This is a genomic window from Caproicibacterium argilliputei (genome assembly GCF_029211325.2).
Classification (GTDB): domain Bacteria; phylum Bacillota; class Clostridia; order Oscillospirales; family Acutalibacteraceae; genus Caproicibacterium; species Caproicibacterium argilliputei.
Genome location: NZ_CP135996.1, coordinates 2,411,984 through 2,642,669, shown reverse-complemented (window position 1 = coordinate 2,642,669; position 230,686 = coordinate 2,411,984). Strand labels below are relative to the sequence as shown.

The following is a 230,686-nucleotide window of genomic DNA, read 5'->3' as shown; positions in this document are numbered from 1 at the left end:
AGGAAGGGAAGATTCTGCTCATGCTGCCCGGCCCGCCGCGTGAGCTTGTGCCGATGCTGCGCAATTACGCGGTGCCGTACCTGTCCCGGTGGGCGGACGGTGTCATTTTCAGCACCAGCATTCGTGCGTTTGGTATTGGCGAAGGCAGCGCGGCTGAAAAAATTTCCGACCTGATGCAGGGGGCGAACCCCACGGCGGCAACCTATGCGTTGGAAAACGAGATGTATGTGCGTGTGACCGCCAAAGCCAAAACTAAGGAGGCGGCGCAGGCGCTCTGCGACCCGCTTGCGGAAAAGGTGCGGCAGCGTCTGGGCGGCTTCGTGTATGGAACCGATGTGGCAAGCCTGGAAGTCGTTGTGGTAGAGGAACTGAAAAAGCAGCACAAGCTGCTTGCCACCGCGGAAAGCTGCACCGGCGGCCTGCTGGCGCAGCGCATTACGGATATTGCCGGCGCCTCACAGGTGTTTCACATGGGGTTGGTGACGTATTCCAATGCGGTTAAAAACCTGCTGCTGGACGTGCCGCAGGAAATTTTGGATACCAAAGGTGCGGTTTCGCCGGAAACGGCGTTTGCCATGGCGCAGGGCGTGCGCCAGAAAGCACACGCCGATTTTGGCGTCGGCATTACCGGTGTGGCGGGGCCGAAAACCAGTGAGGAAAAGCCGGTCGGGTATATTCTGATTGCACTGGATGACGGCGAACGTACCTATCTGCGCACCATGACGGGGCGCGGCGGGCGCAAAGACCGCGATTACCTGCGCCACCTGGCGTCGAGCAACGCGCTGGATATGTTGCGGCGCCGTCTGCTGGGGCTGCCGGGGATTGAAACGGCGGCATACGAAAGCCGTTGAGCAACACCATGCAAAGGGGGATTTCCATATGGAAGCAGCGGTGCTTTACTGCGGTGCCCGCAGAACGGCTTACTGCCAGGAACTTTTGTCAAACAGTGGGTTTGAGCTGACACAGGTCTGTGCTGCGGGAAAAAATGCGGTCGGTGTACTGGGCAGTCTGCTGACCAAAAACCGACTGGTGCTTCTGCTGGGGTCGGAGCGTGCCGGCGAACCGATTTACGGAGAGCCTTTCTTCCGGATGCTGCATGTGCCGCTGTTGGACAACAGCCCGCAGGGCGTTTTGGTGCTGCAGGGGGCAGCGTGCAGGGGCTGGCTGATTGAAAGCCGGCAGCAGGCGGTTGCGGTGCTGCCGGACCATCCGGAGCATCTCAGGCTGCTTCTACCGGAGCTTTGGCTGCGACTGCGGGAAAAATTTGACTTGCAGCAGCCTGCGTCCCCTGCGCCGGAGCCGGATTTCCACCAATTGGTGGAGCGGGACTTTGCTGGGAAGGAGCAGCTATGATTTTGGATTTTGTGTCGCAAATGAAAACGGTCAATCTGCTGATGAGTTTGGTGCAGGGCAATCTGGAGCACTGCACGCCGTATCCGTTTGTGCCCAATCCGGAAAAACCGCTGCCGGACCGCTCTCTGTATGGTTTGGAAACCAGTACGCCGGAGGCGCAGGGGGTGGAAAGCGCGTGGATGAACGGATTTTTCTGCGCCCTGCGCGACTGCTGCTCCATTCATGTGCACAGTGTGGCAGTGCTGCGCCACGGAAAGCTGATTGCAGAGGGCAGCTTTAAGCCTTACACGGCGGCGTATCCGCATATGCAGTTTTCTCTTTCCAAAAGCGTGGTGGGCATGGCGGTCGGGCTGGCGGTGCAGGAAGGCCGCCTTTCTGTTGAAAACCGACTGGTTGACTTTTTTGCGGATGCGCACCTGCCGTTCCGCAGCCAAAAGCTGGGGCAGGTAACCGTGAAGCATCTGCTGCAGATGACTGCCGGGGTCAAGTACAACGAAGTTTTCAGCGAAACCGACCGTGACTGGGTGCGCGGGTACCTTGCTTCCGATTGTGCGTTTGAACCGGGAACGGATTTTTATTATAACAGCATGAATTCCTATATGCTTTCTGCGATTCTGCGCAAAGTGACCGGTGAGCCGCTGGTCACTTACCTGATGCCGCGCTTGTTTGAGCCGATGCAGATTCCCAAGCCGCGCTGGGACGTTTGCCCAATGGGAATTGAAAAGGGCGGCTGGGGGCTGTATCTGCGCACGATTGACATGGCGAAATTAGGGCAGCTTTACCTGCAGAACGGCCGCTGGAAATGCGCGGACGGCTGGCGGCAGCTGGTTGCGGAGCAGTGGGTTCGCGACAGCGTGAACGGCATGGTGCAGACCAGCCCCGACTGCCGCGACAGCGGCTATGGCTATCAGCTTTGGCGCTTTCCGATTGAAAAAGCCTTTCAGTACAGCGGCGTGTACGGGCAGCACGTGATTGTGCTGCCGCACCTGGATGCGGTGGTTGCGCTGACCAGCGGCAGCCAGACGTTTGTTACGGATGAAGCCAGTACCATCATTGCACAGTATTTCGCGCGGGATGCGCAGGGCTTTCACAAGGAACCGCTGCCGCCGAATCTTCGCGCGGTGCGCCGGCTGCAGGAAACGCTTTCGCATTTGTATGCGGTGGGTCAAACAGCGCCGCCGGAAGCGCCGCGTGCGGCATTTCCCTTTTTGCGAAAAAGCCGTGTACCGACGCTCACGCTGCCGCCGGTGCCGGCGTGCGTACAGCCGCTGGACGGCCGGACGTACCATTTGGAGGGCAGTTTCGGCTCGGTGATGCCGCTTGCGCTGCAGATTTTCACCAACAATTTTCCACCTGCGGTTCGGGAAGTGACCTTTGGCTTTACGCCGGGAATGTGCCACCTCTGCCTGCGCTGCGGGGAAGAGAACAACACGCTTTCCGCCGGACTGGAAAACGAGCCGTTTCGCGGAAGCCTGACATACAGCGGAGAAACTTATCCGGTGGGCTGTTCCGCCCGCGCCACAACGGATGAGGAGGGCAGGCCGGCTTTGCAGCTCTATGTTTCTTTTCTGCAGACGCCCTTTACCCGCGTAATGAAATTTATCTTTTATGATGAAACCGAAAAACTTCTGATTCGCTTTGACGAGCAGCCGAGCCTGTCGGAATCCACAGAAATGCTGCTGGATCTTTTGGGCAGCGACGGTGGAATTCGAACCCACTTTCAGGAGGAAATAACCAAACAAAAACTGCGCGGTCAGTTCCGGGCGGTTTCACTGCCAAAATTGCACGGCGTTTGGCAGCAGGCGGCGCAGCCGCCTGTTGCGGAAGAAGCGGAAACCGTCCCTGCCGACGGCGAATAGGACTTTCAAAAAAGCCTCTGAACCTGCATGAATTGCGGTTTCAGAGGCTTTTTATGGTGCGTCGCGGTCACTTACTTTCCAATATGGCGGCCTTCCCGCCGGAAAAGCGGCAGAGTCCGCGCGAAGGCGAGTTCTTTCCGCAGTCGAAGTCGATGGTCACTAAAGGAAGCGGGGTAACGGCTGACTGTGTCGGAGTTTCCGTTAGAAAATGACGAAAAAGCAGAAAGGCAGCCCGGGTTGCCCCGAACTGCCTTTCCAGAGAGAGGAGAAATTTATGAAAAAAAGACTTGTAAGCAAATAGAGAAAATCAGGCGCTCTTGCCGGTCTGCGCGATTAACTTCACGGTGACCGATTTGGTGGTGCCGGTCTGCAGGCTCAGCAAGGAAAGCTTCACCGTGTCGCCGGCTTTTTTCTTCGCGACTGCCGAGGTAATGGTGCCGCTCGACGCGACGTCTGTGCCGTCAATTTTGGTAATCATATCGCCAATGGTAACGCCTGCTTTGGTCAGCTCGGTGTTGGTGATTTTCTGAATCACAAAGCCGGTGCTGCTCAAACCATAAATGCGGGCGGTGACGGAGTCAATCATGCGACCGCTGATGCCCAGTACCGCGCGGTCTTTTACATAGCCGTACTGTTTCAGACTGGAGATGATGGGCTGTGCATCGTTGATTGGAATAGCGAAGCCAAGACCTTCTGCGGAAGTGCCGCCCACCTGTGTCAGCTTGCTGGAGTTGATGCCGATGACCTGCCCATACATATTGGCAAGTGCGCCGCCGGAGTTGCCGGGGTTAATGGCGGCATCGGTCTGGATGCATTCGCGGCTGTAGCCGTTTTCATCCGTAATGTTTCGGTTCAGCGCGGAAATGTTCCCAAATGTAGCACTAGAAACCAGTTCACTGCCGCCCGGATTGCCGACAGCTACAACGCCGTCGCCGATTTTCAGGCTGCTGCTGTCGCCAAATTCGGCGGCAGTCAAGCCGGTTGCGTCAATTTTAATCAGCGCCAGGTCGGTGACCGTGTCGCTGCCGATCAGCTTGGCTTCGTAACTCTTGTTGTTGCTCAGAACCACTTTCAGCGCGGTGGCACCTTCCACCACATGGGCATTGGTCATGATATAGCCGTCGCTGCTGGTGATGACGCCGGAGCCTTCTCCTGCTGGAGACATACTGCCGGAATCCTCAGAGGAGGAACCGGAACCGGAGCTGCTGGTTCCGCTGCTCTGGCGTCCGTTGTTTTCTTCATCTCCGCCAAAGCCACCGAACAGGCTGGTATCGTCATAGGTGCTTCCACTGCTACTGCTGCTCTTGTCGGTGCTGGTGCCGGAAAAGTCCAGTCCGGAGGTGTTTTGATAATTCTGCACAAGCACAACACTCGGAATCACCTTGGCGGCGACCTGCTGTTTGGTCAGCAGTTTGCTGGTAGAGGTGCTGCTGGCGGTACTGCTGGTGTTGTCAATCATTTTGGTAATGGTGAAAGCCGCGTTGCCGGAACCGCTTGTACCAAACTGAATGACGCCATTGTTAACCAATGCAACAAACGCACCGATGGAGCACGCCGAAATCATGAAGCCGCCCACGACGCCGGCAACCACACGCACCCAGGTGCGGCTGCCTTTTTTGCCGCGCTTCTTTTTGGGCTTTTTTACGTCTTGCGCGGGGTCCTGATAAATCGGCGGCTGCCAGGTGCTTTGGTGCCACACGGGGTCCTGCGGTTGGGTGTAACCGGTGTAATTGTTCTGCTGGGACTGCGTTGTGCCGTAAGCGCTGTTGTCCTGCCACTGGGTGGAGGGGTTGGTGTAGCCTTCCGGTGTGTAGTCATCCGCGTGGATATGTCCGGAATGGTAGCTTTCGCCGTTCCAGACCGCATCGCTTCCCGTATTAGAATTGGCATTTTTTTCTTCATTATTCATGCCGCTGTTATTTGTGTTCTGTTCGTTGCCAGTTGGGGTATTTTGATTGGGATCATACATAGTGCTCATTCCTTTCACTAAGTGGTAGCGATCCTGATTTCTCCTTGACTGTGCTTATTATTATGCCCAAACTATGTGAATACTGCGTGACGAATAAAATAAAAGTTCATGATAAATGAAAAGTCGGATTGTAAAAGAAAGCAGAGCAGGCAGGCGAAAGCGCTATTTACAAAAGAAGAAATATCCTAGAGGGAAACATCTTCAGGGTTTGTTTCGGGTTCAGATACTTTTTCCGTCTTGTTTGGAAACATACTTGTCTCCTATTTGCTGACATTTTTTGCTTCTGTACTGCTCATAAGGTTGATTCGGCGGATTGCCAGACAGAGATGAGCGAAACAGACGAAAAAAGGCTCTGTGCATTGCTGCACAGAGCCTTTTTTTCTATTGGATTCAGGAAAAACTTATTGTTTAGCCAATTCCTCAAGATGCTCGAAATCTTCCTTCGCATCTTTCTCAGCGGCTGCAAACAGCTTTTCAGCGCGATCCGGGAATGCACGGGTCAGGCTGTTGTAACGGACTTCACCCATGATGAAGTCACGGTAGTTAGCGGTCGGAGCCTTGCTGTCGAGGTGGAACGGGTTCTTGCCCTCATCGGTCAGACGCGGGTCATAACGGAACAGCTTCCAGTAGCCAGCCTGCACAGCCTTTTTCTCTTCGGTCTGTGCAATGCTCATGCCGCCCTTAATGCCGTGGTTGATGCAGGGAGCATAAGCAATGATGATGGACGGGCCATGGTAGCTTTCTGCTTCGTGGAATGCCTTGATGCACTGGTTCATGTCAGCACCCATTGCAACGTGTGCAACATAAACGTAGCCGTAGGTCATTGCGATGCCGGGCAGGTCTTTCTTCTTCGTGGCCTTGCCGGTTGCAGCGAACTGTGCAACAGCGCCTGCCGGAGTGGACTTGGAAGCCTGTCCGCCGGTGTTGGAATAAACCTCGGTGTCGAATACGAGAATGTTGACATCTTCGCCGGAAGCAAGCACATGGTCAACGCCGCCGAAGCCGATGTCATAGCACCAGCCGTCGCCGCCGAAGATCCACATGGACTTCTTTGCGAGGTAGTCTTTGTCAGCCAGTGTCTTCTTGGAAAGCTCACAGCCAGCAGCTGCAGCTTTTTCCAGTTCCGGAATCAGGGCATCCGTTGCGGCGCGGTTGTCTGTGCTGCTGTCCTTGGTGTCCAGGTAGTTCTGGCAGGCAGTCTTCAGGGCTGCAGAAGTTTTGTCGCTGCTCATAATCTGCTCGATGTAGCTCTGCAGACGGCCGCGAATCGCGTTCTGCGCCAGGGTCATGCCCAGACCAAACTCGGCGTTGTCCTCAAACAGGGAGTTGTCCCATGCCGGGCCGAAGCCGCGCTTGTTACGGGTGTAAGGTGTGGACGGTGCGGATGCGCCCCAAATGGAGGAGCAGCCGGTTGCGTTTGCAATATACATCCGGTCGCCAAACAGCTGGGTTGCCAGCTTGGCGTAAGGTGTTTCACCGCAGCCTGCGCAAGCGCCGGAGAACTCAAGCAGCGGCTGTTTGAACTGGCTGCCCTTGACGGTTGTTTCCTTGAACTTTGCAAGCACTTCCGGCTTGACGTCGATCTTCTGACCGGCGACAAAGCCTTCTTCTGCGAAGATTTCTTCGTCCATTGGCTTCATGACCAGTGCCTTGTTGCCCTTCATACCGGGGCAGACATTTGCGCAGCTGCCGCAGCCCTGGCAGTCGTACGGAGAAATGGTGACTGCGAACTTCATGCCGGGCATACCGGTCATATCCTTGGTCTTCTGGCTTGCAGGCATCTTTGCAGCCTCTTCTGCTGTCAGAGCGACCGGACGGATAACGCCGTGCGGGCAGACATAGGAGCAGAAGTTACACTGGATGCAGTTGTCCGGATTCCATTCCGGAACATCGATGGCAATGCCGCGCTTCTCATAAGCAGCGGAGCCTGCCGGAACCGTGCCGTCAGCCATATCCACGAAAGTGGAAACCGGCAGCTCGTTGCCCTTGTATTTATTGGAAGGAATCATCACGTCGTTGACGTACTTTTCGGTGTCCTTGTTTTCACAGGAAACCTTTGCAGCCTTGGCGTCTTCCGCCGCGGTTTTCCAGCTGGCCGGTACGTTGACCTTGTGATACTCCTGCGCGCCGCGGTCAATTGCGGCGTGGTTCATGTCAACAATCTTCTGACCCTTTTTGCTATAGGACTTAGTAGCAGCGTCCTTCATGTACTGGGCTGCCTTCTCGCCGGGAATGATGTTGGCAATGGAGAAGAAAGCGGACTGCAGAATGGTGTTAATGCGCTTGCCCAAGCCGATTTCCTTGCCAAGCTTCACACCGTCAATGGTGTAGAAGTTGATGCTGTGGTCGGCAATGTATTTCTTCATCTTGCCGGGAAGCTTTTCGTCTAACTCATCATCGCTCCACTCGCAGTTGAGCAGGAAGCTGCCGCCGTCTTTCAGATCCTGCACCATGTCATATTCATAGACATAGGAAGCCTTGTGGCAGGCAACAAAATCAGCCTTGCTGATATAATACGTGGACTTAATCGGCTTGTCGCCAAAACGCAGATGGGAAACCGTCAGGCCGCCGGATTTCTTAGAATCATAAGCAAAGTAGCCCTGTGCGTACATATCGGTGTGGTCGCCGATAATCTTAATGGAGTTCTTGTTTGCACCGACGGTGCCGTCAGCGCCCAAGCCCCAGAATTTGCAGGAGTGCGTGCCCTTCGGGGTCGTGTCGGGATTTTCCTTAACAGGCAGGGACAGATGCGTGACATCGTCGTTGATACCAATGGTGAAGCGCTTCTTCGGTTCGGCAGCTTCCATGTTGCGGTACACAGCAACAAGGTCGCCGGGGGTTGTGTCCTTGGAGCCGAGGCCGTAGCGGCCGGTGTAAACCGGTGTGTTCTGGAACGGAGTGCCTGCGAAGGCAGCCAGAATATCCAGGTACAGCGGCTCACCGATGGAGCCGGGCTCACGGGTGCGGTCAAGCACGGAAATCTTCTTGACAGTGCTCGGCAGGACATCGAGCAGATACTTCGGAACAAACGGACGGTACAGGTGAACCTTCACCAGACCGACCTTTTCGCCGGCAGCGCAAAGGTAGTCAACAACTTCTTCTGCAGCTTCGCAGACAGAGCCCATCGCAATGATGACTTCCTCTGCATCCGGTGCGCCGTAGTAGTTAAACGGCTTGTAGTCTGTGTCAATCTTTGCATTGACTTTATTCATATACTCCACAACGATTTCCGGAAGGGCATCGTAGTAGGGGTTGGAAGCTTCGCTTGCCTGGAAGAAAATATCATCGTTCTGGGCAGTGCCGCGGGTTACCGGATGCTCCGGGTTCAGTGCACGGCGGCGGAAAGCATCGACAGCGTCATGGTCAAGCATATCGTCCAAATCTTTGTAGTCCCAGATGTGGATCTTCTGCACTTCGTGAGAAGTACGGAAGCCGTCGAAGAAGTGCAGGAACGGCACGCGGCCCTTAATGGCAGCCAGATGCGCAACTGCGCCCAGATCCATGGCCTCTTGCGGGCTGTTGGAGCACAGCATGGCAAAGCCGGTCTGGCGGCAGGCGTAAATGTCGGAGTGGTCGCCGAAGATGCACAGCGCATGGGTTGCCAGGGAACGGGCGGCGCAGTGAATGACGCCCGGAAGCAGCTCGCCGGCGATTTTGTACATATTCGGAATCATCAGCAGAAGGCCCTGAGAAGCAGTGTAAGTGGTGGTCAGGGCACCGGCGGCCAGAGCACCGTGAACAGCACCCGCCGCACCGGCTTCAGATTGCATTTCTGTTACTTTGACCTTTTGGCCAAAAAGGTTTTCGCGGTCTGCAGCCGCATACTTGTCAGTCTCATCAGCCATCGGTGAAGACGGGGTGATGGGGTAGATGGCAGCGACATCCGTAAACGCATACGAAACATGCGCGGCAGCGGTGTTGCCATCCATGGTTTTCATTTTCCTAGAATCCATGAAATGTTTTCCTCCTTTAGGAATGATTATATTACCTAATGGGGTGCGGGCTGAACGCAGCACGCATTCCAGAGTAAATTCTAACACTATTTTCACTTTGTGTAAAGGGAATTTGGCCCGTGGTGTGAAAATATTGACGAATTTCTTGTTTTACAAAAAGGGCGGCTCCCGCGCGGCGGGATGCCCGCCCGCACGAAACGCCGCGTGGGGGTACGCCGGTTGACAGTGTGCCCTGCTGTGCTGTAAAATAAGGACAATATACTGGCTGTGTACGGATATTATGTACCAAAAGCACAAGATTATTGGAGCCAGTTGTGAAAGGGGATCTTTTTTTTATGGCACCTGACCCTGATGGTACCGCAATGTTTCCATGGGGCAGCCTGTTTCTGCTGGCTGTCCTGATTCTGATTAACGGCTTTTTTTCCGCCTCTGAAATCGCAGTCATTACGCTTAACGACAGCAAGATCCGCAAAATGGCGGAAGACGGAAATTCAAAAGCCAAAGCCATCCTGAAGCTGACGCGCAACTCCAACCGCTTTTTGGCGACGATTCAGGTCGGCGTGACGCTGTCCGGCTTTCTCTCCAGTGCGGCGGCGTCGCAGAGCTTTTCCACCATGCTGGCGGATGCACTGCTAGTGACCGGACTGCCCCGCAGTGTTCTGCAGGTTGTTTCGTCCTTGCTCATCACGCTGGTTCTTTCCTACTTTTCGCTGGTGCTGGGGGAGCTGGTTCCCAAGCAGCTGGCGCTGCACCGTGCGGAGGCAATCGCGTTTCGCTTCGCGGGCTTTCTAAACGGCCTGTCGGCGTTCTTTACACCACTAGTGAAGCTGCTGACAGTCAGCACCACAACTGTGCTGCGTTTGTTCAACATCCGCCCCGGGCAGGACGACCAGGAAACCGTAACCGAAGAGGGCATCCGGTTGATGGTGGACGAAGGCGAGGAGCGCGGTGTGATTGAGGAAACCGAAAAGGACATGATTTCCAATGTATTGGACTTTGATGATAACACGGTTTCGGAAATGATGACGCACCGCACCGAAATTGCCGCCGTGGAGGACACCGATACCGTGCAAGATGTGGTGCGCCTTTCTATGGAAAAAGGGTTTTCCCGCATTCCGGTTTACCATGAGGACTTGGACAACATCCTCGGCTTCCTGTATGTAAAGGATCTGCTCAAATTCATTGGGCAGCCACCGCAGGAAGGAAAGCTGACCGACCTGATGCGTCCGGCGGCATTTGTGCCGGAAACGCAGTCCTGCAGCAAGCTGTTTCAGGAGATGACCGAGCAGCATCGCCAGATTGCAGTGGTGGTGGACGAGTACGGCGGCACCGAAGGTCTTATTACGTTGGAAGACCTTCTGGAAGCCATCGTGGGCAGTATTCAGGACGAGTACGACCACGAGGAGGAGGAAATCGTGGAGGATGGGCCGAACCACTGGTCGGTAGAAGGTTCCCTGCTGGTAGAGGACATCGAAGACCTGACGGGTGTCACTCTGCCCAAGGGAGAGTATGAAACCATCGCAGGGCTGATGGTGGCGCTTTTGGGGCGGATTCCGCACGAAAACGAGCACCCCACTGTCAACTGTGAAACCCTGACGCTGACAGCACTGCGCATTCGGGAGCGGCGCATTGAACGTATACAGATTAAAAAGACGGTTCCTGCCCCGCAGGAGCAGTCTGAAGCGGAATAAAGAAAAAACCGAACCGGCTTTTCTGCGGTTCGGTTTTTTGCTGCCTGCAGGAAGAATGGTTTGCATTTTGCAGGTCTTTCGTGTAAAATGTAGAACGTTGCCGAATTGCTTCGGCAGGTCCGTCGTGAGTTCCGGACCTAAAATATTTACTAGGGCGGCTTCTGTGCGGAAGTCTGCCTACTGGAGGAATTACAGATGCAGAGTAAGAAAATGCCTGTGCTGTACTTGGCGCAGGCGGGGATTATTGCGGCCCTTTACCTGGTGTTGACGCTTCTGGCAAATGCACTCGGTGTGGGTTCGCAGGCTATTCAGTTCCGCTTCAGCGAGGTGCTGACCATTCTGCCGGTGCTGACGCCGGCGGCGGTGCCCGGGCTGGCGGTTGGGTGCTTTCTAGGCAACCTTTCCAGCCCGTTCGGGCCGGTGGACTGGATTTTCGGCACTTTGGCGACCTTGGTGGGGACGGTGCTGTGCCGTGCGCTGCGCGGGGTGCGCTGGAAAGGGCTGCCGGTGGTGTCCTCGCTGATGGCGGTCATTGCCAACATGGTGATTATTTCTTTTGAGATTACCTGCCTTGGAACAGGCACCAGCCTTTCCCTTGCCAACTTCGGGATGCAGGTGTTCCTGATGAATGCCCTGACAATTGGCATTGGGGAAGTGGTGATGTGCACCGTTGGCGGTCTGGTTTTGGTTCATGTGCTGGAGCGCTCTCACGCCGCACAGCGTTTGTTCGCAGAACACTGATTTTCGGAACCATTCTATAGAATAATAGAAAGCAATCAAATGAGCTCATAAAAGGAACTGCCCAACGCACTGGAAAGTACCGTGTGCGTCGGGCGGTTTCTTTTTTCATCGGTCTGTAACAGCAGAAAAAACGCGCAGGGCATTTTTCCAGCAGATTTTTTCAACTTCTTCAGAGGGAAAGTACATGGCCAGCGCATCTGCCAGCTGTGGCAGGCCGGCGCAGTCGCCAAACTCCAGAGTGGAATCAATGCCGTCGAAATCGGAGCCGAGTGCCAGCGCGTCAATGCCGGCTTTGTTGCGCATATACCGTGCACACTGCACAATGTCGTCAATTTTTGTGTAATTGCCGCTGCGCCCGTTTAAAAAGTAGGCGTTGAAGTTGATACCGCACACCGAGCCGGTTTCACCGATGGTGTGCAGCATTTCGTCAGTCAGGTTGCGCGGGTGCGGGCACAGCGCGCGGGCACACGAATGGGTTGCGGCAAAGGGAATGTGTGCAGTGCGGGAAAGCGCGGCAACATCCTGAAAGCCGCCGTCCGAAAGGTGGGAAACATCCACTAGAATGCCAAGCTCCTGCATCCGCTGCACCGCCGCTTTGCCAAAGGGCTTCAGACCGCGCGCCATGTCTGCGGGAACCGGGCTGGCAGGGTAGCCGAGGCTGTTTTCATAGTTCCATGTCAGCGTCATAATACGCACGCCTTTTTTGTGCAGCGCAGGCAGCTTGTGCAGATTGCCATCCAGCAAAACGGAGTCTTCAATACTGAGAATGGCGGAGATGCGGCCGTTCTGCTCGTTTTTCAGAATGTCCCTGCCGGAAAGCGCAGGCGCAAGCAGGTCTTTGTTGGCACGCAGTTCCTTTTGATAGCAGGCGTAAATTTGGTCAAAAAGCGCCTGCGGCTTTTCAGTGACGCCGACTTCTCTGGCGGCATCGCCGGTGGGCAGAAAGGCGGCAAAAACCTGCGCGGAAACGCCGCCTGCACGCAGGCGCTCCAGGTCAAGCTGCCCCTCGCTGCGGCGCAGGTGCACTTTGCCGCCGCCGCGTGCCACCCGTGTGCTGATGGTATCACAATGAAGGTCAAAAAAGCGCATGGTCATCCCTCCCGATAAACCTGATTGTTAAGCCTGCACGCATTTGTTCCAGTAGTCCGCCATCGTCCAGCCCGGCTCCTCTGTGACCTCGCGGCCAAGGCAGGCGGGTGCGCGAAAGGCGTGCGCGGCTTCCACACTGGAAAATTCCACTTCTGCATAAGCGAAAGCCCCCGGCTTGCCGGTGTCCACTTCGCTGTATTCCAGTCGCAGCCCGTCGGGCAGGGCAAACACCGTGTAGTCCTTGCGAATCATCGGCTGTGTCAGCAGGCGGGAAAGCGCCTCGAATTTTTCCGGTGGCAGATCCAACTCGATTTCTTCCCGCACCAGCGTGCCCTTGCCCTTGATGCACAGGCGGTAGCCGGTTTGCCCGCCGCAGGTTTTGCTGCGGATGCGCACGGTTGGCCGAGTGCAAAGATACCCTTGGTACACCACTGCCTCCTCCAGAACCGGAAAGCCCTGCGGTTTTGCCTCCATCAGCCATTTGCGTTCAATTTCCATTCGACTGCCTCCCTGCCGCCGCGGCGGCACTGTTTCTCTTATTATGGCACAGGTTGCCTGCAGTTGCAATCGATTTTGCACGTTCTTACGGAGGTGTGCGCTACTGACCGCTGACAGAGTCTTCCGATTTGTTGCAATTGCATAAAATCAGCTTCCAATTTTCGGAGAAGAAAATGCGCAGCCCGCCTTGTAAATACAGGACAGAAGCAATATACTAAACTCATACGGACAAATACGGCGTGCTTTCCGGAAGGGAACCTGCATTTGTCAGTAACTATTTTGATGCAGGAAAAGGAGTGTCATTGAAAGATGAGCAAAATCACTATTGATGCAGCCCGCAAAAAAAGCAAGATCAATCGCAATATTTACGGCCATTTTTCCGAGCACCTGGGCCGGTGCATTTACAACGGCGTCTTTGTAGGGGAAAACGCGAAGATTCCAAATGAAAACGGTATGCGCAAAGATGTTGTCGAGGCGCTGCGCAACATTCAGGTGCCGGTTCTGCGCTGGCCGGGCGGCTGTTTTGCGGATGAGTACCACTGGAAAGACGGCATCGGTCCGAAAGAAACCCGCAAAAGGATGGTCAACACCAACTGGGGCGGCGTTACTGAGGACAATTCCTTTGGTACCCATGAATTTATGGAGCTCTGCCGCCAGCTGGGCTGCCAGCCGTATGTAAACGGAAATGTCGGCTCCGGCACGGTGCAGGAAATGAGCGAGTGGGTTGAGTACATGAACTTTGACGGCCTTTCGCCGATGACAGAACTGCGCAAGGCGAATGGCAGTGAAAAGCCGTGGGGTGTCAAATACTTTGGTGTTGGCAACGAAAACTGGGGCTGCGGCGGCAATATGCGTCCGGAGTATTATGCGGATCTGTTCCGCCGGTACCAGACCTTTGCGCGCAACTACGGGGAAAACAAGCTGTGCCGCATTGCCTGCGGCCCGAACGGCGCGGATTACAACTGGACAGACAAAGTCATGGCGAGTGCAGGCCCGTTCATGGACGCGTTGACTCTGCACTACTACACCGTACCGGGCACTTGGGAGAAAAAGGGGCACGCGACCGGTTTTGACGAGGCGCAGTATTACGACACTCTGAAAAAAGCCCTGTTCATGGAGGAACTGATTTCCAACCACACGCAGGTGATGAATAAATATGACCCGAAGCACCGTGTGGGTCTGATTGTCGACGAGTGGGGCACTTGGTACGACGTGGAGCCGGGCACGAATCCGGGCTTTCTGTATCAGCAAAACACCATGCGCGACGCGATGGTTGCCGCGCTGACACTGAACATCTTTAACCAGCACAGCGACCGCGTTGTTATGGCAAATATTGCGCAGATGGTTAACGTGCTGCAGGCAGTTATCCTGACAGAGGGCGACAAGATGCTGCTGACGCCAACCTACCATGTGTTTGACCTTTACAAGGCACATCAGGATGCGGAGTTGGTGGACAGCTTCGTTGAGTCTGCACAGATTGGCACTGAGGGCGAGGAATTCCCGCAGCTCAGTGTTTCCGCTTCCGTCGATGAAAAGGGCGTGTTGCACCTCACAGCGGCTAACACCTCCCTGACTGGTTCCGAGCCGGTGGAGTGCCGCCTGCTTAACAAGGAAGCCGGAAAGGTCAGCGCACGTATCCTGGCCGGCGCGATGGATGCGCACAACACCTTTGATGCACCGAATGCCGTACAGCCGGAACCGTTTGACAAGGTTACGGTCAAGGGCGAAACGCTTACCTTTACCATGCCGGCGTGCAGCATTGTGGAAATTACAGTCGAGTAAAAACCCTTTTTGGAGTTACTAGGGTATAAATAATAAAAAGCATCCCTTTACGATTTTTTTTCGTAGAAGGATGCTTTTTCTGTATCATTTAGGGAAGACTTGCTTTCAGTCTGCCAAAGGAAAGCGAGCTTACTGAATCAGGCTTTTTCCGGTCATTTCTTTCGGCTGCGGCAGACCCATGATCTGCAGCATGGTTGGGGCAATGTCTGCCAGGCAGCCGCCCTCACGCAGTTTGCAGGGATAGCCGACTACGCAGAACGGAACCGGGTTGGTGGTGTGTGCGGTAAAGGGCTTGCCGTCCTTGTCCACCATTTTATCCGCGTTGCCGTGGTCTGCGGTAATCAGCGCGACGCCGCCCATGTCCGCAATGGCGTCTGTGACTTTACCGACGCAGGTGTCTACGGTTTCCACGGCTTTCACAGCGGCTTCAAACACGCCGGTGTGACCAACCATATCGCAGTTCGCGAAGTTGAGGATAATCATATCGTATTTACCGGAATGAATGGCATCCACCAGCTTTGCGGTGACTTCCGGTGCGCTCATTTCCGGCTGCAGGTCATAGGTTGCCACTTTGGGGGATTTGACCAGAATGCGGTCTTCACCCGGATACGGCTCTTCCACGCCGCCGTTAAAAAAGAACGTCACATGCGCGTACTTTTCGGTTTCGGCAATGCGCAGCTGTTTCATGCCGTGGTTAGAGATATATTCGCCCAGCGTGTTGACCAACTTTTCCGGCGGGAATGCGACGGTAACATTCGGCATTTCAGCATCGTACTGCGCCATGGTGACAAAGGTGACCGGGAAGCAGCCGTTTTTGCGTTCAAAGCCGTCAAATGCGGGGTCAACGAACGCGCGGGTAATCTGCCGGGCACGGTCAGGACGGAAGTTTGCGAAGATGACGGAGTCATTGGCCTTCACGGTGCCGGCTTTGTCGATTACGGCGGGCAGAACGAATTCGTCCGTAACATTCTTGTCATAGGAATTCTGAACCGCTTCCTCTGCGGTTGCGGCGGTTTCTCCCACGCCGTAAACCATGGCGGCGTAAGCCTTGCTCAGGCGGTCCCAGTTTTTGTCGCGGTCCATGGCGTAGTAGCGGCCGGCGACTGTGGCAATCTTGCCGACGCCGATTTCCTGGAGCTTTGCGTCGCACTGTGTCAGGAAATCCTTGCCGGACTTCGGCGGCACGTCACGGCCGTCCAAAAAGGCGTGCAGATAAACTTTTTTCAGTCCTGCACGCTTGGCCAGTTCTACCAGCGCGAAGATATGTGTCAGGTGGCTGTGTACGCCGCCGGAGGAAAGCAGGCCGAAAATGTGCAGGGCACTGTCGTGTGCTTTGCAGTTTTCAACAGCTTTTGCAAAGGCGGGATTCGTGTAGAAATCGCCGTCCTCAATGGACTTGGTAATGCGGGTAAGCTCCTGATAAACAACGCGGCCGGCGCCCATGTTGGTGTGGCCGACTTCACTGTTGCCCATCTGCCCGTCCGGCAGGCCCACATTCAGGCCGGAAGCACCAATGTGTGTAACCGGGTTGGCGGCAAACAGACGGTCGAGGTTCGGTTTCTTAGCGGCGGCGATGGCGTTGCCCTCTTTTGGAGCAATGCCGAAGCCGTCCATAATCATCAGGATAACCGGTTTTTTTGCCATAGTTTGTATCCTTTCTGTGTGTAAGTCAGTTCGTTTCGGGCTGGGTTCAGCCCTCGGTTGCAGCCTTGACGATGGCAGCGAAGTCTTCCGGCTTCAGGGAAGCACCGCCGATGAGTCCGCCGTCAACATCCGGCTGTGCAAGCAGTTCTGCCGCATTGGCAGGCTTCATTGAGCCGCCGTACTGAATGGTCAGAGCGTCTGCGGCGGATTTGTCATAAACAGCGGCAACGGTATCGCGGATGGTTTTGCAGACTTCGTTTGCCTGCTCGCTGGTTGCGGTTTTACCGGTGCCGATGGCCCAGATAGGTTCATAAGCGATGATGATGCGGGACAGTTCCTCTTTGGAAACGCCGCCCAGCGCAATTTTGGTCTGCATGGCAACCAGCTCGCCGGTAATGCCCTGCTCGCGCTGCTGCAGGCTTTCGCCCACGCAGAGAATGACGGTCAGACCGGCATCCAGTGCGGCACGAACACGCTTGTTGACGGTTTCATCGGTTTCACCGAAGTACTGACGGCGTTCACTGTGGCCGATAATGACATACTGAACCCCCATGGAGGCGAGCATTTCAGCGGAAACTTCGCCGGTGTAGGCGCCGCTTTTTTCCCAGTGGCAGTTTTCCGCACCGACGCCAATGTTTGTGCCTTTGGCAGCTTCCAGCACGACGGGCAGGTCTACGTACGGTACGCAGCAGACAACGCCGCAGCCGGCGTCTTTTACCAGCGGTTTGATTCCCTCCAGCAGCACTTTGGCCTCTGCGGGGGTTTTGTTCATTTTCCAGTTTCCGGCGATGACAGCCTTGCGGATTGCTTTCTTCATGAGAATCGCTCCTTTTCCTGTATGTGCGGGCACGCCCGCAGAATTCATTTTGAAAACACAAAAGGGACGGGGCTCAGCCCCGCCCCTTGCGGCAGAATTAATCTTTATCGTTCAGGCAGGCAATGCCGGGCAAAACCTTTCCTTCGAGGAATTCGAGGGAGGCGCCGCCGCCTGTGGAAATGTGCGTCATCTTGTCGGCAAAGCCGAGGTTTTCGACTGCCGCTGCGGAGTCGCCGCCGCCGATAATGGAAATCGCGTTGCTTTCCGCAACTGCCTTCGCAACGGCAATGGTGCCGGCTGCAAAGTTTTTCCATTCAGAAACGCCCATCGGGCCGTTCCACACCACGGTGCCTGCGCCGCGGATTGCCTGTGCGAACGCTTCGCGTGTTTTCGGGCCAATGTCCAGTCCCATCCAGCCGTCCGGGATACAGTCGGAAGGAATGGTCTGGAATTCGGCATTCTCAGCATATTCCTTTGCAACCACATTGTCAAGCGGAATCAGGAATTTGACGTCCTTTTCCTTGGCCTTTGCCATGATATCTTTGGCAGTGTCGATCTTGTCTTTTTCACACAGGGAAGAGCCGATGCTGTAACCCAGTGCATTCATAAAAGTGTAAGCCATAGCGCCGCCGATGATGAGGGTGTCCACTTTATCAAGCAGGTTGGTGATGACGCCGATTTTATCAGAAACCTTTGCACCGCCGAGAATGGCAACAAACGGACGCTTCGGGTCCTGCAGGGCTGTGCCCATCACGGTGATTTCCTTCTGGATGAGGTAGCCGCAGACAGCCGGCAGGTAGTCTGCCACACCGGCGGTGGAAGCGTGCGCGCGGTGTGCGGTGCCGAAAGCATCGTTGACGTAGATGTCAGCCATGGATGCCAGCTCTTTTGCAAACGCCGGGTCGTTCTTTTCCTCTTCCTTGTGGAAGCGAACGTTTTCGAGCAGCTCAACTTCGCCGTCTTTCAGCGAAGCGGCAATGCCCTTGGCGTCTTCGCCAATGACGTCTTTTGCCATCTTGACTTCCTGACCGAGCTTTTCGGAAAGGCACTTGGCAACCGGTGCCAGGGAGAATTTCATGTTGAACTCGCCCTTCGGGCGGCCCAAATGGGAGCAGAGAATGACCTTTGCTTTGTGGTTCACCAGGTACTTGATGGTGGGCAGGGCACCGTCAATGCGCTTTGTGTCGCTGATATTTCCTTCACTGTCAAATGGGACATTGAAGTCGCAGCGGACGAGTACCCGTTTACCGGCGACATCAATATCTTCGACGGTTTTTTTGTTCAGATAGTTCATGGGATACACTCCTTTTGATATTAGGTATAAAAATAGAATCCATGTAGTAAGCCTTTTAGTACAGGCTAATTATACAGCACAGGCTGTCTATTTTCAAGGATTTATCGGGACATTGCGCAAAAATTGTTGATTTTTTCACAAACTTTACGGGAAATCACGCAACAATTATTTGTTTTACCAATGCAGGTGGTGCAGCTGTCCTTCGCAGAGCAGGTCTGGATAGCCCCACTGGCGCAGCACTTCATAAGCGGCAATGGCGGCGCTGTTGGAGAGGTTCAGGCTGCGCGCGTCGGGGTGGTTGCGCATGGGGATGCGCACGCAGCTGTCCGGATTGGCTTTCAGAAGCTCTTCAGGCAGACCGGCGGTTTCTTTGCCGAACACCAGATAGGCACCGTCCGGGTAGGAGACGTCCGAGTGAATATGACGTGCTTTCGTGGAAAAATAGAAATACGGGCCGTCATTTTTTTGAAAGAATTCGTCCAGACTGCGGTAATACGTAATGTCCAGCAGGTGCCAGTAGTCCAGACCGGCACGCTTGAGCTTGCGGTCGTCAATTTGAAACCCCATCGGCCCTACTAAATGCAGCCGCGCGCCCGTCAGTGCGCAGGTGCGCGCGATGTTGCCGGTGTTCTGGGGGATTTCCGGTTCGACCAGAACCAGGTTCAGTGTATGCATGGCAGAATCTCCGTTTCTTTTCATAGTATGTGCAGCTTTTTCGCGCTGCAGTCTTTTTCTTCTATAAAACAGCATTATACAACACAATCGAACCGGTATCAAAATTTTCCGCCGTATGCGCGCTTTTCCGCCGGGCAGACTACTGCACAGAAGGAAGCGGCGCGTCTGGGAAAAGCAGACAGCCCGCGCAGTATTTTCACCAGATAAAATGCAGCAGGGAGGGTATGCTGATGATGGGGCTTATTCTGATAAGCACCGCAATTTTAACGGGGAGGTTTTTGCGTATGTTTCGAAACACGGCAAGTATGATGAGAGGCATCGGCGTTGGTGTGGCAGTGGGCGTTGCCGCGGTTGTGCTCGCGGGCAAGGCAATGGATAACGACCGCCAGCTGCGCCGCAGGGCGGGCCGCGCAAAACGTGCGGTGACCGACCTGATGGACGAGGTTGGGCACATGGTCAGCGCCAGAATGTGAAACCGGAACCGGAAGGGTGCCGCGCGGCAGAGCAGGTGTGCCGCACGGCGCCTTTTGTTGTTTTGGCGGAAAACGCTTGCATACACCGCGCGGATTTCCTATAATAAAATAGAATACGGATACAGGGGAAAGAAGGGTGCCAAATTGGGCGACAGAATATTCTATTCCGTCACCAGCAGACAGCTGCGGGAGGATGACCGTGAACTGCTGGCACAGGTGCGCCGGGCTTACTTTGAAACCGGCGCGCCGCAGCACGGCCGGGCGGCTGCACAGACATTCGGGGCAAATGACGAGGCCAGGTATCGCATGACGCGCAGAACCATGAAGTGGGAATTGACCGCCGGGGGCAGGGTGCTGCAGCGTGCGGTGCCCATGGGGGAGGAAGGCTATGCCATCCTGACCTGGGACACCGCAGGCGACTTGCGGGAAAAAGCGGACTTTGACCGCCGCCACCATTGGCTGCGCTCCTCTTTTTACCGCGGCAACCCCAAGCGGCCGGAACTTTTGCTGGAGCCGGTCGGGGAGGAACTGAACTGCCTGCGGTATGACGACGGTATCGGCAAGTACCGCCGCACCCGCCTTTTCGCGTACCCGATGGAAAAAACCGACGCTGCGCGCATTTGGATGGACAACGAAGCGGGCACGCCGGACATCGAGGCGGAAACCGGTGACGGCCGCTTTTACTACTGCACCCAGCAGGAGCTTGCGGCGCGGCAAACGGCGGCGTCCCACCGTGACAACGCGGAAGCGGAGGACGTGCCCGGCTGGGACGCGACGCCCGCCACGCCGATTTCCTTTCAGTTTATCCGCAATGAGCACGTTTTGGACCAGACCACCGCGCCGCAGCTGAATTTGGAGCTGGAAAGCGAGGACGGCCCGCTGCTGCTGGAAGTGGAGGAACCGCTGCCGCAGCCCGCGCTGCCGGCGCTGGAGGACTGCATCATTGACACCGAAACGCCGGACGAGCCTGCTGTTATTGAGGAGGACGTTGCGCCGGTGCCAGTGGTATTTCAGCCGGTGCCGCAGGCGCCCGCCACGCCGGAGCCTGCCCCCGTGCCGGCCCTGCCGTGCGCGGACGCGTTGATGCCGGACAAACGTATTCCGGTGAGCGACACAGAAACGTACCTTTACTTCGGTGCCCTGCAGGACGGCAGACGGCAGGGGCGCGGCCGCACGCAGATGCCCTCCGGTTATACCGCCTATGAGGGCGGCTTCGCAGGCGACAAGCGCGACGGCTTCGGTACGTACTATTATAAGTCCGGCAAGCTCTGTTACGCAGGATATTGGCACCAGAACCGCCGCAGCGGCATCGGTGTCAGTTTCAGCGCGCGCGACGGCTCCCTGTTTGTCGGGCAGTGGGAAAACAATATCCCCACTGGCCGCGGCGCAGCCTTTGATGGCGAGGGTGCGCTTTCCTACTATGGGATGTGGCTGGACGGCCGCCGTGACGGGTACGGCACCGAGTATCACGATGGGAAAGTTTTGTATGACGGCAGCTGGCACGGTGACTGCTACCACGGGCAGGGCTGTTTGCACCTGTCCGGCGGCGGCACGCTGACCGGCACGTTCCGCGGCGGTTTTGCGGATGGCTCCTGTGAGGAGCGTGACGTACAGGGCAGGATTGTACGCACCGGCGTGTGGGCGCACGGCCGCTTTGTCAGCGGTGTGTGCTACCGTGACGGCAAGCCTGCGGAAATCGTTGTCAAAAAGGATGAACCCGATGCGTTGGATTGATTTACATAATGTTGAGTACGGCGAATGTGTGGTTCTGGGCACCGATTCCAATAGCCTGCTGATGGTGGACTGCGGCAGCCTCAACACCGTGATTCGCGAAGGCGCGCGGAACTTTAAAGAATATGCGCAGAAAAGCCTGACGGCACGCTACAGCGGCGTTGCCCATCGGGCTTTTTTGCTGACGCATTATCACCGCGACCACGCCTGCGGCCTGTGGGATATTCTGGACGCGCAGCCGAACTATTTTGAGGAGCTGTACCTGCCCTGCTCCCCCTGCGATGAGCGCGGCCTGCCGCTGCTGCTCGAATTTGCTTTATTTGCGTATGTGTTTTTGCCGCGGCAGGGCTTCTGCGGTCAGGTCAGCACCGGCGCGCTCAAGTCCTTTTCCCGTGTGCTGCGCCAGACACAGCAAGGCACCGCCTATGCGCTGGGGCAGGGGGACTGCTTCGTTTCCGGCGGCGTGACGTTCGAGTGCCTGTGGCCGCCGCGGCAGGACTACCCCTTTGACGAGGGCTTCGCGGACGCGGTGGAGCGCCTGCACCGCTATGTGGAGCAGCCGGAACAGCCGGGTGCGGATTTGCTGCAGGATTTTCTGGATGATTTCTATACTTTTTGCAATTTGTATACCCGGCTTTGCACGCAGTGCCCGGTGCAGAGTGCAGACGCCGCCGCCGCGCTGGCGGTGCTTGACCGCATTGACGCCCTTGCCCCCGCGCTGGCGTGTCTGCCTGCCGCCGCCGAGGTTTGTGCCCTGCTGGAAAGCCAGTCGGTGCGCGAAGCGTACAGCCGGCAGGTGAATGCCGCTTCCCTTGTGTTTCAAAATGTGCGTACGGAAAGCGGCAGTACCGACGATGTTTTAATGACCGGCGACGCTACGCCCGAAACCATTGCCGCGGTAGAGCCGCTTCTGTACCATGATTACTATGCCGTGAAAGCGCCGCACCACGGCACGCACAGCGCGGTTTCGCCGGTGCTGCTGGGGCTTTCCGCCGCGCACGTGCTGCTTTCCTGCGGTGAAGCCCCCGATGGCGCGCGCTGTATCGCCGCGGAGTGGGCCGCCATGCCCGCCATGAAGCACTGCACCGTTTCCAACTGCGCCTTTCTGCAGGCAGGCGGCGGCTGCTGCAACCGCACGGCGCTTTGCTGGGACAGCGGCGGCCTGGCACTGCGCTGCCCCGGCAACCGCCGCGGCGAGCCGCTTTGTGGCATCCGTGTGGTGGGCACACAGGCGCGCGGCTGCGTGTGTGACACCGGCGCGCAGGAGAGCAAATTGTGGTAATTGTTCTTCTTTTTATAAATTTTTTGTGAGATTTTTTTAAATAAATCTTTGCAATTCTCGGCACATGCACTTGACTTTACCAATTCATTATCATATAATCTTCTTAAACGAATTGGCAGCACCTGTGGAAACAGCCGTTTCCGGCGGCTTTGCGCCGGGCCTTTTTCTAAAGTGGGGTGCTGTCATGCTGTTTCACTCTCATAGCACGCGCAAATACGCACAATTATTTTAAGGAGGACAAAAAGGATGAACAAAAAAATGAGCAGAATCGCTGCCATCGCGCTTTCCGCTGCGATGGTCACCAGCGCTTTTGCAATGAGCACCAGCTCCGCTTTTGCAGCAACAACGCCCACTATTTCCACAACAGCACAAGATATTGCAGCAGTTTATGATTCAACAGCTGGTGCTGCCAATACTTTCACACTGCCTACAAAAATTGTTGATGGTGCAACCATTAACATTGGCGACAACAAAGAGAGTGTTGATGTAAACGCTAATCAGAACGCCAATGACAAGTATAACTGGGTATCTTCTGATAATAATGTCGCAACAGTCAATAATACGACCGGTGAAGTAAAACTGGGCAAAGCCAATAAGAAAGTTACTTTCACTGCTTATGGCACTGCCGATTTTGGAAAAATTGAGACAGGCAAGCACAATCAGACAGCACAATATAAAGCAACTAGCGTAAAAATGACAGTCAATGTTTATGTTTACGCAAACAATGCTGCATTGGTACTTCCTACGGATGCTACAATGACAGCGGGTACTTATGTTGATTCTGATGTTACTGCTTCTTTCAACCAGACAAAAGAATTTGGCGTTTATACTGTAAAGGCAGGTTCGGATGCACAAGCTACATATGAAGCAGCAAGTGGATATGATTTTGCTACTGGCAATTCGAATATTCCGCTTGTAGACCCGGCGGATACTCAGAAGACAGTAACAACAGTATCTAATGCCGCTGCCGTTACCGTGGCAGCACAGCCGGCTTCCGCAGTGAAAACTGGTGCAACTACAATTACTGCATATGTGCATGGCGATAAGGATGCAACTGCTGTTCCTGCAACACTGACTGTTGATAACACTTACACTTTGTCTGCTGATGCAGAGTTCAATGGTGTAAGAAGCTTTGGTCAGGAGACTGCCACTAACAACGTAACAGCCGATGATGACTATAACCTGACTAATGTTGCGGTTAAACTGAACAGCCATAAGCTGACTGTTGACGAGGATGCCCTTGTTGGCGCTGTCTCTGGCGCAGGTGATGTTGCACTTCAGGACGGTACTGTTGCCAGCATTACAGGTGCTACTAACGTAACTACTGATGTCGACAATGCTACAACCAGAACCACTGCTCCTACAGTTAAGGTTGGCGACATTACAGGTGCAACTGCAGTTACCGCTACTGGCTCGGTAGATCCTGTGAACGGAAAATACGGCACAATCTCTTTGGGAAATATCTCCACAAAGAACCTGACAGTTGTAACAACTCAGGATGCCGACGAAGCTGCTCAGGGTCTTGTCACAATTGGAAACGTAACCGCGAGCGGTGCTGTTTCTGTAACCACAACTTCTGATGCGAAGACTTTGACTCTTGGCACGATTTCCGGCACACAGGGTGCATTTGCAGATTGCCCGTTTGATGCTTCCTTTGCTTTAACCGCTGGCAAATTTACTACTGGTGACCTGAAGAACATTGGTCGTGTTACTGTTAATGCAGGTGCGGAGTTGACAACTGGTGCTATTGCAACAGGTACTGTTGGCACAGCGAGCGATGCTTGCGGCGATAATTCTGCTGATACCAGCATTGTGAAAGTTAACGGAAAGCTGAATGCTAAGTCTATTTACACACAGGCTTCTCCGGATGGCACTGGCACAATCATCATTCCTGCAAACAGCTTCACAATTGCTGCAAATGGTCAGATTAACACTCACTTGAACCTGACTGTAACAAATGCTACAGTTGGTAGCGTTCTGTATACTACTAACTATGCAAGTTCCGGTGCATTCAATATGCCTGGCTTTACAACAGTTGAGAGTGCAAATGTAGGCAAGAATGTTTACAATTACGTTGTAAAGGCTGCAGAATTGCAGGGCATTCTTCTTGACAACGCAGATGTTGCCATTGGTGATGGCTCTTCTGCTACTCTTAAGGCTTCCACTGTACCGAACCTGTCTTTGCCGACTGGCGTATCTGTCAAATGGACTGCTAGCAAGGATTCTGTTTCCTTGACTCCTTCTGCTGATTCCCTGTCCTGCGCAGTGAAGTCCACCGGTTATACAGCTGCAAATATCAACGGTTCCAACAACGTTGTTGTTACAGCTACACTGGTAAACAAAGACGGCACAGTCTACAAACCGTTTGGCACAACTCTGAGCTCTCAGGATGCTCAGATTACTTTGACAGCAGAGCAGGCTCCGGTCCTGACCACAAAGGTTCAGAACCTCGGCGACACAGAAGCAAAGGCTGTCACAGCTGATACCGTTGTTAAGATGACACAGTCCACCTATGCAACTGTTGACTTCTCTGCTGACAAGGCTGGCATTACTGCTGCTGACCTGAAGTACGGCACAGGCAACGGCAAAGTTGCTGAAACTGGCACTTATGACCCATGGAACGGCACTGCTGGTAAGTACTACATCTATGCAAACGGCAAGGTCGGCGACAAGGTTGGCGTTTATGCAAACGGTCAGAAGATTTTCCAGGTCGAAATTGTTGACCGCCCCTTCACTTCTGACACCACTGTTGACTTCGCTATGAAGGCCGGCAGCAAGTATCAGTTCAAGATTACCCCGAATGCTGACACAACCATTAAGGACTTCGCTTTCAACACAGCAAATGATGCGGCTCTGTCCACTTGGGGCTTCACAAAGAATGCTGACGGTACCGTTACTGCCACCATCAAGGCAAACAAGGCTGGCAAGTATGGCGTGTACTGCGACATCAACGGCGTGAAGTACAAGGTCTTTGCTGTAACAGTAAAGTAAGTTTGTAAACAACCTAAATTAAAACAAATCTCAACAAAATAAGTGTAGTTGTATTTGCGTGGCGGCGGCACCGGTTTTTCCGGCGCCGCCGCTTGGTGTTTGGCGAAAAGCCCCCGCTTCTTCGGAATGCGGGGGCTTTTCGTAAATTCGCTTGTAAATTGCGTGTAAAACAGGTAAAATAGATAAGGCGAAAGGCAGGTGAGCGTATGCGGATTTTGCAGGGAACGCCGGCATCCGGCGGAGTTGCAGCTGGCACGGCGTGTATTCTGCCTGTGCGGAAAAAACCGGCAATGCAAAAGCAGTATGCCGCTGACCCCGCACAGGAGTTGGTACGCCTGCAGAAAGCGCGCGCCTGCGCCAAGCAGGAGATTGAGGAAATCTACCGCAGTGCCTGCCGCCGCATTGGCAGCCGGGACTCGCTGATTTTTCAAATTCACATCATTATGTTGGAGGATGAGGGCTTTCAGCAGGCGATTTTAGACAGCATTATGCAGAACCGCTGGACGGCGGAGTATGCCGTGTGGTACAACGGAAACAAGCTGTACCGCACCTTTGCTGAAATGGAAGATGAGTATATGCGCGCGCGCAGCGAGGATATGCTGGACATCTGCCACCGCCTGCTCAAGTGCCTGAACCGCGGCTGCTGCATGATTCCCGCCGTGGAGGATTACCTGACGGAGCCAGCGGTGCTTTGTTTGGCGCACGCGCTTCCCAGCGAGGTGGTGCAGTCGAACCAAGGTCGCATTCTGGGCTTGGTCGAGCAGTATGGCAGCTCCACTTCGCACAGCACCCTGTTGGCACGCAGCATGGGTCTGCCTGCGGTAACTGCATTGGGCGCGGCGTTTCGGGAGCTGCAGCCCGGCGGAGAATTGCTTGTGGACGGCGACGAGGGTCGGGTTTATGTGAACCCCTCTCCGGAAGTACGAGCGCTGTTTCAAAAGCGCATCGGCGGCAAAACCGAACCATAAAGCGGGGGCGTCTGCCGCCCGCATCTTGGAGGAACGGATAGATGAAAATAAAATTTACAGCCATGCTTTTGGCTGCTGCATTGACGGCCGGTATGCTGACTTCCTGCGGCGAGTCGGCGCCCGGTACAGTTTCCACCGCACCGTCTTCGACGGCGTCATCGAAAGCGTCCACTGCGAAAACGGTGTCTTCGGCGGCTTCCAGCCAGCCGGCGGACCGTGCATATGCATCGCAGACGGCGCTGGATGTCAGCATCGGGCCGGAGCCGCAGTCGCTGGACCCCGCATACAGCACCGGCGCGGACACGGATGCTTACTGTGCCGCCACATTTGAGGGCCTGTACAAAATTGATGAAAGCGGCAACGTCGTACTGGGACAGGCAGAAAAGGCGGTTAGTTCTAAAGACAAAAAGACCTGGACGTTCACCCTTCGGCAGGACGCCAAGTGGTCAGACGGAAAGTCTGTAACGGCAAATGATTTCGTGTATGCATGGCAGCGCAATATTTTGCTGCAGAATGCGGAAAAAAAAGAATTATTTGCATATATACAAAATGGCACCGCCATACTGAATGGTACCCAAACGGACGTTAAGGCGCTCGGCGTGACTGCGAAAGATGCGCATACCCTGCAGGTGACGCTTGCCGCACCGTGTGATTTTTTCTCACAGCTTTTGGTACAGCCGATTTTTATGCCCTTGCGCGAGGACGTGGTGAGCAAGCAGAACTGGTCGCGCAGTCCGGACACATTCGTGTGTAACGGCCCCATGAAGCTGACGCAGTGGAACATCAAGTCCAACATCACGTTTGAACGCAGTACGACGTACTACAATCAAGCGGCGGTGAAGGCGCAGAAGCTCAACTGCACGCTGGCAGAGGACGACAATTCCCGCCTTTCTGCGTATGACAACAACGAGTGCGAATTTGCGTATCCGCTGCCGGTGCAGTATTATGCGCGGATTCGCGAGCGCGGGGACTTGAATGCGGCACAGACAGCCACAACGGTCTGCCTGCAGTTCAACACGAAAAACGCGGCGCTGTCCGATGTGCAGGTGCGCAAGGCGCTTTCTTTGGCAATTGACCGGGATGCGCTTGCGGTTTCCACAACCGGAATGCGCTTCACGGCGGCTTCCGCGTTTGTGCCGACAGGCTTCGCGGATGCCGGCGGCAAAGGTGACTTCCGCACCAAAGGCGGTTCCTTTTACGAGGTCACCGCAGAAACATATCCGGAAAGCGCGCAGCGCGCCGAAACACTGCTGGAGCAGGCAGGCTATGCAAACGGCAAGGGCTTTCCGGAGGTGACGATCACCGTTCCCATTTCCACGTTGTACAGTACCGTCGCCAATGCCGTGGCAGGAATGTGGAAAGCAAAGCTAGGCATCAACTGCAAGGTGGAGCAGCAGCCGTACAGTACCTATTTGGACAACTGCCGCAAAGGCAATGTGCAGGTTACCCTCGGCAGTTTGACGGCCGCTTACCGTGACCCTGCGGCAATTCTTGACAAGTTCACATCGGGAAGCGGCTGCAACATCACTGGCTGGAGCGATTCCGCTTTTACAAAGCAGATGGAAAAGTCTTATCAAAGCAGCACAGCAAGCGCAGCACGTTTTCAGGCGCTGCACGCGGCGGAAACACGCTTGGTAGAGGAGGCGCCCGCCACACCACTTTTCTATATGCCGACCATCAGCCTGCGCAATCCGAAGGTAAACGGCATTTTCACAGCCAAGAACGGCATTACCTACTTTGCCTATGCGAATACCTTCAGCGGCTGACCGGTGCTTTACACCGCGCGCAGGGTAGAACCCGGATAGTACCAGGAGAGAATCTGCGTATAGGTTTCCCCTTGCTTTGCAAGCGAAACAGCGCCGGTCTGGCTCATGCCAACCCCATGGCCGTAGCCTTTTACAGTAAAGGTGAAGGTGCCGCCGGCGTAGGTTACCGTGAAGTTCGCGGAACGCAGGCCAAACGCCGTGCGGGCTTGGTTGCCGGTGACAGGTTTGCCGCCGAGCGGCATGGAAGTAACTGTACCGGAGTCGGTGCGGGAAATCTGTCCGATCCAACCGGCGGCATCGCCGGAAAGGGAACAGCCAAGCGTGGATGCGGCGGTTTGGAACTGCGCGCTGCTCAGCTTTACGGAGGTAAGGTAGCCGGATGCGTAAACATCGCCGGGACTGGCGACCGGAACCAGGCAGGGCGACGCCGCTCCCCATACGTTGGCGGCATCTTCTGTCCGACCGCTGCTGATGGCATAGTAGGTTGCGTCAATCAGACTGCTGCCGCTGTACAGCGCTTTTCCATAAACGCTTTCGACTGCCGGTGCGAGGTTGGCATAAAATTTTTCATAGTCTTCCTTCCACTTCTCCTGCATCTGCGCATTGGTGACGTAAATAAGCCACTTACCCGTTTCACAGGAAAAGTCGGCGCCCTGCAGGCCGCTTTCGGGTTTTTGTCTGCGCTGCTGGCGCAGACGGGTGTAATATGTATAGGCGGCGACTGCCTGCGCTTTCAACGCCTCCTGCGGGCTGTCCGGACTCATTTCCGTTGCAACGGTGCCGCGCAGAAAGTCCAGCTCGTCCACGGACAGCACCTTACCGCTGGTTTTATCCAGAATGCGAAACGTTTTGCCGGCTGTTTTTGGGGACGACAGACTGGCTGCGGAAGCATTGCCTTTGGACACAACCGCGGAAGATGCGCCGGAGGTGCGTGCCGCGCTTGCGGCAGAGGCGCTTTTGCCGTGGGTACCGCCGTTTTTCCCCAACGCGAGGCAGGGCAAAACGAGCAGCAGAATTAAAAAAATGACCAAAAGGGTTCCTTTTCCTTTCATTTCTACAGCACTCCCTTGTTTTTCTCCGCCGAACTGCAGGCAGAGTCGTTCTTTTCCATTTTACAGGTCACAGCAAAAAATTATGCATTGCTTTTTCTGGGGCAAGCGGCGCTTTTCTCAGAAAACGCAAAAAATGCAGGAATGGAACGCAAAAAATGCATATCGAACAACCCAATGCTTGACTTTAGGGTATTGCCGCTGTAAAATTATGATTTAAGGATTCTTTACTTTCATAAGTTTGCAGCACGTTTTACTTCAAGTTAAGAGGGGGATTACATTGGAGCAGAAAGAAGACAATACGGGATTGATTTCGCAGGATCTGCAGGACCTTTGTGATGAGTTTCGCGAGAACAATCAAATCCCAATGGCTAAATTCGATCTGTACGGCGTGAAGCGGGGACTCAGAAACCCCGACGGCACCGGTGTTTTGGCTGGACTGACCCAAATCAGCAATGTACACGGCTACCTCATCAACGACAGCGAGCGCGTGCCGGACAAGGGCATTCTGACCTACCGCGGGATTGATGTGGCAGAGATTGTGGAGGGCTGCCGCAAGGCGGATCGCTTCGGCTATGAAGAGGTGGTTTGGCTGCTGCTGTTCGGCAAACTGCCCGACAGCGCGCAGCTGAAAAAGCTGCACACACTGCTCAGCTACTATCGGGAGCTGCCGGAAAATTTTGCGGAGGACATGATTTTAAAAGCGCCGTCCCGCAACATTATGAACAAACTGGCACGTTCGGTGCTTGCACTCTATTCTTATGATGAAAATCCGGACGATATTTCACTGGAAAACAGCATGCGGCAGTCTTTCCAGCTGATTGCGCAGCTGCCGGCCATCATGACATATGCTTATCAGGTGAAGCGGCGGCGGTTTGACAAGCAGAGTATGTTCTTCCATCCGGTGAACCCCAGCCAGTCGATTGCCGAGTCTATTCTGGACGCAATCCGTCCGGACCGTAAGTTTACACATGAGGAAGCGCAGCTGCTCGACCTGTGTATGATGCTGCACGCAGAGCATAGCGGCGGCAACAACTCCACCTTTGCGGTGCGGGTACTTTCCTCCACCGGAACGGATATTTATTCGGCAATCGCGGCGGGAATCGGCTCGCTGAAAGGCCCTAAACACGGCGGCGCCAATCACCGCGTTATGATGATGATGCGCGATTTGATGGAGCACGTCAGCGACTGGAGCAGCGAAAGTCAAGTGTATGATTATCTTGTAAAAATCGTAAATAAGGAAGCAGGGGATCATTCCGGCTTGATTTACGGCATGGGACACGCGGTGTACACGCTTTCTGACCCGCGTGCGGTGATTTTGAAGCGCGAGGCGGAGAAAATGGCACCTGCGCACGACGGCATGAAAGAGAAGTTTGAATTGTTTGAGCTGGTCGAAAAGCTGGCTCCGGAGGTATTTGAGAAAGTACACGGCGACTCCAAGGTGATCAGTGCCAATGTGGACTTTTACTCCGGACTGGTGTATGAAATGCTCAACATTCCGGCGGATCTTTACACGCCGCTGTTTGCGGTTTCCCGCATGGCGGGCTGGTGCGCGCACCGCATTGAAGAACTTGAAACGGCGAAGCGCATCATGCGCCCGGCGTACCGCTCCCTGTCGAAACCGAGGCCCTATGTTCCCATCGAACAACGATAGGAGTGTCCAATTTCAATGAAATCAAAACTCGCTTGGGCCGCGTTCGGTGTCACTCTGGCGGTGTCGCTGGGACTGCGGGCGGTGCAGCTTGCCGCGGCGGAAACTTTCGGCGCGTGGGGCATCGCGCTGTGCGGTGTGCTTGCGGCGGGCGCATTGGTCTGCCTGCTTGCCTGCCGCAGCGACCACACGATGGTGCGCCTGCCGGTCAGCGGCAGGCTGCTCAGTACCGCTTATACGCTGACTGGCATCCTGCTGACCGGCGTATCAGTTGTTTATCAGGCGTGGAATAAAACCGGAAAGTTCCCGTATACTACGGGTATCTGCACGGTGCTTGCCGTGGCGGCGGGACTGATGCTGTGCCTGGAGGGCTGTCTTTTTGCAGCGGACGGGCAGAATTACTTTGCAGACCATCCGGTTTTGGCGCTGACCCCCACGTTGTGGTGCTGTGCGGAGCTGGTGCTGCAGTTCCGCGTGAACGCGTCGGAGCCGGTCAGTACGGAAAACATCCTGCGCACCGGCGCGCTGCTTTTCCTGATGCTCACGCTGCAGGCGCTGGTGCAGATGGATACGGAGGTGCGGCGGGTTTCCCGCGGGCGGCTGTTTGGGCTGACGTTTGCCACGGTGCTGTTTGCCGCCGCTTCGGCGCTGCCACGGTTCGGCAATGCCGAAGCGGCAGCGTACCCGCCGGGGCTTTTGTGGGTTTTGCCGGTGATGGGCGCTTTTTTGATGATTGCTGTCTGCACGGTGCGGCCTATGACGCGGGAAGAACTGACCGGAGAAACAGAAGACGAGGAAGTACCGGAGGTGCGCCCGGTCGTGATGAAGGACGCCCCCACGCTGACCGCGCGCCGCTCGCGCGGAAACCGCCCGGTGATTGCGTCACGGGAGGACCGCCGCCCGCTTTCTCCCAATGAGATGGAAAAGCGGCTGGAACGCGTGCTGATTCAGTATCTGGGGCAGAAGTACAACGCAAAGTGTTATTTTTATACGCATAAAAAGCCGCACTGAATTCTGCAAACCGGATTTCGGGGCAGGATTTCGATGAAATTCGATTATTTTTTGTTAATCATCAGACAAGCACTTGTAAATTTACCTCTAAAATAATATAATAAAGATGGCCGCTTGAGGCTTACATGCAAAATTGTTCATTCTTACTTTCAAGGAGGATATTAAAATGTCAGTTAAGGTAGCAATCAATGGTTTTGGCCGTATCGGCCGTCTTGCTTTCAGACAGATGTTTGAATCAGACGGATATGAGGTTGTTGCAATCAACGACCTGACAAAGCCGGAAATGCTCGCTTTCCTGCTGAAGTATGACACCGCACAGGGCGGCTTCACAGGCAAAATCGGCGAAAACAAGCACACAGTCGAGGCCGGCGAGGACTTCATTAAGGTAGACGGCAAGAAGATTACCATCTACAAAGAGCCCGACGCTTCCAAACTGCCTTGGGGCCAGCTTGGTGTTGATGTTGTGCTGGAGTGCACAGGCTTCTACACCTCCAAAGAAAAGGCTTCCGCGCACATTAAGGCCGGTGCAAAGAAAGTTGTTATCTCTGCTCCTGCAGGCAACGATCTGCCGACCATTGTTTACAGCGTAAATGAGAAGACCCTGAAGAAAGAGGATCAGATCATCTCTGCTGCTTCCTGCACAACCAACTGCCTGGCGCCGATGGCAAAGGCTTTGAATGAACTGGCTCCGATTCAGTCCGGCATCATGGTTACCATCCATGCTTACACCGGCGATCAGATGATCCTCGACGGCCCGCAGCGCAAGGGTAACCTGCGCCGCTCCCGTGCAGGCGCCGCAAACATCGTTCCGGCTTCCTCCGGTGCTGCAAAGGCAATCGGCCTGGTTATTCCGGAACTGAACGGCAAACTTACCGGCGCTGCACAGCGTGTACCGGTGCCGACAGGCTCCACCACCATCCTGACTGCTGTCTGCAAGAAGGCTGGCCTCACCAAGGAAGAAATCAACGATTACATGAAGAAAGCAACTAAGGACAACGCTTCCTTCGGCTACAACGACGAGGAAATCGTTTCTTCCGACGTTATCGGTATGCGTTACGGTTCGCTGTTTGACGCAACCCAGACTAACGTGACTAAGATTGACGACAACACCTATGAGGTGCAGGTCGTTTCCTGGTACGACAACGAGAACTCTTACACCAGCCAGATGGTTCGTACCATTAAGTACTTCGCTGAGCTGTAATTTTCTTTTCTCTTTCTTCCTGCGTAAAACGTAGGTGCGTCCCCTGAAGATTGGATTTTCAGGGGGCGTTTTTTTATCCGGCAAACTGTTAAAGCGTCTGAGAAACGGGATGGTTTGGCGGAATTTTTGCTGCTTTACGAAAACTGACTTCCTTTTTAACCGTTTGGTCGTATACTGTTCCTGATTGGTGGTGCTGCTTACTACAGAAAAACCACCTGATTTTGTAGCAACATAGACAAAAGCACGTGCAATTTCTGCACGAACTTCTGCAATATTTTCAGAAACCTATTGAAATTCCGTTTTTTTGTGGTATGATAATACTATAAAAGATTACCAAAATCCCATACATACAGGAGCTGTTGGCTATGCAAAAAAGCGAATCTCAGAAAGACAGCGTGCCGCTCTATCTGTTTCATCAGGGGACGAATGTGCAGGCTTACGACTATATGGGGGTACACAAAGAGCAAACCGGCGCGCAGACGCAGACGGTTTTTCGCGTTTGGGCGCCGAATGCCTGCAGTGTTTCGGTTGTGGGGGACTTTAACGAATGGGACCCGCAGCGTTGTTCCTTGCGAAAAATCAGCGGGGGCGTGTGGGAGGGAACGCTTCCACAGGTGCTTCCGGAGTTTGCACGCTATCAGTTCTGTGTGACAGGGGCAGACGGCGTGCAGGTGTACAAAAGTGACCCGTATGCGCGATTCTTTGATACGCGCCCCGGCACCTCCAGCAGATACTGCGAACTGGATGGCTACCGCTGGGGCGACGCGGCGTGGCAGCACCACAAGGAAACCGCACCGCACTATGACCATCCGGTGAATATATACGAGGTGCATCTGGGCTCGTGGCGGCGGTACCAGGACGGCAACGTGTTCAGCTATGATAAGCTGGCGGAAGAGCTGGTACCCTATGTCAAAGAAATGGGCTACACCCACATGGAAATCATGCCGGTGACGGAGTATCCCTTTGACGGTTCCTGGGGGTACCAGGTTACCGGGTATTTTGCGCCGACTTCCCGCTACGGTACGCCGAAGCAGTTTATGCACTTTGTGGATGCCTGCCATCAGGCGGGCATTGGCGTCATTATGGACTGGGTGCCCGCACACTTTCCCAAGGATGCGTCCGGGCTGGCGCGCTTTGACGGCACCGCATGCTATGAGTACGCAGATCCCCGCAAGGGTGAACACAGGGACTGGGGCACGCTGGTGTTTGACTATGGCAGACCGGAGGTCGTTAGCTTTTTGATTTCGAGCGCGGTGTTCTGGCTGGAGCAGTACCACATTGACGGAATTCGGGTGGACGCCGTTGCCTCTATGCTGTATCTGGATTACAGCCGCAAGGACGGCGAGTGGGTGCCGAACAAAGACGGCGGCCGGGAAAATCTGGAGGCCATTGCGTTTCTGCAGAAGCTCAACGAAGCGGTTTTCGAACGGTTTCCCACGGTGATGATGATTGCAGAGGAGTCCACCAGCTGGCCGATGGTCAGCAAGCCGACCTACATGGGCGGGCTGGGCTTTAACTATAAGTGGAATATGGGCTGGATGAACGACATGATGCACTACATGGCGTTGGACCCGCTGGGGCGCAAGTACAACCAGAAGGACGTCACGTTTTCTTTCTTCTACGCCTTTGCAGAAAATTTCATTCTGCCCATTTCCCACGATGAAGTGGTGCACGGCAAGTGTTCCCTGATGAACAAAATGCCCGGCACCGCAGAGCAGAAATTTGCCGGTGTGCGGGCGTTCATGGGGTACATGATGGCGCACCCGGGCAAAAAGCTGCTGTTTATGGGCACAGAGTTGGGGCAGTTTATTGAGTGGAACTATGAGCAGGAATTGGACTGGCTGTTGCTGCAGTACCCGCAGCACGAGGCGCAGCACCGCTTTTTCCGAGAACTGAATCAATTCTACCTGAAAAACTCTCCCCTGTGGGAAATTGATTTCAGCTGGGAGGGCTTTTCGTGGATCAGCAGTGATGACTGTGACCAGAGCGTGATTGCGTTTCGCCGCTTTAACAAGGCACATGAGGAGCTGCTCATTGTCTGCAACTTTGTGCCGGTTGAGCGGCCGCAGTACCGTATTGGTGTGCCGTATGACGGTATTTATGAAGAAGTCTTCTCCACGGATTGGAGCCGCTTCGGTGGCAGCGGTTTGTCAAACGGCAGGCACCTGGTCAGTGAAAAGGAATTTCCGATGCACGGCATGGAGCAGTCTGTAAACCTGCACCTGCCGCCGCTTTCTACCATTTATCTACGGAAAGCTGCCGAACAGACGGCAGTGAAACCCAAAGCCCGGATACAGAAGCCGGCACAGACAGCCAAAAAGCGCACCGCCAGACAGCCAAAACCGGTGCTGAAACCATAATGGGTGCAAAAGCAGAACCAAAGAAAGCGTATACGAAGGAGGAACAAAATCATGTTGCCTAAACAAGAAGTAGTGGCGATGATCCTGGCGGGTGGCCAGGGGAGCCGGCTTGGGGTGCTGACAAAAAAGCTTGCAAAACCAGCGGTTCCCTACGGCGGGAAGTACCGAATTATCGATTTCCCGCTTTCCAACTGCGTGAATTCCGGCATTGAAACAGTTGGGGTGCTCACCCAGTACCAACCGCTGGAACTGAACGAATATATCGGCTCCGGTCAGCCGTGGGATTTGGACAGTATGAATGCGGGGGTGCGGGTGCTGCCACCATATCAGCGCAGCAGAAAGTCAGATTGGTACAAGGGAACCGCCAATGCCATTTATCAGAATATGCCGTACATTGAGCGTTACAGCCCGGAGTATGTGGTCATTCTTTCCGGCGACCATATTTACAAGATGGATTACTCACAGATGGTTGCCTACCACAAGGAAAAGAATGCGGACTGCACCATTGCGGAAATCGAAGTTCCTATGGAGGAAGCACCGCGTTTCGGTATCCTGAACACCAACGAGGACAACTCCATTTATGAGTTTGATGAAAAGCCCAAAAAGCCAAAAAGCAACAAAGCCAGCATGGGCATCTATGTATTTACCTGGAGTAAGCTGAAAAAATATCTGGAAGAGGACGAAGCCACTCCGAAAAGCAGCAATGACTTTGGGCATGATGTGCTGCCCGCCATGCTGCAGGCAGGCGAGCGGATGTTTGCGTACCCTTTTGAGGGATACTGGAAGGATGTCGGCACTGTCGAAAGCCTCTGGGAATCCAACATGGATTTGCTCAACCCCAACATTCCGCTGGATTTATCAGAGAATACTTGGAAAATCTACTGCCGCAATCCGGTCATGCCGCCGCACTATATTTCCAAGGACGCCAAGGTGCAAAATTCACTGGTGGCAGAGGGTGCCAATGTGTACGGCGAAATTGACTTTGCGGTTCTGTTCTCCGGTGTTTACATTGCGCCCGGCGCGGTGGTGCGCGATTCGATTATCATGCCCGGCACGCGCATTGAGGAGGGCGCGGTTGTGCAGTATGCCATTGTTGCGGAAAATACGGTTATCGGCAAAAACGCGGTGGTCGGCCAGCGCCCGGAGGATATGGACGATAAGGACGAGTGGGGCGTGGCTGTGGTCGGCAGCGACTGCATGGTGCAGCCCGGCACAGTCATTCCGCCAAAGGCAATGGTGGATGCAGAAACAATGGCAGAGGAGGCGCAGAAGAAATGAATGTGAACCATGTGCTTGGCATTATTTTTGCCAATATGCACGATGAAAAAGTGCGTGAGCTGACAGAAACGCGCGCCATGGGCAGTGTGCCGTTTGGTGGGCGCTACCGCTTAATTGACTTCACGCTTTCTAATATGGTGAATTCGGGGATTAACAACGTCGGCGTGATTACCAAAAGCAACTATCAGTCCCTGATGGATCATCTTGGTTCCGGCAAGGCATGGGACCTTTCGCGCAAGAGGGAGGGGTTGTTTATGCTGCCGCCCTTTTCTAACGGCAGCGCAGAGTACAACAACCGGATTGAGGCGCTTGCGTCGGTGATGCGCTTTCTTTCTCACTCAAAAGATGAATATGTGTTTATGACCGACAGCGACTATGTTTGCAACATCGACTGCAAAAAAGTGCTGGCTTCCCACATCAAAACCGGTGCGGACGTTACGCTGGTGTACCGCTATGGACATATTCCAGAGAAGTATGCCTCTCCGGTGGCTTATGAGATTGACCCGGACGGCATGGTGCGGGATGCCCTGGTTGGGCCGCGAGACGAGGGCGACTGCAACTACGCCCTGCCGATGCTGCTGATTGGGCGTGATCTGCTGATAAAACTGATTTCCGACTGTGTCAGCCGCAATTTGTACAACTTTGAGCGTGACTTTATTCAGCGCAATATTGCTAACTATCGCTTCCACGGCTATGAATTTAACGGGTTCTTCCGTTCTATCTGCAGCATGAACGACTACTTTGAATCCAATATGGCACTGATGCAGCCGAAGGTGCGCAGCGAACTTTTTACGCCGAATCGCCCGGTTTACACCAAGGTACGCGATGATATGCCCACCCGCTACGGGCTGGGCAGCGAAGTTTCCAATAGTCTGATTGCAGACGGCTGCGTCATTGAGGGCAGCGTCGAAAACTGTGTGCTGTTCCGCGGGGTACACATCGGGAAAAACTCGAAAGTGAGCAACTGCGTGATTATGCAGGACAGCATGATTGGGCAGGACTGCAAACTGGACTATGTTATTATGGACAAAGACGTTGTAATTAAAGAGGAACGTTCGCTGATGGGGTTCCAGTCCTACCCGGTGTTCATCAATAAAGGCAGCGTGGTGTAAGGTGCACGCGGAAACCGGCACAGCCGGCAACTGAAACAGGAAGGGATGATTTTTCATGAAAATCTTATATTGCACAAGTGAAGCGCGGCCCTTTGCGGCGACCGGCGGTCTGGCGGATGTGGCAGGTTCGCTGCCGCAGGCCCTGCGGCAGCGGCTGATTGGCTGCCGTGTGGTGATGCCGCTGTATGAGGACATTCCGCAAGAAATGCGGGACGGCATGAAGTTCGTCACCAGCCTATCCGTGCCGGTCGCGTGGCGGCGGCAGTACTGCGGCGTGTTTGAGGCGCGCGCCGGCGGGGTGATTTACTACCTGATTGACAACCAGTATTACTTCAAGCGCAAGGGGCTGTACGGGCACTACGATGACGCGGAGCGCTTTGCGTTCCTGTCCCGTGCGGCACTGGAAATGCTGCCGTACCTCGACTTTAAGCCGGACATTATTCACTGCAACGACTGGCAGACTGCCATGGTGCCGATTTATTACAGCCTTTTTTACGCCAACAATGACTGGTACCGCGGCATTAAAACCGTGATGACCATTCACAATATTCAATATCAGGGCAAATACGGCAAGGAACTGGTGGAGGATGTGCTGGGCCTGCCCAAGAGCGACCTGCCGATTCTGGAGTATGACGACTGCGTCAATATGCTGAAAGGTGCGATTGAAACTGCCAACCGTGTGACCACCGTCAGCCCGACTTACGCGAAAGAAATTCTGGACCCGTGGTATTCCAGTGGACTGGATGGCATTTTGAATCAGCGTGCGTGGAAGCTTTCAGGCATTCTGAACGGCATTGACACGCAGTCCTACAATCCGGAAACGGACGAAGAGATTTACGCCCCCTACACAGCGGATGACCTTTCCGGCAAGGCGGCAAACAAACAGGCTTTGCAGGAGCGTTTGGGGTTGGAGCAAAAGGCGGATGTGCCGTTGGTAGGCATGGTGACGCGGCTGGTTTCGCACAAGGGGTTGGATCTGGTCAAAGAGGATTTGGACTGCCTGATGCGGGAAACGGATATGCAGTTTGTGGTTCTCGGCAGCGGCGACTGGGAGTACGAAAAGTTCTTTCAGGAGATGCAGAGCCGGTATCCGGGGCGGCTGTGCGCGTGCCACGGGTTTGTGCCGGAGCTTTCCAGAAAGATTTATGCCGGCGCGGATATTTTCCTGATGCCAAGCAAAAGTGAGCCATGCGGGTTGTCGCAGATGATTGCACTGCGGTACGGAACAATTCCGGTGGTGCGCGAAACCGGCGGCCTGAAAGATTCCATTCAGGACAGCGGCGATGGCAAGGGAAATGGCTTTACATTTCAAAATTACGACAGCACAGATATGAATCATGCGGTTCGGCGTGCGCTGGATGGTTATCGGGAGCCGGAAGGCTGGAAGGTCCTTGTACAGCGCGCCATGCACTGCGACATGAGCTGGGGCAAGTCCGCCAACGAATACATTCGGATGTACCGTAACCTCCTAAAAGCAGACTGATGCCTGCGGGGAAGCCCCCGCAGGCGGTGTGCTGAAGCTTACGCGGGGAAGCCCCCGCAGGCGGTGTGCTGAAGCTCACGCGGGTGCGCTCTCTTGTCTTTTACAGTTTGCGTCAGGGTGAAGTCAGCGCTTCGACAGGTTGCTTTCCATCGCTTTCTCAGAAAGCGACTGGGGGTGCGGGGAAGCCCCCGCAGGCGGTGTGCTGAAGCTTACGCGGGCGCGCTCTCTTGTCTTTTACAGTCTGCGTCAGGATGAAGTCAGCGCTTCGACAGGTTGCTTTCCGTCGCTTTCTCAGAAAGCGACTGGGGGTGCGGGGAAGCCCCCGCAGGCGGTGTGCTGAAGCTCACGTGGGCGCACGCTCACGTCTTTTACAGTCTGCGTCAGGGTGAAGTCAGCGCTTTTCATAAAAACAGGACGGCACTTTTTGAAGTGCCGTCCTGTTTTCGTTCTCGCATTGCAAGAATGTGCGGTTTCGTTTATACTAAAAGCATTGAATGTGAAAAGAGGAGAAATCTTTATGACTTACACAGATGCACAGAAAGAAATCCTTTGGAAAGTGTTTCAGCACCGCCGCTTTCCGATTGTCCGTTTTGAACTGCACCGCGAGGGTCAGCCAGAGCTTTGCAGTATCGCGCTGAATGATGTCTATATAGAACAGCCCCAAGACAGTATGGAACTGGTCAAAGAACGTGGAAAAGCCCTGCACTCATTAACGGAACAAGGTATCCTCACCGTAGATTATTCAACTCGCGTTTGGGTGCAGGGAGATTACGATGTTTACTATCGCAGCAAACTGTACGAGGAACTGTGCCATGCCGTGATGGAAAGTTCCAAAAACCCCGCCGCTGTCTTTAACCTGCCGTATATGCGCAAAGGCTACGCCGGCTTTACTTCTTCTTTTTTGGCTTCTCTGCCGCAGCTGTAGGCGCACCCATGCGCAGCTCCGCCTGCTGCAGAAGCGTAAACAGGGACGAAACCAAGGAGGGGTAAGACTCTGAAAGCTTTTCTGGGCTTAACGCGGGCAGCTCCGACTTTGGCAGCCCCGCGAGGCTGTCCAAGTCTTCGCCGGAAAGCAGGCAGCAGATGTTGGAAAGCGCGATTTCCGCACCGGCGGCAGCGCGGCCGTCTGCCAGCTTTTCCCGGATGGTAAACATTCCTTGCGGATTTTTGGGGTTGGCAGAATACACGGTGCGAAACAAACGGTAAACTTCACAGAATAAGTAAGCGGATGTTTCGTTTGTAATGTCTTCATTTCCGCAGTTGCCCAGAATGGAATACAAAACGGACAGGGAGTTGAAAAGCAGCGCTTGCCCCATGGATTCCTGCGCCGCGCGGGAGATGGCGGCGGGCTGTGCAATCTGTACCGTTGCGCCGGTGGGGTGCGGTGTGCGCCCCAGCAGGTAATCGCACGAAACATCGTAAAAATCCGCAATTTTGACTACAAAGTCCAGCCCGCATTCGCGGATTCCCTTTTCATAGTGGGAAAGCAGTGCTTGAGAAACACCAAGACTTTCGGCAACAGCCTTTTGGCTCAGCCCGCGCTCTTTGCGCAGCAGCGTGATGATACGCGGAAAATGGCTGTTCAATCCTGTCCCTCCCACTCGAATTTTTTCATTTCGTGTCGATTTATAAAATAAACGTAATGTAAAGTATAAACCAAAATTAACAAGTTGTAAACCACTAGATATTGCGGTGGAAAGTAAGAAAAGGAGCTATATCATGCACTCGTATTTAATCCATCTGGTTCGCCACGGCTTAACAGCCGGAAATTTAGAGGGACGCTACATTGGCAGCACCGATCTTTCTCTGTGCGAGCAGGGCAAAGAGGAGCTGAAAAAGCTGAAAAAGCAGCATCCGTACCCGGCGGCGCAGGTGTGCTATTCCAGCCCGCTGCGCCGCTGCCTGCAGACGGCGAAGCTTCTTTATCCCGAGTTGACGCCGCAGGTGGTGACGGACTTTCGGGAAACAAGCTTTGGAGAGTGGGAAAACAAGACCGCCGCGCAGATTGCCAAGGAAGACCCCAGTTTCGCCGCCTGGATGGAAGGCGGCAAGCAGGTGACACCGCCCGGCGGGGAAGACGGCGGTTGGTTTATGCAGCGCACCTGCGCTGCTTTTGAGCACATGGTGGATGGGCTTCTGCGGCAGGATATCCGCAGCGCGGCGGCGGTGCTGCACGGCGGCTCCATCATGGCGATTCTGGCGGCTTACGGTCTGCCGCGTGCGCAGTTTTACGACTGGATGACCCAGCCGGGCTGCGGCTACTCCCTGCGCATTACGCCCGGCCTGTGGATGCGTTCTATGGTGGCGGAGGTGTATGAAACCATTCCGCCGCGCGAAGCGGAACAGACGCAGGAGGAAAAAACCGAGCGTATGGTGCTGGACGTTGCGCGCGAAGCCGCCAGCCGCGCGTACCCGCCGGAAAAAGGAACAAAGCCGAAAGAGTGAAAGTTTGACAAAAATAAATATAGAATAATTGACAAATATTTCTGCTTCTGCTAAAATCAGAGCAGAGGTGATTCCTGTGCACCGAACGAAGAAAAAGACAAAGACTGCGCTGTGTGTGCTGCCCGTCGGTTTGCAGAAGTTTCATGCGCATCCGCCGTTGGATAGAGAAGCAATTCGCTCAATTTCGGACAGTATGCGTAAGACTCGTATTTGCAAAAGAGGGTTGCATTTTATGAATTCGCAGGACACAATTTCTGTAAAGAATTTAGAAAAAAGTATCCGGAGTTTTGTTTGTCCGGCAGTACCTTCACAGTGGAACCGGGACAGATTGTTGGCTAATATCTGTTTTCCCCCTTACCGCGTGGAGTAGCAACACATAGTATATCTGCGTTACAACAGCTTAGATTTACGTTATAAAATTCTTCAGGAAGCACATATTATGCCAGAAAGCACCTTACTGATAACTTCAGTTATTCTGTGAGGTGAAATATATTTAAGGCAACACCGCACAGAAAAAAAGCTGCGGTAAGAAGCGAGATATGATAAAATAGGTATATGGATAAGCAGATGAGTATGTCAGCTCTGTGCGATGAACTGGCACAGGCGCGTACGAAGAAAAAAGAATTTCTCGAGCAGATTGAGCGCATCGTTCCATGGGGGAAATGGGTGGCCATGATCAAGCCGTGCTACTACAAAGGAGAGCACGGAAACAAGCCCTATGATTTGGAACTGATGCTGCGGCTGTATCTGCTGCAAAACCTATATAATCTATCCGACGAAGCAACGGTGGCTGAAACGATCGACAGTCGTGCCTTTTCGGATTTCTGCGGCGTGGAATCAAGCAATCAGGTGCCGGACGGGGATACGCTGGGAAGATTTCGTAATATTCTCATACAAAACGGTTTGCAGGAGCAGTTGTTTGCGCAGGTGGCAAATTTGCTGCAACAAAAGGGACTGCTTCTGAAAAAGGGTACCATTGTGGATTCCACCATCATAGCCGCTCCGTCCTCCACGAAAAATCAGGAGAAGCAGCGAGACCCGGATGCACATCAGGTGAAGAAGGGCAATGCGTGGCACTTTGGCTACAAGGCACATGTTGGGGTGGATAAGGATAGCGGGCTTGTTCACACGGTTGAGGTAACGGCCGCCAATGTCCATGATGTCGCCATGACCTCCAAACTGCTGACCGGAGAGGAAAGCGTTGTATACGGAGACAGCGGATATTTGGGAGCGGAAAAGCGCGAGGATGCCATTATAAAGAACAATGCTGGCAAGCGTATCCGTTACAAGTTCAATCGTCGCCCATCGCAAATCAAAAAGGGTTCCAACAGGTCGCAAGCCCAACTCAAGCGCAGAGAGCACGAAAAGTCATCGGTTCGTGCCAAAGTAGAACATGTTTTTGCCGTTGTGAAAGGTCTGTTACGGTACCGAAAGACGCGATACCGAGGTCTGCAAAAGCAGACCGCCAAACTGAATATGATGTTTGCGTTGGCGAATCTGATTCTGGCTGACAGGCCCTGCCTGTCAGTCTGATTGCGTTTGCCTTCGCAGATATAATTGGGAGAGTTCCTCGCTGTTTGCCGCCTTTGGCAGATGGCGTGGATTTTTTATGCCATTGTGCGGTGTTGCCTTAATATTTGGGAAGGTGTCCGCCTTGAAAGCTCGAAAACGTGTCAGGAATCGTGGGCAGCATATTGGCTGTTGTAATAGTGGCGTCTATCTTTATGGGTTTCCAGTTTATGCAGTACCGTGATGAACTGGTGCGGGTGTTTTACGGGCAGTTTCGGATTGCCACGTTTCAGGGGTGGGAAGATCGCCCTATACGGACACTTTTAGAGCGCCAAAGCTTTGATCGTGAAATGGATGGCTTGATTACCAATGTGAACGACAGGGAGTACGAGATTTCCGGGGAGCATACGGGCAAAGAACTGCGGGATTTCACCTGCTATGTCTATCAAAAGGACGACCAGTTGGTGCTGTTCAGCCCTGCAAAGGCGCGTTGCGCGGTTTTGAGCGAGCAGGACGCAGCGGCGCTGCAGGCGCTTTTGGCACCCGAAAATCTTGACAAGCGGGCAATCGGATAAAAAGTCTTGACACGCCGGTTTTGTTTGTGCTATGATGAATAAAAATCAATCGTTGACAAGGCAATGACGGGAATAAGGCAGACGTGCGCTGTTTCAGAGAGCCGGCGGGTGGTGTGAGCCGGTGCGGCAGCGTCTGCGCATAGCTCATCCCCGAGCCGCCGTCCCCGAAACCAAAGTAGGGGCGGACGTTTCGGCAGCGTTACTTGCCGGGGCCTTCTCCTTACGGACGAGGTCACTGAGGGCTTCTTTTGCGGAAGCTGAACAACTGGGTGGTACCACGAAGTAAATTCGTCCCAGACACAGAATTTCTGTGTCTGGGACTTTTTTTGTTGTACTGGGGTAAAGTCCACTCGCGCTGTGAGATGCCGACGATGCAAGTAGAGAAAAGGAGTGTTTGATGACGATGAACAGTGGCTGCAAAAAGTATATTCCCTTTCAGCAGATTCCCCTGCAGAACCGTGCCTGGCCGCAAAACACGATAACGAAGGCACCCGTGTGGTGCAGCGTGGATTTGCGCGACGGTAACCAGGCTTTGGTAGACCCGATGAATCTGGAGCAAAAGCTGGAATTTTTCAAACTGTTGGTTGACGTCGGCTTTAAGGAAATTGAAATCGGCTTTCCCTCTGCTTCTGAAACCGAGTATGAAATCTGTCGCGCACTCATCGAGCGTAACCTGATTCCGGACGACGTGACCATTCAGGTGCTGGTGCAGGCGCGCGAACATCTGATTCGTAAGACGTTTGAAGCGATTCACGGTGCCAAAAATGTGATTGTGCATTTTTATAATTCCACGTCCACCCTGCAGCGCAAGATTGTCTTTCGCAAAGATATGGACGGCATTGTGGACATTGCCGTGCAGGCTGCCAAGCTGATTCGCGCGCTGACGGAAAAAGAAGTGGCACAAACCGGCATGAACATCCGCTATGAGTATTCGCCGGAAAGCTTCAGCGGCACCGAGGTGGAAAATTCGGTGCTCATCTGCGACAGGGTTTTGGAAACCCTCGGCGCAACACCGCAAAATAAGGTGATTCTCAACCTGCCGGACACGGTGGAAATGTGTACGCCGAACACCTTTGCCGACCAGGTAGAGTACTGCATCCGCCACCTGCAGGGGCGTGAAAACGCGGTCATCAGCGTGCATCCGCACAACGACCGCGGCACCGGCGTGGCGGCAACGGAGCTTTCCCTGCTGGCAGGCGCTGAACGCGTGGAGGGCACTCTCTTCGGCAACGGCGAGCGTACCGGCAACGTGGACATCGTGACGCTTGCCATGAATATGTATTCACAGGGCGTTGACCCGAACCTGGATTTCTCGCAAATTCATCATGTACGCGATGTTTATGAGCGCTGCACCGGCATGAAGGTGCCGCCGCGCCAGCCGTATGCGGGCGATTTGGTGTTTACGGCATTTTCCGGTTCCCACCAGGACGCCATCAAAAAGGGCGTGGATTATATGCGTACACAGAACAGCCCGTACTGGGAGGTGCCGTATCTGCCCATTGACCCGGCGGACATTGGGCGCGAGTATGAGCCGATTATTCGTATTAACAGCCAGTCCGGCAAGGGCGGCGCCGCCTTTGTGATGCAGCAGGCATTCGGCTTCCAGCTGCCCAAGGCCATGCATCCGGAGTTCGGCGCGGTGGTCAAGGCTGCCTGCGATGAGGCAGGCCGCGAGCTGCTGCCCAAGGAAGTTTACAGCCTGTTCAGCCGAGAATATCTGGAGGTGAAGTCTCCTTATAATCTGAAAGCCTACAAGCTGCATGAGGAAAACGAAAATGAGGACGAAAATGCTGAAAACGGCACTGCCGTGCATTTTGAGGGGAACCTGCGGTTCCGCCATGAGGATCACCGCGTCAGCGCGGTGGGCAACGGCCCGATTGATGCGTTTTTCCGTGCGCTGGAGCAGGTGGGTATCAAGGACTACACCTTTGTGGCGTATCAGGAGCACGCCATTTCTCGCGGCGCAGACAGCAAGGCGGTTTCCTACATTCATTTGAAGAACCCGCAGGGCAAGGATGTCTTTGGTGTGGGCATTGACAGCAACATCAGCCTGGCATCCATTAAGGGCATCATCTGTGCCATCAATCGCAGTACCCGTTCGTAAAGGAAAACAAAGACCCGGCGTGCGCAGCAGCCCGCCGACAGAATGGAGGAACCACTCATGCAGACTTATCGGATTGCAGTATTAAAAGGAGACGGAATCGGACCGGAAATTGTGGAGCAGGCGGTCAAGGTGCTGAAAAGGGCAGGCGAAAAGTTCGGCTTTGGGTTTGCGTTTCAGGAGGCGCTGCTTGGCGGCGCGGCCATTGACGCAACCGGCGCACCGCTGCCGCAGGAGACCGTGGCGGCTTGCAAAGCGGCAGACAGCACGCTGCTGGGTGCCGTGGGCGGCCCGAAGTGGGACACCCAGCCTGGCGCCAACCGCCCGGAAAAAGGGCTGCTCGGCATCCGTGCGGCGCTGGGGCTGTTTGCCAATCTGCGTCCGGCAGTGATTTTTCCGGAGCTGCGCAGCGCTTCGCCGCTGAAAGAGGAAATTATCGGTGACAATCTGAATGTACTAATTGTCCGCGAACTGACCGGCGGCATTTACTTTGGCGAGCGCGGCAGATGCACAGAAAACGGCGCGGAAGCCGCCTATGACACGGAAAAGTATTCTGTGCCGGAAATTGAGCGTATCGTGCGCGTGGCGTTTGAAATGGCGATGAAGCGCGGCAAGAAGCTGTGCAGTGTGGATAAAGCCAATGTGCTGGAATCCTCCCGCTTGTGGCGCGCAACGGTGCAGCGCCTGCAGAAGGAATATCCGCAGGTGGAAGTTTCCCATCTGTATGTGGACAACTGCGCCATGCAACTGGTGCGCAATCCGCGCCAGTTTGACGTAATAGTCACCTCCAATATGTTCGGTGACATTCTTTCGGATGAGGCAAGCATGATTTCCGGTTCCATTGGGATGCTGGCATCCGCCAGCTTGAGCGCGGGCAAGGCAGGGCTGTATGAGCCGATTCACGGTTCCGCACCGGATATTGCCGGTACCGGTAAGGCAAATCCGCTGGCAACCATTCTTTCCGGCGCCATGATGCTGCGCTACTCGCTGGATCAGCCGAAAGCGGCAGACGCAGTGGAAGCTGCGGTTTCGGCAGCCCTGCAAAAAGGCCGTACCTGTGACATTGCTGAGCCGTCTCTGCCGACGCTTTCCTGTACGGAAATGGGCGATCTGGTTTGCAGCCTGCTGTAAGTTCATTTTGAGAAAAAGAAATGCCAACCCTGCGCTTGCGGGGCTGGCATTTCTGCTGTTCAGAAAGGTTTATTCATTTTTTCATCGGCAGGGTTTGCACGCGGTGCGCTTTCCGGGGCAGGCGGTGCGTCTTCTGGCAAAGGCTCGTTCCACGCCTGAAAGGCAAGGTAAAGACCGCCCAGTGCCGTCACAATGGCGACCGCCGCCGCTGCGATGGACCAGTTGTCCTGGTTCAGCGGGCTGAACACCATGGCAATCAGCGTGCACGCAAACGAAATGCAGAAAAAGATTTCAGACATTTTTCCATCGGAACACTCTAACACAGGAAACACCTCCAAAAGGAATGATTTAATGCACCGGGTACAGCCGGTCGGTAAGTGCGGCAAACTGCTCCAAGGAGAACTGCTCCGCGCGCATGGTTTCCGGCAGGCAAAGGGCTTGGAAGGCAGCCTGCACGGTGGCTTTCGGCAGCGAAAGCCCGGCGGAAACGGCATTGACAGCCGCCTTGCGCCGCTGACAGAATGCCGCCCGAACCACCCGGAAGAAGGATGCCTCGTCTGCTGTTCGAACAGGCGGCTGTTCGCGGATGCGCAGCCGGATGACCGCCGAGTCCACATTGGGGCTGGGCAAAAAGCTGCCGCGTCCCACCGGAAACAGCAGCTCCGGCTCCGCATAGTACCACACAGCGGCGCTGACAGCCCCACAGGCGCGGGTGCCGGGCGCGGCGCAGAGACGCTCTGCCGCTTCTTTCTGCACCATGACCGTCAGCGATTCAACTGGCAGTCTGCTTTCCAGCAGCTTCATGATGACCGGAGAGGTGATGTAGTACGGAAGATTGGCGCAGACCGCGATTTTTAGTCGGGGGAACTCCTGCGCCAGCAGGGCGGGCAAGTCCAGTTTCAGCACGTCGCCCTGCACCACATGGACGTTTTCATGTGCCGCCAGCGTTTCAGACAGCACCGGCAGCAGGCGGCTGTCCAATTCCACCGCGCAGACTTTCTCGGCTCTGGCGGCAAGCTCAGTGGTCAGAACGCCGATTCCGGGGCCGACCTCCAAAACGCCGACGCCCGCCGCGGCTCTGCACGCCTCTGCCATGCGGGGGCAGACGGTGGGGTTGATGAGAAAATTCTGTCCCAGCTTTTTGCTGAATGTAAAACCGTGCCGGGTCAAAACTTCCCGTATGGTGCTGATATTTGATAAATCCATCCCGATTCTCCTAAGTCAGTACAGAATCGCACCGTATTTTTTTGCAAGCGGCTCCAGAACCGCCGGTTCCAGTTCGCAGCTGCTGTCAATCAGCAGCCTGCCTTGAAAGTACCGCAGCGCCGCGTCCAAGACCGGCTTGCTGTCCGCGTGCACAGCAATCGGCTGACGCGTCAGATGCGCCGCGGCAGCCAGCAGGTCGGCATCCGCCAGGTCGTTGACCGTAACCAGTGTGACGCTTGCCGGTTCGTCATCCAACGCAATCAGTTCGTCCCCAAGCAGTGCGGAGCAGCGCAGCGGGCGGCTGCAGGTCAAGTCGTCTGAAAGGAAAAAGGCATCGCTTTCGATGGCTGCAGCATGGCTGTCCGGCTCTTTGGAAAGAGAATGCGGAACAAAATTCTTCAACGAACCCTTGAGTGCACGGATGTGTGCCGGCGTGGTCTGCAGACAGCCGCCTGCCGCCGAAACACCGGCATCCATCAGCCTGCGCATCGCCTGTGCCCAGGCTGTCGGTTCCAGCGCACAGTTGGTGGGGCGGGCAAGCAGCGGCACTTCGGTGTGCGGAAGCACTTCCCGCACCAATGGAATCATGCGGTCGGGTGGGCAGGTAAAGTGCAGACCGACTGCATCCGCGCCCATGGCCTGCAGCGTCAGCAGAACCGGCAGAAAGGCGGCGCCGGTCGGGGTGCGGCCCTCCTCATCCACAGTGACGGTCACAAGGACAGGCAGGTCGTTCGTACGCGCCGCCAGCACCAGCGCCCGCATATCGGCAAGCGAAGTTTGTGACGCCGCCAGCAGAAAGTCTGCCCCCGCTTTTTCCAGTGCACGCACTTGCTCCCGATAAAGACTGTAAATATCGTCAAAATCCGCTTTGCCGTGCGGCGGCACCAGCAAGCCGGACGGCCCCACCAGCGCGCCGACCAGTTTGCCGCCGGCATTTTTCCGGCTTAGGGCAACCAGTGTGCAGTTGAGCGCTTCCACTTTTTCGGCAAGGCCGAAGGGTTGGAGGCTGGCGCGGTTGGCATGAAACGTTGGCGCGAGCACGGCATCGCTTCCTGCGGCAAGGAAGCTTTGTTGTACGGCGCGCAAAGCGTCCGGATGCGCCGCTGCCCACTGCTCCATGCAGCAGCCCGCGGGCATTCCCGCCGCTGCCAGGTTAGAGGCGGCACCGCCGTCCAGCAGCAGGGGTAAAGGATAGGGGAAATCATCCACGCAAACATACACCTACTTCATAAAATCAAAAAACCAAAGATGCAGCAAAGCCTGCTTTTTACAGGAAAAAGCAGGCAGACCGTACCGAACCCTCACATGGACTCCGGCGCGGTGATTTTTAGCAGAGAAAGGACATTGTGCAGCACCGTGCGGACACAGGCGCACAGGTACAGCCGCGCCGCAGCCAAGGACGCTTCTTCGCCCTTAATGTGGCAGGCTGTGTAAAATTTGTGGAACAGTGTGGCGAGCGTCAGCGCGTAGCGTGTGATGCGCGCGGGATCGTAGTTTTTGGCGGCTTCCACAATCTCACCGGTGTAAGCGGAAAGGTGGCGGATCAGCTCAATTTCCTCCGGCGTGTTCAGCAGTGCAAGTTCCGCGTCTGTGCAGTCGCGCAACGCGGTGCCCTCTGCCGCCATGGCTTTAAACAGGCTGCAGATGCGCGCATAGGCGTACTGTACATAATAAACCGGATTCTGGCTGTCCTGCTGCACCGCAAGGTCGAGGTCAAAGTCCATTTCGGAGTTCGGCTCGCGCAGGTTAAACAGGAAGCGTGCGGCATCCACCGGCACTTCTTCCAGCAGCGTCACCAGTGTGATGGCTTTGCCGCTGCGCTTGCTTGCCTTGATGACTTCGCCGTCGCGCACCAGACGAACCATCTGCATCAGCAGCACATCCAGATTTTTGGGGTCAACGCCCAGCGCCTGCAGCGCGCCCTTTAAGCGCGGCACATAGCCGTGGTGGTCGGCACCGAGCACGTCAATGGCTTTGTCAAATTTGCGTACCATCAGCTTGTTGTAGTGGTAGGCGATGTCCGGCACCACATAAGTCGGCACACCATTTGCGCGCACCAGCACGAAATCCTCCGAGCCGTAGCCTTCGCCCTTGAACCAAACCGCGCCGTCCTTTTCGTAAGTGGCGCCTTTTTCTTTGAGCAGTTCCACCACGCGGGCAACGGCACCGTTTTCGTGCAGGGTGGATTCCCGAAACCAGTTATCGTACTGAATGCGGTACTTCAGCAGGTCGTCTTTCAGCCCCTGAATGTTCAGCGGCAGGGCGTAATCCACCAGTGCCTTGCGGCGCTCCGCTTCCGGTGCGTTGACGTACTTGTCGCCATTGCTTTCGGCGAATTTCTTCGCGTGCGTCATAATATCCGCGCCCTTGTAGCCGTCCTCCGGGAAAGGAACCGCATCTTCTCCCTTGTAAAGCTGCAGGTAGCGCGCTTCCAGTGACATACCGAATTTATTGACCTGGTTGCCGGCATCATTGATGTAGAACTCGCGCTCTACCTGATAGCCCGCAGCGTCCAGTACGGAGGCAAGGCAGTCGCCGATGGCGCCGCCGCGCGCGTTGCCGATGTGCATGGGGCCGGTCGGGTTTGCCGAAACAAATTCAACCAGAACGCGCTTGCCGCCGCCAAAGCAGCTGCGGCCGTAAGCTTCGCCGCAGCCCTGCACATCGCGCAGAACCGCGCTGTAAAATGCCGGTGTGTAAAAGAAATTCAGAAAGCCGGGGCCGGCAATTTCAAAGCGATCGAAAAACGTGCCCTCCAGAGAAAGGTGCCGCGCAAGCGCTTCGGCAATCTTGCGGGGCGCCATGTGAAACGCGCGCGCGCTGACCATGGCGGCATTTGCCGCCCAGTCGCCGTGGGCGCGGTCGGCGGGCACCTCCAGGGTAAAGCCGGGCAGCTCACCTGCGGGCAGCGCCTTCGCTGTCTGTGCAGCCGCTGCTGCTTTCAGAATTGCCTGCCGCAGTTGGTTCGTCGCTTCCTGTACGTGTTTTGACATCTTTCTGTTCTGCCTCCTTGACGGTTATACAAAGTTGATTGACACTGGAAAGGTTTGCATCCAGGTCAAGCGTATAGTTGACGGTCAGCCTGCCGCCTTTGTCGGTCAGCTGGTTGTCCACAGTTGAGGTAAAAACGCCCAGCATCATCTGACCGAAGTCTGTTGCGTACTGGCACTGGTGGCGCTTGCCCTTTTCGAGAATCAGGCGGGTGCCGTCCGCGCCGCCGCGCATGAGCGTGACACAGCGGTCACCCTCAATTTTTAAAATGGACGTCTGCGACTGGTTGGTTTCCTCGTCGTATCCCTCGTAGGAAATGTAGCGTTTGCCATTGCGTTCCAGATAAGTGCCGAACGCAGTCACCTCGACTTCCCCAGCCTCGTCATCAATCACTTGGCGGCCGCAGACAGAAATCAGGTAGTTTTTTTCCATGGAATTGCTCCTTCGTATTTCTCAATATCCACAAGCTGTACGGAGCTGTGCACATCCTCCCGCAGGAAGATGCCCGCCACCTTGGAGAATTCTTCGATGCGGTCGCTGACGTAAAACGAGCAGTCGCCGGGGCCCTGTGCCGCAAGCAGGTTGTTTTGCTCCAGCAGGGTACGGCAGTAGGCGGCGGTTTCACGCCCGCTGTCAATCAAGCGAACCTGTGCGCCCACGACCTCCCCGATGATGCGTTTTAAAATTGGGTAGTGCGTGCAGCCGAGGATGACGGTGTCCACATCCGCCTCTCGCAGGGGGGCGAGGTAGGTTTCCGCGACCTCTTTGGTGATGTCGGGGTGCTCCAGCATAAAGCCGGATTCCACAATCGGCACAAACAGCGGGCAGCTCTGCGCAAAGACCTGCAGCTGCGGGGAAATGGTGTGCAAAGCCCGCTGAAACGAGCCGCTGCGCACGGTTACATCCGTCGCAATAATGCCGATACGGCCGTTTGCGGTTGCTGCCGCCGCCGCACGCGCGGTCGGCTCCAGTACATCGGTCAGCGGTACGGGCAGCTCCTCTTTCAGCAGGGAACCCGCCACGCTGCTGGCGGTGCCGCAGGCAATGACAATTGCCTTGACATCCTTGCTCATCAGGAACGCCGCGTCCTGACGGGAATATTGGGTGATAATGGCGCGGCTGCGGCTGCCGTACGGCACGCGGCCGGTGTCGCCAAAATAGATGATTTGTTCATCCGGCAGAATGCGCAGCATTTCGCGCACAGCGGTCAGCCCGCCGAGGCCGGAGTCAAAAACGCCGATTGGACGATTATCCATATCTTCAAAATCCTTTGCTGTGATTCAAAATTGCGCGGTCAGATATAGCGCTTGCGCTGCTCCGCCAGCGTGATCAGTTCATCCAGCAGCTGACCGATGGGCTTGCCGCAGGCTTCCCAGAGTTTCGGGTACATACTGATGGCGGTGAAGCCGGGCAGCGTGTTCAGCTCGTTAAGCAGAATTTCATTGTGATTGCGCACGAAGAAGTCTACGCGCGCCAGCCCGGTGCAGCCCAGCAGCCGGTAAGCGCGGCAGGCGATGTGGCGCAGCTCATCGGCAACTGTTTCTTCCAAATGCGCCGGAATATAAAGCTCGCTGGTGCCGTTTTTGTACTTGTCGTCGTAGTCGTAAAACTCCGCATTGGAGCCGATTTCGCCGACGATGCTTGCCTGCGGGCATTCATTGCCCAGCACAGCGCACTCCACTTCCTGCCCGACAATGGCCTCCTCCACGACGATTTTGCTGTCCTGCAGGGCGGCCAGTGCCACGGCGGCGTCCATTTCTTCCATGTTTTTTACCTTGGAGATGCCCACGCTGGAGCCGGCGTTTGCCGGTTTGAGGAAGATGGGCCAGCCGAGGCGCGCGTCAATTTTGCGCTGGATTTTTTCACGTCCCTCGCCGCTGTAGTTTTCTGCAAAGAACCACAGGAAGTGTGCCTGCTTAATGTTCCAGCTTGCCAGCAGGGTGTGTGTGACCGCTTTATCCATGCAGCAGGCACTTGCAAGCGTGGGGCAGCCGACGTAGGGCACGCCGCTCAGGTGCAGCAGACCCTGCATGGTGCCGTCCTCTGCATTTTTTCCGTGCAGAGCGGGAATGATGCAGTCCAGACGGATGTTTTCGAAGCCGTCCGGCCCTTCGGTAACGATGCCGTGCACGGAAGTGTCCGGAGAGAGGAACGCCCGGCGGCAGGCAGCGGCGTCCGCAGCCCAAGCGCCGGAACGCATTGACGCGGTGGAACCGCTGTACAGCAGCCAGCGGCCGTCTTTAGTGATGCCGAGTTTCAAAACGTCATACTTGCTTTTGTCCAGACTGTCCGCAATGGTGGCTGCGGAAATGCAGGAAATTTCGTATTCGGAAGAGCTGCCCCCAAACAGAACCGCAATCGTTTTTTTCATCTATTGATTCCTCCGCGGCGCGGTGCCGCCCGGCGGCGGCGCACGCATCTATACTATTTTTTTCGATACGCCTTTATCATACCACAATCGGAAACCTGAAGCAATGTGCCGGCCTTATAAATGTATGGTGACAAAAGCCTTTTTATGTAGTATAATCAATGCAGAGTCGCGGGGCGTTTTCGCCGCTGCGCAGACGGAAAACAATGCCGCCCGCCGGACGGTTTTCTAATCAATCTACAGGAGTGATGGTATTGGAGCAAAAAGCGTTTGAGCAGGTTGTAATGCGTATGCGCGCTGTGCTGGAAAAGCAGGGCTATGTGCTGGATGAAAACAGTGTCCGGCAGGGAAAAACCAGCCTGCACGCCTTCTTTGTCGGGTCGGAGATGGCTTACGGCATTTTTTATGAATTTGATACAAAGCGCTTTGTACTGCGCTACTGCAGCGTGGAAAACGGAAAGCCGGAGGAAAAGTGGCGCAATCGCTCAGTCCTGCTGTTTGACCCCGAAAATGAAGAGGATGCCAGCCGCATGACGGACAGCATTGTTTCTGATTTTACGGATGAAGTCAGCGAGAAGGATAATACGGTCGCCGCCCTGCAGCAGGTGAAAAAGCACCGGCGCAAAAAAGGGGAGGAAAGCAAAACAGACCCGCTGTTTTTCTTTAATCGTTTGGTCAACGTTTTTCCGGAAATTCGCGAGGAACTGATGGTGGAACGTATCACGTACGGGCAGATCCGCACTGCCGCGTTTGCGACGGAGAAAGTCTTGCCGAAAACCCGCGCGCTGCTGCAGGGGGAGGCTTCGGAGGCCGTGACTAAGAAACTGGCGGATATTTACAGCGAACTGTACATGAACGGCGACGTTGACGTGCGTTCTGTGATTACGTTCCGCCTGCTGAATCCGCTTTCCGACGCGGAAGTGGCAAAGCTGGAGCCGTACTTTTCCAATGACATGAAGACCGGCTGCCAGTTTGCACGCAAGATGCGCGGCAAGAAAATCAAGCCCGAAAAGCCCAAAAAGCACCGCGCCATCGTTGCGGAAAACCTCAACGGTGTGCGCCGCTGAATGCCAAAAACCAATTTGCACCCTTGACAAGCGTGCGTGGAAGTTGTATGATAAGAATACCTCAATAAAGGGGTATTTTTTTTGTGCCCTTTTTAAGAGGGAGGCCGGGACACGCAGACTGTCCCAATATTTTTCCGGACAACGGGAGGTGCCGTCATGAGAGTAAAGGTAGTATTGGCTTGCACAGAGTGCAAACAGCGTAACTACAACACAAAGAAAAACAAACAGAACGATCCGGACAGGCTCGAAATGAAGAAGTACTGCAGATTCTGCAAAAAGCATACTCTGCACAGAGAGACAAAGTAATTCGGACGGAGGGACAGCGAATGGCTGACAAGGAAAAAAAGTCCGCCGCGAAGGCCGCACAGGCCGCTGCACCGGACAAAAAGAAGGCCGTAAAGAAAGCTGACAAAGTGTCCGAAAAGGCCGAGGCAAAAGGCAAGAAAACCAAAGCGATTTCTCGCTTTTTCCATGACCTCAAGTCTGAAGGCAAAAAGGTCGTCTGGCCCACGCCGCACGCGGTGTGGAAAAACGTGGGGATTGTTGTGGCCATGATTGCAGTGTTCGGTGTGTGCATTTTTGGTCTGGACGAGGCATTCACACATTTGCTGCACCAGTTTATGAATATCGCAGTTTGACAAAAAAAGTGAGGTATGACAATGGCTGAAGAAGCACGCTGGTATGTTGTGCATACCTACTCCGGCTACGAGAACAAGGTCGCTTCCACGCTGGCAAAAACGGTGGAAAACCGCAATATGCAGGATTTGATTCCGGAAATCCTGGTGCCCACAGAGAAAGTGACCGAGGTGAAGGACAACAAGACACGCGAAGTCGAACGGAAAATCTTCCCCGGCTATGTGCTGATTAAAATGGTTCTGACCAACGATTCTTGGTATGTCGTGCGCAACATCCGCGGCTGCACCGGTTTTGTCGGCCCGGACAACACCAAGCCCCTGCCTCTTTCCGAGGAGGAAGTGCAGAAACTCGGTGTGGAGAAGAAAAACGTTGAGGTTTCTTACAAAGTTGGCGACTCCGTCAACATTGTGGACGGTCCGTTTGACGGCTTTGTCGGTACAGTTGAGGAAATCGACACCGAAAAGAACCGCGTGCGCGTTACCATCAATATGTTCGGCCGCGAAACTCCTGTTGACCTTGAACTGGATCAGGCTGAAACAGTAGAGTGATCCGCTCTCCGGGTTCGCCCGGAGCAACAAACCAGACATTCCGCGGGAAACCGCTGAAAGTGGGGGCAGAGGCCCCCGTGGGAGGAATGCGCCAATTTTTTTCGGACAGCGTGTTCCGCTTTTACCACAAATTTTGGAGGTGCAATTACAATGGCTCAGAAGGTTACTGGTTACATTAAGCTCCAGATACCTGCCGGCAAGGCAACCCCGGCGCCGCCGGTTGGACCGGCTCTCGGTCAGCACGGCGTCAACATCATGGCGTTCACAAAGGAATTTAATGAGCGCACAAAGAAGGACGCGGGGCTCATCATCCCGGTCATCATTACCGTTTACGCCGACCGTTCCTTTACGTTTGTCACCAAGACCCCGCCGGCTGCAGTCCTTATCAAAAAGGCTTGCGGCATTGAGACGGCTTCCGGTGAACCGAACAAAAAGAAAGTTGCAAAGATTACCAAGGAGCAGGTCAAGCAGATCGCAGAACAAAAGATGCCCGACCTGAACGCGGCTTCTGTCGAAAGTGCCATGCGCATGATCGCCGGAACAGCCCGCAGCATGGGAATTGAAGTCGTCGACTGATATTACCCGGGTGGGAGGAACTAATCATCCGTATTTACCACTTTACAGGGAGGATAACCAATGAAACATGGTAAAAAATACGTCGACAGCGAAAAGCTGATCGATCGTTCTAAATTTTACGATCCGCAAGAGGCGCTGGAGCTTGCTGTCAAGACCGGCACTGCCAAATTTGACGAAACCGTTGAGATTCACGTAAAGCTGGGTGTCGACAGCCGCCACGCTGACCAGCAGGTTCGCGGCGCGCTGGTTCTGCCCAACGGCACCGGTAAAAACGTCCGTGTTCTTGCCATCTGCAAGGGCGACGCTGCCAAAGAGGCAGAAGCTGCCGGCGCGGATTTTATCGGCGCGGAGGATATGGCACAGAAGATTCAGTCCGAGGGTTGGATGGACTTTGATGTTGTCATTACTACACCGGACATGATGGGTGTCGTGGGCCGCTTAGGTAAGGTGCTTGGCCCCCGCGGTCTGATGCCGAACCCGAAGGCTGGCACGGTTACCCGCGAAATGGGCAAAGCCGTTAAGGAAGCCAAGGCCGGTAAGATTGAGTACCGCCTGGACAAGTCCAACATCATTCACTGTGTGATTGGCCGCGTTTCTTTCGGTGCAGAAAAGCTGGCCGAAAACTTCGACGCGCTGATGGACGCCATTGTCAAGGCAAAGCCGGCTGCCGCCAAGGGCCAGTATGTGCGCTCCTGTGTAGTTGCTGCAACCATGGGTCCCGGTGTCCGTGTGAACCCGAACAAATTCGGCGTATAAGTATTTGTACGCTTGACATACAGCTTACTGTATGTTATACTCATAAAGCTGTCCAAAGACAGCAGGTGCATTTTGCGCAAAGGGAGTTTCCCGCCTGCCGAGGAAAGCAAAAGTTTTGCAGATTTATTTTTGTAACCTTTTGCCTTTTCCGCGGAGATGCGGAAAAGGCTTTTTTGTTGCAAAGTTTATGCAATCGGTTCAATGGAGGTGAAACCATTTGCCAAGCGAAAAGATTTTAGACGCGAAAAAACAGGCGGTTGCTGCTCTGACTGAGGAGATCAAGAAAGCCAATGTTGGTATTCTGGTCGACTATAAGGGCATCAATGTGGCTGACGACACCAAACTGCGTAAAGACCTGCGCGAAGCCGGCGATTCTTACAAGGTTGTAAAGAACACGCTGCTCAAACGCGCACTGGCAGACGCGGGTGTTTCCGGTCTGGATGAATTGCTGGAAGGCACGACCGCACTGGCCACCGGCGAGGATTATGTGAGCGCTGCAAAGGTTCTGGCGTCCTATGCAAAGGACAACAAGGACTTCAAGCTGAAAGGCGGCTTCTTGGACGGCGCTGCGGTTGACGCTGCGGCCATCAAGAATCTGGCGGAACTGCCCAGCAAAGAAGTGCTGGTTGCGCAGGTACTGGGTGGCTTGAACGCACCGATCAGCGGTTTTGTAACCGTTTTGAACGGTACGCTGAAGGGTCTGGTTGTTGCGCTGAACGCAGTCGCGGAAAAGCAGGCTGCCGCACAGGCGTGATTCTGTACGCTTTTTCCTAAAAAAACGAATTGACGGAACGTATTTGATTTGGAGGTAACAAACATGTCTGAGAAAGTTGAAAAGCTCGTTGAAGATGTAAAGGCTCTTACGGTTCTGGAACTGTCCGAGCTGGTTAAGGCTCTGGAAGAGGAATTCGGCGTTTCCGCTGCTGCTCCGGTTGCTGTTGCTGCTGCTCCGGCTGCTGGCGCTGCTCCGGCTGCTGAAGAGAAGACCGAGTTTGACGTCATCCTGAAGTCTGCCGGCGCAAGCAAGATTCCGGTGATCAAGGTTGTTCGTGACGCAACCGGTCTGGGCCTGAAGGAAGCAAAGGCTCTGGTTGACGGCGCACCGAAGGCTGTTAAAGAAGGCCTTTCCAAGGACGACGCAGAAGCTCTGAAGGCAAAGCTGACAGAGGCTGGCGCAGAAGTCGAACTGAAGTAAGTTTCACCTCTTACTTTCTTATAAAAAAGGCATCCCGGTTTCGGGGTGCCTTTTTGTTTTTTGGGGAACTTGATAAGTTCAGCACACATAAGCAGGCAGGAGGGCAATGGGATGATACGAAAAGCAGTAGAAAAGGATATTTCCCGGATAGCAGAGATTCTAATCTTTACAAAGAGAACTGCTTACCGCACTATTTTTAAAAACGACGAAGTTTCTTTTGGAAAAATGCAGATTGTCCCTCTGGCAAGGAAACTGTTTGCAGAGCCGCAGTTACTGGAGGGCATCTATGTTTTTGACGAGGTGTTTGTACGGGGGCTGATTCAGATTCTGCCGTTGGACAGTAACTCCGTGGAAGTAAAAGCACTGTATATTGACCCTTTTTTTCAGCATCAGGGAATTGGCGCGGAGTTGTTGAACTTTGCGGAAGGACAGGGGCATCAGCTAAAAGCGCAGAGCCTGTGCTTATGGGTCTTGGAAAAAAATGAAGCGGCGCGGACTTTCTACGAACAGCATGGTTTTTTGAGTACCAATGAAAAAACGGCAGAGGTCGGTACAGAAGAATTTATTGTAAAATATCGTAAAGCTTTATAGCATTTTTAGAAAAGCAAAAAAGGACAGAAACACACGTTTCTGTCCTTTTTTGCGGTTTAAAACCGCCTGTATTTTTTCACTTTGTGCAGGCTGCCTTTTCGGCGGTTGTAAAACAGTGCCAGTGCAACGTAAACACCAACCAGAACAAGAATGACTGCGGCGATTCCGAGAAACCACGGCGAAGTTACAATATCCCTTGCGGTGTTTGCGGAGTGAATCAGCTCACTGCGGTCAACGGTTTCGTTTGCAACCAGACGAACCGTGGCGAGTTTCTGCTTGGCGTAAGTCAGCGTAGCTGTGCCGACCACCTGACCCTTTTGAATGGGAGCGTCCACAGAGGCAGGCACATTTGGCGTGACCTCCACACTGTTTGCACTGACACCCTCCGGCAGCACAGCTGTCACGTCCTTTTCCGGACAAAGAACAATGGAGTCGCGGTTCCAAGCGTATTTCAGTGGAACCTCCCAGATGGGTTGGTTGGCAGAGGCAATCTGCACCAGATTGAAGTTCGTGTATACCCACCGATACAGATGGGTGGTATCAATCATTTCCCCGTAGCTCTCGCTTTTCGTTGGTGCGCCCATCAGCACGCACAAATAGGTTCGGCCGCCGTAAACAGCAGTCGTGACCAAACAGCGGCCGGCCTGGCTGGTGTGGCCGGTTTTAATTCCCTTTACATAGGGGTTGTAGTAAGCGCCGCCCTCTGCGCCGCGGTCAATCATGGCGTTCGTTGTGGTTAGCTGGTGATTCACGCTAGAGTTATTCAGTGGTTTTAAATTGTATACGGTGGTGTTCGTGATTTCCAGAAAGTAGTTCAGCGTCAGCGCATATTTGGCCATCAGTGCAAGGTCGTGTGCGGTCGTGTAGTGGTTTTCATCCTGCAGACCGTCCGGATTGGCAAAGTGCGTGCCGGTGCAGCCCAGCGCTTTGGCTTTTTGGTTCATCAGCGTTACAAAGCGGCTGATATCGCCGCCGCCCACATAGGTGGCCAGCAGCAGGGCTGCGTCGTTGCCGGACGGAACCATCATGGCATACAGCAGTTGGTGGACGCTGTAGATTTCGCCGACCTTCAGCCCGGCGGTGGAGCTGCCGGTGCCGTCAATCTGTTTCTTTTCCTTATCGGTGTAGGTGATGGTTTGCTTGTCGACATTTTTGACGTTTTCCATGACGATGATGAACGTCATGATTTTGGTGGTGGAGGCTGGGTACATTTTCTGGTCTGCGTTTTGCTGAAACACGACCGTGTCTGTGTCCAGATTGACCAGTTCGGCGGCTTTGGAGTTCAGCGTAAAGTCCGGCTTAAACATACTGTCTCCGCTTTGAGATGTGGCAGAGCCGGTACTGCTCGGCTGACTCGATGCTGCAGAGCCGCTGGCCGCGTAAACGGGCAGGCAGGCGGTCAGGACAACAGAAAGCGTAAGCAGCAATGAAAGCAGTCGTTTTTTCATGGAAGTCTTTCCTCCGGTATGATAGAATAGAAGGAACAGGCGGAAGCGCCGTTCGTTCCGATTGAAATGCATTTATGTCTACTTCAGTATACCAGTATTCTGAAAAAAAGAAAAGGCAAAAGCATAGTTTTTTCAGCTGCACCGGCGTGCTGCCGGTTTGAGAAAAGGGGAGTTTGATGATTCGGTTTTTGCATACTGCCGATTGGCACTTGGGAAAGGCCTTGTACGGCCGCAGCCTATTGGACGAGCAGCGGTGGTTTGTTCTGGAGTGGTTTGTGCCGCTGTTGGAACGCGAGCGTCCGGATGCGGTGCTGCTTGCCGGGGATATTTTTGACCGACAGGTGCCGCCGGTCGAGGCGGTCACGCTGTTTGATAGATTTTTGAACCGGCTTTCGGCACTGCGGATTCCGCTGATTGCCGTTACGGGAAACCATGACAGCGCCCGCAGGCTGTCGTTGGGTTCTGCTCTGCTGCGGCGGCAGGGCGTGGTGCTTGCCACTCGGCCGGAGGATGTTTGGAACCCCTACACCATACAGACAGAGGACGGCCCGCTTTGCTGTTATACCCTGCCGTACTGTGAGCCTGCCGCGGCGCGTGAAGCGCTGGGCAGCGGACAGGAAGACGGCCCGCATACGATGGATGAAGCGTTTCGGGCGCTGCTTGCGCGCGTACAGCCCGCGCCCGATGTGGTGAATCTCTTGATAACCCACTGCTTTGCCGCGGGCGGAGAGGTCAGCGCAAGCGAAAGCCCTGCATTTGTGGGTGGCAGCAGCCAGGTGGGGCTGGACTGCTTTGCTCCGTTTGCGTACACGGCGCTGGGGCACTTGCACGCACCGCAGAAAGCGGGCACCGGCCGGTACGCCGGTTCTCCATTGAAGTACAGCTTTGACGAAGCCCGCCAGAAAAAAGGGGTGGTGCGGGTGACGATTTCCAACGGGCAAGTGGAAACGGAAGTTCTGCCCGTGCATCCGCCGCATGATGTGCGCGTGCTGCACGGGGCGTTTGACATCCTGCTGCAGGCGGCACAGCAGACGCCGAGCGGCGATTATCTGTTCGTGGAACTGACGGATACCCATCCGATTTACCAGCCGGTGGACCGGCTGCGGCCGTACTACCCGAATCTGCTGGGGATTTCCAGTGAGTGGCTGCTTTCTGAGGGCGGAAAAGAGGACAGTGGCTTTCGTCGGGAAATGCGGAAGCACCGTGTCAGCGAGGAGGAAATTTTCACGGCGTTTCTGCAGCAGGTTTGCGGCACACAGCCGACCCAGCAGGATCTTGCACTGTTTCGGGAAGTTATGAAAGAGGGGGAGGAAGTATGAAGCCGCTGTATCTGCGCATGAAAGCGTTTGGCTCTTACCTGCACGAAACGGAGATTGACTTTACAAAACTGGGGGAACACCCGCTTTTTCTGATTACTGGTGCGACCGGCGGCGGGAAAACTACCATTCTGGACGCCATGTGCTTTGCGCTGTACTGCAAGGCGACCGGCGGCAGGCGCAGTTGGGCGGGAATGCGCAGCCTTGCCGCCGCGCGGGAGGACGAAACGCTGGTGGAGTTTCGGTTTGCGTACCGCGGCAATACCTACAAATGGTTGCGCAGTCTGCAGGAATACTACTCCAAACGAACGGATTCTTTCCGCAGCAAAGAAGAGCATGAGTGCTACCGAATGCTTGCGGATGGCAGTTGGGAGCTGCTGTGCTCCGGTGCGGAAAGCCGCGTACGCGAGCAGGCGGAACAGCTGCTGGGGCTAACCTGTGAGCAGTTTTCGCAGGTTGTCGTGCTGCCGCAGGGGGATTTTTTAAAGCTGCTGCTTTCCAATTCCCGTGAAAAGGCGGCGCTGTTGCAAACATTGTTTGCAACACAGAAGTGGGAGCGTCTGACGCAGCAGATGCGCGCGCGCGCTGCGGCGCTGAAAACACAGGCCGGAGAAAACGATGCAGCCCGGCAGTCTGTTCTGACACGGGAAGAGGTGCAGGATTTGCAGGCACTTACCGAAAAATGCACAGCCTTGGAGCAGACCTACCTGCAGCTGCAGAAGCAGTGCGCACAGGCAAACTGCAGGCAGGAACAGTGCAACCGCGCTTACGACCTTGCAGCCAAGACAGCGGCTGCTTATGACCTGTGGAAGGCTTGTGAAGCAGCGCGCGCAGCGGCGGAGGAACGCGCGGAAAAGACGGAAGCACAGAATCGGCAGGCACAGGCGGCGCTGCCGCAGGCGCAGACGCTGCTGCGGGAAGCTGCCCAAAGCCGCGAGCAGGCAGCCGCCCTTACCGGCGCTTTGGAGGCTGCCAGAAAACTGGACGGTCTGCACAAGCAGCTTGCCGTTAAAAAGCAGCAGATGGCGGGTGCGCGGCAGCAGCTTGCCAAGGCGGAGCAGACACGGCAGGAAGCACAGGCGCGCTGGGAAAAGGGCATGGCCCTTTCCGAGGAGTGGAACCGGCAGGCGGCGCAGCTGCCGCAGATTTCAGCCGCCATTGAAGCGGAGCTTCGCGCAAATGCGGCGGCGGCGGTTGCCGCTGACCTGCAGGAGGATCGCCCCTGTCCGGTATGCGGTGCGCTGCACCATCCGCATCCGGCGGCGCCGTCGGCACAGCTGGAACGTCTGCGTGCGAAGCAGGCGGAAACGATGAAGGCTGCGGAAACGCTGCAGAAAGCGCGCGCGAAACTGAAGCTGCTGGAGCAACAGCGCGAGCAGGCGCGGCAGAGCGCCGAGCAGCTGCGCACACACCTGATGGAACTGCAAAACGACATTGCCGCAGACGAAGCGACCGAAAAAGCGGTTTCCGAGCAGATGCGCGGCAAAGCAACCCTGGCGGAACTGGAGGAAGCGGTGCGCGCCCTGCGCAAAAAAACCAATGCGTTGGAGCAGCAGGCGGCAAAGCTGCAGCACACGGCGGCAGAAATGCAAAGCCAGTCCGCCGCGGCGGCAGAGGGGCAGAAAAAGGCGCGGGCGGATTTGGAGGAAGCGCGCAAAAAGTATGCGCTGGCGCTGGAAACGTACCGTGCACAGCCGGACGCACCGCAGGATACGAAACGACCGGATGAAAACGTGGCGCGTCAGCAGCGTGCCGAAGCGCAGGCTGCATCGGCGCAGCTGGCAGAGCAGGCGGGGCGTGCAGCCGCAGGTTTGCAAAGCGCAAAGCAGTCCTGTCAGCAGCTTGCCGCTTTGCAGGAGCAGGGAACCAGCCTGCAGCAGCAGTACGAAGCCGCCAGCCGCCTTTCTGACCTGCTTTCCGGAAAGACCCGGCAGCGTGTGCCGATTCAGCAGTTTGTGCTGGGCATTATGCTGGAGGATATTCTGACCAGTGCAAACGGGTTTTTCGCAGACCTTTCCTCCGGACGCTACCGGCTGCTGCGCAAGACAGCACCTGCCGGCGGCAACGCCATTGGCGGATTGGATCTGGCGGTGCTGGACGCGGCTTCCGGCGGGGAACGTGACGTGGGAACGCTTTCCGGCGGAGAACTGTTTCTCGCCTCGCTCTCGCTTGCGTTCGGACTTTCGGATGTGGTGCAGGCGTACTCCGGCGCGGTGCGTCTGGACGCGCTGTTTATCGACGAAGGCTTTGGCTCTTTGGATCAGGAAACGCTGGACACTGCCATGGGTGCGCTTCTGCGCCTGCAGGAGTCCGGCCGCACAGTCGGCATTATCTCTCACGTGACGGAGCTGCAGGCGGTTATCAAAAAGCAGCTGCTTGTTGACCGCCTGCCGGACGGAACCAGTTGTGTCAAAATCATGATGGGTTAGATGCTGCTTAAGATGGATTTTTGGTAAAAAATTAAAATAAAATGTTAATTTATGATAGAATATATGACAGGATATTTATATACTTACAAAATAATTGCTTGAAATTCTATGTCTTGACAACCGCTTTCTATCAGCATGGTCGTGTAGGAAATGGAACCACTGTTATGCTTCGTGGCAGGTGTAAGGAAGTAGTTTCCAGCGGTGTGAAAAACTCCGGCGAGGTAAATTTCGGTTAATTGAAGTTAGCAATCAGAAAAGGGATCTCAAAAAGAGATGCCTTTTCTTCTTTTAGGTGGAAATTTTATGAAAAATGCTTTAAGAATGCAGTTTAAAAGACTGTTTGACAGCAAACTGTTTTTCTTTTCTCTGACAGCCATTATGCTGCTTTCGTTTTTTATGATTGGAAATATCATTCTCAACTTTCGGGGGGATATTGTTGAGCAGCATCTGCCTGCCTGGGCTTACTGGGGATTCTTTGGATTCGCAACCATCAGTGGAAACAATACCAGTTTCACAGGGAATACGGAGGACTTCTCGATACAAATCCAGATGTTTCAGATGTTTTTGCTCCCATTTTTTGCCTGCCTTCCGTTTACCTCTACTTTTTATGATGACAGGAAAAACAACACCCTGCATGCGGTGCTCACCAAATGTGGCCGCAGGCGTTACTACAGCTCGGCGGCTATTGTGATTTTTGTCAGCGCCTTTATCATTGTTATCCTCCCGTATGGACTGGAGCAAGTTGTTCTTTGCATCCTATGTCAGGGCGCGCCGCAGCAAAATGCCATGATGGGTCCGGTTCAGGACGGGTATCAAGACTGGATATCTGGATGGAATGTGCAGGCATGGCTCATGCCGCTGAAAGTGAATCATCCCTATCTCTATAATATCTTGTATATGTGCGTGCCGGCGGTAACCGGTGCGGCGTTTGCGGAATTCAATTTTGCGCTGTCTCTTTATTTTCACAGAAACCGATTTTTGGTTTTGACGCTTCCGGCAGCGATTTTATGGGTTTGCTTCAACTTCGTGTGTGACTTGGTTCTCAACCCGGCGGGTATCCCCATCTTTCAGTGGAATCTTGCGATGTTACCGGAAATGCCCCTTAGCGATATCGGGATTCGGGTTTTGCTGCTGCTGTTTGTTGCAGCGGTGCTCATTGAAATTCGCGTGCGGCTGCGGCGCGACGTTTTGGCGTAAGGAGAAGTGAACATGAAGCGAAAGAAAGTTCAAAAAAACGGGCTGCTTTGCTTTGCCTCTCTTGCCTTGTTCCTGTTGTTTTTAATTGGGAATTTGGGTGCAGGTGCCGGTTCACAAGGAGCCACGGATTATCTTCTCACACTTTACGGCGGCAGAAGAGCCGATCATTTCTCTTTGATGCTAATCATGATTTTTCAGACGCCATGGATGCTGTTCCTTTATGTTTACGCATCCTATTTCCGTAAAGATTTTGAACAGAACTATGTTTACGTCTTTCCGCGCATGGGCTCCAAGCGGCACTGGCTTTGGCAGAAGACTGTCTCACTTTTCCTGCAGATGAGCGTGTCGTGGTTGCTTCTGCTTGCGGTGTCCTATGCGGTTGGCAGAGCTGCGGGATTTGCCTTTCACGGAAGCGGAATGCAGTATCTTCAGCTTTACCTTGGCAATGTTGTGGGGCTTTTCGTACTTTCGTTCAGCCAAAACCTGCTTTCCTTGTGGTTTGGCAGTACACGCTCCTTTCTAGTAGAACTTATTTTTTACATAGTCTGCTTGATTTTTGCTTGTGAAAATTATCAGAATACAGTATTCGCCGGCGTATTTTCTCTGCTGCCGCCCGTTTTGCAGCAGGTGCTCTGGCACGCTGACGCTGTGGTTTCCCCGCAGACCCGGGCGGCATACTATCCGGCGGTACCCGGGCTGTCATTTTGGGGCAATCTTCTTGTCTGCGTTCTTTGGTTTGCAGCCATGTATGTTTTCCTGTATGTCACAATTGAAAGAAAGGACGTCATGGACTTTTTGAAAGAGGAGTAACAATGGGATATTGTGTAGAAATTGAAGATCTGACAAAACAATTAAAGCACCGAACCGTGCTGAATCATATTTCTCTGACCTTAGAGGCGGGCGGGGTTTACGGACTCTATGGGCACAATGGCTCCGGCAAAACGATGCTGCTGCGCTCCATTGCCGGATTGATTTATCCGACAAGCGGTACCGTGAAAATTGACGGCAAACAGTTGGGCAAGGACTTGTCTTTTCCGGAAAAGATGGGACTGATTATTGAAAATGTCGGTTTTGGGCCGGAGTATACCGGCTTTGAAAATTTAAAAACGCTGGCAATGATTCGGGCTCAAGTGCGTGACGAACAGATTAAAGAAGCAATCTCCCGTGTTGGGCTGGACCCGGCAGACAAGCGTACTTATAAAAAATACTCCCTGGGCATGAAGCAGCGTTTGGCGGTGGCACAAGCATCATGGAGCGCCCGGAGCTTTTGCTGCTGGATGAGCCGACAAACGCCTTGGATGACGAGGGCGTGGAACGAATCAGAACGGTGGTTCGTGAGGAAAATGAACGGGGCGCAACTGTGGTGATTGCAAGCCATAACAAAGAGGATTTGAGCGTATTTTGCAGGAATTGCATAGCACTGCCTGATGGTGCATGAGCATAGAAACCTGTATTTGAAACGATTCAGAAAAAACAAAGCAACCCCCATTCGGACAGAACCACGCGGCTCTGCCCGGATGGGGGCTTTACGTTTCCCCTAGGTTTTGGAACAGCAGGCGCACTTCCGCGCGCAAGCCGCGGTGGTCGGGCGCTTCCAGGGGTGGGTCGGCGGCAAGCATCTCTTTGGCAACGGTTTGTGCGTTCTGCAGGACTGAAAAGTCGTCGTTCAGGTCGGCAATTTTCAGCTCCGGCAGGCCATGCTGCCGGCTGCCGAAAAAGTCGCCCGGCCCGCGCAGCTTTAAGTCCCTCTCCGCAATGGCAAAGCCGTCTGCGGTTTCGCACATTACCTGCATCCGCGCGCGTGCCTCTTCATTCTGCGCGTCGGAAATGAGGATACAATAGCTCTGGCAGCTGCCGCGCCCAACACGTCCGCGCAGCTGGTGCAGCTGCGAAAGACCGTACTGCTCGGCGTTTTCAATCAGCATATCCACAGCGTTGGGTACATCAACACCGACTTCCACCACGGTGGTGGAAACCAAAATGTCGATTTTTCCGCCGGAAAAATGCTCCATGATTTCGTCTTTTTCCTTTGGCTTCATGCGTCCGTGCAGGGCGCCGATCCGGCAGTCAGGCAGTGCGCGTTGCAGATTTTGCGCGTACTGCGTGACGCTGGCTTTGTCGTTGCCTGCGTCAATGGCAGGGCAGATAATATATGCCTGCCGCCCCGCGTGCACGTGCTTCTTCACGAAACGCAGGGCGCGCATACGCTTACTGCTGTCAATGCAGAAAGTCTGGATTTCCTGCCGACCGGGCGGAAGTTCATCAATGACGGAAATATCCAAGTCACCGTAAATCATGAGTGCCAGCGTGCGCGGAATCGGCGTGGCACTCATGACCAGCACGTGGGTGCCCTTTGACTTTTCCGCCAGTGCCGTCCGTTGGTTGACACCAAAGCGGTGCTGCTCATCGGTAATGACCAAACCTAAATTTTGAAAGACAACGTCCGGGGTGAGCAGTGCGTGCGTGCCAACCAAAAGCTGCAGCGTGCCGTCTGCAATGTCGGCCTTTACCGCCGCTTTTTCTTTCGGCTTTAAGGAGCCGGTCAGCAGTCCGACTGAAATTCCCGCAGGCTGCAGCATTGCGCTGAGCGAGGCAAAGTGCTGGTGGGCCAGAATGTCTGTGGGGGCCATCAGCACAGCCTGCATACCGCTGCGGATGACGGTGTGGCAGCAGGCAGCTGCAACTGCGGTTTTACCGCTGCCGACGTCCCCCTGGATTAAGCGGTTCATCGGCCAGCCGCTCTGCATATCCTGCACGGCTTCTTCAGCGGCGTGCCGCTGCGCACCGGTCGGTGTGAAGGGCAACAGCTTCCAGAATTCTTCCAAATAACTTTTTTGTACAACAAATGCGCTCTTTTCGCGGGTGCGGCTTTTCATGGTCAGCAGACCGAGCTGCAGAACCAGAAGTTCCTCAAATGCCAGCCGCGCCCGCGCAACCTCCATGCTTTCCTGATTCTCAGGCTGATGAATGGTTTCGAGCGCGTAGCGCAGTTCACAAAGGCTGTACCGCTGCCGGATTTCCTGCGGAATCGGGTCTTGCATAGCATCTGGCAGAAGTTGCAGGGCTTCTTGCACAGCGGCCGCGATGGTGCGGCTGGGCAGCCCTTTTGTCTGCGGGTAAATGGGGCGCAGACCGGGGCACTGCCCTTCTTTGGCGAAGATAGGGGATGCCATTTGCTGCTTTCCCTGGTTGATGGTGACTTTGCCGTAAAAAATATAGCAGGTGCCGCTGCTCAGAAGATTTTGAATATAGGAATTGTTAAAGAAAACCAGTTCCAGTGGGGTGCCCTCTGCGTCTGCAGTCTGCACGTGAATCAACATCACACCGGAGCGGGTGAAAACAGGGGCGCTGACACGCTCCACCGTGGCACGCACGGCACAGGCGGTGTCGTGCGGTGCCTGCAGAACCGTGCAGGGGCTGCTCCAATCTTCGTAAGCGCGTGGATACAGACGCAGCAAAGCGCCGACAGTGGGCGCGCCGAGTTTCTGATAAAGCTCTGCGCGTTTCTTGCCGACGCCCTTTAATTCTGTAATGGGTTTTGCGAATAAAGAGGCCATTATTCCACCGAGATCAGGAAGTAGTGGATGGGTTGTCCGCCATTGACAAGCGTGATTTCCACGTCAGAGCTGATTTTAGACTTAATGCGGTTGTAGGCATCGTTGGCCTGCTCTTCTGTGATGTCTGCTCCGTAAATAATCGTAATGAATGAGGTGGAGCGGTTGACCATGGAGCGAGTCAGCTTGGAGCAGGTGTGGATGATGTCCTTTTCCACCAGAGTCAGCTTGCCGTTGACCAAGCCGAGGATGTCCCCTTCTTTGATTCGGCGGCCGCCGTATTCGCTGTCACGCGCGGCAAAGGTGACTGTGCCGGTTTCCACACTGCCGGCTGCCTCCATCATTTTCACTGCGTTCACTTCGCAGGTGGAGTCGGGGTCGTATGCCAGCATGGCGGAAAGCCCTTGCGGAATGGTGCGGGTGGGCAGCACCATGACCTTGCGGTCTTTAACCAGGGGAATGACCTGCTCAGCAGCCATGGTAATGTTTTTGTTGTTGGGCAGCACCAGAACCGTTTTGCCCGGCGTGGCAAGCACTGCCTCCAGAATGTCCTCTGTGCTGGGGTTCATGGTTTGTCCGCCGCTGACCACGTGGGTGCAGCCAAGGTCGGTAAACAGGGTTTTCAGACCCTCGCCCGCCGCGACCGCGACAAAGCCGACTTCTTCGGTTGGTTCCACTGGCTTTAAAGCCTCGCGCTCTGCCTTTGCCTTGGCGGCATCATTCGCCTCTTTGGCCTTGCGGTGCTGCTCTTTCATGTTTTCAATTTTCACCGTAAGCAGCTGCCCATAGGTCAGCGCCGCCTCCAAAGCGAGGTATGGCTGCTCGGTGTGCACGTGAGTCTTTACAATATCATCATCTGCGACAACCACAACGCAGTCGCCAATCGTTTGCAGATAGCGGCGCAGCTCCTCCGGGTCTTTGTGCGGGTCTTTTTCACGGCTGGCGATGAACTCTGTGCAGTAAGTGAAGCGGATGTCCTGGTCAAACTCTGCCGCGGCGCTGCGGAACGCATCATTGCTGCTCAGATCTTCCGTCACGGTTTCTTCCGCGGCGGGAAGCACAACACCATCGCGCAGAACGCTCATCATGCCATCAAAGATACAGCACAGCCCTTTGCCGCCGGCATCCACCACACCGGCTTTTTTGAGCACAGGCAGCAGTTCCGGTGTTTCGGCGAGCGCTTCTTCCGCGCCTTTGCAGACAGCGTTCCAGACATACAGCGGGTCATCGTCAATTTCGGCGGCGGCCTTTGCCTTTTCGCTTGCCACGCGAGAAACTGTCAAAATGGTGCCCTCGGTGGGCTTCATGACAGCTTTGTAGGCAGCCTCCACACCAATAGCGAGTGCGTTGGCAAGGTCAGTGCCGGAAGCCGCCTCCAGCCCCTTGACGCCGTCGGCAAAGCCACGGAACAGCAGGGAAAGGATGACACCCGAGTTGCCGCGTGCGCCGCGCAGCAGTCCGGAAGCAGCAACACGCGCCACCTCAGAAATGGTGCCGCCCTCTGTCTTTTGCAATTCAGCGGACGCGTTTGCCATGGTCATGGACATATTTGTGCCGGTGTCTCCGTCCGGTACCGGAAAGATATTCAATTCGTCGATGCTGCTCCGGTGTTTGGCAATGTTGTTTGCACCGGAAATCATTGCATTACGCAAAATAGTTCCGTTTATCATGAGCAAGCTCCTTTGGAAACTTTTTATTCTAGACGCAGAGGAGGTCACCCGGCGTCTGCCATTCTTTTTTAGTATCAGTATACCATATATGCTGTACGGATTCAACTGAAACTTCCAGCGCAGTGGGGCGGCTGCTGTGCAAAAAAGCGGGGAAAAATTCCTTTATTTACCGAAGTTCCAGCCGCTCGGCACCGCGGCAGCGTCCGGTTGCATCGTCAATGTCAAACAAGCAGCAGTCCAACTTACAGGGGCCTTCCTGCACCAGGTCAAAGCGAACGGGCATCTGGGTTTTCATTTTACGGATGGTCAGCTCCGGCTGCACGCCAAGCACAGATTCCACCGTGCCGGTCATGCCCAGGTCTGAGATATAGCCTGTGCCTTTTGGCAGCACACATTCATCCGCGGTCTGCACATGGGTGTGGGTGCCCCACAGCGCGCTGACGCGGCCGTCCAGGTAGTACCCCATGCTGCGCTTTTCGCCGGTTGCCTCTGCGTGAAAGTCTACCACGGTGATTGTGGGCGTTTCTTTCAGAAAGGAATCAGCGGTAAAGAAAGGGTTGTCCAGCGGGTCCAGATAAACGGTGCCCATCAGGTTAAAAATTCCCACCTGCGTGCGCCCCATGTCGTAAACCATGTAGCCGCGCCCCGGCGCGCCGACCGGGAAGTTCGCGGGGCGCAGCAGCTGCCCGCATTCCTCGTAGGTGTCGTAGCTTTCCTTACGGCGGAAGCTGTGGTTGCCGGACGTGATGACGTCCACGCCGCTGTCCAGCAGGTAGCGGACGGAGGTGGGGGTCAGGCCGTTGCCGTCCGCGCTGTTTTCGCCGTTGGCGATAACCAGATTGATTGCTTTCAGCTTTTTCAGTGTTGGCAGCTTTGACCGCAGAAAGCGACAGCCCACACTGCCCACCACATCGCCGATTGCCAGAATATTCATAAGAGGACTTCCCTTCCTGTGCAGATAAAATGAAAACAAAAACTGCCGCGGGACGCGTGTGCGTGCCGCAGCAGCAGACCGTTTATTTAGCGAAGTCGGTTGCCCGGCTTTCGCGGATGATGTTGACCTTGATTTGTCCCGGATACTCCAGGTCAGACTCGATTTTCCGGCAAATGTCGTGTGCCAGCAGCGTCATTTGATCGTCAGAGATGACCTCAGGCTTCACAATTACGCGGATTTCGCGGCCGGCCTGAATCGCGTAGCTGCGCTCCACACCCTCAAATCCAGAGGCAACTTCCTCCAGCTTTTCAAGGCGCTTGATATAGTTTTCCACGTTTTCGCGGCGTGCGCCCGGGCGGGCTGCACTGATAGCGTCCGCAGCCTGTACCAGACAGGCGATAACGGTTTTCGGCTCAATGTCGTTGTGGTGGGCGGCGATGGCGTGCACTACCGCTTCGCTCTCCTTGTACTTGCGAGCCACATCCACGCCGATGTCAACGTGCGAACCCTCAATCTCATGGTCAAGCGCTTTGCCGATGTCGTGCAGCAGGCCGGCGCGGCGTGCCATGGTGGGGTCCAGCCCCAGTTCGGACGCCATAATGCCTGCAATTGAGGCGACTTCCAGCGAATGGTCGAGAACATTCTGCCCATAGCTGGTACGGTAGCGCAGGCGCCCCAAAAGCTTAATGAGTTCCGGATGAATGCTGGTGACGCCTGCCTGCAGAATGGCGCTTTCGCCTGCCTGTTTGATGCTTGCTTCCACTTCGCGGCGAGCCTTTTCGACCGTTTCCTCAATGCGTGCCGGATGAATGCGGCCGTCGGAAATCAGCTTTTCAAGGGCAACGCGCGCGATTTCTCGGCGCACCGGTTCAAAGCTGGAGATGGTGATGGCTTCCGGCGTGTCGTCAATAATCAGGTCAACGCCGGTTAGGGTTTCAATGGTACGGATGTTGCGTCCCTCACGGCCGATGATGCGGCCTTTCATTTCGTCATTGGGCAGCGGCACCACAGAAATGGTTGCTTCGGAAACGTGGTCAGCGGCACAGCGCTGAATGGCCATAGAGATGATTTCCCGCGCGGAGTTATCCGCGTCCTCTTTGGTCTGCTGCTCATAGTCACGCAGTTTGACAGCTTTTTCATGCTGAATGTCAGATTCAAACTCCTGCAGCAGGTAATCTTTAGCCTGCTCGGCGGTGAAGCCGGAAATGCGTTCGAGCGTTTCCACCTGCTCCTGCTTCACAGCTTCTGCCTGCGCCAGACGCTCGTCAGCCTGTTTGTTCTTTTTGGAAAGCTTTTCTTCCTTGCTCTCCAGACCTTCCAGCTTGCGGTCCAGATTCTCTTCCTTCTGCTGCACGCGGCGTTCCTGCCGCTGCATTTCCTTGCGGCGGTCGTTGATTTCCCGGTCAGCGTCAGAGCGCATCCGGTGCAGTTCGTCTTTTCCCTCGAGAATCAATTCTTTCTTTTTGGCATCCGCCGCCTTGATGGCTTCGTTTACAATCCGCTTCGCTTCTTCCTCTGCGGAGCCGATCGCAAGTTCTGCGGTCTGCCTGCGGTGGCGTTCTCCGGCAAAGAAACCGGCAAAGCCGCCGCCAACCAGTCCTGCGAGAAACAGAACAATGGTGATGACAGGATTCATTTTGAGCACCTCCTCTGTCCCGGAAAGCGCCCATTCTGCCTTGCATACAGATATGGAAAATATCGTTTTTTATTCAATCGGATACACAAAACGGCCCATCCCGTGAGCGGTGGGCCTTTCGCCGGACTTGTTCCGGCGATTTTTGCCAATCTATCTGCTGGAGCAAAAATGGTGCTTCCAGTGGACTTTGCAGCCGCCCGGCAAAGCTGTGTGCTTTCAGATCTCTACTTGAAAACAGGGAAACGCGCTTTGGGACGGGCTGCACAAATTTAAAATTCATTTTTGTGAAAAAACCGGAGCGTTTTCTCCGGAAAATGCATACTCACGCATCTTACTGATAATTGTATAACGTTTTAGCCCCAAATGTCAAGGAAAGATGCATCCTTTCTGCAGAAATGCGGGCGGCGGGCACCCAAAGCGGCGGCGGCCCGCGCCAAAAGGCCGGAATTCTGCCAAACAACGTATTTTTCGCGCCGAAAGTCATAAAATAAGGATTGACAAGGGAAATGCAAAGTGCTATGATACACTCAAAACCGGATAGAAGCAAATCGTTGATGAGGAAGCCGCGCTTCCTCCTGCAGCAGAGAGCGGGTGTCACTGGCTGAAAGCACCCGCGGCAGGTGGTGCGCATTTGCTACCGCCTCTGAGTGTGTACCGATGAAGTACGCCGGCACGGCACCGTTACCCGCCGCTTATGAGATGCACCGCCCTGCGGCGGTGTAATCTGGGTGGAACCGCGAGATTACCGTCTTGCCCCAGCTTTTGGGGCAAGGCGTTTTTTTATACTTCCCAAGCAGTCCGGTTTTGCAGCCAGCAGAAAACCATAATAAAAAGGAGAGGTTTCTATGATAAAAGTCACGTTAAAAGGCGATGTGCGGGAATTTGATTCCGGCGTTACCGTGGCAGAGGTTGCAAAAAGTATTGGCGCGGGTCTTTATAAGGCAGCGTGCGTCGGCCGTCTGAACGGTGCGGTGGTGGATTTGCGTACGCCGCTGACAGAGGATTGCGAACTGGAAATCCTGACGTTTGAAAACGAAGATGGTAAAAAGGCTTACTGGCATACGACCTCTCACATTCTGGCGCAGGCGGTGCAGCACCTGTTTCCGGATGCCAAGTTTGCAATCGGCCCTGCCATTGAAAACGGTTTTTACTACGACTTTGACCTGCCCCGTACACTGACGCCGGAAGATCTGAGTGCCATCGAGGCCGAAATGAAGAAAATCATCAAGCAGGACATTCCGCTGGAGCGCGTGGAAGTGCCCGCAGAGGAAGCCCTGCAGATGATGAAAGAGCGTGGGCAGGACTACAAGATAGAGCTGATTCAAGAGCACAGCGGCAAGGGCGAAAAGATTTCGTTTTACAAGCAGGGCGATTATATCGACCTGTGCGCCGGCCCGCATCTGCTCAGCACCGGTCGGGTCAAAGCAGTGAAGCTGACAAACTGCACAGGCGCTTACTGGCGTGCGGATGCAAACAACAAAATGCTGCAGCGCGTTTACGGCATTTCCTTCCCCAAGGCTTCGGATTTAGAGCAGTATGTCAAGATGCTGGAGGAAGCGAAAAAGCGCGACCACCGCAAGTTGGGCCGCGACTTGGAGCTGTTCACCATTATGGAGGAAGGTCCCGGCTTCCCGTTCTTCCTGCCTAAAGGCATGATCCTGCAGAATCTGCTGATGGACTATTGGCGCGATGTGCACAAAAAAGCGGGTTACCAGGAAATCTCCACGCCGGTCATCCTCAGCCGCGAGCTGTGGGAGCGCAGCGGCCACTGGGCGCATTACAAGGATAATATGTACACCACGGTGATTGACGATGAAGACTACGCCATCAAACCGATGAACTGCCCCGGCGGAATGTTGGTTTACAAAACCAAGATGCGTTCTTACAAAGATTTGCCGCTGCGCATGGGCGAAATCGGGCTGGTGCACCGCCATGAGCTTTCCGGTGCGCTGCACGGCTTGATGCGCGTGCGCTGTTTCCATCAGGACGACGCGCACATCTTCATGACGCCGGAGCAGATGAAGAGCGAGATTCAGGGCGTTGTGCGGCTGATTGACGGCGTTTACAAAACATTTGGATTCTCTTACTTCATTGAGCTTTCCACCATGCCGGAAGACCACATGGGTGACAAAGCAACTTGGGACAATGCAACGCAGATTCTGCGCGATGCGGTCACAGAGCTGGGCTATACCTATGAGGTCAACGAAGGCGACGGCGCGTTCTACGGCCCGAAGCTGGACTTCCACCTGCGCGACTGCTTGGGTCGTACCTGGCAGTGCGGCACGATTCAGCTGGACTTCCAGCTGCCGGAGCGTTTTGAGCTGGAGTACACGGGTGCCGACGGACAGAAGCACCGCCCAATCATGCTGCACCGCGTGGTGTTCGGCTCCATCGAGCGCTTCATCGGCATCCTGATTGAGCACTTTGCCGGTGCCTTCCCGCTGTGGCTCTCTCCGGTGCAGGTGCAGATTCTGCCGATTGCAGAGCGCCATCAGGAATATGCACACAAGCTGCGCGATGAACTGGACGCGGCGGGCATCCGTGTGGAAGTGGACGACCGCAGCGAAAAAATCGGCTACAAGATTCGGGAAGCGCAGCTGCAGAAAACACCGTATATGCTGGTAATCGGCGACAAGGAAGCGGAAAGCGGCAATATTTCCGTGCGTCACCGCAAAGCGGGCGACCTTGGCGCAATGAGCACCGCAGACTTTATTGCACGCGTCCGGCAGGAAGTGGCGGACAAAGCACTCGACTGACTTTTAGATAGAAATCAAGCGGCACCGAATAGCCTGCAAGGGCTGTTTCGGTGCCGCTTTTTGAGGAGTTTAAGAGATTCCGGCTTCACGGTACAGCTTCTCAATGCAGGGCGCTTTATACAAACAGTAAGCGTCAATATCGGTGGGGTAAAGGCGCGCTGCTTCCATTTTTACGCGGCTGTACGCTGCGACAGCGTCTGGGTGTGCCCGAAGATACTCACGAAATGCCAAGTGGCGTTTAAGTTCGGGGGAATCCTTTGGGCAAACGTACAGATGATGCTGCAGCAAATGGGGCTTGTCTGTGTAGCGAAATGCTTCGCGGCCTGCGATACCGAGATTTCCTTCATGTATATAACCGGCGTTGGCAAGTCGTAAAATAAGAGGGTTTAAGAGATGGCTGTCGGCGATGACTGCGTCAATGTCAATAATCGGCTTTGCTGCAAGGCCCGGCACCGAGGTGCTGCCAACGTGTTCGAAACGCAATACTAAATTTCCAACGGCTTCTCTTAGTTCTGCTGTAATCTTGAAGAATGCCTGCGGCCAGCTTTCTTGGTAGGGCAAGACAACGATAGTTTTCGTTCGCAAAAGGAAGCGCTTCCTTTCTGCGGGATTGGCTGCAGGAATGCCAACCTGCGTTTTTCTCCAGACTATCATAGATGGCGTCGACTGTCAATTTCCGAAAAACGGCTGCCGCGGAGGAGTTCTCCGTGACAGCCGTTTGTTACAAAGCAAGCAAAACGCGGTACAGCAGCTGATACAGCAGCCGGGCATCCTCCGGCGAAAGGGGCAGGCAGGCGCTGACTTCCTTCGGAATTTCCTTGGCCTGCCGGCGCAGGTCGTGCCCTTTCTGCGTCAGGTGAACCATCACAACGCGCTCATCGTCCGAATTGCGGACGCGCGTTAAAAATCCGGCGCTCTCCATTTTCTTTAGCATGGGGGTCAGTGTGCCGTTATCCAGATACAGCTTTTCCCCCAGTTCCCCGACACTGATGCCGTCCTGCTCCCACAACACCAGAAAAACAAGGTATTGTGTATAGGTGATGTGCAGGGGCTTGAGGTAGGGAGTGTAGTGGTTCACCACCTTGCGGGCGCAGGCGTACAGCGGAAAGCACAGCTGGCGCTCCAGCTTCAGCTGTTCATACGAATCTTTTTGTTCCATACCTTTCACCTGCAGTCATGCGCGCGCACTGCGCTTTTTTTCATCCAGATAAGCAACGGCGGAAAGTGCCGCGACATTTCCCTCTCCGGCGGATTTGATATACTGATAGGGCTTTCCCACCAGGTCGCCGCAGGCAAAGCAGCCGGGGATGCTGGTTTCCATGCGGCGGTTGACCGCAACATGGTTTTCTTCCGTCTGCAGTCCCGGCACCAGCTGGTTGGGTGCAATGCTGTCCCGCAGAATGAAAACGCCGTCTACGGGATATTCGCCGGACTTGGTCTGCAGGCGTTCCACCTTTTGGCTGCCCAAAATGGCGGTGGGGGAGTCCTGAATGACCTTGATCGTGGCGGAAAGCTGCGGGGTTTCTGCGTACAGCGGCAGATAGTATACCTGCTGTGCCACTTCCGCCAGAAACTCAGCTTCTGCCTCTTCCTTGGGGCTGGCACCGATGACGGCAACGGTTTTTCCGCGGTACAGCGGTGCGTCGCAGGTTGCGCAGTAACTGACGCCGCGTCCCAGCAGCGCTTCTTCGCCGGGAAAAGGCCGCCCCTGCACAACACCGGTTGCCAGAATGACAGACTCGGCTTCATAGTTTTCGTCTGCTGTTTGGATGGCAAAGTAATCGCCCATGGCATACACCATGCTGACCTTCGCTTCGGTAATGGAAAGCTGCATGGCATCCAGATGGTCTTGAAACGCCTGTCGCAGCGCCTCGCCGCTGATGTTCGGCAGCCCGAGGTAGTTTTGAATGGCGTGGGCTTTCTGCACTTTGGCGCTTAACGACTGCCTGCCGAGCAGCAGGACGGTTTTGTTGCGGATTTTCGCGGTAACGGCGGCGGAAAGCCCCGCCGGTCCGGTGCCAATGACTGCAATTTGGTATCGCTGCATTTCTGTCTTCCTTTCTGTACGTTCTGCGTTTTTTCGGTCTTATAGCAGGCTGGCGACCAGAGCCTTGACCTCCTGCATATCTGCAGTCGGCTCAAAGCGCGCCACGATGCTGCCGTTTCGGTCTGCCACAAATTTGGTGAAGTTCCACTTGATGTCCGGGTTGTTCTTGTAGTCCTTATCGATGCTTTTGAGCATGGCGCGCATGGCAAGCGCCTTGGCGCCCTTGCCGAAGCCCTCAAATCCCTTCTGGTTTTTAAGATATGCATAAAGCGGCAGGGCATTCTCCCCGTTGACGTCCGATTTTTTCATTTGCGGGAACTGCGTGTTGTAATGCAGGGTGCAGAATTGGTGGATTTCCTCATCGGTGCCGGGCGTCTGACCGGCGAACTGGTTGCAGGGAATGTCGAGAATCTCCAGCCCACGGTCGTGGTACTGCTCGTACATTTCCTCCAAATCTTGATACTGCGGGGTAAAGCCGCAGCCGGTGGCGGTGTTTACAATCAGCAGCACTTTGCCGGCATAGGTGTTAAGCGAAACTTCTTCGCCTGCGGTGTTTGTCACGGAATATTCGTAAAGGTTCATCAGAATTGCCTCCTTCGATGAAGTAAATGGTCTGCATTTATATTTTGTACAACTATATTTTATCAAATATAAATAGAATGTCAATAGGAAATTGAAAAAAGGCTTCTTTTTTTCGCGGGTGGAGGCAGAGGGGGATTTGCGCGCAGAAAAAACCGGAGCCGCCTTGTAGAAAGGCGCTCCGGCTTTATGTGTCGGCAGCTGCAGCGCAGTCAACCGGGTTGTGCGGCAGGCTAAATGAACAGGTTGACGTTGGATTCCTCTGCGTCGCCTAGGTACGCGCCGACGCCGCCTAACTCTACGCCGTCAATCAGTTCCTCTGCCTTGATGCCCATGACATCCATGCTCATGGTGCACGCGACAATCTTGATGCCTTGCCGGATTGCCTGCTGAATCAGTTCCTCCAGAGAGCTGACATTTTTGTCGCGCATGATTTTTTTCATCATGGCGGTGCCCATGCCGCCCATGTTCATGCGGGAGAGGCGCAGCTTTTTGCTGCCGCGCGGCAGCAGGTTGCCAAACAGGGATTCTACCAAGGTTTTCTGCACCGGCTGTTTCTTACTTTTGCGCAGCACGGTCAGCCCCCAGAACGTGAAGAACATGGTGACCGGCCGACCCATGGCTGCGGCGCCATTGGCAATGATAAAGCTGGCAAGCACTTTGTCCAAATCGCCGGAAAAGACGATAAGTGTTTTTCCCTGCGGTGTGTCACGAACCAGCGGCCCTGCCGGTGCGGTGGGTGCTGTGCCGCCCTTTTGCACCAGAGAAACAAAGTCGCTGCCGCGCTTTGTGTTTTCAATCAACGGGTTTCCGGTGCGGCGGCACCACGCGGCAATGTCCTTGACAAAGCCGGGGTCAGAGGCGGTTACCTCCAACACCTGCCCTTCCTGCATGGCTTTCATGGCCTCATATACTTTCATAATCGGCCCGGGGCACTGCAGGCCGCAGCAGTCCAGTCGGACGGACGCGCTGGGTACCGCCGTGCTTTTGGCAGGTGCCGCGGCGGCAGTCGGTTTCGGCGCGGCTTCTGGCTGCACCGCGGGCTGCTCGTGCGTCGAACGGTAAAACCGTGCGCCGCCCGGGTAGACCCGCACGTTTTGGAATCCGTGCTGCATCAGGATGCGCGCCGCATTGTAAGCGCGCACACCGATGGCACAGACCGTGACGATGGGTTTGCCGGAGTCCAGTTCCTTGAGCCGCCCGCGCAGCTGCCCCAGTGGAATGTGAACGGCATTCGGCAGGGAATAGGCGAGCAGTTCCGCATCCTCGCGCACATCCAGCAGGACAGCGTCCGGCTCCTTTTCCGTGACGTTCCAGTCCGCGAAGCGCACTTTGCCGCGCAGCACATTTTCCGCAGTGAAACCAGCCATGTTGACCGGATCTTTGGCAGAGGAGTAGGGCGGCGCGTAGGCAAGCTCCAGTTCGGTCAGGTCGCGTACGCCGCCGCCCAGGCGCAGCACTGCCGCAATGGTGTCAATGCGCTTGTCAACGCCGTCCCGCCCGACAATTTGCGCGCCGAACAGTTTTTTGCCGTCTGTGGAAAACAACAGTTTCAGCGTCATGGGAAGTGCGCCGGGGTAGTAGCCTGCGTGGGAGTTCTGTGTAATGGTCACGACTTCATAGTCTTTCCCGCGCGTAAGACCGCGCTTCTGCAGCGTCTTTTCGTTTGCACCAGTGCTGGCGGCGGTCAGGTCGAACACCTTGGCAACCGAAGTTCCCTGTGTGCCGCGGTAGGTTTCATCCGCACCGGCGATGTTGTCCGCTGCCATGCGCCCCTGCTTGTTGGCAGGGCCGGCAAGCGGCACCATCGTGCTCCCGCCGAAGACCAGGTCTTCCACTTCGGTGACGTCACCGACCGCGTAAATGGCAGGGTCGGACGTGCGCAGGTGCGCATCCGTCACAATGCCGCCGCGCACATTGACCGTCAGTCCGGCATTTTTGGCAAGTTCGCTGTTGGGGCGTACACCGATGGCAAGCAGCACCAACTCTGCGGAAACGGTTTTGCTGCTTTTGAGCGTAATGGAAACGGCTTGCCCGTTGTCGGCGAAGGATGCGACGCCATCGCCCAAATGCAGGGCAACGCCGTTTTCGGTCAGGTGCTCGTGCAGCAGCTGCGCCATCTCGTAGTCCAGCGGCGCCATGACCTGATTCTGCATTTCCACAATGGAAACTTCCAGACCGGCTTCGCGCAGGTTTTCCGCCATTTCCAAACCGATGAAGCCACCACCGATTACTGCGGCAGAGCGGATGCCTTTTGTACGGACAGTGTCGCGGATGCGCGCCGCATCCGGCACCGTCCAAAGAGTTTCGATGCGCGGGGAATCAATGCCGGGAATTTTCGGCCGCAGCGGCGACGAACCGGTGGAAAGCACCAGTGTGTCGTATGACTCCTCATACACTTCTCCGGTGTCCAGACGCTTGATCTGCACCGCTTTTTTGGCGCGGTCAAGGGAAAGCACCTCATTTTTGACGCGCACATCCACATTGAATTTCTGGTGCATCGCTTCGGGCGTCTGCAGCAGCAGCGCGCTCTCGGTTTTAATCGTATCACCCACATAGTATGGCAGCCCGCAGTTGGCATAGGAAATGTACGGTCCGCGCTCCAGCAGGACAATCTGGGCGGATTCATCCAGCCGCCGCAGGCGCGCCGCGCAGCTTGCACCGCCCGCGACACCGCCGACAATTACAACTTTACGCATGAAGATTCCTCCTAATTGAAATTTGTTTTCTGCATTTGCAGGCGGTTCTTCCGGGTGCAGATGCAGGGAAAAGCCCAAAACTTCCATTCTCTTCTGCAGTGAAGTATACCCTGTTTTTCCATGCCTTACTGTAACTGCGTCACAAAAAACGGACAGGCGGGGGAAGACCCGTCTGTCCGCTTGCAGCAGTTGTTTTGTGAATCCGGTTATGCCCCGTGATGGTGGTGCTCGCCGCAGCCGTGCTCCCCGCAGGTGTGGCCGCTTTCCTCATGATGGCTGCATTTGACATTGGGGTCAAATGCCAGACTGCCTGCCAGCAGCGCCTCTACTGCTTTGTCGGCGTCACCGGAAACACCGCCGAAAAGCCGGATGCCGGCCTCGCTCAGCGCGGTGCGCGCGCCGCCGCCGATGCCGCCGCAGATGAGGGTGTCTACCTGTGCTGCCTTTAAAAAGCCTGCCAGCGCGCCGTGACCGCTGCCGTTGGTACTCACAACGGAGGATGCGGTTACTTTGCCCGCTTCCACCTCATAGAATTTAAACTGTTCAGTGTGCCCGAAGTGCTGAAAGACCTGTCCGTTTTCGTAAGTGACTGCAATTTTCATTTGCTTGTTTCCTCCTGTTTTGTCAGTAAGTCAATGGTGGGTTTGCCTGTAGAGACTCCACTTGTCCCGCATCGGCGGCGGCCGCAGTGCGTGCAGCCGCAGTTTTGCGCGCTGCCGTCGCAGAGCACATACTCGCCGCCCTGTATAGTCAGTTCTCTTTGATTCACCAAGCACTCGGCCAGCTTGATGCGGGCGCTGTTGTAGATGGCCTGCGCGGTGGTGCGCGCCACGTTCATTTGCGCCGCGCACTGCTCCTGTGTCATGCCCTTTAGGTCAATCAGCCGCACAGCTTCAAATTCATCCAGTGTCATGGTGATTGCCGGTTTTTGGGGTGCTTCTGCGTCCTTTGGGCCGAAGCGGCCGCAGCCGGGCAGCGCGCAAATCCGGCGGCGCTTGCAGGGCCTGGGCATGGTGCTCACCTCCTTTTCGTTAATGGCATATGACATTTATGCTTCTATTATACACGGTAAATGGCATATGTCAAGAATAAAATGCGCAAAATGTTCCCGCAGCGCACATCTGCGGGAACAAAACTCAGCCGGAAACCGGTTCTGCCTTTTCAAACACCATGCCGGACTGATAGACATGGCTTACGGTTTCAGATAATTTACTTGTGGGCTGTAAGGTCAGCTTTTTTCCGCTGACCGCGAACTGCATTTCACTTTTGTCGTCAAGTGTCACCGTCAAAAGGTGCTTTTCCGTGTTTTCCCGACAGGTTCCGTTCACGAACACTTCCACATTCAGATGCAGGCTAACCTTTGACTGCGAAACGTCAAAGTACGGCAGAAAAGAACTAAGCACGTTGTTTGTCTTTTTTGCCAGATAAGTACCGTCCGAAACCTTTGCGGCGGAGCCGCAGCCAGAGAAAACAAGTGCCGCACAAACAGACAGCAGTACAGCGGCAAAAAAATGTAACATAAATTCTTAAATTTAACAGAAAAAATAATAAAGTTTTCCAATCAACTTTCTATGGAGAAGCCTTAAAAGAAAAAGTTCCGCAAGGTAATGCCAAGAGGCAGTCCAAACACGATGCGTGCGGAGAAGCGTTTAAACAAGGCTTTTGATGATTATGATGAAATAGAATAGCAATGCCACGATAGAGAAACCGACAATTACACGTGAAGATGTTTTTTTCATATCACTGGTTTTATAGATGGCAAAGGCAATGGCTGCATAAATAGCCAGACGCAAAAAACGCACAGGTATATTTCCATATGTATGATTTGGGTCGAAGCAAAAGCTCATAAAAACATTGATAAGCAGGAATATGCAAAGTGCTTTATACCAAAAGCTGCTGTTTTTCAGCCGTGAAAAGGATTCTTTCACTGTCATAGGAATCACCCTCTCCGTTTTTCTGCTGTTCCATCGTTGTTTCTCTTCTTTGTGTATGTATTTTTAGTAGTTCGCTGCGCCGGTGATGTCTCTGGTTGAAGCTTAAATTAGTCGCGACTAACGTATAAATATATTAACTTTTTTCATAAACTGTCAATTTATTTTTTCTTGATTTTTCCTGTATGCACAAAAACATCACAAGGAAAGCAGATTCCTTGTGAAAACAGGAAGAGGTGGATTCGGCACTTTGATACCGCCGGGGTCAAAAAAGGAGCCGCGGGAAAACCTTTCCTGTGGCTCCTTTGAACGTTTATTTTAAATGTTTTTCAATTCGGAAGCGCGGGCGAGCCTTTACTTCGTTGTAAATTTTTCCGATATATTCGCCGACAATGCCCAAGCACAGCATCTGAATGCCGCCCAAAAGCCAGATGGAACAGACAATGGCGGTCCAGCCAGCCACGGTGTTGCCCATAAAGTGGGAAATGAGCGCGTACAGCAGCCCCACAACTGAAATCAGCGCCACGAAAATGCCGAGATTTGCAATCAGCTTCAGCGGTTTGACGCTGAAAGAAGTAATGCCGTCCATCGCAAAGGAGAGCATCTTTTTGAGAGGGTACTTGCTTTCGCCCGCAAAGCGTTCATGACGGTCGTAGTAAACGTAATCGCTGCGGTAGCCGATCAGCGGCACAATGCCGCGCAGGAACAGGTTTACCTCTTTGTACTCGGAGAGCGCCTCCAGTGCGCGCTTGCTCATCAGGCGATAGTCGGCGTGGTTATAGACAACTTCCGCGCCGAGCTTTTCCATCACTTTATAGAAGCCCTCGGCGGTGGTGCGTTTAAACCAGGTGTCGGTTTCGCGTTTGTTGCGCACGCCGTAGACCACGTCACAGCCATCCTGAAATTTCTGCACGAACTGCGGCAGTATGGAGATGTCGTCCTGCAGGTCGGCGTCCAGACTGATGGCACAGTCGGCTTCGTCCTTTGCGGTCATCAGCCCTGCCAGCAGAGCGTTCTGGTGGCCGCGGTTGTGCGCAAGCTTCAGCCCGCTGACCAGTGGATTTTCACTGTGAAATTTTTCAATCAGTTCCCAAGTGCGGTCTTTGCTGCCGTCGTCTACAAAAAGCATCCGGCTGTTTTCGTCGGCAAGACCACTCTGCATCATCGACTGCAGCTGTGCGGTCAGTTCTTTGACCGTTTCCGGCAGAACCGCTTCTTCATTGTAGCAGGGCAGTACAAAGTAAACAGTTGACATGATTTTTAAAAGTCCCCTTCGTGAACAGCCGAACGGGCTGTGGTATATTCTGCTTCATAAAGTAAATTTATTTTAACATAAGTGGTGTACGTTTACAAGAATCGGAATTTTTATAAACCTATCGTAACCTGCAAATCTGTTCAACAGATGAAAACTGCCCGCAGAGTCTGTGAAAAAAGAACGGTTTAAGCAAAAATCCGCACGGCGCATAAGATGGGAAAGGATATTTCCTCAGGAAAGGAGTTTTTTCGATGGCAGAAAATACACAGAATCAGCCATGCAATGCACAGACGCTGTCACCGTTTCCCAAAGATCCGGTGCTGGCCATGGCCTACGTTCCGTTTCAAAAATTCGAGGGACTGTACGCGCCGGAAAAGGCATTTGAGGCTGGCACGCTGTTTACCGGGCTGGATAAACCGTTTTTGGGGGGTGCCGGAAAATGACGGAACAGGAACGGTTGATGCGCAAAATCAGCGCCTGCCAGTTTGCCATGTGGGAGTTGAAGATTTTTTTGGACACCCACCCCAATGACTGCGGTGCCATGAAGCGTTTGGCAGAGTATGAAAAACAGACGCAGGATTTAATTGCCCAGTATGAGGAGACGTACGGCCCGATGAATCTCAATGAAATGACGGCAAACCGCGTTGCGTGGGTGCAGGACCCGTGGCCGTGGGAAATTCAGGCACAGAAGGAGGGGCAAAGCTGATGTGGAGTTATCAGAAGCGGCTGCAGTATCCGATTAACATCAAGACGCCGGACGCAAACATGGCGAAAATCATTCTCAGTCAATACGGCGGGCCGCATGGGGAGTTGGGCGCTTCCCTGCGGTATATTTCCCAGCGGTACGTGATGCCGTATCCGGAGCTGAAAGCAATATTAACCGATATTGGTAAGTCGTTTTCTGAAAGGCACCTCTGCCGTATCCTCAGGTGGTTGTAAAACTCGTTGTCAGGGTTTCGCCGCCGCCGGTAATGGTGATGAAGTGTGCGCCCGGCTCAATGTCTTTACCAACGGTCCATGCCCACGAGGCGCGCCCGAATGTATCGGACTGCACGCTCATTTCCGAGCCGGTTCCGTCGGTGCTGCCGCTGTCGTACAGAATCTTGATGCGGTACTGCGTGTTTCCCTTGCCCTGAATGGTCAGTTGCGCGACGTTTCCACGTGCCACGCTGCCCGGCGCGCGCAAAATCTGAATGCCGGAGGCTTTGGAAGCGGCAGAAGACGCGGAAGAAGCGGAGCTTTTGGCGGATTTGGAAGACGCGCTGCCGGTGGTTTCGGAAGAAAAGCGGCTTTCCGCCTGCTTCATGTTGACGTCTGCGTCCGAGCAGACGCTGCCAAGCCGCTTTTCGGCGTAATCAATGCGGGACAGGGAAGCGGTGCTTGCGGTTTTCTTTGCCACAGTGGTCTGTGTGGGTGTGGAGGATGCCGTGTCCGGAATGGAAGCCGGCCCCAGCCCACCGCCCAGAATGTTTGGCAGCTGCGCGGTCAGCGTTACGCCTGCCAGCAGCAGGACGCTGCAGATTAGGCCGATGGAGGGAACCGTCTTTGACCGCTTCTGCAGGGTACTGAACAGCAGGACGGCGGTAAAGGCGATTGCTGCCAGCAGGCAGACCAGCGAGACGGTGGAGTCCCAGGCCCAGTTTCCCATTCTTTTCATCCTTTCCTGCCCGCGAAAGCGGGCTTTCCGTGTCGTTTCTTTTCATTATTATAACACGGCGGGTCGGAAAAGCAAGCCTGCAGCACAGAAGACCGCACCCACCCGGGTGCGGTCTTCTGTTTTAGGTCACTTGCCCCGAACAATGTCTTCCAGGCAGCGGATCAGGTCGTTGAGCGTGTACAGTTTGACGTTGCGGCTCAAAATTTCTTTCTGCAGGTCGTCACTGAGCGAATCGAATTTTTTCTGCAGTTCCGGTGCAATATAGGACACAGTGTTTTCCTCCTAGCGGCTGCTGTGCGCCTGGGGTTTGGCGCGCTGCTTTGTGGTTTTTGCTTTACCCTGAATTTCGGGAACAGGCGGCGCTTCATTTTTCGGTGCCCGGTTGCCGGATTCCCTGGGGTTCGGGCGCTTCATGCCCTGCTTTGCCATGCTCTCACCTCAGCCATAGTTTGGGCGGCGGCAGGAAAAACTATGCACAGAACAGAAAAAACCCCCGACTGGCTGGGTCGGGGGTCGCTGCGCGTTGCCGCGCGATTGTAAGAAAAGAGAGGCTTGTATGTAAGTGGCTTGTAAGCTTAGGAAAGACGCAAAAAGGCGCCGCACTCTTGGGAGTGCGACGCCTTTGTCGTTATACTGTTTTCTGTTCCTCTCACAGCACCTTGGAACACTTTCAGTATAGCAAATTCATACGGCGGTGTCAACTAAAATATGCGGGACTGCCCGCAAAAAACATTTCCACTCGATTCGATGAATTTGTGAAAAAAGTCCCCGGTTTCTACAGCAGCGCTTCATCGTAGTGGGCACGCTCGCCGCCGATAAATTTCGGGCGGGTGCGGGCGCACAGCAGAATCGCTTCGCCAATGTGGTTCATGGAAAGGCGCACCGGTACAGCGACTTCCTTTAAGTGCATACCAATGAGCGTGCCGCCGATGTCCAGCCCGCAGTCGGCGCGGATGTGCTCCACGGCAACCGGATCTTCAAAGCGGGCGTAGGCGGTGGTGGCAAAAGAGCCGCCCGCCTTGGGCTGCGGCACCACATTGACCGGCTCATAGCCGAACGCTTTTGCGGCTTTCCGCTCCAGAATCAGCGCGCGGTTCAGGTGCTCGCAGCATTGCGCCGCCAGAAAAATGCCGCGCTGCTGGGTCTGCTCGTAAATGCCGTCAAAGATGGCGGCGGCGGTTTCCACACGGCTGTCGGTTCCAATGCGGTGTCCGCCCACTTCGCTGGAAGAGCACCCTACCACCAAAAGCCCGCCGGGGCGCACATTTGCTGCTTCCAGCAGTTCTTTAGCCGCCTGCCCTGCCAGGGCACGCAGCTCACTGAGATTTTCTGCCATAACCAAATCGCTCCTTTGCATCCGGCACCGCTGCGCGGTGTGTTTGTTCCTGCTTTTCTACAGTATAGCACAAAAAGACAGCTGGCGCACATTTTTTACTGCAGGCGGGAGTTGTACGGACAGCATTTCTCGTGCACAAAAAATTGACTTGACAACTTCGCGCCGCGGCAGTATATTTATCCTAAGAAACGGTTTTCATTCTGATTGATTCTGGTTTGTTTGCTGTGCTGCCTTTTTTGGAGGCAGTACATCTTTGTCAGGGAAAGGTGAATTTATGCTTCCAAAATATATGATTCTGGTGAACTGGATTCGCGACCGCATTAAAAGCCAGGAGTTTCAATATGGCGAAAAGCTCGCATCGGAAAAAGAACTGGGGCAGCTGTTTAATGTAAGCCGCCAGACGGTTCGCCAGGCGATTAATGTGCTGGTGCAGGAGGGGCTGCTGGAAAGCCGGCAGGGCAGTGGTACGTATGTTACCCGAAAAATTGCAAATACGCACGCGCCGCAGATGGTAGTGGGCGTGATTTCTACTTATGTAAACGACTATATTTTTTCCGGCATTCTGCGCGGCATGGAAAACGTTCTGACAGAGAACGGCTATTCCATGCAGCTTGCGTTTACCCACAACCACATGGAAAGCGAGAAAAAAGCGCTGAGTAACATGATTGCGCGCGGCGTGGACGGGCTGATTGTGGAGCCTGCCAAAAGCGGACTGCCAAGCCCGAACATGGACCTGTACGGGGAAGTGCTGCGGGAAGGCCTGCCAATGCTGTTTTTCAATACGTATTACCCATCCCTGCAGCTGCCGCATGTGGCGCTGGACGACATGGCAACCGGTCTGGCCGCAACGGAGCACCTGATCCGCGCCGGACACCGCCGCATTGCCGGTATTTTTAAGCTGGACGACTACCAGGGCCGCCTGCGCTATGCGGGGTATATCCGCGCGCTGATGAATGCGGGCATTCCGCTGGACGACGACCTGGTGCTGTGGTACTCGACCGAGGACTTCGCGGACGGCTTCAAGACGGAAAAGTTTCAGCACCGCCTGCAGGACGCCACTGCTGTTTTCTGCTACAATGACCAGATTGCCCTGCAGGTTGTGGCAACACTGCGGGAACTGGGCAGGCGGATTCCGCAGGATATTTCGATTGTCAGTGTGGACAATTCCGACTTAGCAAAGCTGTGCGAGGTGCCCCTGACCAGTGTGGCGCACCCCATGGAGGATCTTGGCATGACCGCGGCGCAGAATCTGCTGCGTCTGATTCAGGACCCGACCTTTAACGCGACCGTGGACTTTCCGCCGCACCTGGTGGAACGCGACAGCGTCTGCCCGCCGCGCAGCCTGTAACGCGCCGGACGGTTTTGATAAAACCCCTATTTATTTTTCACTATAAGTTTTTCAGGAGGAAATGAAATGGCAAAGTATACGATTGGCGTGGACTACGGTTCGCTGTCAGGCCGTGCAGTTCTGGTCAATGTCCAGACCGGCGAGGAAGTGGCGAGCGCGGTTTACGAGTACCCGCACGCAGTCATGGACGAAACTCTGTGGGACGGCACCAAGCTCGGCCCCGACTGGGCGCTGCAGCACCCGCAGGATTATCTGGATGTTTTGAAGGAAACGATTCCCGCCGTACTGGCGGAAAGCAAGGCAGACCCGGCAGATGTCATCGGCATTGGCACGGACTTTACCGCCTGCACCATTCTGCCCGTAAAGGCGGACGGCACGCCGCTGTGCTTTTTGCCCGAATTTGAGCACAACCCGCACGCCTATGTAAAAATGTGGAAGCACCATGCCGCACAGGACAAGGCAAACCGCCTCAACGAGATTGCGGCACAGCGCAAGGAGCCGTGGCTGCAGAATTACGGCGGCAAGATTTCCAGCGAATGGGTCATTCCGAAGCTGTGGCAGGTGCTGGACGAAGCGCCGGAGATTTACAGTGCCATGGATCGCTGGATTGAAGCGGCAGACTGGATCATCTGGCAGCTGTGCGGCAGGGAAACGCGCAACTCCTGCACCGCCGGCTACAAGGCGATGTGGAACAAGCGCACCGGCTATCCGAGCCAGGACTTCTTTAAGGCGCTCGACCCGCGTATGGAAAATGTTGTGGAAGAAAAGCTGGGCACAGTCATTTCGCCGCTGGGCGAAAAGGCGGGTGTCCTGACCGAGGAAGCGGCGGCGTTCACCGGCCTGCGCGCGGGCACAGCGGTTGCTGTCGGCAACGTGGACGCGCACGTCTGCGTACCGGCTGTCGGCATTGACGGCCCGGCAAAGATGCTGGCCATCATGGGCACCAGCACCTGCCACATCATGATGGGCGAAACGGAGAAGCAGGTTCCCGGTATGTGCGGTGTGGTTGCCGATGGCGTTATGCCCGGCTATTACGGCTATGAGGCGGGGCAGAGCTGTGTCGGTGACCACTTCGCGTGGTTTGTGGACAACTGCCTGCCGGCTTCTTACTATGACACTGCAAAGGCAGAAAACAAGAACATTCACAAGTTCCTGCGCGAAAAGGCAGAAAAGCAGAAGCCGGGCGAAAGCGGGCTGCTCGCACTGGACTGGTGGAATGGCAACCGCTCCATTTTGGTGGATGTGGATTTGACCGGCATGATGCTCGGCATGACCCTACAGACCAAGCCGGAAGAAATCTACCGCGCGCTGATTGAAGCGACTGCTTACGGCACCCGTGCGATTATTGAGAATTATCGTGAGCACGGCGTACCGGTGGAGGAATTCTTCGCTTCCGGCGGTATCAGCCAGAAAGACCCGATGACCATGCAGATTTACGCCGATGTCATTAAGATGCCGATTAAGATTGCTGGCTCGCTGCAGGGCCCGGCGCTGGGCAGTGCCATCTTCGCGGCAAAGGCGGCGGGCAAGGCTGCCGGCGGCTATGACGACATTTTTGAGGCTGCACGCGTCATGGGCAAGGTGAAAGATACGGTTTATACGCCGATTCCGGAAAACACAGCGGTTTACGATAAGCTTTACGCCGAGTACAAGACCCTGCACGATTACTTCGGCCGCGGCGAAAATGATGTGATGAAGCGCTTGAAAGCGCTGAAAGCGGCACAGGCAAAGTGAAAATTTTACAGCGAAAGGAAATTTGAGATGCTTGAAAAACTGAAAGAAGAAGTCTGCAAGGCAAATCTGGATTTGCCCAAACATGGTCTGGTGGTGTTTACGTGGGGCAATGTTTCCGGCTATGACCCCGAAACGAAGCTGTTTGTCATTAAACCGTCCGGTGTGCCCTATGACCAGCTGACCCCGGCAGACATGGTGGTCTGCGACTTGGACGGAAAGAAAGTGGAGGGGGCGCTCAACCCCTCCTCTGACACACCGACCCATGCGGTGCTGTACCGGCAGTTTCCGGGGCTTGGCGGCGTGGTGCACACACACTCCCGCTGGGCGACCATCTGGTCACAGGCGGGCCGCGGCATTCCGGCTTACGGCACAACACACGGCGACTATTTTTACGGCGAGATTCCCTGCACCCGCAAAATGACGCCGCAGGAAATCGGCACCGCGACTACCGGCGCATATGAGAAGGAAACCGGCAACGTGATTGTGGAAACGTTCCGCAGCCGGAACGTCGACCCGAACCATGTGCCCGCAGTGTTGGTGCACTCGCATGGGCCGTTCAGCTGGGGAAAGGACTGCGCCGAGGCGGTTTACAACGCGGTGGTTCTGGAGGAAGTTGCCATGATGGCGTGGCACACCGAAAATACCAACGGCGTGCAGATGCAGCCCATGCAGCAGGAGCTTTTGGATAAGCACTTCCTGCGCAAGCACGGCGCGAACGCTTACTACGGGCAGGCAAAGCAGCACTGACCGCTTTTTGCAGAGCAACATAAAAGCCGCAGGTTCCCCCGTGGAGCCTGCGGCTTTTTGGCTGCGCGGAAAACCCTGCGTGCTGGCGTTGGGTTCCATTGTAATTGTGCAGGCAGGTATGCTATAATACAATTTGATTCTGTTGATTGACGGGAGCGCTGCATTTGAATAGATATAGAACCCTGCTGTCCAACACGCTGATTTTTGCAGTCGGAACCTTCAGCTCGAAAATTCTGACGATTCTCATGACCCGCTTTACAACGGGGGCTTTGGGCAGCGACTTTATTGCGGCCAATAACCTGCAGGATATCGGCAACGTGCTGATTCCGCTGTTTTCCCTGCAGATTGTGGACGGCATCACCCGCTTTGGGCTGGATCGGCGGTACAATAAAAAAGACGTTTTTACGGTCAGCCTGCTGGTGACCTGCCTGGGGGCTCTGGCGCTGCTGCTGCTTTCACCAGTGCTGGAGCATATTCCCGGCTTGGAGTTTGTCAAAGGGCGCGGCGTGCTGGTTGCTGTTTTTGTGTTTACATCCTCCCTGCACAATATGTGCAGCCAGTTTGTGCGTGCACGCAACATGGTGAAGCTTTACGCGGCAGAGGGAATTTTCACCACCTTTACAACCGTGATTTTTACGCTGCTGTTTTTGTATCCGCTGAAAATGGGTGTGACCGGATTTATTCTGGGCATTATCCTTCCGGATTTGATTGGCGCGGCGGTTCTGTTTTGGATTGCGGGCCTGCACCACTTTGTGCGGCTGCACCGGCTGGACCGCGTTACAGGGCGGCAGATGCTGGTTTACTCTGCGCCGCTGATTCCCAATAAAATCGCGTTCTGGCTGACCAACAGTGCAGACCGCATCATGGTGGCAAACTATGTGCCTGATGCGATTGCGAGTGCCTTTGCCGGTGCTTACAAGATTCCAAACTTGATTTCTCTGGTGGTCAGCGTGTTCCTGGATGCATGGCAGATGTCCTCCATCACGGAGGAAACTGGCAGGGCGCGCTTTTTCACAAAAGTGTTTCACGCCATGGCGGCGATTGTGTTTGTGGGCAGCGCATTGGTCATCCTGCTGTGCCGGCCGCTGATTGATTTGCTGACCTCTGGTGCAGCTTTCCATAAGGGCTGGATTTACATTCCGATTCTGGTGATTGCGACGGCGTTTTCCTGCTTGGCAAGCTTTCTTGGTACGGTGTACATGGTCGAAAAGCGCAGCATCAACAATATGGTGACTACCATCATTGCCGCTGTCGTGAATATTGTGCTGAATGTGATTCTGATTCCCCTGCTGGGGCCGCAGGGCGCGGGAGTTGCAACACTGACCGCGTATGTCGTTATGTTTGTGACACGCGCGTTTGACACGCGCCGATTCATTCGGGTGCGCTTCAGCCCGCTGCGCCTGACGGCGGACACGGTGCTGCTGACCGCAGAAGCGGTGCTGATGATGCGGAACGTGCCGATGTACGGTGTCTGGTGCTCGCTTTTGACGGTGCTGATGATTGCGCTGAATTTCGCGCCGCTGATGCAGTCGGTGCGCAAGGTGCTGCCCGCGCGGATGCTGAACAAGCTGCCGACGTGGCTTTCCGGTACGGAAAAGGCGGCACCCACACAGGTGCAGCGGAAGCCAGACCTTACGCAGGAAGAGCTGGCGCAGGATGAGGAGTATACACGGGAGGAAATTCCGCAGCAGCCCAAGTCGGCACCGCGCAGGCACTATCATATTGCGCCGGACGAAGAGGACGGCTTTGATTATGAAGCGTATCTGCGCATAAAAGAGGAAGAGGACGAAGCCTTTTCCCATGACCGGTACCGACATTGAAGAAAAACAAAACAGCCACCAGCGGGAGAGATTCCTGCCGGTGGCTGTTTTTTGGATAGGCTGCTTTTCTTTCAGTTTCCGTCCTCTAAGCTGATATCGTTAAACTTTTCCGTGAGGTCGTGTGCTTCTAAATGTTCTTTTTCCGCACCGGAAGCATCCAAAACCACATGGCCGCGGTGCATCATAACCAGCCGGTCACCAAAGCCGACTGCAAATTTCAGGTTATGCGTTACCATTAGGGTGGTTACGTGCTTTTCCTCCACCACGCGCTGGGTCAGCTGCATGACCGTTTCGCTGGAGCGCGGGTCCAGTGCGGCGGTGTGTTCGTCTAAAATCAGCAGGTCAATGGACGTCATGGTGGCAATTAAGAGCGCCAGCGCCTGCCGCTGTCCGCCGGAAAGGCTGCCGACCAAAACGCCCAGTTTATCCTCCAGCCCCATGTGCAGTTCCGCCAGCTGCTGGCGGTAAGCGTCGGCACGCTTACGGTTGACACCGCGCTGCAGCAGATAGCTGCCGCCCTTGTTGTCCGCGAGCGCCATGTTCTCCAGAATGGTCAGGGAGGGACAGGTGCCCGCGGAGGGATCCTGAAACACCCGCCCGATAAACCGGCTGCGCTGATGCTCCTTCAGCTTGGTAATTTCTCGGTTCCGTACAAAGACAGTGCCGGAATCCACCGGCAGGCTGCCGCAGAGCAGGTTTAAAATGGTGGTTTTGCCGGAGCCATTGCTGCCGACGACCGCCACAAAGCTGCCCGCTGCAATTTGCAGGGCAAAGTCCTGAAACAGGACAACTTCATTGACAGAGCCGGGATTAAATGTTTTGTAAATATGCTCCATGCGCACCAAAGGTTCAGATGCGGGTACGGTCGATTGCGGCATCATGTTTCCTCCTTCCCGGGGTAAAGCGGCTGGCAACCAGAGCGATGATGAAGAGAATGGACATCAGCATCTTCAAGTAATTGGTGTCAAGCCCCAGCTGCATGGCGGCAGCCAGACACGCGCGGTACAGAATCATGCCGAAAATCGCGGTCAGGGTTGGCTTCATCCACTTTATGCGGCCAAACAGCGCCGCGCCGATGATGACCGCCGCCAGCGACATGACCACCATGCCGGTGCCGGAGGCGATATCCGCGCTTTCTTTCTGCTGCGCCAGCACACAGCCGGAAAGCGCAGTTAGACCATTGCCGAGAATTAAACCGAGGATTTTCATGTTTCCCGGATTTTTCCCCTGCGAAACCACAAACTGCGGGTTGCTGCCCGAAGCGCGCAGCAGCAGACCGGAGCGTGTCTTGAGGTAGGCGTCCACCACCAGTTTCACCACGATGCACACAAGGAACGCCATCAGTACCCAGCCCCACGCCCCCAGCGCTGTGTGCAGGACGCCGCCCAGCCCGCTGTTAAAGATGGTCGGCATATTGAAGATGGCCATGACCGCCTTTTTTTCGGTAATCACCATGTTGACGCTGTACAGCGCGGTCATAACCAAAATTCCGGAAAGCAGGTCGGTGATGTGCAGTTTTACGTGCAGCAGACCGGTGGCGGCGCCCGCCGCCGCGCCCGCCGCGAAACTGGCAAGACACGCCAGCCACGGGTCAACTCCCACGGTGATGAGCGCCGCCGCGGTGCACATTCCCAGCGGAAAGGAGCCGTCTACCGTCAAATCCGGAAAGTCCAGAACTTTGTAAGTGATGTAAACGCCGACTGCCATAATGCCGTAGAGAAACCCTTCACGCAGGATGACCTGCACAAGCCCTATGAAAATATCCAATGCGAACCCCGCTTTCCTGTCGCTGCACTTACTGTTTGGTGGTGGTCTTCTGTGCGTCCTGATAGTCTGCCGGCAGTGTCAGCTTCAGCTTGGAAAGGACGTCGGTGTTGTAAATCGGCTTGCCTTTCTGTACCACATATACCTTCGTGTCTTCCGGCTTTGCCTCGCCCTTGAGAATCTTTCCGGCAATCTTGCCGGTTTCCTCGCCGAGGGCGACAAAGTCAATGCTGACGGAAGCCAGACAGCCGTTTTTCACCTGCTCCTCCTCGGAGCCAAAAACCGGAATACCGGCTTTGTCGGCGGCCTGCAGTTCACTGGGCAGGTTGTTTACCACGTTGTTGTCTGTGAAATTATTAAAGCAGTCCACGCCTTTGGCAACCAGCGCCTGTGCACCGGAAGCCACTTCGCTTGCGTTGGTAACGCCCTGCTCCACTACTTCAAAGTTGTATTTCGGTGCAATTTCTTTGAGTCGCGCCAGTGTGGAAACAGAGTTCGGTTCACTGGTGGTGTACAGCACGCCGATTTTCGAGGCTTTCGGCAAAAATGCGCGAATCATTTTCACCTGTGCTTCCAGCGGAAGCTGATCGCTGCTGCCGGTGGCCAGGCTGCCGGGTTTGTCAAGGCTCTGTACCAGTTTTGCGGCGACCGGATCGCTGACCGCGGTGAAAACGACGGGGATATTATCCTGCTTTGCCGCGGCATAAGCGCTCATGGCAGCGGGAGTGGCGATGGCGCCGAGCAAATCGTACTTTTTTGCCGCCATGGTTTGCGCCTGGGTGTCTGCGGTGGCGGTTTCCGCCTGCGCGTTCTGAAAGTCAATCGTCAGGTTTTTGCCTTCGGTAAAGCCTTCATCCGCAAGACCTTTCAGAAAGCCCTTGTAGCAATTATCCAGAGAGGGAACGGTTGTGTACTGAATCACGCCGATTTTTTTGGAGCCGGCGGCTGCACTGCCGGTTCCAGATGCGCTGCTGCTGCCGCAGGCAGTGCAAGAAAGCGCCACGGCGCCTGCTAAAACCGCCGCTGTTAAACGAGATGTTCTTTTCATCAGAAATGCCTCCTCAAAAATTCGTATAAAAAAACTCCTGCCCCTGCTGTAAAAAACAACAGGGACAGAAGCGAATGAATGTCAAAAACTTCTGCGGTACCACCCGGATTGGCGCGATGCGCCCACTCAGCCGCGCACGAAGGGATGCGCGCTTTCCATGTAACGGGGAAAGAAACCGTCGCTCCTACTGGGTCAAAAATGACCGTTTGGTTTGCCCTCAAAAGCCCATTCTGCCGGCCGCAGACGTGCTGTGCTTTCACCGATACACAGTTCTCTGATACGTTGCCTGCCGGCGTACTCTTCTTTCTCACAGGTTTTCATGATTTACTTTGTTGCTATTATAGGGCGCGAAAGGCGGTTTGTCAAGCAGAACTTTGTGGAAATGCGCGCGGCCTGCGTGACAGAGGGTCACTGCCTGTCGCTGCCATCTTTTTCCGGCGGCTGCGTTTCTTTTGTTGGTGCAGCAGAGGGAACCAACTGCGGCTGCAGTTCCCGCAGCAGCAGGTTTGCGCGGTTGATGTGATAGGCAAAAACAGCTGCAGTTTCACTGTCCAGCTTTTTCTGCAGGCGGTCAATCGCCCAAAGGTCATTTAAAATTTCCTGGTAGGTGACCAGCCGGTGCGCAATGGCCGCAACCGCATCGTCCCGGTTGCGGAACAGCTTCCACTCGGAAGTGTAAAGACGGATGTCGTGCTGCAGCTGCTGAATCTGCACACGAACAGCATCCAGATCCGGCGCGGAAAGCCGCTCCTCACAGATTTCCGCCGCGTGTGTGAGCATGGCGTGAATCAGGTTGTCCCGCTGCAAAATGTTCTGCGCATAGTTTGGCGGCAAAATCAGCAGGTTTACCGCAAGTGCCACCACAATGCCCAGCAGAGCGGCCAGCAGGCACCAAGCCACGGTTTGAATGGTGCCCGCAGTGTCCGGGTGCAGCATGACCATGGCAAACATAAAGGAGGCCATCAGTGTGCCGCGGTACAGCCGCAGCACCTGACAAAGGAAAATGACCAGGATGACGCCAATGCCGCACAAACCGGCATTGTGTGGGGAAACATGGTACAGCAGCGCGCCGCACACCGCGCCGACGATTGCGGCGAGGAAGTGGTCTTTTCCGGTGCGCACTGTGCTGTCAATGCTGCGCCCCATGCTGATGATGGCGGTGACCACCGCGACAAACGGCTGCTGCAGCTGCAGCAAGTCGCACAGCGCCATGCAGAGCGTGACAGCAATGCCGGTTTTAATGATTCGAAGCCCAAGGTGGGTGTGTTGGCGCAGCCTGTGCGCGGCTTCTCTGATCATACGCCGGTTTGCAGGCCGTGCAGCGCAATCTGCAGGACTTCCTTTGGCTCGGCCGCAACCGCGCACGCGTGTGCGGCTTCCAGCTCCTGCCGGTCACGGAAGCCCCAAAGCACACCCACGGTGTCCATGCCCGCGTTTGCGCCGGTCTGCATATCGGTATTGGTGTCGCCAATGTAAAGGCATTCGGCGGGCTGTACGCCCAGCGTCTGCGCAAGCAGCAGCGCGCCGTCCGGTGCGGGCTTGCGCGGCACACCGTCACACTTGCCGCGCACAGCGTCAAAGGTGCCTGCGGGAAACAGCTTTTCGATGATTGGCTGTGCCCAGCTGTCCGGTTTGTTGGAAAACACGGCGGTTTTCAGACCGTTTGCGCGCAGTGCCTGCAGCAGCTGCAGCATACCGGGATAGGTGCGGATGTCCTTCATGGGGTCTGCGTTGTAGTAGCGGTCGTACAGGAGGCGCACGTTCTGCTCCTCCTCCGGTGTCCAGCCGTTCGGGCAGACAGCGTCCATCATGCGCTGCAGCTGTACCACAACGCCGTCTCCAACAATCCGGCGGTAGCGTTCCGGCTCAATTTCGGGGTAGCCGCATTCGTGCAGGGCGCGGTTGGAAAACCCCGCAATCGAATACAGGGTGTTTGCCAGGGTGCCGTCCAGATCGAAGATACAGGCTTTATACAAATTTACACCTTCTTAATGATGTTTCCCTTTGCTTTGTAAATGGAGTTGGCGGGCACAAAGCCGCGCACCGAGCTGGTGGGATAGATATTGGAGCCGCGCCCGACCACGGTGCCGGGGTTCAGCACGCTGTTACAGCCGACCTCCACATGGTCGCCAAGCATGGCACCAAACTTTTTCAGCCCGGTGGGCAGGTCTTCGTCCGCGTGCACCACCACCAGCTTTTTGTCAGACTTGACGTTGCTGGTAATGGAGCCGGCGCCCATGTGGGATTTGTAGCCCAGAATGGAGTCGCCCACATAGTTATAGTGTGGAACCTGCACGTTGTCAAACAGAATCACGTTTTTCAACTCCGTGGAGTTGCCCACTACGCAGCCGGCGCCGACCAGCGCACAGCCACGGATAAACGCACCGGGGCGCACCTCTGTTTCCGGTCCGATAATGCAGGGACCGGCGATGTAGTTGTTGGGGTAAATCTTTGCGCTTTTGGCAATCCAGATGTCCGCGCCGCGCTGCTCATATACTTCCTTAGAAAGCGTTGGGCCGAGCTGCAGCAGAAAAGCCCGAATTTCCGAAAGCGCTTCCCACGGATACGTATATTTGGAGAGCAGCGGTGCTGCCACTGTATGTGTCAGGTCATACAGGTTTTCAATGGTTAGTTCAGTCTGCATATTTTTCCTTCCTTTTTTGCAACATAAATCTATTATATTTTGAATTAAAGAGCAGGTCAATAGACAATAAAAAAAGAAAGCGGTATAATTGGCAGGAGCACAGCCGAACAGCTTGCCTGCCGGAAGGAGGAGCCAATGATTCGGAAAGCACGGGAAAGGGACTTGCCGCTGCTGGAAAGCCTTGTAGAAACGGCGGCAGATTCCTGCGGGAACCGGGGAATCTGCCAGGACACCACGGATACGGCAAGGGCACATCTGGTGGCAGAGTGGAGAACTGGTACGCTGTATGTACAGGAGTCGAATGGAAAGGTGAACGGTATGTTTGCACTCTGCGAAAAAAGCGCACAGCCGGATACGGCCGTGCGCTGGAGCAACGAGAATGCAAACGTACTGGAGAATTTTGCGGTTGCCGCAGACGGTTTCAGCCGCGATGAAGGGGAGAAAATGCTGCGTGCGGCACAGCGGCTGGCGCAGCGAAAGGGCTGCGACAGTCTGCGCGGCAGTACCCCGGAGGGAAATCTGCGAATGCGCCGCCTGTTTGCGCGCTGCGGGTTTCGTCTGGCAGGTTGGATTCTGCCGCAGGAAAGCACACAGCGGCTGTTTTGTTATGAAATGTTTTTGTGCGGTCAAAGCTTTTGAGTGGAATGCGGCCTTGTTTCGCACAAAGTAAAAGACAAGGTCCGATTGCCCGGTGCCTTGCCTTTTGGGGAGGAGTTGTATTGAAAAGGTTGCGGTCATCTGACCGCGAAACTTGTTGTCTAATGGATTTGCTTGAGGAACGTTCGCCTTGTATTTGTTCTGGTTTCCTCTTGCTTACAAGTTCATTATAAGGAGGAAAACGGCCGGTGTCAATTGATATGCGTGCCTAAAAGTCACAATCTACCTATTGTATAAAACGAAGAAACATTGCAGATTGTTTTCGTGAGATGTTATAGGTATTATTTCATAAAAATTGGGTATAAAAAGTTTTTTATCTAGAGACAGGAATTCCCTGCACCTTGCAAAAGACCGCAAAGCGTGGTTCGCAGGCAGACAAACGGAGGGACCATGAAAAGACAGCTCGAGTTTCAGAAAAATGATATTGTGCCGCTGCAGATTACCGGTTATACCGTGCAGGGCAGCGGCGTGGGGCATTACAAGGGCGCGGCCGTGTTTGTTTCGGGCGCGGCAAAGGGCGATGACCTGCTGGTGCGTATCTTGAAAACCGAAAAGACCTATGCGTACGGAAAAATTGAAGCGCTTATCACGCCGTCGCAGGACCGCACAGCGCCGGACTGCCCGCAGTTTGCGCAGTGTGGCGGCTGTGCATTTCGGCATATTTCCTACCGTGCCGAGTGCGATGCCAAAGAACAGCAGGTGCGCGATGCCGTGCAGCGCATTGCGGGGCTTCATCCGGCGCTTGTGGAGCCGATTGTACCGGCGAAGAATCCACTGCGTTATCGCAATAAAGCACAGTTCCCGTTGGGGCTGAATCGGGAAGGGAAACTGACGGTGGGCTTTTATGCGCCGCACAGTCACCGCTTGGTGCCCTGCGAGGACTGCCTGCTGCAGCCGCCAGGTTTTGAGAGAGCCATTCGGGCGGTAAAGCAGTGGCACGCACAGGCGGGCGGCAGCGTGTATGATGAGCGGACGGGAAAGGGCCTGCTGCGGCATTTGTATCTGCGTGAGGCGATGTCTGCGGGCAGCGTCATGGTCTGTCTGGTCGTGAACGGGGAGCAGGTGAACCGGGAGGATTTGCTGGTGCGGCTGCTGCGAGAGCAGGTGCCGGGGCTTGCGGGTGTCCTTTTGAATGAGAATCGCAGGCGCACGAATGTGATTTTAGGGGAAACGTGCCGCACTTTGTGGGGCAGCGAAGCGGTGACGGATACGCTTTGCGGTCTGCAGTTTACCATTTCTCCGAAGAGTTTTTATCAGGTGAACCGCGACCAGGCGGAGGTGCTGTATGGTCTGGCCGGACAGTTTGCCGGGCTGACCGGTAAAGAACTGCTTCTGGATTTGTACTGCGGCACCGGAACCATCGGACTTTCTATGGCTGAAAAAGCTGGAAAGCTGATTGGTGTGGAGGTTGTGCCGGCTGCAGTGGAGGACGCCAAGCGCAATGCACAGCGCAACCGGATTGCAAACGCGGAATTTTTTTGCGGAGATGCCCCGCAGATTGCCGAGAGTTTGCATCAAAAGGGTTTAACGCCGGATGTCGTGGTTTTAGACCCGCCGCGCAAAGGCTGCGGTGAGGTGTTGGTAAGCACTGTAGCAGCGATGAATCCGCAGCGGGTGGTTTATGTTTCGTGCGATCCTGCCACGCTTGCCCGCGACTTGAAAACCTTTGAGGAGAAGGGGTATCAGCTGCGCCGTGCCGTTCCGGTGGATCTTTTTCCCCGTACTGCGCATGTTGAGTGCGTAGCATTGATGTCAAGGGTAAAAGACTGATAAGTCAAGAAAGGCTTGATTCCAGGGCGCTTGCGGGGTTGATGACTCATTCGGCTGACCGGAGCAAGTCGCTTTGTGGAAACTTATCTACGGAGTGCTTCTGAAGCTGTTCCAGAATTCTGTCACATAGTTGAGTTGCCAGATTAGATGTTAGCCTTTGAGGCAGTGGATTAGATGTTTTTTGATGCTGAGTGTCGAGGATAGATGACAAAATTGCATTGAGCTGGCAAGATAAATGTTATTAAGAAGGTGTTCTCATAGCCGGTTCAGCAGAGTATTCAAATGGGAAATCATCGCCATGTTTTTCTCCGATACCGTGTTAATCTCATAATCTTTGGACAACCGGCGAGAATTGTTGAACCAGGAAAAGGTGCGCTCTACGCGCCACCGTTTGGGCAAGACCTCAAACTTTGGCTTAATTTGCCTTGAAATGTCGATTCTGACATGAAAAGCCGCTTCGATCAAACGTTTGAAAGTTCCGCGATAGCCTTCATCGGCACAGCCTGCTTGGATGGACGGATATTTTTGCATTGCTTTTGCGAAAACGTAACATCCGCCCTTTGTATCATGTATATTTGCCGCATGAATGTGAACAGCAAGGATGTTTTCCATGATATCGGTTACAATATGACGTTTACGTCCTTTTGTTTTTTCCCTCCGTCATAGCCGCGGTTATTTGCATCGGCAGTTGTTTTTACACTTTGCGAATCAATCAAAGCGTATGACGGGTTTTCGTTTCTTCCGGCGTTTATTCGAGTTTCTTTGACTAAAAACTGCATGACTTTTTCCCAAATTCCTTTTGCGATTGCCCGGTAATAAAATGATTTCACTGTACTCCATTTCGGATAATCGTAAGCGTAAAGCCAGTGGACGTCTGGTAAGATTGAGAAAAAGATGAGATAATTGCTTCCAATCACCGAAAGACTTCCAAAGAGTCTATGGAAATAAGATTGGAGCAGTTGATAAAATGGAGAAGGATTTGCGGATACTTGGCAAAAACCAACGCATGGAGGAATGGGCGCAGCGCGTATCCGAATGCCGCAGCAGCGGATTAACGGTGCGAAACTGGTGCGAACAGCACGAAATCAACGAAAAGACGTATTACTATTGGCAGCACCGAATCTGGGAATCTATGAAATTTGGGGTGTTCATACTCTGCACGATTCTTGACTTTTCCAAGGCGCCGTCTGGTTTGACGCTTACACTGGAGACGTATGCACCAAGCTATTGCAAAACAATATCATTTCAGAAAACAAAATTCCTTCTCTTTACAACTGTATCACTAAGGTTGTCGAAGCTTGTCGCGCTATACCTTTGAAATACTGAAGCCGCTACTTTAGGTCCGTAAATTTTGCTGACTGTGTCGGTGGAATTCTCAATGTTGATCCGCCACATTTCTCTATCTTCTTTTGACATGAATTTTTACCTCACTTTATTGAGTACTATTGTCTGTTTATATCTGTTTACAAATTTATAACCTCTGTGTAGTTGACGATTGTCTGTGAAATGCTTATAATGCATTTAAAAGTCTGTTTTCGTTGTTATCAGGGCCTTCCGATCAACTGTCTTTAGTATCGGAGAAACATCAGGTACCAGAGAATAGATGAAACGCTAAGAATCAGGTACCGGGGGTGATCGGCATCAAAAGTTACGAGTTTCTTAAAAAGCTGTACGGTTATTTGAATAACCAGAAAAACCAGGGCACATTTGTTATTAAGTTCTTTAATGCCGCTGGAAGCCGCTATTTCACAATGTCCGCCAGTTACGCAAACAGGGCTAACATACGAAAATAGCCACAGACATTGATGTCTGTGGCTTCGAAGGGAATTTTGAATGCAAGTGGGAAATGTAGGACGCAGATGGCGAAAATTGCTTTCCTAACCATAGATGGGATTTTAATATAAGAATTCATGTTACGTTCCATACGAGCGATGGAGGAGAGACCAGTGGATAAAAATATAGAAAAGTGGTCGACACTTAAAGAAGTACAGGAATACCTCGGAGTTGGACGCGAAAGCATCCTGCAGTGGATCAATAAGCGTAATATGCCTGCCTATAAGGTCGGCAGGCTTTGGAAATTCAAATTGTCCGAAATTGACAAATGGATCAGATCCGGCGGCGCATCAGAAGAAAGCAATACGGAAGATAATGAACAGGCTTAAAGGAGGGAAACTCCGTTTGTGGAAAAACTGATAGATATTCAGAGCGGTCCGGTGGCCTCTCTTTTGGATTTGCTTCTTAAGGATAAATCAACAAAGAAAAATATCATCTGGGCAACCGATACCTATGAGGAACTGGGACATGGCTTCACAGATAAGGAGCCGATAAGCCGCGGCCTTCTCTTGCAGCATGCGGACATCATCAAGCCCCGCATCCAGAAATCTCAGGAGGCACAGCAGGAACGCACACGAAAAAAGGCCGAGGTTTTCACCCCGGCATGGCTATGCAACCTGATGAACAATTACTGTGATGAGGAATGGTTCGGCAGGAAAGACATATTCAATGCAGAAAATGATGACCACACATGGATGGTTGCTGATGAACTGATTGCGTTTCCAAAAAGAAAAAACTGGAAACAGTATGTGGATTCGCGGCGACTGGAAATTACCTGCGGGGAGGCGCCTTATCTTGTATCCCGCTATGATGTGTCAACCGGGCAGCTTATCGTACCGCCAAAGCGTCGGATTGGGCAGCTCGACCGGAAGCTCCGCATTGTAAATGAAAATGCTGCGGATTACGACGAGTGGGTCAAATGGACGATCCGGGCATTCGAGGCGACCTACGGGTACGAGTATCAGGGCGACAATCTCTTGATAGCCCGAATCAATTTGCTCCTGACATTTATCGACTACTATCAGGAACGGTGGGACAAGAACCCTGACGGGAAGCTGCTTCAGACAGTAGCAAATAAAATTGTATGGAACATCTGGCAGATGGACGGCCTGAAAGACACAGTCCCGCTCGGAAAGCCATATGAAGAGTACCCTCAGATGACACTGGCAGATTTCATCCCGGGAATGGCCGATCTGGCCAATGATGAGCCGGAAGCCATACCCTGTAAAATATATGACTGGAGAAGAGATAACTCCATTCTTTTCAACAAGCTAAGGGAGATGAAAGTCATGGAACATAAACTTTTCAATTTTGTGATCGGAAATCCGCCATTCCAAGAGGATACAAAAGACACATCAGACAAGCCAGTCTACAATAATTTTATGGATGCAGCTTATGGTGTTGCCAATAAGGTGGAACTCATAACGCCAGCACGTTTTCTGTTTAATGCAGGGAAAACGCCAAAACTATGGAATGAAGAGAGACTTTCAGATTCTCATTTTAAGGTTCTGGAATATGTACAAGACAGCTCCAGAGTTTTTTCTAACACTGACATAAAGGGCGGCGTTGCTGTGACATACAGAGATGTGTCTAAAGACTACGGTGCTATTGGCACATATTCTGCATTTGAGGAGCTGAATAGCGTATTAAGAAAAGTCACGCCGAAACTCACTTCTGGCATTTTGACAGACATAATGATTTTACAAAACAGATTTGACTTAGATGTTCTTTATTCTGACTATCCAGAAGCAAAGGAACAGATAAGCAGCGACGGACGAGAAAAAAGAATTGTTACAAGTTCTTTCAACAAATTGAATATGTTTAGGGAAAGCAAACCCGATGAAGAGAGCATACGCGTGTTAGGACTTTCTCAACCCGGAAATAAAAGAATCTATAAATGGATATTGAGGAAATATGTTCTTGATAATGGTAATCTTGAAAAGTACAAAGTAGTATTACCAAAGTCCAACGGGTCGGGTGCAATCGGAGAAGTATTATCTACTCCGCTTGTCGGCGAGCCGCTTGTCGGCTATACACAATCTTTTATTGGAATAGGAGCTTTTAATACCGAAGCCGAAGCGAATGCCTGTTTGAAATATGTAAAGTCAAAATTTGCACGAGCAATGCTTGGATTATTAAAAATAACGCAGGACAATCCACCTGAAAAATGGAAATATGTTCCCCTCCAAGACTTTACTTCCACTTCCGACATCGACTGGTCAAAATCAATTCATGAAATTGATTTACAGCTGTACCGCAAGTATGGGCTTGATGAAAAGGAGATAGCCTTCATCGAATCGCATGTAAAGGAGATGGCGTGATGGCGGGCATCAAAATCCAAACAGCTTATCCGGTTGTTCCCCAATGCTATGCGTACACGACTCCGGGAGTGTCTGCCCATGACGGCTGGACGAAGATCGGCTTTACAGAGCGGGATGTGGAAACCCGCATCAAAGAGCAGACGCATACCGTCGGTGTGCCGCATAAAACATGGTGGCACCTGCGCGCCGCATACATGACGGAACCATTCGGAACCTTTACCGACAAGGACTTTCACGCTTATCTGAAGAAGCTTGGCGTCAGTCGTGAGGAAGGCACGGAGTGGTTCTGCATTGCGCCCAATACCGCAAAGGGTGATTTTGTTGATTTTACCCAGAATCACGGTGTTGTTTCCGATGATGACGCGGACGCGGTCATTCCGTATAAGCTCCGCGATGAGCAGAACAAAGCTGTTGAGATAGCACTTGATTATTTCAAATCTCACAGCAATGGTGAATTTTTATGGAATGCGAAACCGCGTTTTGGCAAGACGCTTTCGGCTTATGACCTGTGCAAAAGGCTTGATGCGACGAATATTCTTATTGTGACGAACCGCCCGGCAATTGCAAATTCATGGTATTCGGACTATGAGACGTTTTTCGGCCCGCAGTCCGGCTATCTGTTTGTCAGCAACGTGGACGGCATTAAAGACAAAAAATATGTGATGAGCCGTCAGGAGTATCTTGACAAAGTGCTGGATGGAAATAGCCATGCCAAAGGCTGCATCGAATTTGTGAGCCTGCAGGATCTGAAAGGTTCCCTCTATTTCGGAGGGCAGTATGATAAGTTGTCAGAAGTAAGCGCAGACAAAGGCTTAAACTGGGATATTATGATTGTAGATGAGGCGCATGAAGGTGTCGATACCTACAAGACAGATACCGCTTTCAATCATATTAAGCGTAAATGGACGTTGCATCTTTCTGGTACGCCGTTTAAGGCATTGGCAAATGACAAATTTGCGGAAGATGCGATTTTCAACTGGACATATGCGGACGAACAAAAGAAAAAGCGTGATTGGAATGATTCCAGCGAAATTGAGAACCCGTATGAAAACCTTCCACGGCTTAGTCTGTTTACATACCAGATGTCGGATATCATCCGCGACAAGGTAAAACAGGGTATTGTGCTTGCAGACAATGATGTTGAAGAATATGCTTTCGACTTGAATGAGTTCTTCAAGACGAACGAATCCGGAAAGTTCATACATGACGCGGATGTGGACAAGTTCCTTGATGCACTAACACGCCAGGAGAAGTTCCCGTTTTCTACTCCGGAGCTGCGAAATGAGCTAAAACATACGTTCTGGCTGCTGAATCGCGTAGCAAGTGCTAAGGCTTTGGCAAAGAAGCTGGAGCTTCATCCTGTGTTTAAGGATTATCACATTATTCTTGCAGCAGGCGACGGCAAGCTGGACGACGATGATGAAAACGAGAAGGCATTCGACCGTGTCACAAAGGCCATCAAAGAATACGATAAGACCATTACTCTGTCTGTTGGCCAGCTGACGACCGGCGTCACGATCCCGGAGTGGACGGCTGTGCTGATGCTTTCGAACATGGCAAGCCCGGCACTGTACATGCAGGCCGCTTTCCGCGCTCAAAATCCGTGCCTGTTTCATGATGCACAGGGCAACTCTTACAGAAAACAGAACGCTTATGTCTTTGACTTTGATCCGGCGCGTACACTGACGATATTTGAAAAGTTCGCCAATGACCTGATTCCTGAAACAGCGGGCGACAAAGGAGACTTCGACCAGCGTAAGAAGCATGTCCGTGAGCTTCTAAATTTTTTCCCTGTTTATGGCGAGGATGACCAGGGATCTATGATAGAACTGGATGCCGAGTCTGTTCTCACGATTCCGCGGCACATCCATGCTAAGGAAGTCGTAGAGCGCGGTTTCATGTCCAACTTTCTTTTTGCCAACATTTCCGGCATTTTCGGAGCACCGAAAGAGATCATCGATCTTATCAATGGCATGCAAGCAATTGAGGAACCCAAGACGCTGGCGCCTGTCGAGGTTGACGAAGGGACAGCTGATAAGCTAAATCTTAATGAAAAAGGTAACGTGGAAGTCCCGAAGGAACAGGTTATCGGCATGGCAAGCGAGCTTTTCGGAGACAAAGTATATGGGGATGTCGATCAAAAGCTGGCAGCTGCAGTTGAGGACATCACCAAACAGGTTGAGATGACAAAGGATCCAAAGAAGGATGAACTGAAGGAACTTCGCGAAAAATTTTCCAAGCCTATAGCCAATACGCTTATAGACTCAGCAAAAACGCAGTATGGCCATGACCTGAAAAAATCTACACAGAATCAGATGGAGCGGAAAATTCAGGATACCACGGACACTGTAGTCAACCATGAATACGGTGATTACGCTATCCGCAATCACCAACTTGTCAAAGAACGTAAAGACAAAATCGCCGATGCACAAAAATCAGGCGCTCCCATGTCGGAAATCTCAAAGCTTGCTGAAGAATATAAGAAACGAAGCATTAAAGAATATAACAGCATGGTAAACAGCATATACCAAAAGCTCCACAGTAATGAAACCGTCAAGAAGGCAGCGGAAACCATCGTCAAAACAGTAGAGACGGAAAAACTTAATAATAAGAAAGATTCTATTGAAGGCAGCGTGAGGGATCACCTGCGTGGTTTTTCCCGTGCCATACCTGCATTTCTTATGGCCTATGGTGATGAAAATACGACACTGGCAAATTTCGATTCACTCGTACCAGCAGATGTATTCTGGGAAGTGACTGTTAATCCGCAGACCGGTAAAGGTGTGACACTTGATGAGTTCCGTATGCTTCGCGATGGCGGCGACTACTACCAAAAGAATGAGAATGGAAACGGAATTCGAGACGAGGAACACAAGAAACATTTTGACGGCCACCTGTTTGATGAAGTTGTCTTTAATGATGCAGTTCTGGAATTTATGAAGAAACGCGCCAAACTGGCCGATTACTTTAATGAGACCAGCAAAGGTGACATCTTTGATTATATTCCGCCACAGAAAACAAACCAAATTTTCACGCCAAAACGTGTGGTCAAGAACATGGTTGATCGCCTGGAGCAGGAGAATCCCGGGTGCTTCGATGATCCGAACAATACATTTGCTGACCTTTATATGAAATCGGGTATGTATATCACAGAGATTGTTACCCGCCTATACCAAAGCAACCGTATGAAAGTTTTGTATCCTGATAATGCGGAAAGATTGAATCATATCTTTGCAAAACAGGTATATGGTTGTGCACCGACAGAAATCATCTACCGGATTTGCCTAAGGTACATTCTTGGATTCAGTGATGAGATCCATATCGATAAGCACAATATTAAGCTATGCGACACGCTGGATTATGCAAAGAACGGAACGCTTGAAAAAGAGATGAAAAAGCTGTTCAACCTGTAAGGTAAATTGCCTATCAAGACAACTTACTCTTATTTGTTTATATCGACGCTTACGCCGGACTTGAATTCCACCGTAAACTTGTCCGCGTAGACGGTGATTTTCTGAATCAGCCGCTTGACCAGAGTCTCGTCAAATTCAGTGAGTTCGGTAGGCTGAGCAGCGATGAAGTCCCGCAGTTCCCGGATGCGGTTTAAGGTTTCATCCCGACGCGTGCTTTCGGATTCAGACTGCTGTTTCTGTGCACGGAGGCGGAAAATCTCGTCTGTTATGGCCTTGTAATCGTCCTGATTGTTTGCTTTTTTGATGAGTTCTATTTGCAGTTCTTCCAGCCGTTTCTGAATTCCCTCTGGCGAAAGGGTATCTGTTTGCCGTACGGCAGCGGCGATATTCTGCTGCAGGGCGTTTGTGAAGTGGTCTTTATCTTCAAGAACCTGATTTATTGCTTTTACGGAAGCATCCTGCAATACGGTTTCATTCACCGTGCGGTTGCGGCAGGGCTCTTTTGCCGAAGTGGACTCCAACCGGCTGATACACCGCCAGACAATGGATTTTTTACCCCGGTTGTACCAGTGAATCCGGCGGTAAAGCTCTCCACATTCCCCACAGTAGACCATCTGCGCAAATGGGTGGCTGCAGGAGAAATTTCTTTTTCTGCCGGAAGGGCTGACATACACCACACGGCGGCGGACCAGTTCTTCCTGCACCTGCATGAAGATGTCCTTCGGGATAATGGCTTCATGGTCGGCTTCCACGTAGTATTGCGGAACCGTGCCGTTATTCTTGATTCGCTTCTTGGTAAGGAAGTCGACCGTATAAGTCTTTTGAAGCAGGGCATCGCCCATGTACTTTTCGTTGCGGAGAATTTTGTTGATGGTACTGGTGTGCCATTTCGTATTTCCGGCTCCGGTGAGGATGCCATCTTTTTCAAGTCCAGCGGCAATCCTGCCCATGCTGGAGCCTTCAAGGTATTCGCGGTAAATTCTCTTTACAATCTCTGCCTGTTCCAGGTCAATGATGAGATGGCCGTTCTCGTCTTTGGTATAACCGAGAAATCGGTTGTGATTGACCTGCACTTTTCCCTGCTGGTAGCGGTACTGCAGGCCGAGTTTTACGTTTTGCGAAAGGCTCTGGCTTTCCTGCTGGGCAAGGCTGGCCATGATTGTCAGCAAGACTTCACCTTTTGCATCCAATGTATTGATGGATTCCTTTTCAAAGTAGACCGGGATGTTCTTGCCCTTGAGCTGCCGGATGTATTTCAGGCAGTCCAGCGTGTTTCGAGCAAACCGGCTGATGGATTTTGTGATAATCATGTCGATGTTCCCGGCCATGCAGTCGTCAATCATCCGGTTGAATTCATTCCGCTTCTTGGTGTTCGTGCCGGAGATGCCGTCGTCGGCGTAGATGCCTGCGAACTCCCATTCCGGATTCTTCTGAATGTATTCCGTGTAGTGTTTGACCTGTGCGTCGTAGCTTGTCGCCTGTTCATCACTGTCCGTACTAACCCGGCAGTAGGCTGCAACTTTCAGCCTTGGATTTTCTTCCTTTCTCTCATTGTTCCCGACCTGCCTTTTTGCAGGAATGAGCATGACTTTTCCCATGAATCTGCCTCGCTTTCAATTTGCCCATAGAGGTATTCTGCCTGCAGAACCGGATCATTAAAATGCTTTTCTGCAGGTTTTACGGAAAACCTCGTCGGCGGTGCCTGTGGAACTGTTTCCTTTCTCCTGTTCTTCCGGCCGAGCTTCTCAGCACGGCTTTCCAACTCTTCCTCTGCTTTCCGGAATGTATCTGCATCGATAATGGCCGGATAGAAATCATCGCCGAGGTAATGCCGGTTTCTCAGGATGCGTTTTGCAGAGCAGTGGTACATTTCGATACCGGCTTCTTTAGCGGCTTCGGTAAGGGAAAGTCCGGAAAGATAGTTAGTGTAGAGTTTTCGTATTTTCCGGGCATTCTCTTTGTCAACGACGGCAATTCCGTTTTCAATCCGGTATCCGAATGGTGTATGTCCCATGGACTCAAATCCTTTCTGTCAGCGTCAGACCGCATTTCATCTCAAAGCAGAGTTCATTTCTGGATTTTACAAGAATGCGGTTAACGAATTTTTCAAAAAGCACCCCGTCAAAATCATCCAGCATGACGCCTTTTTCCGTAAAATGGAGAAGGGCGGTCGCTTCTGTAACCGTGTGGATGCCTTCACTTTTTCGGTTATTCAGGGAATCAGCTTCCGTCCGGAGGTCGTTGGCCTTCATCAGGAGCTCATTCTTTTCTTTGCTGTAAAGGATTTTATCGAGGTATCCTTGTGCCATGAGTTTCTGGAGCGTTTCACGCTGTTCGGCATTCTGCAGCAAAAGCGTCTGGATTTTCTGGACGCGACGAACCGCATCGTCGGAAGATGAACTTTTGATGGTTTCAACATAGGGCTTCAGAATGAGACGGTGCGCAAAGACCAGCTTGTTTATCATGGTGACAAAGGCAAACTGAATTGCATCCTCTCTGATGAACTTCATCGAGCACTTGCTCTTGTCCTCAATGTGCGTTTTGCAGCACCATGCAGCATATTTGAAATCGCTGCAGGTGTGGATTCTTCTCTTGAAGGTGCTGCCGCATTCTCCACAGATGATCTTCCCGGAAAATGGATACCGATTCTGATATTTGCGGCTTCCCTTCTCTACACCTTTTTCAGCGGCGCGTTCACGAATGAGTGCCGCCGCCATGTTGAAATCTTCATGGCTGATGATTGCTTCATGATGGTTCTGCAATAAATACCGGTTTTTCTCACCGCGATTGTGATGCCGGTTAAACTGGAAATCGGTATAAGTCTTTTGAAACAGGCAGTCTCCGGTGTATTTTTCATTGGCCAATATGTCGCGGACAGTCGTACTGGTCCAATGTCCGTTTCTCCTGCTGGGAATATGCCCGGCATTGAGTTCCTTCGCAATGGCAGGGCTGCTTTTTCCGGACAGCGTTTCAGAAAAAATCTGTTTTACAACTTGGGCCTGAGCGGGATTGATAACCATCTTTTCTCCGTCCCAGTCATAGCCGTAGGGCGGGTAACTGATTTTGAAGGTCCCGTTTTCAAATCGTTTCTGAACCGACCATTTGCCATTTTGCGAAATGGAAACAGATTCGTTTTGAGCCATACTGGAGAGGATGGAAAGGAACAGTTCGCTTTCCATTGCCCCGGTGTTGATGTCTTCCTTTTCAAAGTAAACGGGAATATTCAGTGTAAGAAGTTTTCGCGTCAGTTCCAGACAGTCAGCCGTATTCCGGGAAAAACGACTGATGGATTTGGTTAAAATGAAATTGATCTTTCCAGCTTTGCAGTCGGCCATCATTTTCCGCAGCTGCGGACGCTTCTCTTTCTTTGTGCCAGTGATACCTTCATCATAATAAAGCCCAGCGAACTCCCAGTCATCGCGCGACTTGATGTAACTTTCATAGTGCTCCTTCTGGGCCTTCAGGCTTTCTGCCTGTTCATTAGAATCGGTCGAAACACGGCAGTAAGCGGCTACGCGAAGCTTCCTGCCATGAAAATTGGCCTTTTTGTTTTCCTCAATTTTCGTGACCTTTTTCATACACTCACCTCCTTCTGGTACGTCTATTTATCACTCTGATTGCCGGAACTATCAAGCAATTTCCGGCATGATTTCCACGTACAGAGGAGAGAAAGTTCTGCGGTTGATGTCCGTTAATTTGTTGAATTCAGCTTGAGAAATCAGATCGTTTGTAAGCATGATTTCTGCAATTTTCTGGGCGCGGTAGTAATCAAAATCACCCTGCAGCTTTTTCTGTGTAAAGAATCCGGTATGATTCGTTTTTGCTTCTTCTGCCATCGGTTATCCACCTCCACTTTTCACTGGAGATGGAGGAACGACTTGAGCGAAAGAAAATAAAAAAAGCCTGCGGGTATTCCGATGAGGGAACACTCGCAGGCGGGGTGGATGCACAATATGTTATCTTACTGAAATTTGCTTTTCGACTTGTTGGAATCAATAAAGAACCGCCATACCGATATGTCGATTCCTTTGATTCCAGTCATGTTACTTGTCCTCCTTTTCATCACGGTCATGGAGCTGTTCCAGCACAGTCTTGAGCTTTTCCGGTATCGGAAGTCCCAGGTGTGCCGCATTCTCTGTCAGAGACAGCCCTTCGTTTGAGAGATAGAAGAAGATGATTGCCGTCCGGAGCACGCCCGGCTGGCCGAGAACCTGCACGTCAATTACGTTTCCGATTCCGACCAGCAGAAAAATCAGCACCTTCCGGCAGATTCCCCTGAAACCGACCTCGGATGAAAGTTTTTTGTCCGAAACTGCACACAGGACGCCGGTGATGTAGTCGCAGATGACGAAGAGGAGCAGCGCATAAAGCAGGCCGTCGCAGCCGCCGAGAAAAAAGCCGAGCCACCCGCCGATGGCAGCAAACACAAATTGTATGGAATTCCAGAATTCTTTCATGAGACACGCCTCCTTGAATTTGTGCATGAAAAAAGCGGCCGCCCGTATGGACGACCGCTCAAAAGCTTTCTGAAAGGATCAAACGCTTAAAGAAGCCTTGACTTTAAAAACTATCCATTCGCGGTGCTGGTCCGGGTCCATCGGGTCGATGATGGTGTAAACAATGTTGCCGCGGATCAGCCTGCAGGAAGCGGTGATCAGCGGATTATACCGCATGACGACATTCGCCGCGTCAATCACCTGGACGGACTGGGCAATCCACGCTTCGGTTCCGCCCAAAGGATACCATTTGCACCGCAGATAACGGGGCGGATCAGTGGAAAGTGTGTTGCCAAGATCAATCCAGCTTATTGTCTGATGAATACCTGTGCCGGTGACCACTTTCCTTTGAATGCGGATTAAGGTCCGCAGTTCACTGATGTGCATTTTGTATCTCATGGCAGGCGCTCCTAAAACGTGTCTTTGCGGATGCCAAAAAGGATGGCACGGAGCATGGAAGTCAGCTCCTTGAAATCTGCGTTTTCCCGGTTTTCGTACAGATAGGCCACCGCGTAAAGCTCCGCAATCCGCGCGGTTTCTTTTGAAGCAAGAAGCCCCGTTTCGTCTACACGTGCGATATTCATGCATAGTTTCTCCGCTGTTTCTATAAATCCCGTTATCATGGAATCCTCATCTGTAGAGTCAATATGCAGATAAAGCTTTGCTTCATCCAGTGTAATCAGCATGATGTGTCACCGCCTCTGTTTTGCTTATGAATCAGTTGATTCAGGCACTTGCTCCAGCTTTCAGGATCTGGACAGCTTCCGGCAGCACGAGCTTGCCGTCGACACGTTCCTTCGCCACATAGCCAATCATTCCGTTACCGGCAAAGAGCTCGCGGAGTTCCTGAAAACTTCTGGTTCCTCTGTCACCGATGTTGTAGTAGCTGAAATCACCGAAGGCGATCGCGGCTTTGCCGGCTGCCAGTGCGGGAGCGTAAGCGGAAGTACGCACCGGATATCCGCAAAGCCTGTCCGGTTCGCCAGCCTGATAGGACGGCTGCCAGATGTAGGCCTGGTTGTTGTCCTTGAGTTTGCGGATTGCCGCGAGGGTGGAGTCATTCAGAATAAAGCAGGCGTTCTTGCGGTACGGGCGCTTCAAGGCATAAATCAGGGTGAGAATATCATCCGTCGCGAGCTTTGTACCACTTAAGGTTACAGCCGTTACACCGCCGCCTTTGTCCGCAAAGATGCCGGTCGGCTTTCCGGTTCCGCTGCCGTTCAGGAAAGCGTCCTCTTCGGCATTGCCGAACGCTTTGCCGAACTGGTCAATGATGTAGTTCTCCAGATTGAAGGCGTTGTCGTAAAGCAGTTCCTCGGTTACCTTGATGGCCACGTGGAGCTTGTGTGCATCAAGGACGATCTGGTCGAACGTCGCATCTCCGAAAGTCAACGCTTCGCCTTCCTCAATCCATGCCGCCGCGGGTTTCGTTCCTGCAATGTTGATCTTGTGCTCACCGCTTGTAGTGATGGTCGTCGCAAGGCTGCGGAAGATGTTTTCTTCTGTGAGTTTGTCGATAAGGCGGGAGTCCCATTCTTCCGGAACGAGGTAACCGCCGTTCGCGTCAGTGCCTTCCTGCAGAATGTCCGACACCTGGTGGAAGCCGCTGCGCATGGCTGTAAGCATTGCTTTCGCGTAGGCGTCAGATGCTCTGCCGTATTTCTCCGGCTTATTCTCTGTTCCGGCACCTGGCTTCCCGGTAAGGGGAGTATTGACCGGTTGGCTCATCTGTTCCTCGATAGACTTTTGGCGGTTCAACCTGTCGATTTCCTTTGTGAGGTTGGTGATTTCCTTTTCCATCTTGTCGTAGGCAGCTCCGTCTTCCTCAGAAAGGATACCGCCGCTGCTGCGGTGGGATTCGAGAAATGCCTTTGCCGTTTCCCACGCCTTGGCCCTCTTATTAATTAATTCCTGTACATTCATGATGTTGTCCTCCTATTAAATGAACTGTTTCATGAGGTCGAGACGCTTTTCGAGGTCTTCGACCGATCTGCCTGTGTTGTAAACTTTTGCCTGCTTTTCGTTATCGGGCGGTTTTTCAGAATGTTCCCTGCAGTAGTCGCAGAGCTTCTTGTTCATGGCTGCCGCAGCTCTGTAACGGGAGAAGAGCATGGATTTCGGCTTCTTATCCGGGGCATCTTCCTCAGATTTCTTTTCAGTGGAATCTTCATTTGGAGTGTTTTCTTCGTCCGGTTCCTTTCCGTAGAGGGAATCTCTCTCAATCACACCGTCCGCAAAATGCAGTTCGACCGCTTTCCCGGCATTCATCCAGGTCTCTTCGTCCATGAGCTTACTGAGCTTATTCCTCGAAAGGCCGGTCTTTGTCTGGTAAGCATTGATAATGGAGTTTTTCACTTCGTCCAGCATTTCGATTGCCTTCTGCATTTCGTCAGTGCTGCCCATAGCGACTGTGCTCGGATTGTGGATCATGATCATCGAGACCGGAGACATTAAAACTTCGTCACCCGCCATCGCAATGACGCTTGCCGCGGAAGCCGCAAGGCCGTCAATCTTGATTGTGACCTTGCCCTTGTAGTCACGGAGCATGTTGTAAATCTGTGCTGCCGCAAAACAGTCGCCGCCCGGAGAGTTCAGCCATACCGTGATGTTACCGGAGCTGCTTTCCAATTCCGATCTAAAAAGAGCCGGAGTGACGTCGTCGTCAAACCAGCTCTCTTCCGCGATTGTACCGTCAAGGAACAGCGTCCGTTCTTCCGTTTCCTGTCCGGGATTTGCTGGATCGGGCAGCTTGTTTCTTGCCCATCTCCAGAACTTGTTTGCCTTTTCCATTGGTATCCTCCTTGTTTGAATTCTGATTGTATGCTGATCCGGCATCCGCGAGCTTTACCACATTTCCGTTTAGGACGTGGATGTTGCCGCCTTCCTCATCGGAAAGGAGATCCATGTTCTCAAGTTCCCGCACATCATTCACGGAGAAAATGCCGTTTTGAATGCCGGTCGAATAACCGTTCATGCGGCTCTGGTAGTCTCCCCGCAGGAGCCCGTCTACATTAAAGCGGATGAAGTAGCTTTTCTTTTCCTCCGGAGAAAGGAGCGAGCGCTGCATGGACTGTTCCCAGCGTACGAGCCACGGCTCCAGTGTGTAGGATACGAATTCCAAGCTTTGCTGCTCAATGTTCGAGAAGGTTGCGTGCTCAAGGTCGCCGATCATGTGCGGCGGGATGCGGAAAATCCTCGCAATTTCGTCTAACTGGAACTTGCGCGTTTCAAGGAACTGCGCCTGCTCCGGACTGATGGAAATCGGCGTATAGGTCATGCCTTCTTCCAAAATGGCGACCTTGTTGGAATTGGAACTCCCGCCGAATCCGGCCTCCCATGAGTTCCTTATTTTCTCCGGGTCTTTCACGACGCCCGGCATTGACAGAATGCCGGATGGATTTGCACCGTTCTTAAAGAAGGTCGCGCCGTATTCCTCGGTCGCCATTGCCATGCCGATGGAATTCTTCGCCATCGCGATCGGCGAATAGCCGACCAGACCGTCGAAGCCGAGACCTGGGATATGCAGCACATCATTTGGCATAAGCCGTACGGTTCCTGCCTTCATCGTCGGAGCATCGGATGTGCTCATCTGATACTCGTAGTACAGATGTCCGTTTTCGTCCCGGTTAACGCGCATCCGGTTTGCCATGAGAGGATAAAGTGCCGCGACCTCGCCGCGTCCATTTCTTATGATCTGTGCGTAAGCGTTGCCCCAAAGCAGAAGGTGCGTCATGAGCGTTTCCCGGAATATGAACGAAGTCATTTCCGGGTTTGGCTCGTCATGAAGCAGCGGGTAGAGCGGGTGGTCGACAGCCTTTTCCTTGCTGTTTTTGTCTGTATAGCGGTAAAGGTGCAGCGGAAGGCTCGCAATGGCTTCCGAAAGGACGCGGACGCAGGCGTATACTGCTGAAATCTGCATGGCGGAGCGCTCCGTCACCGCTTTGCCGGAAGAACTGCTTCCGAAGTAATAGCGGTAGCCGCTGCCGTTCGTTGAATCCTTAGGCCGGTGTCCTGGCTTATCCCGTGACCGGAAAAGGCCGCTGAAGATACTCATATATAAATCACATCCTTTCTAAAAAAGGGCGTAAGAAAAGCACCTACCTTTCGATAGATGCTTTCAGCAATTAATATTTTATTGTTTCACGGAGCTGCTTTCTGATATCCCGTCCGCCATACATGATGCGGACAATATATACCATTTTATCCGTTTCTTTTGGCAGATAGAAAACCAGATAATTGTCTACGGGAAAGAAACGCAGCCCCATACTGTGCCTATGCAACTTCCCAGCTCATACTCCAAAGTCCCGCTTCATCTCTTTTTCAACGGTATCTGACGAATAAACCTTGCCTGCCTTTATATCGTCCATACCTTTGTTCATTTCAGTATCAAATTGTTTTTTGGTAAGGGCACCAAAGGCAATCGGAGCATTCGCGGGCAGCTTTATTTCAAATGGAATACCGCGCTGCAGTACGACTTGTCTTAAAAACATTCCTACAGCATTGGACATCGGAATGCCGAGCTGATTGAGTACTTCTTCGGCTTGCTTTTTGATTTCTGGCTCTACACGGGCGAAAACATTAGAAGTTCGTGCCATACAAATCCCATCCTTTCACGGATAGCATAACACAAGTTGGCTGCAATATGCAAGCTAACAGCAAGCAAAAATGAAAATATTATTTACAGAAATAAAATGCCTCTGTCATCATAAACAGAAGCGCCGTTGTCGTTGCCGCAGCGGATGGCACGGTCAAGCGCCATGATCATTGCAATCGCGCCGTCGATTTTTTCCGTACTTTTTTCCTTGTCCGCTTTGATATTTCCGGCGGGGTCGGTGCGGATGAAGATGTTGTCCATCATCCAGCGGAGCACCGGATGACCGCCGTGTGCGATGCGTTTTTCCAGCGTGAGATTCATGAGTTCCTTCGTGGGCGGCGACATATCCTTGAAGCCCTGCCCGAACGGAACGACCGTGAAACCCATGCCTTCGAGGTTCTGCACCATTTGCACAGCTCCCCAGCGGTCAAAAGCAATCTCACGGATGTTGAAGCGCTCACCGAGACGCTCGATGAACTTTTCGATGTAGCCGTAGTGTATCACATTTCCTTCCGTAGTTCCGAGATACCCTTGCTTCTTCCAGATGTCATAGGGCACGTGGTCGCGCCGGACACGGAGGTCGAGCATTTCTTCCGGCACCCAGAAGTACGGGAGAACCACATATTTGCCGTCCTCGTCTTTGGGAGGGAAAAGCAGAACGAATGCCGTGATGTCGGTCGTGGATGAGAGGTCGAGACCGCCGTAGCAGACGCGGTTTTCCAGTTCCTCTTCGTTTACAGGGAACGCACAGGTGTCCCATTTATCCATCGGCATCCAGCGGACGGCCTGCTTAACCCATTGATTTAAGCGGAGCTGCCGGAAGGAGTTCTCCTCGCTGGGATTTTGCTTCGCCGATTCACAGGCTGCTTCGACTTTATCGATGCCGACTGTAATGCCGAGCGACGGATTTGCTTTCTTCCAGATCTTCGGGTCTGTCCAGTCGTCCGTTTCAGCGGCACCGTAGATGACCGGGTAGAAGGTCGGGTCAACCTTCCTGCCGTCAAGGATATCCTGCGCCTTCTGATGGACCTCGTAGCAGATCGTGTTTGTGTCATTACCGGCTGTCGTGATGAGAAAATATAAAGGCTGCATTCTGGCGTCGCCGGAACCTTTTGTCATGACATCGAAGAGCTTCCGATTCGGCTGTGTGTGCAGTTCATCGAAGACGACGCCGTGGACGTTGAAACCGTGCTTTGAATATGCTTCGGCGGAGAGCACCTGATAAAAACTGTTCGTAGGTTGGTAGATAATCCGCTTTTGAGAAGCAAGAATTTTGATGCGCCGGTCGAGCGCCGGACACATTCGGACCATGTCGGCGGCGACGTCGAACACGATGGCTGCCTGCTGGCGGTCAGCGGCACAGCCGTAGACCTCAGCGCGTTCCTCTCCGTCGCCGCAGCAGAGGAGCAGCGCGACCGCAGCGGCAAGCTCAGACTTTCCCATCTTCTTCGGGATTTCGATATAGGCCGTGTTAAACTGCCGGTAACCGTTCGGCTTCAGAATGCCGAAGAGGTCACGAATAATCTGCTCCTGCCAGTCAATGAGCTCGAAAGGCTTTCCTGCCCATGTGCCCTTGGTATGGCAGAGCTGCTCGATGAACGTCACGGCGTAGTCCGCCATAACCTTGTTGTAGGCGGAACCTTCTGCCATGAAGCGGGTTGGCTTGTAATGTTTCAGTTTTCTCATTGCCACGGCGGTATCCTCCTTTCAAGGCAAAATAAAAGGCCGCCTGTCGATATATTCGACTGGCGATCCTCACAAATCTATGTTGGTACGAGAGAAAGAGCCGTACGGCTTCTTCTTTCGGAATATTTCTATTCATGTTCAGTTATATTTCTTTACCAAAATCGCATAGGCAAGCTGCGCGGCTTCCGTTTCCGGTTCCATATCCCAGCCCCGGTCGTAGTTGGCAATGACCGCACCGTTTTCTTTCAGCATGAGCTTCGAGATTCTGCCTTCGTTTTCAATTCCGTACTGGCTGCCCTGCTCGTAGTGCTTGACCCAGTAGTGAATGATGTGATTTCCGATTTTTAGGCTTCCTTTGCTCCACATGGTCTTTTCCCTCCGTTTTATTCAGATGTGTTTTCCTTTTTGCATATACATATATCACTCTGAAGGGAACAAATAGCAAGTGGATTCCGGAGAATTCTATGCGAGAAGTCAAGCCTTTTAGGAACGGTAAAATTGTGTAGTTTACGCTTCGCTTGTGAGAATGAAATGCACATATTCCTTGCGGTGTTCCTCAAGGAAAAACACCAGCTCATAGAAATCACGTTTGTAGGCAAGGCGCTGGACGGCGTTTACGTCGAACATATTTGTAAGGCCGGTGTTCTGAATCGCGAGAATCTGTTCCTTAATTTTCTCAGTCATCGGAATCCACCACCTTCCGCACGATGTCGATGCCGTAAATTACATTGAGGCTGGAGCCATTATCCCAGTTTACGAGAAGGGAGCCGGTGTCGTCGACTCCAGTGACTATTCCTCTGATGCCGATGGGCGGTGCCTGAGCATCGTCCATCCGAAGGAGTTCCACGCGGCATCCCACTGGAAACTGCCGCTTCACCTTTTCAGCCGTTTCTTTATTCGGAAATTTCATCGTCAGTGGCCTCTTTTTTCGCCCCGTTCCTGAAACTCGAATTTCCTGTCAGGTTCTTCAGCAGAATCTTTCTCTCCTGCTTGTATTCTGGTCCTATGAATCCGAGCCGCAGAAGGAAGCAGCGGAATGCGTATTTCTCATTGTCGGCCGGGTGCTCGGTACTGCTTACCCGTTTTTGGTCTTTCGAGAGTTTGCAGAGGGCGGCAATGAAATGAGTGTATGCTTTGGATGCATCCGATCCCGGCATTTCCGGAAACCATGGGAATGAAACTTTATTCTCACCGATTTCAATCGGCATGTCGTCAATTCCAAGTGCCTTCTTGATAAGCGCACCTTTCGCCTTGAGCAGGTTCGTCAGGTTGCCGGTTGAGACCGCCGCCAGTGGAACCGAAATCGTAAGGCCCATGTTTTCGCCCTGTCCGGCGCCATCCGCCGTTTCAGACTCTTCTCCGGACGTTTCCCCAACTTTGGCAGTGAAGCCGCGCTTGTCAAGCTCTTTGATAAGGTCCTCGGTTCCTTTGCTGTCTGTTCTGTTGCCGAACTCCAGTGTTCCGTTCCGGTCGACTGTGAAGCAGCCGACTTTGTAGGCCGCTGTCGGCATACCGAGGTATTCTGCCTTTCCTTCTGTGATTGCTGCGATGGCATTGACTAAGGACTTCCTGTCTTTTCCTGTTACGTTGTAATCTATTTTCATTGGTATTTGCCTCCTTCGTTTTGGTATGTACATCTATCACTCAGAAGGCCTTATTTATCAAGCAATTTGGGAAATTTTGTGCTGTAGAATATCGCCGAATTATCGGGATGAAATTTGTGTGCTATACACTCTCGATTTCAACGTCTTTTACGAGGTTGGAATAGGGAATCTTCTCGCCATTTCTTTCTACATGCACATCCCATGCATCATTCGTATCCTCTACATACCGGCGGAGGATAACAGAGGCATACTTCGGGTCAAGTTCCATCATGTAGCAGATCCGATTCAGCTTTTCGCAGGCCATGAGCGTTGAACCGGAACCGCCGAAAGTATCGAGGATGACAGCGTTCTCCTGGCTGGAATTCTGGATCGGATAGCCGAGGAGGTCGAGCGGTTTGGAAGTCGGGTGATCTTTGTTTCGTTTTGGTTTGTCGTAATTCCAGATGGTCGTCTGCTTCCTGTCAGCGTACCACGGGTGTTTTCCATTCTGCAGAAAGCCATACAAAATCGGCTCGTGCTGCCATTGATAGTCGGAGCGGCCGAGTACGAGACTGTTCTTTACCCAGATGCAGACACCCGCGAGATGAAAGCCTGCGTCGATGAAGGCCTTCCGGAAGTTCAGGCCTTCCGTGTCCGCATGGAACACATAAGCCGCGCCGCCTTTTTCGAGATGGTCAGCCATGTTCTTGAAAGAAGAGAGTAGAAAGTTATAAAATTCCTCGCCCTTCAGGCTGTCGTTTTCTATCGTGAGGCCGTCCGAGGCTTTGAAGGAAACTCCGTAAGGCGGGTCGGTTACGATGAGGTTGGCCCTCTTGTTGCCCATGAGCGTGTTCACGTCATCCGCCGAAGTAGCATCACCACACATGAGGTGATGTTTTCCAACTGTCCAGATGTCGCCGCGTTCCACAAATGACGCTTTCTCAAGTGCAGCGGAAAGATTGAAGTCATCGTCCTCGACGTTTTTTCCGGAGTCGTCGTTCATCAGCTTTTCGAGCTCATCGCTGTCGAAACCGAGAAGTGAAATGTCAAAGGACTCATCCTGCAGGTCGGACAGTTCAACGGAGAGCATCTCTTCGTCCCATCCGGCGCCCAGTGCGAGCTGGTTATCCGCGAGGATATAGGCCCGTTTCTGAGCATCCGTCAGGTTTTCGGCAAAGACACAGGGAACGGTGGTATAGCCTTCCTCACGTGCCGCCTGCACTCTGCCGTGGCCGACCAAGATGTTGTATTTGCTGTCGATGACGGCGGGAGAGACAAAACCGAACTCCCGAAGGCTGGCTCTCAGCTGCGCAATCTGTTCTTTTGAATGCGTCCTCGCATTCCGGGCATAGGGCACCAGTTTATCGATCGGTACCTGCTCAAATTTGGTTGTATCCATTTATATTCCCTTTCTGGCGCGGAGCAGCCGTTCCATGACGTCATCCTGCGGATTGAGGCCGCCGTATTCTGTTGAGCAGTTCTCCTTCACAATCTGGAAGATTTCATCCCACAAGCGGTTGGCCTGATTCATATAATTGATGCCGATGTTTATGAAGGGAGAGGGAATAGGCTTGCCGGTTGTCGGATGCTTCGAAAGGTATCCGAGCCTTGTCGTCATCTCTTCACACTGAATCCATCTTGCGGAGCACATCGCGTAGCGTTCCAAGAGCTGCGGCGAAACTTTCTGCGCGATACCGATTTTTTGGAGCCACTCCCAGGTTTCCCGGTAGATTTCACCGGCTTCGAGTGTCGAACCGTCATGCTGCTTGGCAGAAAGGAAGTCATGTGGCGTCGGCATGTCAGCACCTTCCATCTCCGGAATATCCAGTACCTCAAGCGGTCTGCCGCCCGGATTTCCGTTCGCGGCTTTCTCGGATACTGCAGATTTTTTGCGTCCAGCACCCGAACGTCTGCCGCCGCGGCCGCCGGTATTATTCGATTTCGTCGGCATATTTCTCACCGCCTTCTTTTATTACCCTTTTGAATACGCTTTTTTCGCGCGCGTGAGGGGACGTCGCTTTCCGCTGATGGAGTGTTTCATGATTTTGACCGCCCCCACCCGGTACAAAATATTCTCGCGCAAAAGAAAAGGCCGCGAATACTATTAGCGGTCGCCTCGTCCCTTATGAATCTTCTCGTGGCAGGAGTGGCAAAGGCTCATCAGGTTTGATTCGTCATTCGTACCTCCCTCGGAGAGAGGAATGATGTGGTGGACCTCCTCGACTGCAACATAGCGTCCTTCCTTCAAACACTGCTCACAGAGCGGATGCTTGCGGACGTAACGGTCACGGATTTTCTTCCACGCTCTGCCGTAGCGCTTGCTGGTGGAGTAACCTCGGGTAAACTGTTCGTAGTGCCGCCGCACAAGCTTCGCGTGTTCTTCGCAGTAGGTACCGTCAGTTAGACGTGGACACCCGGGGTAACGGCACGGACGTTTTGGTTTATATGGCATTCATTCACTTCCTCATGGGTATCAAGAAAGCCACCGGGGATTTCTCCTCGATGGCTTTCACCTTTTCAGTTCTCTATGCTATTAGTATAGCACACTCAAACGGGAAAGTCGTCCACGATTTTACTCACTTTACTGCTTTCCGTACAGCAGCAGCGCCAGATGCTTCAGCGCGCGGTTCTTTTTGTTGTAGGCGGAGGAACGCTCTATGCTGAAGTGTTCACAGACTGTGCCAACGGGTTCATCTGTTCCGTTGGAAAGGTAAAACGCTTTCAGCACATACCGCTCACCCTCGGTCAGATTTTCCCACGCTGGCTGGAACCACGCCATGTACTCCAGCGCCTGCCAGTACCGCTCTTTTAGCACGTCAATTTCCTCTATGCCATTTAGAATGCGTTCCTCACCGGCCTGCGGGTTATGGACGTGCGGCATCCCGTCAAAGCCGGGGCTGCGGACGCTTTCTATCTTTTCATGCTCCGCCCGGATGTCGTCGTCCGTGTGTTCCAGAATGAATTGCATGCTGTCATAGTCCTTGAGGGCGTCCAAGGCGGCAGCCCTTTTATTCAGGTATTTCCATGCTATCTGCATAACCGTACCTCCGTAAAGATGAATTGAAAGTTTCACTCGGATTGGCACAGATTGTCAAAAGTTGTCTCTGATTTTCAGGTCCGCCTTCACGGCGTTGATCAGGGCTGCCTGTGTGTGGTTCTTATGCGAGAGGGCATTCAGAATGCGACCATCAATGGTTCCCTTCGTGATGATGTGCTGAATCACCACGGTTCCTGCTGTCTGTCCCTGCCGCCACAATCTTGCGTTTGTCTGCTGGTAGAGCTCCAGCGACCATGTAAGCCCGAACCAGATGAGCGTTGAGCCGCCGCTTTGCAGGTTCAGCCCATGCCCGGCAGAAGCGGGATGCACGAGGGCCACGGGAAGTTCGCCGTTGTTCCATCTGCGGATGCTGCCGGAAGTGTTAAGGCAGGAGAACGGGATGTGGAGCTTATGCAGCCGCTCGGATATTCTGGCGAAGTCGTGCTTGAACCAGTAGGCCACCAGCACAGGCTTCCCGTTTGCCGCTTCGATCAGGTCCTCCAGTGCGTCCAGTTTTCGGTCATGAATGTGAACAACGATTCCGGTGTCAGAGTAAACGGCACCGTTGGCCATCTGACACAGCTTTCCGGAGAGGGACGCGGCATTGGCGGCTGTGATGTCGCCACTTGGAAGCTGCAGAACCAGATTCTTCTTCAGGCTGTCGTACCGTTTCTGTTCCTCATCGGACAGGCGGACTTCGTATTCGCTGCTGATGAGCTTTGGCATCTTCAGGTGATCCGTCGACTTCATGGAAATCGTGATATCCGAAATTTCCCGGTAGATGGTGTTCTCCGCGCCCGGCAGCGGCTTATAAGAGTAGATGATCTCACCGTTTCGCTTATCCGGCATGAAGTAATTTGTGCGGTACTGGGTAATGAACCGTCCAAGGCGCTGGCCCATATCGAGAAGGCGGAACTCCGCCCAGAGATCCATAAGGCCATTTGATGAAGGGGTACCGGTAAGTCCTACGATACGTTTTACCTTGGGCCTTACTTTCATCATGGAACGGAAGCGTTTCGACCGATGATTTTTGAAGGAAGAGAGCTCGTCAAGAATGACCATATCAAAGTCAAATGGGAATCCGCTGTCTTCAATCAGCCACTCAAGGTTCTCACGATTGATGATGGTGATATCTGCGGAGGACGTCAGTGCAACTCGGCGTTCTTTTACATTTCCTACTGCAACAGAATAGGTCAGGTCTTTAAGGTGCGACCATTTCTTGATTTCAGCGGGCCATGTATCGCGGGCGACGCGGAGCGGTGCGACGACGAGGACCCGGTGAACTTCAAAACTGTCGAACAACAGGTCTTCGATGGCCGTCAGGCTGATTACAGTTTTGCCAATGCCCATATCGAGGAGAACCGCAGCTATAGGATGCGTTTCGATATAGTCTATAGCATATTTCTGATAATCATGTGGCTTGAAGTTCATCCAGCATCTCTCCAATCTGCTTTACGCTGTCGATCACATATACTTTAAAGCCCAACGACCGAAGCAGCCGGTGCCTTGCCAACTGGAGCGGGCGCGGTTTCTTTCCGGGTGCCTTCAGTTCCACAAAGGCGATAAGGCCGTCAGGTAATAAGACGATGCGGTCTGGCATTCCCGCAAAACCCGGAGACACGAACTTTGGCGCAATACCGCCTGCCTTTTTAACTGCCAGCGTTAATTTGTTTTCTATCTGTTTTTCATTCATTCAAAGACCTCTATAATTGCATGAAATAGGCCAAGTGCAAGGTGTATCAAGGTAGCTGCACGAACTTTTTCTTATATGATTTTTTATGGCCTATAGAAAAGTCTGTGCAGAGAGGTTGATACACCTTGTCATCGGTGCCATTCATTTCAGAAAATCCTCCTCGGCGCCGGTATCCTCACGAATGCGAAGGCCCTTAAAATAGCGTTTTCGATTCAGCGTCAGCCGTTCAAATCCAGCCTTCTCCAGAGCAAAATAGAAATCCGCAGTGCTGCGAACATATTCGTTACAGTCGAGAGAATAGTTCCGGTACGCTTGGTACAGGGCCGCGGAGCTTTCCTTAAATGAAGGGCCGGCTTCACATTTATCTTCAAGAAAATGCCCGAACCAGTCATTCTGACTGCGGTATTCATTGATGGCTTTCGCCACACAGTCGGGAACTGGAATCTGGTAGTCGAGCGCGATTACTTTCTTTGCACCTTCAATGATCCAAGCCAGAATGCTTCCACCAGCGTTTTCATAGAGATACTCGCCATAATTCTTGATGTCGGTATTGCCTTCAATCTTGGCACCAAACGGAATGACAATAAGCCTGCGCCAGATACCATCATCCGATGCTGAGACACGCGGCAGATGGTTGGTATAGAGTACGAGAGTATGGCAGGGCTTGAAAGAGAACGGGTCTTTGTATTTCTTTTCTGCAAATACGTCATCCGTAGAGCAGAGCTGTTTGATTGTTGAGTCATTGAGTCTCGCGCCTTCCTGCATTTCTGCAGCAATGAGAAGCCGTTTTCCTTTGACCTCAGCCATTTCCGGCTTGATGTTCCTGCGGCATCCGACGGTCAGGGTATCGGCGGAGATATTTCCGCTGTAAAGGCCGAGCACACGGGACACCGAATTCCAGAAGGTTGACTTCCCGTTCCGTCCGTCACCATAGGCAATAATCAGTGCTTCCACATAGACTTTTCCGATAGCGGCAAGGCCGCAGATCATCTGGACGTAATTGATAAGCTGCTGATTCTTCTGAAAAATGAGGTCAAGGCAGTCCAGCCAGAGCTTTTCGCCTTTCGAACTAGGCGAGACGGACGTAATTTTTGTGATAAAGTCATCCGCTGAATGTTCCCGCGCACCGGCCATGCCTTTTCTGAGGTCATAAGTTGCTTCCGGCGTGCAGAGCAGAAAGCAGTCCGCGTCCAAATCCCGCGGCGAGATTTCCAGCATCGGGTGCGATTCTTTCAGTGTTGACGTGATATTCTTGGAATCCCGGCGGCGGATTGCAAAATCCCGATAGGCTTTAGCAGTGAGAAAGTCCTGATAAGCCTGCATCTGTTCGTCATTCATTAACTGTACGGCTTTTGCTTTTGATGTATTGTCGAGGATATCCTGGGCACCGGTGTCCTTCAGCTTTTTCAAGGTTTCCATCATGTCTTTTTCTGATTCCTTCATCTGCCTTCGGGTAAGTTCGTGCGCGACTGCCTGAGCGCCTGGCTCTGTTTCCTGCCAGTAGTGGCCGCTGTAACGGATGAAGTGAGTGGACGGAGAGTAGCGGAGCTCGTTTGAAAAGTACTTTGCGAGCACTTCGGCCTGACCGACGTCGGAAAAATCGTCCGGCTTATAGCTGTTTTCATCGTTATAAACTTCCGGAGAAACGTAGCCATCCTCCTTGCTAATCTTGGAATAAAAGCGCTGGGCGCTGTGCCAGATTGTGTTAAGCTCACCGGCTTCAAGTGGTGGATTGCACTTTGCAGCTTCTTCAAGAAAGCTCCGGTAAGCAGTGTCTGTATCGCCGTATTTTTTGATGACGATACCGGCAAAGCGGGACATCGTCGCGTTGCGGCTGCCTTCTGGGATAACAGAATCATTTTCATAGCCGCCGGACAGATTCTTGTCAAAATCCTCACCGTTCAGGAATTCTGTAAGATTCATGCGGCCGGGATAGAGCTCGACATTGGAATCCGCTGTACCAAAGAAAAAGCGCGCTGCATCCAGAGCTTTTGTATCAAAATACGGAAAGATGGAATTGACCAGTTTCTTCATATCGCTGTAGAGTGAGGCATCGGTCACGCGGTCAATCGGGAAAAGCACATGGAATTTCGGCCTCGCGGGTTTTCCGTTTTTCTCACGTTTATGGAAACGGCTGTAATGAACGGCAAAACTGACCCCCGGAAAGGCGTCCATGACATTCTTGGGGGTAACCCAGTCTTTCGGATTCTCCGAGTGGTCATTGTCGCAGTCTACCGGAAGGCAGTCAGCGGAGATAAAGTTGTCGCCATTCCTGTAGTGGTTTTTATATTCTGCACAGACATAGTCATGGCAGACGGCGGTTTTTAGACTGTCGGCATTAATAATTACATTTTTGTGAGGATAGGAGCAGTTGCTTGGGTTCCCAATTAAATCTGAACTGTAGAGGGTAAACATCAGTCGTACACCTCCTCCGATTCCTGCTCCAGTACCTTTGTAATGAACTTTAGGGCACGAATCATGGTTTCAAGTTCGCAGTCGCCGCCGAGCGTAACTTCAAGTCCGCTGCAGCCGAACTGATTCACGTAGGAATTGACCGTCATGTCCGTGCCGCCTGCGTCTTCAATCCTGAAGTAAGTGCGTCCGCCGTGGCCGGTATCGCCGCCCTTGTATCCTGTGGTACCGGCTTCCACTTCGAGAATATTGCAGCTTATGACGTTGCGGCTATAGGTTGTAATCTCAGTACTGTCCTCGAGTGTTCTCCTTTTTTCTTTCACTTCATACATCGAGTTAAACCTCATTTCTGGGTAGACTAAAGGCGCCCACCTCTAATTTCCACTGGAGATGAACGCCTGATTTGAGCGGATGATTTTTAATTCCCTTGTTCGATGAGTGGAAGATTCCCGTCAGCTTTCATAAGGTCGTAAATAAAGAGACGCCCGGACTGGGTCCAATAAGTATGAACGGCAGTATGCACTTCTCCATCCGAACCGGAATAGGTAGTGGTTTTGGTAGACGTGTATCCTCTGTCGGCATATTTCTGATAAAGGAGCCAGATTCCACTTGGCTGTTTGAATTGAATTTCCTTGTCGTGCAGCCACTTGTTCATATGCTTGGCGCTCCAACCATAGTCTTTGGCGATAATCGAAATGGCCACGAGATCCTTGCAGTTCAAAACGACATCGTAATAGCTGACTTTTGGTTTCATTTCGGCAATCTGCTGTGTCTGCACGGCAACCGTGTTTTCAAGAGACTTACGTTTTTCACGTTCAGCTTTGAGTTCCTGCAGCGCAGCAATGGCAAGATCAGGATCAGCCAGAATGTCATCAATCGCATAGAGACCATGTCTACGGATTGAAGGTAGTACTTCAGATGTTACCCACTTTTTGAAGCGCTTTGCTGAAGGAAGTTTGCTGAAGAGAATCAGAGAATACAGACCAGATTCATTAATTACGGTCATCTGCTGTTCTCCACCAAGGGTGTCACATTTCGTTACTCCCTTGTCGTCATCATCCACATGGTCAATCAGTGCTTTACGAGGATTGCTGTATCCTAAGGCTTCCGCTACATCCTTACCCACAAACCACGGCTCGTTATCTATCGTCGTAGTACGAATAGAACCGAACTCTGAGTTTGTAAATGTTGTTACTTCGTTTGTCATATAATTTTCATCCCTTCTGGGATGGACTAAGGGCACCCATCCCTACTTTTCACTGGAGATGAACGCCTGGTTTGAGCGGATTACTTTTTAATCTTTCTGGTAAAATTCGCAGGTATAACCATCGGCACGGAGTTTCAGACCTTTTGCCCACGGAGGAGTCCGTCCCATCTGTTCACAGATCACTTCAAGAGATACGTCCGGATCTGCTTCGATGATCAGCTCATCATGGACATGCATGACAATCGAGCAGCAGCGGAGCGTCTTCATGGCATAGCAGAGAATATCGCGGGAGGTTGCCTGCACGATATTTTCCACGAATTTCGGACCGTAGGAGCTGAGCTGTTCCCATTTTTTCGTAGCACCGACACCTTCATAGGTGATGCATTCGCCGCCGAATTTGTTTGTTCCGACACGCGGTTTCACATAGGCAAGGTTCCTGCCGGAGGGAAGTCTGATAAAGAGCATTCCGGATTTGCAGGAAAAGGTCAGCCCATAACTGGAAGTCGTGTGCTTATGCTTAACTGCTTCCATAGCCGCGTGGTCGACAGCCCACCAGAATTTCACGATGTGCGGATTTGTCTGCCTCCAGGCGTCAACCAGAGGAGGAAGCTCATCTTCCTTGAGTCCCATTTCAATAGCTCCCATTGCCTTTAAAGCACCGACGGACCCTCCGTATCCGAGCGCGAGCTCTGCAATTTTGCCTTTTTGTCTGAGATGTCCGTTGACGCCGTGTTTCACAACCGGAACATGGAACATCTGGGATGCGGAAGCACAGTAAATGTCGCCACCATCTTCAAATACCTTCTGCCGCCATGTTTCTCCGGCATACCATGCGATGACACGGGCTTCGATAGCTGAAAAGTCAGACACGATGAACTGGCAGCTATCCTTCGGGATAAAGGCTGTACGAATGAGCTGAGACAGAGTATCCGGGACATCCTCATACAGCATTTTGACAGCATCAAAATTGCCGGACTTCACAAGAGCACGGGCTTCAGCCAGATCGGGGAGATGATTCTGCGGGAGGTTTTGCATCTGAATAAGCCTGCCTGCCCAGCGGCCGGTTCGGCTGGCACCGTAAAATTGGAACATGCCGCGTGCCCGGCCATCCTTGCAGACCGCCTTCTGCATGGTCTGATATTTCTTGACGGAGGATTTGGCAAGCTGCTGGCGGAGTTTCAAAACCGTCTGCAGCTCCGGAGGAGCAGTTTTCAAGAGTTTCGCAACGGCCTTTTTGCCGAGGCTGTCAGTTTCAAGTCCATTATCTGAAAGCCACCGCTTCATCTGCTGGACGCTGTTTGGGTTTTTAAGACCGGTCAGCTTTTTTATAGCAGCGGTGAGTTCCGTCCGAGAACGAGTGTCTATCGTGATGGCCTTTTCCACAAGATCCATGTCAAGCCGGACGCCGCGATCATTGATTTCCTGATCGATGTGGTATTCATCCCAAACGAAGTCTGGAACCGGGAACTTCGCGAGCCTTGCTTTGATGCCCATCTCGGTTTCGACATCCCGCCTATTGTATTTCTTGAACAGCGTCCACTTATCCGGCGCGTCGGACGGCAGGTTCCGTGTGCGGCCGCCGTTTGCTTTCGTCGGAGTACATGGCTGACAGAAGTATTTAATGAGTTCTTTCCCCTCGGTGAGCTTTTGCTTTTCAAGGCCGAGGACGCTGCCGGCGCCTTCCAGAGAGAGCGGAAGCCCCATTGTGGCGGACCAGATCATGGAACAGCGCCAGCTTTCAGGATTCAGAAACTGTGTCATCACGGTTGAGAGCGGATGATTATCATGAAATGGGTCAAGACTTATACCTAAATCGTGCAGATAACGGGAGAGGCATACGCGTTCGAAGTTCGCGTTGTATGCCCATTTGACGACGCCATCACTAACAAGTGCGTCGATGATCTCCTGCGGAATCGTTTCTCCCTGAGCAAGATCAATCGTTCTGACCTCTCCGCTGTCAATGGAATATCCAAAGAGCAGGATCTCGAAGTCAGGAGAAGATGCGTACTTGTACACGCCACATTTGCTAAGGTCGATGCTGGAAAATGTCTCCAGATCCAATGACAAACTGTTCACTTTAGCCATGCAAAATTCCTCCCCGTTTTTATTGCACTGATGATCGATGGCGTTACGTCGTACATTGCTGCGAGCTCAACTTCTTTGATTCCACAGTAGAATCCGAATCGAATTGATTGAACATCGTCGATCGACAGCTTTCTCCATTTGCCACCTTGGCGGTACACATCAAGAATGTTTTCAGAGCGAGTTCCGTAGTGTAAATTTTTCAGCCTGTTATCTGTTGGATCCCCGTTTCTATGCAGCACTTCCATGCCTTCTGGCGGAGGTCCTACAAAGGTGAGTATGACAAGCTGATGAACAGGTTTTCCCGCAGTCCCATGACCGAGAACAACCGATAGGTGTCCTGTCTTGCAGAACCTACCAGGTCTGAGAATTCTTCCTTTCACAGTTCGGTAGAATGGTTTGCCTGTATAATGACATTTGCCGAGAACTTGTCTATCAAGACTACGGATTCTGCCCTCTGTACTGGCTTGATATCGACCTTCATATCCAGGTATGTCTTTCCATATTTCTTTTTTCAATATGTTCACCTCTATTCAAAACAAGCGGCGGAGATTTCTCCCCGCCGCCTGCCATATGCTTACTTCAGGTTAAGTTCCTTCATTCGTGCCTCGTGATATTCCTTGTCACGCTGTGCTTTTTCGAGTTCGAGTTTTTTCTTCTCGGACTCCCACTTTGCATTTTCCTTGTCGCGCCTGCGGTCATCGACCGTATCGATGATCGAGCGGACAATCCAGAAAACAGCGAGAAGGATATACAGAGCCAGGGTCAGAGTGCAGAGAGTATATGTCCAGGTCATAGCAGCCTCCTTCAGTTCAGGAAATCCTCATCGTCATCAGCTGCAAAATCTTCCTCAGCGCTTGCCTTGCCGCCGAGCGGTTCTCCGTCGCGGATTTTCTGTAAGTTGTTGAGACCGCAGGCGATTCCCTTATTGCCGGAGGAGTTGAAGGCGTAAAAGGTGATGCTGGCTCTGCCGTAAACACCGCTGTAAACCTCAGAACGGGTCAGTATGGGGTTCACATCCGCATCCACGATGCCGGGAGCAGATGCAGCGTTTGCATTGACGAAGTACGCATGTGCGTAGGCCGGGTCATCCGGGCGTTCCGTGTCGCCGTCACGAAGAGGGCTCTTGATTGCGGAAAGCGCTGGTACAGTCTTACCGCTGCCTTTGAGCTTTGCTTCGCCTTCCTTGTAGGCGGCTTCGATGGCGGTCTTGATTTTAGCGAGTGTCCTGGCATCGGACTTCGGAATGATGAGCGAAACACTGTACTTTGGGGTACCACCATTGATGGATTTCGGATCCCACACGTTGGCATAACTCCAGCGTGTATCCGGGCCGGTGATGACTTTCATTGGGTTCTGCATCTTCTTACTCATAATTTGTCCTCCATAAAATCATTTTTTGCTGTGTTTATGGCCGGGCGCTTGTCGCTGTCCGGTACGAGTGTCGGTTTGCCCTGCGGCTTTTCGATGTAAGCTGCAAGAAGTTCCTTAAAGCGTCTATTTCCGAGCATTTTCTGCATAGCGGTGATACCAAGCAGCTTCTTTTCGTATGGGTCGAAACCGGCATCGGAGACTGCTTTTGCGACGGACGCCTCATCCGTGTATTTGCGGACGGATCGCCCCTCGACCAGCTTGAAGCCGTGCCATTCCTTTCCGGAAAGAGCCTGCTGCAGGGCATATTCCTTGATGTCGGACGCCCAGCTGACAAGCTCGTCCACCTTGGAAAGGATGACCTCGATCTCGGCGTCGGTTAGCTTTGGCGGGAGCTTGAAATCGTGCCGGGCGAGCTTCAGGTTCTCCTCTGCTCTGGCGCGGCAGACGTTCTTCGCCTTGCAGAACCGGCACCAGTCGCCGCAGGAGAATTCCCCCTTGCCGTCCCATGCGAGATCCGCCGCGGGCTTCAGGACTTCCTCTGCCCATGTGAGAAGATCCGCTTTCGGAATCCGCCACTCGCTGACGTTCTGGCGCCTTGGCTGGTAGATGTGAAGGGTAACGTCATCGATGTCGTAAATATCGTCGAAAAGTTCCAGCGCACCGAGGGCGTAGCATTTCATCTGCGGGTTTTCTTCGGCGGAAACCAGCACGCCGAGGCCGTATTTGAAATCAAACACCCGAAGTGTGCCGTCTGCGATAATAAGGCAGTCGGCAGTTCCGAATCCTTGTTTCACCCAGCGAGAGAAATCTACTCGCTGTTCAACCAGCACGACCGGGTCAGGGCAGGTTTCCTTTGCAGCTTCGACCTGTTCGATGACATAGGCGGCATACCCGGCTGCACAGTCTTCCATTTCCTCATTGTAGAAGTTGAGGCTTTCGGTCGGGTCTTTGGCAGATTGTCCGAGTGCCTTGCGGAGTTTGAACTCGCAGAGCGAATGAGCATCGGTTCCTTCTACAGCGTAGTTGTTGCCTTTGTCCTCATAGGTTTCACAAAGCCTTGCTGATGGCGGGCAGTGGAGCCACCTGTCGGATGAGGATGCAGACAGTACAGCGTGTGCCTTACTTGCCATCGCCGAGTACCTCCGTGTCCTTCATCAGGGCTTCATAATCTGCCGGATTGACTGCTGAGAGCTTTGCGGCACCATATTTCTGAAGAAGCTCACGAACCTCTGCCGTATGTCCGGCACGAGATTTCTCAGCAAGAACCGCACGTACCTGTTCGAGTGTGAGAGGCGGTTTCGGTGTGGGCTTTTCTTTGACAGCACTTTTTGGAATTTGCTGCTTAGAATCATTTTCATCTGAAAACTGCTGAGTCAGCCAGTCGGCAACATCACTAATAGTGGCAGTCGCACTACGCAGGTCTGCGATGGCCTGTGACATTTCGTTCATTTTTCCCATAGGACTTTTTCCTTCTTTCCTCTGATTGTCTTTGTCTGGTGAAAAGTGAGAGGTTTCTCGCCAGTCTGGCAGATACATGACTGATAGAATTCAAAAGTTGAATTTCTTCAGTTACATTGCCGCCGGAATTGTTGTAGTTTCCGTACATTTCGTTCTCCTCGCTTTCGGAAGGACTTGTTTTTTCTCTTACCTTCACTTCCCACTGGAGATGGACCGGGAATTTGAGCGGATTATTTAAAAAACATTCCGGCCACCATCCCAAATGAGGGACAGTTGCCGGAAAGAAACGCTACTTATGATGAATTACTTATCGCCGCGAATTTTCCAAAGCTCGGTACGAATTTTCTTCATCTGGTCTGCAAATGTACGCTGTGGACGACCGAGTGCTTGCGCGATCTTGCGATCGGAGATACCTTTGGGGTTGTCCTTCCAAAGCTGAATGATGCGATCGGCATCAGGGTCGAGCTCGCGAAGACGAGCAAAAAGCTCCTCCAGAAGCATGCGGTCAATGATAACATTTTCCATGCGCGGGGTACTATCTGGCAGGTAATCATACATATTGCCATTGCTGTCCGTGGTTGGTTCGTCAAGGGAAAGCATGTCTCCAGCGGCGTGGTATTCGCATCCAAGACAGTCGCCGTCACACTTCCAGATATAGTTGTAAGGACACATGCAGCGGTGGTGATGCTGCTCCCGATTTCGGATACGCCAGATTTCAGGATAAAGGGTGTGGTACTGTTCTTCTGTAATAGGAACGAGTGTGACCTTTAAAGGATTCTTAGTGTCACGGAGTGGATAAAAACGCTTTTTGTCTTGATTCGTCATGAATTTTTCCTTCTTTGGCATTGATTTACGTGATGCCGTAGGAGAAAAAATTCAGTAAGAATGAATGCCCGTACTTTGTCTATGGCTTTTCGGGTAGTCACGTGCTATACTGTTTTAGTTGGGTTTGTTATGATTTGTACAAACCCTGACTCATCCGAAAAAACCGACCTGAACTTCTCCTACGGTTCTTACAGAGCTGAGTAAGAAGTAGGAAAGGTCACTATTCACGTAGTCGTCTGAGTTGCTTTAGTCGCCTGAGTCGGTATTTTGGAAAAGAAGGCCAATCAATGACAAAAAGCGATTTTTATAGGCTTTGCGGAGGCACGTTTTTTGTACTTGTATCTAATGCGAGAAAACCAATACAAAGTAAAGCTGAATGCTATAACGGGATAACAAGTGGATTAACAGAACCAGAAGCGCTCTTGGCATTGGCAAAAACGGTGATCCCGGATATACCCAAACCAATGAATTCAGAAATGAAGACTCTGAAAGACAACACTCGCGATTTCAAAGCCTGCCTTAGTAACGGCGGCGGATTTTTTCGATTTGGAGATCAAGCTGTACTGAAGTCTTTTGATGTTCGGGTGAGGCAGGACTATAAACAGCCGCTTGCCGCGATGAATGATTTTATGGATGAATTTCTGGACATCAAGACGAGCACAAAAAAAGACGAGTACCTTGTGAAAGGTCTCGTCGAGCTGCTGGATGCCGATAAGGAAATTGGCAATGATGAAATTTTCTATGTGCGTGCGGACGGAAGCACTATGACAAAAAGCCAAATTCTTACCGCTTCCGAACTTTGTGTACAGCCATTTTTACTTGGCCTCTGGCATTACGTGCTAACTGTCGTCAGGGACAATAAGGTAGGCAAGGACACATATAAAGATTTCTGCCCTCCAAGAGGCGGAGCTGAAAGAATTTATACCAAACAGTTAGGTGAAAACAGCAAAAGAGAAATAGCGATAACGTACTGTGATATAGATAAAACCGATAATGACTTTACTGAGCCGAAAGAGCATATACCCGGCGAAAATGAGGAGAATCGCGCCTATAAGGAAAACGATACTTCCTCTGCAAATGAAGAAGCTGCATCGGTTCCCGGAACGGTGATTAACAATAACCCGTTCTTTCTGAATATCTCCGGCGGTAATAACTCGATATACAACCATGTAGACAAAGTTGAGATAAACCATGAGGCGAGGAGGGACAAAGGTGAATGATGATATGGTTCCTTTTCAGTCGCATCAGATCATAACCGGGAAGCCGACTGAAATTGATATCAGCGGCGGTGAAAACACTCTGATTGCCCATGCTAATAGCATAGAAAAAAATGTAAATGTCATCATTGCAGGTACATCGCAGAACCAGTCCGGTAGCCCAATGATTAAAGGCTGGAATCATGATTATTACAATCTGTTTGTTATGGGTGGGGAGTCATTCCAAGAATTCTCTCAGGGTGATTTTGTTGTACCAAAGAGCAGTGCTCTAACTGAGTATGTAGCTAAAGATATAGCTGCACAGATCAATGCGCTGGACGATATTGCGATCGCGACCGTGAAAAAGTTCTTTTGCATATTTGCAGCAAGAAATTATGAATATGGTTTTCCTGAAAATGGGCAGCATGCAGCGTTCGGATTCATAAATAATGTTATGAGGCAAGATGATGGATTCAAGATTTGTTATCAGACGCTCAATTCAGTGTCGCAGACACGATTAAATGAATTGCGAACGGAGCTTGCGATAGAAGGGAAATCTACTATTAGCGAGTTTGACAGTACTCACTGGTCAGTTAAGAAGGTTAATTTGGTAGAAGTGTTACGGGATGCAGGAATCATGAACTGTTTTCCGCAATAAGGCGTAGCGGCTATATGTGTTATTGAGCAATATTTGGAGGTTAGATTGTGAACAAGGAGACTGAAAGCAAAGCAGCAGAAAGATGGGTAAATTTAGAAGATATTGCTGAACATTTAAGTGTAAGTCAGGATACGGTTCGCACCTGGATTAAAGGAGGCAAGCTTCCATTCTATCGTGCTGGTAAAAGATATAAATTCAAAATATCGGAGGTTGATGAGTGGGTTAGAAATGGAAAGATCACAGAATAAAACGATCTAAACTATTTTGTTTCTGACAGGGAGGGTACAGAATGACTGAAAAAATGAAATCCGTAATTCGAGAGATCACGTTAAATGAAGCAACTTTTCATGGGCAAGTAATAGAGCCTACTTATGTTAACTTTTTCTATGGTAGGAATGGCGCTGGAAAATCTACGGTAGCACGAGCTATTGAACATAACGATGGCTTGGAATGGCAGAATGGGCATGTTGCTGATGATTTCGATGTATTGGTATATAGTCAGGATTTTATAAACAGAAATTTTGCTACCTATGGAAATCTTCGCGGTGTGTTTACCATAAGCGAAACAAATATAGAAATTCAGAAGCAGGTTGAAGAAAAATCCAACCAGAAGAATGAACTTGAGGCAAAAGCCGGAAACTATACAGAAGAAAAAACCAAAAAGGATGGCGAGCAATTTGTTATCCGTAAAACTTTTGAAGATGGGTGCTGGAAGAAAACAAGAGATATTTGCGATACTTTTAAGGATGCGGTCAAAGGAACTGGGACTAAGAAATTGTTTGCAGATGCGGTACTTTCTGTAAAAACGCCAAAGGAATACAATCTCGAGGCACTTGCGAAATTATACCATGTTGCATACAATTCCAAAGCCCGAACATATAATCTTTTTTCACGAGTATCTGGTGCTCCCTCTTATGGAAAACTGCCCGGTCACGATCTGATGGATAAGATCGTTGTAAGCAGCAGTAAGACCCCATTTGCAAAATTCATCAAGGCTCTGAATGCTTCCGACTGGGTTCGTCAAGGCCATCAACATTACTCAAAAGACGCCGCTGGCCGCTGCCCGTATTGCCAGCAGAAACTTCCTGCTAATTTTGAGTCTGAAATTGCTGCATGCTTTGATGAAGAATATCAACAGGACATCAGTGAAATCACACGTTTTCAGTCTGTATATACAAGAGAAACATCAGCCATTATTGAAAAATTAAAATTAAATCTTGATGACACCATGCCTACGCTTGATCTGGCAGAATACCAGAACAAGCTTAAGCTCCTTGAAAGCAACGTAAAAATCAATGAACAGCGTATTGCTGAAAAGGCAAAAGAGCCGACCTCAGTTGTTTCTCTTGAAGATATAGATTCGCTTCTGATTGACATCGGACAATTGATAGATGAAATCAATAAGAAAATTAAGGCCAATAATGATGTTGTCGGAACTAGACAGCAAAAAAAGGAAGAATGCAAAAATGCTTTATGGTCACATATCGCATTCTTGCTGCAGGAAGAAATTTCAAGTTATAAGACAAGTACCACCAAGGTGAAAAATGAAGCCGAGGAGTTCAAAAACAAGGTGGTACAGGCTCATAAAGACGTAATGGTTTTGTCAAAGGACATTACTGAGCTTAATAAACAGGTAGTTAATACCAAAGCGGCAGTCGATAGTATAAATGATCTTCTTCGTGACTCCGGATTTCAGGGATTCAGCCTTAGAGAAAAAAAGGGCGTTCAGAATGTTTATGAAGTCATCCGCGAAGATGGGTCAATTGCTGAAAACTTAAGTGAGGGTGAGCGAAATTTTATTGCATTCCTTTATTTCTATCATATGGTGAAAGGAAGCCGGAACAGCGATGTCGTTAAAGACAAAGTCGTTGTAATTGATGATCCGGTTTCCAGCATGGACAGCAGCGCACTATTTATCGTTAGCGCTATTGTCCGCGAGATGATAACTATCTGCAATAATAATGCGCAGATAAAGGACGACGATATTAAAGGAACATATATTAAACAGCTCTTCGTTCTGACACATAACGTCTACTTTCATAAGGAAGTTACATATCATCAGGTGCAGAGATATAGAAATGTTTCTTTTTATGTAATACAGAAGGTGGATAATGTCTCTACCGTTAAGCTCTGCGAACGGCAATGCAGCGAAGTCCCTTCTGAAATGGAAAATTACAATCCTGTTCAGAGTTCTTATGCAGCTCTTTGGAATGAACTGAAAGAGCTTGATTCTCCAATCCCTCTTTTGAATGTAATGCGCCGAATACTGGAATATTACTTTATGCAGCTTTATGGCTATGAAGGCGACGATTTACGGAAAAGGGTGCTGGAGGACAATAAACCGAGTTTCATTGTTCCCGGTGCTACCGAAGATGATAAGCCGGATAACACCAAATACAATCTGGCATCTGCAATGCTCTCCTATATTAGCAATCCAAATGGCATAAGTGATGGGCTGAATTTTACAGAGGATTATGCCAATGTTGATCAATATAAAGAGACTTTCCGGGAAATCTTCTATGCTCTCCATCAGGAACAGCATTACAAAATGATGATGGGAATTCAAGATGATGATTGAGTCCATCTTTTGGAACCTTAATCATTTATAATAACATATGGAAATTGAGGATTAGAAAATGGCAGAAAAAGCAGTGATAGATGCAATGTGGGATGATTCTCCAGTTGATGTATCGACGGAAGTCAATTTTATATGGTCCATCGCAAACAAGTTGCGTGGAACATATCGGAGCGACAAATACAAGGATGTTATCATTCCGATGACCATCATTCGCCGGTTTGAGTGTGCACTGGAACCGACGAAACAGGCGGTTGTTGATGAATATAAAAAGGATCCGACCTTCCCAACAAAAGCGATGTACCGCGTGTCCGGGTTTCAGTTTTACAACACAAGCGAATATACGCTGGCGGAGCTTATTAACGATCCCGACCATCTTGCCGCAAACTTCAAATCATACATTCAGGGCTTTTCTTCCAATGTGCAGGAGATTCTGCTTTCAAAAGAGAAAGGATTGAATTTTGGAGAAGAAATTGACAAGATGGATAAAAACAATCGTTTGCTGTCTGTGGTGAAGGCTTTCTCTGAACTCGACCTGAATCCACACACGATTGACAATGTGAAGATGGGATATATTTTTGAGGAACTAATCCGAAAATTTTCTGAGAATGCCGAGGCCGGTGATCATTACACTGGGCGTGACATTATCAAGTTGATGGTAAATATTCTGCTTGCCGAAGGCTGTGATGATATTTTCGACGACGGCAAGGTCATTACAATTTTGGATCAGGCTTGCGGTACAGGTGGAATGCTTTCCACCGGATACAATTTCATTAAGCGTTACAATCCTACCGCAGATGTGCGCCTTTTCGGGCAGGAAATCAATCCAGAGTCTTACGCCATGTGCCTTGCGGAGATGCTTATTAAAGGGCAGAATGCGGAAAATATCTGTTATCAAGACACAATGAAGGCCGACCGTTTTCCAGACATCAAGATGCGGTTTGTACTGGAAAATCCACCGTTTGGGCAGCCTTGGGGTGGCAAGGATGCTGCGGAAGGTGTCGAGAAAGCCGTTAATGATGAATACGAAAAAGGTATGGATGGACGCTGGGGAGCGGGCCTTCCTGGTTCCGGCGATATGCAGATGCTGTTCTTACAATCTGCTATTAATAAGCTCGATGATAATTATGGTCGATGTGCCATTATCGAAAATGGTTCCCCACTGTTTTCTGGGGGTACATCATCCGGGGAGAGTCAAATTCGCAGATGGCTACTGGAAAATGATTTGATTGAGGCAATTATTGAGCTCCCAACAGACCTTTTTTACAACACAGGCATCGCAACCTATATCTGGGTACTTTCTAAGAATAAGCGTAGGGAGCGTCAAGGATACATTCAGTTGATTGACGCATCGAACATTTTCCATAAGTTGCGCAAGGCTCTTGGCAATAAGAAAAATGAAATAAGCCCGGAAGATCGCGCGGAGATTACAAAATTGTACGCAAATTTTCAGCCGGGTGAGTTCGTGAAGATCTATAAAAATACGGAGTTCATATATCGCGAATATACAGTAATGCAGCCGCTGCAGAGGAGCTATGTAATTACGCAGGAGCGCATCAATGCGATGGTTTTAAAGGGCTCGCTGTCTTCCCTTTACGATGAGGCAAAGGTTAACGAACTTGAAAACGCTGAAGAACTGACTGGCAAAGATCAGAAGAAGCTCGAAAATTATGAAAAGAATAAACCGCAGTATGACAAGATTATAGAGGCGCTGCAGGCAGCTATATCGGATAAGGTTTATCTTTCACAGGGTGCTTTTGAACCTGTGCTGGCTGAGGTCCTGAAACCGGTCACGACGGATAAAAAGCTACTTGGCAAAATCGCGGATGGTCTATCTGTGATGGATAAGTCTGCGGAGATTCAAAAAGATAAAAAGGGCAATATCATCTACGACAAGGAAACAAAAGACACTGAGATCGTCAAGTGGGATGAAGACATTGATACATACATGAAACGGGAGGTTTGGCCGCATATTCCTGACGCGAAGGCATCCTTTGACGAGGACTTATCGAAGAAGAATCCGATTATTAAGACCGGCGCAGAAATTCCGTTCACCCGTTACTTTTACAAATATCAGCAACCTGTTCCGAGCGAAGAGCTGGAGACAAAGTTTATGAATTTGGAAAAATCTGTCTCCGAGCGCGTAGCAAAGCTGTTCGACTAAGGCGGTGGAAATATGCGAGAAATGAAAGATAGTGGAATTGCATGGGTCGGGAATATCCCAACAAATTGGGGGTGTAAACCGATAAGAGCTTTATTCCATGAAAATAGGAATAAAAATATCCATGGTACTGAAACTAAGGCTCTACAATTTAAGTTCGGAACCATCGTCCCAAAGCAAAATTTTGATGCTGATGAAGATAGCTACGTCGCCAACACTATTTTAAACTACAACATTGTAGATGCTGGTACGCTCATGCTTAACGGATTGAATTTGAATTTTGATTTTGTAACAAAAAGGGTAGCACTTGTTAAGGAACATGGAGTGATAACCTCTGCATATATCGCATTTGAAGTCAACGACAAAAAGTCAGTATTACCTGAATACGCCAATTATTTGTTTAAGAGTTACGATAATTGCGCTGCTTTCCACAATATGGGTGGTGGAGTACGTAAGATTTTGAACTTTGACGAGCTAAAAAGAAATCAATTTATACTGCCTCCCTATCATGATCAAAAAAAAATTGTAAGTTACCTTGATGTTAAATGTAATGAGATCGATTCTCTGTCCGCTGACATTCAGACCCAGATTGATACGCTTGAACACTACAAGCGTTCTATCATTACCGAGGCTGTCACAAAAGGCCTTAACTCTAATGCTGAGATGAAAGATAGCGGAATTGAATATGTAGGAGAGATTCCTGCCCACTGGAACATGCACCCGCTGTATGTTTACTTTGGTGAGAGAAAGCATAAGAATAGCCTTGGAAAGGAGAATAATCTGCTTTCGTTGAGCTATGGTAACATCATTCGTAAGGATATCAACACGAGCGATGGACTTCTGCCAGAGAGTTTTAATACATACAACATAATTGAAGCAGGAGATATTATTATTCGTCCGACCGATTTGCAAAATGATAAGCGTAGCCTGAGAACAGGTCTTGCAAAAGAACATGGAATTATTACATCGGCTTATATTGCGCTGATGCCGACTAAGCCTGTGAACGTGGCTTATTATCATTATCTGCTCCATGCGTTTGACGTGATGAAAGTTTTTTACAATATGGGAAATGGCGTAAGACAAGGATTGAACTTCTCAGAGTTCTCACGACTAATGGTTTTTGAACCACCGATTAAGGAGCAAAACGAGATTGCAGATTACCTTGATGCCAAGTGTTCTGAGATAGATAAGGTTATTGCAGATAAGAATGAGCAGCTTTCCACTATCGAGGAATATAAAAAGTCCCTCATTTATGAATATGTTACTGGGAAAAAGGAGGTGCCTACTGCATGAACGACATCTTATCTGAAAAAGAATACCAACATTTCATTATGGACAGGCTGGAAAAAGATAATGGTTATGTCATCCGCAAGGCGACAGATTATGACCGTTTGTTTGCTGTTGACCGAGGAATGCTCTTTCAATTTCTGAATAGCACGCAGCCGGACGAGATGGCTGCGCTGCGGAAAATATACAAGGACGATCTGGAGGACACCATCGTCAGCTTTATCAATGCGGAGGAAACAAAGGCTCGTGGAAGCCTGCTTGATGTTCTAAAGCATGGCATCGAGATTTCCAATCTGAAACTGGAACTGATGTACACGAAGCCAGCAACAGATTTCAATAAGGATTTGCTTGCCAAATATGAGAAGAACATCTTCTCTGTAATGGAGGAAGTATGGGCAAGTGACAAAGAGCGTATTGACCTCGTGATTTTTCTGAACGGCCTCGCAATCATGTCCTTCGAGCTAAAGTGTAACGCCGCCGGGCAGTCGTATGAGGATGCAATATTTCAGTACCGCACCGAACGAAATCCGAAGACACGACTCTTTTTGTTTAAGGCTGGGGTTCTCGTCAATTTTGCGATGGATCTGAAAGAAGTCTACATGACCACAAAATTGACAGGGCAAAATACATTTTTTTTGCCATTCAACATTGGTAATGGTAAGGGTGTTAATGCCGGAAAGGGGAATCCCACATTTAAAGACCACTACAGCGTGTCCTATATGTGGGAAGATATTCTGACAAAAGATACCATGCTCGACTTGATCTCAAAGTTCATGTTTATTGAGACAAAAGAAAAAGTCGATGAACTTACAGGAAAAGCGAAAAAAACGGAGAACATCATTTTCCCACGCTATCACCAGCTGGATGTTATCCGAAAAGTGCTCGCAGATGTACGGGAAAACCGTACCGCGCAGAATTACCTAATTCAGCACTCCGCGGGTTCTGGAAAGACAAATTCTATCGCTTGGCTGGCACACAGGCTAACTTCTCTGCATGACGTGGACAACAAGATTATCTTTGACAATATTGTCATCGTAACCGACCGTGTTGTTGTAGATCGTCAGCTGCAGAAGGCTGTTATGGGACTGGAGCATAAGGCCGGTCTTATCCGCGTGATGGATGATAAGTGTAATTCTGCCGACCTCGCTAACGCGCTTAAAGGCAACACAAAGATTATCGCAACGACAATACAGAAGTTCCCGTATATCGTTGATAGTGTAAAAAACTTAAAGAAAAAGAACTTTGCTGTCATCATCGATGAGGCGCATTCTTCCACGGCTGGAAAGGATATGGCAGCGGTAACGAAGTCTCTCGGAGCCGGTGATGAAGTTTCCAAAGACGTTGAGGATATGATTTCAAAGGAAATTACTCGCAATGGTAAACAATCAAACGTTTCGATGTTTGCATTCACCGCGACGCCGAAATCAACTACATTGCAGCTTTTTGGCAGGTTAAACACAAAAGGCCAAAGAGAAGCTTTCCATATTTACTCAATGAAGCAGGCTATTGAAGAGGGCTTCATTCTGGACGTTTTGGCAAATTATACGACCTACAACACTTTCTATCAGATTAATAAAGAGATAGAGGAAGATCCACGCTGCAAAACCTCGGATGCAAAGCGGCAGATCGCTCGTTTTGTTGAACTTCACGATACGAACATCGCGCAGCGCATTGAAGTGATCGTGGAGCATTTTCGGCAGAGTGTTATGACAGAGCTCGGCGGCATGGCAAAAGCAATGGTCGTAACAGCATCTCGCCAAGCAGCTGTAAAATACCGTCAGGCATTAGAGGATTACATCAATAAAAAGGGATATACAGATATTCATGCCCTTGTCGCCTTTTCTGGAAAAGTAAAGTTCCCGGATGATGACACGGAATATAGTGAGCCTTCTATGAACGGCTTTCCGGAGGACAGGCTTACTCAGGAATTTGACAAAGATGATTACAACGTACTTCTGGTGGCAAATAAATATCAGACGGGATTTGACCAGCCGAAATTATGCGCGATGTATGTGCTAAAAAAGCTCAAGGGCGTCTCAGCAGTACAAACGCTTTCACGGTTGAATCGCATATGTCCACCGTTTGAGAAACACACATTTGTGTTGGATTTTGTAAACACCTACGACGACATCAAGGCAGCATTCGCTCCGTATTACACGACTACGCTGCTTTCAAATTCCGTTACACCGACCGCAATCTATGATCTTGAGGCTAAAATTGACGCATATACAGTTCTTGACCCGGATGACATAGAAAAGGCCAACGAGCTGCTATACAAAGAAAAGATCACTCCAAAGGATAAACAGAAGCTGACATTTTATTTCAATAAAACAAAAAACATGATTGAACGGTATGAACCGATCAAACAGACCGAGATAGTTGCACTGATGCGCCATTTTGTTCGCTTCTACGAATTTCTCTTGCAGGTGTCCTGCTTTGAGGATATTGATCTGCACAAGAAATATAACTTTATCACTTATCTGCTCTCTTACATCAACATCAAACATCCGGGCGGCGGATATGATCTTGATGGCAAGATTAAGGCAACAAATTTCGTGCAGAAAAGAGCCGAGGAGCATGTGAAACCTGATCTTGTTGCACAGCCAGTTGTAAAGCTGGCGACAGCTGAGAGCTTTAGCTTGACTCCGGCAAAAGAGGAGCGCCTTTCGCAGATTATTGCAGAAATCAATTCCCGCACCGGTAAGTCCTACGACAACGATGTGGCGGTAAAAGCTATGCTGCAAATTAAGGATATCATGATGAAGTCGGAGAGGTTGAAGGTCAGTGCTAAAAACAACAGCGAGAAAGACTTCGAGTTTTCGTATTTTGATAACATTGATGATGCTCTGATTGCCGGACTTGATCAGAATCAGGATTTCTTTTCCCTGCTTCTCTCGAACGATGAGATTAAGAGAGAGGTACTCGGTATCTTTGCCGAAGAAATATATGCAAGCCTTCGCAGATCATAAGGCCAAAGGAGCTAAGACATGTTTGACAAATTTCGTTTAAAGGATGTGCTAGTAGATTACAAAAAAAATTTTGTAACTACCGAATGGGGCAATGAAAAATACAAATGGGAAGCCGTCAAGTGCTTTCAGGATAACTGGGACGTAAATGCCGATGACTTTGCGGATATGCTTTCACGGTCTTTGGCAAAGACGCTCAATTTGCTTGCATCCACGAATAATTTTCCGCGGGGGATGATTGAGGGATTTGCCAAAACCGCACCGGAAGAAGTCCGTGCTATGTTCATTAATCTCTATGATGAAAGCAAGGATGTATATGATCGCATAAAAGCTTTCAAAGACCAATCCTCTATTATGCTTGAGAAATACGGAAATGGTGCTGCACAACACTACCAATATGAGAATGCCATTACTATTTATCTCTGGCTCCGGTATCCGGACAAATATTACATTTACAAATACGGCGAGATTAAGACGGTTGCCGATGAGCTTGGCAGTGATTATAGGTTTAAAAAGGGAGCCTATGCTGATAATATTCGCAGCTTCATTAAATTTTATGATGAAATTTGCGATGAGCTGAAACTGGATACGGAACTGGTCAATCTTCTCAAATCTCAGCTGACAGATACCTGCTATCCTGACCCAGATCTCAAAACTTTGACCATCGACGTTGGCTTTTATATCAGCCGGTATTATTCCCAGAAAGGGAAAGAAACGTCCGCACAAGAAGGAGAATGGTTTCCTTCCGAATACGAGCCAGGATTATCTGTTGATGATTGGGTGAGGCTTCTCAGTGACAAGAATGTCTTCACAGAGGGGAGCCTTGAGATTATGCGTCGAATGAAGGATTACGGCGGTCAGGCTACCTGTACTCAACTTTCTGTAAAATATGGTGAAACAAAGAATTTCTATAACAGCGGATCAGTGGCGCTTGCCAGAAGGGTTGTTGAAAAGGCCGGATGCCCAGTAATGGAACGTGATAATGAAAATTCCAGATGGTGGACTGTTCTTTATGTCGGGAAGGTAGCTGGGAAAGATGAAGAAGGCAGCTATGTCTGGAAATTGAGAGACGAGCTTTCTGATGCTCTTGACAAGGTTGATCTGAGCCAGATTCAACTCTATGCCGTTTCCGAGGAAGGTGAGGATGAGCATCACTACTGGTGGTTAAATGCAAATCCGAAGATCTGGAGCTTCTCCGGAATTGCAGTCGGCGATGTACAGTCATATACGCTTTATAACGAGAACGGTAACAAGCGCCGCATTTTTCAAAATTTTCTCGATGCCAAAGTGGGAGACATGGTCATCGGATATGAGTCAAACCCTGTGAAGCAGATCGTAGCAATAGCAAAAATCAGTGCGGAGCAGGATGGCAAAAAGCTTGATTTTGAAAAGGTAGAAGGTCTCACGTCGCCGATTGATTACCAGACACTAAAAGCCTACCCGGAACTTGAAAAGATGGAGTATTTCGTCAATCCACAGGGTAGCCTATTTAAGCTAACTAAGGGCGAATATGATTTCATTATGGATATCATCCGGGACGAGAATCCAATCTCTACGGAAAAGGCCATCGATGCCTACACGAAGGATGATTTTCTTGACGAGGTCTATATGTCCGAAGGACGATATAACTCACTTGTAGCTGTTCTTCGTAATAAAAAGAATATCATTTTGCAGGGTGCTCCCGGAGTTGGGAAAACTTTCGCTGCAAAGCGTCTTGCCTATTCAATGATGGGTGAAAAGGACGAGAGCCGTATTGAATTCGTACAGTTTCATCAAAATTATTCCTATGAAGATTTTATGATGGGCTACAAGCCCGTAGAGAATGGTTTCGAGCTGAAGTACGGAATTTTCTATCGCTTTTGCCAGAAGGCAGCTAACCAGCCGGATAAGGATTATTTCTTTATTATTGACGAGATAAATCGTGGTAATATGAGCAAAATCTTCGGTGAGCTGCTTATGCTGATTGAGAAGGATTATCGCGGCGTAAAAGCGACTCTTGCATATAACGGCCTGCCCTTTTCAGTTCCGGCTAATCTGTACATTATCGGAATGATGAACACAGCAGACCGCAGCCTTGCAATGATTGATTATGCTTTAAGACGGAGATTCAGTTTCTTCAATATGGAACCGGCTTTTGATTCTGACGGATTCATTCAGTATCAAAATAGTCTTAATAACGAAACATTTAATGAACTGATAGAAAAGGTAAAGGAACTGAACAAGGAGATTGCTTCGGACAAATCACTTGGGAAGGGCTTCTGCATTGGACACAGTTATTTCTGCGGGCATGATACCTGTTCGGACGAATGGCTACGCTCAGTTGTGGATTTTGACATTCTTCCTATGCTCAGTGAATACTGGTTTGATGATACGGCAAAACTACAGCGCTGGGAAAATATTCTTCATGGAGTATTCCAATGACAAAGGATAAGAGCATTTTTATAAAAAATATTTACTATATGCTTTCCTATGCTTTCACTACTCTGCAGCAGTCTGATGATGAAAAGGTCGCTAAGGAAGAATTCGAGAACATACATAACCTGTTTGCTGCAATTCTTTCAAAGGGAATCGGTCGGCAATTAAAACAGGGTCTATACAGGGAGTATCTAAACCGAAAAGAAGACCTACCGGTAATGCGTGGCAAGATTGATATGCCGGGCACTATAAAAAATCAAATTGCCCGTAAACAGAGACTTACTTGCGAGTATGATGAACTTTCTGAAAATAACCTGCTTAACCAAATTCTGAAAACAACGGTCATGCTGTTGATTCGTCATGCGGAGATCGATACAGAATATAAAGACGAGCTAAAAAAAGAAATGCTGTATTTCTCAAACGTGGATGAGGTTGAACCTACAAGCATTAGATGGACGTCTATCCGTTTCCAGAGAAATAATCAGACATATCGTGTACTTCTGAGCATTTGTCAGCTGATTATTGAGGGAATGCTTCTGACAACAGATGACGGAGAATATAAACTGGCGTCATTTGTAGATGATCAGCGTATGAATCGTTTATTTGAGAAGTTCGTTCTTGAATATTATATCAAAGAGCATCCGGAACTGAAAGCAAGTGCATCGCAGATTCCGTGGGCACTGGACGACGGCGTCGGCACGCTTCTTCCGATTATGCAGAGTGATATCATGCTGGAGGATGCAGAGAGCAATACAGTACTCATTATTGACGCGAAGTATTATACGCACACAATGCAAACACAATATGGCATCAGCACACTGCATTCAAATAATCTATATCAAATATTCACTTATGTGAAGAATAAAGATGCGGAGTTTGAAAATGCAGATCACACCGTATCAGGCATGCTCCTTTATGCAAAAACAGATGAGGAAATTCAGCCGGACAATAAATATCAAATGAGCGGCAATCAGATAAGTGTACAAACGCTTGATCTGAATTTGGAGTTTTCAGAAATTGCAAAGCAGCTGGACGATATTGCTGCGGAGCACTTTGATAGATCAAAAGATAAAGTTAGAAAGCAACACGAGTAATTGAGGAGGAAAAGTAGTGCAGGAGCGTTGCCGCAGGAGAAGAAAGACCAAGGACGAGAGAAAAAAGGCCACGCTGATAAGGCTACAACCCTAAATAACAAATTCGAAATCAGAAAATACACCAGTCTCTGTGCAGACAAGACACATGAAAGTCTGTGTTTTATATGTCCATGTAGGCTGTGGAGGCATTTTCAACGAACAAATACAGCGTGCTGAATGAAGGAGAAACTAGAAATGAAAAACATTGACCTTGCAAAGAAACTTGTCTGCACAGAGACTGAGAAGGACCTCATCAGTGTACTTAAGGAAGCTGGCTACTGGGACAACTACGCATATTGGCAGCCCTATGGCAACAACGAAAATAACTACTCTATCATTGGTAATCAGCAGAGCAATGCCGATGCTGCATTAGTTGAAAAACTGATTAATTCAGTTGACGCTGTACTGATGAAGGAGTGCATGATACACGGCAAAAGCGTAAGTGGTCCGGATGCTCCGCAGAGTATGCAGGCTGCCTTATCTGAGTTCTTCCATATGCGTAATGGTCAGTTGATGAATCTCGATACCAAGAGCAGAAATGAGCTTTCAAAAAACATTATTCTGGCTGCTACCGGGAAAGCGCATGGCGAGGAGAATCTTACCATTGTGGACCGTGGTGAAGGACAAACTCCTAAGAAAATGCCACAAACAATACTGTCGCTCAGCAAGAGCAATAAACTGAAGGTTCCCTTTGTGCAGGGCAAATTCAACATGGGTGGTACTGGGGCATTCCCATTCTGTGGGAAACATCACCTGCAGCTTGTAATTTCGAGGCGTTGTCCAGACATTCCAAACACAGATAACGATCCAACATTCGATGAGTGGTCTGTAACCGTGGTTCGCAAAGAGGAAGCTCGTGAAGGCCGTAAGAGTTCTATGTATACATATCTTGCTTGCTCGGACGGTTCTCTCTTGACCTTTAAGGCCGAAACTATGCCCATTATTCCGACTGTCGCTGGTGTAGACAAATATGAAGAAATGGTATACGGAACCTTTATAAAGCTCTATAATTACGAGCTCAGCGGGTACAAAACCAATATCCTGTTCGGCTTAAACTATCGTCTTTCCTTATTGATTCCGGACCTGGCGCATCCAATTCGTCTGAGAGAGTGCCGTCCTACATATAGTGGCCACACCTTGGAAGCAACGCTGAATGGAATGGTAACCAGACTATATGACGATAGAGAAGACAATATTGAGGATAACTTCCCATCCTCCGGATCGATAAACGTTGATGGACAAGAAATGCCGTTCTCCATCTATTTGTTTAAGAAGAATAAACAGAGCAACTACAGGAAAAAAGACGGTATCGTTTATATTATGAACGGCCAGACGCAAGGCATCGAGAATGATAATTTTTTCAATCGCGTAAACCTTTCATACATTAAAAGTAGTTTGTTGGTATTGGTGGATTGCTCTAAATTCGATATCAATCATCAGGAAGCCATGTTTATGACCAGTAGGGATCGTATTAGAACAAGTGATTTCTCTAAAAAAATTGAGACGCAGCTGGAAAAAGTCCTCCGCGATAACCAAGGCCTCAAAAAGGCGGAACACGATCGCCGTACAGCTGCGTTGAAGGATAAAGTTGCTGACAATAAACCGCTTAAGAATGTCTTGGAGAATATCCTACATAAATCACCTGTACTTTCTAAGCTCTTTATAGCTGGTACTACGATTAGATCACCGTTTGCAAATGAGCAGGCTGCCACAGTGGCGGATACATTTAAAGGAAAAAATCACCCGACATTCTTCAGGCTTAAGGGCAAACTTAAGGACGGAAAGCTAAATAAACATGCACCTATTAACCATGACTGCCGTGTGCAGTTTGAAACGGATGTCCAGAATGATTACTTTAATCGCCCTATTGATTCAGGAGGATTGATTCTTTGTATGGATGGTGTCGAACGTCAGGATTTAAAGGGCCCTCTGAATCTGTATAATGGTATTGCAACTTTGACAATAAGAATGCCTGTGGGCGTTAGCGTCGGAGATACTCATACCTTTATGACAAAGATCAAAGATGACTGTGTTGTGAATGATTTTGAGAACACCATTATTCTAGCCGTCGAAGAGGCACAGGAATATGATTCTAGCGGTGGTCAGGGGGCCCGTACTTTCTCAAAAAATACCGGCAAGAAAGATACGCAGAATAATGGGGGAATTGCACTTCCGGAAATTATACCGATCAGAAAAGACGAGTGGGATGAGTACGATATGAACCAGTATTCTGCACTGAAATATGTGCCAACAGATGAGGGCGGAGACTATTATTTGAATATGGATAACACTTATTTTCTGACAGAGCTCAATAGCGTTAGGGATTCCGCTAAATCAGAACTGACAAAGGCTCGGTATTCGACAAGCATGGCCTTAATTGGCATGAGCGTTATCGGGTATTACAAGGGCTCAAAAAAGCCTGAGGATAAGGACGTTGATGTACAGAATGCCGTGAGCACGGTAAGTACAATGCTTTCTCCAGTGTTGATCCCGATGCTAGAGACTATGGCAGATCTTACTTTGAATGATACAACACAGGCTTTGGCAGCGGTCTAAAACAATTAGCGGACAAAAGGCTGAAGAATGAAGGTAGGCCACCGAATGTATGGTCACGGTTGAATAACAGCGTCAGACGTCACTGAAGCAAGTGTTGAGATTAATGTCAGTTACAGGATGGAGAAAAAAGGAAATTAAGAAATAGCACGTCCGCATCAAATGAAATATGTTTTGTACAAGAATGGAGGGCGCGAATTGGCAAATATATATTGTTGCATATGCGGGAAACAGCTAAAAAAGATAGCAGTCAATAAATTCCTAATTAAGGGCAGAGAATTTGTCTGCTTTGATTGCGTGAAAAAAGCCGGTCATAATCCTTTTACATGGGCGGGAAACTTGCAAACTACATCAGATGACATAAGAGCTGAAATTACAATGAATGAACGTGGAGACGGCACGGCTCCTAAAGAAAAACAGCTTCACGGATATGTGCCGCCGGTATCTTCTCATTTTGAAAAGACGTCCACATCATATGATGTAGGCAATGCTGAAAGCGCTACATCCAGCCAAATAGTTACTTCTATCCCACATAAAATTGAAGTGCCAAAAGCAGTCCAGAAGTATCTTCAGATAGATTGCAGAAATCTTTGGTATGTAACGCCGAAACTATTTAAAGAACCTGTAAAGCATCACATAGAGGATATTATAAGCTTTGAACTGTTGGAAGATGGCAATACAGTCATTAAAGGCGGTCTTGGGGGAGCGGTTGCTGGAGGACTGCTGTTTGGCGGTGTTGGAGCTGTCGTTGGCAGTGCAGCGTCCAAGCGGAAGGTACATGAGACTTGTAGGTCATTGCGGATCAAGATAACAGTTTGTGATGTAAAACATCCTACAGAATATATCGATCTTCTCACCATGGGGAGTATAGATAAGAGTTCGTGGTCGTACAGGAATCTTATGCAGCGGGCACAGGAAATAATATCTACTCTTCAGGTGCTACAAGATGCTGCGAATAAAGAGAAAAAACGGACAGTACAATATGCACCTGTGCAGAACATGAGTGCAGCAGATGAAATAATGAAATTCAAGAAGCTTCTGGATAATGGAATTATTACAAGAGAAGAATTCGAAGAGCAGAAACGGAAGTTACTGAAATAAACCTCTTATGTTGTCTCGTGCCTTTTAAATTACATTTGGAGAGGAAAATTCCGATGGCTGAACATCTTGTCATGCAAACAAAACTCAGACACAGATCATCGCCTTCTGTAGGCAAGTTATAGGTTGAGACGATGAAATCTGGACTTATTTCCACAGCCTGCGCTTTTAAGACGATTGCGGAATTGCTGTAGATGCTATAATAGGTACTGGAAGCCCCTTAGACTTGTTCTCTCGAACGGACGAGGTGTGAATTTCGCCTTTTTGGAGCCATTTTTACCCTTGGATAAATTCCCGCGAACAAACGAAGGCTTATTTTGCGTTTCGGGTGGTACCGGACATCAATCAGAAGCAATCGAGCCACGTTGAGTGCGTGGTATTGATGTCAAGGGGAAAAGAGTGAGTGTGTGAAAAGCCCAGTAATACTGGTGCTTTCGGGGTTTGTGGACAAAAATTCGGTGCGCCGAAAACGGCGGAATATCACTTTGAGAGAACAAGTCCAGAGGGCGGATTTCGTGCGCGAGTGAACGATATTGATACCGGCGGTTCGCGTGTGAACAGGATTGATGTTTCGGCATTTTTGGGGCTGGTGTGTGGACAGGATAGATGTTTTTTGAAATTGGCGAGGTTGTGTGGTCAGGTTGGATATTGGTAACTATAAGTTGTGAAATAGGCAACTCAACTTTTTTGCAATGTTATATAATGTTTGTTAGTCTGCACAATAGAATATTCAGGACGAATTTCTGAGAGGGGTAAATTGAAAAATGTCACAGCTAAGTTTTATTTCTAAAATACCTATTAACAAAGGTTGGTCGTGCGATAAAAAATACTGTGTTACAGCAGATGATGGTGTTAAATACCTTTTGAGGGTTACTCCAGAAGAAAAAAGCGCTAATCGTGCAGATATGTTTCGTATGCAGAGGCAGGTAGCGGATCTCGGTGTTTCTATGTGTAAACCAGTAGAGTTTGGGAAGTGTGATAAGGGTGTTTACACTGTTCAGACTTGGGTTGATGGCAAAGACGCTGAAGAAATTATTCCCCATCTAAATGATTTTGAGCAGTATTCGTATGGCCTTGAAGCCGGTAGAATACTTAAGGTAATCCATTCTATTCCTGCTCCAGAAAATCAACCGGATTGGGAACAACGATTCAATGCAAAAATAGATCGCAACATTAAAATGTATAATGATTGCCTTGTTAAATTTGACGGTGCAGAAGACATCATGGCATATATAGAATCTAATCGCTTTCTGCTTTCGAACAGGCCGCAATCTTACCAACATGGTGATTATCATATTGGTAATATGATGATTGAAAAGAATAAGATAGTTATTATTGATTTCGACCGTTACGATTTTGGTGATCCATGGGAAGAATTTAATCGTATTGTATGGTGTGCGCAAGCTTCCCCTATGTTTGCTTCAGGTATTATAAACGGTTATTTTGATAATGAAGTGCCGCTTGAATTTTGGAAGTTGCTTGCACTATACATTAGCAGTAATATGCTTTCCTCTATACCATGGGCTATTCCATTTGGAGAAAGTGAAGTAAATACCATGATCAATCAAGCCAAGGATGTACTGAGTTGGTATAACAATATGCAAAACCCTATTCCAACTTGGTATATCAAATAGAGAACTGAGATGAAAATAAAGTTCATGCGTTAAGGTTAACTTGATTTTTAGGAGATGCGCAATGACTTACAATCCAAAAGTACATATTATACCCGCTAAACCTGCTAGACGAGAGAAACCAGTGGGTATTTATTGTCGCGTAAGTACAAATGTCGATGTTGTAGAGATAAACAGAAATTTGGTGAGTAGTTCCCTACAAATTATTATTCATCAATTTTTATCTACTAATTGCGCCATAAAAAGTCGAGAAGAAATAAACTATTTGCGCTATAATTTCAATCAGAGAGGAGGTGGTAGACATGGACTGGATAAAACAGCTTAATGAGGTTATGGATTATATTGATATTAATTTGCAAAGTGAAATATCGTATGACAGAATATCTGAAATTGCGTGTTGTTCTATATACAATTTTCAGAGAATGTTCTCATACATGGCGCAAACCTCATTGTCAGAGTATATCAGAAATCGCAGACTAACACTTGCGGCATTCGATATAATAAAGGGTAACGAAAGAATCATTGATATTGCCCTGAAGTATGGTTATGATTCACAAGATGCTTTTTCGCGTGCTTTTAGAAACTTTCATGGAATATTGCCGTCAACAGTAAGAAATGAACCGACGATGCTTAAATCCTGTCCTAAGATCTCTTTTCAGATTACAATTAAAGGGGCAGAGAAAATGAAGTATCAAATTGAGCAATGGCCCGCGTTTAAAGTAGCTGGTATCTCACACAGGATTAAAACGAACAGGGCTTTTGAATTTGTTCCGCAGATATGGGAAAAGGCGTGGAAAGACGGTACTATGAAAAAATTAATGCAGTTTTTCCCGGATTATCGACCTTCCGGTTTTTTGGGAGTTGCCGCCGGAGGTGAGTGGGGAAGCTCTGATGAAATGGACTATATTTTAGCTGTCACAAACTATGTAGATGTGCCGAATTGTAATCATGCTCCTGTTCCGGAAGGAATGGTGGAGTTCTCCTATCCTGCCGCAACATGGGCCATCATCAATGCGGATGGTGAAATCCCAAAGGCAGTGCAGGATGTCTATCAGAAATTTTATTCTGAATGGCTGCCAAGTTCAGGCTATAAGCTTTCAGACTTGCCTGTATTTGAATGCTATATGAAAGAAAATCGCCAAGAAGTATGGATAGCAGTTGAGGAAGCATGATGAATACTGATATATTCTAGCATAGTTGGTTGCATAATTAGAAATTTTCCTTGCAAAATGAGCACAATTCAAAACTCACAATTATGTTTTACATATGAACTTAAACACAAAAATGAGTAAGGCGCCCAGCGTTCATATTCTCCAAAAACACTTTACTCGTATTGATTCTTATGTATAAAACTAAAAAAATTAAGTTTTATACAAAAAATCCTCTTACGTGACCCCTTGCTCATGACGTTGCGTAATCGTGTAGGATAAAGGCAAGGAGGTGATTTCTATGCCGCAATATACGACCGGTGAATTGGCAAAGCTGTGCGATACCACTGTCCGAACAGTACAATTTTATGACGCAAAAGATCTACTGAAACCATCGCAACTGACGGAAGGAGGGCGTCGGCTGTATTCTGACGATGATCTTAATAAACTGCGTTTTATTTGTATGCTTAAAGCGCTTGGATTAACGCTGGGAACAATCAAGGGAATACTGGACAGTGATAATCAATCGAAAGTATTGCTTTTATTGCTCAGCGAGCAGGCAAAACAAATTGATACAGAAATTAAGGACAGACAAAAACAATTGAATGTTATTTCGGCTATTAAGGAAAACATTCAAAGCACAGGTAAAATCTCGGTAAATTCAATTCGCGACATAGAACATATGATGGAGCGTAAAAAAGTACTCAAAAGAACTCATGCGACTATGGTTGTCGTGGGACTGCTCATGGATATCATTTTAATTTCAACGGTGATCCCGTGGATTACAAAGGGGTTATGGATTCCCTTTGCGATAGGATTTCCAATGGTCCTGTTATTGGGAATTATATTGACAAGGATATATTATACAAACACCGAATATATCTGTGCGGAATGTAATACAAAATTCAGACCGACGATAACTAAATTTATATTTTCCAGCCATACACCAAAAACGAGAAAACTAACCTGCCCACATTGTGGTTATACTGGTTACTGTGTTGAGATTGGTACAGAGAAAAAAACTTAAGTAAAACAAACGAGGCACCCTGCGTTCAAAAATTCCGCAGAGTGCCTTGCTCGTTTTTACCCTTATTCATCCACATCCGCCGTTACACCAGACTTGAATTCCACGGTGAATTTATCTGCGTAGACAGTTACTTTTTCAATCAGCCGCCGGACAAGGGATTCGTCATATTCCGTAATTTCTGTGGGCTGTTCCCGTAGGAAAGTACCCATGTCGGCGATGCGCTTCTTGACCTCGTCACGGTTGGCGCTTTCCATCAGGGCCTTCTGCTTTTCGTCCCGCAGGCGGTAAATCTCGTTGCCCACTTTCTCATAATCCGCATTGGACGCGGCCAGCTTCAAAAGCTCTGCCTGCAGTTCCTTCAAGCGCTTTTCGATGTCGGCGAGCGCCTGGTCATTCCCGTGGCTGAGGACAGTTTCAATGTTTTTCTGCAGGATTTCGAGAAAATCGTCCTTGTCGCAGAGTGTCCGGTTGATGGCTTTGACCAGCACCTGCTCCAGCTGGTTCTCCGGCACGGTGCGGGCGTCGCAGTACAGGCCGGTGTTCTCCAACCGGCTGATGCACCGCCAGACAACCGATTTTTTGCCCCGGTTGTACCAGTGAATTCGGCGGTAAAACTCCCCGCAGCCGCCGCAGTAGACGATGTTCGACAGGCAGTGGCTGCTGCTGAACACCCGGTTTTTCCCGTTTGGGCTTTTATGAACCAGCCGCCGACGCACCAGCTCCTCCTGTGCCTGCATGAAAATCTCACGCGGAATAATGGCTTCGTGGCTGTTTTCCACGTAATATTGCGGAACAATGCCTTGGTTTTTGACGCGCGTTTTCGTGAGAAAATCCGTGGTGTAGGTTTTCTGCAGAAGAGCGTCGCCGATGTATTTCTCATTTCGCAGAATCTGGCTGATATTGCTGGTGTGCCAGTGTGCATTGCCCGCGCCGTTTAAAATGCCGTCCGCTTCCAGACCGCGGGCAATTTTGAGCATACTGGCACCCTCAAGGTATTCGCGGTAAATGCGCCGAACGATTTTTGCCTCCTCCGGAACGATAACCAGATGCTTGTTTTCGTCCTTGGTATAGCCGAGGAAGCGGGTGCAGTTGACCTGGATTTGTCCCTGCTGGTAGCGGTACTGCAGGCCCAGCTTCACGTTTTGAGAAAGGCTCTGGCTTTCCTGCTGGGCAAGGGACGCCATAATCGTTAAAAGCACTTCGCCCTTGGAATCCATCGTGTTGATGTTCTCTTTTTCAAAATACACGGGAATATTTTTCTCTTTCAACTGGCGGATGTATTTCAGGCAGTCCAGCGTGTTTCGGGCAAACCGGCTGATGGATTTGGTGACAATCATGTCGATTTTGCCCGCCATGCACTCGTCAACCATGCGGTTGAACTCGTCGCGCTTTTTGGTGTTGGTCCCACTGATTCCGTCGTCCGCGAAAACGCCCGCCAGCGTCCAGTCCGGGTGGCCGTTAATGTAGGCGGTGTAATGCTCAATCTGCGTTTCATAGCTGGTGGCCTGCTCCTCCGTATCGGTGGAAACCCGGCAGTAAGCGGCGACACGCAGCTTCGGCTTCTCCTCACCCGGTTCGGCGCGCCTGTGTTTTCTCGCCGGAATGACTGTGATATTTTTACTGACTTCCATCTGTTTTTACCTCCGTTTCGATCAGACTGTAGGCGTATTCCGCCTGCTCGAACGGGTCATCTAACTGCTCCGTTCTTTCGCGTATGCAAAAAGATGTGGGAAAGACCGCCTTTTCCGGTTCTTTCTGCTTCTGAATACGGCCCAGCTTTTCCACCCGCCGGGCGCGCTCCGCTTCTGCGGCCGCAAAGGTATCTGCGTCGATGATGGCGGGATAAAACCCGTCGCCCAAATAGCGGGCGTTTGTAAGCATTCTGCCGATTCCGGCGTGAAAACTTTTAATTCCCGCCTTGTCTGCGGCGGTACTCATGGAATCACCGGAAAGGTAGGCCTCAAAGAGTGTCCTCACCTGTTCGGCGGTTTTCTCATCAATGACGGCTTTCCCGTTTTCAATCCGGTAGCCGTAGGGTATGTGGCTCATCAATCAATCTCCTCTTTTCGATGTTTTATGCGGTTTCGCTTGCGAAATTTCGGACACTGTCCGAAAAGCATGAAACTCGTGTCTGAAAGATTTATCTTTCAGACCAATCACACAGCCTTTCTTTCAGCGTGACGCCGCATTTCATTTCAAAGCCAATTTTCTCACGCTCATACACGTGAATCCGCTCCACAAAGCGGGAGAACAGTGCTCCGTCAAATTCCCGCAGCATTTTTGCTTTCGTACAGTACTGCAGAAGCTCACTGACCTCCGTCAGGTATTGACTGTCACAGTTCAAAAGACGAGAAATGGAATCCTTTTGATGCTGAATCCGCTCGGCTTCCCGAAGCAGCTCGTTATTGCTTTTCTTGTAAACGGCGGGTTCCAGATACCCCTTGCTCAACAGACTGACCAGCATTTCCTGCTGACGCCGGTTTTCCTCCAGACTTTTTTCGAGCTCTCCGATTCGCTCCATGCCGTCATCGGCGTTTACCCCGCGCAGACTGAACAGCAGGGGTTTGAGAACAGCCTGATTGGCAAAGATGAGCTTGTTCATCATCGTGACAAAGGCGCATTCGAGGGCGGACTCTGGAATGTATTTCACCGGGCATTTTTTGATGTCCTTGATATGGGTGCCGCAGCACCACGCGATTTTGTGCCGCCCGTATGCGTGGGTACGGCGCTTGAACGTGCCGCCGCAGTGTTCACAAATAATTTTTCCCGAAAACGGGTATCGGTTCAGATACTTTGTCTGCTTCGGTTTTATGCCTTTTTCCCTGCGGTGCTGAGCGATAACGGCCTGCGCGGCTTCAAAGTCCTCGCGGCTGACAATCGGTTCGTGATGGTTTCGAATCAGATATTTCTCTTTTTCCCCATCGTTGCGGCGGTGGTTGAAATTCGAGTCGGTATAGGTTTTTTGAAAAACGGCATCGCCGGTATATTTTTCGTTGATTACCATTCCGCGAATGCTCGTCGATGTCCACTGACCGCCCATCTTTCCCTTTCGTCCTCGGCGGTTCAATTCTTTGGCTATTTGGGGCGTTCCTTTTCCGGACAGAATTTCCGAAAAGATAAAGCGAACGACTTTCGCCTCCCGCTCGTTTATGACCAGTATTCCGTCAATGGAATCGTAGCCGTAGGGCGGGCAGGTGATTTTATAGGTGCCGTTTTGGAACCGGCGCTGAATCGACCATTTATTATTCTGAGAAATGGAAGCCGACTCCTCCGCGGCAAGGCCGCTCAGGATGGACAGCATGAATTCGCTTTCCATGGTGCCGGTGTCCAGATTTTCTTTCTCGAAATAGATAAAAATGCCGCGTTTCTGAAGTTTGCGCACCAGTTCCAGACAGTCGGCGGTGTTTCTTGCAAACCGGCTGATAGACTTGGTGACGATATAGTCAATCCGCCCGTCCTCGCAGTCGGCAATCATCCGGAGAAGCTCCGGACGCTTTTCCTTTTTGGTGCCGGTGACGCCTTCGTCGGAATACACGCCGGCAAATTTCCATGCGGGATTTGCCTTGATGTATGATTCATAATGCCGAATCTGCGTTTCCAGACTTTCCTTCTGCTCGTCGCTGTCGGTGGAAACACGGCAGTAGGCCGCGACACGCAGTTTTGGCGCTTCATTTTCCCCAATCGGGTTGACAGCACGGGAATCTATTTTCGTGACCTTCTTCACGTTTTCACCTCCTTGGTCAGTGTGACAATATTACCTCTAAAACGATGTGATAGCAACGGTTTCAGGGCATAATCTCCGCCAGCGCGGGAGAGAAAGATTCGCGGTTTAAGGCGGTGATCTTGTCGAATTCTGACAATGAAATAAGCCCCTGATTCAGCATGGATTCGAGTATTTTCTGTGCCCTTGCATAATCTACTTCGCGCCGCAATTGTTCCTGTGAAACAGGTTTCTTTTCATCATTGATTTCTGGTATTACGCCAGTAATAACAGCCATATACGCTTACCTCCCATCCGAGGAATTCCCTCAATGACCCATCTGGACAAAAGGACTGAGTTTGGCCGAGAACGTAAACAAAAAAACAGCCCCTCACCATCCGAAAGTGGACAGCGAGGGGCTGACGGGCAGTCGTATTTACTTTTTCGGGATTTTCAGCTTCTGCCCGGCATAAATCGTGTCTGAGGACAAACTATTCAGCGTCTTGATTTCCTTGTATCGTGCGCCGCTTCCAAGCTTTTTGGCGGCAATGCCCCAGAGGGTGTCGCCCTTGACCACGGTATAGCTTTCATAGGTTTCCGTGGTTGAAGTGCTTTTCCCGGAAAGAATCTCGTTGACCTTTGCCTGTACGGCGGTGTAGTCATACCCGGCGGCGGTCAGGCGTTGTTTGCGTGTGTCTCCGTTGCCCCAATCCCCGCGGATGACCTCGGCGGCAAGTTCATCAACGGACTTCGTGTAGGTTGTAGTCGCACTCCCGTTACTGTAGCCGTTAAAGCCGCTGTTCGTGATGATGGACGGATAATCGATATATCCATAGTCCATATCCACATTTCCATTGATGCCATCGACCTTGCCAGTGGAAGAATACTGCCAGATACCGTATTCGCCGGAGTAGGTGCATTTACTGGCGTACTGCGCCACCCAGTGGGAATAGGCCTTGAGCTTGCTGTCATCCATGCGCTCCTTAAAACCGGAGACAGCAGAGCCGTAGATACCGACAAAGTATCCGGCGGCTTCCATTGTCTCACAGAAAGCAATGGCGGCTTCCGTAATACCGGCTTTGGCGGAAGCAGGCTGCGCTTCGTTATCCATGTAGACAGGATACTCCAGCTGCTTGCCTTTCAGGATTTTGATGAAGCGTTCCGCATCAGCTTTTCCTGCAGAGGCAGTCACGCAGTCCTTGCCGACGAAGTAGTATGCGCCGATAGGGATGCCTGCTGCCTTGGCCCCCGTATAGTTTTCTTCCCATTTGCTGTCGGTGTAGAAGCCCGCGTCAGAGCCTCCGGCTTTGATGATGGCAAACTTAATGCCTGCCGCTTTGACCTTGCCCCAGTCAATCGTTCCCTGCCAGTGGGATACGTCAATTCCTTTGATTCCTGCCATAGTTATTGTTCCTCCTCATCATTGCGGTCATGGAGTTGTTCCAGAACCGCCTTCAGTTTTTCGGGGATGGGAAGCCCCAGATGCCCCGCGTTCTCCAGAATGGACACGCCTTCGTTGGACAGGTAGAAAAAGATAACTGCCGTGCGCACCGCGCCGCTGTAGCCCAACACCTGACTGTCGATGATGTTCCCAACGCCCACCAGCGCGAAAATCAGTACCTTGCGGGAAATGCCCTTGAAGCCGACTTCGCTGGAGAGCTTTTTGTCGGCAATCGCGCACAGCACGCCCGTCAGATAGTCGAGGACGACAAACGCCAGCAGCGCATAGAGAAAGCCGTCCCACCCGCCGAGGAACCAGCCGAGAAAACCGCCGACAGCCGCCAGCGCGGCCTGAATCCAGACCCAGATTTCCTTCATATCGATACCTCCTGTTTTCAATTTTTTGTATGAAAAAAGCGCTCCCGCACAGAGCGGAAACGCTTGAATTTGTGAGTGTTACAGCGAAAGAATCAGTTCGGCAAGCTGATTCATCACCGCCGCCCGGGGCCTGCCTGTTCCGAGCTCCTCCCAGTCCGGTTCCGGCACGGCAAAGCCGGAGGCCGCGCTGTACTGATTGATGACCGCAATCACCGGCTCTACGGCGGCGCGGATTTCCAGAATGTGAAGCGGCCAGTTTTTCACTTTCGTTCTGCCCGCCGTGATTTCCTCGCTCCACGAAACCGGCGCAAGGCCGTAGTAATTGCGCACGGTGTTGACGGCGGTGCGAAGCGCCGTGATATGGCTTGCCTTCACCTTGGTTTCATTTGCCGCGATTGCTTCAAACGGAGACGCCAGCACCGTAAACGAGCGGGAAACCTCCGCGCTGGGCGCTTCAAAATCCGTGTTCACGCACCGCACTGTGAGCGTTTTTGTCCCCGCCGACTGGGATTCCGCCTTGAACATCACCGCCGCACTACCGCCGACCGAGCCGCTGGGTGAAAAGAGAGACGGATTGTTCACGCCGTCCCGCCAGCTGCCCGTGCCGATTTTCACCTGCGCCACCTGTTCGTCCGGCTGCGCGCCGGTGGTCAGCAGCACGCGGGGATTCGGGTTGTAGGTGGAAGCGCCGTTTTTCGGCGCCGCGATTGTCGGTTCATCACAGGCGGCCGCCACGCAGAGAATGCTGTTGGACACCTGCTCGGCGGAATAGACGTCCAGCGTGTCGATGGTCCACAGACCGTATTTCGTGTAAGTGCCGGGCGTGGTGGAAGCCGCCGCTGCCCGTGTCCCAGAGGATGCGGAGAGATTGAAGGTTTCCAGCACATTCCATGAAGTCCAGGTCGAACCGTCCGTGGATGTCTTGCTTGCCAGCATGTAGCCCTTGATGGGACTGGTGCCGCCTGACGCGCCGCTCCATGTCAGGGTAACGGGTCCTTCGCTGTAGACCAAGGGAGATGCCGTCAAAACAGATGCCTTTCCGGGCGGCGTGTTTTTGCGTACGGAATTGGAGGAGACCGTCCAGCCCGAATAGTAGCCGGACCCAGCCGCGCCCTGCGTTCGTATTCGAAACCGGCGGTAACTGCCTCGTGTGGAGGGCGGCGAAACAGATAAACTCCCCGTCCCGGAAGAGGAAGAAACCGTGCTCAGCGCCGTCCAGTTTCCCCAATCGGCGTTGTTGGAGGAATCGCTGTACTGGATTTCAAATCCTGTGACGGCGTTGTTTGTCCCGGAGGAAGCACCGCTCCACGAAAGCGTGGCACCGCCCTCCGCCACGGTCGGAGCAATCGAGCAGGAGGTTGGCGCACCGCAAGCGGTGGTCAGAAGCGCGGAGCTGGTCACCGTATAACTGGAATTGTCGATAACGCCGGAGCTGATGCTCAGCCGCCCGTCCGACACCACCCGGAAGCGCACGCCCTGCGCGGCGTTGCCAGCGGTGGACGAACAGGTCACCGTCACAGAACGGTAGCGGGGCGTGGTGCCGTCCCAGTTGTCGTTGTCGGCGGCCTTGATGCGCACCTGACCGGACGAGCCGTTGATGGTGACGGTGCATAAAAGCGCGTAGCCGCTGTGGATGTAGGAACCCGAGGAACCCAGAGCCGCCGCAATGGTGAAACTGTAGGTCATCTGACTGTTGCTCGGACGGCTTTTGGAATAGGTAATGGTGTATTTAACCGTCGGGCCGCTGCCCGCGCTTAATACAACGCCGTTGATATCTGCCATTTAAAATCCTCCTTCCGATTAACAAGTTTTCCGTTTCGGCTTGCCGAATTTTTGCATTCCTTTTTGCAAAAAAGGAAAACTTGCGTTGTTGCGCAGCAACGACAACACCTCCTATTCATAGACCGCCGTAATCAGCGAATTGACCGTGCCGCACAGAGCTGTATCCAGCCTTTTGTCCGTCAGATGCTGCGTGGCGATATATACCGCGCCGGCAGGAATCATGACATTTGCCAGAACCAAATCATAAAGATTGTCGCTTCGGGTAATGTCCGGCGCGGTGGGAGAAGCCGCCGCCGTTCCCGTCAGCACAGCCGCGGAAATCTTGCGCTCCACCGCGTCCCAGCGGACGACCACCCGGTCGATGCGGGAATTCACGCCGTCTGCCGCCGCAAGCGTCAGGTTCAGTTCCTCTGTATTTTCATAGGCGTAGCCATTGATCCAAGCACTGCCGGCGAGGACGTTCACCGACAGCCCGCCGCCCGGCGTCACACGCAGATTGTCGGCATTGGCATAAAAGATGCCGTTTGACACCAGCTTTGAAAAATACCCCGCAAAGTCGGACGCGTCGTACATCCGGTCGCCGCTGGTGCTGTTGAAAAATCCGCTTTTCTCCATCGTATCACCCCTCCAATTTCAGTTTCTGTGCCAGCGTGAGCATACCCTTGCCGAACGTGATGTCCAGGCTCTGCCCGGTGCTGTCGTAGCTTTCCTCAATCTCCGTAATGCGGGTGGTAAGCGTCACGCCCCATTTCTTTGACACCACCTTCACGGTTTGCCCAAGGTCGAAATCCGTGCCGTAGGTTAGATTGCCGTGTGGATTGACGGACGCATCGAAGGACTGCGCCATCGCAAGCTCGCTTAACTTGCTCTGCCCTTGAAAGAGCAGGGCGGCGGTGTATTCGTCCCCGAAATCCTCGGAGCGGAGGCTTTTGGCGTCCACAAATACCTCCCGGCGCTCAGTACCCTCGCTTTCTCCATACACGGCAAATACGCGTTCCGCCCCTTCGCCCTCGCCGCCGACCAGCGCCACGTTGGCATAGTCCGAGGCGCTTTTGGTAAAGGTCTGTGACGTAAGATTTTCGTACTCCCACGAGAACACCGCCTGCGATGCGGCGCCCTTGTACAGCGTGACGGTGAAGATTCCATTTGCCGGATTGAACACCGCCTTGATGCCCGCGTCCGCCGCCTCACACAGGCTCATTGCCGCGTCCATGAGGTTTTTGTAGGAAATCTGGGTGCTGACCGGGTCCGACAGCCCGCCGCCGTCATAGGCGATGAAGTCCATCCGCCGGTCGGTGTTGCCCGGATTGATGAGGTGATTATCCAAAAGCTGCCCCACGCAGTCGGCGAGCGTACCGTTTAGGATTTCCGTGTCCCACACAATGCGCCGGGCGAGGTAGGAAACGGCGAATCGCCCGCTGACGGTGATGAGCTCTTTTTCCTCCTGCGAGATTTCCGCATACTCAATCACGCCGGCTTCCTCACCGCCGCTTTTCCAAAGAAGATTTCCCAGCGTCAGCAGAGCGAGGTTTTCCGCCGTGGCGATGGCCTTGAGTTCAAAACTCCCGCACTGGGAATACTTCCTTGTCCAGCGCAGATATTCAAACGACTCCACCACGCCGGCAGGCCGGCGGTTCGCATCAAAAACATACAGTTCCATAAAATCACACTCCCAGATACTGCGGACGGTAGTACAGGCTGACCTCCAGCAGTTCCTTGCCCGCCGCCGCATCGTAGCGGAGCGTGGTTTCCCCCGGCGAAAGCTGAAGGAAAGTCGAGCCGGTATCCAGCAGGCTGAATACGCTGACTTCCTCACCGCTCTGCAGCCGCACCACCCGCTTGCCCGCAAAATGGGTGTAAACGCGGATTTCCTCGCCGGCGGTCATGACGGTGTTCAGGCGGACATATTCGCCGGTAGAAACATCCATCAGTTCGGGATTTTCCACCTCGCCCAGCGCCCGGAACACGATTCGGCACCCGCAGGATACATCGCCGGGATTTTCCACCGTAATAATCTGACTGGGCTGGCGGGAGCCGAATTCCACGCCGCCGTCAGGGATTTCCAGCACAAAATGAAAGAGCGGCGTCCAGCGGGCAAGCTCCGCGCGGACTTCCGCAAGCGCTTCAAAGAAGGGCGAGGGACACAGCAGGCTGACGAAGAAGCCCGGCGCGCGCTCCCTGCCCGAGGCGGTGAACCCGGCTTCCTCCACCACGCAGGCAATCTGCCGGTTCCGGTAAGTCAGCGTGCCCTGCTGTTTGGGCGTGAATATCTTCAAAAACTGCCTGCGGTACTCGTAGGCTTTGTTCGGCGTTCCCGCCACAATCGTTCCTTCCAGCGTAATATTGCGCATATCCAGCGCGGAGGAAATGAAAAAAGCGCCGTCCTGCTGGGGCGCCTGAAAGGTATTGACGGTCTGGCGGACGCTCCCCGCGCCGTCAAGCGTTGTCAGAAAGAACGGCTTTGCCTGCCGCAGCGTCAGCTTGCCGCCCGATTCGTTGGTATAGGTCAGTTCCATGCCGTCCCTCCTTAAAACTCCAGCGCCAGCTTGCGCGAGAGGTTCTTAAATTCCCGGGCAAGCTCCTTTTCGGACAGCGCCTTGGGAGAAACCACCGAGATGTTCTGGGTGATGCTCGTGCCTGCGGAAGTGCTTCGCCCGGATGCGCCGGCGCTGACAGAAAAGCTGGTGGGGATGGCGTTTTGCATCTCACGCGACACGGACGCCATCGCATCCTCGAACCCCACGCCGATGCCTTCGCCCATGTTGCGGCCAAGACCGGCGAACAGCGTCGAAGGCGAATGAATGCCGAAGAAGTCCTTGATGCGGTCCACGACGCCGCCGAAGAAGCCGCTGATTTTGTTCCACAGCCACGTGCCGGCATCCGAAATCCCCTGCCACAAGCCCTTGATGAGATTGCCGCCCACCTGCGCCATCTGCCCGATATAGCCGGTGAAGGCGCTAACCAGTCCCGCCACAATCTGGGGTACCGCTTTGACGATTTCCACAATGATGGAGGGCAGATTGGCAATCAGCGAAACCAGCAGCTTCACGCCCGCCGTAATGATTTTTCCGGTGTTCCCGGCGAAGGCGCTTGACAGGGCGGCGACAATCTGCGGGATGGCGGAAACTACCGTCGTGATGATGAGCGGCAGGTTCTGAATCAGCGCGATGAGCAGCTTGACGCCCGCCTCCACAATGAGAGGGATGGAAAGAATCAGCGCATTCACAAGGCCGTCCACAATCTGGGGAATCGCCGCCGTCACCGCTTCAATGATCTGCGGCAGGGCGGTCACCAGCGAGGTCAAAAGCTGAATGCCGGCCTCGATAATCTGCGGAATCGAGCCGACCAGAAAATTCACCAGCGCGGTGATGATGGCGGGGAGTGCCGCCACCAGCTGCGGAATGGCGTCAAGCAGCCCCTGCGCCAGACCGAGAATGAGCTGCAGCGCCGCCTCCAGCAGCATCGGGAGATTGTCAATCAGTCCCTGCACAATGGTGGTCACGGCGTTTACCGCCGCGGGAATCAGTTCCGGCAGAGCTGAGCCGATACCCTCGACCAGCGCCGTCACCAGCTGCACCGCCGCGTCGATGAGGAGCGGCAGGCTGTCAATGAGGGCGGAAACGATGGTCATGACCGCGTCCACCGCCGCTGGAATCAACTGTGGCAGAAGCGTCAGAAGCGTGTCGAGCACCTGCGTAAACAGGCTGACCACCGTGGACAGCAGCGTGGGGAGCAGTTCGCCGAGCGCCTGCAGAATCCCGTCCAAAGCGGCGGGCAGGGCGGCGACGATGTTTTCAATCACCGGCGTGATGTTTTTGACCACATTTTGAAACGCTTCCACCACGTTGCCGATCAGCAGCTGAATATCCGCGTCCGCATCGCCCAGCCCCGCAATCAAGTTGCTGAACGCAGACTGCATGCCCGAAATTGACCCGCTGATGGTTTCGGTCGCTTCCTTGGCGGTGGTGCCCGTGATGCCCATTTCCGTCTGAATAACGTGGATGGCCGCGTACACATCGTTCAGATTGCTGATGTCATATTTCTGCCCGGACAGTTTTTCGGCGTCGGAAAGGAGCCGCTCCATCTCAGTTTTCGTGCCGCCATAGCCGAGCTTGAGGTTGTCGAGCATCGTGTAGTTCTGCTTGGCAAAGCCCTGATACGCGTCCTGAATGGCGGAAATGTCCGTGCCCATTTTGTTGGCGTTGTCGGACATATCGGTAATCGCCGTGTCCGCCGCTTTGGCCGCCTTGGCGGTGTCGCCGCCGAGGGACTGGATGAGGCTGGCCGAAAAGCTGGTGACCGTCTCCATATACTCGTTGGCGGACATACCGGCGGTCTTGAAAGCGTTGGCGGCATAGCTCTGGACGGCCGCGCTGGAATCTTTAAACAGCGTATCCACGCCGCCCACCAGCTGTTCGTAATCCGCATAAGCGGAAATGACTTCCTTGCCGAGCTTGACGGCGGCGGCGCCTGCGGCGACCACGACCGCGCCCATCGCCACGCCGACGCCTTTGAGGACGCCACTCAGCTTTTCAAACTTGGAACCGGACTTTTCCGCCTCATCGGCGCTTTCCTTCAGTTCATTTCCCAAATTGTCCGCGTCCTCGGCGGATTCTGACAGCTCGCGCTCCATATCGTTCAGTTCAGCCTGCGCCTTATTCAGTTGAATCTGCCAGTTCTGGGTGCGGCGGTCGTTTTCGCCGAAGGAAGTGGCGGCGTTCTCTAAAGCGGCGCGCAGGGTTTCAATTTTCGTCTTCTGGGCGTCGATCTGCTTGTTGAGGACTTCATTCCGGGCGGCGGCCGCCTGCACGGATTTGTCCTGCCTGTCAAACTGGCTGGTGACCAGCGTCATTTCCGAGCCGAGAACCTTGAAGCTCTGATTGATATCCGAGAGCGCCTTTTTGAACTCCTTTTCGCCCTCCACACCGATTTTCAGGCCGAAATTATCCGCCATCTGCCGCTCACCTCCCTTCAAATCCCCGGCGGGATGATATCGTCAATCGAAAAGATTTGTTTCGGCTTTTCCATGCCGAGAAACTGCTTGTGACAGGTCCATAAATCCAGAAACAGGCCGATGGGCATCAGCCAGAATTCCTCCGCGCCCATGCCCATCTGCACCGTTCCGTAATAGAAAAGCCGGGTAAACAGTTCCTCCGTGTTTACCCGACTTCCGCGTTTTTTGAGGAGGTTTCCTCCTCACTTTCCACATTCCGCGCTGTGCCCTTGAACATCGCCTCGGTGATGGCGTTCTTGTACGCCGCCAGATCCAGCGGCGAGGTCAACAGTTCCACGTCCTCCTCGGTCAGCAGTTCCTGCGGCGCGTCCTTGTTTTTGAGATTGTGAATCAAAATGGACTGATTCGCCAACAGGGTAATCAGCCAGATGATCTCATCCAGCGCCATCTCGAAATTCTCGGATTTCATCAGCTTTTCACCGAGGTTCTCCAGCCCGCCGTAGCGGCGCGCGATTTCCTTGGTGGCGCGGGTGGTGAGCACCAGCTCATAGTCTTTTCCACCAATTTTAATCACAGCACTTCGTTCGTTTTCCATGCGTCAGCCTCCTTATTCGCCGGACGTCGCTTCGGTGTAAGTGGGTTCATACACCTGCCCGAACCAGCCGGAAATGGTTTCAGCCGTCACGCCGGAAGCGCCCTCGGAAACCTCTGCCTTCCACGGGTGCGTTGCCTTGGCGTCCGGTTTGTTGCGGCGCATGACCGTGCCCTCAATGCTGGGCGTTTGAAAGGTGATGGAATCGCCTTTGGTCTGCAGGTTGGCGGACGGAATGCCGAAGATGACGCGGTACAGCCAGAAATACCGATACTTGCCGTTTGCCCGCAGGGCGCGAAAGCCGATTGCCACCGGCGGGGCAATGTTTTCTCCGGCGGAAATCAGCACGCCGTTGTCGTCCGCCGCCGCGCCGGTGAGATCCTGCGCGGCCGTGATGCCGATATCGTCCACGCCCAGCGTCAGCTTGCCGGATTTGAAGTCCTTCACCACCTCCGACGCGCCGTCATCGGCATAAAGGGTCGCTTCGGCAAGTTCTATCGACAATTCCGCCGAGATGGCCTTCGCGAGAATTTCCGGGGTGCCGTAGGTTTCCTCACCGTCCTCGGCTTCGGTGATTTTTGCGTAATAGAGCTTATCCAGCCCGATAGTCGCCATAAATTATTCCTCCGTTTCATAAGACTGCGCAATGTCGATTGCGTAGTGGTGGTAGCCGGTATCGTCCTCGTGCCCGACATAGGTGCGTCCGGTGACGGTGAAGCCGGCGTTCAAAAGCGCCTGCGTAATCTGCCGCTTGCGCTGCAGGTAATTGCCCTTGGAAAAGAGCGAAATCCGCACTTCGGACACATCCATCAGCGGCGCGTTGTCGCCAAAGAGGGCGAAATCGTCCGTCAGCGGCGTCAGCACCAGATATTCATCGGGCGGAACGCCTGAAAAAACGCCCGTCTCCACAGGGAGAATGGGCGTGAGAAGCGTATTCAGTTCCGAAAGCACGCTCATATTCCCCGCACCTCCTCGTCCAGCTTTGCCTCCATGGTTTCAATGCAGGCCTTACGGCTCTGGGTTTTCGCCGGCTTGAGAAAGGGCTTGGGCGGCTGACCGTGCTTGCCGTACTCCAGAATATTGGCGATTTTTGCGTTACTGCCGCCGCCCGAGCGCGGCTCGGCAAAGCCGACCTTGATGTCCCAGCCGGAACCGTCCCGCTTAGGCTTGGCGGGCGAAAGTCCCAGCGCGCTTTCCAGTTCGCCGGTGGAGCGGCTTGGATTTTTCGTGCCTTTCCCGACGACGGCGGAGAGGTTGGATTTTACCCGCTCCAGCACCACCTGCCCGCCGGTCTCCAGCACACGGGGCAAAATTTCGTCTGTCTTTTCATTCAGCCGGGAAACCTTCAAGAGAAATTCCTCCGGCATTTTCATTTCAGCCCGAGCCATATCAGTTCACGCTCCCTTCCACCAGCTCGCACAGGCATTCCACATACATCCCGCGCCCGCGCACATCCTCCGCGCTGGTGATGCGGTAGCGTTTTTCCTCGCAGACGATGAATTGTGCCGGACTGACCTCGACGCCGGGGATTTTGCGGAAACGGAACAGCACGGACGCTTCGGAAAATACCGCCATGTTGGCCCAGCGCTCCGAGCCGTTGCGCTCCTCCTTGTAGGCACGAACGGAGGCAAGAACTGTGTCGCCCTGCGTGACAAAGCCGTCCGCGTCCTTGACCGGCGCGTTGGAGATAATGTCGATGAAACTGTTCATTTTTCCGAAAGACAATACAAGCCCTCCTTATCTGCGATGTTTTATGCGGTTTTGCGAAGCAAAATTTCGGCAAGCGTTTATGCTGAAAAGCATAAAACTCGCGAGCCTTGCTTGCAAGGCTCTCATACTTTCCAATCCCGGTCAAGCCGCAGCAGCAGGTTCACCGTTTCCCAGACCTGCCGGCCCGCCTGCACAGAATCGGCAAAAAAGCCGCCCGTGGAGCCGTCCCTCGATTCATAAAAATGGCTTGCCAGCATGATGACCGCCTGCTCTGTAGTCGGTGTCATCTCGTTTTCCCCATAATAGCCCGCCGAAATGTGCTGATAGCTTTCGGCATAACGGACGGCGGCGGTGATGTACAGCTGCAAAAGCTCATCGTCTACCGTATGCGAAAGAATCAGATTCGCTTTGACCTTTTCAAGCAGTGTATCCAGTGCCATGACCGCCGCCCCCTTTCTCAATTACGAACCCGCCTTCATCTGCAGAAGCTGGATGCCTTCTGTCAGAATGACCTTGCCGTCCACACGTTCCGTAGCCACATAACCGATCTGACCGTTGGTGGCATACAACTCATTCAGTCTCTGCACGGTTCTGCCCGCGCGGTCGCCGATCCAATAATTTTTGAAATCGCCGAACGCCACGGTATAGGCATCCGCTGCCATCGCCGGCACATAAGGAGAAGTGTACAGGTCGTATCCGAGCAGCTTGTCAGGTTCACCCGCCTGCAGGGAAGGCTGCCACAGATATACACCGTTGGAGTCCTTCAGCTTGCGGATGGCGGAAATGGTCGCGTCGTTCATGAGGAACTTGGCGTTCCTGCGGTACGGAGATTTCAGCGCATACACAAGGCTGATCAACTCGTCCGCCGTGATGGCGTTTTGTGCCGCCGCGGTCACACCGACCGTGCCGCCGTTCGCGGTGAAAATGCCCGTAGGCTGGTTCGTTCCGGTCCCCACGCAGAAGGCTTCCTCCTCGGCGATGCCAAAGGCTCTGGCAAATTCATTCATGAGGTAATCTTCAATATCGAAGGCGGAATCCTGCAGAAGCTCCACGCTGACGCGGCAGAGGTCGGTCAGTTTAAAGGCGTCGATCTGCTTCTGCCCGAAGGTCGGATTGCTCTCGGTGTATGCGGCGTTCTCCGCAGTCCATTGTGCGGTGGAGTGGCCTGTGGCAATGGGAATTTTGCGTTCGTGCTGTGTGGTGATGACCTTGGCGAGGGAGCGGATCACATTCTCTGCTTCAAGGGCGGTGACAATCTGGGTTTCAAATTCCGTCGGCACCAGATAGCCGCCGTCCGCGTCCACGCCCTCGGACAGGACATTATGCAGCGCCACCTTGCCGCGCAGGTGGCGGTCAAAGTCCTCTTTGTAGGCGTTGGAGGCTCTGCCGGCTTTCTCCGGCTTGAGGGACGCGGCACGTTCGGGCGCTTCAGTAATAGGGCTGTTCACGGGCTTGTTCAGTTCCGCTTCAATGGCGTCCCGGCGCTCCATGCGCTTGATTTCGTTGGTGAGGCTGTCCATGTCATGCTCCATCTTGGCATAGGCGGCGTCATCCTCCGCGGACAACACGCCCATTTCGTTCCTGTGGGTATCGAGGAAGCCCTCCATCGTATTCCACAGCTTGGCCCTTTTGTTTCTCATTTCGGTAATCGTCATGATAAAAATCCTCCTTGCTTTACAGCAGTTTTTTGTAAAGGGACGCCTTCAGTTCATCGACCGGGCGCCCTTTGGGTTGTTTTTCCGGCTTGCAGGATGCTTTGCCGGAAAGCTTATTCATGAGGGTGCGTTCCACCGCTGAGGCGGAGAACGCATATCCCTCGGTGTCCGCTGCGGATCCTCGTTTTTCATCCGCCAGGATATCATCCGCAAATCCGAGTTCGATGGCCTTTTTGGCGTTCATCCAGGTGGTGTCGTCCATCATGTGCGATAGCTGTGCGTGGGAAAGCCCCGTCTTGATTTCATAGGCGTTGATGATGCTTTCCTTGACCTCGGAGAGCATATCAATTGCCTTTGCCATGTCAGCATGGTCGCCGAACGCCACCGTCGCCGGGTTGTGGATCATCATGAGCGCAGTGGGCGCCATCAGCACTTTGGTTCCCGCCATCGCCACGACCGAAGCCGCGGATGCTGCGATGCCGTCCACCTTGACAGTCACATCGCCCTTGTAGTCCATCAGCATGGTATAAATCTGGCTGGCGGCGATGCAGTCTCCGCCGGGCGAATTGATCCAGATGGTGACGGGGCCGCTTCCCGCGAAAAGCTCCTCGCGGAACGCAGCCGGGGTGATGTCATCGTCAAACCAGCTTTCCTCGGCAATCGTGCCGTACAGTTCAAGAATCCGCTCTGCGGACGGCTCTTCGCCCGTCTGATTCGTCCACTTCCAAAAGCGGCGAGCCGCCGCTGGCATTTCGCACCCGCTTTCTGATACGGACTTCAGACTCTGTCCCCGCGTCTGGCGCTGATTCTGGTTCTGTAGATTGGTACTCATCGGATTGTTCCTCCTCTCTGTTGTTGTCTGTACCCGCGAAAGCGCCGGCATCAGCAAGTTTGGTCATGGCGCCGTTAATGAGGTACAAATCGCCGCCGTCCTCTTTCGGGATGCGGTCGAGGTTCTCCAGTTCCCGGATATCGTTTGCAGACATCCAGCCGTTCTGCCTTGCCGTCGCGTAGCCGGTCATGCGGCTGGCGTAGTCGCCGCGGAGCAGGCCCTCCACATTGAATTTCACGAAATAAGCTTTCTTTTCATCGGGAGTCAGAAGACGGCGCTGAATGGACTGTTCCCAGCGGATGACCCACGGGTCCAGCGTATACTTCACAAACTCCAGGCTCTGCTGTTCAATGTTGGAGAAGCTGGACTTTTCCAGGTCGCCGACCATGTGCGGCGGCACACGGAAAATCCGCGCGATCTCGTTGATCTGGAACTTGCGTGTTTCCAAAAACTGCGCCTGCTCCGGTGAAATGGAGATCGGCGTGTATTTCATGCCTTCCTCCAGCACGGCGATCTTATTGCTGTTCGCCGAGCCGCCGAAGGTCTGCTGCCAGCTTTCACGCACCTTGCTGGGGTTCTTGATGGTGCCGGGATGCTCCAGGACACCGCTCGGCGCCGCGCCGTTTGCGAAGAACTTGCTGCCGTATTCCTCCGTGGCAATCGCAAGCCCGATGGCGTTCTTAGCCATTGCGATGGGCGAATAGCCCACCAGCCCGTCAAAGCCAAGCCCCGGAATATGCAGCACATCTGAAGGCTGAAGAATCACCATACTGCCTTTCATGGTGTGCGCCTCATCGGACGACCGCTGGTACTGGTAATACAGCTGTCCGTTCGTGTCCCGGTTGACCGTCATTTTATTCGGCATCAGCGGATACAGGGCAATGACCTGGCCTTTGCCGTTGCGGATGATCTGGGCATAGGCGTTTCCCCATAACAAAAGATGAGTCATCAGCGTTTCACGGAACACGAATGAACTCATCTCAGGATTCGGCTCGTCATGGAGCAGAAGATATAACGGATGGCCAATGGCTTTTTCCTTGCCGCCGCCCTCCTTATAGCGATAGAGGTGGAGGGGCAGCTCCGCAATCGCCTCCGACAGGATGCGCACACAGGCATACACTGCCGTCATCTGCATGGCGGAGCGCTCGGTCACCAGCTTGCCGGAGGAAGAGCCGCCGAGATAAAAGGCATAGCTGCTGCCCGGCGTCCTGTTCTCAGGTTTGTCTCTCGATTTGAAAAGTCCCGAAAATATACTCATTTCTTATCACGCTCCTTCCTCAAAATACCAGAAGCCCTCTGGTGTCGTATACGCTCTCGCCCGTTTCGTTCCCGCAGCGAATAGCCCGATCCAGTCCCATAATCGTGGCGACCGCGCCGTCGATCTTTTCGGTGGATTTCTCCTTGTCCGCCTTGATGTTGCCGGCGGGGTCGGTGCGGATGAAGATGTTGTCCATGTTCCATCTAAGAACAGGGTTACCGCCGTGGGCGATTTTTTCTTCCAGCACCAGCTTCATCAGTTCCTTGGTGGGCGGGGACATATCCTTAAACCCCTGCCCGAACGGAATGACTGTAAAGCCCATGCCCTCAAGGTTCTGCACCATCTGCACAGCGCCCCATCGGTCGAACGCAATCTCCCGGATATTGAAGCGCTCTCCGAGCCGCTCAATAAATTTCTCGATATAGCCGTAATGCACCACATTGCCCTCCGTGGTCATGATAAGCCCCTGCCGTTCCCATAAGTCATAGGGAACATGGTCCCGGCGGACACGCAGAGCGACCGTTTCCTCCGGTATCCAGAAATATGGGAGAACGCTGTATTTATCCGCTTCATCCTGCGGCGGGAACACCAGAACAAAAGCCGTAATGTCCGTTGTGCTGGAGAGGTCAAGGCCGCCGTAGCAGACGCGGCCTTCGAGGTTGTCCTCGCAGACTGGGAACGCGCAGGCGTCCCATTTCTCCATCGGCATCCAGCGCACCGACTGTTTCACCCACTGATTGAGACGCAGCTGACGGAACGCGTTCTCCTCGCCGGGATTCTGCTTCGCGGATTCACAGGCGGCTTTCACCTTGTCGATGCCGACCGTGATGCCCAGGGAGGGATTGGCTTTCTTCCAGACCTCCGGATCCGTCCAGTCCTCATCCTCCGCCGCGCCGTAAATCACGGAATAGAAGGTGGGGTCGACCTTGCGTCCTGCCTGGATATCAAGGGCTTTCTGATGCACCTCATAGCAAATGGAATTTGTATCATTACCTGCCGTTGTAATCAAAAAATACAGCGGCTGCATCCTTGCGTCGCCGGAGCCTTGCAGCATGACGTCAAACAGCTTTCGGTTGGGCTGGGTGTGCAGTTCATCGAATATCACGCCATGGGTATTGAAGCCGTGCTTGTTCGCCACATCCGCAGAAAGCACCTGGTAGAAGCTGTTGGTTGGCTTATACACCAGTTTCTTCTGCGATTCCAGTATTTTCACGCGCTTGGCAAGCGCCGGACAAAAGCGCACCATGTCCACGGCAACATCAAATACGATCTTCGCCTGATTCCGGTCGGAGGCGCATCCGTATACCTCGGCGCGCTCCTCGCCGTCACCGCAGGTGAGGAGCAGTGCGACCGCGGCCGCCAGTTCCGACTTTCCCTGTTTCTTTGGTATCTCGATATATGCCGTGTTGAACTGCCGATAGCCGTTCTTTTTCAAAATACCGAAGATGTCCCTTACAATCTGCTCCTGCCAGTCAATGAGTTCAAAGGGCTTGCCCGCCCAGGTGCCTTTGGTGTGGCAGAGTGATTCAATGAACATAACAGCGTAATCCGCGGCTTTTTCATCGTAGCGTGAGGTTTTTGCCATGAATCTGGTAGGCTTGTATTTCTTCAGCTTTCGCACGGCGCACTGCCTCCTTTCCATGAAAAATAAAGGGCCGCCATCGGCAGTCCTGTAATAATTATCTGTACGAGACATAGCCCCGCAAAGGGGGCGTCTCGGATTTTTCGTGGTTAGTTGTACTTTTCGAGGATGGCGGCGTATACCGCCCTGACATCGTATTCGTCAGGACAATGCACGTCCCAGCCCCTGTCGTAGTTCACGACATCGCGGCTGTCGTTCAACTTACGGATGGTGAGTTTGCTTATTTTGCCGCCGTCGATGCCGAACGTCTCGCTCGGCTCCTCATAGTGCTTTACCCAGTATTTGTACCTGTTGCCCGTCGTCGGGCCTGTGAGAATGCCTTCGCTCCACATGGCGATTTCCTCCTTACGGTTTCTCGGTCAGCTTCCCGTCGACCAGAATGTAGCGGTGCTCCCGTCCGGTTTCGTCCGCCGCAATGATGCGCATCTCGCCGTTTTCAAAGGCGTTGTATGCTTTGATAAAGCGCCAGCCTTCGCCAAGCTGTTCTCGAATCATCTGCCTGTAATCCATCATGGGTTCCTCCCTGAAAAAGTGTTGTGTGCCTTTCGGCATGTACATATATCACTCTGAACGCCCGGAATAGCAAGTCATTTCCGAGAAATATATGTGCCAGATATCCGCTGCGGGAATTGTGTATATTACTCCTCGCCAGTCAGAATGAAACGGACATATTCCTTTCGGTGTTCCTCCAGCCATGTAACCAGTTCATAGAAATCATGCTCATAGGCAAGTCTCTGCACCATGTTCACATCGAACATATTTGTAAGCCCCGTGCCGCGGATTTCGAGTATCTGCTCCTTAATCGTCTGCGTCATCGCTGCACACCTCCAGTCCAGATACCAATTTGGTGTAGATGGTGGTATAGCGTTCGCATTCCGCACCTTCCGAGCCTGCGATAGCCTCAAGGAAAAAGTCGGCGGCTTCCTTACGGGAATCCCACACCTTTTTCTCTCTGCCGCAGATAGTCGTGACGGTATCGAGCTTCTTTGCGATATCCTCGCCGTAGACCACATTCAGACTACTGCCGTTGTCCCATCGCATGAGAAGGGAGCCGGTATCATCTACGCCCATAACCGTGCCTTTTGTGCCGACGGGCGGGGCCTGCGCATCGTCCATTTTAATAAGCTCCACGCGGGTGCCGGCAGGATATTCCCTGCGCACGCGCTCGACAATTTCTTTACTCGGAAAGCGCATGGTCAGCACCTCCATTCTTAAACGCTGAGGAACCCGTGAGGTTTTTCAGCAGGATTTTTCGTTCTGCTTTGTATTCCGTTCCGATAAATCCCAGCCGGAGGAGAAAACAGCGGAATGCGTACTTCTCGTTTTCGGTTTCCTTTTCTGTGGCAGTCACACGCTTGGCCTGCCTTGCCATTTCGCAAAGCGCCGCAACGAGGTGGGTATATGCCTCTACAGAATCCCCATCCGTCTGTGCGAACCAGGGGAAGGACACCTGCTCATCGGATACTTCAATCCGGAGGCTGTCTGTTCCGAGCGCCTTTTTCAGCAAAGCGGATTTGGAAGCCGCAATTCTTTTTAGGTTCTCAATGGCCGTATCCGAAAGGGTATCTCTCGGAACCGTCACTGTAAGCCCCGACGTTTCGCCCTGCGGCGCATTTCCTGCGGCTTCGTCCGCTTGTTCGGACATGTCCCCGCCCTCTTCTTCCACAACGCTGTCGGGCGCCCTTTCGGCGGTGAAGCCCCTGTCCGCAAGGGCGTGGAGGAGGGCTTCAACATCAGCGCCGCATTGCCGCTCATCAAAGGAAACCGTTCCGCTTTTGTCAACATGGAAAGTGCCGATACGATAGGCCGCGCTCGGCATTCCGCAGTATTTCGGCTTCATTTCTAAAATCTCTCCGATTGCCGTGACCAGCGCTTTTCGCTCCGCGCCCGTTCGATTGAACCTTATTTCCATTTTCCATCCCCCCACCCAAGTAAAAATTGCACCGCGTCGGAAAACCCGGCACGGTAATAGCAGTTGGTTGTTTCACCGTCAACCAGTGAATACGCGTCCTCCAATTTCACAAACGCTTTTGCTTGTTCGGGAGTGAGCATGGATTTGAGTGTGTGCAGAGCCTGCTCAAACTGCTGATAGGCTTCCTGCAGGCTGTCACTGCCGCGCATTCCGCAGTCGGCAATCCGCTGTTCCATGAAACTTTCCACTGCTTTTTCAAAGCTTTCGTTTTGCATGAACGTTACCACCTTTCTATTTGGTAGTAACATATATCACTCTAAAAGCATGGAATAGCAAGCGGTTCCCGCACATTTCTCTGTAAAAGAACCGCCGGATCATGCGCCATCAAGCTGTGCGTAATACACAATGCCGGAAAGCACAAACACCACGTTGGGAAGCGCCACGCCGTTGCCCCACATCTTATATTCGGCAGAATCAGAATGCGGGTTTTTCAGCCAGTTCACAATCTGGTTTCTGGTCTTCGGCTTGGAGGATGTTCCCATAACCGTCCGATGCGTTTCAAACACATCCGTCCAGAATGCAATATCCTCAGCAGTCGGATTTTCTGTGCCAAGGTTATCGCACCACCAGTCCGGGAATCCCTGCAGTCTTGCGCACTCGGTCGGTGTCAGTCTGCGGACAATGTAACAAGGCTCCGTTTCGTTGACAACAGGCGGGTCCTTATAATCCCGCGCCATCAGCGTTGGGGATTGCTCCTTTAATGCCTGAGCATAGGAGCCGGTGGTCATGCAGTATGCCACAGCGTGACGGTCGGCGGCGTCCAGCGTAAAGGACACATCTTCATTCACACCGCTGCCCTGAGGGCCGTTTTTGTCAGATCTTCCGATCATGGAGCCCTGCACTGCCACCACCGCCATGCCGCCTTGATTGCAGGCGGGGTTGCCGCCGTTCGCATCAAGGCACCTGGAAGTGTCCGCTTCATAGAAACCGCTGTGGGGATTATCCGACAGCATGGAGTGACTCTGCTTGGAGCAGATGCCATAAACCTTGACCGCCAGTTCGTTGCACCGTGATTCTCCGACATCGTGTGTGTTCAGCGTGTTCGCCGTATCGGAATTTTTCCACTGCTGCCCCTCATCGGGAGAATGCGGACGGGTGCCTTTCACGAACGGTACAAACACTGTCTGGTCATTGTTGCAGGAGAGCGTTGCGGATTTGTTTTCCTGAATCAAGGCACCCTTGCCGCCGCCCTCACAGCCGCTTCGGATTTTCAGCGTCTTTGGGGTTTCCACCACAAAGGGCTGGTTGTTCCCGCCAGTACCGTAGGTGGCATTTACGGCAGGCGCAATGTCCAGTGGACCTGTGTATCTCGTATCCTGGCTGTGGTTCTCATAAACCGCCGCCGGAACCGTTCCGGCACGGAGCGTAGGGGATTTTTCCGCTTCATAGCCGATTGAACGGCTGTGTGCGGAATGCTCCGTGCAAAATCCAGCGGAACCCATCACGCAGGGAGGGTGGTGCGCCTCCGCCCGCAGCGTGCAGGTCACATCCTCTGTTATGTCCAAGCGTTCTCCGCCTTGGTCGTTTAAGCAGATTGCGCCTGCCGCTCCAGCGCTTTTTTCAGCAGTTCCGGCAGTTCCTTGCCACGAGCGGAAGCCCTGCGGAGGATACCCAGACACGCCTTCGGACTCAAATAGTATTTTTCCGGCACATCCGCCTGCAAAATCTGCGACAAGATAGATGCGTTTTCTTCGTTGGGGCACTCCCCAGTACTGCGCATCAAATACCCGCAATGCGAGACTGAAATCGTCCGCCAAAATCTCTCCGGCATTCGTCCACTTCGCAGGTCGAGGAGTATCAATTTTGTATCCCTTGACGGAGCAGATTTCTTCGAGGACGGACTGGAAGTCAGCACCCTTGTTTGAACTGAACGCGCCGGGGACGTTCTCCCAGACGATGTATCGGGGATATTTTCCATTAGTGGCACACCTCATTTCCTTTACGATTCGGACGGCTTCATAAAACAGATTACTTCGTGAGCCGTCAAGCCCGATTCTTTTTCCTGCAATGCTCATATCTTGACAGGGAGAACCGAAGGTGATGATATCCACAGGCTCGACTTTATCACCGTGCATTTTTGATACATCACCATAGTGTTTCATAACGGGCAGCCGCTTTGTGGTTACCCTTATTGGAAACGGCTCGATTTCCGAAGCCCACAGAGGAGCAATCCCGGAAATCAAGCCGCCTAACGGGAATCCTCCCGAACCGTCAAAGAGAGAACCGAGCGTCAGGTTAGGTTTCATCCGGCAGCTCCACCTCCTTGACAAGGTCTGCATACATCAGCTTTTCGCTGTTGCGGACTACATACACATTGTCCGTGTCGGATGTGTTTTCCACATACCTGCGGAGGATAACGGACGCGTATTTTGGATCAAGCTCCATCATCATGCAGGTGCGGTTCAGCTGCTCACAAGCCATCAGCGTGGAGCCGGAACCGCCGAATGTGTCGATGACGACGGCATTTTCCTGCGAGGAGTTCTGAATCGGATAGCCGAGCAGATCAAGCGGCTTTGACGTCGGGTGATCCTTGTTCCGCTTTGGCTTGTCGTAATTCCAGATGGTGGTCTGCCTGCGGTCAGCGTACCACGGATGCCGGCCGTTTTGCAGGAAGCCGTAGAGCACAGGCTCGTGCTGCCATTGGTAATCGGAGCGTCCCAACACGAGCGCGTTTTTGACCCAGATGCAGACGCCTGCCAAATGGAATCCGGCATCAATAAACGCCTTTCTGAAATTCAGTCCCTCGGTGTCCGCATGAAAACAATAGGCTACGCCGCCCTTTTCAAGATGGTCCGCCATGTTTTTGAAAGCCGAGAGCAGGAAGTTGTAGAATTCCTCGCCCTTCAGGCTGTCGTTCTGGATGCTTAAGCCGTCCGATGCCTTAAAGGAAACGCCGTAGGGCGGGTCGGTCAGGATGAGGTTTGCACGCTTTCCGTCCATGAGCTTTGCCACATTATCGGCGGAGGTGGCATCGCCGCACATCAGCCTGTGCCGTCCGACTGTCCAGATATCGCCCGGCTCTACAAAGGATGCCTTTTCCAAAGCGGCGCTCAGGTCGAAGTCGTCATCCTCGATGTCCTTATCGGTTCCGCCGCCCAGTAATTTCTCAAGCTCCTTTTCATCAAAGCCGAGAAGCGAGAGGTCGAATGCGTTATCCTGCAGGTCGGACAATTCGACCGACAGCATTTCCTCGTCCCATCCGGCTTTCAGCGCCAGCTGGTTGTCGGCAAGGATATACGCCCGTTTTTGAGCGTCCGTAAGGTTCTCGGCGAATACGCAGGGAACGGTTTCGTAGCCTTCCTCGCGGGCGGCTTTGATTCTGCCGTGGCCTACAAGAATGTTATAGTCGTGGTCGATGACCGCGGGAGAAACAAATCCGAATTCCCGCAGGGAGCTTCTCAGCTGTGCAATCTGCTCCTTGCTGTGCGTCCGGGCGTTCCGGGCATAGGGCACCAGCTTATCAATGGGCACTTGTTCTAATCTTTGCGTGTTCATCTATATTCCTTTCCGGGCGCGGAGCAGGCGCTCCATCGTGTCATTCGGATTTCCCTCAAAATCTTCCGTGCAGTTCTGTTTCACCACGTCAAAAATTTCGTACCAGATGAGATTTGCTGTTTTCTGATACTGCTGCGACATCTGCACGAACGGAGACGTCACCACGCCGCCGGTCGTCGGATGTTTTCCCAAAAGACCGAACGCGCTGATTGCGTCCTCGCACTGGATATACCGGGCAAACGCCTGCGCATAGGATTCGATGAGCCGTTTGTTTACAAGGTTCTCGCAGCGGCGTTCCTTCAGCCACAACCAGGTTTCCTTGTAGATGATGTCCGCACCGAGCGGATGACCGTTTTTCTGCTTTGCCGACAGGTATTCATCGGGCTTTGGCATATCCGCACCTTCGAGCACCGCGCCCTCCGGCAGGTCGACCGCCTCAAGCTCGTCGTAATCAAACTCCGGCACATCGTTGTTCATGATTCTTGCTTTGTGTCCGCTGTTGATTTTCTCCGCGGCGGGAGCCGGCTTGTCGCCGGCCCGGACACGTCTGCCGCCTCGATAGGTTCCGTCTTTTGCCACAACCCACACCTCCTTTGCCGGCAGCGTTAAGCCGGGCAGGGGTTAATCCCCCGTTTGAACCGGAATTTTCGCACACGAAGCCCCGCGCCGCTGTCCGCTTGAAGCAGGTGTAGAGATTTTGATACCCCCACCCGTCAGCCGCGGATCTGTCTGTCACCCATCTCAAGATGAATTTTTGTGTGGCAGGACTGGCAGAGACTCATAAGGTTGCTTTCCCTGTGGTCACCACCTTGGGAGACGGGAACGATGTGATGAACCTCTTCCACGGGTGTCAGCCGGCCTTCCTTCAGGCACCGCTCGCACAGCGGATGCGCCGCAGCATAGCGGTCGCGGATTCGTTTCCAGGCTCTGCCGTATTTCCTGTTGCTGTCTGGACTGCGTGTGTATTTGTTGTACTGCTGTGCGGCAAGCCGCCGATGCTCTTCACAGTACTGTCCGTCCGTGAGGTTGGGGCAGCCGGGGTAGGAGCAGGGGCGTTTCGGTTTCCTTGGCATTGCGCACCTCCTTCGGACATACAAAAAGCCCTCACAGGATCGCTCCCGTGAAGGCCGTTCTATATTCTTCGCTATTGTAATGATACCACAGGAGGGGTGTGCCATACTGTGCCAAACCGTGCCAACTTTCAATCCGGGACGATAAAATTCTGCAAAGCCGACCCGTGTATGCGGTGCACCGTGCGAAGCGACACATTCAGCATCTGTGCTATCTCCTCCCAAGAGCAGTTGTCCAGGTAGCGGTAACGGAGTACCAGCTGCTCCTCACGGCTGGTGAGCCTGTCGATTGCCGTGTTGATGGTTTCCTTGAGACAAACCAGATATGCCACCTTTTCCGCTACATCCCTTTGGATTGCATCGATTTTCTCAAGGCATCTGACGAAAGGAGCCTCTGTCGGACGGTTTGGATTGTAATGGGGTTCAAAATTGCTGCCTGAGATGCCGCTTGATAGTTCCCTCCAGTAGTCAATCTCACGCAGGCGGCAGTTGATGAGTGCGTCCAGGTGCCGCGCCTGGTTCAGATATTCTTTGGCTGTCATGCGTCCGCCTCCTTCTGCAGGGAGCGGATCAGCATCTCACCGTCTACACTCGTAAGTACCGAAAACCAACTCGAACGAAAAAATCTTTCTATTTCGCCTTTGTCCGCCAGCGCGAATTTGTTTCTCGGATTTGCTTTGAGACATTTCAAAGCTACCCGGTAATCCTTGACCGCCTGGAGAATGATGGCGTTCGTCAGGTTCTCGTAAATCGTGATATCGCTCATATTCGTACCTCCGAAATTTTGATTCTCGGATTGGCACGGATTTTCATAGATTGTCTCAGATTTTCAAGTCCGCTTTTACGGCGTCAATCAGAGCCGTCTGGGTATGCTCCTTTTGGGAGAGGGCTTTCATGATGCGGTCGTCAATGGTATCCTTTGTGATAATGTGCTGAACTACCACTGTTTTTGCGGTCTGTCCCTGCCGCCAGAGCCGTGCGTTGGTCTGCTGGTAAAGTTCCAGGCTCCACGTCAGGCCAAACCACACGATGGTCGAGCCGCCGCTCTGGAGATTCAGCCCATGTCCCGCCGATGCCGGATGGATCAGCGCCACCGGGAACTCGCCATTGTTCCATCTGCGGATACTGGCGGAATCATCCAGCAGGGAGAACGGGGTATGCAGCTTTTGCAGTCTTTCCGAAATACGAGTCAGGTCATGCTTGAACCAGTAAGCCACCAGAAGCGGCTTGCCGTTTGCCGCCTCGATGATGTCCTCTAGCGCATCCAGCTTGCGGTCGTGGATTTGAATGGTCTCGCCGCTGTCATCATAGATTGCACCGTTCGCCATCTGGTAGAGCTTGCCGGAGAGGGAGGCGGCATTGGCGGCGGTGATCTCCGCATCACCCAGCGACAGCACCAGCTCCTGTTTCAAGTCCGTGTATTTTTCCCGCTCATCCTCGGAAAGCTGGACTGTGTATTCGCTGCTGACCAGCTCCGGCATTTGCAGGTGGTCAGCAGACTTCATAGAAATGGTGATGTCCGAAATCTGCCGGTAGATGGCATCTTCCGCATACGGCAGGGGCTTGTAGGAGTAGATGATTTGGCCGTTTCGTTTATCTGGCGTGAAATAATCGGTGCGGTACTTTGTGATAAACCTGCCCAATCGCTGTCCCATGTCCAGGATGCGGAACTCCGCCCACAGATCCATCAGACCATTGGATGCGGGAGTGCCGGTCAGCCCTACGATGCGGCTCACCTTGGGTCTGACCTTTAACAGCGACTTAAACCGCTTTGTCTGGTGATTCTTGAAGGAGGACAGCTCATCGATCACCACCATGTCGAAGTCAAAGGGAATACCGCTCTCATCAATGAGCCATTGGACGTTTTCCCGGTTGATGATATAAATGTCAGCCTTCCGCATCAGCGCCGCTTTGCGTTGCGCCTCAGTGCCGACAGCTACGGAGCAGATGAGGTTCTGGAGATGATCCCACTTATCTGCTTCAGCCGTCCATGTGTCTCGTGCTACACGCAGAGGTGCGATGACCAGCACCCTGTGAACCTCGAAACTGTCAAACAGCAGATCACCTACGGCTGTCAGTGTGATGCTGGTTTTCCCAAGACCGCAGTCCAGGAAGATAGCGGCGACAAGGTGTGTCTCGATGTACTCCACCGCATATTTTTGATATTCATGGGGTTCGTATTTCATCCAGTATCACTCCGATCTGCTCCACATCGTCCAGCACATACACTCGAAAGCCCAGCCACCGCAAAAGCCTGTGGCGGGAAAGCTGCAGCGGTCTCGGCTTTTCTACCGGAGCCTTGACTTCCACAAAGCCCATCCGTCCATTCGGCAGCAGCACCATGCGGTCCGGCATACCGTCAAAACCGGGAGAGATGAGCTTGGGGCAGATGCCGCCAGCCTGTTTGACCGCCAGAATCAGTTTCTTTTCAATTTCTTTTTCTCTCATGGGCGTATCCTTTCTATGGGGTCGGCCAACTCAAAAGCGGCGTAGGCGGCAGAGACAAAATTGTCGAGGGGTTTGCCCTTGTAACTCCAGGCGGTCTTGCCATCTACACATACGCTGTAGCGATTGCTGCACTTGTTGTTGATAAACACCTTTCTACCCTGATAAGTCAGCTGATAGTTTCCATACCAGTTCTTACTCCACTGACGATGTGGAAAGCTGCGCTTCCGTTTGGCTCGGTTTTTCATCAGCCGCTCACGCTCTCTGGCGGCGAGGATATCGCCCTCCATAATTCCGGCGCAGATACAGCCGACTGCAACAGGTTCAAAATACTCATCATGGCTCATCACATGAACAAATCGTACTTGCGCACAATCGCAGAGTTCACAGGTGAACAGTTCAATATGGTCTGCATCCTCCTCTTCATCGGCCACATCGTAAATGTAGTCACAATACCAGCCGGAGAGAGGTGCTCCCCATTCCTGAAGCCGCTTCTGACACTTGCGGACATATGCGCTGTCAATTTCATACATTGACATTTTGATTTACCTCCGTGTTCTTAAAAACCTGAAAATCCTTATGCGCGTGCGTATACGTGATTTACGGGTTCTGTACAGTCTTTTTTATACATTTCCAATTTATATGATTTTTTAGGAACACAGGAACAGAGCCAGTAAAGCAGCCTTGCGGCGGCACGTTCGGTGTGTTCCTGACGGCGTTCCCAGAGCCATTTTCGGGAACACTTCTCAAAATCGGGAACTGTTCCTGATTCGCACCGTTCCTGAAAAATCAGTCAGGAACATCGCCGGGAACAAAAACGAACTGCGCTCCGTATGGCTTAATGCGCTCCTTTTTCTCCTTGCGCACCCAGCCGAGTTTGGTAAGCATGGCTGTGAGGTTGTTGGATTCGGCGCGGCCAAGGCTGCCCTGATCCTTGCCGAAAAGCTCACACCAGATCTCCATATTGCAGACCCGTGTTCTGGCGACCGTGCCCACACGGCCGATATTATTCACTCCGGCGAGGAAGGAGCGGCGGTCGAACAGATCCATGCCGTCCCAATCCTCCGGGAGCAGGGTTTCCAGATACTCGCGCACGAAGCCTTCCCGTTCATCGGATTCCAGAGCCTCCCGCTGTTCTTCCTTGGCGAGTGTCTCCATTTCGGGAGCGAGGTGCAGTTTTTCCCCGGCTTTCTCATACACCAAGACTTCCGCCCATATCTGGCGGATATCCTCATCGGTGAGTTCCCAGGAGTGCTTTGTACCGCCGCCCGGCGTTTTGACAGGCCAGAAACGGCGGTTGCCTGTGGTGTCCCGCAGATATCCGGATTCAGCGTTGGTAGTGCCGAAGAAAATGCACTGCCGCGGATGCGGTGTTGCCCGCCTGCCGAATGCGGCGCGGTAAATATCGTTTTGACGGGACAGAAAGGAGCGCAGTGTCTCCACTTCCGCTTTGCGCAGACCTGCCAGCTCGCCGATCTCCAGAATCCAATAGCCCTGTAATTTCTCAGCGGCGGTCTTGTCCTTGGTATCGCTCAGATTCAAGCTGTCTGAGAACCACTCGCCGGCAAGGCGGGAGATAAGGGTAGACTTGCCGATGCCCTGAGGACCGTTCAAGACCAGCATGGTATCGAACTTCACACCCGGCTCCTGCACACGGCGCACGGCGGCACACAGAGTCTTGCGCGTTACGGCGCGGACATAGGTGTTGTCTTGTGCGCCCAGATAGTCGATGATGAGCGTGTCCACACGGGAAACGCCGTCCCACTCCGGCAGAGCGGCCAGATACTCCCGAATGGGATGATAGGAGCGGTCGTCCGCCACCTTGGTCACGGCAATCTGGTAGTTGCGCTGTGAAAATGTACCGTAATGAGAATCCACATAGCTGATAAGCTGGGCATCGTCGGCATCCCGCCAATATTTAGACGGATGCTGCCACGGGACAGAGCCTTTAATCTCCATGCCGTCCAACTGTTGGTTGAATACGATATTTTGGAGCAGCGGGTCGTTCTGGAGAATGAGCGTGATATTGTGAAGGTTATTTTTCAGCACCGTGGAGCGTGGTTCGTACTGTAATCGTTTCTGCCAATCGGCGTCCTCACTATCGGGAAAATCCGTCTCTGCATCTGCCATCTTTTCGCTTGCCGCCAGCAGCTTCACTTCATCCTGCTGCATGGCGAAGTTGCACATGGCTTTGTAAGCCGCCTTTTCCTCTAAATCGCCGAATTTATGAATGCGGACGATATCAAAGGCGTTACACAGCTTGAGGTATGCAGGGTCCTTGGCATGGTGGCTGTAGACGAACTTGCCCTCCTTGATCTCCACACCGGCCATACTGGAGGACGCGATCAAGTGCCAGCGGTTCTCATTGTCGGTCGGCTCATATACATCGGATAGGAATACCTCCAGTGCCTTTGCGATGGGATAATAGGTGCGATTGAACAGCCCTACAACACCTTCCTTTGAAAGCGGGTCCTGCACCTTCTGCCGGGTGATGGTATTCGCCTTGCTTTCTCTGGAAGAGGTGGGCAGTCTTGTGGGGTCAATCCATTCCGGATGCTTTGCGAGGATCGCATCGGGGTCAAGCCAGCCGCCGTCCGTTTCCTTATATACGAAGGAACCGTTAGCGGGGGTGGACGGCCAGTACATCAGCTGATTGGGCTGGTAGGAGCATTCGTCAAAATAGTCGATGCCCAGCATTTGAGCGAGATAGCGGGATACCGCCACAAACTCCTCCGGGGTCACATTCCTGGTCAGCGGGAACACCAGCCGGACACGGGGATTTTCCTCCGTGCTGCTGTGGGTGGTGTACAGTGCGGATGTATAGGGGCAGAGGGACTCATAGCTTTTCAGAAAAGCGGCGTCAATGCGGTCGCCGTCAAGCGCCGCCATCGAACGGCTCTCCACGGTATCGACTTTTCGTCTGCCGCCCTTCAACACACCCGCCACAAAGCCGCCGTGGTCCTTGGCAGTGTCACGCTGGGCGCGGCTCATCTTCGCATATTCCTCAGCGGACTCGGTGGTGCGGATGGTCACTTTGAGCCGTTCCTTCAAATCGTCAAACCTTATGGTCTTGTTGACCCATCTCTTTGCCTGCCGGCTGTTCCCGTAGGCGATGTTCAGTTCACGCATGGTCGATTACCTCCTCGCAGTTTTCTGTAAAATAGCGCAAGCGGTAATCTTTCCACTTGGCACGTTTGATTTCAGTCTCCATGCCGGCTGAGATGTTACTGCCAAACACCCACACCTCGGCACATTTGCTCATCAGGGCGTTCCCGAAGAATAGTCCGAGCTGGCGCTCCTTCGGATTGCTGTCGTCGAGAAATTGCGGAAACAGCAGGTGTGGCGCAACGGGTATGTAGCCATTGTCCACGGCGAATCGGCTGTAGCGCTGTGCTGCTGCTATATTCTCATCCACAGCCCCCGAAAACGGAGAGCATATGTAGACAATCGGCCGAAAAGCCCGCAGTGCGCGTTCCTCCTGTTCAATGTTGGTGAGGGCTTCATAGGTGGTGGGATCGTAGTAGCCCTCGCAATTAAATTTATTGATACTCATAGGCGTTACCTCTTAATCTTTCTTATAAAAAGCCGTTTCATAGCCATCTGCTCGAAGTTCAAGTCCCTTAGCCCACGGCGGTGTTCGGCTCATTTGTTCGCAGATGACTTGCAAAGACATACTCGGATCAGCTTCAATGACAAGTTCGTCATGGATGTGCATGACAATATCGCAGCGGCGAAGGGTCTGCATGGCGTAGCAGAGGATATCGCGGGAGGTCGCTTGGACGATGTTTTCCACAAATTTGGGGCCGTAGCTGTCCAGCCGTTCCCATTTCTTTGTCCCGCCGATGCCTTCATAGGTAATACAGTCGCCGCCGAACTTGTTTGTTCCAACCTTGGGCTTCACATAAGCAAGATCCCGGCCGGACGGCAGCGTGATAAAAAGCATCCCATTTCTGGCAGAGAATACGATGCCGTGCGTTTTCGTGGTGGTTTTACGGGTAACGGCGTCCATCACAGCACGATCAACCGCCCACCAGAATTTCACAATGTGGGGATTGGATTGCCGCCAAGCGTCCACCAGCGGCGGCAGCTCCTCCTCGGTCAAGCCCATGTCAAGCGCACCCATCGCTTTGAGCGCGCCCACTGAGCCGCCGTAGCCGAGAGCCAGTTCGGCAATTTTGCCCTTTTGCCGAAGATGCCCGTTGATGCCGTGCTTCTCAACAGGCACCTTAAACATCTGCGACGCCGAAGCGCAGTAGATGTCGCCGCCCTTGGCGAAAACATCCTGCCGCCATTTCTCGCCGGCAAGCCACGCAATGACACGGGCTTCAATCGCAGAGAAATCAGCCACAATGAACTTCCGTCCATCTTGCGGAATAAATGCCGTGCGTATCAGCTGTGATAACGTATCCGGCACATCCTCATAAAGCATTTTCAGCGCATCGAAGTCGCCGCAGCGAACAAGAGCGCGGGCTTCAGCCAAATCCTCCAGATGGTTTTGCGGCAGGTTTTGCATTTGAATGAGCCGCCCAGCGAATCTGCCGGTTCTATTGGCGCCGTAAAACTGGAACATGCCGCGCGCACGACCGTCGGCGCAGACCGCATTCTCCATCGCCTGATACTTTTTCACGGAGGATTTGGAGAGCTGTTGCCGGAGAGCAAGTACCTCGGCAAGCTCCGGCGGCGCTTCTTTCAAAAGCTCCGCCACAGCCTTTTTCCCGAGCGTATCCGTTTCCATGCCATTATCCGCAAGCCACTGCTTCATCTGCTGCACAGAGTTGGGATTGTCCAGCTCAGTCAGCTTCTTCATGGCTGTGGTCAATTCGGAGCGGGAGCGCCCGTCAATGGCGATAGCCGCTTGCACCAGCGTCATGTCCAGCGCCACACCGCGGTCGTTTATCTCCTGGTCAAGGTGGTATTCGTCCCAGATGCTGTCCGGTACCGGGTATTTGGAAAGCCGTTCTTGAATGGACATTTCCGTTTCCACGTCGCGGGCGTTATACTTTTTGAACGCCGACCACTTTTCCGGCGCGTGATACGGGTAATTGCGGGTACGCTGCCCGTTGGCTTTTGTCGGCGTGCAGGGCTGACAGAAAAATTTGATGAGCTCTTTGCCCTCGGTGAGCTTTTGCTTTTCCAGCCCCAGCACAGCACCGACGCCCTCCAGCGAAAGCGGCAAGCCCATCGTGGCGGCCCATACCATGGAGCAGCGCCACTGGCCGGGGTCCAGATAACGGCCGGTCGGCAAGCCCAGATATCTGGACAGGCAGATACGTTCAAAGTTGGCATTAAAGGCCCATTTTGTCACAGCCTCGTCGGTAAGCGCCGACACGATCTCAGGCGGGAGCTTTTCACCGCAGGCAAGGTCAACGACCCGCACTGCACCGCCGTCCACGCTATAGCCGAACAGCAGCACTTCAAAATCCGGTGCTTCCACATAGCGATAAACACCTGATTTTGTAAGGTTCACACTGGAATATGTTTCAATATCGATACTGAGTGATTTCATAAGCACCGTCCTTAATAGGAACAAGGCGGCAAAGAAAGCTCTGCCGCCCGTCCCTGATGTTTTACTTAAAGTCCGACATGCGCTTTTCGTGGTATTCAAGGTCGCGGGCAGCCTGCGCCCTCTCGCGTTTTTCGCGCTTGCGGTCATATATTGCACTCTGAATCACAGTGACAAGGAACCCGACACTGATGCAGAGCCAGATGGCGATAAGGGCGGTAACTAAAACGGTCTGTAAGGTTGTCATATGTTTTCACCTTTCCTTTCTCAGTTTAAAAAGTCGGCGTCATCGTCGGTGGCAAAATCGGACTCCGCGCTTGCCTTGCCGCCGAGAGGCTCCCCGTCGCGGATTTTCTGCAGGTTATTGAGCCCGCAGGCGATGCCCTTGTTCCCATTGGAATTGAAAGCATAGAAGCTGATGCTTGCCCTGCCGTACACGCCGGAGTAAACCTCCGAACGGGTCAGAATCGGATTGCGGTCAGTGTCCACAATGCCGGGAGCAGTAGTCGCGTTGGCATTGATGAAGTAGGCGTTGGCGTAGGCTTCATCATCGGGGCGTTCGGTGTCGCCGTCGCGCAGCGGGGTTTTGAGAGCCGCCAGCGGAGGCACGGATTTACCGTTGCCCTTGAGTTTGGATTCTCCCTCGTGGTATGCCGCCTCAATAGCCGCCTTGATTTTGGCGAGCGTCTTGGTGTCGGACTTGGGAATAATCAGGCTGACGCTGTATTTCGGCGTACCGCCATTGATAGACTTCGGCTCCCAGACGTTGGCGTAAGACCAGCGGGTATCGGGGCCGGTGATGACCTTCATCGGGTTGTTGATTTTCGTAGTGCTGTTATTCATAATCGTTTTCCTCCATAAAATCATTTTTGGCTGTGTTGATTGCTGGACGTTTATCGCTCTCTGGCACGAGTGTGGGTTTGCCCTGCGGCTTTTCAATGTAGGGTGCAAGAAGTTCCTCAAAGCGGGATTTGCCAAGCAGCTTCTGCATGGCGGTGACGCCCAGCACCTTGTGCTCATAGGGGTCAAAGCCTATGCTTTCAACAGCATTGGCAACAAGGGCATCGTTTGTGTACCTGCGGTTGGAGCGACCTTCAACCAGCTTCCAACCGTTCCACTTCTTGCCGCTGAGCGCTTGGCGGAGTGCGTATTCCTTGATGTCCGCCGCCCACGACACAAGGTCATCGGCGCGGGAGAGGATGTCCTCGACTTCCTCATCCGTCAATAGCGGCGGCAGCTTGAAGTCGTAGCGGGCAAGTTCCAGATTGGCTTCGGCTCTGGCGCGGCAATCGTGCTTCGCCTTACAAAAACCGCACCACTCACCGCACAGGAAGTTTCCGTCGCCGGCAAAAGCGAGCTCCGCAGTCGGTTTTAGCACCTCATCCGCCCAGCGGTAAAGCTCGTCCTTGGAAAGCTCATAGGTGCTGACATTGTCGCGGCGGGGCTGGTAGATGGTCATGCGCACCGATTCGATGTCGTAGATGCCGTCGAACAGCTCCAAGCTGCCGAGTGCGTAACACTGCATTTGCGGATTTTTCTCCGCGCTCACGAGCACACCCAAACCGTGCTTATAGTCAATGATCTGCAGGGTGCCGTCCGCGATGATGATGCAGTCAGCAGTACCGAAGCCGCCCTCCACCCATCGGGAGAAATCCACACGCTGTTCGATGAGAACAACCGGATCGGCGCAGGTCTGTTTTGCCGCTTCCACCTGTTCGAGAACATAGGCCGCATAGCCGGCGGCACAGTCGCTCATTTCCTCGTTGAACCATGTCAGGTTTTCGGTCGGGTCGGTGGAGAGAAGCCCCAGCGCCTGTCGGAGCTTGTACTCACAAAGCGCGTGAGCGTCGCTGCCTTCGGCGGCGTAGTCGCTGCCTTTATCCGCATAACTCTCGCAGAGCCGGGCGGAAGGCGGGCAGTGCAGCCAGCGGTTGGCGCTGGATGCGGAGAGAATGGCATGTCCTTTAGGTGGCATCGGTCAGTCCCTCCGCATCTGCAAGCAGCGCTTTGTAGTTGACCGGGTTAACGCCCGACAGCTTATTTGCGCCGTACTTCTGGAGCAGAGAGCGAATCTGAGCAGTGAAGCCCGCACGGGACTTGTCTGCAAGAACAGCCCTGACCGCTTCCAGTGTCAGCACCGGCTCGGCAGGAGCGGCTTCCGGCTCCGGCTCGTCGCTACTGAACTGCTCCACCAGCCAGTTAGCCGCGTCGCTGATAGCAGCAGCACATTTGCGCAGTTCCTCGATGGTCGCGGACATTTCGCTCATTTGGCTCATCCTGTTTTCCCCCTTCCTTTGATTGGCTTTGCTGGCGTGCGGCTGTGATATTGTGCGCCAGTCTCCTTGACACCACGCTGATGGCGGTGAGAACATCCACGATATCCTCGTCCGCATGGGTGCCATAACGGTTTGCGTTGTAACTCATCTCGGCGTTCCCTCCTTTTTCAAGGCGTTTTGTTCTGCCTTTCAATGACCCATCTGGACGGGAAAGGAGGGATTGGCCGAAAAGATTTAGAAATTTTCCTTGAGCCGCTTCAGAAGCTGATTTCGCTTATACACGAAGGTGTTCCGCGGCATATGCAGCCGCTCTGCGCTGGCCCGCTCGGACTGCCCGTCCGCAAGAAGCATAAGAATTTGATAGCTTTCCGGGTCTGTTCCTCTGAGTTCGGTAAGCAGTTGATTGAGAATCATGCTGTCGATGTTGATTTCTGTGGTCAGCCTGTCGTCAGCAAGAAAGCTGGTACGGGAGGCGCCGTTCTCATAGGCGTTTTCCATCTCAACTTCAATGGAGAGGTGCTGAGCGGCATCCTTTGGGATACAGCGGAATTCACAGGTTTCACACAACCCGTCGCACTTGTAGCTTTTCTTGTATGGAATGCAGCAGGCTCCAGCTCTCTGCTTTGTCTTGCGGGCAGCGCCCACGAAGCGTTCCCAGTCCCGCTTCTGTTCAGGGGTGACCTCAATCCACTGATGGAGTGGGCGGTAATAGATGACTGGTGTGTTCTGGTTTTCGTTGGTTTTCATGAAAAGTCCTCCGATTTTCGATTTCTCGAAACGGAGGACTCTGCGTGCTGCCGCAAAAAGGGTGCAAAAACCTAACCGCAGTCCTCACGGAGTTCTCCGTTTCGGATTGCAGCTAACCCGCTCAAAAGGCAGCTGTTGATATTTACTTGTCCGCCAAATAACGTTGAGCCATCAGTGATCAGGTGATGCGGTATCTGGCGGGAAGCAGTTTAATGTCTTGCTCAGGACAAAAACACTTGTTTTAAGAGATCTGATTTAAGAATTTGCCCCGTGAGGGGAATGGGCAGGCATATTGGATAATGCGTCACTGCCCATCGGATTCGGTCCTTGCTTTTTCTTTCTGGGTCTTGTTTGCGCCAAAGCACTGCCTGCGACTGACTTGGACTTTCCAATGTAGTGACTGTCTTTGAGAATCTGACTCGCGTTGGTAGCTATAGACTTTGAAGTCTGCTTTTTGTTACTTGGCATTCTGTTCACCTCCTTAAAACTATTTAGAGTTGATTTATGAGTGTTTTTAAACCAAGCAACCTATAATAGATTGATTTTTGCATATATTTGTGATATAATGAAAAATAAAATATGCTAACGGTGAATCTTGGTGGTACATCTCGTTCATCTGAGAGTATTATCACACAGCAAAATGAGACACGCAGCGGCTTGAACATAGGACAAGTGAGACAAAACTTAGGACAAATATAGGACAAGGGGGATCTGATGTGCTGGTAAAAACATATTTCGAGCGGCTATACCCGCACATACGAACGGCGGTTTATTACCCGAGCAGGAAAAACAGCGGTATATTCGTAATGCTCTGCTTCTGTGCAGCAGGAAGTAACCACTTCCCGTTCACAAAAGGAAAAAGGTACACCTCGGAAGATGTACCCTTACAAAGAAAGCTATATGACGGTTCTCGAACAATGACGGCAGATATCAAGTCATCATTCCACCCATTTAACAAGGACGGACTTTCCGCCTTTTACAATGAAAATATAGAAGATAGTAAAATACGAGATGTTATGCTTGCCTTTGGTATCCCTCCGATCACGGAGGATAAAAAAGATTGCCTGTGCAGAGCATTGGCAATTCAGTTCAAAGCATTTGTAGAAAGCAACACTGAAGAAGCTGATGATATTGTAGTTATGGAATATCAAAAATTACTCACTGAACCGCAGGATAAGGAAGTGGAAGCATATCATCCTGCATCGGTTCTGTATCCCGGAGATCAGGTATATTTGAAGTCCCAGTTTCGACCGACTTACCAAGTAAACATATACGATAAATTCAATCACACCTGGGAATTTGAAAATGCGGGAACTCAAGTATGGCGTGGACGCAAACTTTTTTTCTCCAACCACGACGCAGTTCGTCCGAGAGCATCTGCAAATTATATTGATATACCGGACACACCACCGCATAAGGGCGTAAAAATAACCGTAGACATGGATGCCCGCGGCTTTGAAGGAAAATCGGAATGTAAGTGGATTATGGTGGATTGCGATGACAACGATTGCTTCCCGAACAGCAACACATTTACGTTTGTAGTCAGTACAAAATTCGAGTATCAAAAATAGACGGAGGTAATACAGTGAGTGAAGTCAACATCGAGAAATGGGTAACATTGAAAGAAGTCCAGTCATATCTCGGAGTCGGCAGAGAAACGGTTCTCGCTTGGATTGCCAAGCGCAATATGCCAGCCTACAAAGTAGGGAGACTTTGGAAATTTAAACTTTCCGAAGTTGACGAGTGGATTCGCTCCGGTGGAGCTGCTGATGACAGAGTTGACGATAAAAATAATGAGGATGGCGAATAAGTTCGTTTTATTGGATAGTACAAATTTACTGCAGGAGGTTAATTCAGATGGCTGATAAAACTAATGCCAACATTGGCTTTGAAAAGCAACTGTGGGATGCAGCTTGCGTGCTGTGGGGACATATACCGGCAGCGGAATATAGAAAGGTGATCATCGGGCTTATCTTTTTGCGCTACATATCCGCTGCCTTCGATAAAAGATACCAGGAACTTGTGGATGAGGGGGACGGCTTTGAGAACGACCGCGACGCTTATACAATGGAGAATGTTTTCTTCGTACCGGAAGAAGCACGGTGGAGAAATATTGCGTCCAGAGCGCATACTCCCGAAATTGGAACCATCATTGACAATGCAATGAGAGCCATCGAGAGTGAAAACAAAAAATTAAAAAATGTACTGCCGAAGAACTATGCAAGTCCAGATTTGGACAAGCGAGTTTTGGGTGATGTTGTCGATATTTTTACCAATAATATTGATATGAGTGACGCTTCCTCAAGCGAAGATCTGCTTGGACGCACCTATGAATACTGCATTGCACAGTTCGCAGAAAAGGAAGGTGTTGGTGGCGGCGAATTTTATACGCCGTCCAGTGTTGTAAAAACCTTGGTTTCCATTCTTCGTCCGTTTGATAACTGCCGAGTATATGATTGTTGTTGCGGTTCTGGCGGTATGTTTGTGCAGAGCGAAAAATTCATTGAAGCGCATGGCCACAAGCGTGGTGCTATTTCTGTATATGGGCAGGAAGCAAATCCAGATACTTGGAAAATGGCAAAAATGAATATGGCGATTCGTGGTATCGATGCCGATTTAGGCCCGTATAATGCCGATACTTTTACAAATGATTTGCATCCGACATTGAAGGCGGATTTTATACTTGCCAATCCGCCGTTCAACTATCATCCTTGGGGACAGGAAAAATTGCTGGAAGATAAGCGATGGAAGTATGGCATCCCGCCTGCAGGTAATGCCAACTACGCATGGATTCAACACATGATTCATCATCTTGCTCCAAGCGGAAAAATCGGACTGGTTCTTGCGAATGGTGCTCTTTCCACGCAGTCCAGCGGCGAAGGTGAAATCCGCAAAAAGATCATCGAAGATGATTTGATAGAGGGCATTATTGCCATGCCTACACAGCTTTTCTATAGTGTGACCATCCCGGTTACCCTGTGGTTCATTACAAAGGGCAAAAAACAGAAAGGCAAAACGCTCTTTATAGATGCCCGCAAGATGGGACATATGGTTGACCGTAAGCATAGGGATTTTTCCGATGATGATATTCAAAAGTTAGCCGACACCTTCGAGGCATTCCAGAACGGAACACTTGAAGATGTGAAGGGATTCTGTTCAGTTGCCACGCTGCAGGATATTGCAAAACAAGATTATATTCTGACACCGGGACGTTATGTCGGCATCGAGGAGCAGGAAGATGACGGCGAGCCTTTTGAGGAGAAAATGGCAAGGTTGACATCGGAACTCTCCGATATGTTCGCCAAGTCTCATGAACTGGAGGATGAGATCAGGAGGAAGCTGGGGGAGATAGGATATGAAATATAATCTTTCCAATATATGTGTTTACGCCAAGGGTAAAATTGATGTTGCTGTGTTGGATAATAGCACTTATATCTCCACGGAAAATATGATACCCAATAAAGGTGGAATCACGAAGGCCTCTTCACTTCCAACTGTAGTACAAACGCAAACTTTTATTACTGGAGATGTATTAGTTTCAAACATTAGACCGTATTTCAAAAAGATATGGTTTGCAGAGTTTGGCGGAGGATGCTCTAATGATGTTCTTGTATTTAGAGCCAAGGATGGAGTAAGCAAGAGGTTTCTTTATTATATCCTTGCTGATGACAAATTTTTTGGTTATTCAATGGCCACCTCAAAGGGTACTAAGATGCCTCGTGGTGACAAGGTAGCAATCATGAAATATCCAGTGCCTAAGTTTACGTATGAGAAGCAAGAGAAAATTGCAGGAATATTGGAAGCACTTGACAAAAAGATAAAGCTTAATACAGAAATAAACGATAATTTAGAGGAGCAGGCACAGCTTATTTTTCAGTCATGGTTCATTGATTACGAACCATTTGGAGGCATCACGCCATCTGATTGGCAAAATACAACACTTGGCAATATTGCCTCTCTCAAGACAGAAAGCTGGTCACCTTCAAAAAATCCAGATACTGTGGTCGAGCACTACAGCATTCCTGCTTTTGATGAGAAGCACTATCCGGTATTTGAGATCGCGTCTGGGATCAAGAGCAATAAGTATATCCTAACGCCAGAATCTGTGATGATCTCTAAATTGAACCCTGATACCAAGCGTATATGGAGACCCATGTGCCTATCTGCACACCCCGTTTGTTCCACAGAGTTCATTATTTATGAAGCAAAGAAAGAGGGACAGCGCGACTTCATATATTCAATACTTGATAGCGTTCCGTTTTCTAATCATCTTTGCTCACATACGACTGGTTCAACGAACAGTCGGCAGCGTGCTATGCCTAAAACAACACTTGATTTTCCTGTGCTGCTGCCACCTGATGAAGTCATTTCTGACTTTTGCCATATTGTTACACCGATGTATGATCTCATCGCATCAAACACCATTGAAAGTCAATCGTTGGCAAAAACCCGTGATTCCTTGTTGCCTCGCCTGATGTCTGGTGAACTGGATGTCTCCAACTTCAACTTCTAAGCCGCTAAATTATCGTTTAGTTGCAATGAGAAAGGATTAATTTATGATTGAGGAAACCTTTGAATATTTAGATGAAGAGTCGGAAAAATTGCTTCAAAAAATCCTACAGCTGGACGTCAAGTTGGATGTGAATTTACGAGGAATAGCTGCAGAACACTTAGTACTGAAGGGGTACATTTCAGGTATAGATGCGAGAACTCTATCGGATGTGGAACCCGTGTATATTCTAACAGGACTTACGCAGAAAGGTAAATCATATTTTGAATTAAAAAAGAAGCATGAAAAGCAAAATCGCAAATTAACACATAGAGAGTGGCAAATAGCAATAGTTAGTGCGATTGTTGGTGCGTTAATAGGGCTAATCCCAAGTATTATTCAGTGGATTCAATAAATATCAAATAAACTCTTACCAACGGCGAGAGTGATAAACCAATGGAACTGCCGTTGATGTCGTTCTCTGGAAATACTTTTTAGAAGGAGAAACGACATGAAACAGGAACTGATGACAGAGGTAATGCAGCAGATGCTGCCATATCTCGACAATGCCCAGCTGAAACAGCTTAGGCAAGCGATGGAGCAGACGCTCTGTCACTATGAAGTGACCGGTGCAGAGGTTAAACCGGAGGAGGACGATAGCAATGCTCTTATAGCAATGTTTATAGCCGCTAAACGAATCGAAGGCTGTTCTGATAAAACGCTGAAGTATTACCAGACCACGATTGATGCGACAGTTTCGTTTCTTGGCAAAAATGTACGGCATATCCTTACGGAAGATTTGCGGACTTACCTTACCAAATATCAGAAAAGGAATCAGTCGAGCCGCGTTACGATTGACAATATCCGTCGAATTCTATCCAGTTTCTTTTCATGGCTGGAGGATGAAGATTATATCATTAAGAGCCCAGTACGCCGCATCCACAAGGTAAAAACGTCCAGAAGCATTAAGGAGACCTATTCTGATGAGGAATTAGAACGGATGCGTGACAATTGTGAAGAACTACGAGATTTGGCAATGATCGATATATTGGCTTCAACGGGAATGCGTGTCGGTGAAATGGTTCTGCTGAATAAGGCTGACATCAATTTCAATGAGCGAGAGTGCGTGGTTTTCGGTAAGGGCGATAAAGAACGGATCGTTTATTTTGATGCCAGAGCAAAGCTGCATCTACAGGAATACATCGATAGCCGAATAGATGACAATCCCGCATTGTTCGTAACTTTACGGGCTCCGCACGAGCGGATAAAAATCGGTGGCATTGAACACCGGCTCCGAGAAATGGGAAAGCGGCTGAATATACCAAAAGTGCATCCGCATAAGTTCAGGCGTACACTTGCGACTATGGCAATAGATAAGGGAATGCCTATTGAGCAGTTGCAACGGCTCCTGGGGCATCAAAGAATAGATACGACCTTGCAGTATGCAATGGTCAAACAGAGTAACGTAAAGATTGCTCACAGAAAATATATAGGTTAGGGCGGTGGCATAATGGAAGCATGGAGAAAAATCAGATTAGGCGATGCCTGCGTTACCAATGCAGGCTCCTACTCCCCGAAAGATGAATGGAAGTTTTTTAATTATTTGGACACGGGAAACATCACCGATAACAGAATTGATTCCATTCAATACATAGATGTGGCGAACGATAAGCTCCCCAGCAGAGCGAGAAGAAAAGTCAAAAAGAACAGCATCGTTTATTCCACGGTGCGCCCGAATCAACGCCATTTTGGAATCATTAAAATGCAGCCGGAGAATTTTCTCGTTTCGACTGGGTTCACTGTGATTGATGTGGATGTTGATACGCTTGATGCCGACTTTCTTTATTATCTACTGACGCAGCCGACTCTTGTTGAGGCACTTCATGCTATCGCAGAACAAAGCACATCAGCGTACCCGTCTATCAAGCCTTCTGATATAGAAAACTTGGAAATAGAAATTCCTGAACTTGCTACGCAAAAAAAGATTGCAGAAATTCTTGGTAGTCTGGACAGGAAAATAACACAGAATACAGAGGTAAACGATAATTTACTTCAGCAAGCACGGGCACTTTATAAGGATCGCTTTATAGATATGCGGTCCTGTGATGGCGTACTGCCTGAAAACTGGCATATCGGTACTGTTTCAGAAATCATCGAATTACATGATTCTAAGCGCATACCGCTTTCAAGCCGTGAACGTGCTAATCTTGATAAAATCTATCCCTACTATGGAGCCACATCCATAATGGATTATGTGGATAGATATCTGTTTGACGGAATCTATCTGCTTCTTGGCGAGGATGGCACAGTTGTCGATAGCAATGGTTTTCCGATACTACAGTATGTAGAAGGAAAATTCTGGGTAAATAATCATGCACATATCATCACTGGCAAAAACGGCTTCTCTGTCGAGACACTTTATTTGCTATTTAGCCTGACGAGCGTCCAGTCCATTGTTACTGGAGCAGTTCAGCCGAAGATTAGTCAGGCCAATCTGAATAAGGTGTCTGTCATTGTCCCGTCGAGGGAAGCACTGGGCTCATTCGATTCCGTCATACAGCCAATTTTCGCTCAGATTCGGAACCTTCGTGCAGAAAATGATAGGCTTGCCGCCGTTCGCGACATCCTTTTGCCACGCCTTATGTCCGGCGAGCTGGATGTCTCCGCCCTCGACATCTAAGCCGCTAAATTATCGTTTGAACCGGAGTAACACCAACTTAATGAGGGAACGCCCTATACAGAGGGTATCATAATAGAAAGAACGCAAAGGAGTGAATGCAATGTCAGGATTTTATACGGAAGCGGACTATGAGAACTCCATCATAGAACTATTCCAGAGCATGGGATACCGTTATGTTTACGGACCCAATGTCGATAGGGATTTCTACAGTCCTCTTTATGAGATCGAACTGGAGGACTCTCTGCGCCGGCTTAATCCTACTATGCCGGAGGATGCCATCATGGATGCGCTGTTCAAACTGAAAAACTTTGAAAACGCCGAACTGGTTCAGAAAAATGCTGTCTTTATGGATTACATTCAGCACGGCATTGAAGTGCGCTATTTCATTAAAGGTGAAGAACGCTCCGGCCTTGTCTATATTGTCGACTATAAAAATCCTGAGAATAACTCCTTTGTCGTGGCAAACCAGTGGACTTTTATTGAAAACAGCAATAAGCGTCCGGATGTACTCTTGTTCTTAAATGGATTGCCGGTTGTACTTATTGAGCTGAAGTCGCCATCCCGTGAGGAGACCGATGCTTCCAAAGGATACCTGCAGATCAGAAACTACATACAGGAAATACCATCGATGTTTATTTATAACTGTATCTGTGTCATTAGCGATCATTTGACCAGCAAGGCCGGAACCATCACTTCTGGCGAAGACCGCTTCATGGAATGGAAAACGAAAGACGGCAGTTATGAAAATACGCAATATGCCCAGTTTGATACTTTCTTTGAGGGAATGTTTGAAAGGGGGCGCCTGCTGGACATTATCAAGAACTTCATTTGCTTCTCTAATGAGGGACTGAAGAAGTTTAAGATTCTTGCTGGCTATCATCAGTATTTTGCCGTCCGGAAAGCAGTCGAATCTACAAAACACGCTACTGTTACCGATGGCAAAGGTGGTGTATTCTGGCATACGCAGGGAAGCGGAAAATCTCTGTCTATGGTCTTTTATGCGCATCTCTTGCAAGAAGCGTTGGATAGCCCTACAATCGTTGTAATTACAGACCGTAACGATCTTGATGATCAGCTCTATGGCCAATTTGCAAAGTGTAAGGATTTTCTGCGTCAGGAACCGATACATGCTACCTGTAGGAAACTGACTGAGACTTCCGGTAAGAATGATATCGGATTGAAGGACTGGCTGGACGGCAGGCAGGCAAACGGCATCATCTTTACGACGATGCAAAAATTTGAGGAGTCATCAGAGCCGCTTTCAGAGCGCCGAAACATCGTCGTTATGGCTGATGAGGCACATCGTAGTCAGTACGGTTTGAAGGAAAAAGTCGATGCCAAGACTGGCGAGATAAAGGTTGGAACTGCACGTATCATTCGTGACAGCCTTCCGAATGCTACTTACATTGGATTTACCGGGACACCTATTTCTGCCAAGGACAGAAATACCCGAGAGGTTTTCGGCGACTACATCGATATTTATGATATGACACAGGCTGTAGAGGACGGTGCTACGAGGCCGGTTTATTATGAGAGCCGTGTTATTAAGTTAAAATTTGATGAGGCTACGCTTCACCTGATTGATCAGGAATACGACATTATGGCAAATAATGCTGATCCTGAAGTGATTGAGAAAAGTAAGAAAGAGCTCGGTCAGATGGAGGCTGTCCTTGGAAACGACGCTACGATAGATTCTCTGGTCAGTGACATTATTGATCATTATGAAAACTATCGTGAGGATCTGCTGACAGGTAAAGCGATGATTGTTGCCTATTCCCGTGCTATTGCAATGAAGATTTACAAGCGTATTCTTGAGTTGCGTCCGGGATGGACGGAAAAGGTTAAGGTCGTAATGACCGAGAGCAATAAAGATCCTGAAGAGTGGCGTGCTGTTATTGGAAATAAGCGTCACAGAGATGAGCTCGCCAAGGACTTCAAAGACAATGATAGTGAAATGAAGCTCGCCATTGTTGTTGATATGTGGCTGACCGGATTTGATGTTCCTTCTCTTGCGACGATGTATGTTTATAAGCCGATGCAGGGTTATAATCTGATGCAGGCCATTGCCCGTGTCAATCGTGTCTTTCAGGATAAAGAGGGCGGCTTGATCGTTGACTATGTTGGCATTGCGGCGGCATTGAAGCAGGCTATGAATGACTATACAGCTCGTGATAAGAAGAACTACGGTGATACCGATATTGCCAAAGTGGCATATCCGAAGTTCCTTGAGAAGCTGTCCATTTGCCGTGATCTATTCCACGGATATGATTATTCCAAGTTTACGAATGGCACCGATCTTGAGCGCTCGAAGGCTATCACTGGGGCAGTCAACTTTATCGTAGGTGCCGATAAAGAAAGAGAACGTGAGGACTTTATTAAAGAGGCGCTGTTGCTACGTCAGGCCTTGTCTCTCTGCTCTTCACTGGTAGAGCGTAATTTGAGAGTGGAAGCCGCATTCTTTGAGTCTGTCCGTGTGCTTGTTATGCGATTAATGAATCAGGGCGAGGGGAAGAAAATATCCCTGCCGGAAATGAATGCACGTATCAATGAGCTGTTGAAGTCCAGCATCAAAAGTGATGGCGTTATCAATTTGTTCTCAGATGTTAAAGAGGAATTCTCCCTGTTCGATCCTAAATTCCTTGAAGAAATCTCAAAGATGAAGGAGAAGAACCTTGCTGTTGAACTTTTGAAAAAGCTGATTGATGAGCAGGTGCAGATCTACAGACGAACAAATGTAGTCAAATCCGAAAAGTTCAGTGAAATTATTCAGGGTGTCATGAACCGGTATTTGAACGGAATGCTTACCAATGAGGAAGTCATCGAAGAACTCCTGAAAATGGCACAGCAAATCCGAGAGGCACATGATGCCGGAGATGAGCTTGGCCTCTCTAAAGATGAGTTGGCCTTCTATGATGCACTTACCAAGCCGCAGGCGATTAAGGACTTCTATGAAAATGATGAACTGATTTCTATTACAAAAGAACTCACGGAGGCGCTTCGTAAGAATAGCTCCATCGATTGGCAGAAGCGTGATTCAGCACGTGCCAAGATGCGTATGATGATTAAGCGGCTTCTAAAGAAGCATAAATACCCGCCGGATGGCATGGATGATGCTGTTGCCACGGTAATGCTTCAGTGCGAGCTGTGGACGGATAACAACGACATGGGGCAGTCGTATTGAGGCATATGTCACACGACTTGTGCAATATACAGTAGCAATATAGAAAAAAAGAAAGATGAGGAATATGTAACTCGGAGGTAGGAAATGGACGTAGCTTTTTCAAAAACGCTTAAAGATAAGGATATGGATAGAATTTTTGCAGAGGTTCTATGCACAGAAGATCTCGGTTTGAGTAAGCCGGGTCAACTGCGTCTTTTTCACCTTCTTGTGCGTGATGGAAAGTTCTATCACGATGATTTAGAAAAGTGGCTCTATCGGAATCTCAGTCGGTATGTTTTTTCACGGGCGATGCTTGAACAGTTTCGCAAGAACGATGACTTGGATGCCGCCATTGAGCGTGCCATTCAAACTATGCGGGAAAACGGCGCAACTAATGAGAAAGGGATGGGGAATGAACTTGGCGAGATGATGATTTATGCTTTTTTAGAAGGCAAGTTGTCTGCTCCAAAGCTGATGAGCCGAGTGGAACTCTCCACCGACCTTTCACAATATAAAAGCGTGTGCGAGAGCATTCACCTGTTTTCCAATACCGATACAAATGGTACACAGTTCAGTCAAATGGTCTTCGGAGCATCCAATATTGTCGGTGAAATCCAAGATGCTGTGGATAATGCCTTTGACGCCATACTTCGCATTAAAAAACACACATCCCGTGAAATTCAGATGGTAGAGAAAACAGTACTCGACCGTTTGTTTGATGATAATGAGATTGCTTTCCTAAAAGATACTATCATTCCTACACCAAATGCACAGAGTCGGTACAATACAGCATATGGCGTTTTTCTCGGTTATTCCATCGGCGTCAAAGCGGAAGAACACCCAGAAATCGAATATGAAGAGCTTGTTACGAAGAAAATGGTGGAGGATATTCAACGTCACGCCGGATACATCGCCAACAAAATCAAAAGCAACGGCCTTGATATGCATTCTTTTTATATATATATTCTTCCCTTCATGGATGCAGAAAGCGATAAAAGTGAAATCATAGATCACGTTATGAAGGGAGCGGTTGTCTTATGAGCGATACGCAGAAAACAAAACTCGGCGACGCCATATTTAGTAGTATTGCAGACAACGATTTCCTCAATGTTCTATACGACAACATGCTCTATAACTATGCCATTTTGAAATTACACCTTGAGGGATTCCAGCAGGCACGTCAAGTGGATGTAGATGCTGCTTTGCGCTTTGCTGACCTGCTTTCCAAATCCACGCATCCGACAAAAGCCGATGACCATAAAATGTGGGCACAGGCTATCATTACGCTTCTTCTCGAACTGGAGCCCGGCAATGAGGATGTGGCGTTTTACGCAGGTTCAGTTCTTTCGAGTATCGGGAACTTCCGCGGCACAGAGATTGCCAAGACGGTATATAAATCTGGCTATACCGAGACCACGCTGCAGGAGAAAGCATTTGCCGCTTTCATTAGTGACTACCTGTCCATTCCAGCAGAGAAGGATAAGCACTTTTTTATCCCACAGAAGAATATTTATGACCAACTAAACGATGACGCTTTCAGCTATTCTGCACCGACATCTATGGGGAAATCCTTTATAATGGAGATGTTTATCAAAGACAAGATTCAGAATGGCACAAAGTGTAACTTTGCCCGTATCGTTCCCACCAAGGCTCTCATTAACGAAGTCAGAGAGGATACGGTCAAAGGACTGGACAAACTGCTGGAAGAAATGAACTATAGCGTGGTCACGGCAGCAAGCGACTACTCGTTGGAGGAGGATCATAATTTTATCCTCGTCATGACGCCGGAACGTCTACTATATCTTTTGATCAGCAAGCCCGATTTCAAAATAGACTATATTTTTATAGACGAGGCTCATAAAATGACCGGCAGAAACAGCCGGGGACCGTTCTACTATAAGACAGTAGATATGCTTGCGCAGCAGAACCCCCCACCGCACTTTATATTTGCCTCACCCAATATTCCAAATCCAGAGGTCTATTTGAAACTCGTGAAAGAGTCACAGAAAGGTACAGAGAATGCTATTTCATCAACATTTGCGCCAGTGACACAGTTTAAGTTTCTGATCAGTCAGGAAACGAAGTCTATCCGCATTTTCAATGACCATACACAGGATGCCATCTTCGTATGCAAATATGAAAGTACCACTATGTCAGTTGTGGACTTTATGAATACCATGACTGCTTTCGACCAAAATAAGCCGTTAGGAGAACGTAAACGCAACATTGCCTATTTTAGCGGAAAGGGCGCTGCAATTGAAGCTGCCAGAGCGTTTTCAGAGGGGAAAGATGACATTGACGATGACGATTTAAAACAACTGGCAAACGATATCCGAGACCAAGTGCATGGAGATTATTACCTTACAAAACTTATCCGAAAGGGAATCGCATATCACATAGGTTATCTTCCCGCTTCCATACGACAGCGTATTGAGAAGCTATTTAAAACCGGAAAGATAACAGCGATGTTTTGCACCAGCACATTGATAGAAGGTGTCAATCTTCCTGCAGACAATCTTTTTATTACAAACTACCGCAGTGGCAGACCGCGTATGACAAGCGTGGAGTTTCGCAATCTTATCGGTCGTGTCGGGCGCATCAAGTTTAATCTGTACGGTAACGTATTCTTCATCAGTGACGGTAATCAGGTGACCGAGAAGGAGTATGTAAGACTTCTTCGTGAGCCTATACCAAATCAGATGCTGTCGATTGTGCAGGAACTAAAGCCAAAACTCAAGAAGCACGTTGTGGATACGCTTCTTTCCGGCAGCTCTAAGATTGAGCCGTACGATACGAATAGCCAGAAACAGTCGGAAGAAGAATATACTATGATGCGGAAATTTGGTCTGATTCTTCTGAAGGATATCATGGACGACAGGAACAGCCTCGTTCGCCGGGAGTTCGCGGAGTTTATGCCGGAAGACGGTGAACAGACTATTCGCGAAAAGTTTGAGGGACAGAAGGAGTTTATTGACAGCGATATCAATATATCCGCTGACCAGTCACGGCGGCTTGCGGCGGCAATCAGAAATGGTACGCACTATCCGAAATCCCAGGACGGCAGGTTTTCTCATTCCGTGGTTCTCGGTTTTCTGGAAGAACTGAGTCGTATCTTCAATTGGGACAAGTATGAGTTTGGCACTCTCGGTAAGCGCAACAAAGCGGGTGAACACGCTAAGTTAAGCTGGTACTCTGTAATCCTTTCTCAATGGATGGAAGGCCACGGACTGAGTTATATCATGCGTAAGGCTATCGAGTACATGAACGAACACCCAGAGAAGTTCTGGCTGAATGAGTACACGCCATCATATTTTGATGACGGGCCGGAACATCGCAATGTGGTATTTGCTGATACGCTGGAGGTAATTGAAAATGTTATCCTGTTCAGCATATCGAACTACTTCCTGCGATTCTCAAATATGTACATTGCCATCAATGGCGAGCATTCCCTTGATGACAACAATTGGTATGAATTTATCGAGTACGGCACGACAAACGAAATCACAGTGTTCCTACAAAGGAACGGCTTTTCCCGCGAGTCGGCAAACTACATAAAGGATCACCCCGAATATATTTTCAGACAAGATGGTGTTTTGACGTTGCGCCGGTCTCTTCTAAAATGTAAAAATAATGATGTGAGAACGGAGGCGGAACTGATTTCACTGAACCGATCAAAAATTTTTGAAGAAGAGTAGCGTGAAATAAACAGGCATCTTACTACCGAAAAGGTATAAAAAAGGAAGGCTTATAACAAAGCGAATTGTTGCAGAACGAAGAAGCATAATAAACGAAAGCTAAAAAGTGACCGAATGCGGATTGATTTTTTATTTTGCCACATTTTTTGAAAATGGCATCAATCTTGTTCACTCAACTTCTGACCCTGGACTTATTCCCGTGTATACACAAAACGTAAAATACAGTGGCGACTTATTTTCTTGACCTAAAATTTGGTAAACTACATATAGGACATTAAACTCATGACCTCGTTGCACGTTGAGTGTATAATTCTGATGACGTATTGTGGTAATAGGAAGAAATAAGGGCGACTTACCACAAGATGTTGTGGATTTGAAGCGAAAAATGGGCAAAAATCAGGCTGAAAAGTGCCCGATTTTTGCCCTGCTTTTTAGACGAAAATATAGATGACATAGGGTGTTTTCCGGATGTCATGATAAAAAATAGGATTGAGGTTGCTATGATTAGAAGATCTGAAAAGGAAGACTTAGAAAAAATTATGAATATATGGCTGGATACAAATATACAGGCACATGACTTTATTCCGGCGGATTATTGGAAAAATAACTTTGATTCTGTGAAGTGTATGCTTCCGGAAGCAGAAATCTATGTTTGTGAGGCAGAGGGTAACGTCAAAGCCTTCATTGGAATTGACAGCGGATACATTGCCGGAATATTTGTTTCCAGTGAAATGCAATCGAATGGCATGGGGAAGCAGTTACTGGATAAAGCAAAAGAACTTTATTCCAATTTAAGCTTATCGGTTTATCAAAAGAATCAAAAAGCGATTCAATTTTATAGACGAGAACAATTTGTAGTCAAGCAGGAGCAAATCGATGAAAATACAGGTGAAGCAGAGTATCTTATGACGTGGAAAAGATAACAGAATCATTCGATTTATCCGGAAAAGGGCGTGCCAAAAGGTTTTGACAACGAAAAAACGGCTGCTACAAGCCCTTTTCGTACAACAGAAAGTTAGTTAAGCCATAGGCGCCAAGCCCCAGGTCTGCGTCGCCGATGTACCGATAGCCGCAGGCTTTGTAAAGCCTGACGGCGGGCAGGTTCTTGTCAGATACATCCAGACGGATGGCGCGCACGGACTGCGCCTGTGCAAGTTTCTCCGCACAGGCAAGCATCTGCCTGCCAAGCCCGGCTTTCTGAAAGGCGGGGTGTACGGCAAATGTGCGCAGAATGAAAACCTGCGCGTCCGGTGCGGGCACCTGCCACTTGGCGTCGGCAAAGGCCGGCTCCGGCGTGTGGTCTAGAATCATGGTACCGGCAGTCTTGCCCTGCATTTCGGCAACATAAAGCGTGCCGCTGCGAATGCCCGCTTCCGCGTCCCGGCGCGCGGGGTAAGCACCCTGTTCCCAGCCGGGGTAGTTGACGGTGCGCTGCAGCCAGCCGGTCACTTCCCAGTACAGGGAGTTGACCGCGTCCAGGTCGGCTTCGGTTCCTTTTCGGAAGTCCATTGCGATGATTCCTTTCTAATCCATAAAAAAGCAGCGCCCGCAGGGCATTTTACTCTGCTCAGGTGCTGCTTTCATGTGTTTATTCTACCGTGACGGATTTTGCGAGGTTGCGTGGTTTATCCACGTCACAGCCGCGCAAAACGGCAATGTGGTAAGCCAGAAGCTGCAGCGGTACAATGGCCGCCATCGGCGCAAGGACATCGTGCACATTCGGTACACGCAGGACGTTTGCCGCCAGGTCGGCTTCCACGTTGGCGTCCTTACCGCAGACCAGCATCACATCCGCACCGCGCGCTTTGACTTCTTCCAAATTGCTGACGGTTTTCGGGTACAGCGCCGGTTGGGTTGCGACTGCAATGACCGGCGTGCCCTGTTCAATCAGCGAAATGGTGCCGTGCTTCAGCTCACCGGCGGCGTAGGCTTCGCAGTGAATGTAGGAAACCTCCTTGAGCTTCAGCGAGCTTTCCATGCACAGCGTGTAGTCCACGCCGCGTCCGATGAAGAACACGTGCTGGGCGTCTTTCAGCTTTTGTGCGCATTCCAGCACGGCAGGTTCGCTTTCCACAGCCTCCTGAATCTTTTCCGGAATCTCCAGAAGCTCTTTGCAGAGCGCGCTTTCTTCCTTGGCAGAAAGTGTTTCGTGCAGGCTGGCAAGCTTCACTGCGACCAGATACAGCACTGCGAGCTGAACCAGGTACGCCTTGGTGCTTGCCACGGCAATTTCCGGCCCGGCCCAGGTGTACAGCACATCATCTGCCTCGCGGGCGATGGAGGAGCCGGGCACATTGACGATTGCCAGCGTGCGGATGCCGTGCTCCTTGGCAAGGCGCAGTGCCGCCAAGGTGTCTGCGGTTTCACCGGACTGCGAAATGAGTACGACCAGGTCGTTTTTTCCCAGAATCGGGTTGCGGTAGCGGAATTCGGACGCGATGTCCACTTCCACCGGAACGCGCGCCAGCGACTCAATGGCATAGCGGCCAACCAGACCGGCGTGCATGGCGGTGCCGCACGCCACAATATGGATGCGCTCCGTTTTGGCAAGCGCTTCGTCTGGCAGACCGGAAATGTTTAGCTCAATATGGCCGTTCCGGATGCGCGGCGAAAGGCAGCGGCGCACAGCGTCCGGCTCCTCATGGATTTCTTTGAGCATAAAGTGCGGGTAACCGCCCTTTTCCGCCGTACCGGCGTCCCAGTCCGCAGTACGCACTTCCTTAACAATCGGCTTGCCGTCCAAACCGAACATTTCCACGCCATCCTTGCGGATTACGGCGATCTCGCCCGGCTCGGGCAGCAGGTAGCGCTTGGTGTGCTGCAGCAGAACAGTCATGTCAGAGGCAATGAAGTTTTCGCCGCTGCCAAGGCCGACCACCAGCGGGCTGTCACGCCGAACCGCGTAAAGCGTTTCCGGTTGGTCGTCAAACAGGATGCCCAGCGCATAGGAACCCTCCACGGCCTCCACCGTTTTTGCGATGGCGGCAATGGGATTTCCTGTGTAGAAGTGGTTCAGCGTGGCGGCTGCGACTTCTGTGTCGGTGTCGCTGTGAAAGATGACCCCCTCGGCAAGACGTTCGGCCTTGAGCTGCATATAGTTCTCAATAATGCCGTTGTGCACTAAGGTCACATGGCCGCAGCGGTGCGGGTGGGCATTGGCGTCGCTCGGCTCGCCGTGGGTGGCCCAGCGGGTGTGGCCGATGCCGCAGTTACCAAAGGGACGCTCGCCGGCGTTGATTTTGTCCTGCAGGCACTGCAGCCGTCCGCGTGACTTGACAATGGAAATACCGTTTTTTCCGCTGACCGCAATCCCCGCGGAATCATAGCCGCGGTACTCCAGTCTGCGAAGACCGTCCAGCAGAATGCCGACGGAGTCCTCCTTGCCTACATAGCCAATAATTCCACACATATTCAGTTTTAATCCTTTCCGTGCATACATGAATTTACGGAAACGGCGGCGATTTTGCCGCGATTCTCCACGGGGTGCTGTCACCCGCATCGCGCTTTGTACGCCGCCTTACGACTGCCCGTTTTGCAGCCGGAAGTGCATCCGCCGAAACCTTCGATCACACTTCACCTCGTCACGCAGGGGATGCTCTCACAGGGGGCAAAGGCCAACCGGGGCCTGCCCGCATCCGCGCGTCTGGCGCTTCTTAAAAATTTACAAATTGACCGGTGGTGCACATCCCTCCCATCCAATGATGTACCCTATTATACACAGAACGTGCGTGTTTCGTCAACACAAATTTGCCCGCGCAGCGCTTTGCCACTTTCTGCGTTCGCGCGCTTGCGCCGTGCGTCGGAACGTGTTATAATTGCGTTATAAATATCACAAAGTTACAAACAACCATCTTTCCGTTGTCAGGAGGCGCGGCTTCTATGTTCTGCACACAAAAGATTACTGAAGATATCGACTGGGTCGGCGGCAGCGACCGGCGGCTTGCTCTGTTTGAAAATCTGTTTCCGCTGCCGGACGGCATGAGTTACAATGCCTATCTGGTAAAAGATCAAAAAACTGCGCTGATGGATACGGCGGATGCCTCTGTCTCCGCGCAGTTCCTGGAGAATGTGGAGCACGCGCTGGGCGGGCGCACCCTGGATTATCTGGTTGCCAACCACATGGAGCCGGACCACTGCGCGATGCTTGCGGATATTGTGCGCCGCTGGCCGCAGGTAAAGCTGGTTGGCAACAAAAAGACCTTTCAGCTGATTCGCCAATTCTTCGATTTCCCACTGGATGCTGCCAGATGCGTGGAGGTCAAGGAGGGCGATACCCTGGAACTGGGCCGCCACAAGCTCCGGTTTCTGATGACACCGATGGTGCACTGGCCAGAGGTCATGATGACCTATGATGAAACGGACAAAGCCCTGTTCTGCGCGGATGCATTCGGAACCTTCGGCGCGTTTCATGGCCCCATTTTTGCGGACGAGCTGGACTTTCCGCATTGCTATCTGGATGAAGCACGCCGTTACTACGCCAACATTGTTGGCAAATACGGCCCGCAGGTGCAGATGGCGCTGAAAAAAACGAAGACGCTGCAGATTGAGCGGCTGTGCAGCCTGCACGGCCCTGTCTGGCGCAAGGACATCGGCTGGTTCCTGCAGAAGTATGACCTTTGGAGCCGCTATGAACCGGAAGAGCAGGGTGTGTTGGTTGCGTACGGTTCCATGTACGGTCACACCGCTAACATGGCGGAACTGCTGGCCTCGATGCTGGCGGAAAAAGGCGTGACGCATATTCATATGTATGACGTATCCAAAACGGACAAGTCCTACATCATTTCGGATGCTTTCCGTTTCAGCAACTTGGTCTTTGCCGCACCGACTTACAATAACGGCCTTTACCTGCCCATGGAAACGCTGCTGCAGGACATGGCGGCGCTGAATCTGCAAAACCGCCGCTGCACCCTGCTGGGCAATGGCAGCTGGGCGCCGGTTTCCGCAAAAAAGATGCAGGAACAGTTGGCCACAATGAAAGCTATGCAGCAGGTCGGTGAGCCGCTGCAAATTCGCTCCTCCCTGAAAAAAGAGCAGGTACCGCAGCTGGAAGCATTGGCGCAGGCCGTTGCGGATTCCATGCGGAATGCATAAGGATTCCACCTTTTAACAAATAGAGTATTTTGTGCCCCCCGGACTTGGAAAAACGACAAGTTCGGGGGCGCTTTTTATGCTCTTTTTATGAATTGTGTTGTCCCTAAAAGTACGGGAAAAAGTTTCTTTCTGAAAAAACGGAAGCTTCCGGAAAAAACGATTGACATTCTTAAAGTTAGATAATATACTGTGTTACACGAATCAAACTTAAGACAGATTCTTAAGTTTCCTTAAAATGTCAAACGACTTTTTGCCGGACAGCTTGTTCGGCTGGAAATCAGGGAGGCGCTTTTTATGAAACGCACGAAAATCTGTAAATCGATGCTGCACCGGATGGTATGTGCGGCGGTCGCCTGTACGGTGGCGGTGTCCTTTACTGCCGCAGTTTTTGCAGACACAGCCACAGAGCAGCAGGTGGTGCTCCATCCGGCAGAGAACCCCTCTGTGTCCGGCTTGACTGCCCAGCAGCTCGCAGAAGGACTCGGCCGCGCGCGGCAGTACGGTGTTGTTGCGGATACGCTGGAAAACGACACGGACTTTGAAACCAATGTTGCGGTCAATACATTGACCGGCAGCAACGGGGAGCTTGGAAATACGCACGATATGACCCTGCCTGCGGCTGCCACGCTGACCGTGCATACCACCGCCCCAGCGGGCAGCTATCTGTTCGGTGTTTTTACAGACACGCAGGGCAAACAGCAGGTCGGTGATGCGATTACCGTCACAACGGATACAGCAGGAAACGGCACCGCGGCTGTACAGAACCTAACCGCTGGACAGACCTATGCGGTGATGCCGCTGCAGAACGGCAAGCCGGATACCGCGCACGCAAAGGCGGTGGTCATTCCACAGACAGCAGACAGCCTGGCAAGCGGCGCTGTCAGTTATGTGGGGAGCGTCCAGTCTGCAGTCGGTGCGCTGACTCTGAAAAGTGTCGGCGGTGCGCCAAGCCAAGTTGTGTTTGGGCAAGGGAATACCTTGAGCGGAAGCGGCGGTCAGCGCGCACTGCAGACAGCCGACGGAAAAGCTTATACGGTCAACTTAAACAACGGTACAGTTTCTGTGGATGATGGCACGCAGAATCCGGATGTCAATGGAATGCTTAGCAGTCTTTCTGCTTTTGCCGGACAGCTGAGCGGTCAGCCGCAGAATTTGACAGAGGACGCATCGGTTAAGGTGCTTCAGCTTTCTTCGGCAGACGGCAGCGCCGAAAGTCTAAAAAATGCGGTTGCGCAGGCACTGGGATATTCCGATTCGAACAAAGTGCAGAACGACGGAATTTCTCTGGATGCACAGCAGTATTTGGTTCTGAATGTGCAGACTTCCGCACAGACGGTTTCCCTGCCGGAAGTGAAAATCGGCGGTGTGAATCCCGGTGATAACTGGAATTCGATTTCTAGTCGCGTGATCTGGAACCTTGGCACATACAGTGGAACCGTGCATACTGCCGCAAATGCGGGCACGCTGGGCACGCTGCTGGCGCCGGACGCAACGGTGGCTGCGGATGGTTCCTCCATGAACGGTCCCGTCTATGCAAAGACGGTTCTGCATACCAGTGGCGGAGAAATTCACCGCATTCCGTTTCAGGTGTCCAATACAGCAGACGTTTTCTTTGTAGGAAAAACGGAGGAAGTGCCTGTCTCCTCAGGGAGCAGCTCCTTTGAGACACCGAGCCAGGAAAGCAGCACCCCGGCAAGCAACGGCACCGGGAGCATTCCGAGTGACTCGGCACAGAGCAGTTCCTCTGAAACGCCGAGCCAGGAAAGCAGCACCCCGGCAAGCAACGGCACCGGGAGCATTCCGAGTGACCCGGCACAAAGCAGTTCCTCCGAAACGCCGAGCCAGGAAAGCAGCACCCCGGCAAGCAACGGCACCGGGAGCATTCCGAGTAGTTCCACACAGAGCAGTTCCTCCGAAACACCGAGCCAGGAAAGCAGCACCCCGGCAAGCAACGGCACCGGGAGCGTTCCGAGTAGTTCTACACAGAGCAGTTCCTCCGAAACACCGAGCCAGGAAAGCAGCACCCCGACCGGCAACGGCACCGGGAGCGTTCCGAGTAGTTCCACACAGAGCAGCTCCTCCGAAACACCGAGCCAGGAAAGCAGCACCCCAGCAAGCAACGGCACCGGGAGCATTCCGAGCAGTTCGTCAGAGAGCAGCTCCTCTGAAACACCGAGCCAGGAAAGCAGCACCCCGACCGGCACCGGCACCGGGAGCATTCCGAGCAGTTCGTCAGAGAGCAGCTCCTCTGAAACACCGAGCCAGGAAAGCAGCACCCCGACCGGCAACGGCGCGGGAACACTTTCTTCTGAAACAGCAAGCACAGGTTCGGACAGCCCGAGCGCTACCGTGGAAACAGCGCACAAACTGCCCCAGACCGGTACAGATATCGTTCCGGTGTTGGTGTCCGTAGCAGGCGGCAGTGCGGTCATGCTGTACGGCGTTTTGGAACTTCTCCGCAGCCGGGGCAGAAAAAAACATGAATAAGCACAGAAAGCATGGCTTCGTTTTTCTGGCGGTTGGGTTTGTAATTTTTTTGACCGGTGTTGTCCTGTGGGGAAAGAATCTGCAGACCGCACAGGCGGCAGGCGAGCGTGCTGACCGGCTGCTGTCCCAAGTGGAGCAGACCATCGCCACCCAGCCGGCATCAGCGTCCTCTGCGGCGCCGGCTCTCCAGAGCCAGTCGGTCAAAGCCAAAAGTGCTTCTGCCGTGCCAGCTTTCACGCTGCCGGAGCGGGCGGGCAGCATCGGTATTTTGCGGATTCCATCACTGGAATTGACGCTGCCGGTGCAGGCACAGTACAGCGCGGCGGCGCTGCAAACTTCACCAAGCCGCTACACCGGCGAGCATGGGGAGATTTCCCGCTTTGTCATTTGTGGGCACAGCTACCGCAGGCATTTCGGTACCCTGCAGCTGCTGCAGACCGGCGCCGCTGTTTCCTTTACAAATATGGACGGGACGGTTTTCTCCTATCATGTTTCTGAAGTAACCGAGATTGCTCCTGATGATATTTCTGCCCTGCAAAGCGGCGACTGGGATTTGTCGCTGTTTACCTGTAGCCCAACGGGCAAGAAACGCATTTTGGTTCGTTGTCAGTTGGATCGTTAAAAAAAGATTCCCGCCCTGCAGTGAAGCAGGGCGGGAATCTTTTTTGGGGAATGGCTTAGAACTGCGGGGCAAAGCGCTTCAAAAAGCGCATCAGATTGTCCATGGTCAAAAAAAGGTCGGCGCGGCTGCGCTGCTTGGCAAGGCGGAAGGGCACAGCTGTGCGGTTAATGCTGAACACGGCAGATACACCGGCGTCATACGCCTGCGCGGTGGTGCCCTCGATGTCACCGACAACGGCAATCAGCGGAATGCCGGCGCGCTTGGTGCGGCGTGCAACGCCGGAAATTACCTTTCCTCCGAGCGACTGGCTGTCCAGCTTTCCTTCGCCAGTAAAGACCAGATCTGTGCCGTGCAGCAGTTCGTCAAAGCGGATGGTGTCCAGAAACGTTTCAATTCCGCTTTGCAGCGGACTGCCAAAGAAAGCAACCATGCCGCCGCCCATGCCGCCAGCGGCGCCTGCGCCCGGCAGCGAGAGAATATCGACTTTGCAGTCCCTTTGCAGAACTTCCGCCAAGTGGTGCAGCCCACGATCCAGCAGGCCGACAACCTCCGCATTTGCGCCCTTTTGCGGAGCGAAGACGGCAGCGGCACCGTTCTTGCCGCACAACGGATTGGTCACGTCGCACATGGCGCAGATTTGCACGCCCTCTGTTTTTTTATGCAGTGCGGAAAGGTCGATTTTTGCAATTTGTCCGAGGGTTTCTCCGACCGGAACAAAAGGGGTGCCGTCTGCTTTTTGAAAAACAGCCCCCATCGCCGCGGCGGCACCGCAGCCGCCGTCATTGGTAGCGCTGCCGCCGAGTGTCAGGATGATTTTCCGGCACCCCTGTGCAATCGCGTGCTGCAGCATCTGTCCAACCCCAAAGGTGGTGGCCTGCTCCACGCATTTTCGATTTCCGGTTTGCGGCAGTCCGGCGGCAGCCGCCATTTCAATGACAGCGGTTCGGTCAGGCAGAATCCCGTAAAACGCGGGTAGTTCTTCAAAAAACGGGCCTTTTACCGAAAGGGAAACTTTTTGACCGCCGAGTGCCTGCAGGAACGCGTCCACCGTACCTTCGCCGCCGTCTGCTGCGGGCACAGCGCAGATTTCCGCCTGCGGAAAGTGCATCTGTACGGCACGCTGCATGATGGCGCAGACCTCAGCGGCAGGAATGTTTCCCTTAAATGAGTCAGGAATCAGAATACATTTTTTCATGGTATAGCTTCTTTCAGAAAAGTTTCGGCTGTGCGGGCACAAACGGCGGGGTTTCAGCCTGCGCAGGGCTTTGCCCCCATGTTTATTTTCCGAAAACAGTCAGATACTAGCAGGAAAAGGGGGAGAACAACATGGAAGTCGGAAAGCTGATTTTATCTTCACTTTTGTCGGTTGTCGTTTTGTTTATTTTGGGGAAGCTGATGGGACATAAACAGATTGCCCAGTTGGATTTCTTCGATTACATTACCGGCATTACCATTGGCTCCATTGCGGCGGAATTGGCAACAGAACTGGAAAACCCATGGCAGCCGCTGCTTGCCATGCTGGTATACGGGCTTTTGTCAGTCGGTCTGAGCGTGCTGGAGGACAAGGTTCCGCGTATCCGGCAGTATACAAACGGAGTGCCTGCGGTGATTATGGATCACGGAAAGCTGAACCGCCAAAATATGAAAAAGGCTAAGCTGGATCTCAGCGAATTTTTGGTCTTGTGCCGGCAGGCGGGATACTTTGACCTGAACGACATTCAGACGGCAATTTTTGAGTACAACGGTTCGCTGACCATTCTGCCGGTTTCTACGCAGCGACCGACAACACCGGCGGATTGGAACCTTTCGCCGCAGCAGGAAACGTACTTTACGGAAATCATTCTGGACGGTCGTGTGCAGGGGCGGCAGCTGAAAAAGCTGGGCCTTTCGCAGACGTGGCTGGAGGAGCAGCTGCAGGCACAAGGGTACCACAGCGCCGCGGAAGTGTATTTGGGTTTGTGTGACAAAAATAACGCGGTGCAATTTTATACGGCCAAATAAGAGCGACAGTGCAAAATCGTCACACAAGGCAGAGCACATCCATTCTTACCGCAAATTATACCGCAAAGCACACAGAATTTCAAATGAAGCAAAATCGGCGATTTTACAGGCCGCCTGCCCGCTTGAGCAGCAGCAAGTCGGCGGTTGTCAAAACCGGAACGGTGTCAGCCGAAACGTAGCCGGCAGGCGCGGTCATATCGGCAGCCAGCGCCGCCAAACCGGTCAGCGGTTCGCTGCCCGCCACGCAGTTTCGCAGCGCTTGGTAGGAAGCTTTGTCCGGGCGGCCGCTGCCGCACAGGTCGCCGGGAATCACCAGCTGGAAGCGCCGGATAGTTCCATCGTGTATCTCCTGCACGATGTCGCCGGTGGTCAAAGAGCCGGTGGAAATGGGAACGCCTTTGGCGGTGGTGAACTGAAACTGCTCTTGTCGGCTGGAAGTTCTGCTGCGAGTGGTCAGAAAAAGCTGCTCAAATTCCGCCACCGTGACGGGGTCGCTGCAGCGATAAATTTCGGTAGGTTCCGCAGTGCTTTCGGGTGCGGAGGGATTGTTTGCACTGGAATCCGCCTGCGGCAAAGACGCCGCGTCGGAGGACTCTGCTTCGGATGCCAAAGAGGGCAGGGAGGAGGCGCTTTCGGCAGCAGAAGAGGGGCTGGCAGAAGCCGGCGGGGTGTCCGGTTCGATAGAGGAACCGCTGCTCTCCTGTGAAGTTTCGGCAGACGGTTCGGGAACGGCGGTTGTGCTGTTCCAGATAGCTGTCGAAGCGTCAGCGGCGGCGCAATGCGTGCCGGTTTCGTCTCCCTGCACTAGGTAAAAGCACTCTGTGCCTTGCGCGGTGCGGACGTGCAGATACAGGTCAAACGTTGCCGGGTCAATACCGGCTTCCCAGACAGAAGGGTCCAGTTCCTTTGGCAGAGGGGTGCTGGTTGGCACAGCTTTGGGGTCAGCGGGGTCGTAAAAACCGCCATAGAGGCCGTCGCTGCGCTGTAGCAGCAGGCAGAGGGTGCCCAAGGTATCTTCCCGGCAGGCGGCCAGCAGGCTGCCGTCAAACACGGCGGTCTGACCGCCGCTTCCCTGCAGTGTCGTGCAGCCTTCGGTGACAGAAAGTGTCCATGTGCTGCCGAGGCACCAGGTCTGCGTTGCAGTGCCAGCTCTGCTGGGAATGCAGAGCACAGCCGCAGTGCTGATGATGAGTGCTAGCAGCAGAACCGCGGGGCGGAAAAGCCGCTTTGATGGTAAGCAATGGGACAGTTTAGGCATGACTGATCGTTCCGTCCTTTGATGAATTTTCAAGCCCTTTCAGTGTAATTCCAGGGAATTTCCATGTAAAGCGGTACGTGAACAACTTTCACGCTTTCGACGGCGAACCGGCACCAAAAAACCGACACCTTTTTCAGAAAAAAATCCTTGACACTATGCGGAAACCTCCCTATAATGTTCTATATGCGACTGTACGATATAAAACAGAATTGGAAAAGGAGGGACTCCATGGACAGAATGCGCATTGGGTATGAGCTCCGCACCTTGGACCATCTCATCAAGCGCTATTTCGATTATTCTTCCAATCGCAGCAAGATTGAGTCGGCAACCGGCAATAACGGTAGCATCATTGCCTTCATCGGCGAGTGTCAGGACAGCGGCTGCGAGGTGTTTCAGCGGGATTTGGAGCGGCACTTTGAAATCACGCGCTCCACAGTTTCCAGCGTCATCACCCTGATGGAGCAGAAGGGACTGCTGCAGCGGGTGCCGGTGCAGTGGGACGCAAGGCTGAAAAAGATTATCTTGACACCGAAAGCGGAAAGTCTGAAAGCTGTGATGCGCGACGACTCGATTCAGATGAACCGAATTTTGACCAAAGGCTTTACAGACGAAGAACTCGATACGCTGTATACTTATATACAGCGTATGAAAAAAAACATCGCCGGGCAGCAGTGACACGGCACAACTGAAAATGAATTTGGGTGGTATATCATTGATTAAGAGATTGCTTGGCAGTTTGCGGGAGTACAAAAAAGATACGCTCCTGACACCTGCTTTTGTGGCGGTGGAGTCGGTGCTTGAAATTGTAATTCCGACTTTAATGGCCTATCTGATTGATTACGGCATTAACCGAAAGGACATGGCATATGTGCTGAAGATGGGCGGTGCGCTGGTGCTCTGCGCGGTGATTTCCCTGACATTTGGCATTATTTCAGGAAAAACGGCGGCAAATGCCTCCGCCGGCTTTGCGAAGAATCTGCGGCACGATATGTATTATAATGTACAGAAATTTTCCTTTTCCAATATCGATAAGTTTTCAACCGCGAGCATCGTCACGCGCCTGACCACAGACATCACCAATGTGCAGAACGCGTTCATGATGCTGATTCGTATGGCAATTCGCGCGCCGATTATCATGGTGTGTGCGCTGATTATGTCGTTTCACGTCAGCCACAGCATTTCGGTGATTTTCCTGGTGATTATTCCGGTGCTGGGTTTCGGGCTGTTTTACATAGCGGCCTATGTGCATCCGATTTTTGAGCGTGTTTTCCGCACGTACGACCATCTGAACAATGTGGTGCAGGAAAACCTGCACGGCATCCGTGTGGTCAAGTCCTTTACACGCGAGGCGCACGAGCAAACAAAGTTTGAAAAGATTTCGCTGAAGATTTATCAGGACTTTTCCAAGGCAGAGGGCATTCTGGCGTTTAATATGCCGATGATGCAGTTCTGCATTTACACAGCCATGATTCTGATTTCCTGGATGAGCGCGCAGGCCATCGTTGCCAGCGGCAACAATCCGGCTGTTGGTCTGACCACCGGCGACCTGACCAGCCTCATTACGTACACCATGCAGATTCTTATGAGTCTGATGATGCTTTCGATGGTGTTCGTCATGATTATCGTTTCCCGTGCTTCTATGGAGCGTATTACGGAGGTTTTGCAGGAAAAGAGCACACTCGACAGCAAAGAGAATCCGGTGCGCGAGGTAAGGGATGGCTCTGTGGTTTTTGAAAACGTACAGTTTTCTTACTCCAGAAAAGCGGAAAAACCAGTGCTGCAAAATGTAAATTTCCGGGTGAACTCCGGCGAAACCATCGGCATCATCGGCGGCACCGGCTCCTCCAAATCCAGCCTGGTGCAGCTGATTCCGCGCCTGTACGACGTAACCGCGGGGCACGTGCTGGTGGGCGGCGTGGATGTGCGTGATTACGACCTTGAAGCGCTGCGCAATGCGGTTGCCATGGTGTTGCAGAAAAACATCCTTTTCTCGGGCACGATTAAGGAGAATCTGCGCTGGGGCAACAAGGAAGCAACAGAGGAACAGCTGGTTAACGTTTGCAAGCTGGCACAGGCGGATGACTTCATCAATGAATTCCCCGACAAGTACGATACGTACATCGACCAGGGCGGCACCAACGTCTCCGGCGGGCAGAAGCAGCGCCTCTGCATTGCACGTGCCCTGCTGAAGAAGCCGAAGATTCTGATTTTGGACGATTCCACCAGCGCGGTGGATACCAAAACAGACGCCTTGATTCGGCGTGCGTTTCAGCAGGAGATTCCGGACACGACCAAGTTCATTATTGCCCAGCGGATTTCTTCCGTACAGGATGCCGATAAAGTCCTGGTGCTGGACGACGGTGTCGTGACAGCTTTCGGCAGCCATGAGGAGCTGCTGAAAACATCGGATATTTACCGCGAGGCCTATGAATCGCAGATGAAGGGGGGCGCTGTGGATGAATAAGCAAGTATCCGGCAAAAAAGGTTTGCCCATGGGCTCTATCAAACCGGGCACCATCAAGCGCCTGCTCAAGTATATGGGGCAGTACCGCGCGCAGATGATTCTGGTTTTTGTGTGCATCATCATCAGCGCGGCGGTCAACGCGGCGTCTTCGCTGTTCCTGAAAACGCTGATTGACAGCTACATCATGCCGCTGGTCGGCACCAAAAATGCGAACTTTTCCGGGCTGTTCCATGTGCTGCTGATGATGGGTACGCTGTACCTGACCGGTGTGGTGGCGACGCTGATTTACAACAGGGTCATGGTCGTGGTAGAGCAAGGTACGCTGAAGCATATTCGGGACGAGATGTTCGAGCATATGCAGACGCTGCCGCTCAAGTACTTCGACACACATACGCACGGCGACGTGATGAGCTACTATACAAACGATACAGACACCCTGCGCCAGATGATTTCCCAGAGTCTGCCGCAGATGATTTCTTCGGTCATGTCCATTCTGGCGGTGTTTGTTTCCATGCTTTCGCTCAGCATTGGTCTGACAGTGTTTGTGGTTATTTTCGCATTCCTGCTGCTGCGCGCCATTAAGGGAATTGTGGGAAAGAGCAGTTCGTACTTCGTGCGCCAGCAGGACGACCTGGGCGCATTGGACGGCTTCATTGAAGAAATGATTAACGGACAGAAGGTCATCAAGGTCTTCTGCCATGAAGAAGAAGCAGAAAAGGCGTTTGACAAGCGCAACGAAGCGCTCTGCGAAAGCGCCGCAAAGGCCAATACCTTCTCCAATATCACCATGCCGGTTGTCAACAACATGGGGTACCTGCTGTATGTTCTGCTGGCCATTGTCGGCGGCGCGGCGGGCATCGCCGGTGTGCACAACCTGTACCTTGGCGGAGTCAATGTGCTGACCATCGGCACTATTGTTGCGTTCCTGACCCTTTCCAGAGGGTTCATCATGCCGATGGGGCAGGTTTCCATGCAGCTCAACATGGTCGTTATGGCGCTGGCGGGCGCTTCCCGTATCTTCGCCTTTTTGGATGAGAAGAGCGAAACGGACGACGGCTACGTAACCCTGGTGAACGCCAAGAAAGAAAACGGAAAGATCGTTGAGTGCGAGCAGCGCACCGATGTTTGGGCGTGGAAGCATCCGCACCAGGACGGCACGCTGACGTACACCCCGATGCAGGGCAAAATTATTTTTGACGATGTGGACTTCGGGTATGAGGAAAACAAAATCGTCCTGCACAACATCTCGCTGTACGCAAAGCCGGGGCAGAAGGTGGCGCTGGTCGGCGCAACCGGCGCCGGCAAAACGACTATTACCAATCTGATCAACCGATTTTATGACATTGCAGACGGCAAAATCCGCTACGATGACATTAATATCAACAAAATCTGCAAGCCGGATTTACGCCGTTCGCTCGGCGTGGTGCTGCAGGATGTAAACCTCTTTACCGGTACGGTGATGGAAAACATCCGCTACGGGAAACTGGATGCCACAGACGAGGAATGCGTCGCAGCGGCAAAGCTTGCCAATGCGGACGGCTTTATCCGGATGCTGCCGGACGGTTACCAGACAGTGCTGGAAGGGGACGGCGGCGGTCTTTCACAGGGGCAGCGGCAGCTTATCTCCATCGCGCGCGCTGCGGCGGCGGACCCGCCGGTCATGATTCTGGACGAGGCGACTTCTTCCATTGACACACGCACGGAAGCCATTGTGCAGAAAGGCATGGATGCGCTGATGCAGGGCCGCACCGTGTTTGTCATTGCCCACCGGCTTTCTACGGTGCGCAACGCAGACGCAATCATGGTTTTGGACCACGGCCGCATCATTGAGCGCGGCAGCCATGAGCAGCTTATTGAAAAGAAAGGCCGGTACTATCAGCTTTATACCGGCGCATTTGAACTGGAGTAAACAGATCGTACAGGAGGAAATCAAATGGCGGTTTTTCAAGGAACGTTTCATTCTTTTGCACTGTCCAAGCGCACCAATGTGGACGTGCTGCTTCCAACCGACGCGGAGCCGTGGATGCGCCGGGATAACGAACATTACAACCGGCCGATGAAAACGCTGTATCTGCTGCACGGTTACTCGGACTGCAGCAAGGACTGGCTGCTCAAAACGGATATTGCCCAGATTGCCGACCGGTACAATCTGGCAGTGGTCATGCCCAACGGTGACAATAGTTTTTATCTGGACCGTCCGGCGACCGGTTATGCTTACTGCCGCTTCGTGGGGGAGGAACTGCCGGACTTTATGGAGCGCACGTTTGGCCTTTCCCGCAAAAAAGAGGACGTCTTTATCGGCGGCGCTTCCATGGGCGGCTTCGGTGCGGAGCATACCGCGCTGATGTATCCGGAGCAGTTTTGCAAGGCGCTTCTATTTTCTCCGGCAGTGCTGATTGACCAGCTTGCCGAGATTACCGAAGACGGCGAGGGCACCGGCATTGCCAACTACGCGTATTACTTGACTACATTCGGTGACCTGAGCCGGGCAAAGGGCAGCGACGCGGACCCGGCGTACCTTATCAAGAAGCTGAAGCAGGAGGGTAAGGACTGGATTCCGTTCTACCTGACAGTCGGCAGGGATGATTTCCTGATTCAAAATGTGCACCGTTTGCGCGACTTCCTGACGGAGGAGCACTATCCGTTTGTGTATCAGGAAGAGGATGGCAACCACGACTGGTACTATTGGAACCGGCACTTAGAGGAAGCTATCCGCTGGATGCTGGACTGCGGCGAGCAGAAATAAAAGACGGGCAGAGAAAGCGCCTTTCGGCGGTCGTTCTCTGCCCGCTTTTTCTGTCTGTGCGGCAGTCATGAGGCGGTGGTCAGCGGCTGGACGGCAAGTCTGGCGATTGCGTCCTCCACAGTCAGGCCGGAGCGCTGCAGGGCTGCCTGCAGTTCTGCCAGCTTTTGTGCTTCAATCTTGTTGAGCAGTTCCTGTTTCTGACCGGTCAGTTCTTCAATTTTTTCGTCCAGCTTTGCTTTTCTAGCGTTCAGTTCATTCAAATCGCCGTCAAGTTCCTCGATGCGTTCTTCCAGCGTTTTTGCTTTTTTCCTTGGCATAAAAATCCCCCAATTTCAGGCTGCTTTGTTTTTCCTACAAAAACAGAATTGGCAAAAGGAAGCGGAAATATGCATTTGCAGCGGGCAAAAGCCGTGTCCGGGCACATAGTTTATCGGTAAAAAAGCAGACGCTTGGCGTAGGCATTGCGGTACTGCGAGGGGGTCAGCCCGGTGTCCTGCTTAAAGGCGCGCAGAAACGTGCGGCAGTCCTTGTAACCGAGTTTAGCCGCGATTTCCGCAACAGTGTTGTTAGTGTCACACAGCAGGTACTTGGCCTCTTCCAGCTTCTGCTGGGTAATGTATGCCTTGAGGGAAATGCCCGCGGCAGAGTGAAACAGTGCGGAAAGGTACCGGCGGTTGTAGCCGAAATGCGCGGCAATGGCGGAAACCCGCAGGTCAGTGCTGCTGTGCCACTTCACATAATCCTGTATATCGTAGAAAATCTGTTTCTGTCGGCGGGTCAGCGCGGCGGTTCGTGTGCTTTCCGCAAACTGACAGTGCAACTCGCACAGTACGCTGGAGCACAGGTAGCTGTTTTGCAGCGGATTGCCGTAGCTGCGCGCGTCATCCTGCAGGTGCTTCATCAGGACGATGAGTTTGTCCGGATTTTCTGCCCTTCCGGTCAGTGGAATACAGACGGTGTTGTCGGTCGGCGCTTCGGGAAAGGCGTCCGTGGTGACAGTCTGTACCGGCTCGGCACAGCTGAAGTGCAGCCAATAAAAGGCGCACAGGCTGCTTTTGAAGCCGAACTGCCTTTGAAACGGCGCACAAAGCAGAAACGCCCCTTCCCCAACAGCGTACTGCCGGTCTTCCAGCTGCAGATATGCCGTGCCCTGCGTTACGACAATCAGCTCATAGTCCGTGAGCCGCCGGTGAAAATGCTGCCAGTCTGCCGAAGGTGCCTGAAATTTTCCTGTCATGTGGTATTGCAGCGGCTTGTTCAGTGGAACCATATAGTATATCATGTGACCTTTTATCACCTTTTCAAAACTTCCGCTATTTTTTTGCGCAGCGGGATTTGTTAGACTGTTAGAAAAGCGAACACAGACACTTAAAGGAGGAGTTGCCATGATTCAGCCCTTTGCAATGGCAGATGTCACGGTACGGAATGTGTACTTTCAAAATGCGTTTCAGAAAGAAGAAGCTTATCTGTTGTCCCTGGACAGCGACCGGCTGCTGGCGTGCTTTCGGGAAACCCGCGGGCTGCCACCGAAGGCGGAAAATTACACCGGCTGGGAGGATACCGAGATTCGCGGCCATACACTGGGGCACTATCTGACCGCAATGGCGCAGGTTTATGCTACTAACGGGAATGCGAAGGTGCTGGAACGCCTGCGTTACCTGATGGCGGAGCTTGCGCAGTGCCAGTTTCCCAGCGGGTACCTTTCCGCGTTTCCGGAGGAATTTTTTGACCGGGTAGAGGCTTCCAAACCGGTGTGGGTTCCCTGGTATACCATGCACAAAATCCTGGCGGGCATTCTGTCCGTATATGAGCTGGCAGGTCTGCCGGAGGCGCTGCAGATTGCGTCTGCTTTGGGCGACTGGGTGTGCGAACGTACCGCCCGTTGGAGCGCGCAGGTGCAGGCCAATGTGCTGGCGGTGGAGTACGGCGGCATGAACGACTGTATGTACGAGCTGTACCTGCAGAAAAAGGAGGAGCGCTACGCGCAGGCGGCGCACCGCTTTGATGAACTGGCGCTGTTCCAGCCGATTCATGACGGCGTGGATATTCTCAATAACCGTCATGCGAACACGACTATTCCGAAGTTTTTGGGCGCGCTCAACCGCTATCGCGCCTTGGGCGAAAGTGAACGGTTCTATCTGGAGACCTGCGAGGCGTTTTGGGAGATGGTGGTGCGGCACCACAGTTACGTGACCGGCGGCAACAGCGAAGCGGAGCATTTCGGGGAATCGGATGTGCTGGACGCGGAGCGCACCGCGCAGAATTGTGAAACGTGCAACACGTACAATATGCTCAAGCTTTCGCGCCTGCTGTTCCAGCTGACCGGCAAAAAGAAGTACGCGGATTTTTATGAGCGTACCCTGCTGAACGCCATTCTGCCGTCGCAGAACCCCGAAACCGGCATGACCATGTACTTTCAGCCGATGGCGACCGGCTATTTTAAGGTTTACAGTCGACCATACACGGACTTCTGGTGCTGCACCGGCACCGGCATGGAGAATTTCTCCAAGCTGAACGACAGTCTGTACTTCCACACAGACGACCGCTTGTTTGTGAACCTATACCTGGCTTCTCGCGTCCGGTGGGAAGAAAAGGGCATTACGCTGGAGCAGACGGGCGAAATCCCCCTTTCGGATACGGCATCCTTTACGGTGCGCACAGAAAAAGCAGTTCCTTTTGTGTTGTGTCTGCGTGTTCCAAATTGGGCGGAGCAGCTGGAGCTGCGCGTGAACCATGTTCCCGCGGCGGTGCGGGAAGAGAACGGGTACCTGGTGCTTGACCGCATCTGGAACAACGGTGATACGGTTTCCGTGCAGTTCCAAATGGCACCACAGTGTGTGTCCCTGCCGGACAATCCGAACAGTGTGGCTTTCACATTCGGGCCGCTGGTGCTCAGCGCGGGCATGGGTACCGAAAAGATGGAGGAGTCCAACACCGGCATTCAGGTGCGCGTTGCCAGTAAGCATATTATCGCAAAAGATTATATACTCTGCAAGGGGGAAAGCGCGGAAAGTTGGAAAGCACACGTCCGTGAGAAGCTGACGCGCACGCCGGGCACGCTGGAGTTCCACCTGCAGGACTCGCCGCTGGTGTTTTCGCCCTACTTCCGCCAGTACGACCAGCGTTACGGTATTTACTGGACGCTGTTGGAGGAGGGTTCACCGGCGTTTGTCAAGCATTTGGCGGCACAGCGGTACGCGGCAGCAGTGGAGGAAGCTACGTTGGACAGCGTGCAGATCGGCAACGACCAGTACGAGCTTTCGCACGCTGTCAAAGGCAGCGAAACTGAGGCCGGCAACCGCGAGGGATACCATTACCGCATGGCGAAACCGGGCGGATGGTTCAGCTATCGGCTGCAGGCGGACGGCGCCGCCTGCCTGCAGTTCCAGTACACAGCGGGGCGCTGCAAAACGGCTTTTGATGTGTTTGTGGAGGATACGCTGCTGCTGCACGAACCGGTCGAAAAGAGCCGCCCCGGGCAGCCGGTGACACGCACCTGCGCTCTGCCGGAAAGTCTGCGCGGCAAGACAAGCATTACAGTGAAGTTTGCCGCCTGCGCACAGGAGGAAAGTGCGTGGATTGTCAATACCCTGCGCGTGATGACCGACACCGTACCGAAAGCATAAGCGCACAAAAAACGGACTGCAGTCTGTGGAAACACAGCTGCGGCCCGTTTTTTAAGAGGAAAAGGTTCAAAGGTTATTTCTGCGCTTTGCAGCAGATCCAGTTTTGGTCTTCTTCTAAATAAATGCTGACTCTGGAAAATCCGGCAGCGTGCAGCAGCTTTTTTACCTGCTCCGGCGTAAAAAGCCGCAGGTTGCCGTCCTGCTTGAGGGCAGCGTTTCGTTCTGCAAACGCAGGGTCCTCGTAAGCTTCATTGACAATCAGAAAGGTGCCGCCCGGTTTCAGCACATGAAAGACCTGCCCGAAGCACTTCAAAAGGTCGGGCCAGAAGTAGGTGGTTTCCACAGCGGTGACTTTGTCAAACGTACCTCTGAGAAAGGGCAGGTCGTCCGCATCTGCTTTCAAAATGGAAACCTTGCCCGCGCGCACGGCTTCCCGATTGTGTGCCGTGGCATACAGAATGGATTCTTCGGCGTGGTCGATTCCATACACAGCGCCGCGGCTTGCCGCTTTTGCCAGCCGCGCGACGGTGCGCCCGCCGCCGCAGCCGATGTCCAGAATGGTGTCGTCCGGCTTGATTTTGATTTTCCCAAGCCCCCAGGTGGTCAGGCGGTAGTGCTTTTCGTTCATCAGGGCCAGAATCTCACGGCCTGTTTTTCCCTGCGGACTGCGGTACTGTTCATAAGGCTTTCGTTCGACTTCTTCCACAATACAGACTCCTTTCTTGAGGAAAACGACAGCAGAGAAATGATTAGTGATAACTAACCAAATTCAGTGTACTTCGCTTTCGCGGGGTTGTCAAGGGTGAACGTAAAGAAAGTTCTGTGCAAAATTTTTTCTTGACAAGGGGCGCGGAGATGTGATAAACTGGCATTGGTTAGCTGATACTAACCAATGAATCAACAAATTAAACCCTTGTGTAAAGAAAAAACGGGGGCATTCTGTGCTGCCCTCCGAAACGTGAAACAGGCCCTATAGTTAGCTATAGCTAACTTAAAAAAGGAGGTTTTTCATTGAGCGTTGTGATTGTCGGCGGCTATGACTACATGGAGCCGCAGTACCGCAGAATTTGCGAGCAGTACGGCTGCAAGGCCAAGATGTTCAGCTGGATGAAGGGGGAGTTGAAGCGGAAGATCGGTTCGCCGGATTTAATCGTCCTCTTTACCGGCACGGTTTCGCACAAAATGGCGCGCTGCGCGCGGGACTCCGCAAAACACTGCCACGCAGCGTTCGAGCAGTGTCACTGCAGTAGTTTGCAGTCCCTGCGGCGGATTTTAGAGCAGCACTGTGCCTGCGCGGATGGAGGAGAAGCGGATGGAAAATCTGCTTGAGCGCGCACTGGTGGAATTTTGTGCGCCCGCGCTGGCGGGCGTGAAGCCCGCCAATTTGTTTTCCTGCCGCAGCCACAACGTTCGGCAAGTCAAGCGGGAAGCCCGGCAGTGGAACCGCAGGCTTCGCCCGTTTGGGCTTTCTGTTGCGGTTTTGCGCGTCCGTCGCGCTGAGGGAAGCAGCTTAATTTATGTGTATCGTCCGGCGCAGCTGCAGGCAATTCTGTCGGACAGCGCCGTGCAAGCGTTCCTGCAGACACGCGGTTACGCTGCCGGCGGCGATATATTGTGCCAGCTGCGCCGCCTTTCCGAGCGCCTGCGGGCGGCACAGGAGTT

220 protein-coding genes and 2 other annotated features (2 of these 222 cut by a window edge) are annotated in these 230,686 nt (G+C 52.1%); of the genes, 90 read left to right on the top strand and 130 right to left on the bottom strand.

Annotation, left to right across the window (positions count from 1 at the left end; translation table 11 throughout):
* The 3 genes in view from PXC00_RS12705 to PXC00_RS12695 are tightly spaced (at most 28 nt apart) and all read left to right on the top strand, a layout consistent with a single transcriptional unit that may run on beyond the window.
* On the top strand, positions 1-851 hold the 3' portion of the coding sequence (locus PXC00_RS12705; protein WP_275844100.1) for a competence/damage-inducible protein A. The gene continues 418 nt to the left of window position 1, outside the view; the window shows 851 of its 1,269 coding nt (coding positions 419-1,269); the start codon falls outside the window, past its left edge; it ends in the stop codon at positions 849-851.
* Between the two features lie 28 nt (positions 852-879).
* On the top strand, positions 880-1,353 hold the full coding sequence (locus PXC00_RS12700) for a hypothetical protein (RefSeq protein WP_275844099.1): 474 nt from the start codon (positions 880-882) through the stop codon (positions 1,351-1,353).
* Entirely contained in the window at positions 1,350-3,212 is a 1,863-nt protein-coding gene (locus PXC00_RS12695) for a serine hydrolase domain-containing protein (RefSeq protein WP_275844098.1), read from the top strand. The genes PXC00_RS12700 and PXC00_RS12695 overlap by 4 nt, the downstream gene beginning before the upstream one ends.
* Positions 3,213-3,519: 307 nt before the next feature.
* On the opposite strand, the gene PXC00_RS12690 is transcribed toward PXC00_RS12695, so the two are convergent.
* Positions 3,520-5,181: a S1C family serine protease gene (locus PXC00_RS12690; RefSeq protein ID WP_316934995.1), complete on the bottom strand. Its 1,662-nt coding sequence runs from the start codon at positions 5,179-5,181 to the stop codon at positions 3,520-3,522.
* Between the two features lie 401 nt (positions 5,182-5,582).
* Positions 5,583-9,134, bottom strand: a complete 3,552-nt coding sequence (nifJ, locus tag PXC00_RS12685; RefSeq protein ID WP_275844096.1) for a pyruvate:ferredoxin (flavodoxin) oxidoreductase — start codon at positions 9,132-9,134, stop codon at positions 5,583-5,585.
* 335 nt (positions 9,135-9,469) lie between these two features.
* Here nifJ and PXC00_RS12680 point away from each other — a divergent pair, with 335 nt between their 5' ends.
* The gene (locus tag PXC00_RS12680; protein WP_275844095.1) at positions 9,470-10,825 is read left to right on the top strand and encodes a hemolysin family protein; all 1,356 of its coding nucleotides are present in this window, start codon (positions 9,470-9,472) and stop codon (positions 10,823-10,825) included.
* 195 nt (positions 10,826-11,020) lie between these two features.
* A complete protein-coding gene (locus PXC00_RS12675) occupies positions 11,021-11,566 on the top strand; it encodes a QueT transporter family protein (RefSeq protein ID WP_275844094.1) in 546 nt (181 codons plus the stop codon).
* A 105-nt stretch (positions 11,567-11,671) separates the two neighbouring features.
* Here the strand turns inward: PXC00_RS12675 and PXC00_RS12670 are convergent, their stop codons facing one another.
* A complete protein-coding gene (locus PXC00_RS12670) occupies positions 11,672-12,655 on the bottom strand; it encodes a dipeptidase (protein ID WP_275844093.1) in 984 nt (327 codons plus the stop codon).
* Between the two features lie 27 nt (positions 12,656-12,682).
* Positions 12,683-13,153: a CYTH domain-containing protein gene (locus PXC00_RS12665; protein WP_275844092.1), complete on the bottom strand. Its 471-nt coding sequence runs from the start codon at positions 13,151-13,153 to the stop codon at positions 12,683-12,685.
* A gap of 309 nt (positions 13,154-13,462) precedes the next feature.
* On the opposite strand from PXC00_RS12665, the gene PXC00_RS12660 reads away from it, so the two are divergent.
* Positions 13,463-14,935: an alpha-N-arabinofuranosidase gene (locus tag PXC00_RS12660; RefSeq protein ID WP_275844091.1), complete on the top strand. Its 1,473-nt coding sequence runs from the start codon at positions 13,463-13,465 to the stop codon at positions 14,933-14,935.
* Between the two features lie 129 nt (positions 14,936-15,064).
* Here PXC00_RS12660 and gpmI read toward each other — a convergent pair whose 3' ends face one another.
* The 4 genes from gpmI to PXC00_RS12640 all read right to left on the bottom strand — a co-directional run bounded on the left by gpmI (position 15,065) and on the right by PXC00_RS12640 (position 19,365).
* Positions 15,065-16,579, bottom strand: coding sequence for a 2,3-bisphosphoglycerate-independent phosphoglycerate mutase (gene gpmI, locus PXC00_RS12655; RefSeq protein ID WP_275844090.1), 1,515 nt, complete (start codon positions 16,577-16,579; stop codon positions 15,065-15,067).
* A gap of 46 nt (positions 16,580-16,625) precedes the next feature.
* Positions 16,626-17,396 (bottom strand): triose-phosphate isomerase, encoded by a 771-nt coding sequence (gene tpiA / locus PXC00_RS12650; RefSeq protein WP_275844089.1) that lies wholly within the window; start codon positions 17,394-17,396, stop codon positions 16,626-16,628.
* A 97-nt stretch (positions 17,397-17,493) separates the two neighbouring features.
* Positions 17,494-18,690, bottom strand: coding sequence for a phosphoglycerate kinase (locus PXC00_RS12645; RefSeq protein WP_275844088.1), 1,197 nt, complete (start codon positions 18,688-18,690; stop codon positions 17,494-17,496).
* A gap of 174 nt (positions 18,691-18,864) precedes the next feature.
* Positions 18,865-19,365 (bottom strand): tRNA (cytidine(34)-2'-O)-methyltransferase, encoded by a 501-nt coding sequence (locus PXC00_RS12640; protein ID WP_275844087.1) that lies wholly within the window; start codon positions 19,363-19,365, stop codon positions 18,865-18,867.
* A gap of 284 nt (positions 19,366-19,649) precedes the next feature.
* On the opposite strand from PXC00_RS12640, the gene PXC00_RS12635 reads away from it, so the two are divergent.
* From PXC00_RS12635 to PXC00_RS12610, 6 genes are all read left to right on the top strand, one after another.
* Positions 19,650-19,838: a hypothetical protein gene (locus tag PXC00_RS12635; RefSeq protein ID WP_275844086.1), complete on the top strand. Its 189-nt coding sequence runs from the start codon at positions 19,650-19,652 to the stop codon at positions 19,836-19,838.
* Between the two features lie 144 nt (positions 19,839-19,982).
* Complete coding sequence (locus PXC00_RS12630) at positions 19,983-21,572, top strand: MORN repeat-containing protein (protein WP_275844085.1); 1,590 nt, start codon at positions 19,983-19,985, stop codon at positions 21,570-21,572.
* Entirely contained in the window at positions 21,559-22,851 is a 1,293-nt protein-coding gene (locus PXC00_RS12625; RefSeq protein ID WP_275844084.1) for a ComEC/Rec2 family competence protein, read from the top strand. Before PXC00_RS12630 ends, PXC00_RS12625 begins: the two co-directional genes overlap by 14 nt.
* A gap of 246 nt (positions 22,852-23,097) precedes the next feature.
* Positions 23,098-25,842: a beta strand repeat-containing protein gene (locus PXC00_RS12620; protein ID WP_275844083.1), complete on the top strand. Its 2,745-nt coding sequence runs from the start codon at positions 23,098-23,100 to the stop codon at positions 25,840-25,842.
* 206 nt (positions 25,843-26,048) lie between these two features.
* Positions 26,049-26,810, top strand: a complete 762-nt coding sequence (locus PXC00_RS12615; protein ID WP_275844082.1) for a phosphoenolpyruvate-utilizing N-terminal domain-containing protein — start codon at positions 26,049-26,051, stop codon at positions 26,808-26,810.
* A gap of 41 nt (positions 26,811-26,851) precedes the next feature.
* A complete protein-coding gene (locus PXC00_RS12610) occupies positions 26,852-28,576 on the top strand; it encodes a peptide ABC transporter substrate-binding protein (RefSeq protein WP_275844081.1) in 1,725 nt (574 codons plus the stop codon).
* An 8-nt stretch (positions 28,577-28,584) separates the two neighbouring features.
* Here PXC00_RS12610 and PXC00_RS12605 read toward each other — a convergent pair whose 3' ends face one another.
* On the bottom strand, positions 28,585-29,628 hold the full coding sequence (locus PXC00_RS12605; RefSeq protein ID WP_275844080.1) for a SpoIID/LytB domain-containing protein: 1,044 nt from the start codon (positions 29,626-29,628) through the stop codon (positions 28,585-28,587).
* Between the two features lie 271 nt (positions 29,629-29,899).
* Between PXC00_RS12605 and PXC00_RS12600 the strand changes: the two genes are divergently transcribed.
* The 8 genes from PXC00_RS12600 to PXC00_RS12565 all read left to right on the top strand — a co-directional run bounded on the left by PXC00_RS12600 (position 29,900) and on the right by PXC00_RS12565 (position 40,646).
* The gene (locus tag PXC00_RS12600) at positions 29,900-31,279 is read left to right on the top strand and encodes a citrate/2-methylcitrate synthase (protein WP_275844287.1); all 1,380 of its coding nucleotides are present in this window, start codon (positions 29,900-29,902) and stop codon (positions 31,277-31,279) included.
* A gap of 15 nt (positions 31,280-31,294) precedes the next feature.
* Positions 31,295-32,287, top strand: a complete 993-nt coding sequence (locus PXC00_RS12595; protein WP_275844079.1) for a hypothetical protein — start codon at positions 31,295-31,297, stop codon at positions 32,285-32,287.
* A gap of 166 nt (positions 32,288-32,453) precedes the next feature.
* On the top strand, positions 32,454-33,488 hold the full coding sequence (gap, locus tag PXC00_RS12590; protein WP_275844078.1) for a type I glyceraldehyde-3-phosphate dehydrogenase: 1,035 nt from the start codon (positions 32,454-32,456) through the stop codon (positions 33,486-33,488).
* A gap of 365 nt (positions 33,489-33,853) precedes the next feature.
* Complete coding sequence (glgB, locus tag PXC00_RS12585; RefSeq protein WP_275844077.1) at positions 33,854-35,848, top strand: 1,4-alpha-glucan branching protein GlgB; 1,995 nt, start codon at positions 33,854-33,856, stop codon at positions 35,846-35,848.
* A gap of 51 nt (positions 35,849-35,899) precedes the next feature.
* Positions 35,900-37,126 (top strand): glucose-1-phosphate adenylyltransferase, encoded by a 1,227-nt coding sequence (locus PXC00_RS12580; RefSeq protein ID WP_275844076.1) that lies wholly within the window; start codon positions 35,900-35,902, stop codon positions 37,124-37,126.
* Positions 37,123-38,238, top strand: a complete 1,116-nt coding sequence (gene glgD, locus PXC00_RS12575) for a glucose-1-phosphate adenylyltransferase subunit GlgD (protein ID WP_275844075.1) — start codon at positions 37,123-37,125, stop codon at positions 38,236-38,238. The genes PXC00_RS12580 and glgD overlap by 4 nt, the downstream gene beginning before the upstream one ends.
* A gap of 55 nt (positions 38,239-38,293) precedes the next feature.
* A complete protein-coding gene (gene glgA / locus PXC00_RS12570) occupies positions 38,294-39,721 on the top strand; it encodes a glycogen synthase GlgA (RefSeq protein WP_275844074.1) in 1,428 nt (475 codons plus the stop codon).
* Between the two features lie 517 nt (positions 39,722-40,238).
* Complete coding sequence (locus tag PXC00_RS12565; protein ID WP_275844073.1) at positions 40,239-40,646, top strand: hypothetical protein; 408 nt, start codon at positions 40,239-40,241, stop codon at positions 40,644-40,646.
* Here the strand turns inward: PXC00_RS12565 and PXC00_RS12560 are convergent.
* Positions 40,609-41,307, bottom strand: coding sequence for a helix-turn-helix domain-containing protein (locus PXC00_RS12560; RefSeq protein ID WP_275844072.1), 699 nt, complete (start codon positions 41,305-41,307; stop codon positions 40,609-40,611). The two genes, PXC00_RS12565 and PXC00_RS12560, sit on opposite strands and share 38 nt — an antisense overlap.
* Before the next feature lie 133 nt (positions 41,308-41,440).
* On the opposite strand from PXC00_RS12560, the gene PXC00_RS12555 reads away from it, so the two are divergent.
* The 5 genes from PXC00_RS12555 to leuB all read left to right on the top strand — a co-directional run bounded on the left by PXC00_RS12555 (position 41,441) and on the right by leuB (position 47,482).
* Positions 41,441-42,166: a histidine phosphatase family protein gene (locus tag PXC00_RS12555; RefSeq protein ID WP_275844071.1), complete on the top strand. Its 726-nt coding sequence runs from the start codon at positions 41,441-41,443 to the stop codon at positions 42,164-42,166.
* A gap of 567 nt (positions 42,167-42,733) precedes the next feature.
* Positions 42,734-43,699 (top strand): IS5 family transposase, encoded by a 966-nt coding sequence (locus PXC00_RS12550; RefSeq protein ID WP_316935202.1) that lies wholly within the window; start codon positions 42,734-42,736, stop codon positions 43,697-43,699.
* 161 nt (positions 43,700-43,860) lie between these two features.
* Entirely contained in the window at positions 43,861-44,250 is a 390-nt protein-coding gene (locus tag PXC00_RS12545) for a hypothetical protein (protein ID WP_275844813.1), read from the top strand.
* 54 nt (positions 44,251-44,304) lie between these two features.
* Positions 44,305-44,549: a binding site (T-box leader), on the top strand.
* Between the two features lie 104 nt (positions 44,550-44,653).
* Complete coding sequence (gene leuA / locus PXC00_RS12540; protein ID WP_275844819.1) at positions 44,654-46,354, top strand: 2-isopropylmalate synthase; 1,701 nt, start codon at positions 44,654-44,656, stop codon at positions 46,352-46,354.
* A 57-nt stretch (positions 46,355-46,411) separates the two neighbouring features.
* Positions 46,412-47,482 (top strand): 3-isopropylmalate dehydrogenase, encoded by a 1,071-nt coding sequence (gene leuB / locus PXC00_RS12535; RefSeq protein WP_275844812.1) that lies wholly within the window; start codon positions 46,412-46,414, stop codon positions 47,480-47,482.
* A gap of 59 nt (positions 47,483-47,541) precedes the next feature.
* On the opposite strand, the gene PXC00_RS12530 is transcribed toward leuB, so the two are convergent.
* From PXC00_RS12530 to PXC00_RS12500, 7 genes are all read right to left on the bottom strand, one after another.
* Positions 47,542-47,805: a hypothetical protein gene (locus PXC00_RS12530; protein WP_275844811.1), complete on the bottom strand. Its 264-nt coding sequence runs from the start codon at positions 47,803-47,805 to the stop codon at positions 47,542-47,544.
* A 25-nt stretch (positions 47,806-47,830) separates the two neighbouring features.
* Positions 47,831-48,688, bottom strand: coding sequence for a 16S rRNA (adenine(1518)-N(6)/adenine(1519)-N(6))-dimethyltransferase RsmA (rsmA, locus tag PXC00_RS12525; RefSeq protein WP_275844810.1), 858 nt, complete (start codon positions 48,686-48,688; stop codon positions 47,831-47,833).
* Positions 48,689-48,703: 15 nt separating this feature from the next.
* Positions 48,704-49,897: a homocysteine S-methyltransferase family protein gene (locus PXC00_RS12520; protein ID WP_275844809.1), complete on the bottom strand. Its 1,194-nt coding sequence runs from the start codon at positions 49,895-49,897 to the stop codon at positions 48,704-48,706.
* A gap of 92 nt (positions 49,898-49,989) precedes the next feature.
* On the bottom strand, positions 49,990-51,681 hold the full coding sequence (gene argS / locus PXC00_RS12515; RefSeq protein ID WP_275844808.1) for an arginine--tRNA ligase: 1,692 nt from the start codon (positions 51,679-51,681) through the stop codon (positions 49,990-49,992).
* Positions 51,584-52,111, bottom strand: coding sequence for a DUF1934 domain-containing protein (locus tag PXC00_RS12510; RefSeq protein WP_275844807.1), 528 nt, complete (start codon positions 52,109-52,111; stop codon positions 51,584-51,586). Before PXC00_RS12510 ends, argS begins: the two co-directional genes overlap by 98 nt.
* Positions 52,093-52,935 carry a glutamate racemase gene (gene murI, locus PXC00_RS12505; protein WP_275844806.1) on the bottom strand — a complete coding sequence of 281 codons (843 nt, stop codon included), beginning with the start codon at positions 52,933-52,935 and terminating at the stop codon, positions 52,093-52,095. The genes PXC00_RS12510 and murI overlap by 19 nt, the downstream gene beginning before the upstream one ends.
* Positions 52,936-52,973: 38 nt before the next feature.
* Positions 52,974-54,050, bottom strand: coding sequence for a D-alanine--D-alanine ligase family protein (locus PXC00_RS12500; protein WP_275844805.1), 1,077 nt, complete (start codon positions 54,048-54,050; stop codon positions 52,974-52,976).
* 251 nt (positions 54,051-54,301) lie between these two features.
* Here PXC00_RS12500 and PXC00_RS12495 point away from each other — a divergent pair, with 251 nt between their 5' ends.
* The 9 genes from PXC00_RS12495 to PXC00_RS12455 all read left to right on the top strand — a co-directional run bounded on the left by PXC00_RS12495 (position 54,302) and on the right by PXC00_RS12455 (position 59,416).
* Positions 54,302-55,114 (top strand): DUF7674 family protein, encoded by an 813-nt coding sequence (locus PXC00_RS12495; protein ID WP_316934993.1) that lies wholly within the window; start codon positions 54,302-54,304, stop codon positions 55,112-55,114.
* A gap of 156 nt (positions 55,115-55,270) precedes the next feature.
* Positions 55,271-55,420, top strand: a complete 150-nt coding sequence (gene rpmG / locus PXC00_RS12490) for a 50S ribosomal protein L33 (protein WP_275844803.1) — start codon at positions 55,271-55,273, stop codon at positions 55,418-55,420.
* 20 nt (positions 55,421-55,440) lie between these two features.
* The gene (gene secE / locus PXC00_RS12485; RefSeq protein ID WP_275844802.1) at positions 55,441-55,752 is read left to right on the top strand and encodes a preprotein translocase subunit SecE; all 312 of its coding nucleotides are present in this window, start codon (positions 55,441-55,443) and stop codon (positions 55,750-55,752) included.
* Between the two features lie 21 nt (positions 55,753-55,773).
* Positions 55,774-56,298 (top strand): transcription termination/antitermination protein NusG, encoded by a 525-nt coding sequence (gene nusG / locus PXC00_RS12480; RefSeq protein WP_275844801.1) that lies wholly within the window; start codon positions 55,774-55,776, stop codon positions 56,296-56,298.
* Positions 56,299-56,448: 150 nt separating this feature from the next.
* A complete protein-coding gene (rplK, locus tag PXC00_RS12475) occupies positions 56,449-56,874 on the top strand; it encodes a 50S ribosomal protein L11 (RefSeq protein WP_275844800.1) in 426 nt (141 codons plus the stop codon).
* 60 nt (positions 56,875-56,934) lie between these two features.
* Complete coding sequence (gene rplA, locus PXC00_RS12470) at positions 56,935-57,630, top strand: 50S ribosomal protein L1 (protein WP_275844799.1); 696 nt, start codon at positions 56,935-56,937, stop codon at positions 57,628-57,630.
* Between the two features lie 34 nt (positions 57,631-57,664).
* Positions 57,665-57,814 (top strand) — a sequence feature (ribosomal protein L10 leader region).
* A 33-nt stretch (positions 57,815-57,847) separates the two neighbouring features.
* Positions 57,848-58,384: a 50S ribosomal protein L10 gene (gene rplJ, locus PXC00_RS12465; protein ID WP_275844798.1), complete on the top strand. Its 537-nt coding sequence runs from the start codon at positions 57,848-57,850 to the stop codon at positions 58,382-58,384.
* Between the two features lie 63 nt (positions 58,385-58,447).
* Positions 58,448-58,825 (top strand): 50S ribosomal protein L7/L12, encoded by a 378-nt coding sequence (gene rplL, locus PXC00_RS12460; protein WP_275844797.1) that lies wholly within the window; start codon positions 58,448-58,450, stop codon positions 58,823-58,825.
* Positions 58,826-58,936: 111 nt separating this feature from the next.
* Positions 58,937-59,416 (top strand): GNAT family N-acetyltransferase, encoded by a 480-nt coding sequence (locus PXC00_RS12455; RefSeq protein ID WP_275844796.1) that lies wholly within the window; start codon positions 58,937-58,939, stop codon positions 59,414-59,416.
* A 56-nt stretch (positions 59,417-59,472) separates the two neighbouring features.
* On the opposite strand, the gene PXC00_RS12450 is transcribed toward PXC00_RS12455, so the two are convergent.
* Entirely contained in the window at positions 59,473-60,864 is a 1,392-nt protein-coding gene (locus tag PXC00_RS12450) for a D-alanyl-D-alanine carboxypeptidase family protein (RefSeq protein ID WP_275844795.1), read from the bottom strand.
* Positions 60,865-61,040: 176 nt separating this feature from the next.
* Between PXC00_RS12450 and PXC00_RS12445 the strand changes: the two genes are divergently transcribed.
* The 5 genes from PXC00_RS12445 (at position 61,041) to PXC00_RS12425 (ending at position 67,173) form a co-directional block, all read left to right on the top strand.
* The gene (locus PXC00_RS12445; protein WP_275844794.1) at positions 61,041-62,183 is read left to right on the top strand and encodes an exonuclease SbcCD subunit D; all 1,143 of its coding nucleotides are present in this window, start codon (positions 61,041-61,043) and stop codon (positions 62,181-62,183) included.
* Positions 62,180-64,609 (top strand): AAA family ATPase, encoded by a 2,430-nt coding sequence (locus PXC00_RS12440; RefSeq protein ID WP_275844793.1) that lies wholly within the window; start codon positions 62,180-62,182, stop codon positions 64,607-64,609. The genes PXC00_RS12445 and PXC00_RS12440 overlap by 4 nt, the downstream gene beginning before the upstream one ends.
* Positions 64,610-64,912: 303 nt before the next feature.
* Positions 64,913-65,806 (top strand): hypothetical protein, encoded by an 894-nt coding sequence (locus tag PXC00_RS12435; RefSeq protein ID WP_275844792.1) that lies wholly within the window; start codon positions 64,913-64,915, stop codon positions 65,804-65,806.
* Positions 65,807-65,818: 12 nt separating this feature from the next.
* The gene (locus tag PXC00_RS12430; RefSeq protein ID WP_275844791.1) at positions 65,819-66,616 is read left to right on the top strand and encodes a hypothetical protein; all 798 of its coding nucleotides are present in this window, start codon (positions 65,819-65,821) and stop codon (positions 66,614-66,616) included.
* 2 nt (positions 66,617-66,618) lie between these two features.
* Positions 66,619-67,173, top strand: coding sequence for an ATP-binding cassette domain-containing protein (locus tag PXC00_RS12425; protein ID WP_275844790.1), 555 nt, complete (start codon positions 66,619-66,621; stop codon positions 67,171-67,173).
* A gap of 159 nt (positions 67,174-67,332) precedes the next feature.
* On the opposite strand, the gene recG is transcribed toward PXC00_RS12425, so the two are convergent.
* From recG to rny, 4 genes are all read right to left on the bottom strand, one after another.
* Entirely contained in the window at positions 67,333-69,363 is a 2,031-nt protein-coding gene (recG, locus tag PXC00_RS12420; RefSeq protein ID WP_275844789.1) for an ATP-dependent DNA helicase RecG, read from the bottom strand.
* Positions 69,363-71,030, bottom strand: a complete 1,668-nt coding sequence (locus PXC00_RS12415) for a DAK2 domain-containing protein (RefSeq protein WP_275844788.1) — start codon at positions 71,028-71,030, stop codon at positions 69,363-69,365. The genes recG and PXC00_RS12415 overlap by 1 nt, the downstream gene beginning before the upstream one ends.
* A gap of 166 nt (positions 71,031-71,196) precedes the next feature.
* Positions 71,197-71,964 (bottom strand): TIGR00282 family metallophosphoesterase, encoded by a 768-nt coding sequence (locus PXC00_RS12410; protein ID WP_275844787.1) that lies wholly within the window; start codon positions 71,962-71,964, stop codon positions 71,197-71,199.
* An 82-nt stretch (positions 71,965-72,046) separates the two neighbouring features.
* On the bottom strand, positions 72,047-73,600 hold the full coding sequence (gene rny, locus PXC00_RS12405) for a ribonuclease Y (RefSeq protein ID WP_275844786.1): 1,554 nt from the start codon (positions 73,598-73,600) through the stop codon (positions 72,047-72,049).
* 845 nt (positions 73,601-74,445) lie between these two features.
* Between rny and thrS the strand changes: the two genes are divergently transcribed.
* Positions 74,446-76,356, top strand: coding sequence for a threonine--tRNA ligase (gene thrS / locus PXC00_RS12400; RefSeq protein WP_275844784.1), 1,911 nt, complete (start codon positions 74,446-74,448; stop codon positions 76,354-76,356).
* Positions 76,357-76,425: 69 nt separating this feature from the next.
* Here the strand turns inward: thrS and PXC00_RS12395 are convergent, their stop codons facing one another.
* The 10 genes from PXC00_RS12395 to PXC00_RS12350 form a co-directional block, all read right to left on the bottom strand.
* Positions 76,426-76,941, bottom strand: coding sequence for a GrpB family protein (locus PXC00_RS12395; RefSeq protein WP_316934992.1), 516 nt, complete (start codon positions 76,939-76,941; stop codon positions 76,426-76,428).
* Between the two features lie 136 nt (positions 76,942-77,077).
* On the bottom strand, positions 77,078-77,515 hold the full coding sequence (locus tag PXC00_RS12390) for a MarR family winged helix-turn-helix transcriptional regulator (RefSeq protein ID WP_275844783.1): 438 nt from the start codon (positions 77,513-77,515) through the stop codon (positions 77,078-77,080).
* Between the two features lie 15 nt (positions 77,516-77,530).
* Positions 77,531-78,403: an NAD(P)/FAD-dependent oxidoreductase gene (locus tag PXC00_RS12385; RefSeq protein ID WP_275844782.1), complete on the bottom strand. Its 873-nt coding sequence runs from the start codon at positions 78,401-78,403 to the stop codon at positions 77,531-77,533.
* 39 nt (positions 78,404-78,442) lie between these two features.
* Entirely contained in the window at positions 78,443-78,985 is a 543-nt protein-coding gene (locus tag PXC00_RS12380; protein WP_275844781.1) for a glutathione peroxidase, read from the bottom strand.
* A 230-nt stretch (positions 78,986-79,215) separates the two neighbouring features.
* The gene (locus PXC00_RS12375; protein WP_275844780.1) at positions 79,216-81,681 is read right to left on the bottom strand and encodes an FAD-dependent oxidoreductase; all 2,466 of its coding nucleotides are present in this window, start codon (positions 81,679-81,681) and stop codon (positions 79,216-79,218) included.
* Positions 81,682-81,887: 206 nt separating this feature from the next.
* On the bottom strand, positions 81,888-82,283 hold the full coding sequence (locus PXC00_RS12370; protein WP_275844779.1) for a NifB/NifX family molybdenum-iron cluster-binding protein: 396 nt from the start codon (positions 82,281-82,283) through the stop codon (positions 81,888-81,890).
* Complete coding sequence (locus tag PXC00_RS12365) at positions 82,280-82,693, bottom strand: DUF134 domain-containing protein (protein WP_275844778.1); 414 nt, start codon at positions 82,691-82,693, stop codon at positions 82,280-82,282. Before PXC00_RS12365 ends, PXC00_RS12370 begins: the two co-directional genes overlap by 4 nt.
* 124 nt (positions 82,694-82,817) lie before the next feature.
* A complete protein-coding gene (locus PXC00_RS12360) occupies positions 82,818-83,201 on the bottom strand; it encodes a hypothetical protein (protein WP_275844777.1) in 384 nt (127 codons plus the stop codon).
* A 129-nt stretch (positions 83,202-83,330) separates the two neighbouring features.
* Entirely contained in the window at positions 83,331-83,615 is a 285-nt protein-coding gene (locus PXC00_RS12355; protein WP_275844776.1) for a hypothetical protein, read from the bottom strand.
* A gap of 310 nt (positions 83,616-83,925) precedes the next feature.
* Positions 83,926-84,867: a glycosyltransferase family 2 protein gene (locus PXC00_RS12350; protein ID WP_275844775.1), complete on the bottom strand. Its 942-nt coding sequence runs from the start codon at positions 84,865-84,867 to the stop codon at positions 83,926-83,928.
* Between the two features lie 251 nt (positions 84,868-85,118).
* Here PXC00_RS12350 and PXC00_RS12345 point away from each other — a divergent pair, with 251 nt between their 5' ends.
* From PXC00_RS12345 to PXC00_RS12335, 3 genes are read left to right on the top strand one after another with little or no spacing between them, the layout of a single operon-like run.
* Positions 85,119-85,310: a spore coat associated protein CotJA gene (locus PXC00_RS12345; RefSeq protein WP_275844774.1), complete on the top strand. Its 192-nt coding sequence runs from the start codon at positions 85,119-85,121 to the stop codon at positions 85,308-85,310.
* Positions 85,307-85,573, top strand: a complete 267-nt coding sequence (locus PXC00_RS12340; RefSeq protein ID WP_275844773.1) for a spore coat protein CotJB — start codon at positions 85,307-85,309, stop codon at positions 85,571-85,573. The genes PXC00_RS12345 and PXC00_RS12340 overlap by 4 nt, the downstream gene beginning before the upstream one ends.
* A complete protein-coding gene (locus PXC00_RS12335) occupies positions 85,573-85,806 on the top strand; it encodes a manganese catalase family protein (protein ID WP_275844772.1) in 234 nt (77 codons plus the stop codon). Before PXC00_RS12340 ends, PXC00_RS12335 begins: the two co-directional genes overlap by 1 nt.
* Here PXC00_RS12335 and PXC00_RS12330 read toward each other — a convergent pair.
* From PXC00_RS12330 to PXC00_RS12315, 4 genes are all read right to left on the bottom strand, one after another.
* Positions 85,793-86,515, bottom strand: a complete 723-nt coding sequence (locus PXC00_RS12330) for a hypothetical protein (RefSeq protein WP_275844771.1) — start codon at positions 86,513-86,515, stop codon at positions 85,793-85,795. The genes PXC00_RS12335 and PXC00_RS12330 overlap by 14 nt on opposite strands.
* 135 nt (positions 86,516-86,650) lie before the next feature.
* Positions 86,651-86,794, bottom strand: a complete 144-nt coding sequence (locus tag PXC00_RS12325; protein WP_275844770.1) for a hypothetical protein — start codon at positions 86,792-86,794, stop codon at positions 86,651-86,653.
* A gap of 12 nt (positions 86,795-86,806) precedes the next feature.
* Positions 86,807-86,953: a hypothetical protein gene (locus PXC00_RS12320; RefSeq protein WP_275844769.1), complete on the bottom strand. Its 147-nt coding sequence runs from the start codon at positions 86,951-86,953 to the stop codon at positions 86,807-86,809.
* A 346-nt stretch (positions 86,954-87,299) separates the two neighbouring features.
* Positions 87,300-87,860: a TIGR01440 family protein gene (locus tag PXC00_RS12315; RefSeq protein WP_275844768.1), complete on the bottom strand. Its 561-nt coding sequence runs from the start codon at positions 87,858-87,860 to the stop codon at positions 87,300-87,302.
* A 274-nt stretch (positions 87,861-88,134) separates the two neighbouring features.
* Here PXC00_RS12315 and PXC00_RS12310 point away from each other — a divergent pair, with 274 nt between their 5' ends.
* From PXC00_RS12310 to PXC00_RS12295, 4 genes are all read left to right on the top strand, one after another.
* The gene (locus PXC00_RS12310; RefSeq protein WP_275844767.1) at positions 88,135-89,208 is read left to right on the top strand and encodes a GntR family transcriptional regulator; all 1,074 of its coding nucleotides are present in this window, start codon (positions 88,135-88,137) and stop codon (positions 89,206-89,208) included.
* 66 nt (positions 89,209-89,274) lie between these two features.
* Positions 89,275-90,942 carry a ribulokinase gene (gene araB / locus PXC00_RS12305; RefSeq protein ID WP_275844766.1) on the top strand — a complete coding sequence of 556 codons (1,668 nt, stop codon included), beginning with the start codon at positions 89,275-89,277 and terminating at the stop codon, positions 90,940-90,942.
* A 27-nt stretch (positions 90,943-90,969) separates the two neighbouring features.
* On the top strand, positions 90,970-91,689 hold the full coding sequence (locus PXC00_RS12300) for an L-ribulose-5-phosphate 4-epimerase (protein WP_275844765.1): 720 nt from the start codon (positions 90,970-90,972) through the stop codon (positions 91,687-91,689).
* Positions 91,690-91,853: 164 nt separating this feature from the next.
* Complete coding sequence (locus tag PXC00_RS12295) at positions 91,854-93,509, top strand: lipopolysaccharide biosynthesis protein (protein WP_275844764.1); 1,656 nt, start codon at positions 91,854-91,856, stop codon at positions 93,507-93,509.
* A gap of 71 nt (positions 93,510-93,580) precedes the next feature.
* Here the strand turns inward: PXC00_RS12295 and PXC00_RS12290 are convergent, their stop codons facing one another.
* The 6 genes from PXC00_RS12290 to PXC00_RS12265 form a co-directional block, all read right to left on the bottom strand.
* On the bottom strand, positions 93,581-94,390 hold the full coding sequence (locus PXC00_RS12290; protein ID WP_456064454.1) for an ABC transporter ATP-binding protein: 810 nt from the start codon (positions 94,388-94,390) through the stop codon (positions 93,581-93,583).
* On the bottom strand, positions 94,359-95,276 hold the full coding sequence (locus PXC00_RS12285; RefSeq protein WP_275844763.1) for an ABC transporter permease: 918 nt from the start codon (positions 95,274-95,276) through the stop codon (positions 94,359-94,361). The genes PXC00_RS12290 and PXC00_RS12285 overlap by 32 nt, the downstream gene beginning before the upstream one ends.
* A 28-nt stretch (positions 95,277-95,304) precedes the next feature.
* Complete coding sequence (locus tag PXC00_RS12280) at positions 95,305-96,321, bottom strand: ABC transporter substrate-binding protein (protein WP_275844762.1); 1,017 nt, start codon at positions 96,319-96,321, stop codon at positions 95,305-95,307.
* A gap of 408 nt (positions 96,322-96,729) precedes the next feature.
* Positions 96,730-97,620 (bottom strand): FUSC family protein, encoded by an 891-nt coding sequence (locus tag PXC00_RS12275; RefSeq protein ID WP_275844760.1) that lies wholly within the window; start codon positions 97,618-97,620, stop codon positions 96,730-96,732.
* The gene (locus PXC00_RS12270; RefSeq protein WP_275844759.1) at positions 97,617-98,297 is read right to left on the bottom strand and encodes an HAD family hydrolase; all 681 of its coding nucleotides are present in this window, start codon (positions 98,295-98,297) and stop codon (positions 97,617-97,619) included. Before PXC00_RS12270 ends, PXC00_RS12275 begins: the two co-directional genes overlap by 4 nt.
* Before the next feature lie 2 nt (positions 98,298-98,299).
* Positions 98,300-98,965 (bottom strand): acyltransferase, encoded by a 666-nt coding sequence (locus tag PXC00_RS12265; RefSeq protein ID WP_275844758.1) that lies wholly within the window; start codon positions 98,963-98,965, stop codon positions 98,300-98,302.
* Between the two features lie 135 nt (positions 98,966-99,100).
* Between PXC00_RS12265 and PXC00_RS12260 the strand changes: the two genes are divergently transcribed.
* Both PXC00_RS12260 and rlmD read left to right on the top strand, forming a co-directional pair.
* On the top strand, positions 99,101-99,604 hold the full coding sequence (locus PXC00_RS12260; protein ID WP_275844757.1) for a GNAT family N-acetyltransferase: 504 nt from the start codon (positions 99,101-99,103) through the stop codon (positions 99,602-99,604).
* A gap of 408 nt (positions 99,605-100,012) precedes the next feature.
* Positions 100,013-101,392 carry a 23S rRNA (uracil(1939)-C(5))-methyltransferase RlmD gene (gene rlmD / locus PXC00_RS12255; protein ID WP_275844756.1) on the top strand — a complete coding sequence of 460 codons (1,380 nt, stop codon included), beginning with the start codon at positions 100,013-100,015 and terminating at the stop codon, positions 101,390-101,392.
* A gap of 255 nt (positions 101,393-101,647) precedes the next feature.
* Here rlmD and PXC00_RS12250 read toward each other — a convergent pair whose 3' ends face one another.
* Together PXC00_RS12250 and PXC00_RS12245 are read right to left on the bottom strand one after the other, a co-directional pair.
* The gene (locus PXC00_RS12250; RefSeq protein WP_275844755.1) at positions 101,648-102,004 is read right to left on the bottom strand and encodes a transposase; all 357 of its coding nucleotides are present in this window, start codon (positions 102,002-102,004) and stop codon (positions 101,648-101,650) included.
* 8 nt (positions 102,005-102,012) lie between these two features.
* Positions 102,013-102,309 carry a hypothetical protein gene (locus tag PXC00_RS12245; protein WP_275844754.1) on the bottom strand — a complete coding sequence of 99 codons (297 nt, stop codon included), beginning with the start codon at positions 102,307-102,309 and terminating at the stop codon, positions 102,013-102,015.
* Positions 102,310-102,359: 50 nt separating this feature from the next.
* Here PXC00_RS12245 and tnpA point away from each other — a divergent pair, with 50 nt between their 5' ends.
* The 4 genes from tnpA to PXC00_RS12225 all read left to right on the top strand — a co-directional run bounded on the left by tnpA (position 102,360) and on the right by PXC00_RS12225 (position 108,959).
* Positions 102,360-102,710: an IS66 family insertion sequence element accessory protein TnpA gene (tnpA, locus tag PXC00_RS12240; RefSeq protein WP_275844753.1), complete on the top strand. Its 351-nt coding sequence runs from the start codon at positions 102,360-102,362 to the stop codon at positions 102,708-102,710.
* 628 nt (positions 102,711-103,338) lie between these two features.
* On the top strand, positions 103,339-103,554 hold the full coding sequence (locus tag PXC00_RS12235; protein ID WP_275844752.1) for a helix-turn-helix domain-containing protein: 216 nt from the start codon (positions 103,339-103,341) through the stop codon (positions 103,552-103,554).
* An 18-nt stretch (positions 103,555-103,572) separates the two neighbouring features.
* Entirely contained in the window at positions 103,573-105,546 is a 1,974-nt protein-coding gene (locus tag PXC00_RS12230) for an Eco57I restriction-modification methylase domain-containing protein (RefSeq protein ID WP_275844751.1), read from the top strand.
* Positions 105,546-108,959, top strand: a complete 3,414-nt coding sequence (locus tag PXC00_RS12225; protein WP_275844750.1) for a DEAD/DEAH box helicase family protein — start codon at positions 105,546-105,548, stop codon at positions 108,957-108,959. The genes PXC00_RS12230 and PXC00_RS12225 overlap by 1 nt, the downstream gene beginning before the upstream one ends.
* Before the next feature lie 29 nt (positions 108,960-108,988).
* On the opposite strand, the gene PXC00_RS12220 is transcribed toward PXC00_RS12225, so the two are convergent.
* The 32 genes from PXC00_RS12220 to PXC00_RS12060 all read right to left on the bottom strand — a co-directional run bounded on the left by PXC00_RS12220 (position 108,989) and on the right by PXC00_RS12060 (position 135,406).
* Positions 108,989-110,557, bottom strand: coding sequence for a recombinase family protein (locus PXC00_RS12220; protein ID WP_275844749.1), 1,569 nt, complete (start codon positions 110,555-110,557; stop codon positions 108,989-108,991).
* Positions 110,482-110,973, bottom strand: a complete 492-nt coding sequence (locus PXC00_RS12215) for an integrase (protein WP_456064453.1) — start codon at positions 110,971-110,973, stop codon at positions 110,482-110,484. The genes PXC00_RS12220 and PXC00_RS12215 overlap by 76 nt, the downstream gene beginning before the upstream one ends.
* 4 nt (positions 110,974-110,977) lie before the next feature.
* Positions 110,978-112,537, bottom strand: a complete 1,560-nt coding sequence (locus PXC00_RS12210; RefSeq protein WP_275844748.1) for a recombinase family protein — start codon at positions 112,535-112,537, stop codon at positions 110,978-110,980.
* Between the two features lie 51 nt (positions 112,538-112,588).
* Positions 112,589-112,795 (bottom strand): SHOCT domain-containing protein, encoded by a 207-nt coding sequence (locus tag PXC00_RS12205; RefSeq protein WP_086036626.1) that lies wholly within the window; start codon positions 112,793-112,795, stop codon positions 112,589-112,591.
* A 207-nt stretch (positions 112,796-113,002) separates the two neighbouring features.
* Complete coding sequence (locus tag PXC00_RS12200; RefSeq protein WP_174192685.1) at positions 113,003-113,416, bottom strand: phage holin family protein; 414 nt, start codon at positions 113,414-113,416, stop codon at positions 113,003-113,005.
* Positions 113,417-113,494: 78 nt separating this feature from the next.
* Entirely contained in the window at positions 113,495-113,854 is a 360-nt protein-coding gene (locus PXC00_RS12195; RefSeq protein ID WP_174192687.1) for a head-tail adaptor protein, read from the bottom strand.
* An 11-nt stretch (positions 113,855-113,865) separates the two neighbouring features.
* The gene (locus PXC00_RS12190; protein WP_174192689.1) at positions 113,866-114,141 is read right to left on the bottom strand and encodes a head-tail connector protein; all 276 of its coding nucleotides are present in this window, start codon (positions 114,139-114,141) and stop codon (positions 113,866-113,868) included.
* 40 nt (positions 114,142-114,181) lie between these two features.
* Positions 114,182-115,378 carry a phage major capsid protein gene (locus tag PXC00_RS12185; protein WP_275844747.1) on the bottom strand — a complete coding sequence of 399 codons (1,197 nt, stop codon included), beginning with the start codon at positions 115,376-115,378 and terminating at the stop codon, positions 114,182-114,184.
* A 15-nt stretch (positions 115,379-115,393) separates the two neighbouring features.
* Positions 115,394-116,245, bottom strand: a complete 852-nt coding sequence (locus tag PXC00_RS12180; protein ID WP_275844746.1) for a head maturation protease, ClpP-related — start codon at positions 116,243-116,245, stop codon at positions 115,394-115,396.
* Positions 116,148-117,509, bottom strand: coding sequence for a phage portal protein (locus PXC00_RS12175; RefSeq protein ID WP_275844745.1), 1,362 nt, complete (start codon positions 117,507-117,509; stop codon positions 116,148-116,150). Before PXC00_RS12175 ends, PXC00_RS12180 begins: the two co-directional genes overlap by 98 nt.
* Positions 117,510-117,744: 235 nt before the next feature.
* Positions 117,745-118,050, bottom strand: coding sequence for a type II toxin-antitoxin system RelB/DinJ family antitoxin (locus PXC00_RS12165; RefSeq protein WP_275844744.1), 306 nt, complete (start codon positions 118,048-118,050; stop codon positions 117,745-117,747).
* An 83-nt stretch (positions 118,051-118,133) separates the two neighbouring features.
* Positions 118,134-119,735, bottom strand: a complete 1,602-nt coding sequence (locus tag PXC00_RS12160) for a terminase large subunit (protein ID WP_275844816.1) — start codon at positions 119,733-119,735, stop codon at positions 118,134-118,136.
* 138 nt (positions 119,736-119,873) lie between these two features.
* On the bottom strand, positions 119,874-120,101 hold the full coding sequence (locus PXC00_RS12155; RefSeq protein WP_275844743.1) for a DUF7678 domain-containing protein: 228 nt from the start codon (positions 120,099-120,101) through the stop codon (positions 119,874-119,876).
* Between the two features lie 141 nt (positions 120,102-120,242).
* The gene (locus PXC00_RS12150) at positions 120,243-120,419 is read right to left on the bottom strand and encodes a DUF5049 domain-containing protein (RefSeq protein ID WP_174192698.1); all 177 of its coding nucleotides are present in this window, start codon (positions 120,417-120,419) and stop codon (positions 120,243-120,245) included.
* A complete protein-coding gene (locus PXC00_RS12145; protein WP_174192700.1) occupies positions 120,412-120,645 on the bottom strand; it encodes a DUF4314 domain-containing protein in 234 nt (77 codons plus the stop codon). Before PXC00_RS12145 ends, PXC00_RS12150 begins: the two co-directional genes overlap by 8 nt.
* Positions 120,629-121,339 (bottom strand): virulence protein, encoded by a 711-nt coding sequence (locus PXC00_RS12140; protein ID WP_174192702.1) that lies wholly within the window; start codon positions 121,337-121,339, stop codon positions 120,629-120,631. Before PXC00_RS12140 ends, PXC00_RS12145 begins: the two co-directional genes overlap by 17 nt.
* Before the next feature lie 121 nt (positions 121,340-121,460).
* Positions 121,461-122,717 carry a site-specific DNA-methyltransferase gene (locus PXC00_RS12135; protein WP_174192704.1) on the bottom strand — a complete coding sequence of 419 codons (1,257 nt, stop codon included), beginning with the start codon at positions 122,715-122,717 and terminating at the stop codon, positions 121,461-121,463.
* Positions 122,718-123,269 carry a P27 family phage terminase small subunit gene (locus PXC00_RS12130; RefSeq protein WP_174192706.1) on the bottom strand — a complete coding sequence of 184 codons (552 nt, stop codon included), beginning with the start codon at positions 123,267-123,269 and terminating at the stop codon, positions 122,718-122,720.
* Between the two features lie 153 nt (positions 123,270-123,422).
* Positions 123,423-123,770 (bottom strand): HNH endonuclease, encoded by a 348-nt coding sequence (locus PXC00_RS12125; protein ID WP_275844742.1) that lies wholly within the window; start codon positions 123,768-123,770, stop codon positions 123,423-123,425.
* 129 nt (positions 123,771-123,899) lie between these two features.
* The gene (locus PXC00_RS12120; protein ID WP_275844741.1) at positions 123,900-124,355 is read right to left on the bottom strand and encodes a hypothetical protein; all 456 of its coding nucleotides are present in this window, start codon (positions 124,353-124,355) and stop codon (positions 123,900-123,902) included.
* A 54-nt stretch (positions 124,356-124,409) separates the two neighbouring features.
* Complete coding sequence (locus PXC00_RS12115; protein WP_275844740.1) at positions 124,410-125,786, bottom strand: DEAD/DEAH box helicase; 1,377 nt, start codon at positions 125,784-125,786, stop codon at positions 124,410-124,412.
* Positions 125,767-126,048, bottom strand: coding sequence for a VRR-NUC domain-containing protein (locus tag PXC00_RS12110; RefSeq protein ID WP_275844739.1), 282 nt, complete (start codon positions 126,046-126,048; stop codon positions 125,767-125,769). The genes PXC00_RS12115 and PXC00_RS12110 overlap by 20 nt, the downstream gene beginning before the upstream one ends.
* A gap of 141 nt (positions 126,049-126,189) precedes the next feature.
* Positions 126,190-128,463 (bottom strand): phage/plasmid primase, P4 family, encoded by a 2,274-nt coding sequence (locus PXC00_RS12105; RefSeq protein WP_275844738.1) that lies wholly within the window; start codon positions 128,461-128,463, stop codon positions 126,190-126,192.
* Positions 128,463-128,792, bottom strand: a complete 330-nt coding sequence (locus PXC00_RS12100; protein ID WP_275844737.1) for a hypothetical protein — start codon at positions 128,790-128,792, stop codon at positions 128,463-128,465. Before PXC00_RS12100 ends, PXC00_RS12105 begins: the two co-directional genes overlap by 1 nt.
* 86 nt (positions 128,793-128,878) lie before the next feature.
* Entirely contained in the window at positions 128,879-129,667 is a 789-nt protein-coding gene (locus PXC00_RS12095; RefSeq protein ID WP_275844736.1) for a phage antirepressor, read from the bottom strand.
* A gap of 87 nt (positions 129,668-129,754) precedes the next feature.
* Complete coding sequence (locus tag PXC00_RS12090) at positions 129,755-131,743, bottom strand: DNA polymerase (RefSeq protein ID WP_275844815.1); 1,989 nt, start codon at positions 131,741-131,743, stop codon at positions 129,755-129,757.
* Entirely contained in the window at positions 131,740-132,267 is a 528-nt protein-coding gene (locus tag PXC00_RS12085; protein WP_369868654.1) for an NUMOD4 motif-containing HNH endonuclease, read from the bottom strand. Before PXC00_RS12085 ends, PXC00_RS12090 begins: the two co-directional genes overlap by 4 nt.
* Positions 132,268-132,326: 59 nt before the next feature.
* Positions 132,327-132,545 (bottom strand): hypothetical protein, encoded by a 219-nt coding sequence (locus PXC00_RS12080; protein WP_275844734.1) that lies wholly within the window; start codon positions 132,543-132,545, stop codon positions 132,327-132,329.
* A gap of 11 nt (positions 132,546-132,556) precedes the next feature.
* Positions 132,557-133,123, bottom strand: coding sequence for a DUF2815 family protein (locus tag PXC00_RS12075; protein WP_275844733.1), 567 nt, complete (start codon positions 133,121-133,123; stop codon positions 132,557-132,559).
* Positions 133,120-134,253, bottom strand: a complete 1,134-nt coding sequence (locus tag PXC00_RS12070) for a DUF2800 domain-containing protein (protein WP_275844732.1) — start codon at positions 134,251-134,253, stop codon at positions 133,120-133,122. Before PXC00_RS12070 ends, PXC00_RS12075 begins: the two co-directional genes overlap by 4 nt.
* Complete coding sequence (locus PXC00_RS12065) at positions 134,243-134,581, bottom strand: DNA ligase (protein ID WP_275844814.1); 339 nt, start codon at positions 134,579-134,581, stop codon at positions 134,243-134,245. The genes PXC00_RS12070 and PXC00_RS12065 overlap by 11 nt, the downstream gene beginning before the upstream one ends.
* A gap of 303 nt (positions 134,582-134,884) precedes the next feature.
* Positions 134,885-135,406 (bottom strand): sigma-70 family RNA polymerase sigma factor, encoded by a 522-nt coding sequence (locus tag PXC00_RS12060; RefSeq protein WP_275844731.1) that lies wholly within the window; start codon positions 135,404-135,406, stop codon positions 134,885-134,887.
* A gap of 287 nt (positions 135,407-135,693) precedes the next feature.
* Between PXC00_RS12060 and PXC00_RS12055 the strand changes: the two genes are divergently transcribed.
* The 15 genes from PXC00_RS12055 (at position 135,694) to PXC00_RS11985 (ending at position 157,254) form a co-directional block, all read left to right on the top strand.
* Positions 135,694-136,626, top strand: a complete 933-nt coding sequence (locus tag PXC00_RS12055) for a hypothetical protein (RefSeq protein ID WP_275844730.1) — start codon at positions 135,694-135,696, stop codon at positions 136,624-136,626.
* Complete coding sequence (locus tag PXC00_RS12050; RefSeq protein WP_275844729.1) at positions 136,619-137,260, top strand: hypothetical protein; 642 nt, start codon at positions 136,619-136,621, stop codon at positions 137,258-137,260. The genes PXC00_RS12055 and PXC00_RS12050 overlap by 8 nt, the downstream gene beginning before the upstream one ends.
* A 47-nt stretch (positions 137,261-137,307) precedes the next feature.
* The gene (locus tag PXC00_RS12045; RefSeq protein ID WP_275844728.1) at positions 137,308-137,508 is read left to right on the top strand and encodes a helix-turn-helix domain-containing protein; all 201 of its coding nucleotides are present in this window, start codon (positions 137,308-137,310) and stop codon (positions 137,506-137,508) included.
* A 41-nt stretch (positions 137,509-137,549) separates the two neighbouring features.
* Positions 137,550-139,838, top strand: a complete 2,289-nt coding sequence (locus tag PXC00_RS12040) for an AAA family ATPase (protein WP_275844727.1) — start codon at positions 137,550-137,552, stop codon at positions 139,836-139,838.
* Positions 139,839-139,896: 58 nt separating this feature from the next.
* A complete protein-coding gene (locus PXC00_RS12035) occupies positions 139,897-141,999 on the top strand; it encodes a type I restriction-modification system subunit M (RefSeq protein ID WP_275844726.1) in 2,103 nt (700 codons plus the stop codon).
* Between the two features lie 12 nt (positions 142,000-142,011).
* Complete coding sequence (locus PXC00_RS12030) at positions 142,012-143,289, top strand: restriction endonuclease subunit S (protein WP_275844725.1); 1,278 nt, start codon at positions 142,012-142,014, stop codon at positions 143,287-143,289.
* Positions 143,286-146,252: a type I restriction endonuclease subunit R gene (locus PXC00_RS12025; RefSeq protein WP_275844724.1), complete on the top strand. Its 2,967-nt coding sequence runs from the start codon at positions 143,286-143,288 to the stop codon at positions 146,250-146,252. Before PXC00_RS12030 ends, PXC00_RS12025 begins: the two co-directional genes overlap by 4 nt.
* 18 nt (positions 146,253-146,270) lie before the next feature.
* On the top strand, positions 146,271-148,670 hold the full coding sequence (locus PXC00_RS12020) for an AAA family ATPase (RefSeq protein WP_275844723.1): 2,400 nt from the start codon (positions 146,271-146,273) through the stop codon (positions 148,668-148,670).
* The gene (gene mcrC, locus PXC00_RS12015) at positions 148,667-149,758 is read left to right on the top strand and encodes a 5-methylcytosine-specific restriction endonuclease system specificity protein McrC (RefSeq protein ID WP_275844722.1); all 1,092 of its coding nucleotides are present in this window, start codon (positions 148,667-148,669) and stop codon (positions 149,756-149,758) included. The genes PXC00_RS12020 and mcrC overlap by 4 nt, the downstream gene beginning before the upstream one ends.
* 234 nt (positions 149,759-149,992) lie before the next feature.
* Positions 149,993-152,353 (top strand): hypothetical protein, encoded by a 2,361-nt coding sequence (locus PXC00_RS12010; protein WP_275844721.1) that lies wholly within the window; start codon positions 149,993-149,995, stop codon positions 152,351-152,353.
* A 195-nt stretch (positions 152,354-152,548) separates the two neighbouring features.
* Positions 152,549-153,451: an SHOCT domain-containing protein gene (locus tag PXC00_RS12005; protein ID WP_275844720.1), complete on the top strand. Its 903-nt coding sequence runs from the start codon at positions 152,549-152,551 to the stop codon at positions 153,449-153,451.
* 761 nt (positions 153,452-154,212) lie between these two features.
* The gene (locus PXC00_RS12000; protein ID WP_275844719.1) at positions 154,213-155,082 is read left to right on the top strand and encodes an aminoglycoside phosphotransferase family protein; all 870 of its coding nucleotides are present in this window, start codon (positions 154,213-154,215) and stop codon (positions 155,080-155,082) included.
* A gap of 61 nt (positions 155,083-155,143) precedes the next feature.
* The gene (locus PXC00_RS11995) at positions 155,144-155,404 is read left to right on the top strand and encodes a hypothetical protein (protein WP_275844718.1); all 261 of its coding nucleotides are present in this window, start codon (positions 155,144-155,146) and stop codon (positions 155,402-155,404) included.
* Positions 155,382-156,251: an AraC family transcriptional regulator gene (locus PXC00_RS11990; RefSeq protein ID WP_275844717.1), complete on the top strand. Its 870-nt coding sequence runs from the start codon at positions 155,382-155,384 to the stop codon at positions 156,249-156,251. The genes PXC00_RS11995 and PXC00_RS11990 overlap by 23 nt, the downstream gene beginning before the upstream one ends.
* 277 nt (positions 156,252-156,528) lie before the next feature.
* On the top strand, positions 156,529-157,254 hold the full coding sequence (locus PXC00_RS11985; RefSeq protein WP_275844716.1) for a MerR family transcriptional regulator: 726 nt from the start codon (positions 156,529-156,531) through the stop codon (positions 157,252-157,254).
* Positions 157,255-157,316: 62 nt separating this feature from the next.
* Here the strand turns inward: PXC00_RS11985 and PXC00_RS11980 are convergent, their stop codons facing one another.
* The 47 genes from PXC00_RS11980 to PXC00_RS11750 form a co-directional block, all read right to left on the bottom strand.
* A complete protein-coding gene (locus tag PXC00_RS11980) occupies positions 157,317-158,885 on the bottom strand; it encodes a recombinase family protein (protein WP_275844715.1) in 1,569 nt (522 codons plus the stop codon).
* Positions 158,872-159,303: a recombinase gene (locus tag PXC00_RS11975; protein ID WP_275844714.1), complete on the bottom strand. Its 432-nt coding sequence runs from the start codon at positions 159,301-159,303 to the stop codon at positions 158,872-158,874. The genes PXC00_RS11980 and PXC00_RS11975 overlap by 14 nt, the downstream gene beginning before the upstream one ends.
* 91 nt (positions 159,304-159,394) lie before the next feature.
* Positions 159,395-160,978, bottom strand: a complete 1,584-nt coding sequence (locus PXC00_RS11970) for a recombinase family protein (RefSeq protein ID WP_275844713.1) — start codon at positions 160,976-160,978, stop codon at positions 159,395-159,397.
* A gap of 61 nt (positions 160,979-161,039) precedes the next feature.
* A complete protein-coding gene (locus PXC00_RS11965; protein ID WP_275844712.1) occupies positions 161,040-161,252 on the bottom strand; it encodes an SHOCT domain-containing protein in 213 nt (70 codons plus the stop codon).
* A gap of 138 nt (positions 161,253-161,390) precedes the next feature.
* Entirely contained in the window at positions 161,391-162,356 is a 966-nt protein-coding gene (locus tag PXC00_RS11960) for a GH25 family lysozyme (protein ID WP_275844711.1), read from the bottom strand.
* Positions 162,357-162,358: 2 nt separating this feature from the next.
* On the bottom strand, positions 162,359-162,772 hold the full coding sequence (locus PXC00_RS11955; protein WP_275844710.1) for a phage holin family protein: 414 nt from the start codon (positions 162,770-162,772) through the stop codon (positions 162,359-162,361).
* A gap of 78 nt (positions 162,773-162,850) precedes the next feature.
* Positions 162,851-164,554 (bottom strand): hypothetical protein, encoded by a 1,704-nt coding sequence (locus PXC00_RS11950; RefSeq protein ID WP_275844709.1) that lies wholly within the window; start codon positions 164,552-164,554, stop codon positions 162,851-162,853.
* Between the two features lie 111 nt (positions 164,555-164,665).
* Positions 164,666-165,169, bottom strand: a complete 504-nt coding sequence (locus PXC00_RS11945) for a hypothetical protein (protein WP_275844708.1) — start codon at positions 165,167-165,169, stop codon at positions 164,666-164,668.
* Between the two features lie 4 nt (positions 165,170-165,173).
* Positions 165,174-166,214 carry a siphovirus ReqiPepy6 Gp37-like family protein gene (locus PXC00_RS11940; RefSeq protein WP_275844707.1) on the bottom strand — a complete coding sequence of 347 codons (1,041 nt, stop codon included), beginning with the start codon at positions 166,212-166,214 and terminating at the stop codon, positions 165,174-165,176.
* 4 nt (positions 166,215-166,218) lie between these two features.
* Positions 166,219-167,070, bottom strand: a complete 852-nt coding sequence (locus tag PXC00_RS11935; RefSeq protein ID WP_275844706.1) for a phage tail family protein — start codon at positions 167,068-167,070, stop codon at positions 166,219-166,221.
* Positions 167,071-167,081: 11 nt separating this feature from the next.
* On the bottom strand, positions 167,082-169,508 hold the full coding sequence (locus tag PXC00_RS11930) for a phage tail protein (RefSeq protein ID WP_275844705.1): 2,427 nt from the start codon (positions 169,506-169,508) through the stop codon (positions 167,082-167,084).
* A 17-nt stretch (positions 169,509-169,525) separates the two neighbouring features.
* The gene (locus tag PXC00_RS11925; protein WP_316934990.1) at positions 169,526-169,666 is read right to left on the bottom strand and encodes a hypothetical protein; all 141 of its coding nucleotides are present in this window, start codon (positions 169,664-169,666) and stop codon (positions 169,526-169,528) included.
* Between the two features lie 47 nt (positions 169,667-169,713).
* Positions 169,714-170,103, bottom strand: coding sequence for a hypothetical protein (locus tag PXC00_RS11920; RefSeq protein ID WP_275844704.1), 390 nt, complete (start codon positions 170,101-170,103; stop codon positions 169,714-169,716).
* A gap of 12 nt (positions 170,104-170,115) precedes the next feature.
* Positions 170,116-170,715, bottom strand: a complete 600-nt coding sequence (locus PXC00_RS11915; protein WP_275844703.1) for a major tail protein — start codon at positions 170,713-170,715, stop codon at positions 170,116-170,118.
* Positions 170,716-170,718: 3 nt separating this feature from the next.
* Entirely contained in the window at positions 170,719-171,057 is a 339-nt protein-coding gene (locus PXC00_RS11910) for a hypothetical protein (protein WP_275844702.1), read from the bottom strand.
* Positions 171,054-171,488, bottom strand: coding sequence for an HK97-gp10 family putative phage morphogenesis protein (locus PXC00_RS11905; protein ID WP_275844701.1), 435 nt, complete (start codon positions 171,486-171,488; stop codon positions 171,054-171,056). Before PXC00_RS11905 ends, PXC00_RS11910 begins: the two co-directional genes overlap by 4 nt.
* Position 171,489: 1 nt before the next feature.
* The gene (locus PXC00_RS11900) at positions 171,490-171,825 is read right to left on the bottom strand and encodes a head-tail adaptor protein (RefSeq protein WP_275844700.1); all 336 of its coding nucleotides are present in this window, start codon (positions 171,823-171,825) and stop codon (positions 171,490-171,492) included.
* Positions 171,826-171,932: 107 nt separating this feature from the next.
* Complete coding sequence (locus tag PXC00_RS11895; RefSeq protein WP_275844699.1) at positions 171,933-172,250, bottom strand: head-tail connector protein; 318 nt, start codon at positions 172,248-172,250, stop codon at positions 171,933-171,935.
* Between the two features lie 21 nt (positions 172,251-172,271).
* Positions 172,272-173,468, bottom strand: coding sequence for a phage major capsid protein (locus tag PXC00_RS11890; RefSeq protein WP_456064461.1), 1,197 nt, complete (start codon positions 173,466-173,468; stop codon positions 172,272-172,274).
* A gap of 16 nt (positions 173,469-173,484) precedes the next feature.
* On the bottom strand, positions 173,485-174,216 hold the full coding sequence (locus PXC00_RS11885) for a head maturation protease, ClpP-related (protein ID WP_275844697.1): 732 nt from the start codon (positions 174,214-174,216) through the stop codon (positions 173,485-173,487).
* Entirely contained in the window at positions 174,140-175,555 is a 1,416-nt protein-coding gene (locus tag PXC00_RS11880; RefSeq protein ID WP_275844696.1) for a phage portal protein, read from the bottom strand. Before PXC00_RS11880 ends, PXC00_RS11885 begins: the two co-directional genes overlap by 77 nt.
* Positions 175,556-175,574: 19 nt before the next feature.
* Entirely contained in the window at positions 175,575-177,176 is a 1,602-nt protein-coding gene (locus PXC00_RS11875) for a terminase large subunit (protein WP_275844695.1), read from the bottom strand.
* Between the two features lie 110 nt (positions 177,177-177,286).
* The gene (locus tag PXC00_RS11870; protein ID WP_275844694.1) at positions 177,287-177,529 is read right to left on the bottom strand and encodes a DUF7678 domain-containing protein; all 243 of its coding nucleotides are present in this window, start codon (positions 177,527-177,529) and stop codon (positions 177,287-177,289) included.
* Between the two features lie 13 nt (positions 177,530-177,542).
* Positions 177,543-177,710 carry a hypothetical protein gene (locus PXC00_RS11865; protein ID WP_266162946.1) on the bottom strand — a complete coding sequence of 56 codons (168 nt, stop codon included), beginning with the start codon at positions 177,708-177,710 and terminating at the stop codon, positions 177,543-177,545.
* A 125-nt stretch (positions 177,711-177,835) separates the two neighbouring features.
* Positions 177,836-178,012 carry a DUF5049 domain-containing protein gene (locus PXC00_RS11860; RefSeq protein WP_275844693.1) on the bottom strand — a complete coding sequence of 59 codons (177 nt, stop codon included), beginning with the start codon at positions 178,010-178,012 and terminating at the stop codon, positions 177,836-177,838.
* A complete protein-coding gene (locus tag PXC00_RS14210) occupies positions 177,996-178,391 on the bottom strand; it encodes a DUF4314 domain-containing protein (RefSeq protein ID WP_275844692.1) in 396 nt (131 codons plus the stop codon). Before PXC00_RS14210 ends, PXC00_RS11860 begins: the two co-directional genes overlap by 17 nt.
* A complete protein-coding gene (locus PXC00_RS11850; RefSeq protein ID WP_275844691.1) occupies positions 178,375-179,109 on the bottom strand; it encodes a virulence protein in 735 nt (244 codons plus the stop codon). The genes PXC00_RS14210 and PXC00_RS11850 overlap by 17 nt, the downstream gene beginning before the upstream one ends.
* On the bottom strand, positions 179,100-179,384 hold the full coding sequence (locus PXC00_RS11845; protein ID WP_275844690.1) for a hypothetical protein: 285 nt from the start codon (positions 179,382-179,384) through the stop codon (positions 179,100-179,102). The genes PXC00_RS11850 and PXC00_RS11845 overlap by 10 nt, the downstream gene beginning before the upstream one ends.
* 99 nt (positions 179,385-179,483) lie before the next feature.
* The gene (dcm, locus tag PXC00_RS11840; RefSeq protein ID WP_275844689.1) at positions 179,484-181,415 is read right to left on the bottom strand and encodes a DNA cytosine methyltransferase; all 1,932 of its coding nucleotides are present in this window, start codon (positions 181,413-181,415) and stop codon (positions 179,484-179,486) included.
* On the bottom strand, positions 181,405-182,664 hold the full coding sequence (locus PXC00_RS11835) for a site-specific DNA-methyltransferase (protein ID WP_275844688.1): 1,260 nt from the start codon (positions 182,662-182,664) through the stop codon (positions 181,405-181,407). The genes dcm and PXC00_RS11835 overlap by 11 nt, the downstream gene beginning before the upstream one ends.
* Positions 182,665-183,243 carry a P27 family phage terminase small subunit gene (locus PXC00_RS11830; RefSeq protein WP_275844687.1) on the bottom strand — a complete coding sequence of 193 codons (579 nt, stop codon included), beginning with the start codon at positions 183,241-183,243 and terminating at the stop codon, positions 182,665-182,667.
* Between the two features lie 134 nt (positions 183,244-183,377).
* The gene (locus PXC00_RS11825; RefSeq protein ID WP_275844686.1) at positions 183,378-183,737 is read right to left on the bottom strand and encodes an HNH endonuclease; all 360 of its coding nucleotides are present in this window, start codon (positions 183,735-183,737) and stop codon (positions 183,378-183,380) included.
* A 128-nt stretch (positions 183,738-183,865) separates the two neighbouring features.
* A complete protein-coding gene (locus PXC00_RS11820; RefSeq protein WP_275844685.1) occupies positions 183,866-184,276 on the bottom strand; it encodes a sigma factor-like helix-turn-helix DNA-binding protein in 411 nt (136 codons plus the stop codon).
* On the bottom strand, positions 184,273-184,500 hold the full coding sequence (locus PXC00_RS11815) for a hypothetical protein (RefSeq protein WP_275844684.1): 228 nt from the start codon (positions 184,498-184,500) through the stop codon (positions 184,273-184,275). The genes PXC00_RS11820 and PXC00_RS11815 overlap by 4 nt, the downstream gene beginning before the upstream one ends.
* 55 nt (positions 184,501-184,555) lie before the next feature.
* Complete coding sequence (locus PXC00_RS11810) at positions 184,556-185,920, bottom strand: DEAD/DEAH box helicase (RefSeq protein ID WP_275844683.1); 1,365 nt, start codon at positions 185,918-185,920, stop codon at positions 184,556-184,558.
* The gene (locus PXC00_RS11805) at positions 185,901-186,182 is read right to left on the bottom strand and encodes a VRR-NUC domain-containing protein (RefSeq protein ID WP_275844682.1); all 282 of its coding nucleotides are present in this window, start codon (positions 186,180-186,182) and stop codon (positions 185,901-185,903) included. The genes PXC00_RS11810 and PXC00_RS11805 overlap by 20 nt, the downstream gene beginning before the upstream one ends.
* Positions 186,179-186,718, bottom strand: coding sequence for a hypothetical protein (locus PXC00_RS11800; protein WP_275844681.1), 540 nt, complete (start codon positions 186,716-186,718; stop codon positions 186,179-186,181). The genes PXC00_RS11805 and PXC00_RS11800 overlap by 4 nt, the downstream gene beginning before the upstream one ends.
* Before the next feature lie 250 nt (positions 186,719-186,968).
* Complete coding sequence (locus tag PXC00_RS11795; protein ID WP_275844680.1) at positions 186,969-189,308, bottom strand: virulence-associated E family protein; 2,340 nt, start codon at positions 189,306-189,308, stop codon at positions 186,969-186,971.
* Complete coding sequence (locus PXC00_RS11790; RefSeq protein ID WP_275844679.1) at positions 189,301-189,732, bottom strand: DUF7768 domain-containing protein; 432 nt, start codon at positions 189,730-189,732, stop codon at positions 189,301-189,303. Before PXC00_RS11790 ends, PXC00_RS11795 begins: the two co-directional genes overlap by 8 nt.
* 12 nt (positions 189,733-189,744) lie before the next feature.
* Positions 189,745-191,685: a DNA polymerase gene (locus PXC00_RS11785; RefSeq protein ID WP_275844678.1), complete on the bottom strand. Its 1,941-nt coding sequence runs from the start codon at positions 191,683-191,685 to the stop codon at positions 189,745-189,747.
* A gap of 61 nt (positions 191,686-191,746) precedes the next feature.
* Positions 191,747-191,929: a hypothetical protein gene (locus PXC00_RS11780; RefSeq protein ID WP_275844677.1), complete on the bottom strand. Its 183-nt coding sequence runs from the start codon at positions 191,927-191,929 to the stop codon at positions 191,747-191,749.
* A gap of 20 nt (positions 191,930-191,949) precedes the next feature.
* Positions 191,950-192,525, bottom strand: a complete 576-nt coding sequence (locus PXC00_RS11775; protein ID WP_275844676.1) for a DUF2815 family protein — start codon at positions 192,523-192,525, stop codon at positions 191,950-191,952.
* Positions 192,518-193,657, bottom strand: coding sequence for a DUF2800 domain-containing protein (locus PXC00_RS11770; RefSeq protein ID WP_275844675.1), 1,140 nt, complete (start codon positions 193,655-193,657; stop codon positions 192,518-192,520). The genes PXC00_RS11775 and PXC00_RS11770 overlap by 8 nt, the downstream gene beginning before the upstream one ends.
* On the bottom strand, positions 193,647-193,958 hold the full coding sequence (locus tag PXC00_RS11765) for a DNA ligase (RefSeq protein WP_275844674.1): 312 nt from the start codon (positions 193,956-193,958) through the stop codon (positions 193,647-193,649). Before PXC00_RS11765 ends, PXC00_RS11770 begins: the two co-directional genes overlap by 11 nt.
* Entirely contained in the window at positions 193,882-194,106 is a 225-nt protein-coding gene (locus tag PXC00_RS11760) for a hypothetical protein (protein ID WP_275844673.1), read from the bottom strand. Before PXC00_RS11760 ends, PXC00_RS11765 begins: the two co-directional genes overlap by 77 nt.
* A gap of 86 nt (positions 194,107-194,192) precedes the next feature.
* Complete coding sequence (locus PXC00_RS11755) at positions 194,193-194,705, bottom strand: hypothetical protein (protein WP_275844672.1); 513 nt, start codon at positions 194,703-194,705, stop codon at positions 194,193-194,195.
* 255 nt (positions 194,706-194,960) lie between these two features.
* The gene (locus PXC00_RS11750) at positions 194,961-195,173 is read right to left on the bottom strand and encodes a hypothetical protein (RefSeq protein ID WP_275844820.1); all 213 of its coding nucleotides are present in this window, start codon (positions 195,171-195,173) and stop codon (positions 194,961-194,963) included.
* Between the two features lie 248 nt (positions 195,174-195,421).
* Between PXC00_RS11750 and PXC00_RS11745 the strand changes: the two genes are divergently transcribed.
* The 11 genes from PXC00_RS11745 (at position 195,422) to PXC00_RS11695 (ending at position 209,652) form a co-directional block, all read left to right on the top strand.
* Entirely contained in the window at positions 195,422-196,276 is an 855-nt protein-coding gene (locus tag PXC00_RS11745; RefSeq protein ID WP_275844671.1) for a hypothetical protein, read from the top strand.
* Between the two features lie 14 nt (positions 196,277-196,290).
* Positions 196,291-196,515 (top strand): helix-turn-helix domain-containing protein, encoded by a 225-nt coding sequence (locus PXC00_RS11740; RefSeq protein WP_275844670.1) that lies wholly within the window; start codon positions 196,291-196,293, stop codon positions 196,513-196,515.
* A gap of 47 nt (positions 196,516-196,562) precedes the next feature.
* On the top strand, positions 196,563-198,071 hold the full coding sequence (locus PXC00_RS11735; protein WP_275844669.1) for a type I restriction-modification system subunit M: 1,509 nt from the start codon (positions 196,563-196,565) through the stop codon (positions 198,069-198,071).
* Positions 198,061-199,218, top strand: coding sequence for a restriction endonuclease subunit S (locus tag PXC00_RS11730; RefSeq protein ID WP_316934989.1), 1,158 nt, complete (start codon positions 198,061-198,063; stop codon positions 199,216-199,218). The genes PXC00_RS11735 and PXC00_RS11730 overlap by 11 nt, the downstream gene beginning before the upstream one ends.
* Before the next feature lie 43 nt (positions 199,219-199,261).
* Complete coding sequence (locus tag PXC00_RS11725; RefSeq protein WP_275847124.1) at positions 199,262-199,609, top strand: hypothetical protein; 348 nt, start codon at positions 199,262-199,264, stop codon at positions 199,607-199,609.
* Positions 199,610-199,705: 96 nt separating this feature from the next.
* Positions 199,706-200,692: a site-specific tyrosine recombinase/integron integrase gene (xerA, locus tag PXC00_RS11720; protein ID WP_275847122.1), complete on the top strand. Its 987-nt coding sequence runs from the start codon at positions 199,706-199,708 to the stop codon at positions 200,690-200,692.
* A gap of 12 nt (positions 200,693-200,704) precedes the next feature.
* A complete protein-coding gene (locus tag PXC00_RS11715; RefSeq protein ID WP_316934988.1) occupies positions 200,705-201,874 on the top strand; it encodes a restriction endonuclease subunit S in 1,170 nt (389 codons plus the stop codon).
* Positions 201,875-201,974: 100 nt separating this feature from the next.
* On the top strand, positions 201,975-205,055 hold the full coding sequence (locus PXC00_RS11710; RefSeq protein WP_275846730.1) for a type I restriction endonuclease subunit R: 3,081 nt from the start codon (positions 201,975-201,977) through the stop codon (positions 205,053-205,055).
* An 84-nt stretch (positions 205,056-205,139) separates the two neighbouring features.
* On the top strand, positions 205,140-206,075 hold the full coding sequence (locus PXC00_RS11705) for a HamA C-terminal domain-containing protein (protein ID WP_275846729.1): 936 nt from the start codon (positions 205,140-205,142) through the stop codon (positions 206,073-206,075).
* Positions 206,072-208,729 carry a DEAD/DEAH box helicase gene (locus PXC00_RS11700; RefSeq protein ID WP_275846728.1) on the top strand — a complete coding sequence of 886 codons (2,658 nt, stop codon included), beginning with the start codon at positions 206,072-206,074 and terminating at the stop codon, positions 208,727-208,729. The genes PXC00_RS11705 and PXC00_RS11700 overlap by 4 nt, the downstream gene beginning before the upstream one ends.
* Before the next feature lie 500 nt (positions 208,730-209,229).
* Positions 209,230-209,652, top strand: a complete 423-nt coding sequence (locus tag PXC00_RS11695) for a GNAT family N-acetyltransferase (protein ID WP_275846727.1) — start codon at positions 209,230-209,232, stop codon at positions 209,650-209,652.
* Positions 209,653-209,716: 64 nt separating this feature from the next.
* On the opposite strand, the gene PXC00_RS11690 is transcribed toward PXC00_RS11695, so the two are convergent.
* The gene (locus tag PXC00_RS11690) at positions 209,717-210,238 is read right to left on the bottom strand and encodes a GNAT family N-acetyltransferase (protein WP_275846726.1); all 522 of its coding nucleotides are present in this window, start codon (positions 210,236-210,238) and stop codon (positions 209,717-209,719) included.
* A gap of 79 nt (positions 210,239-210,317) precedes the next feature.
* On the bottom strand, positions 210,318-212,138 hold the full coding sequence (gene glmS / locus PXC00_RS11685) for a glutamine--fructose-6-phosphate transaminase (isomerizing) (protein ID WP_275846731.1): 1,821 nt from the start codon (positions 212,136-212,138) through the stop codon (positions 210,318-210,320).
* A gap of 470 nt (positions 212,139-212,608) precedes the next feature.
* Between glmS and PXC00_RS11680 the strand changes: the two genes are divergently transcribed.
* From PXC00_RS11680 to PXC00_RS11670, 3 genes are all read left to right on the top strand, one after another.
* Positions 212,609-213,820: an FprA family A-type flavoprotein gene (locus PXC00_RS11680; RefSeq protein ID WP_275846725.1), complete on the top strand. Its 1,212-nt coding sequence runs from the start codon at positions 212,609-212,611 to the stop codon at positions 213,818-213,820.
* A 294-nt stretch (positions 213,821-214,114) separates the two neighbouring features.
* Positions 214,115-216,307 carry a collagen-binding domain-containing protein gene (locus tag PXC00_RS11675; protein WP_316934987.1) on the top strand — a complete coding sequence of 731 codons (2,193 nt, stop codon included), beginning with the start codon at positions 214,115-214,117 and terminating at the stop codon, positions 216,305-216,307.
* On the top strand, positions 216,300-216,929 hold the full coding sequence (locus tag PXC00_RS11670) for a sortase (RefSeq protein WP_275846722.1): 630 nt from the start codon (positions 216,300-216,302) through the stop codon (positions 216,927-216,929). Before PXC00_RS11675 ends, PXC00_RS11670 begins: the two co-directional genes overlap by 8 nt.
* A gap of 55 nt (positions 216,930-216,984) precedes the next feature.
* Here the strand turns inward: PXC00_RS11670 and PXC00_RS11665 are convergent, their stop codons facing one another.
* The gene (locus PXC00_RS11665) at positions 216,985-218,124 is read right to left on the bottom strand and encodes a glycerate kinase family protein (protein WP_275846721.1); all 1,140 of its coding nucleotides are present in this window, start codon (positions 218,122-218,124) and stop codon (positions 216,985-216,987) included.
* A 131-nt stretch (positions 218,125-218,255) separates the two neighbouring features.
* Here PXC00_RS11665 and PXC00_RS11660 point away from each other — a divergent pair, with 131 nt between their 5' ends.
* Positions 218,256-218,930 carry a DUF421 domain-containing protein gene (locus PXC00_RS11660; RefSeq protein ID WP_275846720.1) on the top strand — a complete coding sequence of 225 codons (675 nt, stop codon included), beginning with the start codon at positions 218,256-218,258 and terminating at the stop codon, positions 218,928-218,930.
* 103 nt (positions 218,931-219,033) lie between these two features.
* Here PXC00_RS11660 and PXC00_RS11655 read toward each other — a convergent pair whose 3' ends face one another.
* Positions 219,034-220,188 carry a hypothetical protein gene (locus PXC00_RS11655; protein ID WP_275846719.1) on the bottom strand — a complete coding sequence of 385 codons (1,155 nt, stop codon included), beginning with the start codon at positions 220,186-220,188 and terminating at the stop codon, positions 219,034-219,036.
* A 228-nt stretch (positions 220,189-220,416) separates the two neighbouring features.
* Between PXC00_RS11655 and PXC00_RS11650 the strand changes: the two genes are divergently transcribed.
* Genes PXC00_RS11650 through PXC00_RS11635 form a run of 4 tightly spaced genes read left to right on the top strand, consistent with a single transcriptional unit; the run spans position 220,417 to position 225,398 of the window.
* Positions 220,417-220,863, top strand: coding sequence for a MarR family winged helix-turn-helix transcriptional regulator (locus PXC00_RS11650; RefSeq protein ID WP_275846718.1), 447 nt, complete (start codon positions 220,417-220,419; stop codon positions 220,861-220,863).
* Between the two features lie 37 nt (positions 220,864-220,900).
* Complete coding sequence (locus tag PXC00_RS11645) at positions 220,901-222,652, top strand: ABC transporter ATP-binding protein (protein ID WP_275846717.1); 1,752 nt, start codon at positions 220,901-220,903, stop codon at positions 222,650-222,652.
* On the top strand, positions 222,645-224,561 hold the full coding sequence (locus PXC00_RS11640) for an ABC transporter ATP-binding protein (RefSeq protein WP_275846716.1): 1,917 nt from the start codon (positions 222,645-222,647) through the stop codon (positions 224,559-224,561). The genes PXC00_RS11645 and PXC00_RS11640 overlap by 8 nt, the downstream gene beginning before the upstream one ends.
* Positions 224,562-224,585: 24 nt before the next feature.
* Positions 224,586-225,398: an alpha/beta hydrolase gene (locus PXC00_RS11635; protein ID WP_316934986.1), complete on the top strand. Its 813-nt coding sequence runs from the start codon at positions 224,586-224,588 to the stop codon at positions 225,396-225,398.
* A gap of 65 nt (positions 225,399-225,463) precedes the next feature.
* Here the strand turns inward: PXC00_RS11635 and PXC00_RS11630 are convergent, their stop codons facing one another.
* Both PXC00_RS11630 and PXC00_RS11625 read right to left on the bottom strand, forming a co-directional pair.
* Entirely contained in the window at positions 225,464-225,715 is a 252-nt protein-coding gene (locus PXC00_RS11630) for a hypothetical protein (protein WP_316934985.1), read from the bottom strand.
* A 110-nt stretch (positions 225,716-225,825) separates the two neighbouring features.
* On the bottom strand, positions 225,826-226,680 hold the full coding sequence (locus tag PXC00_RS11625) for an AraC family transcriptional regulator (RefSeq protein ID WP_316934984.1): 855 nt from the start codon (positions 226,678-226,680) through the stop codon (positions 225,826-225,828).
* A gap of 103 nt (positions 226,681-226,783) precedes the next feature.
* Between PXC00_RS11625 and PXC00_RS11620 the strand changes: the two genes are divergently transcribed.
* Positions 226,784-229,024 carry a beta-L-arabinofuranosidase domain-containing protein gene (locus PXC00_RS11620; protein ID WP_275846892.1) on the top strand — a complete coding sequence of 747 codons (2,241 nt, stop codon included), beginning with the start codon at positions 226,784-226,786 and terminating at the stop codon, positions 229,022-229,024.
* Between the two features lie 73 nt (positions 229,025-229,097).
* Here the strand turns inward: PXC00_RS11620 and PXC00_RS11615 are convergent, their stop codons facing one another.
* Positions 229,098-229,730 (bottom strand): class I SAM-dependent methyltransferase, encoded by a 633-nt coding sequence (locus tag PXC00_RS11615; RefSeq protein WP_275846894.1) that lies wholly within the window; start codon positions 229,728-229,730, stop codon positions 229,098-229,100.
* Between the two features lie 314 nt (positions 229,731-230,044).
* On the opposite strand from PXC00_RS11615, the gene PXC00_RS11610 reads away from it, so the two are divergent.
* Both PXC00_RS11610 and PXC00_RS11605 read left to right on the top strand, forming a co-directional pair.
* Positions 230,045-230,353: a DUF2325 domain-containing protein gene (locus PXC00_RS11610; RefSeq protein WP_407654338.1), complete on the top strand. Its 309-nt coding sequence runs from the start codon at positions 230,045-230,047 to the stop codon at positions 230,351-230,353.
* Positions 230,337-230,686: the 5' portion of a DUF3793 family protein gene (locus PXC00_RS11605; RefSeq protein WP_275846897.1), read on the top strand. The gene runs 220 nt beyond the window's last position; only the first 350 of its 570 coding nucleotides appear in the window; the start codon lies at positions 230,337-230,339; its stop codon lies off the right edge, out of view. Before PXC00_RS11610 ends, PXC00_RS11605 begins: the two co-directional genes overlap by 17 nt.

Bases quoted from the DNA above. Each gene is read 5' to 3' on its own strand.
- PXC00_RS11715 (WP_316934988.1), top strand. From the start codon at position 200,705: ATGGAAGCATGGAGAAAAATCAGATTAGGCGATGCCTGCGTTACCAAT.
- mcrC (WP_275844722.1), top strand. From the start codon at position 148,667: ATGACAAAGGATAAGAGCATTTTTATAAAAAATATTTACTATATGCTT.
- PXC00_RS12645 (WP_275844088.1), bottom strand. From the start codon at position 18,690: ATGAACTATCTGAACAAAAAAACCGTCGAAGATATTGATGTCGCCGGT.
- PXC00_RS12095 (WP_275844736.1), bottom strand. From the start codon at position 129,667: ATGACAAACGAAGTAACAACATTTACAAACTCAGAGTTCGGTTCTATT.
- nusG (WP_275844801.1), top strand. From the start codon at position 55,774: ATGGCTGAAGAAGCACGCTGGTATGTTGTGCATACCTACTCCGGCTAC.
- argS (WP_275844808.1), bottom strand. From the start codon at position 51,681: ATGTCAAAACACGTACAGGAAGCGACGAACCAACTGCGGCAGGCAATT.
- PXC00_RS12510 (WP_275844807.1), bottom strand. From the start codon at position 52,111: ATGGAAAAAAACTACCTGATTTCTGTCTGCGGCCGCCAAGTGATTGAT.
- PXC00_RS12355 (WP_275844776.1), bottom strand. From the start codon at position 83,615: ATGACAGTGAAAGAATCCTTTTCACGGCTGAAAAACAGCAGCTTTTGG.
- PXC00_RS12070 (WP_275844732.1), bottom strand. From the start codon at position 134,253: ATGGCAAGTAAGGCACACGCTGTACTGTCTGCATCCTCATCCGACAGG.
- PXC00_RS12115 (WP_275844740.1), bottom strand. From the start codon at position 125,786: ATGAACTTCAAGCCACATGATTATCAGAAATATGCTATAGACTATATC.
- PXC00_RS11820 (WP_275844685.1), bottom strand. From the start codon at position 184,276: ATGACAGCCAAAGAATATCTGAACCAGGCGCGGCACCTGGACGCACTC.
- PXC00_RS11865 (WP_266162946.1), bottom strand. From the start codon at position 177,710: ATGATGGATTACAGGCAGATGATTCGAGAACAGCTTGGCGAAGGCTGG.
- PXC00_RS12110 (WP_275844739.1), bottom strand. From the start codon at position 126,048: ATGAATGAAAAACAGATAGAAAACAAATTAACGCTGGCAGTTAAAAAG.
- PXC00_RS12390 (WP_275844783.1), bottom strand. From the start codon at position 77,515: ATGGAACAAAAAGATTCGTATGAACAGCTGAAGCTGGAGCGCCAGCTG.
- PXC00_RS12580 (WP_275844076.1), top strand. From the start codon at position 35,900: ATGTTGCCTAAACAAGAAGTAGTGGCGATGATCCTGGCGGGTGGCCAG.
- PXC00_RS12205 (WP_086036626.1), bottom strand. From the start codon at position 112,795: ATGGCAGAAGAAGCAAAAACGAATCATACCGGATTCTTTACACAGAAA.
- PXC00_RS11910 (WP_275844702.1), bottom strand. From the start codon at position 171,057: ATGAGCGTGCTTTCGGAACTGAATACGCTTCTCACGCCCATTCTCCCT.
- PXC00_RS11635 (WP_316934986.1), top strand. From the start codon at position 224,586: ATGGCGGTTTTTCAAGGAACGTTTCATTCTTTTGCACTGTCCAAGCGC.
- PXC00_RS12120 (WP_275844741.1), bottom strand. From the start codon at position 124,355: ATGCAGATAGCATGGAAATACCTGAATAAAAGGGCTGCCGCCTTGGAC.
- PXC00_RS11760 (WP_275844673.1), bottom strand. From the start codon at position 194,106: ATGAGTTACAACGCAAACCGTTATGGCACCCATGCGGACGAGGATATC.
- PXC00_RS12385 (WP_275844782.1), bottom strand. From the start codon at position 78,403: ATGCAGCGATACCAAATTGCAGTCATTGGCACCGGACCGGCGGGGCTT.
- PXC00_RS11945 (WP_275844708.1), bottom strand. From the start codon at position 165,169: ATGGAGAAAAGCGGATTTTTCAACAGCACCAGCGGCGACCGGATGTAC.
- PXC00_RS11695 (WP_275846727.1), top strand. From the start codon at position 209,230: ATGATTAGAAGATCTGAAAAGGAAGACTTAGAAAAAATTATGAATATA.
- PXC00_RS12670 (WP_275844093.1), bottom strand. From the start codon at position 12,655: ATGCGCTTTTTTGACCTTCATTGTGATACCATCAGCACACGGGTGGCA.
- PXC00_RS12020 (WP_275844723.1), top strand. From the start codon at position 146,271: ATGTTTGACAAATTTCGTTTAAAGGATGTGCTAGTAGATTACAAAAAA.
- tpiA (WP_275844089.1), bottom strand. From the start codon at position 17,396: ATGAAGAAAGCAATCCGCAAGGCTGTCATCGCCGGAAACTGGAAAATG.
- PXC00_RS12500 (WP_275844805.1), bottom strand. From the start codon at position 54,050: ATGAAAAAAACGATTGCGGTTCTGTTTGGGGGCAGCTCTTCCGAATAC.
- PXC00_RS11955 (WP_275844710.1), bottom strand. From the start codon at position 162,772: ATGAAGGAAATCTGGGTCTGGATTCAGGCCGCGCTGGCGGCTGTCGGC.
- PXC00_RS11765 (WP_275844674.1), bottom strand. From the start codon at position 193,958: ATGAGCCAAATGAGCGAAATGTCCGCGACCATCGAGGAACTGCGCAAA.
- PXC00_RS11790 (WP_275844679.1), bottom strand. From the start codon at position 189,732: ATGAGTATCAATAAATTTAATTGCGAGGGCTACTACGATCCCACCACC.
- PXC00_RS11795 (WP_275844680.1), bottom strand. From the start codon at position 189,308: ATGCGTGAACTGAACATCGCCTACGGGAACAGCCGGCAGGCAAAGAGA.
- glmS (WP_275846731.1), bottom strand. From the start codon at position 212,138: ATGTGTGGAATTATTGGCTATGTAGGCAAGGAGGACTCCGTCGGCATT.
- leuB (WP_275844812.1), top strand. From the start codon at position 46,412: ATGCAGACTTATCGGATTGCAGTATTAAAAGGAGACGGAATCGGACCG.
- PXC00_RS12075 (WP_275844733.1), bottom strand. From the start codon at position 133,123: ATGAGTAAGAAGATGCAGAACCCAATGAAAGTCATCACCGGCCCGGAT.
- PXC00_RS12370 (WP_275844779.1), bottom strand. From the start codon at position 82,283: ATGAAAATTGCAGTCACTTACGAAAACGGACAGGTCTTTCAGCACTTC.
- PXC00_RS12215 (WP_456064453.1), bottom strand. From the start codon at position 110,973: ATGGGACATACACCATTCGGATACCGGATTGAAAACGGAATTGCCGTC.
- PXC00_RS12425 (WP_275844790.1), top strand. From the start codon at position 66,619: ATGGGATATTGTGTAGAAATTGAAGATCTGACAAAACAATTAAAGCAC.
- PXC00_RS11785 (WP_275844678.1), bottom strand. From the start codon at position 191,685: ATGAAATCACTCAGTATCGATATTGAAACATATTCCAGTGTGAACCTT.
- PXC00_RS11640 (WP_275846716.1), top strand. From the start codon at position 222,645: ATGAATAAGCAAGTATCCGGCAAAAAAGGTTTGCCCATGGGCTCTATC.
- PXC00_RS12660 (WP_275844091.1), top strand. From the start codon at position 13,463: ATGAGCAAAATCACTATTGATGCAGCCCGCAAAAAAAGCAAGATCAAT.
- PXC00_RS12300 (WP_275844765.1), top strand. From the start codon at position 90,970: ATGCTTGAAAAACTGAAAGAAGAAGTCTGCAAGGCAAATCTGGATTTG.
- rsmA (WP_275844810.1), bottom strand. From the start codon at position 48,688: ATGGATTTATCAAATATCAGCACCATACGGGAAGTTTTGACCCGGCAC.
- PXC00_RS11805 (WP_275844682.1), bottom strand. From the start codon at position 186,182: ATGAGAGAAAAAGAAATTGAAAAGAAACTGATTCTGGCGGTCAAACAG.
- PXC00_RS12455 (WP_275844796.1), top strand. From the start codon at position 58,937: ATGATACGAAAAGCAGTAGAAAAGGATATTTCCCGGATAGCAGAGATT.
- PXC00_RS12595 (WP_275844079.1), top strand. From the start codon at position 31,295: ATGAAATCAAAACTCGCTTGGGCCGCGTTCGGTGTCACTCTGGCGGTG.
- PXC00_RS12260 (WP_275844757.1), top strand. From the start codon at position 99,101: ATGATTCGGAAAGCACGGGAAAGGGACTTGCCGCTGCTGGAAAGCCTT.
- PXC00_RS11885 (WP_275844697.1), bottom strand. From the start codon at position 174,216: ATGCCAGCGGCGGCTCGCCGCTTTTGGAAGTGGACGAATCAGACGGGC.
- PXC00_RS12640 (WP_275844087.1), bottom strand. From the start codon at position 19,365: ATGCATACACTGAACCTGGTTCTGGTCGAACCGGAAATCCCCCAGAAC.
- PXC00_RS11735 (WP_275844669.1), top strand. From the start codon at position 196,563: ATGGCTGATAAAACTAATGCCAACATTGGCTTTGAAAAGCAACTGTGG.
- rplK (WP_275844800.1), top strand. From the start codon at position 56,449: ATGGCTCAGAAGGTTACTGGTTACATTAAGCTCCAGATACCTGCCGGC.
- PXC00_RS12000 (WP_275844719.1), top strand. From the start codon at position 154,213: ATGTCACAGCTAAGTTTTATTTCTAAAATACCTATTAACAAAGGTTGG.
- PXC00_RS12280 (WP_275844762.1), bottom strand. From the start codon at position 96,321: ATGAAAAGAACATCTCGTTTAACAGCGGCGGTTTTAGCAGGCGCCGTG.
- PXC00_RS11860 (WP_275844693.1), bottom strand. From the start codon at position 178,012: ATGACGCAGACGATTAAGGAGCAGATACTCGAAATCCGCGGCACGGGG.
- PXC00_RS12380 (WP_275844781.1), bottom strand. From the start codon at position 78,985: ATGAACCTTTACGAATATTCCGTGACAAACACCGCAGGCGAAGAAGTT.
- rplA (WP_275844799.1), top strand. From the start codon at position 56,935: ATGAAACATGGTAAAAAATACGTCGACAGCGAAAAGCTGATCGATCGT.
- PXC00_RS12275 (WP_275844760.1), bottom strand. From the start codon at position 97,620: ATGATCAGAGAAGCCGCGCACAGGCTGCGCCAACACACCCACCTTGGG.
- PXC00_RS12055 (WP_275844730.1), top strand. From the start codon at position 135,694: ATGACAAAAAGCGATTTTTATAGGCTTTGCGGAGGCACGTTTTTTGTA.
- PXC00_RS11915 (WP_275844703.1), bottom strand. From the start codon at position 170,715: ATGGCGACTATCGGGCTGGATAAGCTCTATTACGCAAAAATCACCGAA.
- PXC00_RS11705 (WP_275846729.1), top strand. From the start codon at position 205,140: ATGGACGTAGCTTTTTCAAAAACGCTTAAAGATAAGGATATGGATAGA.
- dcm (WP_275844689.1), bottom strand. From the start codon at position 181,415: ATGAAACCTAACCTGACGCTCGGTTCTCTCTTTGACGGTTCGGGAGGA.
- PXC00_RS12690 (WP_316934995.1), bottom strand. From the start codon at position 5,181: ATGTATGATCCCAATCAAAATACCCCAACTGGCAACGAACAGAACACA.
- PXC00_RS12330 (WP_275844771.1), bottom strand. From the start codon at position 86,515: ATGGGAAACTGGGCCTGGGACTCCACCGTCTCGCTGGTCTGCCTGCTG.
- PXC00_RS12195 (WP_174192687.1), bottom strand. From the start codon at position 113,854: ATGAGATACAAAATGCACATCAGTGAACTGCGGACCTTAATCCGCATT.
- PXC00_RS12030 (WP_275844725.1), top strand. From the start codon at position 142,012: ATGCGAGAAATGAAAGATAGTGGAATTGCATGGGTCGGGAATATCCCA.
- nifJ (WP_275844096.1), bottom strand. From the start codon at position 9,134: ATGGATTCTAGGAAAATGAAAACCATGGATGGCAACACCGCTGCCGCG.
- PXC00_RS12345 (WP_275844774.1), top strand. From the start codon at position 85,119: ATGGCAGAAAATACACAGAATCAGCCATGCAATGCACAGACGCTGTCA.
- PXC00_RS11930 (WP_275844705.1), bottom strand. From the start codon at position 169,508: ATGGCGGATAATTTCGGCCTGAAAATCGGTGTGGAGGGCGAAAAGGAG.
- PXC00_RS12440 (WP_275844793.1), top strand. From the start codon at position 62,180: ATGAAGCCGCTGTATCTGCGCATGAAAGCGTTTGGCTCTTACCTGCAC.
- PXC00_RS11710 (WP_275846730.1), top strand. From the start codon at position 201,975: ATGTCAGGATTTTATACGGAAGCGGACTATGAGAACTCCATCATAGAA.
- PXC00_RS12335 (WP_275844772.1), top strand. From the start codon at position 85,573: ATGTGGAGTTATCAGAAGCGGCTGCAGTATCCGATTAACATCAAGACG.
- PXC00_RS11850 (WP_275844691.1), bottom strand. From the start codon at position 179,109: ATGGAAATAAGGTTCAATCGAACGGGCGCGGAGCGAAAAGCGCTGGTC.
- PXC00_RS12105 (WP_275844738.1), bottom strand. From the start codon at position 128,463: ATGTTTACCCTCTACAGTTCAGATTTAATTGGGAACCCAAGCAACTGC.
- PXC00_RS12360 (WP_275844777.1), bottom strand. From the start codon at position 83,201: ATGTTACATTTTTTTGCCGCTGTACTGCTGTCTGTTTGTGCGGCACTT.
- PXC00_RS12695 (WP_275844098.1), top strand. From the start codon at position 1,350: ATGATTTTGGATTTTGTGTCGCAAATGAAAACGGTCAATCTGCTGATG.
- murI (WP_275844806.1), bottom strand. From the start codon at position 52,935: ATGGATAATCGTCCAATCGGCGTTTTTGACTCCGGCCTCGGCGGGCTG.
- PXC00_RS12620 (WP_275844083.1), top strand. From the start codon at position 23,098: ATGAACAAAAAAATGAGCAGAATCGCTGCCATCGCGCTTTCCGCTGCG.
- PXC00_RS12675 (WP_275844094.1), top strand. From the start codon at position 11,021: ATGCAGAGTAAGAAAATGCCTGTGCTGTACTTGGCGCAGGCGGGGATT.
- PXC00_RS11780 (WP_275844677.1), bottom strand. From the start codon at position 191,929: ATGACAACCTTACAGACCGTTTTAGTTACCGCCCTTATCGCCATCTGG.
- PXC00_RS12635 (WP_275844086.1), top strand. From the start codon at position 19,650: ATGTTTCGAAACACGGCAAGTATGATGAGAGGCATCGGCGTTGGTGTG.
- PXC00_RS11935 (WP_275844706.1), bottom strand. From the start codon at position 167,070: ATGGAACTGACCTATACCAACGAATCGGGCGGCAAGCTGACGCTGCGG.
- secE (WP_275844802.1), top strand. From the start codon at position 55,441: ATGGCTGACAAGGAAAAAAAGTCCGCCGCGAAGGCCGCACAGGCCGCT.
- PXC00_RS12040 (WP_275844727.1), top strand. From the start codon at position 137,550: ATGACTGAAAAAATGAAATCCGTAATTCGAGAGATCACGTTAAATGAA.
- PXC00_RS11815 (WP_275844684.1), bottom strand. From the start codon at position 184,500: ATGAGCGATATCACGATTTACGAGAACCTGACGAACGCCATCATTCTC.
- PXC00_RS11895 (WP_275844699.1), bottom strand. From the start codon at position 172,250: ATGGCACTGGATACACTGCTTGAAAAGGTCAAAGCGAATCTGATTCTT.
- PXC00_RS12125 (WP_275844742.1), bottom strand. From the start codon at position 123,770: ATGCCATATAAACCAAAACGTCCGTGCCGTTACCCCGGGTGTCCACGT.
- PXC00_RS11835 (WP_275844688.1), bottom strand. From the start codon at position 182,664: ATGAACACGCAAAGATTAGAACAAGTGCCCATTGATAAGCTGGTGCCC.
- PXC00_RS12365 (WP_275844778.1), bottom strand. From the start codon at position 82,693: ATGCCCAGGCCCTGCAAGCGCCGCCGGATTTGCGCGCTGCCCGGCTGC.
- PXC00_RS11800 (WP_275844681.1), bottom strand. From the start codon at position 186,718: ATGTCAATGTATGAAATTGACAGCGCATATGTCCGCAAGTGTCAGAAG.
- PXC00_RS12610 (WP_275844081.1), top strand. From the start codon at position 26,852: ATGAAAATAAAATTTACAGCCATGCTTTTGGCTGCTGCATTGACGGCC.
- PXC00_RS11700 (WP_275846728.1), top strand. From the start codon at position 206,072: ATGAGCGATACGCAGAAAACAAAACTCGGCGACGCCATATTTAGTAGT.
- PXC00_RS12140 (WP_174192702.1), bottom strand. From the start codon at position 121,339: ATGAAAATAGATTACAACGTAACAGGAAAAGACAGGAAGTCCTTAGTC.
- PXC00_RS12060 (WP_275844731.1), bottom strand. From the start codon at position 135,406: ATGACGAATCAAGACAAAAAGCGTTTTTATCCACTCCGTGACACTAAG.
- PXC00_RS11755 (WP_275844672.1), bottom strand. From the start codon at position 194,705: ATGAAAACCAACGAAAACCAGAACACACCAGTCATCTATTACCGCCCA.
- PXC00_RS12190 (WP_174192689.1), bottom strand. From the start codon at position 114,141: ATGCTGATTACACTGGATGAAGCAAAGCTTTATCTGCATATTGACTCT.
- PXC00_RS12100 (WP_275844737.1), bottom strand. From the start codon at position 128,792: ATGTATGAAGTGAAAGAAAAAAGGAGAACACTCGAGGACAGTACTGAG.
- PXC00_RS12145 (WP_174192700.1), bottom strand. From the start codon at position 120,645: ATGAAATTTCCGAATAAAGAAACGGCTGAAAAGGTGAAGCGGCAGTTT.
- PXC00_RS11995 (WP_275844718.1), top strand. From the start codon at position 155,144: ATGACTTACAATCCAAAAGTACATATTATACCCGCTAAACCTGCTAGA.
- thrS (WP_275844784.1), top strand. From the start codon at position 74,446: ATGATAAAAGTCACGTTAAAAGGCGATGTGCGGGAATTTGATTCCGGC.
- PXC00_RS12165 (WP_275844744.1), bottom strand. From the start codon at position 118,050: ATGGCACGAACTTCTAATGTTTTCGCCCGTGTAGAGCCAGAAATCAAA.
- PXC00_RS11620 (WP_275846892.1), top strand. From the start codon at position 226,784: ATGATTCAGCCCTTTGCAATGGCAGATGTCACGGTACGGAATGTGTAC.
- PXC00_RS11825 (WP_275844686.1), bottom strand. From the start codon at position 183,737: ATGCCAAGGAAACCGAAACGCCCCTGCTCCTACCCCGGCTGCCCCAAC.
- PXC00_RS12565 (WP_275844073.1), top strand. From the start codon at position 40,239: ATGACTTACACAGATGCACAGAAAGAAATCCTTTGGAAAGTGTTTCAG.
- PXC00_RS11810 (WP_275844683.1), bottom strand. From the start codon at position 185,920: ATGAAATACGAACCCCATGAATATCAAAAATATGCGGTGGAGTACATC.
- PXC00_RS12175 (WP_275844745.1), bottom strand. From the start codon at position 117,509: ATGAGTATCTTCAGCGGCCTTTTCCGGTCACGGGATAAGCCAGGACAC.
- xerA (WP_275847122.1), top strand. From the start codon at position 199,706: ATGAAACAGGAACTGATGACAGAGGTAATGCAGCAGATGCTGCCATAT.
- PXC00_RS12185 (WP_275844747.1), bottom strand. From the start codon at position 115,378: ATGAATGTACAGGAATTAATTAATAAGAGGGCCAAGGCGTGGGAAACG.
- PXC00_RS12430 (WP_275844791.1), top strand. From the start codon at position 65,819: ATGAAGCGAAAGAAAGTTCAAAAAAACGGGCTGCTTTGCTTTGCCTCT.
- PXC00_RS11985 (WP_275844716.1), top strand. From the start codon at position 156,529: ATGCCGCAATATACGACCGGTGAATTGGCAAAGCTGTGCGATACCACT.
- PXC00_RS12010 (WP_275844721.1), top strand. From the start codon at position 149,993: ATGAAAAACATTGACCTTGCAAAGAAACTTGTCTGCACAGAGACTGAG.
- rny (WP_275844786.1), bottom strand. From the start codon at position 73,600: ATGAATCCTGTCATCACCATTGTTCTGTTTCTCGCAGGACTGGTTGGC.
- PXC00_RS12700 (WP_275844099.1), top strand. From the start codon at position 880: ATGGAAGCAGCGGTGCTTTACTGCGGTGCCCGCAGAACGGCTTACTGC.
- PXC00_RS12450 (WP_275844795.1), bottom strand. From the start codon at position 60,864: ATGAAAAAACGACTGCTTTCATTGCTGCTTACGCTTTCTGTTGTCCTG.
- PXC00_RS12225 (WP_275844750.1), top strand. From the start codon at position 105,546: ATGGCGGGCATCAAAATCCAAACAGCTTATCCGGTTGTTCCCCAATGC.
- tnpA (WP_275844753.1), top strand. From the start codon at position 102,360: ATGGAGAAGGATTTGCGGATACTTGGCAAAAACCAACGCATGGAGGAA.
- PXC00_RS11660 (WP_275846720.1), top strand. From the start codon at position 218,256: ATGGAAGTCGGAAAGCTGATTTTATCTTCACTTTTGTCGGTTGTCGTT.
- PXC00_RS12155 (WP_275844743.1), bottom strand. From the start codon at position 120,101: ATGTGGAGCAAAGGAAGCCTAAAAATCGGAAATCACATCATTCACTAC.
- glgA (WP_275844074.1), top strand. From the start codon at position 38,294: ATGAAAATCTTATATTGCACAAGTGAAGCGCGGCCCTTTGCGGCGACC.
- rpmG (WP_275844803.1), top strand. From the start codon at position 55,271: ATGAGAGTAAAGGTAGTATTGGCTTGCACAGAGTGCAAACAGCGTAAC.
- PXC00_RS12265 (WP_275844758.1), bottom strand. From the start codon at position 98,965: ATGCAGACTGAACTAACCATTGAAAACCTGTATGACCTGACACATACA.
- PXC00_RS12445 (WP_275844794.1), top strand. From the start codon at position 61,041: ATGATTCGGTTTTTGCATACTGCCGATTGGCACTTGGGAAAGGCCTTG.
- PXC00_RS11750 (WP_275844820.1), bottom strand. From the start codon at position 195,173: ATGCCAAGTAACAAAAAGCAGACTTCAAAGTCTATAGCTACCAACGCG.
- PXC00_RS11630 (WP_316934985.1), bottom strand. From the start codon at position 225,715: ATGCCAAGGAAAAAAGCAAAAACGCTGGAAGAACGCATCGAGGAACTT.
- PXC00_RS11730 (WP_316934989.1), top strand. From the start codon at position 198,061: ATGAAATATAATCTTTCCAATATATGTGTTTACGCCAAGGGTAAAATT.
- PXC00_RS12035 (WP_275844726.1), top strand. From the start codon at position 139,897: ATGGCAGAAAAAGCAGTGATAGATGCAATGTGGGATGATTCTCCAGTT.
- PXC00_RS11655 (WP_275846719.1), bottom strand. From the start codon at position 220,188: ATGCCTAAACTGTCCCATTGCTTACCATCAAAGCGGCTTTTCCGCCCC.
- PXC00_RS12320 (WP_275844769.1), bottom strand. From the start codon at position 86,953: ATGGCAAAGCAGGGCATGAAGCGCCCGAACCCCAGGGAATCCGGCAAC.
- PXC00_RS11870 (WP_275844694.1), bottom strand. From the start codon at position 177,529: ATGTGGAGCGAAGGCATTCTCACAGGCCCGACGACGGGCAACAGGTAC.
- PXC00_RS12210 (WP_275844748.1), bottom strand. From the start codon at position 112,537: ATGAAAAAGGTCACGAAAATTGAGGAAAACAAAAAGGCCAATTTTCAT.
- PXC00_RS12250 (WP_275844755.1), bottom strand. From the start codon at position 102,004: ATGGAAAACATCCTTGCTGTTCACATTCATGCGGCAAATATACATGAT.
- PXC00_RS12350 (WP_275844775.1), bottom strand. From the start codon at position 84,867: ATGTCAACTGTTTACTTTGTACTGCCCTGCTACAATGAAGAAGCGGTT.
- PXC00_RS11920 (WP_275844704.1), bottom strand. From the start codon at position 170,103: ATGGAAAACGAACGAAGTGCTGTGATTAAAATTGGTGGAAAAGACTAT.
- PXC00_RS12220 (WP_275844749.1), bottom strand. From the start codon at position 110,557: ATGGGAAAAGTCATGCTCATTCCTGCAAAAAGGCAGGTCGGGAACAAT.
- PXC00_RS11975 (WP_275844714.1), bottom strand. From the start codon at position 159,303: ATGAGCCACATACCCTACGGCTACCGGATTGAAAACGGGAAAGCCGTC.
- araB (WP_275844766.1), top strand. From the start codon at position 89,275: ATGGCAAAGTATACGATTGGCGTGGACTACGGTTCGCTGTCAGGCCGT.
- PXC00_RS11670 (WP_275846722.1), top strand. From the start codon at position 216,300: ATGAATAAGCACAGAAAGCATGGCTTCGTTTTTCTGGCGGTTGGGTTT.
- PXC00_RS11880 (WP_275844696.1), bottom strand. From the start codon at position 175,555: ATGAGTATATTTTCGGGACTTTTCAAATCGAGAGACAAACCTGAGAAC.
- PXC00_RS12290 (WP_456064454.1), bottom strand. From the start codon at position 94,390: ATGATGCCGCAATCGACCGTACCCGCATCTGAACCTTTGGTGCGCATG.
- PXC00_RS11845 (WP_275844690.1), bottom strand. From the start codon at position 179,384: ATGCAAAACGAAAGCTTTGAAAAAGCAGTGGAAAGTTTCATGGAACAG.
- rlmD (WP_275844756.1), top strand. From the start codon at position 100,013: ATGAAAAGACAGCTCGAGTTTCAGAAAAATGATATTGTGCCGCTGCAG.
- PXC00_RS12605 (WP_275844080.1), bottom strand. From the start codon at position 29,628: ATGAAAGGAAAAGGAACCCTTTTGGTCATTTTTTTAATTCTGCTGCTC.
- PXC00_RS11980 (WP_275844715.1), bottom strand. From the start codon at position 158,885: ATGGAAGTCAGTAAAAATATCACAGTCATTCCGGCGAGAAAACACAGG.
- PXC00_RS12625 (WP_275844084.1), top strand. From the start codon at position 21,559: ATGCGTTGGATTGATTTACATAATGTTGAGTACGGCGAATGTGTGGTT.
- PXC00_RS11675 (WP_316934987.1), top strand. From the start codon at position 214,115: ATGAAACGCACGAAAATCTGTAAATCGATGCTGCACCGGATGGTATGT.
- PXC00_RS12435 (WP_275844792.1), top strand. From the start codon at position 64,913: ATGAAAAATGCTTTAAGAATGCAGTTTAAAAGACTGTTTGACAGCAAA.
- PXC00_RS11905 (WP_275844701.1), bottom strand. From the start codon at position 171,488: ATGGCTCGGGCTGAAATGAAAATGCCGGAGGAATTTCTCTTGAAGGTT.
- PXC00_RS11690 (WP_275846726.1), bottom strand. From the start codon at position 210,238: ATGGACTTCCGAAAAGGAACCGAAGCCGACCTGGACGCGGTCAACTCC.
- PXC00_RS12310 (WP_275844767.1), top strand. From the start codon at position 88,135: ATGCTTCCAAAATATATGATTCTGGTGAACTGGATTCGCGACCGCATT.
- PXC00_RS11960 (WP_275844711.1), bottom strand. From the start codon at position 162,356: ATGGCAGGAATCAAAGGAATTGACGTATCCCACTGGCAGGGAACGATT.
- gap (WP_275844078.1), top strand. From the start codon at position 32,454: ATGTCAGTTAAGGTAGCAATCAATGGTTTTGGCCGTATCGGCCGTCTT.
- PXC00_RS11775 (WP_275844676.1), bottom strand. From the start codon at position 192,525: ATGAATAACAGCACTACGAAAATCAACAACCCGATGAAGGTCATCACC.
- gpmI (WP_275844090.1), bottom strand. From the start codon at position 16,579: ATGGCAAAAAAACCGGTTATCCTGATGATTATGGACGGCTTCGGCATT.
- PXC00_RS12555 (WP_275844071.1), top strand. From the start codon at position 41,441: ATGCACTCGTATTTAATCCATCTGGTTCGCCACGGCTTAACAGCCGGA.
- PXC00_RS12340 (WP_275844773.1), top strand. From the start codon at position 85,307: ATGACGGAACAGGAACGGTTGATGCGCAAAATCAGCGCCTGCCAGTTT.
- glgB (WP_275844077.1), top strand. From the start codon at position 33,854: ATGCAAAAAAGCGAATCTCAGAAAGACAGCGTGCCGCTCTATCTGTTT.
- PXC00_RS11965 (WP_275844712.1), bottom strand. From the start codon at position 161,252: ATGGCTGTTATTACTGGCGTAATACCAGAAATCAATGATGAAAAGAAA.
- rplL (WP_275844797.1), top strand. From the start codon at position 58,448: ATGTCTGAGAAAGTTGAAAAGCTCGTTGAAGATGTAAAGGCTCTTACG.
- PXC00_RS12150 (WP_174192698.1), bottom strand. From the start codon at position 120,419: ATGACTGAGAAAATTAAGGAACAGATTCTCGCGATTCAGAACACCGGC.
- PXC00_RS14210 (WP_275844692.1), bottom strand. From the start codon at position 178,391: ATGCGCTTTCCGAGTAAAGAAATTGTCGAGCGCGTGCGCAGGGAATAT.
- PXC00_RS11725 (WP_275847124.1), top strand. From the start codon at position 199,262: ATGATTGAGGAAACCTTTGAATATTTAGATGAAGAGTCGGAAAAATTG.
- PXC00_RS11950 (WP_275844709.1), bottom strand. From the start codon at position 164,554: ATGGCAGATATCAACGGCGTTGTATTAAGCGCGGGCAGCGGCCCGACG.
- PXC00_RS11650 (WP_275846718.1), top strand. From the start codon at position 220,417: ATGGACAGAATGCGCATTGGGTATGAGCTCCGCACCTTGGACCATCTC.
- PXC00_RS12680 (WP_275844095.1), top strand. From the start codon at position 9,470: ATGGCACCTGACCCTGATGGTACCGCAATGTTTCCATGGGGCAGCCTG.
- PXC00_RS11770 (WP_275844675.1), bottom strand. From the start codon at position 193,657: ATGCCACCTAAAGGACATGCCATTCTCTCCGCATCCAGCGCCAACCGC.
- PXC00_RS12135 (WP_174192704.1), bottom strand. From the start codon at position 122,717: ATGGATACAACCAAATTTGAGCAGGTACCGATCGATAAACTGGTGCCC.
- PXC00_RS12130 (WP_174192706.1), bottom strand. From the start codon at position 123,269: ATGCCGACGAAATCGAATAATACCGGCGGCCGCGGCGGCAGACGTTCG.
- PXC00_RS12550 (WP_316935202.1), top strand. From the start codon at position 42,734: ATGAGTATGTCAGCTCTGTGCGATGAACTGGCACAGGCGCGTACGAAG.
- PXC00_RS12315 (WP_275844768.1), bottom strand. From the start codon at position 87,860: ATGGCAGAAAATCTCAGTGAGCTGCGTGCCCTGGCAGGGCAGGCGGCT.
- recG (WP_275844789.1), bottom strand. From the start codon at position 69,363: ATGGCCTCTTTATTCGCAAAACCCATTACAGAATTAAAGGGCGTCGGC.
- PXC00_RS12200 (WP_174192685.1), bottom strand. From the start codon at position 113,416: ATGAAAGAATTCTGGAATTCCATACAATTTGTGTTTGCTGCCATCGGC.
- PXC00_RS12065 (WP_275844814.1), bottom strand. From the start codon at position 134,581: ATGGGAAAAATGAACGAAATGTCACAGGCCATCGCAGACCTGCGTAGT.
- PXC00_RS12160 (WP_275844816.1), bottom strand. From the start codon at position 119,735: ATGAGAAAACTGAAACATTACAAGCCAACCCGCTTCATGGCAGAAGGT.
- PXC00_RS12180 (WP_275844746.1), bottom strand. From the start codon at position 116,245: ATGGAAAAGGCAAACAAGTTCTGGAGATGGGCAAGAAACAAGCTGCCC.
- PXC00_RS11925 (WP_316934990.1), bottom strand. From the start codon at position 169,666: ATGGGCATGGGCGCGGAGGAATTCTGGCTGATGCCCATCGGCCTGTTT.
- PXC00_RS12410 (WP_275844787.1), bottom strand. From the start codon at position 71,964: ATGAATATTCTGGCAATCGGCGATGTGGTGGGCAGTGTGGGCTGTCGC.
- glgD (WP_275844075.1), top strand. From the start codon at position 37,123: ATGAATGTGAACCATGTGCTTGGCATTATTTTTGCCAATATGCACGAT.
- PXC00_RS11665 (WP_275846721.1), bottom strand. From the start codon at position 218,124: ATGAAAAAATGTATTCTGATTCCTGACTCATTTAAGGGAAACATTCCT.
- PXC00_RS12080 (WP_275844734.1), bottom strand. From the start codon at position 132,545: ATGACCTGGACATATACTCTCTGCACTCTGACCCTGGCTCTGTATATC.
- PXC00_RS11990 (WP_275844717.1), top strand. From the start codon at position 155,382: ATGGACTGGATAAAACAGCTTAATGAGGTTATGGATTATATTGATATT.
- PXC00_RS12025 (WP_275844724.1), top strand. From the start codon at position 143,286: ATGAACGACATCTTATCTGAAAAAGAATACCAACATTTCATTATGGAC.
- PXC00_RS12415 (WP_275844788.1), bottom strand. From the start codon at position 71,030: ATGATAAACGGAACTATTTTGCGTAATGCAATGATTTCCGGTGCAAAC.
- PXC00_RS11625 (WP_316934984.1), bottom strand. From the start codon at position 226,680: ATGATATACTATATGGTTCCACTGAACAAGCCGCTGCAATACCACATG.
- PXC00_RS11680 (WP_275846725.1), top strand. From the start codon at position 212,609: ATGTTCTGCACACAAAAGATTACTGAAGATATCGACTGGGTCGGCGGC.
- PXC00_RS12665 (WP_275844092.1), bottom strand. From the start codon at position 13,153: ATGGAAATTGAACGCAAATGGCTGATGGAGGCAAAACCGCAGGGCTTT.
- PXC00_RS12615 (WP_275844082.1), top strand. From the start codon at position 26,049: ATGCGGATTTTGCAGGGAACGCCGGCATCCGGCGGAGTTGCAGCTGGC.
- leuA (WP_275844819.1), top strand. From the start codon at position 44,654: ATGAACAGTGGCTGCAAAAAGTATATTCCCTTTCAGCAGATTCCCCTG.
- PXC00_RS11940 (WP_275844707.1), bottom strand. From the start codon at position 166,214: ATGGAACTGTATGTTTTTGATGCGAACCGCCGGCCTGCCGGCGTGGTG.
- PXC00_RS12375 (WP_275844780.1), bottom strand. From the start codon at position 81,681: ATGCGTAAAGTTGTAATTGTCGGCGGTGTCGCGGGCGGTGCAAGCTGC.